Origin of the sequence: Cellulomonas gilvus ATCC 13127, from assembly GCF_000218545.1 — a bacterium.
In the GTDB taxonomy this organism is placed as follows: domain Bacteria; phylum Actinomycetota; class Actinomycetes; order Actinomycetales; family Cellulomonadaceae; genus Cellulomonas; species Cellulomonas gilvus.
Map to the genome: position 1 here is coordinate 623,562 of NC_015671.1, position 230,686 is coordinate 854,247.

Genomic DNA, 230,686 nt, shown 5'->3' on the forward strand with positions numbered 1-230,686 from the left:
GCCGCTCGACGTGGTGCTGTACGCGACGACCGCGCAGGACAACCGCGTGCTGCGCGGCACGCTCGACGGGACCACGCTGTCCGCGCTGCATCCCGTGCTCACCGGCATCCCCGCGGCCGACCACCACGACGGCGGGCGGCTGGCCGTGGGCCCCGACGGCTACCTGTACGTCACCACGGGCGACGCGGGCCGGACCTCGCGGTCGCAGGACGTCGACGACCTGGGCGGCAAGATCCTGCGGATCACCGCGGACGGTCGACCCGCCGACGGCAACCCGTTCCCCGGCTCGCCCGTGTGGAGCCTCGGGCACCGCAACGTGCAGGGCATCGGCTGGGCTCCCGACGGCCGGATGTTCGCCGCCGAGTTCGGTCAGAGCACGTGGGACGAGGTCAACGTGATCCGGCCGGGCGCGAACTACGGCTGGCCGCTGGTGGAGGGCATGGGCGGCGCGGACGGCGGGTTCGTCGACCCGGTGGCGGTGTGGGCGACGTCGGACGCGTCGCCGAGCGGGCTCGCGGTGACCGCCGAGGGTGTCTACGTGGCCGGGCTGCGCGGCGAGCGGCTCTGGCGGCTGCCGCTGCTGGCCGCGGGCGGGGCGGACGCCGACGGCGTGGGGGAGCCGCATGCGCTGCTGACCGGTGAGCTGGGCCGGCTGCGGGCTGTGGCGGTTCTGGGCGACGGCGACCTCCTGGTGCTGACCAACAACACCGACGGGCGCGGCAGGCCGCGCGCGGGCGACGACCGGCTGGTCCGGCTGACCGTGCGCTGACGCTTGCGCCGCACGGTCGTCCACAGGCCCCTCGACGCGCTTCGTCGCTCCCCGGCTACCGTCCCGCCAGCGGCGCCGACGACCCGGCGCGGCGCGGGAGGGGGAGCGTCATGGGGATCGAGATCGGCGTCGACGTCGGACGGCTGCAGGAGCACGCGAGGCACGTCGCGGGGCACGCCGACCGGATGGCCGGGCTGGCAGGTCGGTCCATGGTCGAGCGCGCGGGTCCGGACGCCTTCGGCGTGGTCATGACGCCGTTGGCGCTCGGGTTCGCGGTGAGCCAGGAGGCGTGCACGCGGGCGATCACGTCGCTGGCGATAGCGCTCGAGGCGACGGCCGCGGGGATCGCGGTGTCCACCGCGGCGTACCAGCACGTGGAGGACGCCGTCGTCACGACGCTGGAGCGTGGCCGGGCGCTGGTCGAGGGGCTGACCCGATGAGCCTGGGAGTGGACACCCCGTTCAGCGAGACCTGGACCGGCACCGGGCTGCCGGGCTACGCCGCGGCGTTCGCCGCCGACGTGCAGCAGGGTGACTGGATCGCGGCGTCCGTGGACGGGCTGGGCGCGGTCGCGACGGGCGTGTCCGCGATGATCGACCCGCTCGGCGAGCTGGTGAAGCACGGCGTGGGCTTCCTGCTGGAGAACCTGCACCCACTGTGCGACTGGTTCGACGACTTCACGGGCCACCCGGACCGGGTCAGGGCGCTCGCGGACGAGTGGGCCGCGCTCGGTGCGGGCGTGGACGCGACGATCGAGGACTACTGGCGTGACGTCGACCGGGACATGGCGGGCATGATCGGGCCGCACGCGCTGCGCTACCGGGTGCACGCGGCGGGCCTGTACGCGCACGGGAACGCGGTCGCGGTGCTGTGCACCGTGGTCGCCCAGGCGGTGGAGCAGTGCGCCACGATCGTCCAGGTGGTGCACGACCTGATCCGCGAGGCGATCAGCGAGGTCGTCGCGATGGTGATCTCGGCCGGCGGCTGGACGCTCGCGAGCGGCGGTGCGCTCCTGCCGAAGGTGGTGCTCGACGTGATCCGGCGGGTCGCGCGGCTCGCGGGCAGCCTCGGCCCCCGGGTCGCGGGTGCGCTCGACACGATCGCCGACCTCGCGAAGCTGCTGACGCGGCACGACCGGCTGATGCACGACGGCGTGGTCCAGCTGACGGAGATGGCCACGCGCGCGCGGCTCGCACACGCGGCCGCGCCCGTGGTGGACCGCGCGGGCCTGTTCGCCACCGTGACGTCGCCCGCTGCGCCGCGCACGGCGGACGGCTGACGGGCCGGCGCGCGGACCGGCCGCGGGCGAGATGCCCCGACCGGCCGCGCGCCTGCTCACCTAGGATCGGGCGCATGTCCCGCATCCTGTCGGCCGTCGCGTGGCCCTACGCGAACGGCCCCCGCCACATCGGTCACGTCGCCGGCTTCGGCGTCCCCTCGGACGTGTTCTCCCGCTACATGCGCATGGCGGGGCACGACGTGCTGATGGTCTCGGGCACCGACGAGCACGGGACGCCGATCCTGGTCGAGGCGGAGAAGCAGGGCACGACGCCGCAGGCGCTCGCGGACACCTACAACCGCGTCATCGCAGAGGACCTCACCGCGCTGGGCCTGACGTACGACCTGTTCACGCGCACCACCACGCGCAACCACTACGCGGTGGTGCAGGAGATGTTCCGCACGGTGCACGCCAACGGCTACATGGTCGAGAAGACGACCATGGGCGCCATCAGCCCGAGCACGGGCCGCACGCTGCCGGACCGCTACATCGAGGGCACGTGCCCGATCTGCGGGTACGACGGCGCACGTGGCGACCAGTGCGACAACTGCGGCAACCAGCTGGACCCGATCGACCTGGTCAACCCGCGCAGCCGGATCAACGGCGAGAAGCCGAAGTTCGTGGAGTCCACGCACTTCTTCCTGGACCTGCCCGCGTTCGCGCAGGCCCTCGACGCGTGGCTGCGCACGCGCAAGGACTGGCGTCCCAACGTCCTGAACTTCAGCCTCAACCTGATCGACGACATGCGTCCCCGGGCCATGACGCGGGACATCGACTGGGGGATCCCGGTCCCGCTCGAGGGCTGGGAGTCCAACCCGAACAAGCGCCTGTACGTGTGGTTCGACGCGGTGATCGGCTACCTCTCGGCGTCGATCGAGTGGGCGCGGCGCTCGGGCGACGACGACGCGTGGCGGCAGTGGTGGAACGACCCCGACGCGTTGTCCTACTACTTCATGGGCAAGGACAACATCACGTTCCACTCGCAGATCTGGCCCGCGGAGCTGCTCGCGTACGACGGCAAGGGCAGCCGTGGCGGCGCGCCGGGCCCGTACGGCAACCTGCAGCTGCCCACCGAGGTGGTCAGCAGCGAGTTCCTCACCATGGAGGGGCGCAAGTTCGCGTCGTCGCGCGGCATCGTGATCTACGTGCGGGACATGCTGGCCCGCTACCAGCCGGACGCGCTGCGCTACTTCATCGCGGTGGCGGGCCCGGAGAACCAGGACGCCGACTTCACGTGGGCGGACTTCCTGCGCCGCACCAACGACGAGCTCGTGGCGGGCTGGGGCAACCTGGTGAACCGGACCGCGAGCATGATCCACAAGAACTTCGGGGAGATCCCCGCGGCGGGTCCGCTGCTCGAGGTCGACCGCGCGATCCTCGACCAGTCCCGTGCGGCGTTCACCACCGTGGGCGACCTGGTCGGGACGCACCGGCACAAGGCGGCGATCGGCGAGGCGATGCGCGTGGTGCAGGAGGCCAACCGCTACGTCTCGGAGACCGAGCCGTGGAAGCTGGGCGCGGACCGCGAGCGTCTGGGCACGGTCCTCAACACCGCGGCTCAGGTGGTCAGCGACGCGAACACGCTGCTCGCGCCGTTCCTGCCGCACTCCGCGCAGAAGGTCCACGAGACGCTCGGCGGCGCGGGCGTGTTCGCGCCGCAGCCGCGGCTCGAGGAGGTCACGGACCTCGACGACGCCACGCGCACCTACCCCGTGATCACGGGCGACTATCGCGACGTCCCCGCATGGGCCACGAGCACCCTGGTGCCGGGCACGCCGGTGGCCAAGCCGACGCCGGTGTTCACCAAGCTCGACGACTCCATCGTGGAGGAGGAGCTCGAGCGCTACCGGACGCGCTGATGGCCCGCACGCGCGAGCGCGGCTGGCCCGCCCCGCCCGAGCCGCTCCCGGTGCCCGTGGTGGACAACCACACGCACCTGGACACCGTGGTGGGGTGGCGCGCGGACGGCTGGCGCGGTCCGGCGAGCGACGCGACCGCGCCCGGCGCCGACGAGCCGCCGGGGCTGGACGCGCACCTGGCCCGCGCGGCCGAGGTCGGGGTGCCGCGCATGGTGCAGGTCGGCTGCGACGTCGAGGCGGTGCGCTGGACGGACACCGCGGTGCGCGCGCACGGCGCGCTGCTGGGCGCCGTGGCGATCCACCCCAACGAGGCGGTGCTGCACGCGGGGGTCCTCGAGGTCGCGCCCGACGGCCTGGACCCCGACCCGCAGCCCTGGCACACGATGCCCCTCGACGACGCGCTCGCGCTGGTGGCGACCACGGCCCGCGGCAACCCGCGGATCCGGGCCATCGGCGAGACGGGGCTGGACCACTTCCGCGCGGGGCCACGGGGCAGGAAGGTGCAGCGCGAGGCGTTCCGGGCGCACGTCGCGCTCGCCAAGGAGCTGGGCCTGGCGCTGCAGATCCACGACCGCGACGCGCACGACGAGGTGGTGGACGTGCTGCTGCGCGACGGTGCACCCGAGCGCACGGTGTTCCACTGCTTCTCGGGCGACGAGGCGCTCGCGTCGGTCGCGGCCGAGCACGGCTGGTACTGCTCGTTCGCGGGCCCGGTGTCATTCCCGAGCAACACCCACCTGCGCGCCGCGGCGCGGCTCCTGCCGGCCGAGCTGCTCCTGGTGGAGACGGATGCGCCGTACCTGACCGTGCACCCGTTGCGGGGCCGGCCCAACGCGCCGTACCTCCTGCCGGGCACCGTGCGTGCGCTCGCGGCCGCACGCGGGGCCGACCTGGCGGAGCTGTGCACCGTGCTCGCGCGCACGGCCGAGGCGGTCTACGGCTCCTGGGAGTGAGGCGGGCCCGACACGCCGCGCGACACGCCGTTCGCGGGGTGAGCGCGTGCTCCCGGGCTCACGTCGCGGGCTACCACTGCCGATCACGGATCGGTTACGGTCGGACGGTTGTCCAGCGGCGGCCGCGACCGGCCGCGACGCAGGGCACGACGACCAGGAAGGACGGTCCCGGGTGAGCGCCGCCCGCAGGAGCACGACGCACCGTCGTCGTGCCGCCGCGCCCGCGCGACGCCGGGCCGGGCGCGTCCTCACGCAGGCGCTGGTCCTGGCCCTGGTGGCCGGTGCGACCAGCGCGTTCGCGGTGCTCCACAAGGACGTCGTGGTCGACGTGGACGGCACGCCCGTGCAGGTCGAGGGATTCGGCCGGACGGTCGGGCAGGTGCTGCGCGCGGGCGGCATCGAGACCGGTGAGCGCGACCTCGTCGTCCCGGCGCTCGACCAGGCCGTGGGTCAGGGCGAGCAGATCGTGGTGCGGCACGCGCGGCAGCTGCAGGTCGACGTCGACGGCACGCCGCGCACCGTGTGGACCACCGCGCTCACCGTCGGCGAGGCGGTCGAGGCGCTCGGGCTGCGCGAGGGCGAGGTCCGCCTCTCGGCGTCGCGCTCGTCGTCGCTGGGCCGGGGGACGCTGCACGTCTCGACGCTCAAGGAGATCCACCTGGTGGTCGACGGCCAGGTGATCGACGGCGTGAGCACGGCCGCCACGGTGCGGGACGCGCTGCGGGACATCGGCCTGGTGCTGAACGAGGGCGACCAGGTCTCGGTGCCGCTCGACGCCGCGTCGGTGGACGGCCTCGCGGTGCTGGTCACGCGCGGGGACAGCAGCGGCGAGGTGGTCACGGAGGCGGTCCCGTTCGAGACCGAGGAGGTCGAGGACGCCTCGCTGCCCAAGGGCACCCGGATCATCACGCAGACCGGCCGGGCCGGCGTGCGCACCACCACGTACGAGCTCGAGCGCGTGGGCGGCGTGGTCGTGGGGCGCACCGTGGTCACCTCGGTGATCACCACACCGCCGCGCGACCAGGTGGTCACGGTCGGCACCGCGGACATGCCGACGGACGTGAACGTCTCGCCGGGCACCGCGCAGGCCCTCGGCAAGCAGATGGCGGCGGCCCGCGGCTGGGGCGACGACCAGTTCGCGTGCCTGCTCACGCTGTGGCAGAAGGAGTCGGGCTGGCGGGTGAATGCGGAGAACAGGTCCTCGGGGGCGTACGGCATCCCGCAGGCGCTCCCCGGCTCGAAGATGGCGTCGGTCGCCCCGGACTGGCGCACCAACCCTGAGACGCAGATCACGTGGGGTCTGAACTACATCAAGAGTCGTTACAGCACGCCGTGCGGGGCGTGGTCCTCGTTCCTGTCCCAGGGCTGGTACTGACCCTGGCTTGACCCCGGTGGCCCCTGCCCGGACGTGCGCTTGACCCGCCGTTGACCGACCGCTCGGCAGCCCGGGGCAACCGGCGTTGGACGTCACATCACGATCGGGTTACGGTCGCCTGTCGCTGCACCGGTTCTCAGGCTCGTCTGCCTGCGCCTCGCAGCGCACCCGTCCGCTCGTCGGGCGGGACCAGACAGCCGGATCGGGGATCCGGGACCGACGGTGACGACTCCCTCCAGTCGTCACGGCACAGCCCGGCAGCGCCGGGCGAGCGACGTCGGGTGCCCGTACGGGCACGCCTCGTACCCCGTGCCCGGGCACCACGACGGCTGGAGCCCCGTGCAGTTCTTCACCCGCCTCGTCCGCCCCTTCTCGCGCCTGCGCCCCGAGCGCGGCGCACACCCGACGGTCCCCGAGGACCCCACCCAGCAGCAGACGGCCGATGCCCCGGCCCGTGCGAGCCGCGGTCGCCGGCTCGTCCTGCCCGCCGCCGTCGCGGCGGTCGCACTCGTCGTCGGTGGCGGCACCGCCGCCTACGCGGCCGCGCACAAGACGGTCACGCTCGACGTGGACGGTCAGCTGCGGCAGGTCAGCACGTTCGCCGGCTCGGTCGAGGGCCTCCTGCACGACGAGGGCGTCGTGCTCGGCGCCCGCGACGACGTCAAGCCCCACGGCCGGCTCACGGACGGCGCCACGATCACGGTGCGCAGCGCGCACCAGATCCGCATCTCGCAGGACGGCGAGCAGCGCACGGTGTGGACCACGGCGCTCACGGCGGACGAGGCCCTCGACCTGCTCGCGGCGCGCGACCCCGACGTGCAGCTCGTCGCGTCGCGCTCGGCGAGCGGCGGCCGGCCGCAGCTCACGCTCGACCTGTCGGTGGACGGCAAGGTGACGATCCTCGTGGACGACGAGCGCATCGTCGTCGAGGACGCGCGCACCACGGTGGCCGAGGCGCTCGACCAGGCGGGCGTGGAGCTCACCGACCTCGACCAGGTGTCGCTGCGGAACGACGTGCACGGCCACCCCGTGGTCGTTGTGACGCGCGTCGTCGTGAAGGACGAGACGTACTGGTCCAAGGTCAAGTTCTCGACCACCACGCGTGAGGACCCGGACCGCTACGAGGGTGACGAGGTCGTCCTGACCAAGGGCGTCATGGGCACGCGTGCGATCGTCGAGCGCGTCACGTACGTCGACGGCGTCGAGACCTCGCGCGTGCGGCTCTCCGACGAGCAGACCAAGAAGCCGGTGACCCAGGTCGTCGCGGTCGGCACCAAGGAGCGCCCGGTCGCCAAGAGCAACCCGGGCCCGATCGGTGACACGCGTGACGCCGACTCGCTGAACTGGGCCGCGCTGGCGCAGTGCGAGTCGGGTGGCAACCCGACCATCGTCTCGGCCAACGGGCTGTACCACGGGCTGTACCAGTTCTCGGTCGGCACGTGGGCCTCGGTCGGCGGCTCCGGCCTGCCGTCGCAGGCGCCGGCCGCCGAGCAGACGGCCCGCGCCAAGATGCTCTACCTGCGCTCGGGCGCCGGGCAGTGGCCGCACTGCGGCCCGCGCCTGTTCAGCTGAGCAGCACGGACCCACGGACGCCCCGTCCGGACCCGCCACGCGCGGGACCGGGCGGGGCGTCCCCGTCTCTCTCGTAGGCTCCTCGCCATGACCGTCACGCTGCTGGGCCCCGCGCAGATCCGCGACCTCGCCGCGCGTGCCGGGGTGCGCCCCACCAAGACGCTCGGGCAGAACTTCGTGCTCGACGGCGGCACGGTGCGCAAGATCGTCCGGCAGGCCGACGTCGAGCCGGGCATGCGTGTGGTCGAGGTGGGGCCGGGTCTCGGCTCGCTGACCCTGGGCCTGCTCGAGGCCGGCGCGGACGTCGTCGCGGTCGAGATCGACCCGGTCCTGGCCCGCCTCCTGCCGGGGACCGTGGGTGAGCACGCGGGGCTGCGGCCCCTCGACGAGCCCGGCCGCGTCGCGCTGGCCGACGACGAGGGCCGCATCCGCCTCGAGGTGGTCCTCCAGGACGCGCTCGACGTGACGGAGCTCCCCGGCGAGCCGCCGCGCGCGCTCGTCGCGAACCTGCCCTACAACGTGTCCGTCCCGGTGCTGCTGACGTTCCTCGAACGGTTCGCGTCGCTCGAGCACGGGCTCGTCATGGTCCAGGCGGAGGTCGCGGACCGCCTCGCAGCGCCCCCGGGCAGCCGTACGTACGGCGTGCCGTCCGCGAAGGCCGCGTGGTACGCCGACGTGCGCCGCACCGCGACCGTGGGCCGGTCGGTGTTCTGGCCCGCGCCCAACGTGGACTCGGCACTGGTCCGCCTGGACCGCCGCGAGCCGCCGGTCACCACGGCCACCCGGGAGGACGTGTTCGCGGTGGTCGACGGCGCGTTCGCGCAGCGCCGCAAGATGCTGCGCTCGGCGCTCGCGGGGCTGTTCGGCTCCGCCGACGCCGCGGTCGCGGCGCTCGCGGCCGCGGGTGTGGACCCGCAGGCGCGGGGTGAGACCGTCGACATCGCCGCCTTCGCGCGGATCGCCGAGCACCTTCCGCGCGATCGTGCGGTCCGTGGCACGGTGGAGCCGTGACGCTCAGCTCGCTCGACGTGACCACCACACGGCAGGTGCGCGTGCGCGCGCCCGGGAAGATCAACCTGTCGCTGCATGTGGGCCCGCGCCAGGACGACGGCTACCACGCGCTGACCACGGTGTTCCAGGCGGTCTCGGTGTTCGAGGAGGTCGTCGCGCGGGCGTGCGACGAGCGCGTCGTGACGGTCTCGGGGCCGCAGTCCGAGCTGGTGCCCACGGACTCCTCCAACCTGGCGATGGTCGCGGTCGAGCTCCTGGCCCGCGCGACGGGCATCGACGAGGGCGTGCGGCTGCACATCGACAAGGGCGTGCCGGTCGCGGGCGGCATGGCGGGTGGCTCGGCCGACGCGGCCGCCGCGCTGCTCGCGTGCGACGCGCTGTGGCAGACCGGCCTGAGCCGCGCCGAGCTGGTGGAGCTCGCGGCCGAGCTCGGCTCGGACGTGCCGTTCGTGCTCCAGGGCCACACCGCGGTGGGCCAGGGGCGTGGGCACCTGCTCACGCCCGTCCTGGGCCGTGGCGAGTTCCACTGGGCGTTCGCGGTGCAGGACCGCGGCCTGTCCGCGGGCGTCGTGTACCGCGCGCTCGACGAGCTGCGCGCGATGGGGGACGGCGCCGACGTGGCCGAGCCGCCCGACCTCGACGACGACGTCCCGCTGCTGCAGGCGCTGCGGGCGGGTGATGCGCATGCGCTCGGCGCGGCGCTGCACAACGACCTCGAGCCCGCCGCGCTCGAGCTCGACCCGGACCTGGCCCAGCCGCTCGCGGTCGCGCAGGACGCGGGCGCCCTGGGCGTCGTCGTGTCCGGCTCCGGTCCGACCGTGGCGGCCCTGGCCCGGAGCCGGCAGCACGCCCTGGTCCTCGCGGCGGCGTTCACCGCCGCGGGCGTCGCCGACCGCGTCCTGACGGCAACGGGCCCGGTGGCAGGCGCCCGCGTCATCTCCACCGACTGACCCCCTCCTTTCTTGCCGAGCTGGTACTTGTCCGCCAGGTGGGCACGCCCACCTGGCGGACAAGTACCAGCTCGGCGTGGGGGGTGGGGGTTGACGGGGGAGGGACGGTCCGCGGCGCCGGGCGGGTAGCCTCGTTGTCCTCATGGCTCACCTGCTCGGCGCGGACCGCGTCACCCTCGCGCTGGGCACGCGCGTCCTGCTCGACGCGCTCAGCCTGGGCCTCGACGACGGTCAGCGCATCGGCGTGGTCGGCCCCAACGGCGCGGGCAAGTCGACGTTGCTGCGCGTGCTCGCGGGCGTCCAGGAGCCCGACGACGGGCGGGTTACCCGCGCGGGAGGCACGCGCCTGGCGATGCTCGACCAGCGCGACGACCTGCCGCCCGGCACCGTCCTCGACGTCGTGCACGGCACGGCCGACGCGCACGAGTGGGCGTCGGACTCGCGGATCCGCGCGGTGCACGCCGGCCTCCTGCCGGACGTCGCGCTCGACGCCGACGTCAGCACGCTCTCGGGCGGGCAGCGCCGCCGCGTCGCGCTGGCCGCGCTGCTGGTCCGCGACGACGAGGTGCTGGTGCTCGACGAGCCCACCAACCACCTGGACGTCGAGGGTGTGGCGTGGCTCGCCGAGCACCTGAACCAGCGGTTCGGCCGCGGCTCGGGTGCGCTCGTCGTCGTGACCCACGACCGGTGGTTCCTGGACGCGGTCTGCACGCGCACGTGGGAGGTGCACGACGGCGTCGTCGACCAGTACGAGGGCGGGTACGCCGCGTACGTGCTGGCGCGCGCCGAACGTGCACGGTCGGCGGCGGTCACCGAGGAGAAGCGGCAGAACCTGCTGCGCAAGGAGCTCGCGTGGCTGCGGCGCGGCGCACCCGCGCGCACGTCCAAGCCCAAGTTCCGGCTGGACGCCGCGTCCGCGCTGATCGCCGACGAACCGCCGCCGCGTGACCAGGTCGAGCTGTCGAAGATGGCGACCGCGCGGCTGGGCAAGGACGTGCTGGACCTCGAGGACGTCACGGTCGCACTGGGCGGCCGCACGCTGCTGGACGACGTGACGTGGCGCATCGGCCCGGGGGACCGATACGGCCTCGTCGGCGTCAACGGCGCGGGCAAGACGACGCTGCTGCGGCTCCTGTCGGGTCGCCTGACGCCCGATGCGGGGCGGGTCAAGCGCGGCAAGACCATCCGGGTCGCCGAGCTCCGGCAGGACGTCGAGGACCTCGACGAGCTCGCGGACCTGCGCGTCGTCGAGGTCGTCGAGCGCGAGAAGCGGTCCGTCGTGGTCGGCGGCAAGGAGCTCACCGCGTCGCAGCTGGTCGAGCGGCTGGGCTTCACCAAGGACCGGGCGCGCACGCCCGTACGGGACCTGTCCGGCGGTGAGCGTCGTCGGCTCTCGCTGCTGCGCCTGCTCGTCGGGGAGCCCAACGTGCTGCTGCTCGACGAGCCGACCAACGACCTGGACACCGACACGCTCGCGGCGCTCGAGGACCTGCTGGACGGCTGGCCCGGCACGCTGATCGTCGTCTCGCACGACCGCTACCTGCTCGAGCGCGTGTGCGACCGCCAGGTGGCCCTGCTCGGCGACGGCGCGCTGCGGGACCTGCCGGGCGGCGTCGAGGAGTACCTGACGCTGCGCCGCGCGGGCCTGGCGGCGTCGTCGTCGGCCACGCCGGACCCCGCCGTGTCGTCGTCCGCCGCGCCCGAGACCCCCGCGCTCTCGGCGGCTGACGCGCGCGCGGCCCGCAAGGAGGTCGCACGCATCGAGCGCCGCCTGGCCAAGATCGCCGAGCTCGAGGCCGCGCTGCACGTCGCGCTCGCCGCGCAGGCCACGGACCACGAGGCGGTGCAGCGCCTGGACGCCGAGCTGCGCGCCCTGGCCGCCGAGCGCGACGAGCTCGAGTCCGCCTGGCTCGAGGCCGCGACCCTCACCGACTGACCCCACCCGCCCACCTGGCATCTATCCGCCAGTTCGGCCCGGGGTGGCGGGCGTCCCATCCGCCGACCTGGTACTTGTCCGCCAGGTCGGGGTCAGTGGGGGGTGTCGAAGGGGGTCAAGATGGTGCGCAGGAGCGAGGCGAGGGCCGCGCGGTCGGGGTCGGGGAGGTCCGCCAGGAGCGTGTGCTCGCTGGCCAGCAGGTCGGCGAACGCGGCGTCCACGCGCCGCAGGCCCGCGTCGGTGAGCTGCACCAGCACCCCGCGGCGGTCGTCGGGGGAGGGCTGCCGTCCGACCAGGCCCTTGCCCTCCAGCCGGTCGATCCGGTTGGTCATGGTGCCGGACGTGACGAGCGTCTGGGTCAGGAGCGCGCCGGGGGAGAGCCGGTAGGGCGCGCCCGCGCGCCGCAGCGCGGCCAGCACGTCGAACTCCCACGTCTCCAGGTCGTGCCGCGCGAACGCGCCACGCCGCGCCAGGTCGAGGTGCCGCGCCAGGCGGCTCACGCGGGACAGGACCTCGAGCGGGCCCACGTCCAGGTCGGGCCGCTCACGCTGCCAGGCCGCGACGATGCGGTCGACCTCGTCGTGCGAGCCGGTGTCCACCATGGCGCGAGGTTACTCGACGTCGACAATCTCGACGGAGGTCAGCCCGCGCGGTCGATCTCCGCCTTGGTCAGCGCGGGCCGGCGTTCCAGTCCGGACAGGCCGTTCCACGCGAGGTTCACCAGGTGCGCCGCGACCTCGGCCTTGCCCGGCCTGCGCGCGTCGAGCCACCACTGGCCCGTCAGCGCGACCATGCCGACGAGCATCTGCGCGTACATGGGCGCGGTCTTGGGATCCTGGCCCTGCTTGCGGAACTGGTCCGCGAGCAGGTGCTCCACCTGGCTCGCGACGTCGCCGATCAGGCTCGAGAACGTCCCGGTGGCCTGCGCGACGGGGGAGTCGCGCACCAGGATCCGGAAGCCGTCCTCGGACGTCTCGATGTAGGTGAGCAGCGCGAGCGCGGTCCGCTCGACCAGCACCTTGGGGTGCCCGCCCTCCTCGAGCGCGTCGGTCAGCGAACCGGTCAGCGCCTGGATCTCCCGGTCGACGACGACCGCGTACACGCCTTCCTTGCCCCCGAAGTGCTCGTAGACCACGGGCTTGGAGACGTCCGCGCGGGCCGCGATCTCCTCGACGCTGGTGCCCTCGAACCCCTTCTCGGCGAACAGCCGGCGCGAGACGTCCAGCAGCTGGGCGCGCCGCTGCACCCCGGTCATCCGGGACCGGGGTGCTCGCTTGCTCTCCGCCACGCGCCCATCATGCCGTGCCGGGCCCTACGCCCGGGCCGGTCAGCGCGCCCGCGGACACCCGGGCTCGTCGCGCGGGCTCAGGCCCCCGCGCGCACCTGGTCCACGCCGCGGTTGGCGAGCGCGTCGGCACGCTCGTTGCCCGGGTCGCCCGCGTGACCCTTGACCCACACCCAGTGCACGGTGTGCCGCGCGACCTCGGCGTCCAGCGCGATCCACAGGTCCTGGTTCTTGACGGGCTTCTTGTCCGCCGTGCGCCACCCGTTGCGCTTCCAGCCGTGCACCCACTTGGTCACGCCGTTCATGACGTACGTCGAGTCCACGTGCAGCGTGACCTCGCACGGCTTGGTCAGCGCACGCAGCCCCTCGATGACGGCCGTGAGCTCCATCTGGTTGTTGGTGGTGTGCGGCGCACCGCCGAAGATCTCGCGCTCGTGCTCGCCGAACTGCATCCACGCACCCCATCCACCGACTCCCGGGTTGCCCTTGCAGGCGCCGTCGGTCCACATGTGCACGGGGGGCAGCTCGCTGGTCACGGCGACCACCCTAGGGTCCGGCGCGGGGGGCCGACGTCGGCTGGCACACTGAGGCCGCCGCCTCGTCGTCCGACGAGCCGGTCCGCCCTGGTGTAACGGCAGCACACAGGCCTTTGGTGCCTCGAGGTCCGGGTTCGAATCCTGGGGGCGGAGCGCACGAGCCCGTTGTGGCCCGCAGGCGGGTGCCGGCCGTTAATGTCGCCTCACCGATGCCACCGCCGGCACCGTGACACCAGGGGGATCGATGAGCGGCACCCGACACGTACATCTGCGACCTGATGGCGGGCGCGCCCGTCGCCGGCTCGATGAGCGCCACGCCGAATGCCCGTCGCGCCGTCCATGACGGGTGCGACGAGCAGGGCGGGGTCGGCCTCGCGCACCGGGTACCGGATGGTGGGCGGGCGCCACCCGCTCACGGCTCGACTCGTCGTCGTCGTGACGCTGGCGCTGGTCGCCGCGTGCACGGGTCCGGACAACCCGGCGCCGCCGGAGCCGACCGGCGACGAGACCTCGCAGCCTGGCCCCGTGCCCACCGCCGCGAGCTCCGCGACGCCAGCACCCGGCGGCGTTGGTGAGCTCGCCGTGGTGGACGTCTCGAACGACAACGCGGGGTGGACGGCGGTCGATGTCCCGGACGGGTTCATGTCGACGATCGCCGCCACGGACGACGTCCTGGTCGGGACGATCCAGGACTCTGCCGGCAGCGAGTCGGCGTTCGCGATGCTCGCGTCCGGTGACGTGCGCACGCTTCCGGGCGATGCGGGCGAGATCCCGCAGCAGGGGTCGGTCCGAGACGACGGCTCCGCGGTGTTCGGGGTGGGCAACGACGACACCAGCGACTACCGCGTCGTCCACTGGGATCCGGTCTCCGGGAAGTCCCGGGTGCTGCTCGAGTCACCAGGGATCTGGAGCGAGACCGCCGTCGTGGACGACACGCTCTACCTGAACCGACCTCACGACGACGGGCTCGTCTGCCTCGATCAGACGTCCGTCGCACGGCCGGGCGAACCCACGACGGTCGAGTGCGCAGCCGAGGGAGGGCGAATCAACTACGTGAAGGTGGCGGACGACGACACGCTCACCTACATGGTCTACCCCGACGACGGTGAGTGCGGTGCCGTGCACGGCATCACGCCGCAGCAGTCCGCTGCGCTCCGAGGGGTGGACTGCATCTCGCGGGCAGTCGCGGACAGGAACCTGGTCGCATGGACGGGGGCACCTGAGACGAGCGCGGACGGCGTCAACTACTTCAAGTCTCCGCTGCGAGCCCTCGACGAGGGTCGCATCTACGACCTGGGCGAGACATCGGTCGGCGGGGCAGCGATCTGCCATGGCGCGGGCTACTGGACGACCGACGGCGCGGGAGGGCCCGAGGAGGTCCGACGGTGGAAGCCCGGGTCTGACATCGAGGTGATCTACCGCTCACCCGACAAGAACTCCCTGGACAGCTACACCACCTCAATGCCGTTCTGCGGCGGCAGCACGGTGCTGATCCAGAGGATCGGGTGGACCGGCAGGTCGAAGCAGGAGCTGCTCACCAGCTCGGCGACCTGAGCGACATCGCCGCCACTGGACGGCCAAGGGCTCGCCTCGGTCCGGGGAGTGGATGATGCTCCGTACGCGCGGATTAGGCGGTCCAGACCGTCGACGAGCGCCGCTCGGCTCGGCTAGGTTGCTGAGCGGCCGATCTGAGCCCGGGGTTCGACGGCCCCCTCGAGGCAGGCGCGGCGCAGGAGCGGTCACAGGGGGAGTTGGATGAAGCGCTACGGCGCCGAGGAGCACGCGAGGGTCCTCGCACTGGACGGTGCGGTGGTCTCGCGGGGCGCCTTCACCCTCGGCCCTGTCGATGTGGCGTTCGGGTCAGGCGTGACCGCCCTGCTCGGTGCGAACGGCGCGGGGAAGACCACCCTCATCCAGCTGGTCGTCGGGCTGCTCCCGGCGAGGCAGGGGAGCGTGCGCCAGCACGGTGGCGCGGCCGGCGCTCCGATGTCCGTCGGGTATCTTCCCCAGGACTTCACCGCGCCGCGGCATGTCCGTGTGTTCGACTACCTGCGGTTCATCGCGTGGGCGAAGTCCACCAGGGACCACGCGATCGAGGTGCGCGCGATCAGCGAGGCGCTCGAGGCCGTCGGCCTGGCCTCCGTGGGTCGCCAACGCGTGGGCACGCTCTCCGGTGGGATGCTCCGGCGTCTGGGCGTCGCCCAGGCATTGCTGGGATCGCCCCCCGCGATCGTGCTCGACGAGCCGACGGTCGGCCTGGACCCGGTGCAGCGCATCGACCTGCGCGATCTCCTGCGCGAGCTGGGGGAGCGCGTGACGGTGGTCTTGTCCACGCACCTCGCGGAGGATGTCGCGTCGGTGGCCGACGGCGTCGTCGTCCTGCGGGAAGGCCAGGCGGTGTTCGCGGGGACCGTCGACGAACTGGTGTTGCTCGACGGGACGAGTGAACGCACGGGTGCTGCCGTCGAGCGCGGATTCCTCGCGGCGGTGCGGGGCAGCGCATGAGCGGCGCGATCCGCGCGGTCGAGCCCGCGCCGATGGTCCTCGAGCCCGTCGAACCGGGGCGTGCACGGTCTCGTGGCGTCACCTCGTGGTCCGGTCCGCGGTACGTGCTCCGGTACGGCCTGGTGCTCTGGGCCGTGCTCGCCACCGTCGGTGCGGAGCTGGCGGTGGCCGCGCAGCGGGGGATGCAGTGGCGTGGTGATCTGGTGTGGACGATCGACTGGCTCCCCGTCGCGTTCATCATCGTCGGCCCGGTCGTGTCGGGGCTTGCCGCCGTCGACACGTGCCGGCTCGCCGAAGGTGCGGAGCACACGACGCGCTCGCGCCTCGCTCGTTCGCCCTCCACGGCGGTAGCGGCCACCTACGCCGGACTTGTCGGAGCGGCGCACCTCGGGGTGCTCGCGGCGATGCTGATCGTGTCCGCTCCTCCCGTGGGCGACCCGTTTGCGTTCCTCGCCGTGGGCGTGCAACTCGCCATCCTCGCCGTCTTCGCCATACTCGGGACCGCAATCGGCCGTTTCGCCGGACCGTTGGTCGGCGGCGCTACAGCCGCACTGACAGCGCTCGCTGCGGTGTTCGTGGCTTCGTCGCCTACGGGACACATCGTGTTGCTCGAGGTGGGCGGCGCGACTATCCCACGCGTCGGGTACCGCTACGACGGTTCCCATCTGGCGCTGCAACTGCTCGCGCTGGTGCTGTGCGCCGTCGCGCTCGTCGCACCGCGTCCGCGCGAGGGCCGGCGCATCCGCGCCGTGAGCCGACGAGATGCTGCGCTCGCCCTCGCAGCCGTGATCGCGCTCGGAGCCATCTGCGCGGTCCCCACGTCCAAGCGGCTGAGCGAGACGGATGCGATGCCCGACTCGTGCGCCCTGACGGAGGGTGTGGAGACCTGCTTCTACGCGCAGCACCAGCGCGTCGCCGCGGAGTTCCGGGAGAAGCTGGCCCCCATCATCACCGCGACGCGCGAGCAGGGATTCGGCGAGCTACTGCCGGCGCGCGCCGCCGAGGCGAGCCGGACGCTCCTGCCACAGGCAGCCGACCCGTCAGTGGCACCGCTCTACGTGATGCCTGAGCACCTCCAGGGCGTCCGTCCGACCACGTCCGAGATCATCAGCGGCATGGTGTCGCCAGTGCACTGCGCGCAGGTCCAGCAGGACGAACCGCCGTCGGAGCAGTACTGGCGCGATCTTGACGCCCTGACGGTGACCTGGGTCGAGCTGGTGGAGCCGGACTACGGCGCCTCGGTCGGTTACGTGGGTGCGAGGCTCGACGCAGACGACGCGTCCGAGATCCTGGAGGGCTTCCGGACGTGCACATATCCCCACTTCTAGAGGGGTCGAGGCGTCCGCGCCCCGTCCTCGTCGCAGTTCTCGCGGCGACGGGCTTTCGGCACGCCGCGTGGTTCGCCGGCGCTGCGGCCGCGACCGCGCTCGTGGCGCGCGATGCCTCCGTCGAGCGGGTGGGCCCGTTGCAGCTCCAACCACCCGTTCCGGTCCTCATGCTTGTTCCCGCGCTGCTCGCGATCGGCTGCGCGCTGGCTCACCAAGCGCTACCGTGCGGCGTCCTCACGCGTTCGCGGCGCACGACCGCCGCTGTCAGCGGCTCGTACGCGGTGTTCCTGGCGGCTGCGGTCGCGGTGGTCTGCCTGAGCGCGGCGTGGGCCCGGGTGGACGTCCGAGACGGCTCGCTCCGGAACCTCGGGTGGATGGTGGGCCTCGCACTCGGGACGTCGGCACTCGCGGGAGTCCGGCTCGCGTGGTTGCCGTTGGTGTGTGCGCTCGGCTTCGCGATGCTGTCCACGCCGGGCAGCACGCTCGCGACCTTCGTCTTCGCCCCGACGACGACGCCGTGGCAGGTCGGCATCGCGGGTGGGCTGCTCGCTGCTGGTCTCGCGCTGGCGTTGTGGGACCCGCGCCACCTGTCCTACCCACGGGCGTTCGCTGCCACGCGGAAGAGCGCCGTCTAGGCGCCCGGATCGCCGCGCAGGGAGCGGACCATCGCCTGCAGCAGCCGGAACGCGTGGGCCCGATCGGCCTCGCTCATGCCGGACAGCATCCGGTCCTCGACGGACCGGACCGCGCGGGTGGCCTGCTCGAGCTCGCGTCGTCCGCGTGGTGTGAGGCGCGTGGGCAGGACCTTGCCGGCGGTCGGCTCCGCCCGGGTGACGTACCCCTCGTTCTCGAGCGCCTGGAGCAGGACGTTCATCGACTGCCGCGTCACGAACACGCCCCGGGCGAGCTCCGCGCCCGACAGGCCCGGGCGTTGCGCCAGGAGCTCGAGGCAGGAGTAGCGCGTCACCGTCATGCCGAGCGGCCGCAGCACCTCCTCCATAGCGGCGCGGAGCGCGCTCGACGTCTCCTTGAGCAGGTACCCGAGCGACGTCTCGAGGTCGATGCCCGCGCGTTGACTCATGTCAGCATCCTGACATACGGTGATGCATGTCAGAAGACTGACACGCATCCGAGGAGATCCCCATGCCCGTCACCGGCCCCGACTTCATCTCCCTGCAGGCGCGCGACCTCGCGGCGTCGCAGGCGTTCTACGAGACCTACCTCGGCCTGACCCGGTCGCAGGCGGGGCCGCCGCACGCGGTCGTCTTCGAGACGACGCCCATCGCGTTCGCCCTCCGCGAGGTCGTCCCCGGCACCGACCTCGACGCGGTCCCGCACCCGGGCGTCGGCGCCGCGATCTGGCTGCATGCCACGGACGCCCAGGCCATCCACGACGCGCTCGCGGCCGACGGGCACACCATCGTCTCGGCACCGGTCGACGGCCCCTTCGGCCGGACCTTCACGTTCGCCGACCCGGACGGCTACCGGATCACGCTGCACGACCGCGCATGAGCGAACGGCATCGCTCCCCGGCTCCTGCCGCCGCCGTCCGGGTGGTGTGAGCCGCGACTCGGCCGGACCGGCAGGGGCCCCCCGATGGCGGCGGTAGAGTGACCGACGCGCACGGTTCCGCCGCCCGGACCCATTCGGGCACATCCGCGAGGAGCACCCACAGGTGACGACCCCCCGCCCAGCCGCCGTCATCGTCCTCGCCGCAGGTGAAGGAACGCGGATGCGCTCGGCGACACCCAAGGTCCTGCACACCCTGGCCGGCCGCAGCATGCTGGGCCACGCGCTGGCGTCGGCCCAGGCGCTCGAGCCGGGTCGCGTCGTCGTGGTGGTCCGCCACGAGCGCGAGAAGGTCGCGGAGCACGTCGCGCAGGTCGCGCCGGGTGCGCTGATCGCCGACCAGGACGCGATCCCGGGCACGGGCCGCGCGGTCCAGGTGGCGATGAGCGCGTTGGACGCCGCCGCGCAGGCGGGTGCGGTCGCCGCGCTCGACGGTCCGGGGGCGCCGGGCTCGGCGTCGGGCGTGCTGCTCGAGGGCGCGATCGTCGTGATCGCGGGGGACGTGCCGCTGCTCGACGCGGGAACGCTGGGCGAGCTGCTCGCGGCGCACCACGCGGACGGCAACGCGGTCACGGTGCTGACCACCGAGCTCGAGGACGCCACGGGCTACGGCCGCATCCTGCGCGAGCCGGGGACGGGTGACGTCCTGGGCATCGTCGAGCACAAGGACGCGACCGAGGAGCAGCGCGAGGTCCGGGAGATCAACTCCTCGATCTACGTGTTCGACGCGGCGGTACTGCGCGGCGCGCTCGGCCGGCTGGGCCGGGACAACGCGCAGGGCGAGGTGTACCTGACGGACGTGCTGGCGATCGCGCGCGGCGACGGCGGGCACGTGCGCGCGCTGCGCACCGACGACCCGTTCGTCGTCGAGGGTGTCAACGACCGCGTGCAGCTCGCGGTGCTGCGCGCCGAGCTCAACCGTCGCCTGCTCGAGGACTGGATGCGCGAGGGCGTGACGGTGGTCGACCCGGCCACCACGTGGGTGGACGTGGACGTCGAGCTCGAGCGCGACGTGACGATCCTGCCGGGCACGCAGCTGCTCGGGGCGACGGTGGTCCGCGAGGGTGCGACGGTGGGCCCGGACACCACGCTGACGGACGTCGAGGTGGGTGCGCGTGCGACGGTCACGCGCACGCACGGGAGCCTCGCGGTCATCGGGGAGAAGGCGAGCGTCGGCCCGTACGCCTACCTGCGGCCGGGCACGGTCCTGGGCCGCAAGGGCAAGATCGGCACGTTCGTCGAGACGAAGAACGCGCAGATCGGCGAGGGCTCGAAGGTCCCGCACCTGTCTTACATCGGGGACGCGACGATCGGCGAGCACTCCAACGTGGGTGCCGCGTCGGTCACGGTCAACTACGACGGCGTGCACAAGCACCGCACGACGATCGGCTCGCACGCCCGCACGGGCGCGGACAACATGTTCGTCGCGCCGGTCACGGTGGGCGACGGCGCGTACACGGGTGCCGGCTCGGTGATCCGCCGCGACGTCCCCGCGGGCGCCCTGGGCGTGAGCGCGGGCGCGCAGCGCAACATCGAGGGCTGGGTCGCACGGTCGCGTCCGGGCACGCCCGCGGCCGAGGCCGCGCGCGCGGTGACGGGTCCGACGAGCGCGTCGGGCACGACGAGCGGCGCGGGCCACCAGGGCGGGCACGAGCTGTCCCCGCAGGCGCGCGCCGAGCTCGAGCGCGCCGCGACCGCTGCCAAGGGTGTCCCCGTGACGCCGCCCCCCGCGCTGCCGGACCAGCCGGCACATCTTCCCGAGCCGGACGCCACGCCCGGTCGCAGCACCGACACGAAGGATGCGTGATGACCGGCATCGTCTCCCCCGACGGCGAGAAGCGACTGGTCGTCGTCTCCGGCCGGGCGCACGTCGACCTCGCCGAGTCCGTGGCGAGCGAGCTGGGCATCGAGCTGGTGCCGACGACCGCCTACGACTTCGCGAACGGCGAGATCTACACGCGGTTCGGTGAGTCGGTGCGGGGGAGCGACGCGTTCGTGCTGCAGTCGCACGCGTCCCCGGTGATCAACAAGTGGATCATGGAGCAGCTGCTCATGGTCGACGCGCTCAAGCGGGCGTCGGCCAAGACGATCACGGTGGTCGCCCCGTTCTACGGCTACGCGCGCCAGGACAAGAAGAGCCGCGGCCGCGAGCCCATCTCGGCCCGCCTGCTCGCGGACATGTTCAAGACGGCGGGCGCCGACCGCATCATGTCCGTGGACCTGCACACCGCGCAGATCCAGGGCTTCTTCGACGGACCCGTGGACCACCTGTGGGCCATGCCGATCCTGGTCGACTACGTCCGCACGCGCGTGGACTCCACCAACGTCACCGTCGTCTCGCCCGACGCGGGGCGCATCCGCGTCGCCGAGCAGTGGGCCGCGAAGCTGGGCGGCGGGCCGCTCGCGTTCGTGCACAAGACGCGTGACGTCCGCTCGGCGAACAAGTCGGTGGCCAACCGCGTCGTCGGCGACGTCGAGGGCCGCTCGTGCGTCCTGGTCGACGACCTGATCGACACCGCGGGCACGATCGCGGAGGCCGTGCGGGTGCTCAAGGAGGCGGGGGCGAAGGACGTCATCGTCGCCGCGACGCACGGCATCCTGTCCGACCCGGCCGTGGACCGTCTGCAGCACTGCGGCGTGCGTGAGGTGGTCATCACCGACACGCTGCCGATCGAGGACGACAAGCGGTTCGAGCAGCTCACGGTGCTCTCGATCGCGCCGCTGATCGCGCGCGCGATCCGCGAGGTCTTCGACGACGGCTCGGTGACGAGCCTGTTCGACGGCAACGCCTGACGAGGGCCTGCGCACGCGCTGACCGATTCGGGCTGCGGGGCCGCAGCCTGTAGGATCCTCAGGTTGCCTCGGCGAGGGACGTCGGACGGTCCAGCACTCTTGGAGCACCGCCCGTCAGGTCCGTGATCGACAGGGTGAGCGCCTCCGTGCGTGCGCCTGCCCGTCCTGCGCCCCACGTCGAGGCCGCACCCCCGTCGTCCCTCGCGGACCACCCCGGCCCTCGTGCCGCCTTCACGTTCGCCATCACCGATCGTCGCGCCCCCGGGCGCCCGCACCACTGGAGTCATCGTGTCCGAGGTCAAGCTCGCCGCCACCGCCCGCACCGAGTTCGGCAAGGGCGCCGCGCGCCGCCTGCGCCGCGCGGGTCAGATCCCCGCCGTCCTGTACGGGCACGGCACGGAGCCCGTGCACGTCGCCCTCCCGGGCCACGAGACGATGCTCGCGGTCAAGCACGCCAACGCGCTCTTCGAGATCCAGATCGACGGCAAGCCGGTGCTCGCACTCGCCAAGGACGTCCAGCGCGAGCCGGTCCGCAACGTCATCGAGCACATCGACCTGCTCATCGTGAAGAAGGGCGAGAAGGTCTCCGTCGAGATCCCCGTGACCGTCGAGGGCGAGTCGTTCTCCGGCACGATCCACGTGGTCGAGACGCAGACGCTCTCGCTCGAGGCCGAGGCCACGCACCTGCCCGAGCAGGTCGTCGTGCAGATCGACGGCCTGACCGACGGCTCCGTCATCAAGGCGGGCGACATCACGCTGCCCACGGGCTCGACGCTCGTCACGGACGCCGAGACGATCGTCGTGACGATCACGGCCCCGCAGGTCTCGGCCGAGGACCTGGGCGAGACCGACGAGGCCGCCGAGGCCTGAGCCGACCGCAGGCGCACGCCTGCGCAGCGCGCCGGTCGCCCGGTACCGTCTCGAGCGGTGCCGGGCGCCGTCGCGTGCGGGGCCCCGCGCCCCGCCCCCGCCCGCACCCCGACCAGTCCAGGAGGACGCCGTGACCGACGGACCGTGGCTGGTCGTCGGCCTGGGCAACCCGGGCGCCCAGTACGCCGGCAACCGGCACAACGTGGGCCAGATGGTGCTGGACGAGCTCGCGCGCCGCACGGGCGTCGCGTTCGGCTCGCGCGCGTCGGGCCTGCTGTCCCGCCGGCCGCAGGCGGCCGTGGCGGAGGCACGTCTGGGCGTGCTGCCGGGCGGCGCGCCGGGACCGCGCGTGGTGCTCGCCAAGCCGACCACCTACATGAACGTCTCGGGCGGCCCGGTGGCCGCGCTCGCGCGGTACTACGACGTGCCGGCGGAGCGTGTGGTGCTGGTGCACGACGAGCTCGACATCCCGTTCGCGGACGTGCGCCTCAAGCGCGGCGGTGGCGAGGGCGGCCACAACGGCCTGCGGGACACGACGAAGGCGCTCGGCACCAAGGACTACGTGCGGGTCCGGGTCGGCATCGGGCGTCCGCCGGGGCGTCAGGACCCCGCCGACTTCGTCCTCAAGGACTTCGCCAAGCAGGAGCTCGGGGACCTGCCCTGGCTGCTCGACCACGCCGCGGACGCGGTCGAGGCGGTCGTCGTGGACGGCCTCGAGACCGCGCAGCAGCGGTTCCACACCAAGCCCTGAGACGTACCTCACCCGCGGTTTCACCCGGGTGTTCGTGGCCCGTTCACTCGCGCGAGGGACCCCGTTGGTCGAAAGCGGGTGAAAACGGGCGAAAGGTACTGATAGGTATCAGTCGGGCGACTAGCCTCCCCTGTGTCCATAGGCATTCCGACCAGGAGGGGTAACCGATGACGCTGACTGCGGATCACGCCTCGGCGCCCTACTTCGAGCGCCGGGAGCGCCGGGGTCGGGCCATCGAGCCCCGCCGCTCGTGGGCATCCGCGCAGCCGTTCGTCGCACGCCGCACGCGCTTCAACTCGAGCGCCGAGCACGAGTCGCTCAGCTGGCGCGTCTCGGGCCACCGCTACGCGAGCGTGACCGCCGCCGCAGACCTGTCGATGACCGCCGTGGTCGCCGCCGGTGTCCTGCTGGCGTCCGGCGCCACACCGGTGGCGACCGCCGGCTGGTCCGCCGCCTCGGCCGCGGTGTTCGTGGGTCTCGTGGCCTCGTTCAAGGGCTACCGCGCGGCCTCGCTCGGTGACGGACCCGTCGAGTTCCAGTCGGTGGGCCGTGCGTCGATCGCCGCCGCCGTGCTGCTCATGGTCCTGGGCTTCGTCGCCGAGGTCGCGGTGCCGCGCACCGCGGTGCTCGTGGGCGTGCCGGTGCTGGCGCTCGGCGCCGCGGGCCTGCGCCACCACCGTCGGCGCGCGCTGCACCGCCGGCGCCGGCGCGGCGAGGCGATGATGAGCACGCTCGTCGTGGGCGACGAGGGGCCCGTCGGCCGCCTCATCGCGGACCTGGGCGGCGCGCCGCACCACGGCTACCGCATCGAGGGCGTGTGCTCGCCCGCGGTCGACAGCACCGACCACGTCGGTGGCGTCCCGGTGCTGGGCGGCGTCGCGGATGTCGTGCAGGTCGCGGCGGACCGCGCCGCGGAGGTCGTGATCGTTGCGGGCACCAGCGTGTCCGGGCCGGCGCTGCGTCGGCTGTCCTGGGCGCTGGGCCGCGTGGGCGCGCACATGGTCGTGGTGCCGGACCTCGTCGAGGTCGCGGCCCCGCGCCTGACGGTGCGGCCCACCGCGGGGCTCTCGCTGCTCGAGGTCGAGGTGGACAGCCCGCGGCCGCGGCTCGTGGCCAAGTCCGTCCTGGACGCGACGCTCACCGCGGTGCTGCTGGTGCTGGCCTCGCCCGTGATCGGGGCCGCCGCGCTGGCGGTGCGCCTGACGTCGCCCGGTGGTGCGTTCTACCAGCAGACGCGTGTGGGGGTCGACGGCCGACGCTTCACCATGTGGAAGCTGCGCACGATGTACGCCGACGCGGATGCCCGGCGCGCCGAGCTCGCGGCGCACAGCGACCGCGACGGCGTCATGTTCAAGATGCACGACGACCCGCGCGTCACCCCCGTGGGCAAGGTGCTGCGCCGGTTCTCGATCGACGAGCTGCCGCAGCTGTGGAACGTCGTGCGCGGCGACATGAGCCTGGTCGGCCCGCGCCCGCCGCTGGTCAGTGAGGTGGAGGCGTACGAGGACCAGGTGCACCGCCGCCTGCGCGTCAAGCCGGGCCTGACGGGCCTGTGGCAGGTCAGCGGGCGCGCGGACCTCAGCTGGGACGAGTCGGTCCGGCTGGACCTGCGCTACGTCGACAACTGGTCGGTGACCATGGACCTGCTGATCCTGTGGAAGACGGGCCGCGCGGTGCTCCGCGGCTCCGGCGCGTACTGACCCGGGTGCGCTCGACCGGCCCCGCGGCGGGGTCCAGGGTGCTCGCACCCTCTGGCGCCCGTTAGGCCGAACGGGCTAACGTCCTGCGTCAACCAGGCCGGGCCGCGACGGATGCCGCTCCCGGCTCGTCGAGACGGACGGGGCCAGACATGGGCCGGCACGTGCGGGACACCGATCCGACACGTCGCAGGCGCCTGGCACTGGTCTCGGTGGTCGGCTCGTTCGCCGTCGTGGTCTCGACGACGGTTCTCAGCGCGCAGGCCCAGGACGCCGCGCCTGCCGACCCGTGGGGCGCCGCCGAGCTCGTGGTCAACGGCGGTTTCGAGGACGGGACGCGCGGCTGGCGCACGAACGACGCGGAGCGTCAGCAGCTCGGGCTCGACGACGACGCGTTCGCGGCCGAGGCGGCGGCGCGGCTCACGCGCGGCACGGGCACGGGCACCGTGGTCCTGAACGACGCGCGCAACACCGTCGTCGGCACGGAGCGCGGCCAGCGGTTCCGCGCGGCGGTCGCGGTGCGCGCCGGCGGTCCGCGCATGTCCGGTCAGCTCCGCATCCGGGAGGTGACCGCGTCGGGCGTCCGCACGTCCGGCACCTCGTTCCACCTCACCGACGACGAGTGGCACGTGGTCCGGCTGGACATCGAGGTGCGTGGGGGAGCGTCGCTCGACCTCAACGTGCTCGCCTGGAAGGTCGCGCGCGGCAGCGGCCTGGACGTCGACTCGGTGTCGCTCGTCGAGGTCGACGACCAGGGACGTCCCGTCCCGGTGGAGCCGCCGCCGGGCGCGACGCCCGGCACGCCCGCCCCGACCGCCCCGACGACGACCGACGCGAGCGGGCCCGGACCGGTGCCGACCCAGGTCGTGCCCACGACCACCACCGCGCCACCACCCAGTGCGACCCCGACGCCGACCACGACGCCGCGCGCCACCCCGCGCCCGCGCCCGACGGTCGGCCCTCCGCCGGCACCGACGAGCCCGCCGCCCACGACCCCGCCCCCGACGAGCCCGCCCCCGACGTCGGGGCCGCAGCCCGACGGTCGGCTGACGAACGGCTGCGCCTACTCGACGCGGGGCATCCCCGAGTGCGGTGTGCTGTTCGGCGCGGCGGTGGGCAGCAACACCGACCCGAGCGCGCACGAGCGGGGCTGGGGTGCGCAGCTGGGGGTGCGGCGCACGTACTGGGGGCCGACGCAGATCGACTCGGCGGTGGCCACCGCGCGGACGGACCTCGCGGCGGGCCGGCTGCCGTGGATCAGCTTCAAGCTGCCGTACTCCTGGGCGGACATGGCGGCGGGCCGGGGTGACGCGTGGGCGCGTGAGCTCGTGGCGGAGCTCGATGCGCTCGACGGGCCCGTGTGGCTCGCGTTCCACCACGAGCCCGAGAACGACGGCGACATCACGCAGTGGGTCGCCATGCAGCGGCACCTGTCGCCGATCGTGCGGGGGATGGCCGACAACGTCGCGTTCTCCCTGGTCGTCACGGGGTGGCACCAGCTGTACGGCGACCCCGCCTACAGCCTGGAGAGCATCTGGCCGGGCGACGGTCTGGTGGACCTGATCGGGTTCGACATCTACAACGCCTACGGCCTGGTGCGGGACGGGGTCACGACGACGCGCGCCACCGACCTCGCGGAGTCGTACTACCCGCAGATCTCGGCGTTCGCGCGCAAGCACGACGTCGCGTGGGGCATCGCGGAGACCGGCTACACCGACGAGGCCGCCGCCGTGGACCTCGCCTGGCTCGCGCGCTCCTACGAGCAGACGAAGGCGTTCGGCGGCGTCGCGATGGCGTACTTCGACACGACGCTGAACTCGCAGGGCTCGTGGCGGCTGGAGGGCGCGAAGTCGGCGGCGTTCGGGGCGGTCCTGCGCAAGGCGCCGGCGCTGTCCTGAGGCCGTCTCGTCCGCATCGTGAGACCAGACCGCTCGGAGAGGGCTCTCTGATACGTCCCCGGCCGCATCGGCCCATGTGATTCCCGTCACATGGGCGGGTCGCCCGTGACCAGCGGAGACGGCGCCGGCGCCGGCGGCTATCTGCCCTGTTCGGGGGCCTATATCCCATGGATCGTTTTGGCCGCAATCACCCCATCGGGTTAACGTCCGGCGTCCCTTTGGTCACGATCTGATGACGATTGCGCCCGCCGGTTTGACGGATACGTCGGACCCGAGAGTGAACAGTCCCTTCAGTCGGGCCGTCCCCTGACCGATGGATCTGGCATGGCGAACGACACCTCCCGCACGGCGCGACGCTCCACCGTCCTGCTGGCCTCCGCGCTGAGTGCGGGCCTCCTCGTGGCGACGCTCACCGGTGGCTCCGCCGCCGCCGCGGGCGCCGCACCCGCGGCGTCGGGTGAGCTCGTCGCCAACGGCTCGTTCGAGAAGAGCCTGACGGGCTGGCGCACCAACTCGCGCACCACGCAGTCGCTGTGGCGCTCGCCCGCGGTGAGCGCGAAGGGCACCGCGTCCGCGAAGCTCTCCCGCACGGGGTCGAGCACGGGCAACGTGGTGCTCAACGACAAGCCGAACACCGTGATCTCGGTGCCGACGAGCGGGCGCTACCGCGCGACCGTCTCCGTGCGCAGCGCGGGCCAGTCCATGTCCGGCCAGCTCCGCGTGCGTGAGGTCGCCGGCGCGTCGGTCACCGCGCACAAGACCTCCGTCAGCCTCAAGGGCACGGCCTGGAAGACGGTGACGCTCGACTTCGCGGCTGCCAAGGGCGCCTCGCTCGACGTCAACGTCATCATGTGGAAGCTCAAGCCCGGCGCGACGTTCTACGTCGACGCGGTCTCGCTGGTCCGCACGGACGCGCCGACCTCGACGCCCACGCCCGGCCCGACGCCCGACCCCACGCCGGACCCGACCCCGGACCCCACGCCCACGGGCGGCCGCCTCACCAACGACTGCGCCTACTCGCTGCGCGGCCTGCCGGAGTGCGGCGTCCTGTTCGGCGCGGCCGTGGGCAGCAACACCGACCCCGCGTCGTTCGAGAGCCAACTGGGCGGCAACCTGGGCGTGCGACGCACGTACTGGGGCGCGTCGAACTCGAACAGCAGCGTGCGCGTCGCGGCCGACGACGTCGCCAACCGGCGCGTCCCGTGGCTGTCCTACAAGCTCCCGTACTCGTGGGCCGAGATGGCCGACGGCAAGGGTGACGCCTGGGCGGTCGACCTGATCCGGCAGCTCGACGAGGTGGACGGCCCGGTGTGGGTCGCGTTCCACCACGAGCCCGAGAACGACGGCGACATCCGGCAGTGGGTCTCGATGCAGCGCCACCTCGCGCCGCTCGTGCACCGCAACTCCGACAACGTCGCGATGACCATGGTCGTCACCGGCTGGCACCAGCTGTACGGCGAGTCGCAGTACAGCCTGGACAACATCTGGCCCGGCGACGGGCTCGTCGACCTCATCGGGTTCGACATCTACAACCAGTACGGCGTCGTCAAGGACGGCAAGACGAACACCAAGGGCACGGATCTCGCGGACAGCTACTACCCGCAGATCTCGGCCTTCGCCAAGAAGCACGGCGTCGAGTGGGGCCTGGGTGAGACCGGCTTCACCGACAAGGCCGCGCAGGACGACCCGCAGTGGCTCCAGCGCACCTACCAGCAGACCAAGGCGTGGGGCGGCTCCGCCATCGCGTACTTCAACACCCCCCTGAACTCGATCGGCTCCTGGGTGATCACCACCCCGAGCAAGACCGACCTGTTCGCCGACGTGCTGAAGGCGTCCCCCACCCTGCGCTGACGCGCACCCCCGCTGAACCGTCCGGAGCACCCCCGCGCCGGACGGACGGCACCGCACTGCCTGGCGCCGGTCCGGCGGGCCCCTCGGGGCCCGCGCGTCCCGCACGCCGATGACCCAAATCGATACGAGTTCAAGAGAACACCCGACGTCACCCCCGGCGTCGTCCCGCCCCCCGACCAGCAAACGGATGTCGCATGTCCCCCATCACGCGTTCCCCCCGCCTCCGGACCGTCGGAGCACCCCTGACCGCGGCGCTCGCCGCCGGCGCGCTCGTCGCCGGCCTCGGCGCCCTGGCCGCAGCCCCCGCCGGTGCCACGACGTTCGGGCCCGAGCTCGTCGTCAACGGCACGTTCGAGTCCGGTGTCACCGGCTGGCGCACCAACAACGCCACCGAGCAGAAGCTCGCCTGGACCACGGCCACCGCGTACGCGGGCAAGGGTGCCGCGGTGCTGACCCGGGCCGCCAAGACCACCGGCAGCATCGTGCTCAACGACCAGACGAACTCGGTCACCTCGGTTCCCGCCGACGGCCAGTACCACGCGACCGCCGCCGTGCGGACGTCGGGTGCGGCGCTCACGGGCCAGCTGCGGATCCGCGAGGTCCTGGGCGGTGCCGTCACCACGCACGCGACCAGCTTCTCCGCGACCTCGGCCTGGCAGGTCGTGGAGCTCGACTTCACGGCCAAGGCCGGTGCGTCGCTCGACCTCAACGTGTTCTCGCTGACGGCCCCGGCCAACGCGACGCTGACCGTCGACGCCGTCTCGCTGACGCACGTGGACCCGCGGCCCACGCTCACCAACGGCAGCCTGTACTCCGAGCGCGGCATCCCCGAGGACGGCGTGCTGTTCGGCGCGGCCGTCGGCGGCAACACCGACCCGGCCGCGTTCGAGCAGCAGGTGCACGGCACGCTGGGTGTCCGCCGCACCTACTGGAACGGCACCACCGTGGCCAAGGCCGTCGAGACCGCGCGGGGCGACCTCGCGGTCGGCCGCGTGCCGTGGCTCAGCTTCAAGCTGCCCTACAGCTGGTCGGAGATGGCCGCGGGCAAGGGCGACGCGTGGACGCGTGACCTGGTCGCGCAGCTCGACGCGCTCGAGGGCCCGGTGTGGCTCGCGTTCCACCACGAGCCCGAGGGTGACGGCGACATCACGCAGTGGGTCGCGATGCAGCGCCACCTCGCGCCGCTGGTGCGGGGCGGCTCGGACAACGTTGCGATGACCGTCGTCCTGACCGGGTGGCACCAGCTGTACGGCGCCGCGCAGTACAGCCTCGAGAACCTGTGGCCCGGCGACGGCCTGATCGACCTCATCGGCTACGACGTCTACAACCAGTACGGCGTGGTCAAGAACGGCGTCATGAGCACCAAGACGACCGACATGGCGAAGAGCTACTTCCAGCAGTTCCAGGCGTTCTCCCTCAAGCACGGCGTCGCGTGGGGCCTGGGCGAGACCGGCTTCACCGACCGCGCCGCGCAGGACGACCCGCAGTGGCTCGCCCGCACGTACCAGCAGATGGAGACGTACGGCGGCGTCGCGATGGCGTACTTCAACACGTCGCTCAACTCGGCCGGCTCGTGGGTCATCACCACGCAGCAGAAGGCGGACCTGTTCGCCGCCGTGCTGAACACGACGCCGAAGCTGCGCTGACGCGCGCGGCGGCCGCTGGGCCGACCGGGTGAGGATGTCCGATCTGCGACCTTTCACCCGATTCCCACCAGGTCCCGCCGCTATCCTGACCGCATGACACGACGCACCCGGGCCGAGCGCCCGGGTGCGTCGTCGTCCCCGGCCGGCGCGGTGCTGACGCCGTTGCAGCAGACCGTGGCCGCACTGTGGGCCGATCCGGCGCCGCGTGCCGTCCCGCCGCGGTCGGCGGCCACGCCCGGGACGACGAGGCTCGTCGCGGTGCCGCGTGCGGCGAGCGCCCGCCTGCTGGTCCCGGCGCATCCCGCGCGTGCGGCCGCCGGCGCGGTCAGCCGCTACAGCACGGCCCTGACGACGAAGGAGCGGGTCACGCGGGTCGCGCTCGCGACCGGTCTCCGGCTCGGGGGGGCGCGGCTGCTGCCCGACGGGCTCGAGGCGCGCGGCGGCGGCCTGGTCGGCCACCTGGCGGAGGTGCTGGGCGAGCCCGTGGTGGTGAGCGTCGGCATCGGCACCGCACGCGCCAACCGCAAGCCCGTGCTCGAGGTCTTCGACCGGGCGGGCCGTTCGCTCGCGTTCGTCAAGGTGGGGGACACCGCGGTCGCGCGTGACCACGTCGCGGGTGAGGAGCGTGCGCTGCGGCGCATCGCGGATGCGACCTGGGACGTGGTGCGCATCCCGCGCGTGCTGCACTGCGGCGAGTGGGACGGCGCGCTGATGCTCGTCGTCTCGACGCTCGCGACCACGCCGTGGCCACGCGTGCGGGACGGGCTCGTCGGGCGCGCGCAGGACGAGGTCTTCGCGTCGCTCGGCGTGCAGCGCGCACCGCTCGTGGATGCGCCGCTGTGGACGCAGGCCCGCACGGCGGCCGAGGGCCTGGGCGAACCCGGAGCGCGGCTGCGCGCCGCGCTCGACGCGCTCGAGGACCGGCTCCCGGACCGCGACGTGCCGATCGGCTCGTGGCACGGGGACTGGACGCCGTGGAACATGTGCCCGCACCGCGGTCGCCTGCACGTGTGGGACTGGGAGCGGTTCTCCTCCGGCGTCCCGGCGGGTCTCGACGCGGTGCACCACGCCGTCAACGTGGCGACCCGCGCGCGCGGTGCGAGCGTGGACGTGGTCGCGGGTGCGCTCGCACGCTCGTCGTCGGACGACCTGGCCCGCGCCGCCTACCTGGTCGCCGTCACCGCGCGGTACCTGGCGGCCGCCGCCGACGCGGGCGGTGAGGCCATCCGGCCCCGCGCCGACGTCTTCCTCGACTGCCTCGAACGCGAGGCGGGCCTGCACGCACACACCAGGGGGCACGCATGAGCTCGACCCGGACGTTGGTGGGCCGCGCCCGCCAGGCACTGCCCGAACCGGCCGTGGGCGCCACGCGCTCGGTGGTCCGCGCATGGGGCATGGCCACCGCGGACCTGCGCCTGCTGCCGTCGATCGTCATCGTCGGCGCGCAGCGCGCCGGCACCACGACGCTGTTCCGGCTGTTCTCCGACCACCCGTCGGTGCTGCGCGCGACGCTGTCCAAGGGGGTCGGCTACTTCGACCTGAGCTACCACCGCGGACCGCGCTGGTACCGCGCGCACTTCCCGCTGCGCCGCCCGTCACGCACGCCGTACGTGACGTTCGAGTCGAGCGGCTACTACTCGTTCCACCCGCTCGCGATCGACCGGCTCGCGGCCGACCTGCCGGACGCGCACGTGGTCTACATGGTCCGCAACCCGGTGGACCGTGCGTACTCCGCGCACCGGCACGAGCTGGCCCGCGGGTTCGAGACCGAGGAGTTCGCGCGCGCGATCGAGCTCGAGCCCGAGCGCCTCGCGGGTGAGGTGGACAAGATCCTCGCCGACCCGCGCTACGAGAGCCTGCACCACCGGCACCACGCGTACCTGGCCCGCAGCCGGTACAGCGAGCAGGTCGCGCGCATGCACGCCGCGCTCGGCCCGGACCGCGTGCACGTGGTCGACGCCGACGCGTTCTTCGCGGCGCCGCAGGAGGTGTTCGCCGACCTGCAGCGTGCGGTGGGGCTGCCGGTGTGGACGCCCGCGTCGGTCGAGCAGTGGAACGCGCGCGCCCGGGACCCGCTCGACCCCGTGCTGCGCGCCGAGCTCATGGACCACTTCGCGCCGTACGACGACGAGCTCAGCCGGCTGACCGGTCGCGCACCGAGCTGGCGCTGAGCAGCCCGCGCTCCGTGAGCGCGTCGAGCACGCGCTGCGTCGCCCGGCCGTCCTCGTGCGGGGCGAACCGCTCCACGAACGCCGCGTACCGGGGCAGCGCACGTGCGTGCACGTCGTCGATCACCGCGAGCACGTCCGCGAGCTCGTCGGTGGTCCGCGTAACGGGTCCGGGCGCCCACTCGTCGTAGTCGTAGTACATGCCGCGGACCGCGTCGCGGTAGGCGTCCAGGTCGTAGGCGAACAGCACCACGGGCTTGCCCGTGACCACGTAGTCGAAGATCGCCGACGAGTAGTCGGAGACCAGCACGTCGGACGCGAGGTACAGGTCGGCGATCTCCGGGTACCGGCTGACGTCGACCACGAACCCCGGCAGCACCCGGCGCTCGTCGGGCGCGACGTGCGTGTGCAGGCGCAGCAGGACCACGACGTCGTCGCCCAGGCGGGCGCGCAGCCGCGCCAGGTCCAGCGCACCCGGGTCGACGAACCGCCCGTCGGCATCCTTGGAGTCGTCGCGCCACGTCGGGGCGTAGAGCACCGCGCGCCGGCCGTCGGCGATCCCGAGCTCGGCGCGCACACGCGCGCGGACCTCCGGCGCGCGGTCGGACAGCAGCACGTCGTTGCGCGGGTAGCCGGTCTCGAGCACGGTCCCGTCGAAGCCGAACGCGCCCCGGAACACGCGCGTCGCCTCGGGTGCGGGCGACAGCAGGAGGTCCCACTTGGCCACGTCCCGGACCATGCGCGCGCGGTGCGCCGCGGCACCCGAGTACGTCGCGAACGCCTCGTCGTGACCGATGGTCTTGAGCGCCGTGCCGTGCCACGTCTGCAGGTAGGTGGCGCGCGGGCCCTTGATGCGGTGCTGGGAGATGATGTCGTTCGCCACCACCAGGTCCGCGGTGAGCAGCCGGGCGAAGTACTCGGGCGAGTGCCGACGCACGCCCACCACGCCCGCGGGCAGCGGCGTCCCGGGCGCGGCCACCCAGTACTGGCGCACGTCCGGGTGCCGCTCCGCGAGCAGCTCGGAGATCGCGCGCGGGCTGTCCGCGTACCGTCCGCGCCAGCTCTCGAAGAACGCCCGCCGGATCACGCGATCGCCGCGACGGGGGCCGGGGCCGCGCCGAGCGGGGGCTGTGCGAGCGCCTGCTCGAGCGTCGAGGCGATGAACGTGCTGTCCGCGGCGGACAGCTTGTAGCTCGACGTGCGGCCGTGCGTGATGAGGGACAGGAACTCCGCGAGCTCGTACCGCAGGCCCTCGCCGTCGAACCGCGACGTGTACCGACGGTTGCGCGACGGGTCCTCGAACCGCAGCTCGAACGCCTCGGCCTTCCACCACGGCGCCGGCACGTACAGGTAGCCCGCCGTGCCGGCCGCGACCAGGTCGCCCTCGGCCTTGACGCCGAGCCCGACCACTGCGGTGCCGATCGCGCCGTCGTAGCGCAGCGTGAGGCGCGCGTAGTCGTCGATCTCGCTGCCGGGCAGCGTGAGCGCGTCGCGCTGCACGTCCCGCACGTCGGTGCCGAGCAGCTTGGCGATGGCCAGCAACGGGTAGCTCGCGAGCTCGCGCGTGCTGCCCCCGTCGGCGTGGCGCTCGCGGGGGTTGCCCTCGACCAGCTTGGTGAACGTGGCCTGCACCGAGCGGATCTCCCCGATGCTCCCGCTGCGCGCCAGCGCCACCATCTGCACGAACCCCGGCGAGTACGCGGTCTTGATGGCCTCGAGCAGCACCACGCCGCGATCGGCCGCGAGCGCGTAGAGCTGCTCGGCGTCGGCACCGGTCAGCGCGATCGGCTTCTCGCACAGCACATGCTTGCCCGCGGCCAGCGCGGCCCGGGTCTGCGGCACGTGCGCGTCGTGCGGGCTCGCGATGTAGACCGCGTCGACCCGGTCCAGCAGGTCGTCGTAGCTGGTGGTCGCGAACGACAGCTCGTGCGCGGCCGCGAACGCCTCGGCCGACGAGCGGTGCGGCGTGCACACCCCGACCGCCTCGACGCCCGAGACGTACTTGGACTCGGGGACGAACCTGCGGGCGATGCGGCCCGCGCCGACGATCCCCAGGCGCAGGATGCCGCCGTCGGCGGCGCGCAGCTCGGTGGACGAGACGCCCGCCGTGCGGTCCAGGTAGACCACCCGGCAGTACGAGCCGAGGTAGTCGAACTTGCCCGTCCAGTCCGAGCCGATCACGAACACGTCGATCCCGTGCTTCTGGATGTCGGTGATCTTCTGCCCGTCGCGCTCCTCGATGATGATCTCGTCCGCCAGGCCGCTGGCCCGCACGTTCTCGATCCGCGTCATGAGCGACTGGCGCACGTTGAGCTTGCCGCGCTGCTCGTCGTACTGCTCGGTGGTGACGCCCACCGTGAGGTGGTCCCCGTGCTCGCGCGCGCGCTCGAGGATGCGGCGGTGGCCCTCGTGGAACAGGTCGAACGTGCCGTAGGTGATGACCCTGGTCACGGCTTCCTCCCGGATGATGCGGTGGCGACCTCGGGTGCGTCGGCCACGGTGTCCGCTGCGGTGACGGCGGGCCGCCGGCGCAGCGCGTGCAGGACCAGATCGAGCGAGAGCTCACGGCGCCAGCGGCGCAGCACGAGCAGGTAGGTGACGCCGCCGAGCGCGAGCACGCCCAGCAGCACGAGCGCGTGCGCGCCCACGAGCACCGCGACGAGGCCCGGCACCACGAAGCACGCGACGTTGGCAGCGGCGGCGCGCAGGAGCTGTGCGCTGCCCGGCGTCATTCCCAGGGCACGCCGCACCTGGACGAAGCCGAGCGCGTTGCGCAGCGCCACCGACGCGGCCCATGCGGCCGCGGCACCCGTGATGCCCCACACGGGCACCAGCACCAGGCACAGCACCACGTCCACGACGAGCGCCGAACCCGCGTTGACCAGGCTCGTGGTGCTCCGGCCCGCCATGAGCAGCATGGTGTCCAGCGCCCCCGCCGCCACCGCGCCCATCATCGCCACGGCCATCACCACCACCGTGGTGACGGCCTGCGTGGTCACGTACTCGTCGCCGAAGATCGACAGGTACACCGCGCTCGCGACCGCCACGCCGCAGTACACGGGCCACGTCGTCAGCACGCTCCACGCGGTCGCGGTGCGGAACACGCGTTCGGCGTCGTCATGCTGGTGCAGCGCGAGCATGTGGGCGATGCGGGGCTGCAACGCCTGCTGGATGGCGGCGCCGCCGATCTGCCCGACGGGCACGAACCGGGTGGCGACCGTGTACGCGGCGGCGTGCGTGGGCGACAGGAGCGCGGCGACCACCACGATGTCGACGCGCTGCAGCGCGATCTGGCACACGCGCGAGATGCTGCGCGGCCACGTGAACGCCCAGAACTCCCGGCGCACCTCGGTCAGCACCGCGGGGTCGACGTGACGCGGCACGTCGCGGTGCCGGAGCACACGCACCAGGGCGAGCGTGCCCAGCGCGCCGCTGACCGCGTACGGCAGCGCCCAGGACCACGCGAGCGCGACGAGGCCGCCCGCGAGCACGGCGACCGCGACCGCGCCGAGCGGCTGCAGGAGCGTGCGCGCGATCCGGTCCGCCACCACCGTGGGACGCATCTGGCCGAAGCCGCGCGTGGCCGCGAGCACGAAGTCGCTCAGCGTCGCGACCGGCGCGAGCAGCGCGACCAGCCGCAGCGCCGTGGCGCCCCGGGAACCGTCGAGCCCGAGCGCGGGCGCGAGCACGTCCGCGGTGGCGGTGACGACGACCGCGACCGCGAGGCTCGCCCACAGGACGGGGACCCGCGCGACGCGGATGGTCGCGGCGATCGCCTCGGGCCGGCCCTCGGCGCCGTACCGGGGGACGAATCGCGCCAACCCCGTGTCGGTGCCGAGCGCGCTGACCGCCAGCAGGATGAGGAACACCGACGTCAACGAGAAGTACTGCCCCGCGACGTGCGCGTCGAACTGGGCCGCGACGAGCGCGACCAGCGCGAAGCCGCCCAGCGACGCGACCGCGGCGCCCACCAGGTTGATCGCGCCGCCCCGTGCGACGTGCCGCAGCTGGTGCGTGTGCTGACCGACCGCCTCGGCGTCGGCCGGGGCGGCGCTCACCGGTGCGCCTCGACGACCCCGTCGCCGCTCGCGTGCTCGTCGTGGCGCTCGGTGGCGGGCTCGGTGCCGTCGCTCTCGTGCGCGTCGTCGCCCGCGCCGTCGGACGCCTCGGGGGCCGGGCCGCCGGCACCGGTCCGCAGCGGGAAGACCGGGGCGAACGGCACGGGCGGGTCGAGCGGCTGCGGCGCGTCGCCACCGGCCGCGGGTCCGCCCTGGTGGGGCACGAGCGAGACGGCCACCGACGTCCGGGGAGCCGAGGAGGCGGTGCGCGGTCCCCGCGCGGCGAGCTCGACGGCGGCCGCGACCGGGTCCGTGTCGTCGGCCGGGCGGCGCTTCTTCCACACCGCGTGCGCCGGGTGCCCGGGGCGCCGCGGCGCGGGCGTCACGACGAGCGCCGCGGACCGCTCGACGCCCGCGGACCGGACGGCCTCGAGCATCTGCTCGACGTCGCCCGTGCGGGTGGCGCCCAGCCGGACCTCGACGAGCGCCGCACTCACGTGCTGCAGCACGGCGGCATCCGCGACCCCGCCGTGCAGGCGGGCCGCGACGATCACCAGGTCGGCCTCGTGCAGCAGGTCGGCGAGCACCGAGCCGAAGCCCGCACCCGCGACCAGGTCCGCGACGCGTGCGAGCGCGACGCCCGGGGGCAGGACGCGCACGCGCGGCGCGGCCGTGACCAGGGCCGTGCGGGTCGGTGCGGTGGAGACCAGGAGCCCTGCGAGGCCCTCGCCGCGCGGACGGTCGCTCGGCGGCAGCTCGTCGGTGAGGTCCACCACCACGGTGCGCATGCCCGCAGCGCCCGTCGCGAGCGCGAGCGGGGCGACCTCGGCCGCGGCGTGCGGGCTCGACGTCAGCACCGCGAGCACCGGACGTGCGTCACCCAGCAGGCTGGGGAGCTGGGCGCGCAGCGTGCGGTAGTCGTCGCTGACGGGCTGCGCCCACGGGTCCACCGACCCGGTCGCTCCGACGGACGCGACCACCGGCAGCAGCTCGTCGGCCTCCGACCACCGCTTCACGGCCCGGTTGCGCCGCCCGTACAGCCATGCGCCCGCGACGGCCAGGGCCACCCCGCCCGCGGCGCCCACCAGGGGGAGCAGCCGGCTCATCGAGAGCGGCCCCTCGGGCTGCAGCGCCGCGATGGTCACCACCTGGCCGGGGTCGAGCGTCGAGGAGGTCGCGTCCACCAGACGCGCGTTGAGCTGCGCGAGCTGCGTCGTGGTCGTCTGGATCTGGGCGCTGATCAGCGCGGCCTTGGGCGGGTCGTCCACGGCGGCCGCGTACTGCGCGGACAGCTCCTCGAGCTGGGAGTTGCGCTCGGTGATCTCCGCCTGCAGCTGCGTGCGCTCGACGTCCGTCGACTTCGTCGCGCGCTGGATCCGGTAGTCGAGGTACGCGTCCGCGAACGCCTGCGCGCGGCGCACCGCGTTCTCGCCGTTGCGTGCCGTGACCGTGATGTCGAGGATCTGCGTGTTCGGCAGCACCTCGACCCCGAGGCCGGTCAGCAGCGCACCCGGGTCGGTGGAGCCCGCGTCCGTCGCGGCGAGCCGCGCGACCGCGTCGGAGCGGACGATCTCCGCCTCGGTCGTCAGGTTGATCAGGTCCTCGCCCGAACCACCCGGGTGGAACGGGTTGCCGTCGAGCGGGTTGAGCAGCACCGTGGCCTCGGCGGTGTACGACTGCGGCACCTGCGAGGCGGCGACCACGCCGGCACCCGCGCCCAGGCCCGCGAGCAGCAGCGCGGGGAGCGCGGCGCGACGGACCAGCGCAGCCCGCGTCGAGGCGGGCCGACGTCCGCCACGGGACGGGCTCGAGGTCACGCCGTTCCTTCCGGTATGTCCGCTTTGGTCCATTCATGATAGGTGGGCGACACCCGGACGAGGCCGTCCCGATGTCCAATTCACCCCGTATTCACACCAACGGCCGCACGCGCGTGCGTCAGCATGTGCGGATGACGTCGGTGCTGTTCGTGGGCTCGAGCGGGGGCCACCTCGCCCAGATGGTCGCCATGCGCGGCTGGTGGAGCGGGCACCGGCGCTCGTGGGTCACGTTCGACACGCTCGACGCGCGGACCGCGCTCGCGGACGAGCGCGTGCGCTGGGCGTACTGGCCCACCACGCGGCACCTGCCGAACGCGGTGCGGAACCTGGGCCTCGCGGTGCGCGCGCTGCTCGCGGACAAGCCCGACGTCGTGGTCTCCACGGGCGCCGGCGTCGCGCTGCCGTTCTTCGTCGTCGCGCGCGCGCTCGGGATCCCCACGGTGTACGTCGAGGTGTACGACCGGGTGGACTCGCGCACCCTGACCGGTCGTCTGTGCCGGCCCTGGGCGAGCCTGTTCTGCGTGCAGTGGCCCGAGCAGCAGGAGCAGTACCCGGGTGCGCTCGTCGTCGGGCCGCTGCTGTGACCGCGGCGCACGACGAGTCCGACGCGCGCCCGCTCGTGCTGGGTCTCGTCGGGACAGACCATCACCCCTTCGACCGCGTCGTCGCGTGGCTCGACGCGTTCGCGCGCACGCACCCCGACGTGCACGTCGTCGTGCAGCACGGCACGTCGCAGCCGCCCACCGCCGCCGACGGCGTCCCGCTGCTGCCCAAGGCCGAGCTCGCCGGCCTGCTCGATCGCGCCGCGGTGGTGGTGAGCCACGGCGGCCCCTCGACGATCGTCGAGTCCTACCGCACGGGCCGCATGCCCGTGGTGGTCCCGCGCGACCCGCAGCACGGCGAGCACGTGGACGGCCACCAGCAACGGTTCGCACGGTTCGCCGAGCAGCGGGGCCTCGCGCTCGTGGCGCACGACGCCGCGGCGCTCACCGCGCTGGTGGAGCGTGGGCTGGCCGGTGACCTGCCGCGGCCCGGTGCCGCGCTGCCCGATCCGGCGCACGCCGCGGCCGTGCTGGGGCAGGAGGTCGCGCGCCTGACCGCGGTCCCGTCGCGGCGCCTGCGCCTCCTGCGCCGCTCGGCCCGATCGGGCGCACGGGCCCCGCGGGGCTAGATGCCGTGGCCGCGACGGTGGGCGACGGCCATCGCGCGTTCGGCCGACAGCACGCGGGCCACCACGAGCAGCGCGAGGTACGTGCGCCGCTCGCGCCAGTCGTAGCGGAACGCGCGCCATGCGCTGCCCGCGCTCTCCCGCCGCCGCCCGAGCGCGGCGAGCGCGAACGCGCGTCGGCCCATCAGCCGGGCCATGCCCGACCTGCTCGAGCGCAGCACCTGGTGCTTGGCGACGCCGTAGTCGATCGCGGCGACGATGGTGTCCCACCGCTGCGAGAACAGCGACTGGCCCCAGCGCACGCGCACCAGCGGCTCGCTGACCACGCTGATGGGCCCCGCCTGAGCGGCGCGCAGCATCCAGTCGAAGTCCTCGCCGTAGCTGCCGGGGATCTCCTCGTCCACCAGGCCGATCGGGCCGAGCAGCGCGGACCGGCGCACCACGACGCTCGACGGGTGCGCGGCCATGACGCGGCGGGACGCGAGCGTCTCGACCGTCATCTCGTGCGCGAGCGGGATGCGGGGCGTCTCGTGGTCCTCGTAGACCACGACGATCCCGGTCACGCTCGTGTCGGCACCGTCGGCCAGCAGCTGCCGGACCTGGGCGTCGAGCTTGCCGGGGAGCCACTCGTCGTCGTCGTCGCAGAACGCCACCAGGTCGCCCGACGCGGCGAGGATGCCGGTGTTGCGCGCGCCCGCCAGGCCGCGCGTGCGCTCGGTGTTGGCCGCCACGCGCACGGGCCGGAGCGGGTCGTCGTCGGCGACCGTGGGGTCGGGCTCGGCGCCGTCGAACACGACGATCGTCTCGACCACGCCGTCGTACTCCTGCGCGCGCACGGCGGCGACCGCCACGCGCATCAGCTCCGGGCGGTTGTGCGTCGCGATGACCACCGTGGCGGTGGGTAGCGTCCCGGGTGCGGTCGTCGGCACGGTGATGCCCTCCTTCGAACGGGTGCCCGGTCGGTGCGGGTCGGTGGCGGGTCCGGCGTCGGCGCGCGCGGCGAGCCGCCACACGCGGGCGAGGTTGACGGCCGTGGCGAGCGCGTAGAACGCGAGCGCGCCCCACACGGCCCACGCGAGCGCGCCGGCCGGCGCGAGCAGCGGCAGCAGCCCGAGCGCGAGCACCTCGACCTCGACGGCCCAGGGCAGCGGGCTCATGTCACGACGCTGCGCGAACCGCACCCACCAGCCCAGCCCTGGCACCTCGCGCGGCAGACGGCCCCCCGCCCCGCCGTCGCCCTGACCCGTGGCCGCGGCGAGCTGCTTGCGGTACTGCAGCGCCCAGTTGTACGTCCCGACGAGCGTGACGAGCCCGACGGCAGCGGCGCTCGGCACCGTGCCGGCGCGCGTGAGCGCCCAGCCGAACGTCGCCGTGCACGCCAGGATCCCGACGACGTCCGCGGCCAGGTCGAGTGCCGCACCGCGGCGTGAGGACGTGCCCCGCGCGCGGGCGACCTTGCCGTCCAGGCAGTCGACGAAGAACCGCGCCAGGAACAGCGCACCGCCCGCGCGCCACCAGCCCGCGGCGAACGCGCCCGCGGCCGCGAGCCCGAGCGTGAGCGCCACGAGGGTCACCGCGTTCGGCGAGACGCGCGTGCGCCGCGCGAGCCACCGCGCCACGGGGACCGCGAGCGGGTCCACGACCAGGACCGTGAACATCTGGTCGCGCTCCTTGGTGAGCCGGGGCAGCGCCGGGTCGGCGCGTCCGGCGGGCGGGGCGAGAGTGGGCGCGGCGGTCATGGACGGCTCCGGGCGGGCGTGGGCGACGCGACGGGCGGCAGGCCCGACGGGCGACGGTGGACGACGGACAGGAGTGCGTCGAGCGCGAGCGCGGACAGCAGACCGAGAAGTGCACCCGAGACCACGGGGACCGCGGCCTCGTCGGGCAGGCGCACGCTGCGGGCCGAGCGCACCACCTCACCCGCCTCGGTGGTCGCGAGCAGCACGTTGTCGATGTACCGCTGCACGCGTTCCTCGGTGAGCAGCGGGCGGCTGCTGTCGCCCGCGGTGTCGAGCTCGATGGCATTGCGCAGCGCCGTGTCGAGCGACGCGAGCACCTGCTCGCGCCGCAGCGCCAGGTAGTCGGCGCGCGAGTCCAGGTACCCGGCCGCGAGCTCGTCGGCCACCGCGCTCGCGCGGTCCGCGTCGGTCGAGCGGTACTCGATCGTCAGCACGTCGGTGTTCGGGGCCGCGGTGATCGTGATCGCGTCGCGCAGCGCGGCCTGCCCGGAGATGGTCCGGTCGATGCGGTCGAGCGTGCCCGCGGACACGACGAGCGCGGCCTCGGTGTCCACCGTGATCTCCTGGTTCTTGCGCTCGGTCCCGCTGTCGGGGTCGAGCGCGACGGGCGGCCGCGCCAGCAGCAGCGACGTGCGCGCGGCGTACACCTCGGGCTGCTGCGCGGCGACCACCATGCCCACGCCCGCGCCCGCCACGGTCAGCGCGACGACGAGCGGTGCCGCGTGCCGCAGCCGGGCGCGCACGTGCGCCAGGTCGGTGCCGTCGTCGTCGCGTTCCCGCCACGCGAGCGCGAGTGCCGCCATGACCGTCATGAGCGGGAGGCCCAGCGTGTCGTAGACGAACAGCTCGATCGCGAAGAACAGCAGGATCACCGCCGCGAGCGTCTCCACGGGCGTGCGGCACCGCCAGTGCGCCCATGCCCGGCGGACGAAGAACAGCAGGAAGAACGCGGCCCCGACGACTCCGGTCGTGAAGATCACGCCCCACAGGTGGCCCTGCGTGCCGAGCGGCGGGACGCCGCACGCGGGGCAGTCCGGCGTGGAGCCGCCGGCGATGGACGCGAAGCTGCCCTGCACGTCCCGCGTGCTGCCGAAGCCCACCACGGGCGAGCCCTCGAGCGTGCTGGTGACGGTGCGCTCGAGCAGCTCGGAGCGGCGGTCGTTGCTGTGCGCGTTGGCCAGTCGCTCGGACACCACGTCCGCGAGCGGGCTCGCCCAGAGCACCAGGGCCGCGACGACGAGCGCGGTCGCGAGGGCGACCACGTGCGCCAGGTTCCCCCGCAGCGCCCACCGCACCACGACGAACGCGGCGCCCGCGCCGAGCGCGAGCCACAGCCCGCGGTTCATGGAGTACACGACCGGCAGCGCGGCCAGCACGAGCACCACGGGGGCGACCACGCGCCGCCACCCGGCGCCCCGGCGGCACCAGCCCAGCAGGAAGAACGGCAGGTAGAGCGAGAGGTTGGCGCCCCACGAGTTCGCGAATGAGAACGGTGCGTTGGGCCGGTACTCGACGTGCCCCAGGAACGTCGTCATGGTCGACGCCTGCGGGTGGACCAGCGACTGCACGAAACCGTTGCTGCGCAGCCCGCCCGGCAGCGCCAGCTCCACCGCGGACGTCACCTCGAAGCGCGGCAGGAACGTGCCCAGCAGCCCGCCGAGCACCGTCCAGACGAACATCCAGCCGAGCAGCCGGAGCACGACGTCGGTGCGCACCTGGCGCTCGTCGGCGTTGCCCAGCCACAGCAGTACCACCGTGCAGGCGAGGTACCAAGCGACGCGGTACCCGTAGACCATGAGGCGTCCGCCGCCGCCGCCCGGCACGGCTCCGGGCGCGTCGACCCACAGCATCAGCCCGCTCGCGAGCAGCCACACCACGAACAGCCCCCACCACAGCGCGCCGCGCGGGAGCCGGACCGAGCCGTGCCGCACCAGGTCGACCGCCATGGGCACCGTGGCCAGGATCGGCACGAACGCGCTGAGCCCGAGGATCCACCACACCGGGAACGCGAGCACCAGCACGGTGAGCGGCCATGTGCGCCAGGCGGTCGTGCCGCGGGCGTCGGGATCAGGCGCAGCGAGCGGACGTGGGGCGGTGGGGCGCTCGTCGAGCGTGAGTGCCACGAGCGCCTCCGCTCTCCTCGTGCGCGCGGCGGGCGTCCCCTCCGCGCTCGTCGCGGTCACCCCTGCGGGCACGCGCGCGACGCCCGCGCCGTGCGGGTGCCTCAGTCTGCCGCCCGGGGGAACCGTCACGGTCCGACCCGTCCGCTTTTCACCCGATTCGCCCGTGCCCGAACGCCCGTTCGGGTGACCGGTCCGTTTTCACCCCGACCGGGCGGAGATATGCCCGATTTGCGCCAGTACGCTCGCCCCGATAGCGCGCCCCGCCGGCCCGCTGGATCGCCACGTTGGAGGGCGCATGCGTAGATGGATCGCTGGTGCCGCCGCAGCGGCGCTGGGGGTGTCGCTCGCCGTCGTGAGCACCCCGGCCGCGCAGGCCTACCAGGTGCCGCAGGACAAGCTCGTCGGCGAGGTCGCTGCGAACTTCACGCCGCACGTGCTCGACGGGCAGGTCAACGCGATCGCCCAGGTCGGCAACATGATCGTGCTGGGTGGGGAGTTCACCCGCGTGCGCAGCGCGACCAGCACCACCGAGCTCGCCCGCACCAACCTGGTCGCGTTCAACGCGACGACGGGTGCGATCAGCTCGACGTTCCAGCCCAACGCGAGCGGTGAGGTCACCGCGGTGATCCCCGCCGGCGATGGGCAGAGCGTCTACGTGGGGGGCAGCTTCAACACGATCGCGGGGCAGAGCACGCCCAGCCTCGCGCGGATCCGCGTCTCGGACGGGGCGCCCGTCGGCGGTTTCGTCGTGCCGACGTTCTCCGGGCGGGTCAAGGACCTGCGGCTGGTGGGGAACCGGCTGTGGATCGCGGGCACGTTCACGCACGTCGCCGGCAAGCGCCAGCCTGCGCTCGCCACAGTCAACGCGACCACGGGCGCGTTCGACCCGTACATGAGCCTCGCGCTCGAGGGCGTGCACAACGGCGGCAACACCACGATCGTGAAGATCGACGTCAACCCGCAGGGCACACGCCTGGTCGGCATCGGCAACGTGGACACGCTGCAGGGTGTGCAGAACCACCAGCTGTTCATGCTGGACCTCACCGGTGCGAGCGCGCAGCCCGCCGACTGGCAGACGAACTTCTACACCTCGGCGTGCGCGTCGGCGTTCACCAGCTACATGCGCGACCTGGACTTCTCGCCCGACGGCACGTACTTCGTCGTCACGACGACGGGTGCGTACGGCGGCGCGAACAGCGCGTGCGACGTCACGGCGCGTTGGGAGACCGCGGCGAGCGGCACGGGCATCACGCCGACGTGGACGGACTACACCGGCGGCGACACCACGTACGCCGTGGCCGTGACGGGCACCGCGGTCTACACCGGCGGTCACGCGCGCTGGCAGAACAACCCGTACGCGGGTGACAGCGCGGGCCCCGGCGCGGTCTCGCGCCCCGGCATCGCGGCGCTCGACCCGAAGAACGGTCTGCCGTTCTCCTGGAACCCGACCCGCACGCGCGGCGTGGGCGTGTTCGACCTGCTCGCGACGCCCACGGGGCTGTGGGTGGGCTCGGACACCGACCGCATCGGGGCCTACCAGTACAAGGGCCGCATCGCGTTCCTGCCGCTCTCGGGCGGCTGGGACGTGCCGCAGACGCCGGCCGCCACGCTGGGCGGCAGCATCTACTCCGCGGGGTCGCTGAGCGCGCCCACGGACCCGTCCTACCTGTACCGGATCAACGCCGGTGGCGCCGCGGTGCCGTCGACCGACGCCGGACCGGCGTGGGCCGCGGACACCTCCGCGACCAGCCCGCTGCGCATCGGCGGTCCCAACTCCGCGAGCTACTCGCCGTCCGTGACGCGGTCCGCGACGCTGCCGAGCACCACGCCGCTGTCGATCTTCGACACCGAGCGCTGGGACGACACGGCGGCCCCCGAGATGCAGTGGAACCTGCCGGTGACCGCAGGGCTGCCGATCAAGGTCCGGCTGTTCTTCGCCAACCGGTACTCGGGCACGCAGAACCCGGGGCAGCGCGTCTTCGACGTGCAGCTCGACGGCGCGACCGTGATCGACGACTACGACATCGCTGCGGACGTGGGCCACAACGTGGGCACCGTGAAGGAGTTCACCACCACGAGCGACGGCACGGTCAACATCCGGCTCACGCACGGCGTCGAGAACCCGCTCATCAACGGGATCGAGATCGTCCGCACCGACCTGCCGCCGTTCGTCAGCGGCGCGGACCAGCTGTCGCGGACCCCGTACGACGGCACCACCGTCGGGGCGACCGCGGCCGTGCCCAACGGCGGCATCGCGTTCTCCGGGGTGCGCGGGATCTTCATGTCCCTCGGCCAGGCGTACATCGCGGGTGCCGACGGGTCGTTCACGCGACGCACGTTCGACGGGACCACGTGGGGTGCGCCGCACGCGGTCGACACGTCCGACCAGCTCACGCCGCTGGCCGCGTGGCACGACGAGATCACCCGGATGACCGGGCTGTTCTTCGACGGGCCGTCGGGGCGCATGTACTTCACGCTCGCGGGCCAGAACGCGCTGTACTACCGGTACCTCACGCCCGAGAGCGACGTGGTCGGGGCGGTGCGGTACACCGCGGCGAGCAACGTCACGGGCGTCGACCTGACGCAGGTGCGCGGCATGTTCCAGGCCAACGGCAAGCTCTACTTCGGGACGCCGTCGGGCAACCTCGTGCGCACCGACTGGACCGGCACGGCACCGGCCGCGGGCACCGCGACCACCGTGTCCGGCCCGGCGCTCGACGGGCACCGGTGGGACGCCCGCGCGCTGTTCGTCTTCCAGTCGGAGGACGGCACCGCGCCCAACATCCCGCCGACGGCGTCGTTCAGCGTCACGTGCGAGGACCAGGAGTGCGCGTTCGACGCGGGAGCCTCGGCGGACGTGGACGGCACGGTCGCGCACTACGCGTGGGACTTCGGTGACGGTGCGACGGGGTCAGGCAAGGCCGTCACGCACACCTACGCCGGCTCGGGCACGTACCCGGTGGTCCTCACGGTCACCGACGACCGCGACGGTGAGGCGCAGGCCACGCAGCAGCTGTCGGTCACCTACGCCTACGCCGATCCGGTCGCGGCCTTCGAGGCCACGTGCACGCCCGCACGCGTGTGCTCGTTCGACGCCTCGGGGTCCTCGGACGCCGACGGGCCGATCGCGAGCTTCGCGTGGGACTTCGGTGACGGCGAGGTGGGCGACGGCGAGACCGCGTCGCACACGTACGGCGCTGACGGTGACTTCACGGTCACCCTCACGGTCACGGACGCGCAGGGAGCGACCGCGACGGCCGACCGCGTGGTGAGCGTGGAGCTGCCCGTGGTGCAGGTCGAGTTCGTCGGTGCGCAGTCGGCGAACGCCAACACCGCGCGCTTCGCGACGACCGCGCCCGCGCAGGTGCAGGCCGGTGACCAGCTCGTGGCGATCCTCACGTGGAACTCGCCGACGGCGACCACCACCGCCCCGGCCGGCTGGACGCCGCTCGGGCCGGCCACCTCGTCCGCCCAGCTCGCGACGCGCGTGTGGACGCGCACCGCGACGGCGGCCGACGCGGGCGCCGAGGTGGCGTTCCCGATGTCCGCGATCACGAAGGGCTCGCTCGCGGTGCTCGCGTACCGGGGCGCCGAGCCGCTCACGGCCTCCGACCTCGCGGTCGACCTCGAGACCGTGGCGCAGACGGGCCACACCACGCCCACGGTGACGGTGCCGCAGAACGCGGTGGTGCTGAGCTACTGGGCGGACAAGTCCTCGGCGACCACCACGTGGACCCTGCCGGCCGGGGTGACGTCACGCGGGCTCAGCGTCGGCAGCGGCTCGGGCCGGGCCGTCGCGGCCTTCGGCGACAGCGGTCCGCTGGCCGCCGGGTCCGCGGGCGGCTGGACGGCGGTCGCGGACTCGGCCAACGCCAAGGCCGTCATGGCCTCGTTGGTGCTGACCCCCGCGGGCTGACCCGCACCGCACGAGAGGGCGGGGGCTGCGGCCCCCGCCCTCTCGTCATGCCCGGACGGGCCGCGCCCAGTCAGTGCTGCAGGACGAGCGTGAGCGTGCCGCCCTCGCGGTCCTCCTCGACCGAGAACGGCACCTGCTCCGCCAGGCCCAGGCCGAACACCACGGTCCCGCCGAGGTTCCGCGCGAGCACCACCTGCCGGACCACGGGCTGGTCGAACGTCTCGTTGGTGATGACGTCCTTGCCCGTGACGCCCCGCGCGCCCGGGCTGGCATCCGTGAACGTCACGGTCATCGCGGCGGTGCCGTCGAGCAGCAGCGGGTCGTCCTCGCCGCGCATCACGACGTCCTGGTAGCCGATCTCGTACGGGGGCAGCCCCGTGCCGTCGAACGTGAACGTGACCGTGTCGGCGGTGGAGTCGGTGGCCACGTCGACCGCGGTGAGGTCGCCCGGGGTCCCGTCCGGCTGGCGGCGGGGTGCGGTGCCGACCGTGTCGGGCGGGACGGGTGCCGTCGTGCTGGGCGCGGCCGAGGGGCTCGGCCCGTCGGTCTCCGCGCTCGCGTCGTCCGGACCGGGTGCGGCGCTCGTGCTCGTCGACGTCGGTCCGGCGGACGTCGGGCCGGGATCGTTGTCCTCGCCCGTGCAGGCCGTCAGCGCGAGCGCGAGCACGAGCCCGCAGCCGACCCGTCCGACGATCGTCGTCCTGCTCACCGGGTGCACCCCCTGTCCTCCCGGCCGCACGCGGCCGTGCCCGTCCGACGACGGGCCTGCACAGCATCGCTGGTCAGCCGCCGCCAGAACAGGACGAAAAGGACAGTTCACCCACGTGGCGGTGCCTCGTCGTGCGGTGATGCACCCGCACGGGCGAGCGGCGCGACGTCCTTCGCCGCCTTGGGCCGGCGCGGCGTCAGTGCGGGGAAGCCGTGCCGGCGGCGGATCAGCATCCAGATCGGGGGAGCGAGCAGCAGCGTGGCCACCAGGGCGGCCCCAGTCTGCACGTTGCCGAGCCCGAGCATCTTGAGCGCCGACGCGAGCAGCACGAACGCGAGCGCGCGTCGCACCAGGCCGCCGGTCAGGCGCGCGGACATCTGCGCGCCGATGAACACCCCGGGGATCGAGCCGATCAGCAGCGGCCACGTGATCGCCATGTCGAGGTCGCCGAACAGCGCGTGCGCCACCGCGGCGGACGCCACGAGCGGCACGGCCTGCACCAGGTCCGTGCCGACGAGCTGGCTGGCCTTGAGCCCGGGGTACAGCATCATCAGCCCGATGATGACCAGTGAGCCCGACCCGACGGACGTGAGCCCGACGATCAGCCCGCCCACGACGCCCAGCAGCACGGTCGGCAGCGGGCGGACCGTGACGCGCGGGGTGCCGGTGGGCAGCGGGTCGGCGTGGCCGTCGCGGCGCCGGGCGCGCTCGGCCAGGCGTAGGTAGGCACGGACCACCAGGCCGATCGCTGTCAGCAGGAGCGCCACGCCGAGCGCGATCTTGATGGTGTGCTGGACCTGCTCGTCGTCCGAGAACAGCTGCAGCAGGAGCACGCCGCAGAACGCGGACGGGACCGAGCCGATCACCAGCCACTTCACGAGCTGCAGGTTCACGGTGCCGTGGCGCAGGTGCACGGCCGAGCCGACGGGCTTCATCACGGCGCTGGCGACCAGGTCGGACGAGACCGCGGTCAGCGGCGGCACGTTGAAGAACAGCACCAGCACGGGGGTCATCAGGGCGCCGCCACCCATGCCGGTCAGCCCGACGACGATGCCGATGCCGAACGCCGCGGCGGCCATGGTCCAGTCCACCGGACAAGGGTGCCCGCTCGACCCGAGAAAACCAACCCGCGTACTCGACTTTCCCCCGCGGCGCCCAGGACCTCCCCGGCGCTCCGCGCGCGGTCAGCGGACCGGGCGTGTGTGGGTGCCCGCTCGTAGACTGTGCGCGCACCCCGCGCCCGTGCGCAGGGCCGCCCGGAGACCCCGTCGCCGTCGGCCCCGCGGCCCGTTCGTCGGGGCGCTCGTGCTGCCCGGGACCGCTCCGGCCCCACCCCGCTCGCCCCGTCACCCCCGGTGACGACCCCGTCGTGAGGACCCCATGGACCTGACCGGCCTCCTGCCCGCCCTGCTCGCCGACCCGGCCGCCGCCGCGGCCCTCGCCGCCCTGCCCGCGCGTGGCGAGGTGGACGTCGTCGGTCCCGCGGGCATCCGGCCGCCGCTGCTTGCCGCGCTGGCCGGCGCGGTCCCCGGCAGCCGCGGGCGCCCGCTGGTCGTGACCACCGCCACGGGACGCGACGCCGACGAGCTCGCGGACGCGCTGCGCTGCTACCTCCCGGACGACGACGTCGCGGTGCTCCCCGCGTGGGAGACGCTGCCGCACGAGCGCCTGTCGCCGCGCGCGGACACGGTCGCGCGGCGCCTCGCGGTGTTCCGCAGGCTTGCGCACCCCACACCCGAGCCGGGGCCCGCGGGGCCGATCCGCGTGCTGGTGGTCCCCGTGCGCGCGCTGCTGCAGCCGGTGGTCGAGGGACTCGGGGAGCTGCGACCCGTCGAGGTCGCGGTCGGCGACCGCGTCGACCTCGAGGAGCTCACGCACCGGCTGGTCGACGCGGCGTACTCACGCGTGGACATGGTCGAGAAGCGCGGCGAGTTCGCGGTGCGCGGCGGGATCCTGGACGTGTTCCCGCCCACCGAGTCCCACCCGCTGCGCGTCGAGCTGTGGGGCGAGGACGTCGAGGAGATCCGGTGGTTCTCGGTCGCGGACCAGCGTTCGCTCGAGGTCGCGGACCACGGGCTGTGGGCGCCGCCGTGCCGCGAGATCCTGCTGACCGACGCGGTGCGCGAGCGGGCCGCGGCGCTCGTGCCGCAGCTGCCCGGCGCGATCGACATGCTCGACAAGCTGGCCGCCGGGATCGCGGTCGAGGGCATGGAGTCGCTCGCGCCCGCGCTCGTGGAGCGCATGGTCCCCGTGCTGGACCTGGTCCCCGACGACGCGCTGCTGGTGCTCGCGGACCCGGAGCGCATCCGCCGCCGCGCGCACGACCTGGTGGCGACCACGCAGGAGTTCCTCGAGGCCGCGTGGACGTCGGCCGCCGCGGGTGCCGCGACGCCGCTCGACCTGTCCGCCGCGTCGTTCGCGACGTTCGCCGAGGTGCGTGCGCTCGCCGCGGTGCGCGGCCTGGGCTGGTGGACGCTGTCGGGCTTCACGCTCGACGCGGGCGCGGACGACGAGGGCGCGGACGCCCCGGTGCGCGAGACGGACGGGGTGGAGACGCTCGTCGTGGCCGCGCGGGACGTCGAGCGGTACCGCGGCGAGGTCGCGCGGGCCGTCGCCGACGTGCGCGCGCTCCAGCAGGCCGGGTGGCGCCTGCTCCTGGCGACCGAGGGCCACGGCCCGGCGCAGCGCATGGTCGAGCAGCTGCGTGCCGCGGACTGCCCCGCGCGGCTCGTCGCGACCATCGACCAGGAGCCCGAGGGCGGTGTCGTCCTCGTCACGCCCGCACCCGTGGGTCCGGGCTTCGTCGCCGAGGGCCTGCGGCTCGCGGTGCTGTCCGAGTCCGACCTCACGGGCCGCACGGGATCCTCGACGCGAGACATGCGACGCATGCCCTCGCGCCGGCGCAACGTCGTCGACCCCCTCGCGCTGCGCCCCGGGGACTTCGTGGTGCACGAGCAGCACGGCGTGGGCCGGTTCGTCGAGCTGGTGCAGCGCACGGTCGGCTCGGGCGCCTCGGCCGCCACGCGCGAGTACCTGGTCATCGAGTACGCGTCCAGCAAGCGCGGCCAGCCGGGGGACCGGCTGTACGTCCCGACGGACCAGCTCGACCAGGTGACCAAGTACGTGGGCGGTGAGGCGCCGAGCCTCAACAAGATGGGCGGCACCGACTGGGCCAAGACCAAGGGCCGCGCGCGCAAGGCGGTCAAGGAGATCGCCTCGGAGCTGATCCGCCTGTACTCGGCGCGCATGGCCACGCCCGGGCACGCGTTCGGCCCGGACACGCCGTGGCAGCGCGAGCTCGAGGACGCGTTCGCGTACGTCGAGACGCCGGACCAGGCCGCGACGATCGACGAGGTCAAGGCCGACATGGAGAAGTCGATCCCGATGGACCGGCTGGTCTGCGGGGACGTCGGGTACGGCAAGACCGAGATCGCGGTGCGCGCCGCGTTCAAGGCCGTGCAGGACGGCAAGCAGGTCGCGGTGCTGGTCCCGACGACCCTGCTGGTCCAGCAGCACCTCGACACGTTCACGGAGCGTTACTCGGCGTTCCCCGTGACGGTCAAGGCGCTGTCCCGGTTCCAGACCGCCAAGGAGAGCCAGGCGATCGTCGACGGGCTCGCGGACGGGTCCGTGGACATCGTGATCGGCACGCACCGCCTGATCACCGGCAACGTCCGGTTCAAGGACCTGGGCCTGGTGGTGATCGACGAGGAGCAGCGGTTCGGCGTCGAGCACAAGGAGACGCTCAAGGCGCTGCGCACCAACGTGGACGTCCTGGCCATGAGCGCCACGCCCATCCCGCGCACGCTCGAGATGGCCGTGACGGGCATCCGGGAGATGTCGACGCTCGCGACCCCGCCCGAGGAGCGGCACCCCGTCCTGACGTTCGTCGGGGCGTACGAGGAGAAGCAGATCTCCGCCGCGATCCGCCGGGAGCTGCTGCGCGAGGGACAGGTGTTCTACGTGCACAACCGCGTCGAGTCGATCGAGCGGACGGCGTCGCGGCTCAACGAGCTGGTGCCCGAGGCCCGCATCGCGGTCGCGCACGGGAAGATGGGCGAGCACCAGCTCGAGCAGGTCATCGTCGACTTCTGGGAGAAGCGGTTCGACGTGCTGGTCTGCACGACCATCGTCGAGACCGGCCTCGACATCTCCAACGCCAACACGCTGATCCTCGAGCGCGCGGACCTGCTGGGCCTGTCGCAGCTGCACCAGCTGCGGGGCCGCGTCGGCCGCGGGCGCGAGCGCGCCTACGCGTACTTCCTGTACCCGCCCGAGAAGCCCCTCACCGAGACCGCGCACGACCGTCTGCAGACCATCGCGGCCAACACCGACCTGGGTGCGGGCATGGCCGTGGCGATGAAGGACCTCGAGATCCGCGGCGCCGGCAACCTGCTGGGCGGCGAGCAGTCCGGGCATATCGAGGGCGTGGGCTTCGACCTGTACATCCGCATGGTCGGCGAGGCCGTCGCGTCCTTCCGCGACGACGTGCCCGAGGAGCTGCCCGACGTCACGATCGAGCTGCCCGTCGACGCGCACATCCCGCACGACTACATCGCGCACGAGCGGCTGCGCCTCGAGGCGTACCGCAAGGTCGCGGTGGGTGCGGACGACGCCGCGCTCGCCGAGGTCCGCGCCGAGCTCGTCGACCGCTACGGCCCCGTGCCCGCCGCGGTGGACAACCTGTTCGAGGTCGCGCAGTTCCGCAACCACGCGCGCTCGGCCGGGCTGACGGACATCACGGCGCAGGGCAAGTTCGTGCGCTTCGCCCCCGTCGAGCTGCCCGAGTCCGCGCAGCTGCGGCTCAAGCGCCTCTACCCGGGCTCGATCGTCAAGCCCGCGGTGCGCACCGCGCTCGTGCCGTTCCCGACGACCGCGCGCATCGGTGGCAAGCCCTTGCACGGGGCCGCTCTGCTCACCTGGTGCCGCCAGTTCATCGACGCGATCGTCCGGGGTGACGTCTCGACCGCCGCCCAGGTCGGCACCACCCGCTGACCCCCCACCCACCCCCGCCCCCCACACCCACCCGCCGAACTGGTAGTTATCCGCCAGGTCGACGGGAGGGGATGCGGCCGTGCACGGCTTCCCGACGGGCCCCACCCGCCGAACTGGTCGTCATCCGCCAGGTCGACCGAGGGGATGCGCCCGAGCAGGGCGGTGGGCGGGGACGCAGCGCGTCAGGGGGCGGGTGTGCTCTGGCGGGGGGCCAGGACGGTCAGGAGCGCGAGCTTGTCGGAGTCGGGCGTGCCGGGCGTCGCCGTGAAGACGAGCAGGCGCTGGCCCGTGTCGGTGTCGAGCAGGGTCTGGCAGTCGACGGTCAGCGTGCCGAGATCGGGGTGCTGCATCCGCTTGGTGCGCGCGTGCTTGTCGTCGACCCGGTGCTGGGCCCAGAGCGTGGCGAACTCGTCGCTGCGGGCCAGCAAAGCCTCTACCACCCGGTGCGCACGCGAGCCGGCACCGCCACGCGCGTACGCCGCCCGCAGCTCGGCGACGAACGTCGCGGCGCGCTCGTCGTGGTCCTCGGGCGGGTACACGTCGCGCGACGACGGGTCGGTGAACCAGCGGAACACGGTGGAGCGGTCGAGACCCGTGAAGCGGGTCTGGTCGCCGAGCAGCGCCATCGCGGCGGGCGTCTGCACCAGCGTCTCGCCGGTCTCGGTGACGACCATCGCGGGCGTGTCGTGCAGGCGGTCGACGATGCGCAGCACCGCGGGCGCGACGTGGTCGGCCCGGGCCGCGCGGTCGGGTGCGTGGTGACCCGCGAGCCGGAACAGGTGGTCGCGCTCGGCGAGCGTGAGGTGGAGCCCGCGGGCGATCGCGCCGAGCATCGGCTCCGACGGCTGCGGGCCGCGGCCCTGCTCGAGCCGGCCGTAGTAGTCGGCCGACATGCCGCACAGCGCGGCCACCTCCTCGCGGCGCAGCCCGGCCGTGCGCCGTCGCGATCCGCGCGGCAGGCCCACGTCCTCGGGCTGCAGCGCGGCGCGTCGGGCCCGCAGGAAGTCGGCGAGCTGGGGTCGGTCCATGCCTGCATCGTCGCCCGTGCGGCGGGCGGGAGCCAGGGATCGCGGATCCCTGGACAGGTGCGGCCTGGATGCGTCCGCGGGCCCGCCTCAGGGTGGATCCACGACGCCCGGTCCGCGGGCGGCAGGACGGAGGGACGCACATGACTCGCACCGCACTCGTCACGGGTGGTTCACGGGGGCTCGGCCGGGCGACCGCGCTCGCGCTCGCGGCCGACGGAGCGGACGTCGTGGTGACGTACGTGCGCGGGGCCGCCGCGGCCGACGAGGTCGTGACGATGCTCGAGCAGGGCGGCGGCCGGGCCGCGGCGCTCGAGCTCGACACATCCGCCCCGGAGACGTTCGCGGCGTTCGCGGCAGCGCTGGGCTCCGTGCTGGACGGGTGGGGCGCGCCCGGGCTCGACGTGCTCGTCAACAACGCGGGCGTCGCGGGTTCCACGCCGCTGGGTGGCACCACGGCCGCGGCCGTCGACGCGCTGTACGCGGTCCACGTGCGTGGGCCCGTGCTGCTCACGCAGGAGCTCGCCCCGCTGCTCGTCGACGGCGGGCACGTGCTCAACGTGTCCAGCGGGCTCACGCGGTTCGTCGGCGCTCCCGCGTACAGCGTGTACGCGGCCATGAAGGGTGCGGTCGAGGTGTGGACGCGCTACCTGGCCAAGGAGCTCGGGCCGCGGCGGATCGCGGTCAACACGATCGCGCCCGGGGCGACGTCCACCGACTTCGCGGGCGGCGTCATCCGGGACGACGAGCGCTACCGCGCGATGATCGAGGGTGCGAGCGCGATGGGCCGCGTGGGGGAGCCCGACGACGTCGGCCGGGCCGCCGCGGCGATCGTCTCGTCGTCGCTCTCCTGGGCCACGGGCCAGCGCATCGAGGCGTCCGGCGGCCAGTCGCTGTGACGGGCCACCGGGCGCGCGGTTGGGCAGGCGACGGCTGCGCGCTCCGGGCTCGAGGAGCCGTGATTGACCTGTCGAACCCCCCTCCCTAGGGTCCTGCTGCGGGAGCGATCCCACGGGCGCCACGACGACGTGGTCCGCTCACCCAGGGGGACAGGGGCAGGATCATGGCAAAGCCGTGCCAGGACGACGACGTCGTCACCCGGCGATCCGGGGCCAGGCGCGGTCGACGAGACCCGCGCCGACGCGCCACCGGTGACGTGACGCGCGTCGGCCGGGGCTGCGGTGACGTCCGCGCTCCTGCAGCCCGGCCGGCGTGCAGGGACCGGCGGATGGGCGACAAGGGGGTGCGCTGATGATGCTGTCGTTGCGCGAGGTGGAGGCCACTGCGGGCAGGTTCCAGCTCGGCCCGGTGTCCGCGGAGCTGGGGACCGGGGTCACAGCGCTGCTGGGCGCGAACGGTGCCGGAAAGTCCACGTTGATGAAGGTGATGGTGGGCGTGCTGCCGGCCAGGCGAGGGTCCGTCACCGTGCGGTCGGGTGCGTCGGGGGAGTACTCGCGGCCGGGGTACCTCCCGCAGGACTTCGATGCGCCCCGGAACACCCCGGTCGCCGACTACCTCGGGTTCGTCGGCTGGTGCCGTGCGTCACGCTCGAGGCCCGTGACCGACGAGGAGATCCACGGTGTCCTGGGCGCGGTCGGGCTGAGCGACCGCGCGCGGTCACCGTTCGGCAGGTTGTCCGGTGGCATGCGCCGCAGGGTTGGCGTCGCGCAGGCGATGCTCGGCGCGCCCGCGGTGATGGTGCTGGACGAACCGACGGTCGGACTGGACCCGGTGCAGCGGAGTGACCTGCGTGCGCTCGTGGTCGACCTCGCACGCGAGCGCGCCGTCATCGTCTCGACGCATCTCGCGGAGGACGTCGCGGCAGTCGCGGACCGCGTGCTCATCCTCGCGGACGGCCGTCAGGTCTTCGCCGGCACGACTGCCGAGCTGGCCGCGCGAGGCGGGGCGTCCACCGTCTCGTCGGAGACGGTGGAACGCGGCTTCCTGGCCGTGGTCCGCGCCGAGGGCACACCGTGATCGCCGAGGCGGCGCCGGCTCCGCCGTCGAGCCCGTACGCCGGGCTCGCACCCGCTCCGGGGACCGGGTCTGCCCGGTCGTGGTGGCACGTCGTGCGCTTCGTCGCGCGGCATGGGCTCCTGCGCTGGGTGGCGCTGGGGATCTGCCTGATCAACGCAGGTGTCCTCACGATGCGCGGCGCCCCATGGCGCGGAGACCTGACGTGGCTGATCGACTTCGTCCCGATCGGTCTTCTGGCGGTCGGACCGGTGGTCGCCGGTGCCGCGGCACTCGACATGGCCCGGTTCGGCGAGGGTGCGCGGCACGTCGAGGGGATGCGGTTCTGGCGTTCTCCGGCGGCAGCCGTCACCTACGCGTACACCATCGTCGCGGGCGGCGCCTACGTCCTGACGATCGTGGTCGGCGCGGCGGTGGTGCCACCGGTGCACGTCGACCGGTTCGCCTGGCTCGCCGTCCTGGCGCAGGTGCTCATGCTCGCGTTGTTCACGGCAGTCGGGACTCTCCTCGGGCGGGCGGTGAGCGCGGTGCTCGCGGGCATCCTCGCGGCGGTCGCGGTGCTCGCACTGGTCTTCCTCACCTCGAGCCGAGTCGAGAGCGGCGTCGCCCTGCTGTATGCGGGCGGGTCCCTCGTCCCCCGGGTGGGACGAGGGTTCGACGGCGGTTATCTCGCGGTGCAGGCGCTGCTGCTCGCGGCCATGGTGACGGCATGCCTGGTGATCCGCCCCGGGATCGCGCGCGCGGGGCGCATCCGCGCCGCGGAGTGGGCGGTGGTGCTCACCGCCGGCTCCCTCGTCGTGGTGGCCGGACAGGCGGGGCCCGACGACCGGTTGGCCCGGACGAACGCGCGGCCGACCGACTGTGCACCCGTCGCAGGCGTGACGGTCTGCATGTTCCCCGAGCACCGCAGGGTGGCGGGCGAGGTGCGACGTGAGCTCGGAGTGGTTCTCGAGGCTGCCCGCACCCACGGCTACGCGGCGCTCGTGCCCGCGCGCGTGGAGGAGGCGAGCGCCTCGTACAGCCCTGGAGGACCCGGGACGGCGGCCATTCGTGTCGAGGCGGAGCTGGAGGGCCAGGCGCCGTCGGACGAGGGGCTCGTGCTCGGACTCGTCGAGCCGACCCACTGCACACCGTGGGACCTCCCCGTGGCGGAGGCGGCGGTCAGCGGCGCTGAGCTCTCGGAGGAGTACTTCGCCGACCTCGACCGCCTCGTCGGGACCTGGCTCGCCCTGGTCGACCCGGACGCGGTCGTCGCGGGCGCGGGTGATCCCGGCCCGCCGCTCCTGGCTCCGCAGGAGGCGGCGCGCGTGATGGAGCAGTTCCGGACGTGCACCTACGACTTCCTGGCAGGGCCGGGGTGACGGGAGCCCCGACCAGGTTGCCGCTGACGGTATGGGTGCTGCTGCGGGCGACCGGATGGCTCTCGACGCTGCCGCTGCTCGCGCTCGCGGCCGCGATCACGCTGATCTTCCCCGACGGGGAGATCAGCCGGCTCGGCCCGTTCCCCCTGATGCCGACGCTCCGTGTCCTGGTGATCGTCCCGGTCCTGCTCGGCGTGGCCGTGGGCGTCGCGCATGCGACCGCCCGCACGCCCGTCGTCTTCCGGAACGGCCGGGTGCTGGGTGCGAGGGCGATCTCGTACGCCGTCACGTCCGCGCTCGCCGCCGCGATCGTCCTCCTGGGTACGAGTGTGGGGCCCGACGTCGCGGCCGGGGCGAGCATCAGGAACCTGCTGCTGATGAGCGGCTTGTGTGCGGGGACGGCCGCTCTGGCCGGCGTCGTCTACGCGTTCGTCCCCGGGGTGCTCGCTTTCGCCGCCGCGGTGCTCTCCGGACCCGGGGAGTCGGACTGGACACCGTGGGCGCTGCTGTTCCGGGAGTCGGCGTCTGGGGCACAGCTGGTGGTGGCCTCAGCGGTCGCCGTCGCCGGTGTCGGCCTCGCGGTGCTCGATCCGCGCAGCCCCGGGTACCTGCGTGACCGCGGCTTGCATGCGGTGGTCGGCCCGCCCGGCGTGAGTTCCGGGCGAGCCGACCACCGGCCAGGTGTCAGGGGCGGTCGACGAGGTGCTGGGCGTAGGCCGGGACGGTGAGGAAGGTCGGGAACTCCTCGGCCAGCGCGACCTGCTCGAACAGCGCGGCGGCGTCGTCGTACCGGTCGCCCGACGAGCGCGTCAGCGAGTCGAGCACGTCGGCCAGCACCGTGCGGACGTGCTCGGCGGTGATGAGGGTGCCGGAGTCCGTGACGACCTCCTGGTGCACCCACTGCCACACCTGCGACCGCGAGATCTCGGCGGTGGCGGCGTCCTCCATGAGGTCGTCGAGCGCCGCGGCGCCGACGCCGCGCAGCCAGGACTCGAGGTACCGGACCGCCACCGAGACGTTGCCGCGCAGGCCCGCGTCGGTCACCGCACCCGGCTCCGCCCCGCCGGCGGACGGGATGTCCAGGAGCTGGGCCTCGGTGACGTGGACGTCCTCACGCAGGCGGTGCCGCTGGTCGACGCGGTCGCCCAGGGCCTCGTCGAACACCTCACGCGCGACGGGCACCAGGTCCGGGTGCGCCACCCAGGTGCCGTCGAACCCCTGGCCGGCCTCGCGCTGCTTGTCCGCGCGCACCTGCTGGAGGGCACGCGACGTCACCTCGGGCGAGCGGCGGTTGGGGATGAAGGCGCTCATGCCGCCGATCGCCTGGGCGCCGCGCCGGTGGCACGTGGCCACCAGCAGCTCGGTGTACGCCTGCATGAACGGCACGGTCATGGTGACGCGCGAGCGGTCGGGCAGGACGAACCGGGGGCCGCGGTTCCGGAAGCTCTTGATGACGCTGAAGATGTAGTCCCAGCGGCCCGCGTTGAGCCCGGCGCAGTGGTCGCGCAGCTCGTAGAGGATCTCCTCCATCTCGAACGCGGCCGTGATCGTCTCGATGAGGACGGTCGCGCGGATGGTGCCGTGCGGCAGGTCCAGGTAGGTCTCGGTGAACCGGAAGACCTCGTCCCAGAGCCGGGCCTCGAGGTGACCCTCGAGCTTGGGCAGGTAGAGGTACGGTCCGCGGCCGGAGTCGATCAGCGCACGGGCGTTGTGGAACAGGTACAGCCCGGCGTCGACCAGCGAGGCCGACGACGAGCCGCGCTGGCCGGCACGGTCGACGAACGCGATGTGCTTCTCGGTGAGGTGCCACCCGCGGGGCCGGAACACGATCGTCGGGGTCTGGGGCCGGACGCGGTACTCCTTGCCCTCGGGCGTGGTGAAGTCCACCTGGCCGCGGATCGCGTCGAACAGGTTGAGCTGGCCGCCGACGACGTTGGTCCACGTGGGGCTCATGGCGTCCTCGTGGTCGGCGAGCCACACCTTGGCGCCCGAGTTCAGCGCGTTGACGGTCATCTTGCGGTCGGTGGGGCCGGTGATCTCCACCCGGCGGTCCTCGAGGCCCGGGCCGGGGCCGGCGACGCGCCACGCGGGGTCGGCGCGGATGCCCGCGGTCAGCGGCAGGAACCCGGGATCGGCGCCGTTGGACCACCGGTCGCGGCGGTGCTGGCGGGCCAGCAGCAGGTCGTGCCGGCGGCCCGCGAACCGCGCGTGCAGGTCGGTGAGGAAGTCGAGCGCCGCGGGCGTGAGGATCTCGGTGGTGCCGGGAACGTCCGCGCCGGGGGTGACCTCGAGGCGGGGCCGGGCGTACGGGTCGGTGAGCATGGTGCGGCTGGCCAGGGGCGTGATGACGGTCATGGCGGTTCTCCTTCAGGACTCCGGATGGGGACGACGAGGGTGCGCGCGGGGCCGTGGCGACGCTGCGCACGGCCCCGCGCGGTCGTCGGACGGCGGTCAGTGCGTGAACTGGGCCGTCTCGGTGGAGCCCGCGAGCGCGAGGGTGGCGCTGTCGGGCGAGATCGCGGTGGCGACGCGGTCGAAGTAGCCGGTGCCGACCTCGCGCTGGTGACGCGTGGCGGTGTAGCCGTCGGCCTCGGCGTCGATCTCGGCACCCTGCAGCTCGACGTAGGCGCTCATGCCGCGCTGCGCGTACCCGCGGGCGAGCGTGAACATCGAGTGGTTGAGCGCGTGGAAGCCCGCGAGGGTGATGAACTGGAACGCGTAGCCGTGGCCCGCGAGCTCGCGCTGGAACCGCGCGATCTGCTCGTCGGACAGGTGCTGGCGCCAGTTGAACGACGGCGAGCAGTTGTAGGCCAGGAGCTTGCCGGGGTGCTCGTCGTGGATGCGCTCGGCGAACTCGATCGCCAGCCCCACGTCGGGCGTCGACGTCTCGACCCACAGCAGGTCCGCGAACGGCGCGTACGCGCGCTGCCGGGCGACGACCGCGTCGAGCCCGGGCCGCACGCGGTAGTAGCCCTCGGCGGTGCGCTCGCCGGTGAGGAACTCGTGGTCGCGCTCGTCGGCGTCGGTGGTGAGCAGGTCCGCGCCGAGCGCGTCGGTGCGCGCGACGATCACGGTGGGCACCCCGGCGACGTCGGCCGCGAGCCGGGCGGCGGACAGCGTGCGCACGTGCTGGCTCGTCGGGACCAGCACCTTGCCGCCCAGGTGGCCGCACTTCTTCTCGGCCGCGAGCTGGTCCTCCCAGTGCACGCCCGCGGCGCCGGCCGCGATCATCGCGTGCATGAGCTCGTAGGCGTTGAGGGGGCCGCCGAACCCGGCCTCGGCGTCCGCGACGATCGGTGCGAGCCACTCGCGCGTGCGGCGGCCGTGCTCGGCGACGTCGATCTGGTCGGCACGCAGCAGCGCGTTGTTGATGCGCCGGACCACCGCGGGCACCGAGTTGGCGGGGTAGAGCGACTGGTCCGGGTAGGTCTGCCCGGACAGGTTCGCGTCGGCGGCGACCTGCCAGCCGGACAGGTAGATGGCCTCGAGGCCGGCCTTGACCTGCTGGACGGCCTGGTTGCCGGTGAGCGCGCCGAGCGCGGGCACGTGCGTGCGGCTGTGCAGCAGCTCCCACAGCCGCTCGGCGCCGCGCCGGGCCAGCGTGTGCTCCTCGCGGACGGAACCCCGCAGCGCCACGACGTCGGCCGCGGTGTGGGACCGGCGGACGCCGGCCCAGCGCGGGTCGATCTCCCACGACGCGGCGAGCTCGGCCGCCGTCGTGGTCTGGTCGCCGGTGCGGGGGTGGCCCGGCTGCTCGCGCCGAGCAGTGGTCGGGTCCGTCTGCGTGGTCATCGTGACCTCCGTGGGCTTCTGGGGTTCTTCTCGGCCGGGGTGGCCTGACCACCACGTTGCTGCACGCGCGCCGCTTCTTCCCCGGTCGGAGACGGAGAAGATCCGCGGAACTTCTCCTCGACAGAACTACCCGACGGTGTGACGCTGGACACATGACGACGACGTCGACGACGAGCCCGCGTCGAGCCCCGCAGCCCTCCGGCGCGCGGCGGGGCGAGCGCCAGGGGCCGGAGACGCCCGCCGCGCACGGCGGGCTCGACACGCTCGTGCTGGGGCGCCGGATCCGGCATCTGCGTACGCAGCGCGGGCTGACGCTGGAGGACCTCGGCACGGCGATCGGCCGCGCACCCTCGCAGGTGTCGATGCTCGAGAACGGCCACCGCGAGCCCAAGCTCAGCCTGCTCGCGCAGATCGCGGACGCGCTCGACGTGCCGCTGGCCGAGCTGCTGCGCACCGAGCCGCCGAGCCGGCGCGCGGCCCTCGAGGTCGAGCTCGAACGTGCGCAGCGCGGTCCGCTGTTCGGCCAGCTCGGCCTGCCGACGGTCAAGGTCGGCAAGTCGCTGCCGTCGGATGCGCTCGAGGCGCTCGTGGCGCTGCAGCACCAGGTCGAGCGGCTGCTCACCGAGCACGCCGCGACGCCCGAGGAGGCGCGCCGCGCGAACGCCGAGCTGCGCGCACGCATGCGCGAGCGGGACAACTACTTCCCTGAGCTCGAGGACCACGCGAGCACGCTGCTCGCCGCGATCGGGCACACGGGCGGCCCGCTGTCGCAGCGCGCGACCGCGGACATCGCGGCGCACCTGGGGTTCACGCTGCACCACGTGCCGGACCTCCCGCACTCCACCCGCACCGTGACCGACCTGGCGCACGGCCGCATCTACCTGCCGCAGGGCGAGCGGGGCGGCAGCGACTCGCGGTCGCCGCTGCTGCAGGCGCTGGCCAGCCACGTCCTGGGACACGCCGAGCCGCGCGACTACCGCGACTTCCTGCGGCAGCGCGTCGAGGCCAACTACCTGGCCGCGGCGCTCATGCTGCCGCGGGACAGCGCGGTGGCGTTCCTGACGGCGGCCAAGGACGAGCGCCGGCTGTCCGTCGAGGACCTGCGCGACGCGTTCGCGGTGCCGTACGAGACCGCGGCGCACCGGTTCACCAACCTCGCGACCCGGCACCTGGACCTGCCCGTGCACTTCATGAAGGTCCACGAGGGCGGCACGCTGCACAAGGCGTACGAGAACGACGGCGTCGCGTTCCCGTCCGACCCGCTGGGCGCGATCGAGGGCCAGCCCGTGTGCCGGCACTGGACGGCGCGCGTGGTGTTCACGCTCGAGGACCGGTTCTCGCCGTACTACCAGTACACGGACACGTCGTCGGGCACGTACTGGTGCACGTCGCGCGTGCAGCCGTCCTCGCAGGGCGCGTTCTCCGTCTCGGTGGGGGTGCCGTTCGCGCACGTGCGCTGGTTCCGCGGCCGGGAGACCGCCGAGCGCTCGAAGTCGCGCTGCCCGGACCCGTCGTGCTGCCGGCAGCCGCCCACCGAGCTCGCACAGCGGTGGGAGGGCTCGTCGTGGCCGTCGGCCCGCCCGCACGCGTCCCTGCTCGCGGCGCTGCCCGTGGGCGTGTTCCCGGGCGTCGACACCACCGAGGTCTACGAGTTCCTGGACCGGCACGCCCCCGCCTGACCCGGCGGCCCGGCTACCGCGCAACGGGTGGACCTCGTCCGGCCGGGCGTGACGAGGTCCACCCGATCCGGGGTCAGGGGCGCGGCAGGCGGTGGCGCAGGTCGGCGAGCTGGGTGCGCAGCTGCCGCGGGAGGCGGTCGCCGAACTGCGCGAAGAACTCCTCGGTGAGGTCGCACTCGTCGGCCCACGCGGCGGGGTCGACCGCGAACAGCGCCGCCAGGTCCTCCTCGGGCAGGTCGAGGCCCGTGAGGTCGAGCGCGCCGGGGGCGGGGTGCAGTCCGACGGGACCGGCCACGGCACCCTCGTCGGACCCGGACCGCGCGGCGTCCACCTGCCCGACGATCCACGCGAGCACGCGCGAGTTCTCCCCGAACCCCGGCCACAGGAACCGGCCCGAGGCCGACTTGCGGAACCAGTTGACGCCGAACACGAGCGGCCGCCCGGCGTCGCTCAGGCCCGCGCCCACGCGCAGCCAGTGCGCCCAGTGGTCGGCCATCGTGTAGCCGCAGAACGGGAGCATCGCGAACGGGTCGCGGCGCAGCTCGCCGACGGTGCCCTCCGCGGCCGCGGTCTGCTCGGACGCGACCGTCGCGCCCAGGAACACGCCGTGCTCCCAGTCGAACGCGCGCGTGACCAGCGGGACGTTGGACGCGCGACGACCTCCGAACACGATCGCGTCGACCGGCACGCCCGCGGGGTCCTGCCAGCTGTCCGCCATGGTGGGGCACCGCTCGGCGGCGACCGTGAAGCGCGAGTTCGGGTGGGCGGCGGGCCGGCCCGAGTCCGGCGTCCAGGACCGGCCGGTCCAGTCGGTCAGGTGCGCGGGCGGCTCGGGCGTCAGGCCCTCCCACCACACGTCGCCGTCGTCGGTGAGCGCCACGTTCGTGAAGATCGTGTCCCGCGCGAGCATCTCGACCGCGGTGGGGTTGGTCTGCACGCCCGTGCCGGGCGCCACGCCGAAGAACCCGGCCTCGGGGTTGATGGCCCACAGCCGCCCGTCCTCGCCGGGGCGCAGCCACGCGATGTCGTCGCCGATGGTCTCGACCGTCCAGCCCGGCAGCGTGGGGGCGAGCATCGCGAAGTTGGTCTTGCCGCAGGCGGAGGGGAACGCCGCCGCCACGTGGTAGCGGCGGCCGTCGGGGGACGTGACCCGGACCAGGAGCATGTGCTCGGCCAGCCAGCCCTCGTCGCGGCCCATGACCGACGCGATGCGCAGCGCGAAGCACTTCTTGCCGAGCAGCGCGTTGCCGCCGTACCCGGACCCGAACGACCAGATCTCCCGTGTCTCGGGGAAGTGCGCGATGTACTTGGTCGGATGGCACGGCCAGGGCACGTCGGGCGTGCGCGTGCCGTCGGGCGCGACGAGCGGGGCGCCGACGCTGTGCACCGCGGGCACGAACGGCGCGCCGGCGTGGATCAGGTCGAGCACCGCGGTGCCCACGCGCGTCATGGTGCCCATGCTCACCACCACGTACGGCGAGTCGGTGATCTCGACGCCCAGGCGGGCCAGCGGGCTGCCGATCGGCCCCATCGCGAACGGGACCACGTACATGGTGCGGCCGCGCATGGCCCCCGCGAACACGCCTGCGAGCTCGGCGCGCATCACGTGCGGCTCCCGCCAGTTGTTCGTGGGTCCGGCGTCCTGCTCCGCGGCCGAGCAGATGAACGTGCGGGACTCGACGCGCGCCACGTCGTCGGGATCCGAGCGCGCCAGGTAGGAGCCGGGGCGGAGCTGCGGGTCCAGCGGCAGGAGAGTCCCGGTCTCGACCATCTGCGCGACGAGCGCGCGACGCTCGGCCGCCGACCCGTCGCACCAGACGACCTCGTCGGGCTCGGTGAGCGCGGCGACCGCCTCGACCCAGCGGTGCAGGTCGAGCGGCTCGCCGGGGACGACGGTCGGCAGGTGCGGCACGCGCAACGAGGTGGCGGTCATGGTGGCTCCAGACGTCAGCGGGCGGGCTTTCCCTCTCGATCGTCTGTCAAGGCCCGCGGCTCCACGCGCTGGCTACGGTGTCAAGTTTCGCGGTTCTTGACATAGAGTGACGTTCCGTGACATCAGCCGACGAGACGCTCACGGTCGGTCGCCGCATCCGGCACCTGCGCACGGCCCGTGGGCTCACGCTCGACGCGCTCGGGCAGCGGGTCGGCGTGACGTCCTCCATGCTCTCGCTGGTCGAGAACGGCCGCCGTGAGCCGCGGCTGACGCTGCTGCGGGACCTGGCCGACGCGCTGGGCGTCACGCTCAACGAGCTCATCGACCCCGAGCCGCCCACGCGCCGCGCGGCGCTCGAGATCGAGCTGGACCGCGCGCAGCGCACCGCGCCGTTCCAGCGGCTCGGCCTGCCCGTGGTCCGGCCCGGCCGCACGCTGCCGACGCCCGTGCTCGAGCAGCTCGTCGGGCTGCACGCCGAGCTCGCGCGGCGCGAGCGCCAGGCCGTGGCCACACCCGAGGAGGCGCGCCGCGCGAACACCGCCCTGCGCCTGGCCCGCCAGGAGCGTGACAACCACTTCCCCGAGCTGGAGGACCTCGCCGAGCGCCTGGTGCGCGAGGTCGGGTACACCTCGGGACCGCTCACGCACCGCACGGTGTGGCGCATGGCCGAGCGCATGGGCTTCGAGATCCGGCACGTCGACGACCTGCCGCGCTCGACCCGGACGGTCACCGACCTCGAGCACGGCCGCATCTACCTGCCGCCCGCGTCCACGCCCGGCGGGCACGGCCTGCGCTCGCTCGCGCTGCAGGCCATGGCGCACCGGCTGCTCGACCACGACCGTCCGCGGTCCTACGAGGCGTTCCTGCGGCAGCGCATGGAGATCACCTACTTCGCGTCCTGCTGCCTGATGCCGCAGAGCGCCGCGGTCGACTTCCTGGCGCGGCGCAAGCGCGCCAAGGAGCTGGCGATCGAGGACTTCCGGGACGCGTTCGGCGTGACGCACGAGGCCGCCGCGCAGCGGTTCACGTCCCTGGCCACGCACCACCTGGACATCCGCGTGCACTTCCTGCGCATCAACGAGGACGGCTCGATCTACCGCGCGTACGCCAACGACGGGCTGCCGCTGCCCGTGGACGTCACGGGTGCGATCGAGGGGCAGGTGGTGTGCCGGCGGTGGGGCGTGCGCGAGGCGCTGTCCCGCCGCGACCACGCGACCGAGTCCTACCAGTACACGGACACGCCCGCGGGCACGTTCTGGTGCTCGACCCAGCCGGGGGTCGCGCCCACGGGCCGGTTCGCGCTCGCGGTGGGCGTGCCGTTCGCCGCAGCGAAGTGGTTCCGCGGGCGCGACACCCCGGTCCGGCGTCGCTCCACGTGCCCCGACGAGGGCTGCTGCCGCCGCCCCGACCTGCAGGCGGCAGCGCGCTGGGAGGAGCGCTCGTGGCCGAGCGCCCGGATCCACCAGCACGTCTTCGCGCCGCTGCCCACCGGCACGTTCCCGGGCGTGGACGCCGCGGAGATGTACGCGTTCCTGGACCGGCACGCCGCGGCGGCCGACGCGCGCACCCGCGTCGAGTCCGACGACCCGCGCTGATCCGCCACCGCCGCGGGGATGCGGCACGGACGGGCGGTGGGCCTACGATGTGGCCCGATCGACGAGCGAGGACGCGGGAGGTCAGGTGCACACCACAGCACGCCCGGCAGGCACGGGGACGACGACGAGCGGGGCAGCCCGTCGTCGCGCGTACGCGCTGGCGGGAGCGGGCCTGACGGCCGTCGCGCTCGCGGGCTGCGCGGGGACGCCCGGTGCGGCCGCGGTGGCCGACGGCCGCGTGATCCCGGCCTCCGACGTCCGCGTGGCGATGCAGGAGCTGGGCGCGCTCGGCGGCCAGATCAGCGTCGCGAGCGTGACCTCGGTGCTCGTCCAGGAGCCGATCGTCGCCGAGCTCGGTGAGCAGTACGGCGTCGGCGCGTCCGACGAGGAGGCCGCCGCGCTGCTCGACCAGAGCGCCACGCAGGCGGACCCCGACGCCGCGCCCGGGACGTACTCGGAGCCGACGCTCGCGATCGCGCGCTACACGCTCGTGACGGGCGAGCTGAGCGAGCTCGAGAACGCCGACGAGGTCATCGCCGCGTTCACCGAGCGGCTGGACGCGCTCGACCTCGAGGTCAACCCGCGCTACGGCACGGCCGACGGCGGCAACGTGGGCGCACCCGCGGCGTGGCCGTGGATCATCACGCCGGTCGAGGCCGCCCCCTGACGGCGTCCGCCGTGCCTCCGGAGGCGTCGCCGGACCCGGCCGCCCGCCTCGCCGAGCTCGTCGCGGTCATGGACCGTCTGCGCTCACCCGGGGGCTGCCCGTGGGACGCCGAGCAGACGCACGTCTCGCTCGCGCCCTACGCGCTCGAGGAGGCGTACGAGCTGGTCGAGGCGATCGAGGCCGGAGACCGCGCGGGGCTGCGTGAGGAGCTCGGCGACCTGCTGCTGCAGGTGGTGTTCCACGCACGCGTCGCGCAGGAGCACGACCAGGACCCGTTCGACGTCGGCGACGTCGCGCAGGACCTGGTCGCGAAGCTCGTCCGGCGGCATCCGCACGTGTTCGCGGACGCCGAGCACGCGGCCGACGACGAGGGCCGGCACGTCGCGTGGGACCGCATCAAGCGCGCCGAGAAGCCCGCGCGGGTCTCGGCGCTCGACGGCGTCCCGCTGGCGCTGGGTGCGCTCGCGCGCACGCAGAAGCTCGTCGGACGTGCGGAGCGCGCGGGGCTCGCGGTCGCGCCGGCGCCCGCACCGGCCTCGGACGCGGCCGGGCCCCTCGGCGACCGGCTGTTCGCGCTCGTGCTCGAGGCGCGTGCCGCGGGTCTCGACGCCGAGGGCGAGCTGCGCCGCACGACCGCGCGGTGGGAGCACGCGGTCCGCGAGGCGGAGGCCGATGCGGGGGAGCGGTGACCGGCGGCGCGCACGTGCGGCGGCCGGTCTGACGGGACGGTGGTCCCCGGTGCTCGTCGCCACCCCTGGGTAGGGTCGGCGCGACGGCTCGGGTGGTCGCCTGGCCGTCATGTGGACGTCCAGCGCTCACCATGCGGTCGGCGCGGTGTCATGTGGTCGACGATCTGGAGGTGCGCGTGGCGAGCATCGGCATCCCCCGCGAGGCAGCGGGACAGCGACTCGTGGCGGCGACGCCCAGCACGGTGAGCAAGCTGGTCGGCCTGGGGTACGACGTGCTGGTCGAGGCGGGCGCGGGCGCGGCGGCGACGTTCGCCGACGACGCGTACGCCGCGGCGGGTGCGCGCGTGGTCGACACGGCCGCGGCCTGGGGGGCCGACGTCGTCACGGCCGTGGACGCGCCGGCCGACGAGCAGGTCGGGCTGCTGCGCGAGGGCGCGACGCTGGTCGCGTCGCTGCAGCCCGCCGCACGCGGGCCGCTCGTCGCCGAGCTCGCCCGGCGCGGCGTGACGGCGCTCGCGCTCGACGCGGTCCCGCGGATCTCCCGCGCGCAGGCGCTCGACGTGCTGTCCTCGATGTCCAACGTCGCGGGCTACCGCGCGGTCGTCGAGGCCGCGCAGGCGTACGGCGGCATGTTCGCCGGCCAGGTGACCGCAGCGGGCAAGACGCCGCCCGCCAAGGTGTTCGTGATCGGCGCGGGCGTCGCGGGCCTCGCGGCGATCGGCGCGGCCGACTCGCTCGGCGCGCAGGTGCGCGCGTTCGACGTGCGACCCGAGGTGGGCGAGCAGATCGAGTCGATGGGCGCGCAGTTCGTGCGCGCACCGCAGGCGCAGCAGGAGATCAGCGCGGACGGGTACGCCAAGCCGCTCACGGCCGAGCAGGCGGCCGCGGCGCTCGACGTCTACGCGGCCGAGTGCGCGCAGGCGGACATCGTCATCACGACCGCGCTGGTGCGCGGCACGGCGCCGACGACGATCACGGCCGCCGCGGTCGCGGGCATGCGGCCGGGCTCGGTGATCGTGGACCTCGCGGCCTCCGGCGGCGGCAACTGCGAGCTCACGGTGCCCGGCGAACGCGTCGTCACGGACAACGGCGTCGTCGTGCTCGGCTGGACCGACCTCGCGGGCCGCATGCCGCAGCACTCGTCGCAGCTGCTCGGCACCAACGTGGTGCACCTGCTGCAGCTCCTCACGCCCGGCAAGGACGGCACGCCGGTGCTCGACCTCGAGGACCCGGTGCAGCGCGGCATGACCGTCGCGCACGCGGGCGAGGTGCTGTGGCCGCCACCGCCGGTCGCGGTCTCCGCGGCACCCCCGCCCGCCGCCGCTCCCGCGGGTCCGAGCGAGGCCGAGCTGGCCGCGCAGCGCAAGGACGCCGCGCAGGACGCGTCCCGCCGCGCGCAGCGCCGCACGGTCGGGTTCGCGCTCGCGGCGGTGCTCGTCACGCTCGGCATCTCGTTCGCGCCCGCCGCGTTCCTCGGCCACTTCACGGTGTTCGTGCTCGCGGTCTTCGTGGGCTACTACGTGATCTCCAACGTGAGCCACTCGCTGCACACGCCGCTCATGGCCCAGACCAACGCGATCTCCGGGATCATCCTGGTGGGCGCGCTGCTCCAGATCGGCTCCGACGACCTCGCCGTGACGATCCTGGCGTGCGTCGCCGCGGCCGTCGCGAGTATCAACATCTTCGGCGGGTTCCTGGTCGCGAACCGGATGATCCGCATGTTCCGCAGGGGTGCCTGATGACGCTCGTCTCCCTCGCCCAGGCGACCTACGTGCTCGCCGCCGTGCTGTTCGTGCTCTCGCTGGCCGGGCTGAGCAAGCAGCAGACCGCCGCGCGCGGCAACGTCCTCGGCATGGTCGGCATGGGCCTCGCGCTCGCCGCGACCATCGCGCTCGCGTTGCGCGACTCGCAGCGCCCGGAGCTCGTGACCGCGCTGCTCATCGCGCTCGTGCTCGCGGTCGGCGTCGTGGTGGGCACGTGGCAGGCGCGTCGCGTCGAGATGACGCAGATGCCCGAGCTCATCGCGATGCTGCACTCGTTCGTCGGGCTCGCCGCGGTGCTCGTGGGGTTCAACTCCTACCTGACCGAGCCGCCGCACGGCATCCACCTGGTCGAGGTGTTCCTGGGCGTGCTGATCGGCGCGATCACGTTCACCGGGTCGATCGTCGCGTTCCTCAAGCTCTCGGCGCGCATCAAGAGCGCGCCCCTGACGCTGCCCGGGCGCAACCTGCTCAACCTCGCCGCCCTGGTCGTCTCGGCTGGGCTGCTCGCGTGGTTCGTCGCGGCGCCCTCGCTGTGGCCGCTGGTGCTCATGACGGCCGTGGCGCTCGCGCTCGGCTGGCACCTGGTGGCCGCGATCGGTGGCGGGGACATGCCCGTCGTCGTCTCGATGCTGAACTCGTACTCGGGCTGGGCCGCCGCGGCCGCGGGCTTCATGCTCAGCAACGACCTGCTGATCGTCACCGGTGCGCTCGTCGGCGCGTCCGGCGCGATCCTGTCCTACATCATGTGCCGCGCCATGAACCGGTCGTTCGTCTCGGTCATCCTCGGCGGGTTCGGCGCGGCCGAGGGCGCGGCGGCTCCCACCGGCGGGCCCGTGGGCGAGCACCGCGAGGCGTCGGCGGACGACGTCGCCGCGATGCTGGGCGATGCTCGCTCGGTGGTGATCACGCCCGGCTACGGCATGGCGGTCGCCAAGGCGCAGTACCCGGTGGCCGAGCTGGTCGCCACGCTGCGCGGCCGCGGGATCGACGTGCGCTTCGGCGTGCACCCCGTGGCCGGCCGGCTCCCCGGGCACATGAACGTGCTGCTCGCCGAGGCCAAGGTGCCGTACGACATCGTGCTCGAGATGGACGAGATCAACGACGACCTGGCGCAGACCGACGTCGTGCTGGTGATCGGCGCCAACGACACGGTCAACCCCGCGGCGCTCGACGACCCGTCCTCGCCGATCGCGGGCATGCCCGTGCTCGAGGTGTGGAAGGCCAAGCAGGTGATCGTGTTCAAGCGGTCGATGGCCACGGGGTACGCGGGCGTGCAGAACCCGCTGTTCTTCCGGGACAACACCGCGATGCTGTTCGGCGACGCCAAGGAGCAGACCGACCGGATCGTGGCGGCGCTGCACTCCGCCTGACCTGCGACGTCGTCGCGGACGGGCCTGCCGTCGAACCGTTTCACCCCTGGTGGGGCGGACCGGGTGGTCCCTAGCGTCGCGGCCGAGCCCCGCACCCGTGCCGGGCCACGTCGCGAAGGAGCGAGCCATGCCCCGTCCCGCCCACGAGCCGGCCGGGGCGTCCGCCCCGCTCGTCGCCGCCGCGCTCGCCGCTCTGCTCGTCGCGCTCGCGGCGCTCGTCGTGCCGCTCGCCCCGGGGGCCCGCGCCGCGTCCGCCACGGTGGTGCAGGCGGACTTCGAGGACGGGCTCGACGGCTGGGCGGCGCGTGGACCGGCGCCCGCGGTCGCGCTCACCGCACAGGACGCGCGCGGCACGCAGAGCCTCTTGGTCACGGGCCGGACGTCGAGCTGGCACGGCGCGGGCGTCGACGTGAGCGACGCGTTCGAGCCCGGCGTCACGCACGCGGTCAGCCTGTGGCTGCGGCTGCCCGCGAGCGGCACGGGCTACGCGGACCTGCGGGTGTCGGTGCAGCGTGACGTCGCGGGCACCTCGTCGTACGACACCGTGGCGACCGTCACGGGCGTCACCTCGGGCGCGTGGAAGCAGGTCGTCGCGAGCTACACGCCGGGGCCGTTCGACTCGGCGCTGCTGTACGTCGAGTCCACGTCCTCCCTCACGGACCTCCTGGTCGACGACGTCGTCGTGACGTCGTCGCGCGCGACGCCGGACCTCACGCTCCCGCAGCTGGACTCGACCCTGGCGCCCTGGTTCCCGTTCGGCATCGCGGTCGAGCCCGCGGACGTGCTGGCCGGGCGGGGCGACCTCGTCGCGCACCACGCCGCGCAGATCACGCCCGGCAACCAGATGAAGCCCGACGCGGTGCAGCCCACCGAGGGCACGTTCCGGTTCGGCCCCGCGGACCAGCTGGTCGACTTCGCGGTGGCGCACGGGCAGCGCGTGTACGGCCACACGCTCCTGTGGCACCAGCAGACGCCGGCCTGGTTCTTCCAGCGGCCCGACGGCTCGGCGCTCACCACGAGTGCGGACGACCAGGCGCTGCTGCGCGCACGCCTGCGCACCCACATCGAGGCGATCGCCGACCACTACCGCACGAAGTACGGCGAGTTCGGCACCACGTCGAACCCGATCTTCGCGTTCGACGTGGTCAACGAGGTCATCGACGAGAGCCAGACCGACGGCCTGCGGCGCAGCGAGTGGTACCGGGTGCTCGGGCCGTCCTACGTCGCGGACGCCTTCCGCTACGCGCGTGCCGCGTTCGGACCGCAGGTGCTGCTCTTCATCAACGACTACAACAGCGAGTACCCGAACAAGCGCGCCCCGTACGTGGCGCTGGTCCGCGACCTGCTGGCCGCGGGCGTGCCCGTCGACGGTGTGGGCCACCAGCTGCACGTCGAGGTCGGCCGCTCGCTGGCCTACGTGGAGGCGACCGTCGCCGCGTTCGAGGCGCTGGGCGTGCGGCAGGCCGTGACCGAGCTCGACGTGTCCACGTACCTGCACGGCGGTGAGAGCTGGACCACGCCGCCCGCGGACCGCCTGCTGCAGCAGGCGTACTACTACCGCGACCTGTTCGCGGTGCTCAAGCGCCACGCGGCCTCGTTCGAGTCGGTGACCGTGTGGGGTGTCGACGACTCGCGCACCTGGCTCCGGTCCGGCGCCGCCCCGCTGCTGTTCGACGGCGACCTGCAGGCCAAGGCGGCGTTCTGGGGCGTGGTGGACCCGTCGCGCATCGGCACCACACCCACCCCGACCCCGACGGCCACCCCCACCCCTGCTCCGACCCCCACCCCCACGCCCAGCCCGACGGCCACGCCGACCCCGACGCCCACGCCGACCCCGACGCCCACGCCCAGCCCCACGGCCACGCCGACCCCCACGGCCGGTCCCGCGGGCTCGTGCGAGGTGCGCTGGACCGCGAGCGCATGGAACACGGGCCTGACCGCGAACCTGCGGGTGACGAACACGGGCGGCACGCCCGTCGACGGCTGGCGCATGACGTTCGACCAGCCCGCGGGCCAGCAGCTCACGCAGGGCTGGAGCGCGGTGTGGACGCAGCAGGGGACGGCCGTGACGGCGACGAACGCGCCGTGGAACGCGCGCCTGACCCCGGGCGCGAGCGTCGAGATCGGCTTCAACGCGACGCACGGCGGCACGCCGGGCCGGCCGACGACGATCGCGCTGAACGGCACGCCCTGCACGGTGGGCTGACGACGCGCCGCTCGGACACTCCGGCCCGTGGTACGGCACGGCGCCGGGGTGTCCAGCGGACGGAGGTCCCGGCGCGGCCGTCCCGGGACGCCACTAGGGTGAGGACGTCACCCCACCACTGCACGGAACCCCACCTGCACGTCGAAGGAGCTCCCATGGCCAGCATCGAGGCCGTCGGCGCCCGCGAGATCCTGGACTCGCGCGGCAACCCCACTGTCGAGGTCGAGGTCGCTCTCGACGACGGCACCATCGCCCGCGCGGGGGTCCCCTCGGGCGCCTCGACCGGCGCGTTCGAGGCCGTCGAGCGTCGTGACGGCGACAAGTCCCGCTACCTGGGCAAGGGCGTCGAGCAGGCCGTGAACGCGGTCATCGACGAGATCGCCCCCGAGATCATCGGCTTCGAGGCCTCGGAGCAGCGCCTCGTGGACCAGGCGCTGATCGACCTCGACGGCACGCCCAACAAGGGCAAGCTCGGCGCGAACGCGATCCTGGGCGTCTCGCTCGCGGTCGCCAAGGCCGCGGCCGACTCGGCCGACCTGCCGCTGTTCCGCTACGTCGGTGGCCCGAACGCGCACGTCCTGCCGGTCCCGATGATGAACATCCTCAACGGTGGCTCGCACGCCGACTCGAACGTGGACATCCAGGAGTTCATGGTCGCCCCGATCGGCGCCACGACCTTCCGCGAGGCCCTGCGCACGGGTGCCGAGGTCTACCACTCGCTCAAGTCCGTGCTGAAGAGCAAGGGCCTGGCCACCGGCCTGGGCGACGAGGGTGGCTTCGCGCCCAACCTCGAGTCCAACCGCGCCGCGCTGGACCTGATCCTCGTCGCGATCGAGAAGGCCGGCTTCACGCCCGGCACCGACGTCGCGCTCGCGCTCGACGTCGCGTCCACGGAGTTCTTCGCGGACGGCGGCTACAAGTTCGAGGGCGCCACCAAGACGCCCGACGAGATGATCGCGTACTACGCGCAGCTCGTGGCGGACTACCCGCTGGTCTCCATCGAGGACCCGCTGTCCGAGGACGAGTGGGAGTCCTGGACGCAGCTGGTCGCCGAGGTCGGCGGCAAGGTGCAGATCGTCGGCGACGACCTGTTCGTCACCAACCCGGAGCGTCTGGCCAAGGGCATCGCGCTCAAGTCGGCGAACTCGCTGCTGGTCAAGCTCAACCAGATCGGCACGCTCACCGAGACGCTCGACGCGGTGACGCTCGCGCAGCGCAACGGCTTCACGACGATGACCTCGCACCGCTCGGGCGAGACCGAGGACACCACGATCGCCGACCTGTCGGTCGCGACGAACGCGGGTCAGATCAAGACCGGTGCGCCCGCGCGTGGCGAGCGCATCAACAAGTACAACCAGCTGCTGCGCATCGAGGAGGAGCTGGACGAGGCGGGCCGCTACGCGGGCCGCACGGCGTTCCCGCGCTTCCAGGCCTGAGCACGTCAGCCTGACCGGTCGGCACCACCGACCGGACCCGAGGCCGGTCGCCCCGCACGGGGCGGCCGGCCTCGGTCGTGCCCGGCCGCGGTGCGCCGGATGTGCAGAGTTGGTGAACACGCCGATCCGGACACGGCCGAGCGGCAGCGCATCCGCAGGTCGGGGCGTCCGCGCAGGCACAATCGGACGCATGCCGTCGCCCCGTCGCCCCGTCGAGCCGCGCGCGGCCGACGCACGCGCGGCCGCGGCCCGTCCTCCAGTGCCACGTCCGGCTCCGGCCACACCCGCGCGCGGCACCTCGTCGGAGGTCGCCGGAGGCGCCCGGCGCGCGCCGTCCGGGGCCGCGAGCACCCCCGGACGCGGTGCACCCGCGGTCCGTCGGGGCGCCGCTCCGGCGCGCGCGACGGCACCCGGCGCGCCCGTCCCGCCGCGCACCGGTGCGGGGGCGACACCCCCGCGCGACCCGTCACGACGCACGCCGGCGACGCCCGCGCGCGGCACCGCGGCCGCGCCGCGCGTCTCGGCGTCCGCGCGCCCACCGGCCCCGTCACGGGGCGCCGGCCGCGGCTCGTCGCCGCGCCCGTCCGCGAGCCGCCCCGCGGGGCGGACGCCGTCGACGCCTCCGCGCGGCACCGCACGCGCGGAGGTGGTGCAGACCAAGGTGCCCCGCCTGTTCTCGGTCCGCGCGATCGTGCTGGGCGTCGTCCTGGTGCTCGCGTTCGTGCTGGTGTACCCGACGCTGCACACGTACCTGCGGCAGCAGGTCGAGCTGCGGGGCCTGCGGCAGGACGTCGCGGCGGCGCGTGAGCGCAACGACGACCTCGAGGCCGAGCTCGCGCGGTGGGACGACCCCGCGTACATCACGGCGCAGGCGCGTGAGCGGCTCGCGTACGTGTTCCCGGGCGAGACGGCGTTCCGTGTGGTGGACCCGGAGTCGGTCGAGGAGCCCGCGGCACCGGTCGACGAGCAGGACACCCCGGTGGCCACGACCACCGCCGAGGTGCCGTGGTACTCCGCGCTGTGGGACTCGATGGCGGTCGCGGGCGCCGAGCCGACGACCGACGACGCGACGACGCCGGAGAAGGACTCGCGGACCGGCACGGACGACGGCGCAGGCGCGAAGAAGGGCACCGACGCGCCCTGACGGCCGCGCACGCGTGCGCGCGGACGCACCCCGGGTGCGGGGGACAATGGTCGCCGCCGGGCTCCCACCCGGTCCCGACCCCCGGAGGAACCCGTGCCCACCAGCGCCCCCGACGTGACCGAGCGCGACCTCGAGGTGCTCACCGAGCAGCTCGGCCGGCCGCCGCGCGGCGTCGTCGGCGTCGCCGCGCGGTGCGTGTGCGGGCGCCCGCTCGTCGTCCGGACGGCCCCGCGGCTCGACGACGGCACGCCGTTCCCGACGACGTACTACCTGACGAGCCCGCAGGCGGTCGCGGCGGTGAGCACGCTCGAGGCGTCCGGGCTGATGAAGGAGTGGACCGCACGGATCGCGGACGACGAGGAGCTCGCGGCCGCCTACGGGCGTGCGCACGAGGCGTACCTGGCCGACCGCGCCGAGCTCGGCGACGTGCCCGAGATCGCGGGGATCTCGGCCGGCGGGATGCCGACGCGCGTCAAGTGCCTGCACGTCCTGGTCGGCCACGCGCTGGCCGCCGGACCCGGGGTGAACCCGTTCGGCGACGAGGCGCTCGAGCTGCTCGCGGACGTCTGGCGGCCGGACCGCTGCACCTGCTGACCCCGCGCGGGATGGGAGGATGTCCGCCGTGACGCGCGTGGCAGCCATCGACTGCGGGACCAACTCCATCCGACTCCTGGTGGCGGACGTGGACGTCGCGGCGGGCACGCTGCACGACCTGGACCGGCGCTCGGAGGTCGTGCGCCTGGGCCAGGGTGTGGACCGCACGGGCCGCCTGGCCCCCGAGGCGCTCGCGCGCACGCTCGAGGCGAGCGCGCGCTACGCGGAGATCTGCCGCGACCTCGGCGTCGAGGCGATCCGGTTCGTCGCCACGTCGGCCTCGCGCGACGCGGAGAACCGGGCGGACTTCGTCGACGGCGTGCGTGCGCTCCTGGGTGTCGAGCCCGAGGTCGTCTCGGGTCAGGAGGAGGCGGCGCTGTCGTTCCGCGGGGCCACGGGCGTGGTCGCGGCGCGGCACGCGGGTCCGTACCTGGTGGTCGACCTGGGCGGCGGCAGCACCGAGGTGGTGCTGGGGACGCGTGAGCCGGAGGCCGCGCTCTCGATGGACGTGGGCTGCGTGCGGCTCACCGAGCGCCACCTGCTGGGCGACCCGCCCACGGACGACGAGCGCGCGGCGGCGCTGCGCGACGTCGAGGCGGCGCTCGACGAGGCCGCGGCCGTGGTGCCGCTGGGGCGGACGGTCACGCTCGTCGGCCTGGCCGGGTCCGTGACGACCGTGACCGCGCACGCGCTCGGCCTGCCGTCCTACCAGCCCGAGCGCATCGACGGTGCGGTTCTCACGGTGCCGGACGTGCTCGCGGCGTGCGAGGACCTGCTCGGCCGCACGCGCGCCGAGCGAGCGGAGCTGGGCTTCATGCACCCGGGCCGGGTCGACGTGATCGGCGCGGGCGCGCTGGTGTGGCACGCCGTGGTGAGCCGGGTGCGGGACGAGGTCGCGGCCGCGGGAGGGCGGCTCGAGGGCGTCGTGACGTCCGAGCACGACATCCTCGACGGCATCGCGTGGAGCGCGGCGGAGCGCCTCGCGCGCTGAGCGCCGCCGCGGCGCGCCGCGCGGACGGAACCGCTCCCGGCGCGTCGTCCACATTCCCCCTCAGGGGGGTCGACTCTCGTCGGTCCGGCCTGGCACCATGGTCCGGTCGCGCCGTGGGAACGCTTCCATGGTGCAGCCCACGACAGCTCGACGAGGAGCCACCGCATGGACCAGCCCACCGTCCGCACCACGGACGGCCCACCGATCGCGCGACGCACCGTCCTGGAGATGGGGTGCGGGCTCGTCGGGCTCGGCCTGCTGGCGGCGTGCTCGGACGACGCGCCGCTGCCGGCGCCGACCCCGACGGCGACGCCGACCGGGTGGGTCGCGCCGGCGTCGATGAGCTTCCCGGACGGGTTCGTGTGGGGTGCCGCGACGTCCGCGTTCCAGGTCGAGGGCTCGACGACGGCGGACGGCCGCGGCCCGTCCATCTGGGACACGTTCTGCGCGCAGCCGGGCCGCATCGACGACGGCTCGACGGGTGACCCGGCCGCGGACCAGTACGTGCGCTGGGAGTCGGACCTGGACCTCATGGTGGGGCTCGGGCTGCAGGCCTACCGGTTCTCGGTCTCGTGGCCGCGCATCGTGCCCGAGGGCAGCGGGCCCGTGAACCAGAAGGGCGTGGACCACTACCGCCGGCTGGTGGACGGCATGCTCGATCGCGGGCTGCACCCCGCGATCACGCTGTACCACTGGGACCTGCCGCAGCCGCTGCAGGACGCGGGCGGCTGGGTGAACCGCGACACCGCGGACCGGTTCGCCGAGTACGCGGCGGTCATGTTCGAGGCGCTGCGTGACGTCGAGGCGACGTGGCTGACCATCAACGAGCCCAAGACCACGGCGATGGTCGGCTACGCGGGCACCGAGCACGCGCCCGGCCTGGGTGACCTGGACGCCGGCATGGCGTCCGTGCACCACCAGCTGCTCGCGCACGGCAAGGCCGTCCGCGCCTTCCGGTCCGTCGGGGGAGCGGGCGGCATCGGCATCGCGCTCAACCTCATGCCCGTCTACCCTGCCGAGGGCGCCGAGCAGGCCGCGCGGCACCTGGACGCCGCGGAGAACCGGCTGTACCTGGACCCGGTGCTGCTCGGCACGTACCCCGACGACGCGGTGGGCGACCTGCCGGGTCAGCTGGGCGCGGACCGCGACGCGTTCGAGGCGCTCGTGCTCGACGACGACCTGGAGGTCATCTCCTCGCCGTGCGACGTGCTCGCGGTGCAGTACTACGGCGTGGCGGGCATCGACAAGGGTGGCTCCTGGCTGCAGCTGTACCCGCGCTCGCCCGCGGGCTGGCAGCAGGTCCACGCCGAGGGCCTGTACGAGACGCTCGTCGGCCTGCGGGCGGACTACCCGGACCTGCCGCCGCTGGTCATCTCGGAGAACGGCACGCCGGACCCGGACCCGCAGGGGCAGATCGACGACCCCGTGCGGCTCGAGTTCCTGCGCACGCACCTCCAGCAGGCCGCGCGCGCGGTCGACGAGGGTGTGGACCTTCGGCAGTACTACGCGTGGTCGCTGCTCGACAACTTCGAGTGGGCGCGCGGCATGGCGCAGCGGTGGGGGATCGTGCACGTGGACTTCGACACCCAGGAGCGCACCCCGAAGGCGAGCGCACGCTGGTACGCCGGCGTGGTGGCGGCGAACGCGGTGGCCTGACCGCACGCGCCGTCCCGGCGTCGTGACGACTCTCACAGGTCACCCGGGACCATTGTGCGCAGCGTCACCGGGGCCCCGGGGTGTCCCCTGCGGGGCACGCGGATACCGTTGCAGGTATGCCTCAGTCTGCCTCGACCCCGGTTGGCGCTGCGCCGGACGTGCCCCGTCCGACCAAGCCGCGCAAGGTGCCCCGTGTGCTCGTCCTCGGGGGCGGGACCGTCGGCCTGTACACCGCGCGCCGCCTGCGCAAGCGGCTCGGCAAGCGCGAGGCCGCGATCGTCGTCGTGGACCCGCGTCCGTACATGACGTACGCGCCGTTCCTGCCCGAGGCCGCGGCCGGGTCCATCGACCCGCGCAACGTGGTCGCGCCGCACCGTCGCGCCCTCAAGGGCGTCGACGTGCTGCAGGGCAAGGTCTCGCAGATCCACCACGCGGAGCGCACGGTCGAGATCACGCCCGAGGAGGGCGAGCCGTACTGGGTCACGTACGACCACCTGGTGGTCGGCCTGGGCTCGGTGGCGCGCACGCTGCCGATCCCGGGGCTGGCCGAGCAGGCGATCGGGTTCAAGAACGTGGAGGAGGCCATCGCGGTCCGCAACCACGTGCTGAACCGCATCGAGGCCGCCGCGTCCACGTGGGACCCCGAGCTGCGCCGCCGCATGCTGACGTTCGTCTTCGTCGGCGGCGGGTTCGCGGGCATCGAGGCGCTCGCCGAGCTCGAGGACATCGCGCGGTACACGGTCGCGCACTACAAGCAGATCGAGCAGGACGAGCTGCGGTTCGTGCTGGTCGAGGGCAGCCCGCGCATCCTGCCCGAGGTGAGCGAGGAGCTGGGTGGCTACACGCTCGAGCAGCTGCGCAAGCGCCGCATCGAGATCCACCTGTCCACGTTCCTGAGCTCGTGCGTCGACGGGCACATCGTGCTGTCGAACAAGCTCGAGTTCGACGCCGACACGGTCGTGTGGACGGCGGGCGTCAAGGCCAACCCCGTGCTCCAGCAGTCGGACCTCCCGCTGGACCAGATGGGCCGCGTGACGTGCAACGCCGCGCTCCAGGTGGTCGACGCGGACGGCACCGTGGTCCCGGACGCGTACGCCGCCGGCGACTGCGCCGCGGTGCCGGACCTGTACGAGCCCGGCAAGTTCTGCCCGCCCAACGCGCAGCACGCGCTGCGCCAGGGCAACCACCTGGGCGACAACCTGGCGCGCGTGCTGCGCTCGGCCGAGGTCACGGACTACAAGCACAAGAACGTGGGCGCCGTCGCGTCGCTCGGCATGTACAAGGGCGTCGCGCAGATGTTCGGCAAGATCAAGGTCCGCGGGTTCCCCGCGTGGGTGCTGCACCGCACGTACCACGTGTTCGCGATGCCGACCGTCAACCGCAAGCTGCGGATCATGGCCGGCTGGACGGGTTCGCTGCTGCTTCGCCGTGAGGTGGTCCCGCTCGGCGCGCTGCACGACCCGCGTGCGGAGTTCCGTGCCGCGTCGGTGCCGCCCAAGCCGCGGATCGTCGAGCCGTCCGAGAAGGACCCGGAGATCGCGGGCGGGACCGCGGCGGCGAAGGCCAAGAGCGCGAGCTGATCGGGTTCAGGCCGAGCGTCCCGCGGCCGCGGCCGCCAGCAGCGCGTCGAGCACGCCCGCGTCGTCCTGGACGCGTGCGCCCATCGCCGTGGCGGTGCGTGCGCTGACCGCGCCCGCGAGCAGGCCCAGCACGAGCGCGGTCGGGGCCTGCACGCGCGCGTCGGGCCGGTCCTCGCGCGCGAGCTCGATGCGCACACCCGCCGCCTCGGCGTGGACCGTCAGCGCCAGCCCGTCCGCCTCGACCGCGATCCGTCCGGGGCGTGTGACGACCGCACCGTGCAACAGCGCGTGCGCCGCGAGCGCGAGCCACTGCGGCTGCACGGTGTCCCCGGGCCGGGGCCCCGACGCCATGAGCGGGGCGCCCCACCGCACGAGCCCGAGCACGGGTTCGCGCAGGTCCGCGCCGCGCGGTGTGAGCGCGTAGACGACCGCCTTGCGACCCTCCTCCTGGCGGCGTTCGACGATCCCGGCGGCCACCAGGTGCCGCAGCCGATCGGTCAGGAGGTTGCTGGCGACCCCGGGCAGCGCCGCCCGCAGCTCGGTGTGCCGGCGCTCGCGGATGAGCAGCTCGCGCACGATCAGCAGGTTCCAGCGGTCGCCGATCAGGTCGAGCGCGCGGGCCAGGCCGCAGAACTGCTGGTAACCCTGCACCCTTGTGCTCCTTCGTCGTCCGGCTCTACGGTTGAGAATATCAACCGATCGGCCCGAGGAGCCTCGATGACCCTCCCCGCACCGCAGTGGCTGGACCTCGACCTGTACCCCTTCGACCGTGCGGTGCACGAGGTGGGGGGCCATCGCGTCCACGTCGTCGACCACGGCACGGGGCCCACGCTCCTGCTGCTGCACGGCAACCCGACGTGGTCGTTCGTGTGGCGCGGCGTGATCACCGAGCTCGCCCCCGACCACCGGTGCGTCGCCCCCGACCTGCCCGGCTTCGGCCTGTCGCAGGCGCCCGCGGGGTTCGACGGCCGGGCCGAGTCGATCGCGGACGTGCTCGCCGAGCTGGTGGTCGCCATGGACCTGCGGGACGTGGTGCTGGTGGTGCAGGACTGGGGCGGACCGATCGGGCTCGACCTGGCCCAGCGCATGCCGGACCGGTTCCGGGGGCTGGTGATCGGCAACACCTGGGCATGGCCCGTCACGGGCGACCCGCACTTCGAGCGGTTCTCGGCGCTGCTGGGCGGGCGGGTGGGTGCGTGGCTCATCCGGCGGCTGAACCTGGTGGTGCGCGGCCTCATCCCCGCGGGTCATCGTCGGCGCCGCCCCACGCGCGCCGAGATGCGGCACTACCGGCACGCGCTCGGCACCCCGGCCCGGCGCCAGGCGTCCGCGGTGCTCCCGCGCGAGATCGTGGCCGCGGCGCCGTTCCTGGCGCGCGTCGAGGCCGGGCTCGTGGCGCTGCGGACGCTGCCCGCGCTGCTGGTCTGGGCGGACCGGGACATCGCGTTCCGCCGCACCGAGCTGGAGCGCTGGCGGCGGGAGCTGCCGGGCGCGCGCACGGTCGAACTTCCCGGAGCGGGGCACTACCTGCAGTCGGACGCGCCGCAGGAGTTCGCCGCCGCGGTCCGCGCGTTCGTCGCGCAGGACCTCGGCGCCGCGGTCGGCACGGCGCACGACGAGGAGGCGCGCGCGTGACCGAGCCGGACCCCGCCGAGCTGTTCGAGGACGTCGTCGAGGCGCTCACGGCCCAGGGTGCGCGCAGCGGCCGGATGATGGGCCGCCCCATGCTCTCGATCGGGGGTCGGATGCTCGCGTGCCTCGACGACGGTGTGCTGGGGGTACGGCTGGGCGCCGGCAGCGCCGAGCACACCGCGGCGCTCGCGCTGCCGGACTCCGCGCTGTTCAGCCCGGGCCGCAGCCGCCGGCAGTTCCGTGACTGGGTGGCGCTCGCACCCACCGCGGGCGAGCACTGGGTGCCGTACGCCGAGGCCGCGCTGCGCCGCCTCACGGCGTGAACGCTCGTGCCCCCGGCGGGGCTCGAACCCGCACTACGCCGGGTTTAAGCCGGCCGCCTCTGCCAGTTGGGCTACGGGGGCGCGGTCAGCATCCTGCCGCACGCGGTGGCGGCGCGGTCTCAGGCCAGGCCGGCCGCGCTCTCGGCGTCCTCGATCTGCGCCGTCCACTCGCGCTTGGTGCTGCGCCACCCCTCGTCGTCGACGCCGGTCCGCCAGTAGCCCGAGGCCGAGAGGTCCGCGCGCGCGACGCCTCGCTCGAGCCGCAGGTAGCGCCGGATCTCGCGGACCGCACCCGCCTCGCCGTGCACGAACGCCCCGACCCGGCCGCCGGGCCACGGGAGCGCGAGCGTCGCCTCGACCAGCCGGCGTCCGGGTGCGGTGTGGTCGGCGTGCAGCCACCGCACCTCGACGCCCGGGGGACAGGCGAGTGCGAGCTCGTCGGCCGGGCCGGCGACCTCGACCAGCGCCCACCCGCGCGCCGCGGCGGGGAGGCGCTCGAGCGCGACCGCGACGGCCGGGAGCGCGCTCGCGTCGCCGACGAGCAGGTGGTGGTCCACGTCGGGCGACGGCGACCACGCGCCGCCCGGGCCGAGCACGAGCACCTCGTCGCCGGATGCGGCCGCCGCGGCCCACGGACCCGCGAGGCCGACGGTGCCGTGCACGACGACGTCGAGCGTCAGCTCACGTGTCGTCGGGTCGTAGGCGCGGACGGTGTACGCGCGCAGCCGCGGGACCACGTCGGCCGGCAGCGTGGCCCGCACGGCGTCGAGGTCCAGCCGGCCGTCGGCGCCCCGCGGCCGCGGTCCCGCGGGCAGGAACATGAGCTTGACGTAGGCGTCGGCGTGCGGGTCCGGCACGAATACGGACATCCCCGGGCCGCCGACAACGAGCCGCACGAGCCCGGGTGTGAGGCGCTCGCTGCGCAGCACGTGGGCGAGCACGGGCGCCGGGCGGGCGCGCGGGCCGCGGGCCGCCTCGCCGCGCGGCGGGACGGAGGCGGGCGGGAGGGTCACGGTGCGCGAGCCTAACCGCGCTTCTTGTCGATGCTCGCGTCGAGCGACGCGTTGAGGTGCTGCAGCGAGCCCGCGAGCGAGGTCAGCTCGTCGGACGTCCAGCTCCCCAGGACGTCGGCGTAGACCTCCCACCGCGCGGCGCGGCTGTGCTCGAGCGCGTCGCGGCCCGCCGCCGAGATCGCGATGACCGAGCGGCGCGCGTCGGCCTCGTCCCGCCCGCGCTCGACGAACCCCGCCTCCTCGAGCTGCAGCACCTGGCGGGTCACGGTCGAGGCGTCCAGGCGAAGGTGGTCCGCGATCTCGTGCAGGCCCGCGGGTCCGTGCTCGTCCAGGCGGCTGAGCGTGAGGTACGCCGAGCGCTCGAGCGTGCCCTCGAGGCGGCGCGAGCGGCGGCGGTTGCGGTCCGCCAGGCGCAGCAGGAGCGCGACCTGGCGCTCGACGTCCGGGATGGCGGGGTCCATGCGTGCTCCTCGTCGGCGGTCCGGCGCCCAGCGTAGGGGCCCGCACGCACGGACGGCCCCGCGGACGCGAGGTCCGCGGGGCCGCCCGGTGCGGCTCAGCTGATCAGGCGTCGCGTCGCTTGAGCAGCACGGCGGCCACGGCCAGCAGCACGAGCACCCAGCCGACGAGCACGGCGTAGCCGCCCCACGCGCTCAGCTCGATGCCCCTGCCCATCTGGTCGTTCATCGCGTCGATCATCTCCTGCGGCTGGGCCACCCGATAGCCGGCCGAGGCCGGCATGAACGGCCGCACGTACTCCAGCGGGCGCCACGGGATCGCCAGCACCGCGTTCTCGACCACCAGGAGCAGACCGAGCACGGAGGCCATCGCCGCGGCCGAGTGGCGCAGGAGCGCGCCGAACGCGAACGCGAAGACCGTGATGGTGGCCAGGTACAGCGCGTTCCCGAACAGGACACGCACGGTCTCGGCGTCGCCGAGGTCGAGCGCGACGTTCTTGGGGCTGAGGATCGGGGTCTGCACGGCTGCCGCGAGCGCGACGACGACGGTCGCGATCACCATCATGGATCCGCCGAGCACCACGAGCTTGGCCCACAGGACGGGGGTGCGCCGTGGGGCTGCCGAGAGGCTCGCCCGGATCATGCCCGTCGTGTACTCGCCCGTGATCGTGAGCACGCCCAGCACCACCACCGCGAGCGACGCGAGGTTGACGGCGACCGAGTAGGGCACCAGCGCAGGAAGCCCGTCGCCGGCGTCCATCTCGCCGACGTTCTGCGCGATGATCAGGCTGATCAACGCGACCAGTGCGACGACCACGACCGCCATGACCGAGACCGTCCACACGGTCGAGCGCACGGTCCAGAACTTGATCCACTCGGACCTGACCAGCCGGGGGAACGTCACGCCGGGCTTGGCGGGGATGCCCTCGGGCACGGGGGTGGGCGTCAGCGTCGCGGCGCTCATCGGGTGGTCTCCTTGGCGAGTGCGGGCTTCGGGGCCTCGGCCTGTGCCGGCTCCGACGAGCCGGCCGCGGGCTCGGCGATCGCGGAGTGGTACTCGACCGAGTCCTGGGTCAGGGACATGAACGCCTCCTCGAGCGAGCCCGAGACGGGCGTGAGCTCGTGCAGCGTGATCCCCGCGGCGGCCGCCGCGTCGCCGATCTGCGGCGCCGACGAGCCGAGGACCTCGAGCAGCCCGGGCTCGAGCGGGTTGACGACGACGTCGGGCCCCGCGACCAGCTGCGCGAGCTGCGTGGCCTGCGGTGAGCGCACGCGGACCGATGCGCGCGTGCTGCGCGCGACGATCTCGTCGACCGGCCCGTCCGCGACGATCTTGCCGCGGCCGATGACGATCAGGTGGTCGGCGGTCAGCGCCATCTCGCTCATGAGGTGCGAGGACAGGAACACCGTGCGGCCCTGCGAGGCCAGGTGCTTGACCAGGTTGCGCACCCACAGCACACCCTCGGGGTCGAGCCCGTTGACGGGCTCGTCGAGGATCAGCGTGCGCGGGTCGCCGAGCAGCGCGGCCGCGATGCCGAGCCGCTGGCCCATGCCGAGCGAGAACCCGCCCACGCGGCGCTTGGCGACGCTCTGCAGGCCCGTCATCTCGATGACGGTGTTGACGCGCTTGTCGCCGATGCCGTGCGTCGCGGCGAGCGCCCGCAGGTGGTTGCGCGCGCTGCGGCCGGTGTGGACCGCCTTGGCCTCGAGGAGCGCTCCGACCTCCGTGAGCGGCGACGCGTGGTGCGCGTAGGGCTTGCCGTTGACGGTCACGGCGCCGTGCGTGGGCCGGTCGAGGCCCACGATCATGCGCATGGTCGTCGACTTCCCGGCGCCGTTCGGGCCGAGAAAGCCGGTGACCTTGCCGGGCTGGACGGAGAAGGAGATGCCGTCGACAGCGGTCTTGCTGCCGTAGCGCTTGGTGAGGTTCTGGGCCTCGATCATCGCGGGGTCCTCGGGTCGGTGACGCGGACGTGGACGACCCTACGGGGCGGACGGAGGTCACGGACATACGACCGTGGGAGGACTTCGGGGTCGCGCGAGTGGGGGAAGTCCCTGATCCTGACCCTGAGGCGCGCCGCCAGGGAACCGACCGGGCGGCCGGCACGTTCAGCACCTACAGACCAGCGCCGTCCGGCGCAGGCCGACCAGGAGGACACCGTGGCGAACCCCGTGTTCAGCAACAGCCCCGTGTTCGGCGAGCGGACACGAGGGGGCGGGACGCTCGTCGCCCCGTCGACGATCGATGCCGCCTCGCTCGACCGGATGTACGGCGCACCCGCCGCCACCACGCGCGAGACCGGCCGGATGACGTACGACGACGTCATCATGAAGACCGGCGGGCTGCTCGCGCTGCTCGTCGTCGTGGCCGCCGGCAGCTGGGCGCTCGTCGAGACGCTCCCGTGGCTGTGGATCGCGGGCGCGGTGGTCGGGCTGGTGCTCGGCCTCGTCAACGCGTTCAAGCGTGAGCCCAGCCCCGTCCTGATCACGCTCTACACCGTCGCGCAGGGCGTGTTCCTCGGCGGGATCAGCGCGTTCTACGAGGCCGCGTGGAACGGCGTCGTCGGTCAGGCCGTGCTGGCGACCGTCGCGGTGTTCGCGACGTCGCTGTTCCTGTTCCGGTCCGGCCGCGTCCGGGTCACGCCCAAGTTCACGCGCTGGCTCCTGGTCGCGATGGTCGGCTACCTGGTGTTCTCGCTGCTCAACTTCGGCCTCGCGGTGTTCGGCGTGGGCGACGGCGCGTTCGGGCCGCTGCGCAGCGGCTGGCTCGGCGTGGTCGTCGGCCTGGTCGCGGTCGGCCTGGCCGCCGCGAGCCTGATCGTGGACTTCGACGCGATCAAGCGCGGGGTCGAGGGCGGCGCGCCGCGCAAGATGGCCTGGGCCGCGGCGTTCGGTCTCATGGTCACGCTCATCTGGCTGTACCTGGAGCTGCTGCGCCTGCTGGCGATCATCCGCGGCGACTGACGCCGCACGCGCACGCGGACCACGGGTCCGCCCGAGCCACCCGTCGACCCCCGCTAGGGTCGGCGGGTGGCTCTCTTCGACCTCCCGCTGACCGAGCTCGAGCGTTACCTCCCGGAGCTCGACGAGCCCGCCGACCTGGACGAGTTCTGGGCCTCGACCCTGGCGCAGGCCCGCCGGCACGACGTGCTGGTCGACGCGCGCCCCGTGGACACGGGTCTGCGGCTGATCGACACCACCGACCTGACGTTCGCGGGCTTCGACGGGCAGCCGGTGCGCGCCTGGGTCACGCGGCCCGCGGGCTCGTCGGGTGACGTGCTGCCCGCGGTGGTCGAGTACATCGGCTACAACGGCGGCCGCGGGTTCGCGCACGAGCACCTGGCGTGGGCCGCGGCGGGCTACGTGCACCTGCTCATGGACACGCGCGGCCAGGGCTCGTTGTGGGGCACGGGGGCGCACACGCCCGACGAGGCGGGCTCAGGGCCGGCGGCGCCCGGGTTCATGACCCGCGGCATCGAGGACCCCCGGCGGTACTACTACCGCCGTGTGATGACCGACGCCGCGCGCGCCGTGGACGCGGTGCGCGCGCTGCCCGGTGTCGACGCCGCACGCGTCGCGGTCGCGGGCACCAGCCAGGGCGGCGGGCTCGCGCTCGCGGCCGCCGGGCTGTCCGACGGGCTCGTCGCCGTGATGCCCGACGTGCCGTTCCTGTGCCACTTCCGGCGCGCGGTGGATGTCACCGACGGCTTCCCGTACCAGGAGCTCGTGCAGTACCTGTCCGTGCACCGGGGCACCGCCGAGCGCGTCTTCCGCACGCTGTCCTACGTCGACGCCGTGCACCTGGGCCGGCGGGCCGACGCGCCCGCGCTGTTCAGCGTCGCGCTGCGGGACGACATCTGCCCGCCGTCCACCGTGTTCGCGGCGTACAACCACTACGCGGGGCTCGCGCCGCAGCGGCCCGAGACCGCGATCGAGGTGTACGAGTTCAACCGCCACGAGGGCGGGCAGGGCTACCAGCTGGACCGGCAGCTGCGCTGGTTGGCGGCCCTGGTCGGCTGATCCGCGTCAGCGCGGGGCCGTGACGAAGATGTCGAACAGGTGCGGGCTGTGCGCGTGCACCAGCACCATGAACACGACCGCGTCGAACAGCAGGTGCACGACGAGGACGTACGTGAGCGACTTGGTCCGCGAGAACGTCCAGCCCTGGATCAGCGCGAACGGGATGGTGAGCAGGGGACCCCACGAGCGGTAGCCGAGCTCCCACAGGAACGAGACGAACACCGCGGCCTGGAGCAGGTTGGCCTGCCACACCGGGAAGTGCCGTCGCAGCAGCGCGAACACCGTGCAGACGAAGAACAGCTCGTCCCACGTCCCGACGGCGTTGACGCCGACGAACAGGCGCGCGATCTCGTCGGGCTCCACCACGGTGGGCCAGTTGCGGTACGCGCCCGACGACAGGAAGTAGAACGGCAGCACCAGGTACCCCGCGGCCACGACCACCGCCAGGTAGGACCACTGCCAGCGCGTCCACCTCTGGCCCGTGCGCCACGGGAACCGGATGACCCGGTCGCCGAACACGTGGTGCGAGAGCACGTACGGGACGACGACCGCCGCACCGAGCGCGACCGCGAAGCGCACGATCGCCGCGTCCGACAGGTCGGCCGCGAGCGGGATGGTGCTCACGATGCTCATGCCGACGGCGACGACGAGCAGGTCCCGGCCGAGCACGCGGTCCACCGCGAAGGCCAGCAGCACGCCGACGACGAGCGGGACGTAGGCCAGGGGCCGCACGTGCACCGCGAACAGCAGGATCGCCGACCCGCACACCAGGACCGCAGCGGCCAGGCGAGCGGCGTGCGCGGGCGCCGTCGTGGTCGCGGCGTCGCGCACGGTCGAGGTCATCGGGCCACCCTGCCAGGCCGCGCCAGGAGCGGCGCGCCGGACGGATGGGGCACGGGCGTCGACCGGAGGGCGGCGGCCGGTGCGGCGGGTGTGGGCGACGTGCGGCACGATGGTCCGAGCGCGCCCCGGTCGGGCGCACCTGTCGACCTGAGGAGATATGTGATGACTGCAGCCCTGCCCGAGGTGTCCGGCTCGTTCGGCGAGAAGCCGACGCTGACGTTCCCGGACGCCGCGCCGTCGGGTGAGCTCGAGGTCCTGGTGCTGAGCCGTGGCGACGGCGAGCTGGTCGAGGCGGGCGACGAGATCGAGGTGCACTACCTCGGTCAGTCGTGGCAGGGCGGGGTGTTCGACAACTCCTACGACCGCCGCTCGTCGATCAGCTTCCCGATCGGCGTGGGCGCCGTGATCGCGGGCTGGGACGAGGGCCTGGTCGGCCAGCAGGTCGGATCGCGCGTGCTGCTCTCGATCCCGTCGCACCTGGGCTACGGCGACCGCGGCGTCCCGCAGGCCGGCATCAAGGGCGGCGACACGCTCGTCTTCGTGGTCGACCTGGTGGGCACCAAGCGCTGAGGTCCTGACCGTCGGACGCACGAGAGGCGCGACCCCCGCGGGGGCCGCGCCTCTCGTGCGCTGCGGAGCGGTCAGGTCACAGGACCTGGGCGACCGCCGACGCGAGATCCTTGATGGTGCGCCCGTTGGCCTTGACGCCCAGCGCGGTCATGGTCCATCCCGCACCGTTGCGGGAGACCTTGGCCATGATCTGCGCGGTGTGCGGGCCCGAGCCGGTCAGGTCGAACCGCGCGACCTCCTGCTCGTTGGTCGAGTCGACCAGACGGCAGAACGCGTTCTCCACCTGGCTGAACGACTCGCCCGAGTAGCTGTTCACGGTGAACACCAGCTGCGTGACCGACGGCGTCACCGCACCGAGGTCCACGACCACCGACTCGTCGTCACCGTCGCCCGCACCCGTGAGGTTGTCACCGAGGTGCTGGACCGAGCCGTCCTTGCTGCGGAGCTGACGGAACCAGACCTGGTCCACCAGCGTGCCGGCCGCGTCGTACATCAGGCACGAGGCGTCGAGGTCGATCGCCTTCTCCTTGACGCGACCGAACAGGCCCTTGACCTTGGCGGCGTCCCAACCCAGGCCCATCCGGACGCGGGTGAGGCCCGCGCCGTCGGACTTCGCGAGCGAGACGGACTGGCCCTTGTTCAGGCTGACTGACATGTGTTGCCCCTTCTGCTGGGTGGTCGGGTCGACTCGGCGTGCTCAGCCGGCGTGGACCAGCTCCTCGGTCTCGGCGTTGCGGCGGTTGCGCAGCACGGAGGTGAGGAACGCGGCGCCGATGAACGCGACGCCCACCAGGCCGGTGATGATCTCGTCGATGTGCACGCCGATGCTGACGAGCAGGATCGCGGCCAGGGCGCCGATCGCCCAGTGCGCGCCGTGCTCGAGGTACACGTACTCGGACAGCGTGCCCTTGCGGACCAGGTAGACGGTGATCGAGCGGACGAACATCGCGCCGATGAAGCCCAGGCCGAGCGCGATGATGATCGGGTCCGCGGTGATGGCGAACGCACCCACCACGCCGTCGAACGAGAACGACGCGTCGAGCACCTCGAGGTAGAGGAACAGGAAGAACGCGGCCTTGCCCGTGGCCTTCGCGACCGCCGTGGGCCCGCCCGACCGCGCGGGCGCGGCCTCGTCGGCCTCGTCCTCGCCGCCGCCGCCCGCCGACTCGAACAGCGAGCCGAGACCGTTGACCGTGATGTAGGTGACCATGCCGAGGATCCCGGAGACCAGGACCACCTCGGGCTCGTCGGCCGCGAGCTCGGCGGCGAACACCAGCGCGACCGCCGCGACGACGACCGAGAGCATGTCGAGCTTGCCGATCCGTGCGAGCGGTCGCTCGATCCAGGACAGCCAGGTGATCTCCCGCTCCTCGAACACGAAGTTCAGGAAGAGCATCAGCAGGAACATGCCACCGAACGCGGCGATCTGCGGGTGCGCCTCGTTGAGGATGAAGCCGTAGGTCCCCGGCTCGTGCGGGTCGCCCTTCTCCATCGCGAGCCGCAGCGCCTCGACCGGGCCCAGGTCGGCGGTGATGCCGACGATCAGCAGCGGGAACACCAGACGCATGCCGAACACGGCGATGAGCACGCCGACGGTCAGGAACAGGCGCTGCCAGAACTCGCTCATGCGGTTCAGCACGGTCGCGTTGACGACCGCGTTGTCGAACGACAGCGACACCTCGAGGACACCGAGGATCAGGCAGAGGGCGAAGGCCGACCAGCCGCCGTAGAAGTACGCGACGACCAGCGAGACGACCGTGATGGCGATCGACCAGCCGAAGATGCGGAGTGCGGAGTGCTCAGCAGGCATGGACTCGTTCCTGGGTGACCGGCGCGGTCCGAGGTGGCCGGGCGCGGGACGGGGAGGGTGACGGCCGGATGGCGTCAGGGAATTCTAGGGGTTCGCCCGCGGGACGGCCGGGGCCGTCCCGCGGGCGGGCTGCGGGGTCAGCCGACGTTGACGCCGAAGTCCCGGGCGATGCCCAGGAGCCCCGACTCGTACCCCTGGCCGACCGCGCGGAACTTCCACTCCGCACCGTGGCGGTACACCTCGCCGAAGACCATGGCGGTCTCCGAGGACGCGTCCTCCGTGAGGTCGTAGCGGGCCAGCTCCTGGCCGTCCGCACGGTTCACCACGCGGATGAACGCGTTGCGCACCTGCCCGAAGTTCTGCGAGCGCGCCGCGGCGTCGTGGATCGAGACCGGGAAGACGATCCGCTGCACCTCGGGCGCGAGCCGCGCGAGGTCGACGTTGACCGACTCGTCGTCGCCGTCGCCCTCACCCGTGCGGTTGTCGCCCGTGTGCTCGACGGTGCCGTCGGGCGAGGTCAGGTTGTTGTAGAAGATGAAGTGCTGGTCGGACAGGACCTTGCCCTCGGCACCCAGCAGCAGCGCCGAGGCGTCGAGGTCGAAGTCCGTCCCGCTCGTCGTGCGGACGTCCCAGCCCAGGCCGACCGTGACGGCCGTGAGGTTCGGGGCCTCCTTGCTGAGCGAGACGTTGCCGCCCTTGGCGAGGGAGATGCTCATGGCCGCCCTCAGACCGTGACGCCGAAGTCGCGGGCGATGCCCGCCAGGCCCGAGGCGTAGCCCTGGCCGACCGCGCGGAACTTCCACTCGGCACCGTTGCGGTAGACCTCGCCGAAGATCATGGCGGTCTCGGTCGAGGCGTCCTCCGAGAGGTCGTAGCGCGCGATCTCGGTGCCGCCGTCGCCGTTCACGATGCGGATGAACGCGTTGCGCACCTGGCCGAAGCTCTGGCCGCGGCCCTCGCCGTCGTAGATCGAGACGGGGAAGACGATCTTGTCGACGTCGGCCGGCACGTTGGCGAGGTCCACGCGGAGCTGCTCGTCGTCGCCGTCGCCCTCACCCGTCAGGTTGTCGCCCAGGTGCTCGACCGAGCCGTCCGGGCTCTTCAGGTTGTTGAAGAACACGAAGTGCTTGTCCGAGAGCACGCGCCCGGCCGGGTCGACCAGCAGCGCCGCGGCGTCCAGGTCGAAGTCCGTCCCGGTGGTGGTGCGGACGTCCCACCCGAGCCCGACGACGACGCTGCGCAGCCCCGGCGCCTCCTTCGTCAGGCTGACGTTCCCACCCTTGCTGAGGCTGACGCCCATGTGTCCTCCAGTGATGCGGCCGTGGCCGGTCGTGATGATGGGCAGGTGCCCGGTGCCTACCGTAAACATGTCGACGGCCGCGCGGGGCCGGTCCGGGCGTCCGGGGACGAAACCGGTTGCCTCGGGGCACGCGCGACGTCCGCCCGCGACCGGTCCCGCGGGTCTCACCGGGACCCCTGGCCGCACCGGTGGTGCGGTCGACGCGGATAGCATCGACGCTCGACGAGGTCGACGGGGTGGGGACATGCGCTGGTGGGCGAGGCTGCGGGGTGAGTCCGCGGAGGCGGACGACGCCGCCGTGACCGACGCCGGGGCCGACGACGAGAGCCCGCAGGCGCTGCGCGCCGGGATCGACGCCGTGGTCCGCACCATCAACGCGAGCGGTGACGACCTGCCGACCGCGGCGCTGGCCAACGCGCGGCACCTGACCGACACGCTCACGCTGCTGGTCGACTCCGCGCAGCTGCGGCCGCTGGACACCGGGACGGCGCTCACGGTGCGGGCCGCGACGCAGGACTACATCCCGACGACGCTGCGCACATACCTGGCGCTGCGCCCCGACCTGCGCGAGGCTCCCGGACCCGACGGCGCGACGCCCATGCGGTCGCTCGTGCAGCAGATCGCCACGCTGCAGGAGGGCTTCACCGCGATCCTGGAGGCCCGTGAGCGGCGGGACGCCGACGCGCTGGCGGTCCAGGGGCAGTTCCTGGAGGCCAAGTTCCACCGTTCGGATCTCGACCTGTGAGCGAGGACATGACGCGACCAGCCCCCCGACCGACGCGCGCGCGTGCGACCACGGGAGCCCGGTGATGGCCGGGCCCATGGCGCGCGGCGCCGTCGCCGAGCTCACGCGTGAGCTGCCGCACCTGCGGGGTGTGGTCGTCGGCGTGCAGCTCAGCTCACCCGAGCCGCTGCTCGCTGAGGACCTCGTGGTCGCGACGCTCCTGTGCGACACGCAGCACCGCGTGCTGTCCGACGAGCACATGGTGTTCTTCAACCAGCTGACCGAGCCCGCGGGGACGGTCGAGCAGCGCGCGCGGTCCCGGGGTGACGACCTCGAGCAGGTGGAGGTGGACCTGGACGGCGTGCCGGCGGACGTCGCGCGCATCGTCGTCGTCGCGTACCTGAACGGGGGGAACGCGCGACGACGGACGCTCGGGCAGCTGCGCGAGGCGCGCATCCGCCTGCTCGACCTGGCGGACGACTCCGAGGTGGTCCGTTCGGAGAACCTGGCGCCCGCGCTGTCCACCGAGACCGGCCTGGTGCTCGGTGAGCTGTACCGCCGCGGTGCGGAGTGGCGGTTCAAGGTGGTGGGGCAGGGGTACGCCGACGGCGTCGTCGGGATCGCGGCGGACCACGGCGTCGCGCTGTGACGCTCCCGGACCCCGCGCGCGCACCGCGTCGCGACGACCTGCCCTGGCTGCGTCGTCGGCCGCGCCCCGGCCCGCGCGCGACGAGCGCGTCCACCGGGGCCGTGCGCACGCCGGCGCAGGCGTCCGCGCCATCGGCCGCCGCGGCGCCGGCCGCGCCCGCCCGCCCGCTCGTCGCGCCGGATGCGCCGCCGGCCCGCCCGCTCACCGGGCCCGGGCCGGAACAGGCGTCCGCGTCGCTGCCCGCGCCCGGGCCGGGCGTCTCGTCGCTCGACCTGACGCCGCCCTCGGCGCCCGCCGCCGCACGTCCCGCCGCGGGCCGTCGGCCGGGTACCCGTCGGCGGCGCTCGGCCGCGGACGGCGACCCGGTGCTGGGATGGCAGCCCCGGCGCGCCCGCGCGGACCGGCCGGTGCTGCTCACCCGCGAGCGCCCGACCGTCGTGCTCACACCCGTGCAGTCGGGCGTCGGTGCGCTGCGGATCACCAGCATCGTCTCCGAGCAGGTCGGCGACCTCACGCTCGGCGCGCTGTGCACGCTCGCCGACGGCTCGGCGACGCTGCTGGACGCCAACCGGGACATGTCTGCTGCGCCGGCGGGTGCCCGCAGTCCGGTGGTGAGCGCCGCGGGCCGGGACCTGTCGGTCGACCTGCGCCAGGTGCGCGCGCTGCGCCGCCTGGTCGTGGTGGCGTTCTCGCCCACGTCCGCGGTCGTGACGTGGGGCGGCGTGGTGCGCGTCGAGCTGGTCGGGGGGACGCGCGTGGACGTGCCGCTCGAGCGCGAGCCGCAGGCCGGTGCGCTCGTCGCGCTGTCCGTGGTCAACGTCGACGGGTCGCTGGTGCTGCGCGCGGAGGACGAGCTGGTGCCGGGCGCGCTGCGCGAGGTGGGTCAGGCGTACGGCTCGGGACTGCGCTGGGTCGACGCCTGGACGCCGGTCGTCTGAGCGCGCGCACCGTCCACAGCCCGTGCGGGCCGGTCGGCATGTCCGGTTAGGCTCTCGGCGGCGCGGCCCACCACCTCCGCGTCGTGGTGTCGGACGGGCCGTGACCGCGGGCCGCCACGAGCCGCCGGACGCAGGGGAGGACGCGCATGCGGCACTACCAGGGCCTGTCCGCCGACGCCCGGCGACGGCTGTTCCAGCAGGAGCCCGAGGAGATCGACGTCGACGCGGACGCGGCGACGCTGTCGACCGCGCTCGGCGCGACGCTCTACATGCCGGCCACGCGCCCGCACCTGGCCGACGACCTCGTCCGCCGCGCGGTGCAGGACGACGTGGTGAGCGCGGTGGTGTGCCTCGAGGACGCGGTGCCCGACGAGCTGGTCGAGCAGGCCCAGGAGAACGCGATCGCGCAGCTGCGCGACCTCGGAGCGCGCGGCGGTGGCCCGCTCGTGTTCGTCCGCGTGCGCCGGCCCGAGCAGATCGGCGAGATCGTGCGCGGCCTGGGTGAGCACCGGGGCGTGCTGCGTGGCTTCGTGCTGCCCAAGTTCACCGCGCGCACGGGTGCGGCGTTCCTCGACGCGCTCGACGACACCGCGCAGACCGAGGGCACGCGGCTGTGGGGCATGCCGCTGATCGAGTCGCCCGAGATGATCCACCGCGAGACGCGCGACGAGGCGCTGCTGGGGGTGCAGCGGCTGCTGGACAAGCACCGGTCGTCGGTGCTCGCGGTGCGCACGGGTGCGACGGACCTGTGCGGCGCGTACGGCATCCGGCGTGGGCGGGACCTGACCATCTACGACGTGCGGCTGGTGGCGGACGTCCTCATGGCGGTGGTCAACGTGCTGGGCCGCACGGATGGCTCCGGGTTCACGGTCACCGGCCCGGTCTGGGAGTACTTCACCGGTGAGGAGCGGCTGTTCAAGCCGCGCCTGCGCGAGGCCCCGTTCCAGGAGCACGACGCGGTGGCGCTGCGCGCCGAGCTCATCACGCGCGCGCTCGACGGCCTCATCCGCGAGGTCGTGCTGGACAAGGCGAACGGCCTGACGGGCAAGACCGTGATCCATCCGAGCCACGTGCCCGTGGTGCACGCGCTCTCGGTGGTCACGCACGAGGAGCACGCGGACGCGCAGGACATCCTGCGGGGGACGTCCTCGGGCGTCGCGGCCTCGTCGTACGGGAACAAGATGAACGAGGCGCGTCCGCACCGCGCGTGGGCCGAGCGGATCATGGTCCGTGCCCGCGCGTTCGGTGTCGCGCGGGAGGAGATCGGGCTCGTGGACCTGTTGACGGAGGCGGTGAGCAGGTGACGGTCGGGACCGGTCGCTGGGTGCAGGAGCGGCTCGGCGTGACGCTGCGCACCGCGGACGCACCCGTCGGGGTGCAGCTCGAGGACCTCGTGGGTCTCGCGGTGCGGCGCAACCCGCGCCGCGCGCACCTGCTGGTCTCGACCGTGCTGGGCAAGCACGTGCCGACGGACCCGCGCATCGTGCGGGGTGCTGGTCTGCTGCTCGGCGACCTGGTGCACGCCGCGCTGATGGAGCCCGCCCCCGGCGACGGCCTGGACGACGAGGCCCGCGCGCGCGGCGCCGTGCTGCGGTCCGCCGTGCACGGGGAGGCGGACGACGCGGCGCTCGAGCGACTCACCGCCGCACGCGGCCGGCCCGCGGTCGACGTGACCGTGCTGGGCTACGCCGAGACGGCGACCGCGCTGGGCGCGCAGGTGGCCGAGGCGCTCGGGGCGACGTACCTGCACTCCACGCGCCGGCACGTGCCCGGTGTCGCGGTCGCGGGGCGCTTCGAGGAGGCCCATTCGCACGCCACGAGCCACCTGCTGCTGCCGGCCGATCCGGACCTCCTGACGGGCGACGAGCCGCTCGTCCTGGTCGACGACGAGCTGAGCACGGGCCGGACGGCGCTCGCGACGATCGAGGCGCTGCACGCCGTGCACCCCCGCGCGCGGTACGTCGTCGCGGCGTTGATCGACCTGCGCAGCCCCGACGACCGCGCGCGCACGCTGGCCGCGGCCGAGCGGTGGGGGACGCGGATCGACGTCGTCGCGCTCGCGGCCGGCGGCGTCGACCTGCCTCCGGGGCTGCCCGAGCGCGCGGCCGAGCTGGTCGCGAGCCTCGGTGCCCCCGATGCGCCGCCGCAGGGCGCCGGTGAGCCGGACGGGCCGCGGCGCGGGACCGACGCCCACGTGGTGCGGGTCCGCGTGCCGTGGCCTGCCGACCTCCCCGAGTCGGCACGGCACGGCTGGGACCCGGCCTGGGACGCGCGCCGGGACGCCGCGGTCGAGCACGTCGCCGCCGCGGTCGAGCGGGCGCTCGAGGAAGTGCCGGGCGACGTCGACCACGTCGTCGTGCTGGGCACCGAGGAGCTCCTCGACGTGCCGCAGCGCATCGGCGCGGTGCTGGCCCGCACGCGCACGGTCCGCTCGTCGTCGACCACGCGGTCACCCGTGCTCGCGGTCGACGACCCCGGGTACGCGGTGCGTTCGGCCGTGCGGTTCGTGGCGCACGACGACCCGGCGGACGCGGCCGAGGGCGACACGACGCGGTACGCCTACAACGTCGCGGGTGCGGGGGCGGGCGCCGTCGTGCTCGTGCTGGACGAGAAGGGCGACACCGAGGCCGCGACCGTGCTGGTGGATGCGCTCGCCGCGGTCACCCCGGTGGTCGTGGTCGCGACGCTGCCGGACACCGCCGCGCGCACGGCGCGCGGCCGGGCGCTCCCGGAGCCGCTGCACGGTCCCACGTTCGGCTCGTACCCCGCGCAGGAGGTGACCTGGCTCCTCACGGACCTGTCCCACGTCGCGCTCGAGGCACCCGTGGAGGAGCGCGAGGAGGCCGTGCAGTCGGGCGGCGCGCACTACGCGGAGTCGCTGCCGGTCGAGTACCTGCCGTCCGCCGCGTACACCGCGCTGTTCGACGAGGCGCTCGCGGACTCCGCGCGGCGCATGGCCCTCGCGGTCGGTGTGGTGACCGAGCGCGCGCTCGCGGCGCGGACCGAGCCGGTGCTGGTCTCGCTGGCGCGCGCGGGCACGCCCGTCGGTGCGCTCATGCGCCGCTGGGCGGCCCGCGTGCACGGCGTCGACGTCCCGCACTACACGGCGTCGATCGTGCGCGGACGCGGGATCGACCACCTGGCGCTGCAGCACGTCGCCGCGCACCACGACCCGCGCGGAGTGCTGTTCGTCGACGGCTGGACCGGCAAGGGTGCGATCGCGCGCGAGCTCGCCGCCGCGCTGGTCGAGCACGAGGCGATCACGGGCGTCGCGTTCCCGAGCGAGCTCGCGGTGCTCGCGGACCCGGGCTGGTGCGTGGACCTGTTCGGCACACGGGACGACTTCCTCATCCCGTCCGCGTGCCTGAACTCCACGGTCTCGGGTCTGGTCTCGCGCACCGTGCTGAACCCGCGGATCCTGCGCGAGGACCAGTTCCACGGCGCGAAGTTCTACGCCGAGCTGGCCCCGTCGGACGTCTCGCTCCAGTTCCTGGACGCCGTCTCGGCCTGGTTCGACGACGTCGCGCAGGAGGCGCAGGCGCTCGCGCGCGTGCCGGTGACCGACGCGCCGGACTGGCGCGGGTGGGCGGCGGTGGTCCGGGTCGCGCAGGAGCAGGGCATCGGTGACGTGAACCTGGTCAAGCCCGGCATCGGCGAGACCACGCGCGTGCTGCTGCGCCGCGTGCCGTGGAAGATCCTGGTGCGCGAGGACGCCGACCCGCGGGACCTGCGGCACATCCGGCAGCTCGCGCACGAGCGCGGCGTCCCCGTCGAGCCCGCGCCGGACCTGCCGTACGCGTGCATCGGCCTGATCCACCCCCAGTACACGCGGGGCGCCACAGGGGCCTCGGGCACCGGTGTGCAGGTGGCCCCGTGACGGCGGCGGTGACATCCACGCGGCAGCCGTCGTCCGACGGTGCGGTGCGCTGGTCCGCGCTGCCGCCGGCCTCGTCGCACGGCGTGACGGACGCGATGCGCGAACGCGTGGCCGGCCTGGCGCCCGAGGCGGCACCCGTGCTCGAGCGTGCCGCGGTCGCATGCGACCTGGACCGCACGCTCGTCTACTCGGCCGCTGCGCTGGGCCTGCCGGGCGCGGACCACGAGGCCCCGCCGCTCGTGGTCGCCGAGGTCTACCAGGGCGCGCCGCTGTCCTACTGGACGCGGGACGCGCAGCGCATGCTCGCGGCGCTCGCGCAGCGCGCCGTGCTGGTGCCGACGACGACGCGCACGCGTGCGCAGTACGCGCGCATCCGGCTGTTCGACGCGCCGCCGCGCTACGCGATCACGACCAACGGCGCCCACCTGCTGGTGGACGGCGAGCCGTGCCCGCGCTGGGCGGACCGCGTCGCGGGTGTGCTGACCGGTGCGCTGCCGCTCGCGGACGTCCTGGCGCACCTGGCGCAGTGGGAGGGCGAGCCGTGGCTGCGCAGCCTGCGCTCGGCCGACGACGCGTTCGCCTACCTGGTGGTGGAGCGTGCCGCGCTGCCGGACGGCTGGGTCGCGGAGCTCGACGCGTGGTGCGGCGCGCGCGGCTGGGTCGTCTCGGTGCAGGGCCGCAAGGTCTACGCGGTGCCCGCGGGCCTGACCAAGAGCGCCGCGGTGGCCGAGGTCGTGGCGCGTACCGGTGCGGACGGCGTGCTCGCGGCGGGCGACTCGCTCCTGGACGCGGGCCTGCTGGCCGACGCGACCCGCGCGGTGCGGCCCGCGCACGGCGAGCTGCATGACGTGGGCTGGACCGCCCCCCACCTGCGGGTCACGGACCGGGCGGGTGTGCTGGGCGGTCAGGAGATCGTCGAGCGCCTGCTGGCCGACGTCCTCCGGGCGGACGGGTGACCGACGCCATGACGCCGCGCGTCCGGATCACGTACTGCACGCAGTGTCGGTGGCTGCTGCGTGCGGCGTGGTACGCGCAGGAGCTGCTGACCACGTTCCACCGTGAGCTCGCGGAGGTCGCGCTGCGCCCCGGGACCGGCGGCGTGTTCGTCGTCGAGGCGTGGCCCGCCGGTGCGTCCGACGACGAGGCCGTGGTGCTGTGGGACCGCGCCGCGGACGGCGGCTTCCCGGACGTGGTGGACCTCAAGCGCCGCGTGCGCGACGCGGTCGCCCCGGACAAGCCGCTCGGCCACGCGGACCGCGTGGCCGAGCAGGGCCCCGAGGCCGGCACAGCGTCGCCGAGCTAGAGGTCAGACGTGCTGGACGCCACCTCGAGCGCGTGGAGAGACGTGTAGCGCTGGCGCTGCACGAACGCGGAGCCTCGCCCCACACCCGCATGTGGGAGTGGCGACGTCAGCGCTCGGTGCCTGGCGTCACCCGGACGCGTGAGCAAGAAGACCTGGTATCGGCCCTCGGTCCAGCCTGCCGATCGGAACGCAGATATCAAGGGCGCGATCTTGCGGTCGAAGCGGTCCGTAGAGGCGAGGAGTCGTGCCGCCTCGTCGTCGGTCCATTCCACGTTGTCGCGACGGTGCACGATCAGAGGGACGTCGGCCTTGATCGACTGCTCGGCGTAGAAGGCCATGCGCGTGATCGGACGGAAGGTGCGGCCCGCCTGGCAGACGTAGGCGTGGTGGAGTTCGTACATGCGCCATGCTTCCCGGGCCGGCACTACGACCGTGTCCTGGACGGTCACGGGGCGTTCGCGGTAGACGTCCATCGCCCGCGAGACGTCCGTGAGCCACGCGGCTGCATCTGTCGAGATGTAGCTCGCGACTTCGATGACCTGGCGGATCTCGAACGGAACGTCGACGTTGATCATCGAGTCGTGGTGAGCCAGGCGGTTGCGGAATTTCCTGACCCGCTCGACTGCCGCTGAGACCTGCTTCCGCTGGCCATTGCCGTTGGGGAATGCCTTGTGCAGCGACTCGCGCCACACGTCTTCATAGCGGGGTCCGAGGAGCCCACTCCAGAACCCAAAGCTCAGTCCCGCGACGATCTGATGTCGGCTCTCCTGGCCCCGAGCGCGGAGGCGGGCACGAACCGCATCGACCTGAGCAGCGACTTCCTGACCGCCTGGCGTCTCGAGCAGGAACCAGGCGATTCCGCGGCGGTGCTCGTCGAAGTGATGCGTCAACGCGCGATCAAGAGCATTGCGGAGGAGCACCTCCAGATGTCCGACGGTCTCAAAGGCGGCCGCCGCCGTCTTGGCGTTCCATTCGTAGAGCGCGACCGCGGTCGACCGGTCGTCGTCGGCGGCCCTGAGGTAGGGGGCGAGGCGAGGCTCTGACAGGAGCTCCCAGACCGCATCTCGAGAAGGATGAGGGCTCGTCGCTGACTCACTCATCGGGTCATGTTAGCCTTGTACATGAACGCCCCAGTGTCGCCTCTGATCCAAGCGCCTGGGGCTTTTTCCTGCCCGCCGCCGCTCGGCCACGCGGTCCGCGTGGCCGAGCAGGAGTGATGCGGCACCGCCGCGCGAGCGAGGGCTACGCGCCCGTGGGCAGCGGGCAGGAGACGCCCGTGCCGCCGAGCCCGCAGTAGCCGTCCGGGTTCTTGTCCAGGTACTGCTGGTGGTAGTCCTCGGCGTAGTAGAACGCGCCTGCCTCGTCGGCCGTCCGGATCTCGGTGGTGATCTGCCCGTAGCCCGCCGCGGCCAGTCGCGGTGCGTACGCGTCACGCGTGGTGAGTGCGGCCGCGGCCTGCTCGGGCGTGGTCGTGAAGATCGCCGACCGGTACTGCGTGCCGATGTCGTTGCCCTGCCGGTAGCCCTGCGTGGGGTCGTGCGACTCCCAGAACCGCTGCAGCACGTCGGTGTCGCTGACGACGGCGGGGTCGTAGGCGACCAGCACCATCTCGGTGTGGCCGGTCATGCCCGTGCAGACCTCCTGGTAGGAGGGGTACGGGGTGAACCCGCCCTGGTAGCCGACGGCGGTGGTGACCACGCCGGGCAGCTGCCAGAACGCGCGCTCGGCGCCCCAGAAGCAGCCCATGGCCACGTACAGGACGCGCGTGCCCTCGGGCCACGGGCCCTGCAGGGGCGTGCCGAGCACGGTGTGGGTCGGGGCGATCGGGTGCGCGTAGCCGTCGCGGCCGGCCAGCGCGCGCTCGCGCGTGACCATCGTCGAGCGCAGGCCGGAGCCGAGCAGTGAGTTGAGGTACGTCATGGTGGAGTCCTCTCCGGAGGGGGTGGACGCCGGCCGCGGGCTGGCGGCGGCGGCTCCCTCCGTGGCAGCACAACCGTCCCCCCGGAGCGGCTGTTCCCGCGGGGTGGACCTGGACCGTGGTCCGGTTCGTGGTGGACGGGTGCTTCCCACCGCGCCCCTGTGTGACCTAGCGTGGGTCCCTGCACGATGGGAGCGCTACTACGCGCTCACCGGTGACGGTTGCGTGCCATGTGACGGTCGTACGGATCGGGGGAGCCCGTACGACCAACGGGTGGGCGGCGGCGGGGGGAACGACGCCGTCCACCCGGTGGCACGTAGCCTGGGCGGATGACGCGCACGCCCGACCCGGCCGCGAAGGCCCCCGCCGTCCCGCACCAGGTCACCGCACCCGACGAGCGTGCGAGCGATCCCGCGGCCGCGGTGCCGCTGCCGGTCCGCCAGGCCGCCGCGTGGTCCTGGCGGCTGCTGCTGATCGCGGCTGCCGCGGCCGTGGTGATCGCCCTGGTCGGCTACCTCAAGCTCGTCGTGGTGCCGGTCGCGGTGGCACTCCTGCTCGCCGTGCTGCTGCACCCGCTCGTCGGCTGGCTCGAGCGGCGCGTGCGGCTGCGGCGCGGGGCCGCCGTCGCGATCGCGGTGATCGGCATGGTCGTGGTCGTCGTCGGGCTGCTGGTCCTGGCGGGGCGGTCCGTCGCGCTCGGCATCGCCGACCTGTGGGACCAGGCGCGCCAGGGCATCGACCAGGTGACGGCCTGGCTCGCGGACGGGCCGCTGCACCTGTCCACGGACCAGCTCGACACGTGGCTGGACCAGGCGCAGAAGGCGGCGTCCAGCAACAGCTCGAGCATCGCCGCCGGCGCGCTGCACGCGACGGTCACGGTCGGCCATGTGCTCGCGGGTGCGGTCATCGCGTTGTTCTGCACGTTCTTCTTCCTGCTGGACGGCCGGACCATCTGGTCGTGGGTGGTCGGGCTGCTGCCGCGCGGCTCGCGCGAGCACGTGCACCAGGCGGGCCGCCGCGGTCTGGTGACGCTCGGGGCGTACACGCGCACGCAGATCCTGGTCGCGGCGGTCGACGCGACGGGCATCGGGGTGGGCGCCGCGATCCTGCAGGTCCCGCTCGCCTTCCCGCTGGCCATCCTGGTGTTCCTGGGCTCGTTCATCCCGATCGTGGGCGCGGTGGTCACGGGTGCGATCGCGGTGCTCGTCGCGCTGGTGACGCACGGCCCCGTGGTCGCGCTGATCATGCTCGCGATCGTCCTGGCGGTGCAGCAGCTCGAGGGGCACGTGCTGCAGCCGTTCCTCATGGGTCACGCGGTCTCGCTGCACCCCGTCGCGGTGCTGCTGGGCGTGGCCGCGGGCTCGTTCATGGCCGGGATCCTGGGTGCGCTGTTCGCGGTGCCGATCATCGCGGTCCTCAACACCGTGATCCTCTACCTGCACGGGCACGACAAGTTCCCGCAGCTGGGGCAGGACGACCACGTGCTGCTGCGCCCGCACCGGCACCCGGTGCTCGAACGCGCGATCGCTCAGGTCAACGAGCTCGAGGTCGAGCGGGCCGCGGGTGCGGACGCACGTGCGCTGGGCGAGGACCCCGCGGTGGGCGCCGACGAGGGCGCGTCCACGGACCTCGACGACGCGGGCGACGGCTCCGACGGCACGAAGGGCCCGGAAGGCCCGGAGGCCGGGCGGACGGGCGACGCGCGGTGACGACGATCGAGGACGTGCGCCGCGCCGCGGCGCTGCTGGACGGCGTCGCCGAGCGCACCCCGGTCGAGTCGAGCCGCGCGCTGTCCGAGATCGCCGGCGCGCGCGTGCTGCTCAAGTGCGAGAACCTGCAGCGCGCGGGCTCGTTCAAGATCCGCGGCGCGTACGTGCGGATGTCCGGCCTGACGGACGACGAGCGTGCGCGGGGAGTCGTGGCGGCCAGCGCGGGCAACCACGCGCAGGGTGTCGCGCTCGCGGCGCGGCTGCTCGGCATCGACGCGATGGTCGTCATGCCCGTGGACGCCGCGCTGCCCAAGATCGCGGCGACGCGCGAGTACGGCGCGCGCGTCGAGCTCGCGGGCACGAGCGTCGACGAGGCCCTGCAGCACGCGCGTGCGTACGCCGAGCGCACGGGTGCCGTCCTCATCCACCCGTTCGACCACCCCGACGTCGTGGCGGGGCAGGGCACCATCGGTCTGGAGATCGTCGAGCAGGTGCCCGACGTCGCGACCGTGCTGGTCCCCGTGGGGGGCGGCGGGCTCGCGGCCGGCGTGGTCACCGCGCTCGCGGCGCTGCGCCCGCAGGTGCGTGTGGTCGGCGTCCAGGCCGCGCACGCCGCGTCCTACCCCGCCTCGCTCGCGGCGGGCCACCCGATCCCCGCGCCCGAGCTGCGCACCATGGCCGACGGCATCGCCGTGGGCCTGCCGGGCGACGTGCCGTTCGACGTGCTCGCGCACGCCGGCATCGAGATCCGCACGGTGTCCGAGGAGGACCTGTCCCGCGCGCTGCTGCTGGTCGCGGAGCGCGCCAAGCTGCTGGTCGAGCCGTCGGGCGCGGCCGCGGTCGCCGCGCTCATGGCCGCCCCGGGGCAGTTCGAGGGCCCCGTGGTGGCGATCCTGTCCGGCGGCAACATGGACCCGCAGGTGCTGCTGCGCGTGGTGCGACACGGTCTGGCGTCAGCGGGCCGCTTCCTGTGGCTGCACGTCCGCATCGCGGACCGGCCCGGGGCGCTCGCGGACCTGCTGCGGGACCTGGCGGCCACGGGTGCCAACGTCATGCACGTCTCGCACGTGCGCACGCAGGGCGAGCTCGCGGTCGACGAGGTCGCGATCGAGGTGCAGGTCGAGACGAAGGGGCCGGACCACTGCTCGGCCGTGATGCACGCGTTGCGCGCGGCCGGCTACCGGCTGACCGACTGACGTGCAGCAGGGCGCCGACCGCGGTGTGCGGTCGACGCCCTGCCGGCGGTGCGGGTCTCAGCCCGTGAAGGGCTTCGCGTCGAGGATCTTGACCTCGATCTCGCGGCCGTTCGGTGCCTCGTAGCTGGTCGTGTCGCCGACGGACTTGCCGTTGATCGACGCGCCCAGGGGCGACGTGGGGGAGAAGACCTGGATCTCGGTGGTGCCGGCCATCTCGCGCGAGCCGAGCAGGAACTGCTCCTCGTCGCCCGCGACCACGGCGGTCACGACCATGCCGGGCTCGACGACGCCGTCGTCAGGCGGCGTGCCGATCTGCACGTTGCGGAGCTTGGCCTCGAGCTCGCGGATGCGGGCCTCGTTCTTGCCCTGCTCCTCACGTGCGGCGTGGTAGCCGCCGTTCTCCTTCAGGTCGCCCTCGTCGCGCGCAGCCGAGATGCGCTGCGTGATCTCCTCGCGTCGCGGGCCCTTGAGGTCCTCGAGCTCGGCGCTGAGGCGGTCGTAGGCCTCCTGCGTCAGCCATGTGGCCGCAGTCGTGTCGGTCACGATCGCTCCTTCCTTGCCTTCGTGGTCGCCCTGCGTGGTGTCCGTCGCGCCGCGGCCGGGCCGCAGGCGTGACCGGACACCGGTGTCAGGTCATGGGGTGTCGCCGTCCAACGTGGTCGCGTGTCGACCTGCGGCGGGTGTCGCGTCGGGTGACGTGAGCACCGCCGTGGCGGCGTGCGAAACGACCACGATAGCAACCGGGCGCCATCCCGCCGTCCCGCGGGCCGGTGTGAGCAGGTTCCACGCGCCCACGGGCCGGGCGTGTCACGTCCCGGCAGGGCTCGCCGAGCGTGCAGGTCAGCGGGTCGTGGCCCGCACCGGCTCGCAGCCCGCGACCGTCGCGGACACCGCGAGCTCGGCCGTGGGCACGCTCGTCGTGACGCGTTGCGTGCGGGCACCCGGGCCGACCTCGACCGTCGCGACCCCGACCTCGCCGTACGACTGCGAGAGGGCCTGCACGCGGCACGTCGCGGTGCTGCCGGGGTCCTTGGTGACCTCGAACGTGACGTCGACGCGTCCTGCGTCCTGGACCGTGAAGCCGACGTCCTTCCACTGCACGGGGTCGCGCAGCGCGCCGACCGCGAGGAACGCGACCACGGCCACGCCGACCACCACCGCGAGCCCCACCGCGACCATCAGCGGGCGCCGTGACGCGGCGCGCTCGGGCCCGTACCGACCGGCCGGCGGGGTGGGTGCGGGGCTCGTGGCGGTCACGCGTGGTCCTTCCGTGCGGGCGTGCGGCGGCGCGTAGGCGATCATTGTCCCGTGCCTGACGAGCCCACCGTGCCGCCGACCCCCGTCCCCGCGACCTCGCACCCGCACGCGCATGCGCCGGGTGGCGAGCCGCTGCGCCTGATGGCGGTGCACGCGCACCCCGACGACGAGTCGAGCAAGGGTGCCGCCACGACCGCGCGCTACGCCGCCGAGGGCGTCGAGGTGCTCGTCGTGACGTGCACCGGGGGTGAGCGCGGTGACGTGCTGAACCCCCATTACGGCACGGTCGAGGGCGGGCTCGAGGGCATGCGGGCGGTGCGCCGCGTGGAGATGGCGGCCGCGGCCGCCGCGCTCGGCGTGCGGCAGCACTGGCTCGGCTTCGTGGACTCCGGGCTGCCCGAGGGGGACCCGTTGCCGCCGCTGCCCGAGGGCTGCTTCGCGCTGGTCCCGCTCGAGGAGGCGTCCGCGCCGCTCGTCGAGATCGTGCGCGAGTTCCGCCCGCACGTCATGACGACGTACGACCCGACGGGCGGCTACCCGCACCCCGACCACGTGATGTGCCACCGCGTCGCGGTCGAGGCGTTCGCCGCGGCCGGCGACCCGGAGCGGTACCGCGGGCACGGCGAGCCGTGGACGCCGCTCAAGCTCTACTACAACCACGGCTTCTCGCTCGCGCGGCTGCGCGCGGTGCACGAGGCCATCCTCGAGGCCGGCGGCGAGTCGCCGTTCGGGGACTGGATCGAGTCCCGGCAGGCCCGGGAGATCCCCGAGCGCGAGGTCACGACGCACATCGCGTGCTCCGACTGGTTCGACCGGCGGGACGCCGCGCTGCGCGCGCACGCGACGCAGATCGACCCCGAGGGCTTCTTCTTCGCGGTGCCGCGCGCGGTCGAGGTCGAGCGGTGGCCTACCGAGGAGTACGAGCTCGCACAGTCCCGCGTCCCCACGCAGCTGCCCGAGACCGATCTGTTCGCCGGGGTGCGGGAGGCGCTGCGATGACCGTCCTGACCATGCTGGCCGCCGTGCCCTCGCCCAGCCCGACGACGACGGTCTCGGCCGCCGGGGCCGGTTCGCCGGGGTTCCTGGGGTTCGTGTTCACGTTCGCGCTCGCGGCCGCGATGGTGGTGCTGTTCCTGTCGCTGACGCGTCACCTGCGCATCGTCGACCGCCGCTCACGCGAGCGTGAGGCGGGCGCGGCCGACGGGTCGGCCACCGGGACGTCCGACGACGGCACCGCGGGCCCGGAGGGCGGGCCGGCGCGGTGAGCAGCCTCGCGCGCCCGCCGGTGCGCCCGTCGGTGCGCGTCACGCTCGCGCAGATCGCGGCGAGCGCGGACCACGCGGCGAACCTCGTCGTCGCACGGGACGCGTTCGTCGCGGCGCAGCGGGTCCGCTCCGACCTCCTGGTGCTGCCCGAGTACGCCTCGGCGTTCGACCCGCGCGGCGTCGGCCCCGAGCACGCGCAGCCGCTCACGGGCTCGTACGTCACGGGGCTGCGGGAGGCTGCCGCGGCGACGGGCGTCGCGGTCCTGGCAGGCACCACCGTGCCCGGCGACGGCGACGACTGGCGCGCGACCAACGCGATCATCGCGATCGACCGCACCGGCGAGCTGGCCGGCGTGTACCGCAAGGTGCACCTGTACGACGCGTTCGAGTCGACCGAGTCGGACCGGTTCCGCCCCGGACCCGCGGATGCGCCGCCGCTGGTGCTGGATCTCGAGGGCACGCGGTTCGGGGTCATGACCTGCTACGACCTGCGGTTCCCGGAGTCGGCGCGCCGGCTGGTCGACGCGGGTGCCGAGGTGCTGGTGGTCCCCGCGGCGTGGGTGGACGGCGACCTCAAGGCGATGCACTGGCGCGCCCTGGCGGTCGCGCGCGCGATCGAGAACACCGCGGCCGTCGTGGCCGTCGGCATGGCGGGCAAGGGTCTGGTGGGCCGCTCGCTCGTGGTCGGGCCCGACGGTGCGGTCGGGCTCGCGATGGACGAGCAGCCCGCGATCCGCACGGTGGACCTGGACCCCGAGCGCCTGCGCTCGGTCCGCGTGCACAACCCGTCGCTCGCCAACCGCCGCTACCGCGTGGTGCCGCGCGACTGACCTCAGCCCAGGCGGTAGCTGGCGATCGACACCGCGATGTAGTGGCACGTGAACGCGAGCACGGTGAGCACGTGGAAGATCTCGTGGAAGCCGAACCAGCGCGGGCTCGGGTTGGGGCGCTTGGTGCCGTAGACCACGGCGCCCACGGTGTAGGCCAGGCCGCCCGCGGCGATGAGCCACACCACGGCCGCGCCGCCCGTGCGGCCGAACTGCGGCAGGAACGCGACGGCCACCCACCCGAGCGCGAGGTACACGGGCACGTAGACCCAGCGGGGCGCGTTGAGCCAGAAGACGCGTGCGAGCAGACCCACCAGGGCGCCGGACCACACGACGATCAGCAGGTTGCGCGCGGTGGTCGGCTCGAGCATGAGCACCGCGAACGGCGTGTAGGTGCCCGCGATGATGAGGAAGATGTTGGTGTGGTCCAGCCGGCGCAGCACGCCCGCGACGCGCGGCGACCACGTGCCGCGGTGGTAGACGGCGCTGGTGCCGAACAGCAGGATCGCGGACAGCCCGAACACGGCGGTCGACCACTTCGCGGCGGGCGTGGGGGAGAGCGCCACGAGCACGATCGCGGCGGCGATCACGAACGGGGTGGACCCGGCGTGCACCCAGCCGCGCAGGTGCGGCTTGACGGTCGCGGCGGCGTGCTCCACGGCGCGCGAGACGCTCATCCCGATGTCCTCCCGTCGCGACGGCCGGTCCTGCTCGGACGGTAGCGCGCCTGGCTGGGTGGCGGGGTTCGGGGTCATGGGGCCTCGTGTCGTGGTGGCGTAACTTACGTACCCGTAGGTTACGCCACCGTAGGTAGGACTGTCGACGCACGCGCACGATCTCCACGTCCCGACCGCGCGACGCGGCGTGAGTCGGGCGGTCCGACGAGTACGGTGGTCCGGGCCGACCGCCGGTCGACCAGAACTGGTTCCAGGAGAGTGCGTGCGTCTGCCCCACCCGCTCTACGGGCTCTACGAGCGGCGCCTCGCCGCGACGCTGCCCCGCGACCGCGTCCCGCGCCACGTCGGCGTGATCCTCGACGGCAACCGCCGCTGGGCACGCTCGATCGGCCGGTCCGCCGCCTCCGGGCACCAGGCGGGTGCGGACCGCATCGCCGACCTGCTCGAGTGGAGCGAGGAGGTCGGGGTCGAGGTCGTCACGTTGTGGATGCTGTCCACCGACAACCTGCAGCGCCCGGCCGACGAGCTGGCCGACCTGCTCGCGATCATCGAGGACGCGGTGCGCGTGCTGGGGGCCACGCGGCGCTGGCGCGTCCAGGCGATGGGCTCGCTCGAGCTGCTGCCCGAGCACACCGCGGCCGCGCTACGCGAGGTCGAGGCGGCGACGCGCGACGTCGACGGGCTGCACGTCAACGTGGCGGTCGGGTACGGGGGCCGGCGCGAGATCGCCGACGCGGTGCGGGCCTACCTGCGCCACGCGTCCGAGCAGGGCGTGAGCATCGACGAGATGGCCGAGTCGTTCGACGTCGAGCACATCGCGGCGCACCTGTACACCAAGGGCCAGCCGGACCCGGACCTGGTCATCCGCACGTCGGGTGAGCAGCGGCTCGGCGGCTTCCTGCTCTGGCAGTCGGCGCACTCGGAGTTCTACTTCTGCGAGGCCTACTGGCCGGACTTCCGCAAGGTCGACTTCCTGCGCGCGGTGCGCGCGTACGTGGCGCGCGAGCGTCGCCTCGGTCGCTGACGCGTCGCGGCGCCGAACGCCGCGTGAACATCGTGTTGCCGCGCGCGCGTGTCGGCCGCGGCGCGTCCCGCGCCGGGATTAGCGTCCGCAGCAGAGGACGGCACCCCGTCGTCCCCGGGAGGTCCCGCCCATGGAGCATCCGCTCCGGGAGGAGGGCCGGCCCCGGTCCTGCTCCGCAGGGCGTGGCCGCCCCCGTCCCGCCGCCGAACGCCGGCACCACGTCCCGCCACGGGACGCCGGCCGCAGGCGCCTTCTGCGGCGCACGTAGCGCCGGAGGGAGCAGGCCGTGGTCAGCAGCGCAGCTCAGCAGGACACCCCCGTCGGTCCGGACGCCGTCCCCGCGGCACCGGGCGGCGAGCCCCGTCGGACGCACGTGCTGGACACCTCGGTCCTGCTGTCGGACCCCCGTGCGATCTTCCGCTTCGCCGAGCACGACGTGGTCCTGCCCGTCGTGGTCGTCACCGAGCTCGAGGCCAAGCGGCACCACGCCGAGCTCGGGTACTTCGCGCGCAGCGCGCTGCGCCTCCTCGACGACCTGCGCATCCAGCACGGCCGCCTGGACCAGCCCCTGCCGCTCGGGGAGCAGGGCGGCACGCTGCGCGTCGAGCTCAATCACACCGACCCCCAGGTGCTGCCCGCCGGGTTCCGTCTGGGCGACAACGACACGCGCATCCTCGCGGTCGCGGCCAACCTCGCGGCCGAGGGGTGCGACGTCACGGTGGTGTCCAAGGACCTGCCGATGCGGGTCAAGGCCTCCGCCGTGGGCCTGCGGGCCGAGGAGTACCGCCACGAGCTCGCGGTCGAGTCCGGCTGGACCGGCATGGACGCGCTCGACCTGACCGAGCAGCAGATGGCGCAGATGTGGGAGCACGAGTCGTTGCCGCTCGCCGACCTCGCGGCCGTCCCGGCCGCGCACGCGGCACCCGGCACCACCAGCAACCCCGCCGACCTGCCGTGCCACACGGGCCTCGTGCTGCACAGCCCGCGCGGCTCGGCGCTCGGGCGCGTGACGCCCGACAAGCACATCCGCCTGGTGCGCGGTGACCAGGACGTGTTCGGCGTGCACGGCCGCAGCGCCGAGCAGCGCATCGCGATCGACCTCCTGCTCGACGAGGAGATCGGCATCCTCTCGCTGGGCGGGCGCGCGGGCACCGGCAAGTCCGCGCTCGCGCTGTGCGCGGGCCTCGAGGCCGTGCTCGAGCGCCGGCAGCACCGCAAGGTCATGGTGTTCCGGCCGCTGTACGCGGTCGGCGGACAGGAGCTCGGCTACCTGCCCGGGTCCGAGGCCGAGAAGATGAACCCGTGGGCGCAGGCGGTGTTCGACACGCTCGGCGCGCTGGTGAGCCGCGAGGTGGTCGAGGAGGTGCTCGACCGCGACATCCTCGAGGTCCTGCCGCTCACGCACATCCGCGGCCGCTCGCTGCACGACGCGTTCGTGATCGTCGACGAGGCGCAGTCGCTCGAGCGCAACGTGCTGCTCACGGTGCTGTCCCGGATCGGGCAGTCGTCGCGCGTGGTGCTCACGCACGACGTGGCCCAGCGTGACAACCTGCGCGTCGGCCGGCACGACGGCGTCGCGGCGGTGATCGAGGCGCTCAAGGGGCACCCGTTGTTCGCGCACGTGACGCTCACGCGCTCCGAGCGCTCACCGGTCGCGGCGCTGGTCACCGAGCTGCTGGAGGGCATCGAGGTCTGACGTCACCCGGACGGGCGATTCACCCGGTAACCGGACCTACCGGGTCACCGGCGACCGCTACGGTCGAGCCGGCCGCCGGCAGATCGCCGGACCGACCGCACTCTCGAGGAGATCTCTCATGTCGCAGTACCCCGCTGCCCCGGGCACCAGCCCGAAGAACCTGCTCGTCGCGACGCTGCTGGCCTTCTTCCTGGGCACGCTCGGCATCCACCGGTTCTACGTGGGCAAGGTCGGCACCGGCATCGCCATGATCTTCACGCTCGGCGGGCTGGGCATCTGGACGCTGATCGACTTCATCATGCTGCTCGTCCAGTCGTTCAAGGACTCGGACGGGCTGACGCTGCGCTGGGACTCGGTCAACGCCTGACCAGGACGCGACGAAGGCCGGGACGCACGCGCGTCCCGGCCTTCGTCGTCCCGGGCCGTGCACGGTCGACGCGCGCGCTCAGTCCTCGACGAGGACGCCGTCCTGCAGGCGGACCACGCGGTCGGCGAGCGCCATCATCACCGGGTCGTGCGTCGCGACCAGCGCGGTGGTGCGCTCCGCCTCGACCACCGCACGCAGCAGGCCCATGATCGCCACGCCGGTCTGCGAGTCGAGCTGGCCGGTGGGCTCGTCCGCGACGAGCAGGCGCGGCGAGTTGGCGAGCGCGCGCGCGATCGCGACGCGCTGCTGCTGACCGCCCGACAGCTCGCCCGGCCGCTGGTTGGCGTGCCCGCCCAGGCCGACGAGCTCGAGCAGGAGCGCCACCCGCTCCTCACGCGCGCGCGGTGCGATCCGGCGCAGCCGCAGCGGCACGCCCACGTTCTCGGCCGCGGACAGCACGGGCACCAGGCCGAACGTCTGGAACACGAAGGACACGACGTCCCGCCGCAGCTCGACCAGGCCGCGCTCGCCCAGCCGCGACACCTCGCGGCCGTCGACGACCACGCGGCCCTCGTCGGGCCGGTCGAGACCGCCGACCATGTTGAGCAGCGTCGTCTTGCCCGAGCCGGACCGTCCGACGAGCACGACGAGCTCACCGGGCGCGATGCTGAACGAGACGTCGCGCACCGCGTGCACCGCGGCGTCGCCCGTGCCGTAGGTCCGTCGCACGTGGTCGACGACGACCATCGGCTCGTCGGCCGGCCGGACGCTGGCTGCGGTCATCGGGACCCCTCCTCGTCGGTGCGTGCCTGCTCGGGTGCGGGCGTGACACGCGGGCGGTCGGGCCACACCGAGACGTGCGACGCCTCGAGCGCGAGCCGCACGCGGCCCACCAGGTCGAGCGCCTCGCGGTACTCCTGCGGCAGCTGCACGCGGCCCGCGCGGTCCATGACCGCGAGCTCCTCGGCGACCACGTGCTCGGTGCCGTCGTCCGCGGTGTGGGTGCGCCGGACCACCTCGGAGGAGGTCCGGCCGTCGCGGATCGCCACCGTGCGCTGCACGTGCTCGCTCACGCTCGGGTCGTGCGTGACCACGACGACCGTGGTGCCGAGCTCGCGGTTGACCATCCGCAGGCCCTCGAGCACCTCGTCGGACGTCGCGGTGTCGAGCTCACCCGTGGGCTCGTCGGCGAACAGGACGCGCGGCGAGGTGGCGAGCGCGACCGCGATCGCGGCCCGCTGCTGCTCACCGCCCGACATCTGGCCGGGCCGGCGGTCGGCGCAGTAGCCGATCCCCAGCAGGTCGAGCAGCTCGGCGGCGCGCAGCCCGCGCTCGCGGCGGCCGACTCCGGCGAGCGCCTGCGGGAGCGCGACGTTCTCGGCGGCGGACAGGTAGGGGACCAGGTTGCGCGCGGTCTGCTGCCACACGAAGCCGACCATCTGCCGGCGGTACGCGACGCGCTGCGCGCCCGTCATGGCCATGAGGTCCCACGGCCCGACGCGCACGCGGCCCGCGGTGGGCACGTCCAGGCCGGACAGCACGGACAGCAGCGTGGACTTGCCCGATCCGGACGCGCCGACGATCGCGACGAGCTCGCCCTCGTCGACCAGCAGGTCGAGACCCTGCAGCGCCTGCACCTCGATGCCCTCGGACTGGTAGATGCGCACGAGCGAGTCGCACACGATCAGCGCGTCCTGGCCGAACGCCGGCGCGCCCGCACGCTCCGTGAGGCGGTCGTACGTCGTGGTCGTCATGCGGGCTCCCTCGTCGTGGCGGACAGCTGGGCGGGCGGTGGGGCCGCGGGTCTGCTCATCGTTCGGCCTCCCGGATACCCTGCGCGAGGTCGTCGTCGCGGCGCGCGCGGGCCTCGGCCTCGACCGCGACCAGCAGCCCCAGCAGCACGGTGCCGACGACGAGCACGAACGGCTCCCAGGCCAGCGCGACGCGCGTCCCGTCCGGCTCGCCGGTGAGCTCCGAGAGCCCCAGCGAGCCCGTGAGGAGCCACGGCACCGCGAGCCCGATGAGGACGCCACCCACGAGCGCGGCGACCACGAGTGGCAGCACCTCGCCCGCGGCGAGGCGGCGCGAGTCACGCGCGGGCAGGCCCTGCGTGCGCAGCACGTGCAGCGTGCGCCGGCGGTCGCGCGACGTCGCGACCACGGTGAGCGTGAGCGCGACCGCCGCGAGCAGCGCGAGCGTGACCTGGGCGACCACCAGGAGCGAGCGGAGCCCGGTGACCAGCGGCGAGCTCTGCCAGTCCTCGAGCCACTGCGCACGGGTCAGGACGGTCACGCCCGGCAGCGTCGTCACGCTGCGCGCGGCCGCGTCGGCGCCCGGGCCGTCCAGGCTCGTCCGCTCGGCGGGCACCGGGACGGCGAGCGCGTCGGCCAGGCGCTCGCGGTCGACCACGACGGTCGGACCGGAGCCGAGCGTCGTGGCCCCCTGCACGTCGAGTCCGACGAACGCGTCGGTGACCCACACCTGCGGCCCGAACGTGTCGGCGGTCGTCGCGAGCCCGGGGGAGATGAGCGCGGGCACAGCACCGTCGGCGCCGGCCTCGGCGAGCGCGACCAGGCCGGGGTCGGGGGTGCGGCCCTCGGTGGTCTCGCGCTGCGCGAAGGCCCGCACGTCGAGCGCGAGCAGCGTCACGTCGACGCCCGAGCTGCGCCCGAACGTGCGCGCGAGCCACTCCCGGGACCCGACAACCGAGTCGACGCCCGGGGCGGCGGCCAGCGCCGTGAGCGTCGCGTCGTCGACGGGGCCGTCGAGCCGTGCGTCTGCGCCGACGACGGCCTGCGCGGCCCGTTCCTGACCGACGTCGACCGTGGCGATCGTCGTGCCGCAGAAGACGACCAGCGCGACCGCGATCGTCATGGTGAGCAGCGGCACCGCGGTGCGGCTCGCATGCTCGGCGCGAGCCGCTGCGACGAGACCGGCGACCGACCGGCCGCGTGCGGCGACCGCGCGCAGGCGGCGCACCACGGGCGGCAGCGCGTAGGACACCAGGACCGTCGCTGCGGCCGCGAGCAGCACGGGCGTCGCGGCGAGCAGCCAGTCCACGCTGCCCGCGTCGCCCGGCAGGAGGCCGCGGGTGCGGACCGAGACGAGCGCGGCCACCGCGAGCGCGACGAGCGTCAGCTCGGTGACCAGGCGTCGCGTCCTGCGCCGGGCCGCGATGCGGTCCCGGTCGGCACGGTTCGCCGGGACCCGCCGCCCGGTCCACGAGCTCCGCGCGACGCCCGCGGCGAGCGCACCGGGTGCCGCGGCGCCGACGGCTGCCAGCGCACCCGCGGGCCACCACGTGCCGTGGCTCCCCGGCAGGACGAGCAGCAGCACGCCCGCGGCGACGAGCGTCGCAACGGCGACCAGCGGCACCGACTCGAGCACCGAGCGCCACACCACGCCCGCGACCGACGAGCCGCGCGCGCGCTCGAGCACGAGCCCGCCGGTGCGGCGCAGCACGAGCAGGCGCGCGGCGAGCACGAGCGTCAGCGCGCCGACCGTCGCCAGGCCCAGCAGCAGCACCGAGGCCTGTGCGGCCGCGCCCGCGATCCGCGCCTCGTACGCCAGCAGCACCTGGTCGAGCGTGGTGACGGGCATGGGCACGCGCCCGTCGGTGAGCCGCAGCGGCGCCGGGTCGGCGCGCAGCGCGCGGATCTCGCGCGCGAGCGGCGCGTTGTCGGTCGCGCTGAGGTGGTCCGGCTGGGCCGCGAAGCGGAAGTGCGTGGTCGCACCCGTGGCCTGCATCGCGACGAGCACGTCCGCGAGCGAGGCGTCCGAGGCCAGGAAGCCCACCGCGGCGTCCGCGCTGCTGCCGGGGGCGGCGGGCTCGGGGCCCACGAACTCGGCCATCCCGGTCCACACGTCGTCGTCGGGGTCGGTCACGTCGTACAGCCCCACGACGCGTGCGGTCAGGCGCGAGACCATCGGGCCCTGCACCGCGACCTCGCTGCCGAGCCGCAGGCCCACCTGCTCGGCCGCGGCACGACTGATCCCGACCTCGACGTCGCGCTCGAGGCTCGCGAGCGGCTGGTCCTCGGCGGGCTCGACGTCCGGCAGCCGCCGGGGCTCGCGGCCCTCGACCCACTGCACGGGCGCCGGGCCGCCGGGCGTGGCCAGCACGTGGCCGATCCGCGCGGCGAGCGGTCCGGCGTCCGTCCGGGCCAGCCAGGCGTTCGTCGTGGTGGTGACGCGCGGCTCGCCGAGGACGTCGGCGACCAGCGGCGGGAGCGACTGCGCGACCACCGCGGCGTCCGCGCGCAGGTCCTCGACGACGCCCGGCAGCCGCACGCCGGGCACGGGGCTCGTCGCGACCAGGACCTGGGCGTCGAGGTCGCTCGCGGGCCGGCCCTGCGTCACGGCGTGGCGTGCGCCGCGGTCCGCGACCTCGGCCACCAGGCGCGGTGCGAGGAGCGCGGCGAGCACCAGGACGGCGACCAGCGCGCCGCTGAGCATGAGCAGGCCGACGTCGGTGCGGGCGCGCCGACGCGCGACCAGCGGGCCGTCGGCGACGACCGCGCGCAGCCGCGTGGTCAGCGTGGTGCGGCTCATCCCTCGTCCCCCAGCCGGAGCAGCTCGCCCGAGGCCCTGCGCAGCAGCGCGTTCGCGGTGACCAGGACCGCGAGCGTCGCGGCCACCGCGATGCCGCCGACGACCACCCCGAACGTCGCCCAGGGCCACTGCACCACGACGTCGGGCACGGCCGGCGTGCCGTCGGCGGCGACCGTGACCACGGGTGCCACCACGCGCGCGAGCAGCGCGCCCACGCCCAGTCCCGCGGCCGTGCCGAGGACGCCGAGCACCGCGTGCTCCGCGGCCACCGCGCGCACGAGCGAGCGGCGGCGCGCGCCGAGCGCCTGCAGCCGCGCCATCTCGAGGCGGCGGGTCCGCACCGCGACCGTCGCGCTCATCGCGATGCCCGCGACGGCGAGCGCGGTGGCCGCGAGCGTGACGATCCACAGCGCTGCGGGGATGCCCACACGCAGCGGTCCGTCGGTCGCGTCCGCGGTGGCGGCGACGCGCGTGGTGACCGCGCCGACGCCTGCGGCCCGGACCGCCGCGGCCGTGGTGCGCGCGCGCTCGTCGGGCACGCGCGCCCACCACTCGTCGACCAGGTCGCCGCGGTAGCCCAGCACGAGCATCGAGCGGGTGAGCGCGTCGCGGTCCACGAGCACGCCGTCGGTGCGGGGCAGTCCGGGCAGGTAGGGCACGACGGCGTCGACGCGCACCTGCACGGTCACGCCCTCGACCTCGAGCACCAGCGTGTCGTCCGGCTCCGCCACGAGGCGGTCCAGCACGCCCGGGGTCACGACCACGTGGACGACGTCCTCCCGGTCGAAGCTCGTGGTGACCGTGCCGGCCGTGCCCGTCGCGATCGTCGGGCCGTCGACCGAGCCTGCGACGTGCAGCCCGTCCTCGTCGGCCCAGGTGGAACCGATGCGCACCCCGCCCCACTCTCCGCTCGGCCCTGACGTGCCCGTGCGCCACGTCGCACGCCCCGGGTCGAGCGGCGTCGTCGCGTCGTCCTCGCCCACCGCGCGCAGGCCGGACCAGGTGATCTCGAAGCCGTGCGTGCCCAGGCCCGCGTCGACGAGCGCGAGCAGCTTGTCGGCGTCGCCCGACAGGCGCGTGCTCACGCCGATCACCGTGGTGCTGCCCAGCCCGGGTGGCAGGTCGAGCGTGAGCGACGTGACCTCGCCGGCACCGTTCTTCGCCGGCGCGGCCGGGAAGTCGTGCGTGGTGCGCGTCCCGCGCGCGTCCTGCAGCACGAGCGAGGGGATCGCGACGACCGGGGCCTTCTCCTGCAGGCGGACGCGCAGGTCCACCTGCAGCTGACGCGTGCCCGCGGGGACGGGGATGCCCGTGACCGGCTGCGCGGGGGCCAGGCCGGCCGTGGGCGTGGCCCAGCCGCCCGCGACGCGGCCGCGCAGCAGGTCACCGGTGTGCCGGGTGTCCACCGCGAGCACGTTCGTGGTCTCGGGCGTCGAGGGGGGCCCGGGCGTCGCGCTCGCGATCCCGACGCCCGCCTGGCGCAGCGTGACGGGCGAGACCACCTGCAGGCCGTCGACGCCCGCGAGCGCCGCCGACTGGGCCAGCGTGGTGCCGTCCGGGTCCGTCACGCGCAGGTCCGTGCCGACGGTCAGGGTCGCCTGCTCGCGCTGCGACGTGCGCCACGTCTCGAGCCAGCCCTGCGCGAACGTGCCCACCGCGACCGCGAGGGTCACGAGCAGGACGGCGCCGGCCGCGCGCCGCGGGCGCCGGCTGACCTCCCACGCCGCGAGCGGCGCGACCAGCGAACGGCTCCGGCGCGCCACGATCTCGCCCGCCCCGGAGACCAGCGGCAGCACCCGGCCGGCGAGCACGCCCCCGGCCAGGAGGACCAGCGCGGGCGCCGCGACGAGCAGGGGATCGACCCCGTCCGACCCGTCGCGCAGCACGGGTGACCGGTGCCCGACCAGCTGCCAGAGCGCGACACCGGCGACCGTGACGAGCGCGAGGTCCGCACCCGAGCGCGCGAGCCCCTGCCGGCGGTCCTGCCGGACGTCCTGCTGCGCGGTGTCCACGGCCGAGACGCGGCGGCGTGCGAGCGGCGCGAGCAGGACGGCGGCGAGCGCCCCGGCGGCGACCGCGCACGTCACCCACAGCGTGGGCGGCAGGCCCGGGTCCACGTGCAGCCCCGCGTCGCGGAGCACCGGCACGGTGGTCACCCCGGCGTACGCCACACGCGCGAGCCACGGCGCGACGGCGGCGGTGACCAGCGCGACGCCCGCGGCCTCGAGCGCCGCGAGCCCGACGAGCTGGCCGTGCGACGCGCCGCGTGAGGTCAGCAGGGTCTGCTCGGCGGTCCGGCGGTCGGCGAGGAGCCGGGCGGCCAGCAGGAGCACAGTCACGGCGACCACGAGCAGGAGCAGCCACACCACCAGCACGCCGACGCGCGTGATGGCCAGGTCGCCTCGCAGTGCGGCCAGCGTGCGGTCCAGGCCGGTGACGAGAGTCGTCTCCGCACCCGTGTCCGCGAGCGCCGCGTCCAGGTCCTGCTCGGCCGACGGCAGGCGGGTCTGCAGCGCCGCGACGTCCGCCGAACCGACCGAGGACAGGTCCGGGCTCGCGACGCTGCGCGCGACCGCGACGGGCAGCGTCGCACCCTCGTCGTCCGTGAAACCCGCGACCACCAGGGGACCCCAGCCGTCGGCCGTCACGCTGCCGAACGTGCCGGGGTACGGCACGTCGGGGGCGTGGCCCCGGCCGGCGAGCAGGTCGCGCGCCCACTCCGATCGCGGTGGCTCGGCGCGGTAGACGCCGACCACGCGCAGGTCCAGCCGCTCGGGCGTGGTGAGGCCCGTCGCGGGCAGGCGCGTGCCGACGTCCCAGCCGTACCGCTCGGCCGAGGCCTGCGGAACGGCGACCAGCACGTCGTCGCCCTCGCGGACCGCCCGCGGCCACGCCCCCGCGAGCAGCGTCGTGCGGTCCGGGACCACCGGGTAGTCCGCCAGGTAGACGAGCGGGGCGACCGGGTCGTCCGTCCCGTCGACCGCGAGCCACGGCGACGTCGTCCAGTGCGCGATCGTCGTGGGCGCCGGTGCGAGCAGGTCGGTCAGCCATGCGTCGGCCGCCGCGGTGGCCTCGGTCGGTTCGCCGACCGCGGTCTCGATGCGGACCTCGACCTGCGTCGCGGCGGCGGCGGAGCGGTCCAGCGCGACCTGGAGCGCACGCTCCTGGCTGGTGACCAGCAGGAGCGTGAACACTCCGAGCAGCGTCGTCGCGACGAGCGTGACCGCGAACACCGCGAGCAGCAGCGTGGACTGCGCGCGGGCGCGGTGCAGGACCACGCGTGCCACCCAGCTCATGACCCGTGGACCCCGCCTTCCTCGGCCGCGCGGCGGACGTCCTCGTGCCCGCGCTCGCGGCACCCTAACCGACGCGCGGGAGCGTTCCCACCCATGTCCCACGGATGGGTGGCGGCCGGCAGGACGGCGCGTGCGCCCGGGCGCCGTGCCCGGGTCGAGCCCCTTGCCGGACGGCGAGCCCGGCGCATATATTCCGATCGGAACATTTCGTCGGGAGCAGATCGGAGGTCGCACGTGGCGTTGTCGGCGGTCGCGGTCATGCTCCTGTCGCTGCTCCACGAGCAGCCGATGCACCCGTACCAGCTGCACCAGACGCTCGTGCAGCGCGGCAGCACGCGGCTGGTCCGCGTCAACGCCGGCGCGGTCTACCACGGGGTCGAACGCCTCGAGCGCGACGGCCTGGTGGAGGCCGCGGGCACGGAGCGTGCGGGGCGCCGCCCCGAGCGCACGACGTACCGGCTGACCGACGAGGGACGTGCCGCGTTCGCCGAGCAGCTCGCGCACCTGCTGGGTGACGAGCACGCGGAGCACCCCCTGCTGCCGGTGGGCCTGTCCGAGGCGCACCACCTGCCCGCGGACCTCGTGCAGCGCGAGCTGCGCCGTCGTCTGGACCGGGAGTCCGCGCACCGCGACGCGCTGCGCGCCCGGTACGACGAGCTGCGCGGGCTCGGTCTGCCGCGTCGCTACCTGCTGGACGTCGAGTACGAGCTCGCGCTGCTCGACGCGCGCGTGCCGTGGCTCGCGGCGGCGCTCGACGACCTCGCCGCCGGTCGCCTCGGGTGGGGGGAGCCCAAGCCCGACGAGTTCGTCCGAGCGCGCCTGCGTGCCCGGAGCACGCCCGACGCAGTCCCGCCGAGCGGCGCCTGACGCCGCACCGCGGCGCCCGGCACGGCGGTGTCGGTACCCGCACCTACGCTCCGTCGAGCCCCCGATCGGCACCGCGCTCCAGCCCGGTGCCTCGTCCCGAGAGGCCCCCCATGTCTGAACGCACGCCCACCGGACCCGCCGCACCGCCCCACCACGGCGGCCTCGCCGACCTCCAGGGGCGCAGCCCGTGGAGCATCCTGCCCCCGCTGTGCCTCGGGTTCTTCATGATCATGCTCGACACCACGATCGTGAACATCGCGGTCCCTCGGCTGGTCACGGACCTCGACACGTCGATCACGGCCGTCGGCTGGGTCAACAGCGCCTATCTGCTCACGTTCGCGGTGCTGCTGCTCGTGACGGGTCGCCTGGGCGACCGGTTCGGCCCGCGGCCCGTGTTCGTCGTCGGCCTCGTCGTGTTCACGCTGACGTCGCTGCTGTGCGGGCTCGCGGACTCGATCGGCCTGCTGATCGCCGCCCGCGCGTTGCAGGGGATCGGGGCGGCGCTCATGACGCCGCAGACCATGTCGATGATCACGCGCGTCTTCCCGCCCGCACGTCGCGGCGCCGCGATGGGCATCTGGGGTGCGGTCGCGGGCGTCGCGACGATCACCGGCCCGGTGCTGGGCGGCCTGCTCGTGGAGACGGTCGGCTGGGAGTACATCTTCTTCATCAACGTGCCGGTGGGCGTGGTCGCGCTCTGGCTGTCGCTGCGCCACCTGCCCACGCTGCCCACGCACGCCCGCACGTTCGACGTCGTGGGCGTGGTGCTGTCCGTCGTCGGGATGTTCCTGCTGGTGTTCGGCCTGCAGGAGGGGGAGACGTTCGACTGGGGCCTGGTCGTCTGGCTCATGATCGCCGCGGGTGCGCTGGTCCTGGGTGCGTTCGTGTGGTGGCAGCGCCGCCTGGGCGACGACGCGCTGCTGCCGCTGCGGCTGTTCACGGTCCGCAACTTCTCGCTCGCGAACGCGGCGGGCTTCGCGGTGACGTTCGCGATGACGGGGATCTTCTTCCCGTTCACGATCTACCTGCAGCTGGTCCTCGGGCTCTCGCCGCTGCGTGCTGCGCTGGTCGGGGCGGGTGGGTCGCTGCTGTCCGGCGTCGTGGCGCCGTTCGCGGGCAGGCTCTCGGACCGGATCCCGGCCAAGTGGGTCGTCGCGGCCGGGTTCGCGATCCTGGTGGTGGTCGTGGCCTGGTTGACGCTGGTCATCGAGCCCGACGCGGCGGTGTGGCACCTGGTCCTGCCGATGACCCTGTTCGGCATCGGCACCGGGCTGCTCTTCTCGCCGCTCGCCTCCGCGGCGACGTCGGGCCTCGACCAGCGGACCGCGGGTGCGGGCGCCGGGGCCTTCAACACCACGCGGCAGATCGGCGGCGTCGTCGGCTCGGCCGCGGTGGTCGCGATGCTCACGTCGCGTCTGGCGTCCGCGATCCCGGCCGCCGCCCAGGACGCGGCGGCGGGGCTCCCGCAGGAGGCGCGCGCGCCGTTCTTCGAGGCGCTCGCCGGGGTGGACGCGTCGCAGGTCTCGGGCGGTTCGCCGGCCGACCTCCCGCTGCCCGCCGGGGTCCCGGACGGGCTGGCCGAGCAGATCCGCGCGGCCGCGCTCGACGCGATCCACGCGGGGTTCTCGACCGCGGTGAGCCAGACGCTGCTGCTGACGGCGGCGCTCCTGGTCCTGGGCCTGGGCGCCGCGCTGGCGATGCACGCGGTCCGCCCGCACGCGCCGGGCCAGGTGCAGCCGGCCAAGGACCGCCGGGAGGCAGTCGCGGACGCCTGAGCCGCGCGTCACCGCCGGTCCCGGCCGGTCACCGCGGTTGCGGTGACCGGCCTCGCGTGCTGCCGTCGGGCGGTCAGGCCTGCGGCGGACGCGTCATGCTCAGGACATCCAGCGCCTGGTCGAGCTGCTCAGGCGTGACCTCGCCGCGCTCGACGTAGCCCAGGTCCACCACGGCCTGCCGGATCGTGATCCCGTGCTTGACCGCGTGCTTGGCGATCTTCGCCGCGGCCTCGTACCCGATCACGCGGTTGAGCGGCGTGACGATCGACGGCGAGGACTCGGCGAACGCACGCGCGCGCTCCTCGTGGGCCACCAGGCCGACGATCGTCTTGTCCGCGAGCACGCGGCTCGCGTTGGCGAGCAGGCGCACCGACTCGAGCACGGCCGACGCGATGACCGGGATCTGCACGTTGAGCTCGAACGAGCCCGACGCGCCGGCCCACGCCACCGTCGCGTCGTTGCCGATCACGCGGGCTCCCACCATGAGGACCGCCTCGGGGATGACCGGGTTGACCTTGCCGGGCATGATCGAGGACCCGGGCTGCAGGTCGGGGATCGCGATCTCGCCCAGGCCCGTGTTGGGGCCCGAGCCCATCCAGCGCAGGTCGTTGCAGATCTTCGTCAGGCTCACGGCGATGGTGCGCAGCGCACCGGACAGCTCGACCAGCCCGTCGCGTGCGGACTGCGCCTCGAAGTGGTCGCGCGCCTCGGTCAGCGGGAGGCCTGTGTCCTCGCGCAGCAGCTCGATGACGCGCTGCGGGAAGCCCGCGGGCGTGTTGATCCCGGTGCCGACGGCCGTGCCGCCGAGCGGGACCTCGGCCGCACGCGGCAGGGCCGCCTGCACGCGCTCGATGCCGTAGCGGATCGCGGCGGCGTACCCGCCGAACTCCTGACCGAGCGTCACGGGCGTGGCGTCCATGAGGTGCGTGCGGCCGGACTTCACGACGCCCGACCAGGCCTGCGCCTTGTCCTGCAGCGCGCCGGCGAGGTGCTCGAGCGCCGGGACCAGGTCGCGCACCACGCCCGCGGTCGCGGCGACGTGCACGCTCGTCGGGAACACGTCGTTGGAGGACTGCGACGCGTTCACGTGGTCGTTGGGGTGTACGTCGGCGCCCAGCGCGCGCGTGGCGAGCGTCGCGATGACCTCGTTGGTGTTCATGTTCGAGCTGGTGCCCGAGCCCGTCTGGTAGACGTCCACGGGGAAGTGCGCGTCGTGCAGCCCGGCCGCCACCTCGTCGGCCGCGCCGACGATGGCCGCCGCGACGTCCTGCGGCAGCACGCCGAGCTCGGCGTTGGCGCGCGCGGCGGCCTTCTTGACGCGCGCGAGGGCCTCGATGTGCCCGCGCTCCAGCACGCTGCCGGAGATCGGGAAGTTCTCGACCGCGCGTTGCGTCTGCGCGCGGTAGAGGGCGGCCGCGGGCACGCGGACCTCACCCATCGTGTCGTGCTCGATCCGGTACTCGACGCCGTCGTCGGGGAGCGCAGAAGTCATGCGGCCCATCCTGCCGCACGCGGCGGGGCTGCCGGAGGCCGGTCAGGCCGCGCCGATGTCCCCGACCACCTCGGCGACGCGCACCCGGCCGTCGGCGAGCGCGTACTCGAGCCCGACGATCGCGCACCGCCCCTCGGCGACGGCCTCGGCGAGCGAGACCGAGTAGCCCTGCAGCATGCGGACGGTGTGCTTGACGTGCTCGTGCCCGAGGGCCGCGGCGTCGACGTTCGACAGCGGCTCACCCGCGGAGATCATGCCGACGATGCTCGGGATGACCCGGTCCACGACCGCGCGCACGAACCCGGGCGGGAGGCTGCCCTGGGCCAGCGCATCGGCCGCGGCCGCGACGGCGCCGCACGAGTCGTGGCCGAGCACGACCACGAGCGGTGCGCCCAGCACCTCGACGCCGTACTCGATCGAGCCGATCACGGTGGTGTCCAGGACGTGCCCGGCCGTGCGGACGACGAACAGGTCGCCCAGGCCTCGGTCGAAGATGATCTCGGCCGCGACGCGCGAGTCCGAGCAGCCGAACAGCACCGCGAACGGGTGCTGGGAGTGCTCGACCTCGGCCCGCCGGCCGACGTCCTGCGACGGGTGCTGCATCGCGCCGCTCACGAAGCGCGCGTTGCCGGACTGGAGCTCGGACCAGGCCTCGGCCGGTGTCAGGGGCGTCGTCACGCGCCCCATGGTGACAGCGCGTCGTCTCATGCGCGCGCCGCTCCCGATCCGTGGACCGGGCGCGTGCGCGGCCCGTTCGAGAGGCGAGGTGCGGCCGGACGGGTTACACAGGTTCCCAGGACGCAACGACGCCATCCGACGGGGGGACACCGTGCGACGACGCACTCGCGGGCTCGCGGTCACCGCGACGATCGCGCTGGCGATGCCGCTGGCGGCCTGTGCGAGCGAGCAGGGACCGCCGGTCCTGTCCTGGTACATCAACCCGGACAACGGCGGGCAGGTCGAGATCGCGCAGCGCTGCACCGAGGCGGCGGGCGGTGCGTACCGCATCGAGACGTCGGTCCTGCCGCGCGACGCCGCGTCGCAGCGCGAGCAGCTCGCGCGCCGGCTCGCGGCGCGGGACGCGTCGATCGACCTCATGAGCCTGGACCCGCCGTTCATCCCCGAGCTCGCGGAGCCCGGCTTCCTGGCACCCATCCCGCCCGAGGTCGCCGACGCGGTGAGCAAGGACGTGGTCCAGGGTGCGCTCGACGGCGCGACGTGGAAGGACGAGCTCGTCGCGATCCCGTTCTGGGCGAACACGCAGCTGCTCTGGTACCGCAAGTCCGTGGCGCAGGAGGCGGGGCTGGACCCGGCCAAGACGCCGGTCACGTGGCAGCAGGTCATGGACGCCGCGCGCGACCAGGACAAGCTGCTCGGGGTGCAGGGCGCCAAGGCCGAGTCGCTCACGGTGTGGATCAACGCGCTCGTGGAGTCCGCGGGCGGGCACGTCCTGGAGAACCCCGAGGCCCCGGCGGACGAGCTGACGCTCGGCCTCGAGTCGGACGCCGGGAAGGCGGCCGCGGAGGTCATCGGCACCATCGGCCGGGACGGGCTCGCGGGGCCGGGCCTGCCGACCGCCGACGAGAACGCGTCGATGGCCCTGTTCCAGTCCGACCGGGGGTCGTTCATGGTCAACTGGCCGTTCGTGTGGTCCGCGACCAACGCCGCGGTCGAGGAGGGCACGCTCGACCCCGGGCTCGTCGACGACATCGGCTGGGCGCTGTACCCGCAGGTGACCGAGGGCCAGGACGCCCGGCCGCCGTACGGCGGGATCAGCCTGGGCGTCGGTGCGTTCAGCGCGCACACCGACCTCGCGTTCGAGGCGGCGCAGTGCATCGTCACGCCCGAGAACCAGTCGTACTACTTCGCGACGAACGGCAACCCGCCCGCATCGGTGAAGGCGTACGACGACGCCGAGGTGCGCAAGGCGTTCCCGATGGCGGACGTGATCCGGGAGTCGCTCGAGCAGGCCGCGCCACGCCCCCAGACGCCGTACTACAACGAGGTGTCGGTGGGGCTGCAGGAGACCTGGCACGCCCCCGCGGACGTCGACCCGGCGACCACGCCGCAGCGGTCGTCCGACTTCATCACCGCGGTGCTCCGAGGGGAGGCGTTGCTGTGACCACCACGAGCCGGGCCCCGGCGTCGACGGGCCGCAGCCCCAAGACCGCCCGCAGCGCCCGCTCACGCGACGAGGCACGTCTGGGGTGGCTGCTGGCCGGCCCCGCGTTCGTCGTGATGATCGCCGTCACCATCTACCCGATCCTGCAGGCGTTCTACGACTCGCTGTTCTCCTACCGGCTGACCGCGCCCGACGACCAGGCCTTCAACGGCGGCCAGAACTACGCGGTGGTGCTGAGCGACCCGGTGTTCTGGCAGGCGCTGTTGGTGACCACCGTCATCACGATCGTCACGGTGCTCGTCGAGCTGGTGCTGGGCTTCGCGCTGGCGCTCGTCATGCACCGCGCGGTCAAGGCGCTGCGGGGTGTGCTGCGCACGGCGATCCTGGTGCCCTACGGCATCATCACGGTCGTCTCGGCGTTCGCGTGGTTCTACGCGTTCGACATCAGCTCGGGCTTCGTCAACCACTGGTTCGCGTGGCTGCCGGGCATCGACGAGGACCTCAACTGGTTCGCGCACCAGGGCACGAGCCTGTTCGTGATCATGGCCTCCGAGATCTGGAAGACCACCCCGTTCATCTCGCTCCTGCTGCTCGCGGGCCTCGCCCAGGTCCCCACCGAGCTCGAGGAGGCCGCGCAGGTGGACGGCGCCACGTGGTGGCAGCGCCTGCAGCGTGTGCTCATCCCGAACATGCGCGCCGCGATCATGGTCGCGGTCCTGTTCCGCGCGCTGGACGCGTTCCGCATCTTCGACAACGTCTTCATCATGACCAACGGCGCGAACGGCACCACGGTGCTCTCGCTGCTCGCGTACCGCACGTCGATCGGGCGGCTCGAGATCGGCCTCGGCTCGGCCATCTCGGTGCTGCTGTTCCTGTGCGTGATCGGCATCTGCTACGTCGCGATCAAGCTGTTCAAGGTCGATCTGGCCGGCGCGAGGGGGGAGAGCTGATGTCCGGACGGCTCAAGGTCGCCTGGGCGGCCATCACGGTCTTCGTGCTGGTGTGGGCGCTGCTGCCCGTGCTCTCGATCGTCGCGACGTCGTTCAAGCTGCCGAGCCAGCTGAACCTCGGCACGTTCTGGCCGACGACGTGGACCACGACGAACTACGAGCAGATCCTCACCGGCTCGGCCAAGGACCTGTTCCTGCCCGCGCTGCGCAACTCGATCGGCATCTCGTTGATCGCGACGTTCGTCGCCGTGGTCCTCGCGACGCTCGCGGCGTACGCGATCGCGAGGCTCGACTTCCCGGGCAAGCGGCTGGTGCTCGCGACCGCGCTCGGCGTCTCGATCTTCCCGGTCATCTCGATCGTCACACCGCTGTTCAACCTGTGGCGCAACATCGGCCTGTACGACACGTGGCTCGGCCTGATCATCCCGTACCTGTCGCTCACGCTGCCGATCTCCATCTGGACGCTCGCCGCGTTCTTCCGGCAGATCCCGTGGGAGCTCGAGCAGGCCGCCCAGGTCGACGGTGCCACCAGCTGGCAGGCGTTCCGCAAGGCGATCGTGCCGCTCGCGGCGCCGGGCGTGTTCACCACCGCGCTGATCGCGTTCTTCATCGCGTGGAACGACTTCGTGTACGGCATCTCGCTCACGTCGACCAGCGCGGCGCGGCCCGTCCCCGCGGCGCTCGCGTTCTTCACGGGCGCGTCGCAGTTCGAGGAGCCGACCGGCGCGATCTCCGCCGCGGCCGTCGTCGTGACCGTCCCCGTCGTCATCCTGGTGCTGCTGTTCCAGCGCCAGATCGTGTCCGGCCTGACCCAGGGCGCCGTCAAGGGCTGATCAAGGAGAACTGTCGATGGCTGCCATCACCCTCAAGGACATCGTCAAGCAGTACGGCGACGGCTTCCCGGCCGTGAAGGGCGTGAGCCTGGACATCGCGGACGGCGAGTTCGTGATCCTGGTCGGCCCGTCCGGCTGCGGGAAGTCGACGCTGCTGCGGATGATCGTGGGCCTCGAGGACATCACCTCGGGCGACCTGATGATCGGCGGCGAGCGCGTCAACGACAAGGCGCCGCGGGACCGGCACCTGGCGATGGTGTTCCAGAACTACGCGCTCTACCCGCACCTGACCGTGTTCGAGAACATCGCGTTCCCGCTGCGGCTGACCAAGGGACAGTTCACCGAGGAACAGATCCGCGAGAAGGTCGAGCACGCCGCGAGCACGCTCGAGCTGCAGGACCACCTGCAGCGCAAGCCGGCCAACCTGTCCGGTGGTCAACGGCAGCGCGTCGCGATGGGCCGCGCGATCGTGCGCGAGGCGAACGCGTTCCTGTTCGACGAGCCGCTGTCCAACCTGGACGCCAAGCTGCGCGGGCAGATGCGCACCGAGATCGCCCGCATGCAGCGCCGCCTCGGCACCACCACGGTCTACGTCACGCACGACCAGACCGAGGCCATGACGCTCGGCGACCGCGTCGCCGTGCTGCGCAAGGGCGAGCTCCAGCAGGTCGCCTCCCCGCGTGGGCTGTACGACCAGCCCGTCAACCTGTTCGTCGCCGGGTTCATCGGCTCGCCGCCCATGAACTTCCTGCCCGGCGAGGTCGACGGGGACACGCTGCGGCTGCCGTTCGCCCAGGTGTCCCTGTCCGACGACCTGCGCGCGCGCATCGGGGACCGGCGGATCGTCATCGTGGGCATCCGGCCCGAGCACTTCGCGGACGCGAGCCTGCTCGAGGACGCCAAGCGGGACGCCGGGACCACGTTCGACACCGAGGTGGACGTCACCGAGTGGCTGGGCTCGGACCTGTACGCCTACATCCCGTTCGAGACGAGCCCCGAGGTCGCGGGCAAGCTCGAGGAGCTGGACCGGGACCTGGACGGCGAGGGCATGCGCACGCAGCTCGTCGTCGCGATCGACTCCGAGTCCCGGATCCGGGACGGGTCGGACGCGACGCTGTGGTTCGACCCCGCCAAGCTCATGGTCTTCGACCCCGAGACGGGCGAGAACCTCACGTTCGACCCTGACCTGGCCCGGGCGCTCGACGAGCAGAACGAGGCCGACCGTCGGGCGTCGCTCGAGCGGGCCCAGGCGCGTGAGGGCGCCGCGGCCCGGAGCTGAGCGGCGGCCGCTCCCGACCGGTGCGGTCGGGTGTCAGCCGAGCTCGGCGCTCGTCGGCGGGTTGGCACCCGCGCGCGAGACGGTGATCGCCGCGATCCGTGCGCACCGCGCCAGGACGTCCTCGACGGTCGTCGCGTCGACGTCGTGCAGCGCGTCGCGGCGGTCGGCGCCGAGCAGGCCGGCCGACCACAGGCCGTCCACCAGCCCGCCCATGAACGAGTCGCCCGCGCCCACCGTGTCCGCGACCGTGACACGCGGTGCGGCGACCTGCAGACGCGCGCCCGCCGCGGTGGCGGCGAACGCGCCCTCGCCACCGTGCGTCACGACCACGACCGCGGGCCCGCGCCGGGTCCACTCCTCGGCGATCTCGGCGGGCGCCACACCGGGGTGCAGCCACGCGAGGTCCTCGTCGCTGACCTTGACCACGTCGGCGAGCGCGACCATCGCGTCCACGTACGGCAGCGCGTGCGCGGGGCTGCCCATGAGGGCCGGCCGCAGGTTCGGGTCGTAGGTGACGGTCGACGTGGGCCGCAGACGTGCCATGACCTCGGCGACGCGGCCGGCACCCGGCTCGAGCACCGCCGCGATCGATCCGGTGTGCGCGACGAGCGGGGCGACGTCGTCGCCGTCCCACGTGGACGGCAGGTCCCACTCGAGGTCGAACTCGTACGTCGCGACGCCCGCGGCGTCCAGGTGGGCCGTCGCGCGCGGCGTCCGGGCCGCGACCCGGTCGCCCGTGAGGACGTGCACGTGCGAGGCCGCCAGGTGACGGCGCACCTGCTCGCCCGCGGCGTCGTCGCCCAGCCAGGTCAGCAGGTCCACCGCGCGGCCCAGGCGGCCGAGCCCGAGCGCGACGTTCGCCGGGCTGCCCCCGGGGTGGTCCTCGCGGGACCCGTCCGCGCGGGCCACCACGTCGATCAACGCCTCGCCGATCACGAGCGCGCGCTGCGCGCGTGCGTCGTCCGGGTGCTCGCCTGCGTGCTGCGTCATGCGTCCCTGCCCGTCCCGTCGTCGGTGGTCACCGTCTGCCCGCCCGCGGCACCCTCGCCACGTGCGGCCGCCAGCCGCTCACGTGCCCCGTCCAGCCACTGCTGGCAGCGCGTGGCGAGCGCCTCGCCGCGCTCCCACAGCGCCAGCGACTCCTCGAGCGACTCGGCGCCGCTCTCGAGCCGCGCCACGACGGTCACGAGCTCGTCGCGCGCCTGCTCGTAGCTGAGCTCGGCGACCCCCGCGGCCGGGTCCGCTGCGGGGCTCGCGGCCGACTCGTTCGTCGCGCGCGTGGTCTGCTTCGGCACGGCGGTCAGTCAACCAGACGGCGCCCACGCCCCGCGTCACGTCGCGGCCGGAGCGCGCCTGGGCCCCCTCAGCGCGGACGTCAGGTGCGCGTCACCTCGGCGGCGAGCTCACCCCGTGCGACGCGGACGCGCAGCGCGTCGCCCACGGTCACGTCGTCGGGACCGCGCACCACTGCGCCGTCGGTGCGCTGCACCACCGCGTAGCCGCGGTCGAGCGTCGCGGCGGGGGACAGCGCCCTCACGTGGCCAGCGAGGCCGCGCGTCTCGGCCGCGGCCCGGTCCAGCAGGTGCGCGAGCGTGCGCCGGGCCGAGTCCCGCAGCGCGTGCACCCGCGCCTCGTGCGCATCCACCAGGCTCGTCGGTCGCGCGAGCGCGGGACGGCTGCGCAGGTGGTCGAGCGTGCTCTGGTCGCGCGCGATGCGCTGCGTGAGCGCCGCGCGCGTGCGCAGGCGCGCCTGGGCGACGCGCGCCCGTTCCTCGGCGACGTCCGGCACGATGCGCTTGGCCGCGTCGGTGGGAGTCGAGGCACGCAGGTCCGCCACCAGGTCCAGCAGCGGCGCGTCCATGTGGTGCCCGATCGCGCTCACCAGGGGCGTGCGACATGCCGCGGCGGCGCGGACCAGCGCCTCGTTGCTGAACGGGAGCAGGTCCTCGAACGCGCCACCACCACGTGCGACGACGATCACCTCGACCTCGGGGCGGGCATCCAGCTCGGCGATGGCCGCACTCACCTCGGGCACCGCGCGCGGGCCCTGGACCGTGACGCGCCGGATCTCGAACCGCACCGCGGGCCAGCGGGCCCGCGCGTTCGAGACCACGTCGTGCTCGGCGTCGCCCTGCTGCGCGCACACCAGCCCCACGACCGCCGGCAGGAACGGCAGGCGACGCTTGCGGTCCTCGTCGAACAGTCCCTCGGACGCCAGGACGCGCTTGAGGTGCTCGATGCGGGCGAGCAGCTCGCCCAGGCCCACCAGGCGCACGTCGTCGGCCGCGAAGGACAGGCTGCCGCGCTTGAGGTGGTAGCTCGGGCGCGCGTGCACCACCAGGTGCGCGCCGTCGCCCACTCCCTTGCCCAGCCGCGCGACCGCCGCCGCGCTCGTCGTCACCGCGATCGACATGTCGACGTCCGTGTCCCGCAGCGTCAGGAAGCACGTCGAGTTCCAGCGCTTGAGGTCGAGCACCTGCCCCTCGATCCACACGGGCGGCATCCGCGCGATGTAGTCGGCGATCTTGGGGGCGAGGTGGCGCACGGGCCACGGACGGTCCGCCGTCGTGTCGCCGGCACGCAGCGGCAGCGCTCCCCGCGGCGCGCGCGTCTCGCCGCCCGCGTCCCCGGTCCCGGCGCCCTCGTCGGGCCGACTGCTCGGTGCGTTCACCCGATCAGGGTGCACCATCGCGCCGACACCCCGCGTGTCGGCCGGACTCGCGGGGCTCGATGGTCGCGTGCACGGCGGCAGGCACTACCGTGCGGGCTCGTGCGAGTGACGCGGCCCCGACGATCACCGATCGCCGCAGCCGTCTCCACGCTGGTCGGCACGGTGGTCTCCATGCTGCTGCCCGGCCCGCTGACCGGGGTCCCGGCCGCGATCGTCACGCCCGAGACGCTCGCACCGTCGCCCGCCGTCTCGCACGAGTTCGGCACCGCGGCCCGCACGCCGGAGCTCACCGTGGGCCGCGCGCCCACCACGCGGTACGGCGCGCTCGAGGGCAGCGGCGTCCAGGTCCGGGTGGGTGCCGCCGGTGAGAAGCGCCGCGTGGTGCTGCGCGTGCCCACCCGGCTCGCGGGGGTTCCGGCGGGGCGCGCCGGACGCACCGACGGGCCGGCACCGCTCGCGATGGCCACGTGGAAGGTCCGGTGCGTGCAGGCCGAGACCTACAACCGGCGGACCGGGCACGCACGCAGCACCGTGCCGCCCACGCGCTGGGCCTACACGTCGCGCTCGGAGGCCGCCGGCTCGCTGGACTGGATGGCGTCGCTGCGCAACGTGCTGCCGGGCGAGGACCACGACGCCGTGGTGCGTGCCACGTTCGAGTTCACGCAGCCCGGACGGTACTGGTGCTTCGGCACGTGGGGGGCCCAGTCGTGGAGCGCCGCTCCGCTGCGCCTGGTGCTGGCCCGGCCGGGCACGTTGTCCGTGTCCGCACCCCTGGCGCACCCGGGCTCGGCCGTCCAGTGCGTCTGGCGTGAGCAGCGCGGCGCGGGCCTGCGCCCCGACGGGTGCGTGGGCGGGCGGCTCGACGCCGCGCTCGAGCGCCTCGAGCCGTCCTCCGCAGCGGGGCCGACGGTCAACCGCGTCGAGGTGGCGCTACCGCCACCCGTCGCGGCGCAGGACGGGCCCGGGCGGTGGCTCCGCGCGCAGGCCACCTTCCGGGTCACGACCTGCTCGGGCCAGCAGCTGGGCGTCAGCCCGTGCCGCGCGCGCGACGTCGCGACCGGCGGCGACCGGTCGGTGTTCGTCGGGTCCCTCGCCGTCCGGGGCGTCGACGGTGCCGCGCTCCCGTCCGGGTGCGTCCAGCTCGCGCCCGGCGACCGCACCTGGGCACGCCACGTCGTCAGCCGCGCGGTGCATCACGACGAGGTCGTGGTCGACATCCGGTTCCGCGTCCGTGGGTCGTGCGCGCAGGCCGTGCGCGTCGTGTCCCTGGTGCGGGTCGCCGCCGGCGCACCGGGCTGGGTCGAGCAGGACAAGTCCCACCTCACGGTGTCCGTCGCCGCCACGTAGACTCGGACGTCGTGACTGCTCCCGAGACGACCAAGAGGGTGCTGCTCGCCGCGCCCCGCGGCTACTGCGCCGGTGTGGACCGCGCCGTCGTCGCGGTGGAGAAGGCCCTCGAGCACTACGGCGCCCCGGTGTACGTGCGCAAGGAGATCGTGCACAACAAGTACGTCGTCGAGACGCTCGCCGCGCGCGGTGCGATCTTCGTGCACGAGACCGACGAGGTGCCCGAAGGTGCACGCGTCGTGTTCTCGGCGCACGGCGTCTCGCCCGCGGTGCACGCCGCGGCCGCAGCGCGCTCGCTGCAGACCATCGACGCCACGTGCCCCCTGGTGACCAAGGTGCACAAGGAGGCCGTGCGCTTCGCGGGCGAGGACTTCGACATCCTGCTCATCGGCCACGACGGTCACGAAGAGGTCGAGGGCACGCAGGGTGAGGCGCCGGACCGCATCCAGGTGGTGAACTCGCCCGCCGCGGTCGACTCCGTCGAGGTGCGGGACCCCGAGCGCGTCGTGTGGATCTCCCAGACCACGCTGTCCGTGGACGAGACCATGGAGACCGTCCGCCGCCTGCGTGAGAAGTTCCCCGCGCTGCAGGACCCGCCCAGCGACGACATCTGCTACGCCACGCAGAACCGGCAGGTCGCGGTGAAGAAGATCGCGCCGCACTGCGACGTCGTCATCACCGTCGGCTCGGCGAACTCGTCGAACTCCGTACGCCTCGTGGAGGTCGCGCTCGAGTCGGGCGCCCGCGCGTCCTACCGGATCGACGTCGCCGCCGAGCTCGACCCGGCGTGGTTCGACGGCGCGACGACGGTCGGGGTCACGTCCGGCGCGTCGGTGCCGGAGATCCTGGTCCGGGACGTGCTCGACGCGCTGGCCGGCCTGGGCTTCGGCGAGGTCGAGGAGGTGCGCACGGCCACCGAGGACCTCATGTTCTCGCTGCCGCGTGAGCTGCGCGCCGACCTCAAGGCCGCCGGCGCCGCACCCGCGCGTCCGCGCCGCGAGAGCCGTCGCACGCTGGACGTCACCCCGGTCTGAGGTCCCGACCCTCGCGGCGGCCGAGCGGGTGTCATGCGCCGGGCGCGCTCCGGGGCTCGCCCGCGAGGTCGTCCTGCGGCGCGGCCTGGTCCGCGAGCGCGGCGGCGTCGCGTGCCGCGGCGGTGTCGAACCCGTCGAGCGCGACCAGCACGTCCTGCGCCGAGGCGAGCAGCTCGGGTGCGCTGACCGACGACAGCCGGGGGTTCACGGGGACCGGCATGTCCAGGTCGGAGTCCACCACGCCCAGGTCCGCGAAGCGTCGCGCGCTGACGAGCACGCGCGTCTCGAGCGACCCGACGGTCTGGTTGTAGGCGGTGGCTGCCGCGTCGAGCGAGCGGCCGAGCCGTGACAGGTGCCCGCCCAGCGTCGCGAGCCGGCCGTGCAGCTGCTTGCCCAGGTCGAGAACCGCCTGCGCGTTCGCGGCGAGCGTCTCCTGGCGCCACGCGTACGCGACGGTGCGCAGCAGCGCGAGCAGCGTCGTCGGGGTCGCGAGCACCACGTTGCGCTCGGCGGCGTACTCCCAGATCGTCGGGTCCAGGTCGAGCGCCGCGTGCAGGAACGCCTCCGCGGGGACGAACATGACGACGAACTCGGGCGCCGGGGTGAACTGCTCCCAGTACCGCTTGGCCGCCAACGCGTCGACGTGGGCGCGCACGTGCCGGACGTGCGCGGCCATGCGCTCGGCCCGCACACGCTCGTCGGTGGCCTCGCTGGCCTCCAGGTAGCCGAGGAACGCGACCTTCGCGTCCACCACCACCTGCTTGCCGCCCGCGAGGCGCACCACCATGTCCGGACGCTGCAACCCGTCGTCCGTGCGGACCTGCTCCTGCTCGACGAAGTCGACGTGCGCGAGCATCCCCGCCGCCTCGACCACGCGGCGCAGCTGCATCTCGCCCCAGCGGCCCCGCACCTGCGAGGCGCGCAGCGCGGTCACGAGCTGCGCGGTCTGGGTGCGCACACCCTCGGACGTGGTGCGCATCGCGTCGACCTGCTCGCACAGCGCTGCGTGCGACTGCGCACGTTCGCGGTCCGCGGCCGCGAGCTGGCCACGCACGTCGTCCAGCGTGCGGGCGATCGGCTCGACGAGCGCACGCACCGCCTGCTCGCGCTGCGCCAGCTCGCCGACCTGCGTCTGCCGGTCCGCCGCGAACCGCTGAGACGCGAGCGCCAGGAACTGCTCCGAGCTCTGGGCGAGCGCGTCCGCCGCGAGCGCGCGGAACTGCTCGGCGGCGCGGCCCGCATCCGCCTGTGCGGCCTCGAGCCGCTCGGCCGCGACCGTGCGCTCCGCCTCGAGCCGGGCCGCGGCGGTGGCGGCCGCGAGCTGTGCCGTGCGCACCGCCTGCTCGCTGCGGTGCGCCGCGACCGCCCACGCGACCGCGGCGCCCGCCGCGAGCCCGACCAGCAGCGCCACCAGCACCAGAGCCCACCCCTGTCCATCCATGGCGCGCACGCTGCCACAGGGCACCCACAGACATCCGCGGGGCCCCAACACGTCGGCCCGGGGCGAGCACGCACCCCCGGCACTGTGCTCGCACGTCGCCGCGGCTCCCTATGCTGGCCCGCGTGCCCGACGACGTGACCGACCCGCCCGTGCCGACCGGGGGCCTGCCCCCCGGGACGCTGCCCACCGCCCGCCCCGAGCACGTGGACGCAGCGCACCGCGCGACGCCCGCGCTCGAGCTGCGCGGCCTGTGGCGCAGGTTCGGCGACAAGATCGCGGTCGCCGGGATCGACCTCACGGTGCCTGCGGGGTCGTTCTACGGCCTCGTCGGGCCCAACGGCGCGGGCAAGACGACGACGCTGTCCATGGCCACGGGCCTGCTCGTGCCCGACGCGGGGACGGTGCTGGTCGACGGTCACGACCTGTGGCAGGACCCGGTCGCGGGCAAGGCGCGCCTGGGCGTGCTGCCGGACGGCGTCAAGCTGTTCGACCGGCTGACCGGCGAGCAGCTCATCACGTACGCGGGGCTCCTGCGCGGCCTCGACCGCGAGACCACCGCGCAGCGCACGCACGACCTGCTCGTCGCGATGGACCTGGTCCGTGACGCCCGCACGCTCGTCGTCGACTACTCGGCGGGCATGACCAAGAAGGTCGCGCTCGCGTGCGCGCTGGTGCACGCGCCGCGACTGCTGGTGCTCGACGAGCCGTTCGAGGCGGTCGACCCGGTCTCGGCGGCCAACATCCGCGACATCCTCGCCGGCTACGTCGCCTCGGGCGGGACGGTCATCGTCTCGTCGCACGTCATGGACCTGGTGCAGCGCATGTGCGACCACGTCGCAGTCGTGTCCGGTGGGCACGTGCTCGCCGCCGGCACGGTCGACGAGGTGCGTGCGGGCCAGAGCCTGGAGGACCGGTTCGTCGAGCTCGTGGGCGGCCGCGTCAGCGGGGAGGGGCTCGCGTGGTTGCGCACCTCGTCCGACTGAAGCTCGCGCTGCTGCGCAACGGGCTGCGCAGGAGTCCGTGGCAGGTCGTCGGCATGGTGTTCGGCCTGCTGTACGGCCTGGGCATCGCGGCGCTCGTGGTGTCCGCGATGGTGGCCGTGAGTTTGCAGGACGTCGCGCTGCAACGGACGGTCACCGTCATGCTCGGGTCGCTGCTCGTGGCCGGCTGGTGGTTCGTCCCGCTGCTTGCGTTCGGCGTCGACGCGACGCTCGACCCCGAGCGGTTCGCGACGTTCGCGATCCCGCGCCGCAGCCTCGTCGTGGGGCTGTCGATCGCGGCGCTGCTGGGCGTGATGGGCGTGCTGACGACGATCGTCGCGCTGTCCACCGGGCTCGCGTGGTGGAAGCACCCGCTCGCGATGCTCGTCGGGCTGGTCGGCGCGGTGCTGGGCCTCGGGGTCGCGGTCGTCGGCGGCCGGGCCGTGGTCGCGGCGGCCGCGCCGCTGGTCGCGCGGCGCCGCGCTCGCGAGCTGACGGCCGCGCTCGCGGTCCTGGCGGTCGCGAGCATCGGTCCCGTGCTGTCCGGCATCACGAGCGTCCGCCTGGACCGGGACACGTTCGCGGGGGTCGTCGACGTGCTCGTCTGGACGCCGTTCGGTGCGCCGTGGGGGGCGCCGGCCGACGTCGCGCAGGGTCGCCCGCTGCTCGCGCTCGCGCGGCTCGCGATCGCGGCGGCCACGCTCGCGCTCGCGCTGGTGGTGTGGGACCGCGCGATCTCGCGCTCGCTCGTCTCACCGCCCCGTCGGGAAGCCGCCGGCGCACGTGCCGGGCTCGGACCGTTCAGCCGGCTCCCCGCCACACCGCTGGGTGCGGTGACCGCGCGGTGCCTCGTCTACTGGGTCCGCGACCCCCGCTACGCGATGGCAGTCGCGATCGTGCCGATCATCCCCGTGCTGCTGTGGGTCGTCGGCCGCGGTGAGGGGATCCTGCTGTTCGCGGGGCCGTTCGCGGCGTTCGTGTGCGGCTGGGGCGTCTCGTCGGACGTCTCCTACGACGGCTCGGCGTTCTGGACGCACGTCAGCGCGGGGGTGCGGGGGCGCGTGGACCGGCTGGGCCGCGTGCTCGCCTCCGCGACGCTCTCGGCGCCGATCGTGCTGCTGATCACCGTGGTGACGGCGGCACTCACGGGCCACGCGCGGGACCTGCCGGCGCTGCTCGGCGCGACGCTCGGCGTGCTCGGGGCCGCGTACGGCGGCGCGAGCATCTTGTCCGCGCTGGTGGTCCAGCCCGTGCAGCAGCCGGGGGAGAACCCGTTCGCGACCCGCCAGGGCGCCTCGATGTCCGCGATGCTGTCGCAGATGGTCGGCTCGTTCGCGGTCATGGCGGCGACGCTGCCCGTGGTCGTGCCCGCGTGGGTGGCCGTCGCGACGTCGTCGGCCCTGCTCGGGTGGATCGCGCTCGCCGTGGGCGCCGTGGTGTGCGGGGCGTGCGTCGTCGTCGGCGTGCGCGTCGGTGGACGGCTGCTCGACCAGCGGGCGCCCGTGCTCCTTCAGCGCGTCATCGCGTTCGCGTAGGCGGGCCGGGCGTCCGCGCGCCCGTAGACTTGCCCGCCGTGGCACTCACCATCGGCATCGTCGGCCTGCCCAACGTCGGCAAGTCCACCCTCTTCAACGCCCTGACCCGCGCGCAGGTGCTCGCCGCGAACTACCCGTTCGCGACGATCGAGCCCAACGTCGGCGTCGTGCCGTTGCCCGACCCGCGGCTCCACCAGCTCGCCGAGGTGTTCGGCTCCGAGCGGATCGTGCCGGCCACGGTGTCCTTCGTCGACATCGCGGGCATCGTCAAGGGCGCGTCCGAGGGCGAGGGGCTCGGCAACAAGTTCCTCGCCAACATCCGCGAGGCGGACGCGATCTGCCAGGTCACGCGCGCGTTCGCCGACCCGGACGTGGTGCACGTCGCGGGTGAGGTGAACCCCCGCGAGGACATCGAGATCATCTCCACCGAGCTGATCCTCGCGGACCTCCAGACGCTCGAGAACGCCATCCCGCGTCTGGCGAAGGAGGTGCGCGGCAAGAAGACGGACCCCGAGGTCCTCGCCGCCGCGCAGCGTGCGCTCGAGGTGCTGCAGACCGGCAAGACGCTGTTCGCCGCGGGCCTCGGCGACGACGAGCAGGTCCGGGCGCTGCAGCTGATGACCTCCAAGCCGTTCATCTACGTCTTCAACACCGACGACGCCGGCCTGGCCGACACCGCGATGCAGGACGAGCTGCGCGCGCTGGTCGCACCCGCCGACGCGATCTTCCTGGACGCCAAGTTCGAGTCCGAGCTCGCCGAGCTGGAGGAGGACGAGGCCCGCGAGATGCTCGAGGCCAACGGCCAGGACGAGGCCGGCCTGGACCAGCTCGCACGCGTCGGGTTCCACACCCTGGGCCTGCAGACCTACCTCACGGCCGGACCCAAGGAGGCCCGCGCCTGGACCATCCGCCAGGGTTGGACCGCCCCGCAGGCCGCCGGTGTCATCCACACCGACTTCCAGAAGGGCTTCATCAAGGCCGAGGTCATCTCGTTCGCCGACCTGGTCGAGTCCGGCTCGGTGGCCGCCGCGCGTTCGGCGGGCAAGGCCCGCATCGAGGGCAAGGACTACGTCATGCACGACGGCGACGTGGTGGAGTTCCGTTTCAATAAGTCGTGACGGCCTCGCGCGCAGCTCGACTGAGCACGTTTCCGGCATCCTGACTCCTATGAACAACGCGGAGTTCGAGAGCGAGCGCCACTTCCAGATGTGGAAGTACTCGGTGGGCCATGCACAGTTGCTTCTGCGCAGCGTCAGGAGCGACGGTCACCCGACCCGCATCGACGTGTTGTTTGTCGGAGTCCGCCGTCTCGATCTTCCGACGTCGTTCGACGGCCTGCGGGTAGAGCGTGTGGGTGGCCGGTTTCGACTCGATGGCCGCGACTGGGCCGGGAGTGTGGAGGCGCTCAACATGGCGTACGCGGAGGACGAGGGTGAGTACTTCGACCCCAGCCCGTTCGCCGAGGGATCGGGCATCTGAATCACTGCACCAGGAGGGTCTCATCGGGCACGATTGCCTGGTGCCGGAACTTCTCGAGACCTTCGCGTTTGGTGTTGCGCTGCACCTCACGACGGCAGCGGAAGGTGGGAGGCAGTCGCCCCTCGCAGGAGGCTCCGGCCCAGAGGCCCGGTTCGCCTATCGCCCCAACTGGGGTCTGCCAGGTATGACACCACCAGATCAGTCAGGCGCTCCTGTGCTCGCCTTCTCACGTGAGCATGTCGCACCCGGTGACGAGGTCCGTGTGGTCGTCGTGCCCCCATTCCCAGGAATGATCCCGGAGTGGGAACGCGTGCAGGTTGGTGATGTCCTCCCGATGTACGAAGGGCCGCATGTATGCGGGCACGGACGGATCATCTGGCGACGGGCCACCGTCCTGCCCCTTCCGCCGGGAGACGAGAACTCGTTCCGAAACTGGGTTGTTGGCCCAGAAGGAGCATCGGAGCCGGATACTCATGCATAGGGATGAGGATGGTCAGTTCGTCGTTGCGCCGGAGGAGATGTTCATGCTCCGGCAGGGCTTGTTCATCACGAAGTATCACCTGGACCCGACCTTTGAGGACGACCTGCACGCCCTCACTGGCGTGACGCCGGAGGAGTTCGCGGCCCTGCTCGCGCACGTCGACGAACTCGGTCGACCTTGGATCTGACCGAAGGCCAGAATGTCCCGGTGACGGCTGCTGAGATCTTCGACGGACGGACGCGGCTTGCGTTCGCCGAACCTGCTGGTCCCGGCAAGCTCGTGGATTACCTGACAGTTCGCGTCAAGGGACCGGATGTGTCCGCGAGCCGACAGGTCTACACGGGGTGGGCCGAAGGCTTCGCGGGGCTGGCCGACTACTTCCAGGGATTGACGGACTCGTGGCGAGGTTGGGACGGCGAGCGCGTGTTCGAGTCCATTGAGGCCGACCTGCGCATCGCGGCGAGACACGACGGCCATGTCCGCCTCTCGGTCGTGCTTTGGGAGTCCGCCGAGCCACGCGGTTGGCGGGTCGAGGCGGAGCTACGGCTTGACGCAGGCGAGCAGCTCGCCGACGCCGCCCGCGACCTTTCGGCGCTCCTGCGCCCGTAGTCGCTGGTCTCTCGGCGGTGCCGGGTCCGCGCCTTGCTGGCGTACGACTCCGGCTTCAGGAGCCACTGCCGGTCCCACCCGTCATCTCGGGCGTGGAACGGGCAGTCGTGCGGGTCGTGCCCGCGCCAAGCGCAACCCTTGACGACGCAAGGGCGAAGCTCCGGCGCGGGCGCGGTCACTGGTCACGCGACGCAGCAGGACGCTGACGTCATCGACACCGCAGAACCGCAGCATCCGGCGCGGGTCGTTCTCCACCGGGCCAGATTCGGGGAGTGCGAGCACGTGCAGCAGCACGTCGACCGCTTCGCCCTCGATTGCGGAAAGGCGGACCCCGACGACATCTGACTCGGTCAGAGCAACCTCGAGCCGCTCGCGGTTGTCGTCGCTCCAGTCCACGCGCTCATCCTGGCGTACCGCAGTCTCGACCACGGTTCCCACGAACGGTGAGCCTCCTCGGCTGCCGAAGGCTTGCGTCATGTGGTCGTCCTGCGACTCGTCGTGCCCCCCGCTGTCGTTGGGCAGTCCCGGTCGTCCTGCTCGACGGTGGTGGAGGTCCGCTTCAAGGTGTGGGCGGATCGTCCGGAGCCGCCGCCTCGGTGAGCGCTGCGGCATAGGCGCGCATCGAACGCTGGTAGCGGGGCAATGAGTCGAGCTGGGCCTCGAGGGCGACACGCAGGGCCTCATCCTGGTGACCCGCGCTGTGGAGAGCCAGGGCCAGCATCAGACGCGGAGCGGACCCGGTCGACTCGTGCGTGGGGGCTGCACGCAGGATGGCGATCGCCTCGTCGAGGCGCCCGAGGTTCCGCAGCGTCGATCCGTACTGCACCGCGAGCTGAGCATGCCGAGCCGCGTCGAGACCCAGCTCGAGCGCTCGCTCGTACTCGGCGCCGGCCTCCGCCTCGAACCCCATTGAGTCGTACATGCCCGCGAGCTCGAACGCCGCGCGACCATCGGCCACCGGGCAGGCGTCGGCGAGCTCGCGCATGGCCGCGACACCAGCGTCGCGACTGAGGGCGTCGAACCGGCCCCAGAGCTCAGAGACGGACGACTCCCAGCGGTCGATCGATGCGCTCATGCGCGCCAGTGTCGCAGCGACGGGCCGCGACCTGCGCGCCTAGCTGTCCTCGTCCGCGAGCGGGCCGGGTCCCACGATGGCCTGCGAGGGCGTGCCCGCCGCGTCACCCTTCAGCTCGACGAAGATCGCGTGGGTGGGGGTCGTGCCGGTGTTGTGACCCGAATGGCGCTGCGCGGGCAACCACACCGCCTGCCCTGCGGGAAGCGAGACGTCGCGGGTGCGTTCGCCGGAGGACAGCCGTCGGTCGAACGCTGACAGCGTGATCATCACGCTGTTCGGGTGCTCGTGGGCGACGGTCTGCACCCCGGGGGAATCGGTGTACTCCAGGACGCGGACGAACTCGTTCTCCCACAGCACCCGGTCGTACTCGGGGTTGGACGCGATCGGGTCGTCGGTGGCCATGAGGGGACGGCTACGCCGCGCGTGGGCCGCGGGCGAGGGGGCGACGTCCGGGCGTGGTCGCCCGGGACCCGGACGTGTGGCCCGACGCGTGCCCCGACCACCAGACAGCGGTGGGGGCGGGTCGTCGCTCCCCGTCAGCCGGCGGCGCGGGTGATGAGGTCGGTGATGCGGCGGGTCTCGTCGTCACCGATGGTGGTCAGCGCGAACGCGGTGGGCCACATGGCGCCGTCGTCGAGCGCGGCGGTGTCGTTGAAGCCGAGCGTGGCGTAGCGGGCCTTGAACTTGCTCGCGGGCTGGAAGAACACGACCACCTTCCCGTCACGCGCGTAGGCGGGCATGCCGTACCAGGTCTTGGGGGTCAGTCCCGGGGCGCGCTCGGTCACGATCGCGTGGATGGCCTCGGCCAGCGCGCGGTCCTCGTCGGGCAGCTCGGCGATCTTGGCCAGGAGGTCCGCGAGCGGGTCGGTGGCCGCGGTGCGGCTGCGGGCCTTGCGCACCTCCCGGGCGCGATCCTTCATCGCGGCGCGCTCCTCGGTGGTGAAACCCTCGTCCTGCCTGCTCGTCGCCACGGTGCTGCCTCTCCCTCGGTGATGGTCAGCCCAGGCTAGGGAGCGGTGCGGCGGCGCTGCTTCTCGGATCCTGACCGGTCGTGGCCCGCGCCGGGGTGCGGGTGTCGGTGGGTGCCGCGACGATGGGCGCCATGGCGACACTGACGGGGCAGCAGATCGCGGATGCCGGTCTGGTGGGGTGGGTCAACCTGGGCGGGTGCCTGCACACGCGGGTCCGGACGGGGGACTTCGCGGCGGGCCTGGCGCTCGTCGTGCAGATCGGCGCGGAGGCCGAGCAGCGCGACCACCACCCCGACGTGGACCTGCGGTACGGGCACGTGGACGTCACGGTCGTCAGCCACGACGCGGGGGGCGTCACGCAGCGGGACGTGGACCTGGCGCGGCGGATCGGCGAGCTTGCCGCGCAGGGCGGGCACACGCTGCACGGAACCGAGGTGACCCGGCTGGACATCGCGCTGGACACCCCGGACCGCACCGAGGTGGCGCCGTTCTGGCGCGCGGTGCTGGCCTACGAGGACCGTCCGGGCTTCGACGACGAGGTGCGGGACCCGGCGGGCGCGCTGCCCCCGGTGTGGTTCCAGGAGTCGGGGGACGCCGAGCCGCGGCAGCGGTGGCACCTCGACGTGTGGCTGGACCCGGAGCAGGTCCAGCCGCGGATCGACGCGGCGCTCGCGGCGGGCGGGCAGGTGGTCGACGACGACGCGGCGCCGCGGTTCTGGGTGCTGGCGGACCCGGAGGGCAACCGGGTGTGCCTGTGCACGTGGCAGGACCGCGGCTGACGGGCCGGGACGTGTGTCAGCCGAGGCGCGCGGCGAGCTCGGCGTCGTCGGCCACGAACCACACGTGCCGCCCGCGGTTGGACTCGCGCACGTAGGCGTCCAGCGCGTCGGAGCCCGCCACGTGCGCGCTGACGTCACCGACCACGGCGAGCTGCAGGTGGTAGTTGACGAGCTTCTGGGCGAGCTCGCCGGCGACGCCGCTGGACAGCCGGAAGAACTCGGGGTCGAGGCGCTGCGCGGGGATCGCGACGACAGTCACGTCGTGCCCCCATGCCTCGCCGATGAGGTCGGTGGCGTTCCCGGCACCGACGGGTGCCCCGTCGGGGGCGAGGACGAGGACCCGCTGATCACCCATGACCTCCACGCGCATGCGGCTCACCGTAGCCCGCCCGCGGCGGGAAGGTACCGGTTCCGGGCGGCGGGAACGTCACGGACGTCCAACGATTCGATCACCGCGCCCGCCCGCGCGAGCGGCGGGCACGGTGACGGGGCGGCCGGTCAGCCGGTGATCGTGAACGTGCCGGTCAGCTGGCGCTCGCGCACCGACGAGGGCCCGACGCGCAGCTCGAAGTCGCCGGGCTCGACCACGCGGCGCGCGTCGGCGTCGACGATCGAGCAGTCCGCCGCGGCGACCGTGAGGTCCACGACGACGCGCTCCCCGGGTGCGAGCTCGACCTGGCGGTAGGCCTTGAGCTCGGTGTCCGCCCACATGGTGCTGGTCACCTGGTCGGAGACGTAGACCTGGACGGTCTCGAGCGCGGGGCGCGTGCCGGTGTTGTGCAGCGTCACGCGTGCCGCGACGGAGCCGTCCGCGCTCACCCGCGGGGTCAGCACCTCGAGGTCGGTGTACTCCACGGTGGTGTAGGACAGCCCCTCGCCGAACGCGAACGCGGGCCGCTGCGTGAGGTCGGCGTAACGCGTGCCGTGCTGACCCCGCAGCTGGTTGTAGAACGTGGGCTGCTGGCCGACGTGCCGTGCGAACGAGATCGGCAGGCGTCCCGACGGCTCGACGAGGCCGAGCAGGATCTCGGCGATCGCCTGCCCGCCCCGCATGCCGGGGTTCGCCGCCCAGACGATCGCTGCTGCGTCCAGCGCGGAGTCGGGCAGCACCAGCGGCTTGGACGCGACGACGACGACGACGAGCGGAGTGCCGGTCGCGGCGAGCGCGTCGAGCAGCGCGACCTGACCGCCGATGAGCTCGAGCGTGGCCGTCGAGCGCCCCTCGCCCACGAGCTCGATGCGGTCACCCACCACGGCGACCACGTAGTCCGCGTCGCGGGCCGCGGCGACGGCCTCGGCGATCAGCGTCTCGTCGGGCGCGCACGGGACGACGACCTGGGGACGCGGCTGGCCGTCGGGGAAGAACTCGCCCTCGGGGTCGGGCGCGAGCTCGAGGATGTCGGCACCGCGTGCGTGCGTGACCTGCCACCCCGCGGGGGAGCGGTCGCGCAGGCCGTCGAGGACGGTCTCGATGAGGTGGCGCGGGTGGCCGTCGGGCAGCCAGCCGGCCTGCCCGGAGCGGCCCGCCCAGTCGCCCAGCTGCGCGTCGGTGTCGTCGGCGTTGGGGCCGACGACGAGGATGCGGCGCGTGGTGGCGTCGTCGGGCGCGACCGCACGCTCGTCGGGACCGGGGGTGCAGCCGCCGCCCAGGGGGAGCACGCCGTCGTTGCGCAGCAGGACGACGGACCGGCGGGTCAGCTCGAGGTTCGCGGCGACGTGCGCGGGGCTGGAGACGACCTCCGCGATGCGCGCCGGGTCGGGGCGGCGCGGGTCCTCGAACAGCCCGAGCTCGAACTTGAGCGTGAGGATCCGGGAGACGGCCGCGTCGATCGCCGACTCGTCCAGCAGCCCCTGCGCGATCGCCTGCTGCGCGCCCTCGAAGAACTGCGGCGTGGTCATCACCACGTCGTTGCCGGCCCGGACGGCTGCCGCGGCCGCGTGCGCGTGGTCCGGCTGGACGTGCTGCTCCCAGACCATGCGGCCCACGTTGTCCCAGTCGGTGACGAGCGTGCCCGTGTAGCCCCACTCTCCGCGCAGCACGTCGCTCAGCAGCCAGTCGTTGATGGTGATGGGGGTGCCGTCCATCGACTGGTAGCCCAGCATGAACGTCGCGCAGCCCTCGCGCGCCACGCGCTCGAACGGCGGGAGGAACCACGCGCGCAGCTTGCGGCGGGAGATGTCGGCCTCCGTCGCGTCGCGCCCTCCCTGCGTCTCGGAGTAGCCCGCGAAGTGCTTGGCGGTCGCGAGGATCGCGGTCGGGTCCGTCAGACCGTCGCCCTGGTAGCCGCGGACCATGGCCGACGCGAGCTCGCCGATCAGGAACGGGTCCTCGCCGAACGTCTCCGAGACCCGGCCCCACCGCAGGTCACGCGCGATGCAGAGCACGGGGGAGAACGTCCAGTGGATGCCGGTCGCGGCGACCTCGACGGCCGTGACGCGCGCGGCGCGCTCGACCAGCGCGGGGTCCCACGACGCGGCCATCCCGAGCTGCGTGGGGAAGATCGTCGCGCCCTCCCAGAACGAGTGGCCGTGGATGCAGTCCTCGGCGATCAGGAGCGGGATCCGCAGGCGCGTCTGCGCCGTGGTCTCGTGCGCCTGGACCACGGCCGCGGGCGACGTGTGCAGCACCGAGCCGACGTGCATGTCCTCGATGAGGTGGCGCGCGTCGTCGCGTGCCTCGAGCTGCAGCATCTGGCCGACCTTCTCCGCCGTCGTCATGCGGGCGACGAGGTCCGCGACCCGCTCGGGCACCGGCCGGGAGGCGTCGAGGTACGGCAGCGTCTCGGTGGGGTTCTCGGTGGTCACGGGTGTTCCCTTTCACGACGACGGTGGCGGTACGGGCAGGTGGGCGGAGGGTCGTGCGTCACGGTCGTCCGCGCGCTTCCGGAACCGGTTCCGGAGCGATGCGTGAGCGGACCCGATCCGATGCGCGAGCCTAGCAGGACAATGCTTACCAGCCGGTAAGTTTCGGCTCAGGAGGCGGCGGACCCGAGCTCGGGCTCGAGCACGAACAGCAGCAGCGGGCGTCCCGCGCGCGCGGCGTACGCCTCGTACCCCGGCCACACGTCGCGGAACTGCGCGACCAGGCGCGCAGCCTCGACCTCGGACGCCTGGCGGGCGCGCACGGCCGTGGTCCGTCCCGCGACCGTGACCTGCGCGCGCGGGTCTGCCAGCAGGTTGAGCGCCCAGGCCGGGTGGTGCGCCTGGCCCCAGTTCGAGCCCAGCACCGCCCAGCCCTCCCCGGCCGGCACCTGCAGCAGCACCGCCTCGCGCGGCTCGCCGCTGCGGCGCCCCGTGGTGGTCAGCACCAGCTGCGGGAGGCGAGGGCGGCCGAGCACGGTCCAGCGACCGTCGGTCGCCCGCTGGAGGCGCCGGTCCAGCCGCGAGGTGGCACGGCCCACGCGGGCGAACCACCGGGTCCGCCCGAGCCGCCGGGCCACGTCGGTGAGGTGCACGCCGGTCATTGTGCCGGTGCGGGGCCCCGCGGCGCCGCTGTGGCCCGGCGGCGTGGAACTTTCATGTATCGATCATGTTTCCGGCGTATAACACGGCGGCTCGGCGTGCTGTGCGGATTTGACAGCCGGACGAGCGTCCGACGACGCGGAGAGCAGGAGAAACCGCCCGGAACCGGCGGCCCCGTCTCACTATGTGGAAGGTACCGGTCAGTATCAATCACGTAACGATCACCCGTTGCGGCTCCGGGGGCGCCGACGGCCCCTTGAGGCGTGACTAACGTTCATCCAAACCCCGGTGGGCCGCTGCCGGTCGGTGCGTGCGCGCACCGACCACGACGGGCGCCCGCCACCTTCACAGGAGGAACCTTGAAGATCAGGCGAATCAGCGCCGGCATCGCGGTCGTTGCCGCGGGTGCCCTGGTGCTCGGAGCGTGCTCCAACGACCCGTCCGACCCGTCCACGTCCGAGCCGTCCGCGAGCTCGACCGGCGAGGCGACGACCGGTGGCTCCGTGACGGTCTCCGAGACGAACGAGTTCTTCTCGTTCAACTCGTCGACGGCCAACGGCAACACGGACATCAACTCCAAGGTCGCCCTCGTCACGAACTCGCACTTCTACTACATCGACGACCAGCTGAAGGTTCAGCGCGACGAGTCGTTCGGCACGATCGAGAAGCTGAGCGACGACCCGTTGACCGTCAAGTACACGGTCAACGAGGGCAAGAAGTGGTCGGACGGCGAGCCGATCGACGCCGACGACCTGGTCCTGGCCTGGGCCGTCTTCTCGGGCTACTACGACGACGCCGTCTACGACGACGCGGGCGAGATCACCGAGGGCACGAGCTACTTCTCGTACGCCGGTTCGACGCTGGGCCTCGGCCTGACGGACTTCCCGGAGATCGGCGAGGACGGCCGCAGCATCACGCTGACCTACTCCAAGCCGTTCTCCGACTGGGAGGTCGCCTTCGACCTCGACCGGCCGGCGCACGTCGTGGCCAAGGGTGCCGGTCTGGCCGACGGTGCCGCCCTGCTCGAGGTCTTCAAGTCCGTCGAGCGCGGCGACAGCGAGAAGCCGAAGGAGACGAACGCGGAGCTCAAGGCCGCTGCCGACTTCTACAACACGGGCTTCGACTCCAAGACGCTCCCGAGCGACCCGGGCCTGTACCTCTCGTCCGGCCCGTACATCGTCTCCGACGTCGCCGAGGGCCAGTCGGTCACGCTGGTCCCGAACGAGACCTACGACGGCGACCTGACGCCCAAGCTGGACCAGATCACCATCCGCACCATCGCGGACCCGTCCGCGGCGATCTCGGCACTCAAGAACGGTGAGGTCGACATCGTCTCGCCGCAGGCCAACGCGGACACGCTCGCCGCGCTCGAGGCCGTCGACGGCATCCAGATCCACCAGGGTCTGCAGCTCGCGTTCGACCACATCGACCTGAACAGCACGGGTGTCTTCAAGGACGCCAAGGTGCGCGAGGCCTTCCTCAAGACGATCCCGCGCCAGGCGATCCTCGACGCGATCATCACGCCGCTGCAGCCCGACGCCACGGTGCTGGACTCCTTCCTGTTCGTCCCGGCGCAGGACGGCTACGCCGACACCATCAAGACCAACGGCGTCGCGCAGTTCACCGAGCCCGACATCGAGGGCGCCAAGGAGCTGCTCGCGGGCGCCAAGCCCGAGGTCCGCATCCTCTACAACAGCAACAACCCGAACCGCGTCGACGCGTTCACGCTGATCGCCGAGTCCGCCAAGCAGGCCGGCTTCACGATCGTCGACGAGGGCGACCCCGAGTGGGGCTCGCGCCTGGGTGACGGCTCGTACGACGCCTCGATCTTCGGCTGGATCAACTCGGGTGTCGGCGTCTCCGGCGTCCCGCAGATCTACGGCACGCAGCAGGCGTCGAACTTCAACGGCGTGTCGAGCCCCGAGGCCGACGAGCTCATGGACCAGCTGATCTCGACGATCGACCCGGCCGAGCAGGTCGCCCTGCAGGTCCAGATCGAGGAGCTGCTCGGCAAGACCTACACGACGCTGCCGTTCTTCCAGAGCGTCGGCGTGGAGGGTGTCGCGGACCGCGTCCAGGGCATCGACACCTACAACCCCAACCAGAACGGTGTCTGGTGGAACGTGTGGGAGTGGACGGTCGACGACGCGGCCTGAGCCGCGGACGTCACCCCTTCCGTAGCCGCGTGAGCGGCTGAGACGGAACATGACGGTGCCGGGTCCCCGCTCGCGGGGGCCCGGCACCGTCAGGTCCGGCAGGCCCACGACCAGCATCGAGGCCTGCCGTACTATGACCGAACCGTCGACGGGCCGCCGCCTGTTGTCGCCCGTCCTCACAGCGAGAACCCATGCTCACCTACATCACACGACGAGTCCTGGCGTCGCTCATGATCCTTCTGGGCGCGTCGTTCATCGTCTACATGCTCGTCGCGTACAGCGGCGACCCGCTGGCCGAGATCCGGTCCACGAACTCGCCGAGCAAGGAGGCTCAGCTCCAGGCGCGCACGGAGATGCTCAATCTCAACGTGCCCCCGGCGCTGCGCTACTTCCTGTGGCTCGGTGGCGCCGCCAAGTGCCTGGTGCCGTTCGCGGGCGAGTGCGACCTCGGCGTCACGCTGCAGAACCAGCCCGTCACCGCGGCGCTCAGCCAGGCGATCCCCACCACGCTCCAGCTCGTGACCACGGCTGCGGTGCTGGCGATCGTGCTCGGCATCTCGATCGGCATCGTCACCGCCCTGCGGCAGTACTCGACGCTCGACTACGGCGTGACGTTCGTGTCCTTCCTCTTCTTCTCGCTGCCGGTGTTCTGGGTCGCGGTGCTCCTCAAGGAGTTCGGCGCGATCGGGTTCAACGACTTCCTGCGTGATCCGTTCATCGCGACCACCACGATCGTCGTGGTCTCGTTGATCGCCGCACTGCTGTGGACCGTGCTGCTCGCGGGGTCGTGGCGGCGCCGCCTCATCACGTTCGCCGCGGCCTTCGCCGCGACGTTCGCGGTCATGTACTTCCTGTCGGTGACGCGGTGGTTCAGCGACCCGTCGCTGGGTGTCGTGGTCATCGGCCTCACCGGTGTCGCCATCGCCTTCGGCGCGACGACGCTGTTCGCCGGGCTGCGCAACCGCAAGGCGCTGTACGCGTCGCTGACCACGGTCGGCCTGGGCGTCGTCGCGTACTTCGTGCTGCAGCCGATCTTCGAGTCGAACGCGAGCCTGTGGCTGATCCTCGGTCTCCTGGTGCTCTCGCTCGGCGCCGCATGGGGCATCGGTCACGCGTTCGGCGGGTACGACCGCGGGCAGTCGCGCAAGGCCGCGATGCTCACGTCGTTCGGCATGGGCGCCCTGGTGCTGCTGGACCAGTTCATGCAGCACTGGGCGGAGTACACCACCAACTCGAAGGTCCGCGGCCGGCCGATCGCCACGATCGGCGCCGAGACGCCCAACCTCAACGGCGACTTCTGGCTCACCGGGATCGACAAGTACACGCACCTGATCCTGCCCACGGTGGCCCTGATCCTCATCTCCCTCGCGTCGTACACGCGCTACTCGCGCGCCTCGATGCTCGAGGTCATGGGTCAGGACTACGTGCGCACCGCGCGGGCCAAGGGCCTCTCGGAGCGTGTGGTCGTCACGCGGCACGCGTTCCGCAACGCGCTCATCCCGCTCGCCACGATCGTCGCGATCGACATCGGCGCGCTGATCGGTGGTGCCGTCATCACCGAGTCCGTGTTCTCGTTCAAGGGCATGGGCGTGCTGTTCCTCAACGGCGTGCGCGGCATCGACCCGAACCCCGTCATGGGTGTCTTCCTGGTCACCGCCATCACCGCCGTGGTGTTCAACCTGCTCGCCGACCTCACGTACTCGGCGCTCGACCCCCGAGTGAGGGTGAAGGCATGACGACGCTGCTCGAGAACACCGCCGGCGTGCCCGGCGGAACCCCGGAAGCGCCCGAGCAGGTCAAGGGCCTGAGCCAGGGCCAGATCGTGCGGCGCCGGTTCTTCGGCCACCGCGCGGCGGTCATCAGCATCGTGGTGCTCGCCCTGGTCGTCGTCCTGTCGATCTCCGCGATCGGCCTCGGGCCGATCCCGGGCTGGTGGAAGTACAGCTACACGCAGACGCCCACCCTGATGGACGGCGGCCGGCCCACGCTGCAGCTGTGGCCGTTCTCGTTGGGGGAGCACCCGTTCGGGCAGGACCGCGTGGGCCGCGACATGTTCGCGATGACCATGCGCGGCGCGCAGATCTCGCTGTTCATCATGCTGCTCGTGGGTTCGCTCGCCGCGCTGGTGGGCGTCCTGATCGGCGCGACGTCGGGGTTCTTCCGCGGCAAGGTCGAGGCCGTGCTCATGCGGTTCACCGACATGATCATCATCATCCCGGCGCTGATCGCGGCGTCCGTGGTCGCCCGGTCCGCCTCGAGCGTCGTGCTGCTGGCCGTGTTCCTGGGGCTGGTGTCCTGGACCGGCATGGCGCGCCTGGTGCGCGGTGACTTCCTGACGCTGCGTGAGCGCGAGTTCGTCGACGCGGCTCGTCTGGCCGGTGCGTCGAACAGCCGCATCATCTTCCGGCACATCCTGCCGAACGCGGTCGGCGTCATCACGGTCAACACCACGCTGCTGATGTCCGCGGCGATCCTCACCGAGACGGCTCTTAGCTACGTGGGACTCGGAGTGCAGAACCCGGACACGTCGCTCGGCAAGCTCATCAGCGACAACCAGGCCGCGTTCTCGACGCGTCCGTGGCTGTTCTGGTGGCCCGGCCTGTTCATCGTGGTCATCTGCCTCACCATCAACTTCATCGGCGACGGTCTGCGCGACGCGTTCGACCCCCGTCAGAAGAAGATCGTGCTGCGTCGCGTCAAGGAGTCGCCCGCGTCGGCCGAGCTCCGGCAGTCCGTGGACGCGCGCGTCCCGGCCACCGGTGCCGTCTCCCCGGCCGTGAGCGGCGGGGTCGTCGAGCCGCTCGACGACCCGAAGGACGCCGGCGAGGGCAACGACGACGTGGACGGTCGTCGGTGACGTCGTCAGCCGACGAGCGCCACGATCAGCGTGGTGATCGCGGCGACCGCGAGCACCGCGATCGCCGGGACGTTCCACCGGTTGGTCACGGGTGTGCGGTCGGCGACACCGGCCTCGACGCGGCCCTCCTCGACCAGCCGCTGCCAGCGGCGGCGGACCAGGAGCGCGGCGCTGCCGGACGGCGCGGTCGGCAGGTCGCCCATCGGGACGGCGCCACGCGCGTCGGCCGAGCCGGCGGACACCGCGCGCACGTCGGACACCGACACGCGGGCCACGTGCCCGGCGCCCGGGCCGGGTGCCGCCCAGGCGCGGTACTGGCCGTGCGGCGTGACGAGCGTCATCGCGTACTGGGTGGAGACGTGTGCGAGTGCCGCCCAGGGCACGCTGACGGTGCGCAGCGGGTTCACCAGCCTCACCGCCTCGTCGTCGACCTCGACCCGCGGGTACCAGAACGCGAGCCAGCCGCCGAAGGCGAGGCCCGCGCACGCGGGCAGCGCGCTCACGGCGCCGGCGACGCCCGCATCGACCCACGCGGCGGCGCACCAGCCGCCGGCGAACAGCCAGGTCCCTCCCGTGGTGAAGAACCTGCTGGTTGGGCGGTACACCGTGCCGTCGCTCGCCATGCTCACCCCCGCATGATCTCAGGAGCCTCCGCATGACCCCGACCGTCCCCGAGAACACCCCGGTCCTCGAGGTCACCGACCTGTCGGTGGACTTCGCCGTCGACCGCGTGTGGGTGCCCGCCGCGATCGACCTGAACTACACGGTCGCCGCCGGTGAGGTGCTCGCGATCGTCGGAGAGTCGGGTTCGGGCAAGTCCGTCAGCTCGATGGCGATCCTCGACCTGCTGCCCAAGAACGCGCGCATCCGCGGGAGCATCAAGCTCGCGGGCCGCGAGCTGCGCGGGCTGCACGGCTCGAAGATGCGGGAGATCCGTGGCAACGACATCGCGATGATCTTCCAGGAGCCGATGACGGCCCTGAACCCGGTCTACACGATCGGCAACCAGATCATCGAGACGCTGCGTCTGCACAGCGAGATGTCGCCCACGCAGGCGCGCGAGCGTGCGATCCAGCTGCTCGAGATGGTGGAGCTGCCGGACCCGGAGAAGGCGTTCCGCTCCTACCCGCACCAGCTCTCGGGCGGGCAGCGCCAGCGCGCGATGATCGCGCAGTCGCTCGCGCTCGACCCGCTGCTGCTGATCGCCGACGAGCCGACCACCGCGCTCGACGTCACGGTGCAGGCCGAGATCCTCGACCTCATGCGCAACCTGCGTGACCACCTGAACTCGGCGGTCATCCTCATCACGCACGACATGGGCGTGGTGGCGGACCTCGCGGACCGCATCGCGGTCATGCGGCGCGGGCTCATCGTCGAGACGGGCACCGCGGAGCAGATCTTCGGGGACCCGCAGCACCCGTACACGCAGGAGCTGCTCGCGGCCGTGCCGCACCTGGGCGGCGCCGAGATCGACCTCACGGCGTCGCTCGCTGCCGCCGCTCACGCCGAGTCGGTCATCACCGAGGTGGACCCGGCCGAGCTCGCGCGCCGTGAGAAGGCCAACGCCGAGGCGCTCGAGGCCGCACGCCGTGCCGAGCGCGCCAAGGAGCACGAGGCGGCCGAGCCGATCCTGCTGCTCGAGGGCGTCGCCATCGAGTACCCGAAGCAGGGCCGCATGCCCGCGTTCCGCGCGGTCGAGGGCGCCGACCTGGTGGTCCGGCCGGGCGAGGTCGTCGGACTCGTGGGCGAGTCGGGCTCGGGCAAGACGACGATCGGCCGCGCCGCGGTCGGTCTGCTGCCCGTGGTCGAGGGCCGGCTCGTCGTCGGCGGCGTGGACGTCACGCAGCGGGACCGCAAGCTGCTCAAGCAGCTGCGCCGCCGGGTCGGCATGGTGTTCCAGGACCCGTCGTCGTCGCTCAACCCCCGACTGCCGATCGGGGAGAGCATCGGCGAGCCGATGCTGCTGGCGGGCATCGCCAAGGGTGCGGCGCTGCAGAAGCGGATCGAGGAGCTGCTCGACCAGGTCGAGCTGCCGCAGGCGTACCGCAACCGCTACCCGCACGAGCTCTCGGGCGGTCAGAAGCAGCGCGTCGGCATCGCGCGCGCGCTCGCGCTCTCGCCGGAGCTGCTGGTGGCCGACGAGCCGACGTCCGCGCTCGACGTGTCCGTCCAGGCGCACGTGCTCGACCTGATCCAGGAGCTGCAGGCGCGCCTGCAGTTCGCGTGCCTGTTCGTCACGCACGACCTCGCGGTCGTCGACCTGCTGGCCGACCGGATCGTCGTGATGCAGCGCGGGCGGATCGTCGAGCAGGGCACGCGTGACGCGATCCTGCGCAACCCGCAGGACCCGTACACGCAGCGCCTGATCGCCGCGGTCCCGCTGCCCAACCCGGAGAAGCAGCGCGAGCGGCGCGAGCTGCGGGCGCTGCTGGTCGACCGAGGCTGATGACGCGGCGGCGAGGAGCGCGCGGTGCCCGGCGGGCACCGGTGGTCGCGCTCCTGGCCGCCGTCGTCGTCTCCGGGTGCACGGCCGCGCCCGAGCCCGGGCCCACACCCGCCGACGAGGTCGTCGTGGCGGTGTCGGTGCCGTTCGGCTCGCTCAACGGCGCGACGCCCGACGGCCGCACGCCGGGCAGCACGCTGGTGCGCGGGCTGGTGCAGGACGGGTTCGTCTCGCTCGACGCGCGCGGCGTGCCCGTGCCGGACCTGACGTTCGGCACGGTCGAGCTGCTCGACGAGGACCCGCTCACCGTGCGGTACACGATCGGCGACGACGCGCGGTGGTCCGACGGCGTCCCGGTGACCGCCGACGACCTGCTGCTCGAGTGGGCCGCACGCTCGGGTGCGCTCGACGACGTCGAGCCGCGGCTGGGGGCGGACGGCGAGATCACCAACGCCGCCGAGCTCGATGCCGGGGTCGCGTTCGCCGCGACGTCACCCGCGCTGGTCCACGTCCACGACCAGCCGACGGTGGACGACGAGGGCCGTGTCACCCTCACGTACGCGCATCCCGTCGCGGACTGGCTCGCTGCGCTGGACGTCAACGTCCCCGCGCACGTGCTGGGGGAGTCCGTGCTGGGGGTCGCGGACCGTGCGACCGCCGCGGACGCGGTGACGCGGGCGATCGCCGCACGCGACGCGGGCGCGCTGAGCCGGCTCGCGCACGCGTGGCGCACGGCGTTCGACGCCGACGAGCTGGCCGGGGCCCCTGCGTCCGCCGTGACCACCGGACCGTACGTGGTGAACGCGGTGCTGCCCGACGAGCGTGTGGAGCTGCGCCGGAACGCCGCGTACCGCGGCGCGCGGCCCGCGCGCTACCAGAGGCTCGTCGTCGCGTCCGACCTGCACCCGCTCGACCAGGTGGCCGGGCTCGCGGACGGCACGGTCGACGTCGCGGCGCCCGTCGCGTCACCCGACGTGCTGGAGGCGTTCGCGGAGGTGGGTGCGGAGCACGTGGCCGCGGGGGACGCGGCGTGGCAGCTCGTCGCGGACACGGGGCACGGCGGGGTGCTCGCACCCGGCGACGACGGCGGCGCGGACCGTGCGGCGCAGGTGCGCGAGGCGCTGTGGCTCACCGTGCCGCGCGAGCAGATCGTGCAAGAGGTGATGGCGCCGCTGTGGGCGCAGGCCTCCGCGGACGACACCGTGCTGCCGACCGCGGGTGAGGGCGCCGGCGCAGCGGGGGTTCCTCCGCAGGACGTGTCCCGCGCCCGCGCGCTCCTGACGCGGGCACAGACCGCGACGCCGGTCCGGGTCCGGCTGGCGGCCGACACAGCCGACCCGCTGCGCGCCCGGCTGGTGGATCTCGTCGTGGCCTCGGCCGCCCAGGCGGGCATCGAGGTCGTGCCGACCGCCCCCGACGCGGCCCCCGGTGCGTGGGACGTGGCCCTGGTCACGCACGGGCAGGACGACCTGCCCGCGGCCTCGGTCGCGGGGCTGTGGGGAAGCGACGGCGCGACGAACGCCACCGGCTGGTCGTCGGACGCGACGGACGACGCGCTGACCGCGCTCACGGAGGATCCCGAGCCCGACGACGCGGCGTACGACGAGGTCGCGCGCACCCTCCTCGAGGGCGGAGCGGTCCTCCCGCTCGTGCGGGCGCCGTGCCTGACCGCGGTGCCGGGCACGCCCGCGGCCGACCGCCCGGACGTGGACCGGGTCGGTCCGCTGCAGCTGTCCCGGGCAGATGTGACCGACTGGTGGTCGTGGGCGACGACGTCCGACCGGTAAGATCGATCGGCGCCGCCGTCGGCGCGACCCCACCCCCTTCTCGAGAAGAGCCCCCGTATGCCTTCGTCCGCCACCTCGGGCAGCGCAGTCCGTTCCGACCTGCGCAACGTCGCGATCGTCGCGCACGTCGACCACGGCAAGACCACCCTCGTCGACGCGATGCTCTGGCAGTCCGGTGCGTTCGGCGCGCACGACCACGTCGACGAGCGTGCGATGGACTCGGGCGACCTCGAGCGCGAGAAGGGCATCACGATCCTCGCGAAGAACACCGCGGTCCGGTACTCCGGTCCGGCCGCGGCGGCCGCGGGGCACCCCGAGGGCGTGACCATCAACGTCATCGACACCCCGGGTCACGCGGACTTCGGCGGCGAGGTCGAGCGCGGCCTGTCGATGGTCGACGGCGTCGTCCTGCTGGTCGACTCGTCCGAGGGTCCGCTGCCGCAGACGCGGTTCGTGCTGCGCAAGGCGCTCGTCGCGCAGCTGCCGGTCATCCTGGTCGTGAACAAGGTGGACCGCCCCGACGCGCGCATCGACGAGGTCGTCCACGAGGCGACCGACCTGCTGCTGGGCCTGGCCTCGGACCTGCACGAGGACGTGCCGGACCTGGACCTCGACGCGATCCTGGACGTCCCGGTCGTGTACGCGTCGGCCAAGGCCGGCCGCGCGTCGCTCACGCAGCCCGCGGACGGCGGTCTGCCGGACAGCGAGAACCTCGAGCCGTTGTTCCAGACGATCCTCGAGAAGATCCCGGCGCCCACCTATGAGGAGGGCGCGCCGCTGCAGGCGCACGTGACCAACCTGGACGCGTCGCCGTTCCTGGGCCGCCTCGCCCTGCTGCGCGTGTTCAACGGCACGCTGCGCAAGGGCCAGACGGTCGCCTGGGCACGCCAGGACGGCTCGCTGCAGAACGTCCGCATCACCGAGCTGCTCGAGACCAAGGCGCTCGACCGCGTGCCCACCGACTCGGCGGGCCCCGGCGACATCGTCGCGGTCGCGGGCATCGAGGACATCACGATCGGCGAGACGCTGACCGACCCGGACGACCCGCGCCCGCTGCCCCTCATCACGGTCGACGACCCCGCGATCTCGATGACCATCGGCATCAACACCAGCCCGCTCGCGGGCAAGGGCGGCAAGGGCCACAAGGTCACGGCCCGCCAGGTCAAGGACCGGCTCGACAAGGAGCTCGTCGGCAACGTCTCGCTGCGCGTGGTCCCCACCGACCGCCCCGACGCGTGGGAGGTGCAGGGTCGTGGCGAGCTGGCCCTGGCGATCCTGGTCGAGCAGATGCGCCGCGAGGGCTTCGAGCTGACGGTCGGCAAGCCGCAGGTCGTCACGCGCAAGGTCGACGGCCACGTGCACGAGCCCATGGAGCGCATGACGATCGACGTGCCCGAGGAGTACCTCGGCGCCGTCACGCAGCTCCTGGCCCAGCGCAAGGGCCGCATGGAGACCATGTCGAACCACGGCACCGGCTGGGTCCGCATGGAGTTCGTCGTCCCGGCGCGCGGCCTGATCGGCTTCCGCACGCGGTTCCTCACGGACACGCGCGGCACGGGCATCGCGTCCTCGATCTCCGAGGGCTACGAGCCGTGGGCCGGCCCGATCGAGACGCGCCTCAACGGCTCGCTCGTCGCCGACCGCGCGGGTGTGGTGACGCCGTTCGCGATGATCAACCTCCAGGAGCGCGGGACGTTCTTCGTCGACCCGACGCAGGAGGTCTACGAGGGCATGATCGTGGGTGAGAACGCGCGCCAGGACGACATGGACGTGAACATCACCAAGGAGAAGAAGCTCACCAACATGCGGTCGTCGACCGCTGACAACTTCGAGAACCTGGTCCCGCCGCGCAAGCTCACGCTCGAGGAGTCGCTTGAGTTCGCGCGCGAGGACGAGTGCGTCGAGGTCACGCCGGAGATCGTGCGCATCCGCAAGGTGGTCCTGGACCAGACGGAGCGCGCACGCATCACGGCCCGCAACAAGAAGTCCTGATGCGCGCGTCGTCGGGGGCGGGTGGGCTGCTCGCGGTCCACGCGCACCCCGACGACGAGACGCTCGCCACCGGAGCGCTGCTCGCGGCGTTCGCGGCCGCGGGACGGCCCGTGACGGTGGTGACGGCCACCCGCGGTGAGCGGGGCGAGGTCATCGGCGATGCGCTGGCGCACCTGCAGGGCGACCCCCGCGGTCTCGCGGCGCACCGCGAGACCGAGCTCGCGGCCGCGCTCGCGGCCCTGGGCGTGGCCGACCACGCGTTCCTCGACGCGCTGCCCGGCTGGAGGGGCGGCCGGCTCGAGGACTCGGGCATGGTGTGGGCCGACGAGGGCCGACGCGCGGTCGCCGCCCCCGACGCGCACGCGGCGTTCTCGACGCACGACCTCGATGCGCTCGCCGCGCCGCTCGCGGCGCTGATCGCGGACCGGCGCCCGGACGTCGTGGTGACGTACGAGCCCGCGGGCGGCTACGGCCATCCCGACCACGTGCGCGCGCACGAGGTCACGCACCGCGCTCTCGCCCTCACCCCGCACACCGTCCCCGTGGTGCTGTGGGCCGCGCAGGGCCGCGCGCGCGCCGCCGCCGCACGCCGTGCGCTGCGCACCCTCGTCGCCGCGGGTGCGGTACCGGGGGACTCGCCCGACGACGACGCGTTCGCCTCGCTCGTCGTCGACGACGAGCAGATCGCGCTCGAGGTCGACGTGCGGCCCGTGCGCACCGCGGTGCTCGCCGCGCTGCGTGCGCACGCGACCCAGGTCCAGCACGTCACGGCGCTCGACGACGAGCCCGACCTCGCCGGCGCCTACGCGCTGAGCCTCGGCCTGGCCGAGCCGCTCCTGCCCGTCGAGCAGTACCGCGTGGCCGGCGGCGACCTGACGGCCGTGGCCTGGCCCGCCCAGGTCGCGCCGGTAGCCTGACCGCGTGCAGCCGCTCACGCCCCAGTCGTTCGTGCGGGCCCTCGTCTCCTTCGTCCTCGGCATCGTGGCCGGCGTGCTCGGCACCGTGATCCACCGCTCGACCGTGCCGTGGGGTCTGCTCGCCGCACTCGGCCTGGTGCTCGCGTTCACCGTGACGGTCCGCGCGTGGGCCGGCTGGCCGGGGTACGTGGGCATCGCCGGCGGCGTCTTCCTGGCGCTCATGGTGCTGACGCAGACCGGACCCGGAGGTGACGTGCTGGTGCCCGGCGGCGAGAACGTGGACCACGCGTGGCTGGGCGTCGCCTGGCTGGGTGGCGCGATGGTGGCGCTGATCGTCGCCGCCGGTGTGCCCCGACGCTGGTTCGACCCCACGCCGCGGCCGCCCCGGGTGCCCACCCGGCCCGACGGGACCGGTGGGTCCGAGCAGCCCACCGCTCGCGACGAGCCCGCGACGCCCGCTCGGCCGTGAGCGCGACGCCGGACGTCTACCGCGGCGCGGTCGCCGCGCTCGCGGGCGGTGTCGCGGTGGTGACCACGACGTGGCGCCGCACCACCTGGGCGATGACCGTCAGCTCGCTCACGTCGGTCTCGCTGGACCCGCCGCTGCTCCTGTTCTGCGTGCACGGTGACGCGCGCCTGCGCGACGCGCTCGACGAGGCCGAGACCTGGACCGTGAGCGTGCTGTCCGCGGACCAGGCCTCCGTCGCGGACTGGCTCGCCTCGGCGGGGCGGCCGGCCGTCGACCAGCTCACGCGCGTGCCCCACCGGTCCGCGACGGTGGCCGCGGGCGTGCGGGTCGACGGGGCCGCGGCCTGGTTCGAGTGCCGCACGCAGGCGCTGCACCCCGCGGGTGACCACGACGTGGTCGTCGGGGAGGTGCTCGTGGCCGAGCGCGCTCCGGGCGAGCCGGGCTCGCTGGTGCACCTGGACGGGCGGCTGCGCGCGCTGCGCTGAGCCGGGATCGTGACGATGCCGTGAGGGTGGCGTCGACGAACCGTCGGTGGACCTGCGCCGCGCCGGGACCTGCGGTGGTCCCACGGACGGGCGACGTAGAATCGCCCGGGCGTACCAGACCGAGCAGGGGATGCGATGACCGACCGTACCGAGTCCGACGGCCGACCGGACCCCGGGCAGGAGCCCCCCGCCGCACCCGATTCATCCCGTTCTGACCGTGCCGCATCAGCCCCGTCCTCCGAGGCCCCGGCACCCGTTGCCGCCGACGAGCCCGTCGTCTGGCCGGTGTGGGGCGCGACGAGCGGCACGGGCACGGTGCACGACGCCGCGCCGGTGACGCCACCGTCCGCCGAGATCGACACGTCGCCGGTGACGCCGCCGTCCGACGAGAGCGACGCCGCCGAGCCCGTGGCCGAGCACGTGGCCGACGAGATCACTCCGTCCGACGACGCCACGGCGCGCCCCGTCGACGGGGCGCCCACCTCTCCCGAGGTCGTCGAGCCCGACCCCGCTGAGCGCGCGGCCGCCGAGCCGGAGACTGCCGAGCCGGAGACTGCCGAGCCGGAGGCCGTGCAGCCCGAGGCCGTCGAGCCGGAGGCGGCGCAGCCCGAGGCCGTCGAGCCGGAGGCCGTGCAGCCCGAGGCCGTCGAGCCGGAGGCGTCGACGCCCGAGCCCGTCGAGACGGAGCCCGCCGAGTCGGTCGTCGCCGAGCCGCAGCTCGCCGCTCAGGCCCCTGCCGAGCAGCGGCCCGCCGATCAGGCCCCTGCCGAGCAGCGGCCCGCCGATCAGGCCCCTGCGGATCCCGAGCGCGCCGAGGACGTGGCGGAGTCCCCGTCCGCCGACGCGGAGCCGGCCGACGCGCCGCGCGTCACCGCGGTCACGCCCGACGCGCATGGCGTCACCGCCGGACCCGAGTCCGAGCAGCCCGTCGCACCCGAGCAGTCCGTCGCACCCGATCAGCCCGTCACGCCCGAGCAGGCCGTTGCGCCCGAGCAGGCCGTTGCGCCCGAGCAGGCCGTTGCGCCCGGGCGGACCGTGACGCGCGAGCCGGCCGCTGCGCCGGTGCCGGGCGCGGCCCCCACGCGCACGTCGGTGCTCGGGACTGCGGCTGCGCGCCCGGCTGCGGACGACGCGACGCGCGTGATCCCGCCCGTCGCCCCGCAGGACCCCGCACCGTCCGCCGACGTGACGCATGTGATCCCCCCGGTCACCCCGGAGGAGCCCGCGTCGTCGGCCGACACGACGCGCGTCATCCCGCCCGTCCCGGGCGTCGACGAGCGAGCGGCGCGCTCGGACGACGCGGCGCCGACACCGGCGGCCGCGGCACGCGCGCGCGCGGTCACCGCACGCGGTGAGGCGGCCGGTGCTCCGACCGCCGCTCCGACCACCGCGCCGTCGACCTCCCAGCCCGTGGGCACGACCGGTGCCGCGGCGAGCCCGGCGCCCCGGGCGGCCTCGTCGACCGCGGCACCCGTGCCGCCCGCGCTGGCCGGCACGGCCAAGGTCTCGGGCGGCCCGGTCCCGCAGAACCCGCGAGGCGACTCGCCGTTCGACGGCTTCGAGGAGGAGCGGCGCACGCGTCGCTGGCCGCGGCGCGTGCTGATCGGCACGGGCGTCGCGCTCCTGCTCGTCGGTGCGTACGTCGGTGCGAGCTACGCCACGGGCGACCGGGTGCCGCGTGGCACGACCGTCGCGGGTGTCGACATCGGCGGTCTCGGCAGGGCCGAGGCGGTCGCGCTGCTCGAGTCCGAGCTGACCCCGTCGGCGGACTCGTCGCTGGACGTCGTCGCGCGTGAGGTGCAGGCGCAGATCGACCCGGTGGACGCCGGCCTGACGTTCGACGCCGAGGCCACCGTCGACGGCCTGACGGGCGTCGACCTGGCAGAACCGGCCCGGCTGTGGCACCAGGTCGTGGGCCTGGGCGCGCACGAGCCCGTGACGCAGGTCGACCGTGCGGCGCTCGACCGCTCGATCGAGGCGCTCGGCACGTCGCTGTCGCAGGCGCCGGTCGACGGTGCTGTGGTGTTCGTGGACGGCGCGGCGCAGGCCACGCCCGCGGAGGACGGCTGGGCGGTGGACGCCCCGGCGGCCGCGGAGGCCATCACGTCGGGCTGGCTCGAGGCGGCCCAGCCGCTCGAGCTGCCGACGACCGTCGTCGAACCGACGATCACCCAGGCGGAGGCGGACGCGGCGCTGCAGGACGTCGCGGAGCCCCTGGTCTCGGCGCCGGTGTCGGTCGAGGTCGAGGGCAAGCTCGCGGTGCTGCAGCCCGCGACGGTCGCGGCCGCGGCGTCGATGCAGCCGGTCGACGGCGACCTCTCGCTTGTCCTGGACGGCGAGGCGCTCGCCGAGGAGGTCGTCGACCAGCTCCCCGACGGCGTGCTGACCGAGGCGGCCGACGCGCAGTTCGAGTTCAAGGGTGGCAAGCCCGTCGTCGTGCCCGGCGTCCCCGGCACGACGGTCGACCCGGAGGGTCTGGCGGCTGCGGTTGCGACCGCGAGCACGGCGCAGGACCGCACGGCGACGGTCGAGCTCACGCAGACGGACCCCGAGGAGTCGACCGAGGCGCTCGAGAAGCTGGGCGTCAAGGAGATCGTCTCGGAGTTCTCCACGCCGCTGACGAGCGAGACGCAGCGCACGATCAACATCGCGCAGGGGCTCGAGAACATCACCGGGGTTCTGGTGCGGCCCGGCGAGACGTTCTCGCTCACGGAGGCGCTGGGGCCGATCGACGCCGCGCACGGGTTCGTCCAGGCGGGTGCCATCGTCAACGGCGAGCACTCCGACGCGTGGGGCGGCGGCCTGTCGCAGGTCTCGACGACGACGTTCAACGCCGCGTACTTCGCAGGTATGGAGGACGTCGAGCACACGCCCCACTCGGAGTGGTTCTCGCGCTACCCCGAGGGCCGTGAGGCGACCATCTTCACGGGCGTGATCGACATGAAGTGGAAGAACACGACGCCGTACGGCGCGCTGCTGCAGGGGTGGGTCAAGGACGGCCGCGCGTACGTGCGCATCTGGGGCACCGAGTACTGGGAGGTGGAGACGTCGACGAGCGGTCGCTCGGGCGTCGTCATGCCGTCGACCGTGTACTCGGACTCCGCGACGTGCTCGCCGCAGTCCGCGGGCAACCCCGGCTTCTCGGTCACGGTGACGCGTCAGCTCTCGCTCGACGGCAAGGTCGAGGAGACCACGTCGACGTCGTGGCGGTACAAGCCGCAGAACCGCGTCGTGTGCGGCGAGCCGCCCTCGTCGGACGACGAGAAGGACTCCGACGAGGGCTGACGCGCGCGTCAGCGGCGGTGCAGGCGGCGGTCGGGCGACCGCGGGGGGATGACCTTCCACAGCACGACGTCCTCGCCGGGCACCCGCACATGACCCCGCGTCGTCTCGAGCACCACGTCGACGGGCTCGACGCGCAGCACGACACCGAGCACGTCGGTGAGCCGGGGGCCGCCCGGTTCCGGGTCGGGAAGGCGCCGGCGGACGACGACGCGCTCGCCGGGCGGCATGCTCCGCCAGGCCGGTGCCGTGGGGGAGGTCACGCCCGTCTCCGTGGACAGCGCGTCGCACGCGTTCGCATGTGCGGAATACTAGGGACGACCCCCGGCCTGTGGAGGACCGTCTCGTGACCTATGTGATCGCCGAGCCCTGCGTGGACGTCAAGGACAAGGCGTGCATCGAGGAATGTCCCGTGGACTGCATCTACGAGGGCAAGCGGTCGCTGTACATCCACCCCGACGAGTGCGTGGACTGCGGCGCGTGCGAGCCGGTGTGCCCGGTCGAGGCGATCTACTACGAGGACGACGTCCCGGAGCAGTGGACCGAGTACTACAAGGCGAACGTCGAGTTCTTCGACGACCTCGGCTCGCCGGGTGGCGCCGCGAAGATGGGTCAGATCGACAAGGACCACCCGATCATCGCGACGCTGCCGCTCCGCGTGCACGGCGAGTGACACGCGGCGTCCGGGCCGAGCGCACATGGGCCTGCTGACCGGCGCGCTGCCGGACTTCCCCTGGGACACGCTCACGCCGTACGCACGGCGCGCGCGTGAGCACCCGGGCGGGATCGTCGACCTGTCGGTCGGCACACCCGTGGACCCGACACCGGCGGTCGTGCGGGACGCGCTCGTGGCAGCGGCGAACTCGCCGGGCTACCCGACGACGCACGGGACGGCCGAGCTGCGCGAGGCGGTCGTGCGCTGGTTCGCGCGGCGCCGCGGCGTGCCGGGCCTGGACCCGGCCGCGGTGCTGCCGACGGTCGGTTCGAAGGAGCTGGTCGCGCTGCTGCCCGCGCTGCTGGGACTGGGCGCCGGCGACGTGGTGCTGCACCCCGCGGTGGCGTACCCGACGTACGACGTGGGCGCGCGGCTGGCCGGTGCCGCACCCGAGCCGTGCGCGGACCCCGCCGGGCGTCTGGAGCACGGCCCGGGGGACGTGCGGCTGGTCTGGCTCAACTCGCCGGGCAACCCGGACGGCTCGGTGCTCGGCGTGGCCGAGCTGCGCGCGGTGGTCGACGCGGCGCGTGCCGCGGCCGCACGTGACGGTCGGCCCGTGCTGGTGGTGTCGGACGAGTGCTACGCCGAGCTCGCGTGGGATGCGCCGTGGTCCGAGCAGGGGGTCCCGAGCCTGCTCGACCCGCGCGTGAGCGGCGGCGACACCACGGGCCTGCTCGCGGCGTACTCGCTGTCCAAGCAGTCCAACCTGGCGGGGTACCGCGCGGCGTTCGTCGCGGGCGACCCGGCTGTGGTCGCGCGGCTGCTGGAGGTGCGCAAGCACGCGGGCATGATCGTGCCCGGACCGGTGCAGGCCGCGATGACCGTGGCGCTGGACGACGACGCGCACGTCGCCGAGCAGCGCGAGCGGTACCGCCGCCGGCGCACGCTCCTGCGTGCCGCGCTCGAGGGCGCCGGCTATGCGGTCGACTCCTCGCACGCCGGGCTCTACCTGTGGGTGCGTCCCGAGGGTGCGCCGCAGGACTGCTGGCAGACCGTCGCGGACCTGGCCGGGCTGGGCATCCTCGTCGCGCCCGGGGCGTTCTACGGTCCGCAGGCCGCGGGGCACGTGCGCGTGGCGCTGACCGCGCCCGACGAGGCGATCGCCGAGGCCGCGGCCCGGCTGACCGGCGCGTAGCACCCCGCGTCCGCCGCGGCCTGTGACCCGAATCACACCGTTCGACCGGTCGTCTCCAGGATTCGTCAGGGCACGCTAGCCGCGGGTACCGTCGGCGGAGGCCGAGGGTGGCCGCACACGGGCCCCTGGGCCGAGGTCGGCAACGGCGCCGCGCAGCTGCGTGGCGGTCCGTCGCAGGAAGGAACCCCATGTCTGAGACCATCACCGCTCCGGTCCAGCTGGTCGTCGACGGCCAGGCGAAGGATCTGCCGGTCGTCACCGCCACCGAGGGCAACGACGGCGTGGTGGTCTCCACCCTCCTGCGGGACACGGGCCTGGTCACCGTCGACCCGGGCTTCATGAACACCGCGTCGTGCGAGTCGAAGATCACGTACATCGACGGTGACGCGGGCATCCTGCGCTACCGCGGCTACCCGATCGACCAGCTCGCGGCGCGATCGTCGTTCCTCGAGGTCGCGTACCTGCTGATCAAGGGCGAGCTGCCCACGCCCGCGGAGCTCGACGCGTTCGAGGAGCGGGTCAACCGCCACACGCTGGTGCACGAGGACTTCCGCACGTTCATGGGGACGTTCCCGCGCGGCGCCCACCCGATGGCGGTCATGTCGTCGGCCATCAACGCGCTGTCCACGTTCTACCCCGAGTCGCTCGACCCGTTCGACGAGGAGACGGTCGAGCTCGCGACCGTGCTCATCCTCGCCAAGACGCGCACCATCACGTCCTACGTGCACCGCACCGCCAAGGGCGAGCCGCTGCTGTACCCGGACTACAGCCGCGGGTACGTCGAGGACTTCCTGCGCATGACGTTCGCCGTGCCGTACCAGCAGTACGAGCCCGACCCGGTCATCGTCGAGGCGCTCGACAAGCTGCTGATCCTGCACGCGGACCACGAGCAGAACTGCTCGACGTCGACCGTGCGCATCGTCGGCTCGTCGCACGCGAACCTGTACGCGAGCGTCGCCGCGGGCATCAACGCGCTGTCCGGCCCGCTGCACGGCGGTGCCAACGAGGCCGTGCTCTCGATGCTCGCGGAGATCCAGGCCAACGGCGGCGACGCGACCGACTTCATGACGCGCGTGAAGAACAAGGAGGCGGGTGTCCGTCTCATGGGCTTCGGGCACCGCGTCTACAAGAACTACGACCCGCGCGCGGCGATCGTCAAGGAGAGCGCGCACGCGGTGCTGACCGCGCTCGGCGCGACGGACGAGCTGCTCGAGATCGCGATGAAGCTCGAGGAGATCGCGCTCGAGGACGACTACTTCATCTCCCGCAAGCTGTACCCGAACGTCGACTTCTACACGGGCCTGATCTACAAGGCCATGGGCTTCGACCAGTCGATGTTCACGCCGCTGTTCGCGCTGGGCCGCATGCCCGGCTGGATCGCGCAGTGGCGCGAGATGATGAAGGACCCGGCGACGAAGATCGGCCGCCCGCGCCAGGTGTACACGGGCGCCGTCGAGCGCGACTACCTGCCCCGCGAGCAGCGCTGAGGCCATGACCGACGGTCGCGGGCCGGACGCGGTGCGGATGCGCGCGCCCGGCCCGTTCGCCGTGCTCGCGTTCGCGTGCGAGCTCGCGCTCCTCGTCCTGTCCGCCGTGACCGGCTGGCGGCTGGGCCAGGCGGCCGACGTCCCGAGCAGGGGTGCCCTCGCGGCGGTGATCGCCGTGGTGCTCGTGGTGGCCGTCGTGCTCGTGTGGGCGCGGTGGAACGCGCCGCGGTCGCGCTCGCGTCTGCCGTGGCCGGGGCGCTACCTCACGCAGCTCGCGCCGTTCGTCGTCGTGGGGCTGCTCGCGGCGGTCGTCGGGCTGGGGTGGTGGGCCGCGGTGCTCGCGTTCCTCGCGGCGGTCGCATTCGGCGTCTCGCGCGGGGGAGACGACGAGCCCGTCAACCCGCGAGCGTGACCCGCACCTGACCGGTGCCGAGCGGCCGCTCGACCGCCGACCACTCGCCGGACTCCCGGTCCCACGTGCGGTCCCCGACGCTGACCCGCTGCGCGCCGAGGACGTCGGCGGTCGCGACGGCCCACGCCGCGAGCGACTGCGCGCCGAGCGCGGCGTCCGCGGCCACGGCCGTGAGGTCCAGGCGCGCGGGTGCGTCGTCGGACGCCTCGCGGACGCGTGCGCGGACCGTGTCGCCCCAGTCGCGCTGCGCGCGGTCGCGGGCCGCCGCAGGGTCCGCGGGGCCGGCGGCGTCGTCGAGCGTGCACGTCAGCGCGCCCGGGGAGTGCCCGGTGAGCGCGGACGCCCACGCGCGGGCACGCCCTTCGTGCTGCGCGTAGGCGTCCGGGAAGCCCGAGCGCTGCACGGCCTGGGCCGCGACCGTGATCTCCATGTCCTCGTACCCGTCGACCTTCTCGAGGCCCTCGAAGAACTTCCGGGTCGCGTACGTGGGGTTCATGATCTGCTCGACGGTCCCCCAGCCCTGCGAGGGACGCTGCTGGAACAGCCCGATCGAGTCGCGGTCGCCGTAGTCGATGTTCTCCATGCGCGACTCCTGCAGCGCGGTCGCGATGGCGATGGTCACCGCCCGGGCGGGCAGCCCGCGCCGCGCGGCCATGCCCGCGAACAGCGCCGCGTTCTGCGCCTGGTCGGGGGACAGGTGCCACGACGTGCCGTCGACCGTCGCGGCGCACGACGCGGCGACGACGGGTGCGGGCGTCATGCGGTCGAGCGCGGCGACCACGGCCCCGACGCCTGCCGCGAGCAGCGCAGCCAGGAGCGTCAGGACCAGGAGCGTCCGCGTGGTGCGACGACGACGGCGCGGGCGGCGGCCCGGGGGTTCGGCCACGCGGGTCAGTTGGCGTGCAGCGCCGCGTTGAGCTCGATGCCTGTGCCGGCACGTGCCACGGCCTCGACGCCGCCCGTCAGGGAGTTGCGCCGGAACAGCACGCCGTCGGCGCCGGACAGCTCACGCGCCTTGACCACGCGCGGCTCGTCGGCCGGGCCTCCCAGGCCCACGAGCGTCACCTTGGTGCCCGCGGTCACGTACAGACCGGCCTCGACCACGCAGTCGTCGCCGAGTGCGATGCCCAGGCCCGCGTTCGCGCCGAGCAGCGTCCGCCGACCGATCGAGACGACCTCGCGGCCGCCCCCGGACAGCGTGCCCATGATCGAGGCGCCACCGCCGATGTCCGAGCCGTCGCCGACCACGACGCCCGCCGAGATCCGGCCCTCGACCATGGACGTGCCGAGCGTGCCCGCGTTGAAGTTCACGAAGCCCTCGTGCATGACGGTGGTGCCGGGTGCCAGGTGCGCCCCGAGGCGCACGCGGTCGGCGTCGGCGATGCGGACGCCGGAGGGCAGCACGTAGTCGACCATGCGCGGGAACTTGTCGACGCCGTACACCGTGGGCGCCACCTGGTGGGCGGCGCGCAGCCGGGCGCGCGTGTCCTCGAACCCGTCGACCGCGCACGGGCCGAGGTTCGTCCACACGACGTTGGGCAGCACCGCGAAGATGCCCTCGAGCGCCAGCCCGTGCGGCGCGACGAGCCGGTGCGACAGCAGGTGCAGCCGCAGGTACGCGTCCGCGGTGTCGGCGGGCGGGGCGTCGAGGTCGATGACCGTGCGCACCACGTGCACGCGCACCCGGCGCGCGTCGTCGACGTGCTCGTGCAGGTCCGTGGGCGGCTGCGCGGACTCGTCGGGCTCGCCCAGGGCGGGGGACGGGTACCAGGTGTCGAGCGTGGTGCCGTCGAGGGTCGCGGTCGCCAGACCGAACCCCCAGGCGGTGCGAGAGGTCATGCGGACCAGCCTACGGCCGCGATCCGGGCTACCGGTCGGTAGCCCGTCGTGGGCGCGCGGCGGGCGGCGTCAGGCCGGGCCGGGCGCGTCGTGCGGTGGCTCGTCCGCGTCCTGCGAGCGCGCGCGGCGCTTGCGCTCCTGCTCGAGCCGCCAGAGGAACTCCTCGTCGTCGTCCGGCGCGGCCGGCGCGCCCGAGGGCCCCGCCGGGTCGCCCCACCCGGGCCGACGCGTGCGCGCGGCGCTGCGACGCGACCGGCTGACCGCGAGCCAGATGATCGACCCGAGCACCGGCACCAGCAGCACGGCCAGCACCCACAGCGCCGGGTGGACGCCGAGCCGCTCGTCGTCCTCGCTGTTGACGATCTCGATGACGCAGAACACGACGAGGCCGATGAGCAGGAGGAAGCCGACGTACCGCATGGCGACCAGGCTACCGACGCCCGACGGTACGCGGGGCGCCTACGCTGGTGGCGTGCCCGTCGTGACCTACACCCTGCTCCGTCTCGCGCTGTTCGCGGCCGTCACCGCGGGACTGTGGGCGGTGGGCATGCGGTCGTGGCTCGCGCCGCTCGCCGGGCTGTTCCTGGCCTGGGCGCTGTCCTACGTGCTGCTGGGCCGGCAGCGCGCGGCCGCCGCGCGGTTCGTGCAGGAGCGGTCGTCGGCGCGCGCGCCCCGCACCACGCGCGCCGACGAGGACGCGTCCTACGAGGACGCGATCGACGACGCGCAGCGCCGCACCCGTCCCGCGGACTGAGCGCGAGCTTCGGGCCGCGGTGCTCAGAGCGCCAGGCCGAGGCCCAGCAGCACGCCGTACGCGAGCTCGAGCATGCCGGTCCCGGCGAGCACGGGGACGAGCGCGCGACCGCGCGCGCCGAGCTGCACCACGACGGCCAGCACGAGCGCGGGCGCGAGCAGGACCAGGACGAGCAGCGCCCACGGGGAGCCCGCCGCGCACACCGCGCCGAGCAGGACCGGCACGATCACGAGCGCGGCGTAGACCCGGCGTGCGCGCGTCTCGCCCAGCCGGACCGCGAGCGTGCGCTTGCCGACCAGGACGTCGGTCGGCACGTCACGCAGGTTGTTGGCCATGAGCAGCGCGCACGCGAGCAGCCCGACGCCGACCGCGCCCAGCCATGCCTGCCAGGAGACCCGGCCGGCCTGCGTGTACGTGGTGCCGAGCACCGCGACCAGGCCGAAGAACACGAACACGCCCACCTCGCCGAGGCCGAGGTACCCGTAGGGCCGCTTCCCACCGGTGTAGAACCAGCCTGCCGCGATGGCCAGCGCGCCGACGCCGATCAACCACCACGCGCCCGCGGCGAGCGCGAGCCACAGCCCGAGCACCGCGGACAGGCCGAACGCGGCGAACGCGGCGTTGCGCACCTCGCTGGGCCGTGCGGCGCCCGATGCGGTCAGGCGCATCGGCCCCACGCGGTCGACGTCGGTGCCGCGCACGCCGTCCGAGTAGTCATTGGCGTAGTTGACGCCCACCTGCAGCGCGAGGGCCACGCCGAGCGCGAGCAGTGCGCGGCCGATCCGGGCCTCGCCGAGCTGGGCGGCGGCGCCGGTCCCCACGAGCACGGGTGCCGCGGCGGCGGGCAAGGTGCGTGGCCGGGCCCCGGCGAGCCATTCCTGCGGTGTGGTCACGGACGGCTCCCGGGGCTGGTGGGTGGGGTGTGCGCTGCGGTGGTGGGTGGGGTGTGCGCTGCGGTGGTGGGTGGGACGGGCACGGGGTGGCGGGCCAGGACGAGGGCCCGGGCCGCGGCGCGGTCGGGCTTGCCCGGGCCGCGCAGCGGCAGCGCGTCGACGACGAGGAGGTGGCGCGGCGCGTGCGGTGCGCCCAGCAGCGCGGTGACGTGCGCACGGACCTGCGCCAGGTCGGGCGGGGGCGCATGCGCGGGGACGACGACCGCGGCGACCGCCTGGCCCCACTCCTCGTCGGGCACCCCGACCACGCACGCCTGCCCGATGCCCGGCAGCGTCACCAGCGCGGCCTCGACCGCGGCAGGCGCGACGTTGACGCCGCCCGTCACCAGGACGTCGTCGGCCCGGCCCAGCACCGTGAGCACGCCGTCGGTCACGCGCCCCAGATCGCCCGTGCGCAGGTGCCGCACGCCGTCGACGTCGACGAACGGGTCCTCGACCGAGCCGTCCTCGCCCAGGTAGCCCGCGCACAGCACGGGTCCCGCGAGCAGCACGCGACCGTCCGGCGCGATGCGCACGTCCACGCCGTCCAGGGGGACGCCGTCGTACACGCAGCCGCCGCATGTCTCCGTCATGCCGTACGTCGTCACCACGTGCAGACCCGCCGCACGCGCGCGGGAAAGCAGGGGAGCGGGTGCCGCGGCGCCGCCCAGGAGGATCGCGTCGAACGAGCGCGCGGCCGCGGTCGCCGCCGCGTCGTCGAGCACGCGCGCGAGCTGCGTGGGCACCAGCGACGTGTAGCGCGGCCCCGCCGCGCCGAGCGCCGCCGCACCCGCCGTGAACGCGGGTGCGGTGAACGGACCCGGGGGCACAGCCACGGGCTGCGTGCCCGCGAGCAGCGAGCGGACCAGCACCTGCAGACCCGCGACGTGGTCGAGCGGCAGCGCCAGCAGCCACCGGCCCGGACCGGCGAGCCTGCGTTCGGTCGCGCGGGCCGACGCGGCGAGCGCGGGCGCGGTGAGCACGGCCGCACGCGGACGCCCGGTCGAACCCGACGTGCCGACGACGAGCGCGGCGTCACCGGGGAGCGCGTCGACCACCTCGTCGGGCGCCTCGTCAGCGGCCGCGCGTGACGCGGTGCCCAGGACACGCAGCGCGGGTCCGGAGCCGTCCAGCGCACCCGGCAGGAGCTCGAGGAGCGGACCCGCCAGCGGCAGGACGTCACGCAGGCTCCGACTCACCGGCTCAGCCTACGGGTGCCGGTCGGGTGCCCGTCGGGTGCGGGCCTGCGGCCACGCGCGGGTCGGATGCGGGGGGCGTCCGTGGGCCGTGGCACGCTGGGGCCGCACCGATCTTCCAGGGGAGACGCCATGACGCCCAGGTCCATCCGCCGCGCTCCGTCCGCGCCCGCGCTGCGAGTCGTCGGTCTCGTCGGTGTGCTCGCGCTCACGCTCGTGGGCTGCAGCGGCGACCCCGAGCCCCAGGAGACCCCGTCGCCCGTGGTGCAGGGGCCGACGATCGACCCGGACAAGCAGCCCGTCCCCACGCCGTCGGTCGCGCCCGTGTGGCCGCTGACCGGTGTCGCGGCCAAGGGCACCGTCAAGGAACGGCCCGCGCTCGCGGTCAAGATCGAGAACACGTCCGCGGCCCGCCCGCAGACGGGTCTCGAGGACGCCGACGTGGTGTGGGAGACGATCGTCGAGTTCCAGGTCTCGCGGTTCGTGGCGGTCTACCACTCGCACACGCCCGCCGAGATCGGCCCGATCCGCTCGGTGCGCCCCATGGACCCGCTGATCCTCGCGCCGACCAACGGGCTGCTCGCGTTCTCGGGCGGACAGCGGGGGATCCTCGAGCTCGCGCAGGCGTCGGGCCTGCAGCTGCTGAGCAACGACGCGGGCGTCGCGGGCATGTACCGCTCGGCCGACCGTCCGGCCCCGCACAACGTGTACGGCGACCCGAAGACGTTCTGGGGCCTCGCCAACAGCTCGCACTCCGCGGCGCCCGGCGCCCAGTTCCTGTTCGCGCGCACCGCGGACGAGGCGGCCGCGGTCGCCGGCGGCAAGCCCGCGAAGACGCTCGCGTTCCGGCTCTCGGCGGCGGCGAGCCCGACGTGGACCTGGCAGTCGAGCTCGCGCACCTGGTTGCGCTCGGAGGGGTCGAGCCCGGCCGTCGCCCGCAGCGGCGAGCGGCTCGCGGCGACCAACGTCGTCTCGATCGTCGCGAACCACCCCGACACCAGGTACCCGGCGCAGGGCGGCGCGCGCGTCCCGACGTACGACCTGGTGGGCTCGGGCACCGGCACGATCGCCACGGGCGGCCGGACCATCGAGGTGACGTGGAAGAAGGCCGCGCAGGACAAGCCGCTGCGGCTGTTCCTGCCCGGCGGTGAGCCCGCGCTCCTGGCGCCCGGCAACACGTGGGTCGAGCTGGTCCCGAAGGGCAGCGGGTCGCTCACCGTGAGCTGAACGTGCACCCCGGCTAAGGCCCGTCTCCGCCCTGGGGTGGAGGTCCCGCACGGCCGGGCCCGCCCCGCGGCTGACCCGCGGCCGGCCAGGACGGCACCCACGTCCGACGCGGCCCGCACGGGGTGCGCGTGAGGCTGGAGCCATGACCACCACCTCGCTCCACGAGCCCGTCGAGCACGACACCGCCGGCATCGGCGCGGTCGTCGCCGCGGGCGTCATCCTCATCGGCTTCGCGATCGGTGCGGCGTTCGCGCTCGCGCAGCTCGTCGACCTCGCGTCCTGGGTCACCCAGGGCTGACAGGCGGACCGCTGACGCGGCGACCGGCGCCCGCCGGGCCGCGCGTCAGTACGCGTACGGGAAGCCCGACCAGTCCGGCTCGCGGCGCTCCAGGAACGCGTCGCGCCCCTCGACGGCCTCGTCCGTCATGTAGGCCAGACGCGTCGCCTCGCCCGCGAAGACCTGCTGACCCGCCAGGCCGTCGTCGGCCAGGTTGAACGCGAACTTGAGCATGCGGATCGCCTGCGGCGACTTGGTCGCGACGATCCGGGCGTACTCCAGGCCCGCGTCCTCGAGCTCGTCGTGCGGCACCACGTCGTTGACCGCACCCCACGCCAGCGCCTGGTCCGCGGAGTACTCGCGGGCCAGGAAGAAGATCTCCCGCGCACGCTTCTGACCCACCTGCCGGGCGAGCAGCGCCGAGCCGTAGCCGCCGTCGAACGAGCCGACGTTCGCGTCGGTCTGCATGAACCGCGCGTGCTCGCGGCTCGCGATCGTCAGGTCCGCGACCACGTGCAGCGAGTGCCCGCCGCCCGCCGCCCAGCCGTTGACGAGCGCGACGACCACCTTGGGCATGGTCCGGATGAGGCGCTGCACCTCCAGGACGTGCAGGCGCCCCGCGCGCGCCGGGTCGATCGCCTCGGCCGTCTGCCCCTGCGCGTAGCGGTAGCCGTCGCGGCCCCGGATGCGCTGGTCGCCGCCCGAGCAGAACGCCCAGCCGCCGTCCTTGGGGCTCGGGCCGTTGCCGGTGAGCAGGACGGTGCCGACGTCGGAGGACATCCGTGCGTGGTCGAGCACGCGGTACAGCTCGTCGACGGTGTGCGGCCGGAACGCGTTGCGCACCTCGGGCCGGTCGAACGCGACGCGCACCACCGGCAGGTCCCGCTCGTCGGCGCCCGTGCGGTCCACGCCGCGGTGGTACGTGAGGTCCGTCAGGTCCTCGAGCCCGCGGACCGTCCGCCAGCGGCTCGGGTCGAACGTCGTGGACACCTGGGTCGGCAGCTCGCTCACGGCGCCACCCTAGTCAGCGGTCCCGCGGCCCGGCGCCGTAGCCTGGGCGCGTGCTCGCCGGGGACGTGGTCGTGTGGTCCGTGCCGTTGCGCACCCGGTTCCGTGGGCTGGACGTGCGCGACGGCGTGCTGGTCCGGGGCGACGCGGGCTGGGCCGAGTTCTCCCCGTTCTGGGACTACGACGACGCCGAGTCCGCGGGCTGGTGGCGCGCGACGCGTGAGGCCGCGGACCAGGGCTGGCCGGCGCCCGTGCGGGACCGCGTGCCGGTCAACGTCACGGTGCCCGCGGTGGACGCGGCCACCGCGCACGGCATCGTGACGGGCTCCGGCGGCTGCCGCACGGCCAAGGTCAAGGTCGCCGAGCGCGGGCAGAGCCTGGCCGACGAGGTCGCGCGCCTCGAGGCGGTGCGCGACGCGCTGGGCCCGGGCGGCGCGATCCGGGTCGACGCGAACGCGGCATGGGACGTCGAGGAGGCGGTGCGCCGGCTCGCGGTGCTCGACCGTGCCGCGGGCGGCCTGGAGTACGCCGAGCAGCCGGTCCCCGGTGTCGCGGACCTCGCCGCGCTGCGGCGTCGCACGCACGTCCCGCTGGCCGCGGACGAGTCGATCCGGCGTGCGGCCGACCCGCTCGCGGTCGCGCGTGCGCACGCCGCGGACGTCGTGGTGCTCAAGGTCCAGCCGCTCGGCGGTGTGCGCGCGTGCCTCGAGCTCGCCGAGCGGATCGGGCTGCCGGTGGTCGTGTCCTCGGCGCTCGAGTCCTCGGTGGGGCTCGCCGCGGGCGTCGCGCTCGCGGCCGCGCTGCCCGAGCTGCCGTACGCGTGCGGTCTGGCGACCGCCCAGCTGCTGGGTGCCGACCTGGTCACGGCGCCGCTGCTGCCGGTCGACGGCGCGCTGCCCGTGCGCCGCACCGAGCCGGACCCGGCGCTCGTGGCCGCGGCCGCCGCGGACGACACCACGAGCCGTCGCTGGCGCCGCCGCGTGGCCGCGGTGCGCGCGCTCGCCGACGCGCGCGACCAGGCATGATGGCGGGCGTGACGCCGCCCGACGAGCCCGCAGCCGAGGTCGCCCCCGGCCCGCCCGCGGTGGCCGCGGCGCGCGTGCTGGTGCAGGCGCTGGCCGCGCTCGGCGTCGAGGACGTGGTGCTGGCGCCCGGGTCCCGCAGCGCGCCGCTGGCCTACGCGCTCGCGGAGGCCGCGCAGCCCGACGACGCACGTCCGCCGGGTGCCCCCGCGCTGCGCCTGCACGTGCGCGTCGACGAGCGTGCGGCCGCGTTCCTGGCGCTCGGCCTGTCGCGGGCCTCGGCGTTCGCGTCGGACGCGGGCCCGCGTCCCGTGGCGGTGGTGACCACGTCGGGCACCGCGGCGGCCAACCTGCACCCGGCGGCGCTCGAGGCGCACCACGCGGGCATCCCGTTGCTGCTCCTGACCGCGGACCGTCCCCACGAGCTGCGCGGCACGGGCGCCAACCAGACCACGGACCAGGTCGGGCTGTTCGGCTCGGCGACGCGGCTGACGGTCGACGTGCCCGCTCCGGTCGGCCTGCCCGACGAGCCGCGCGACGTGCGACGGCTCGCGGTGCGGGCCGTCACCGCGGCGACCGGCGCCCGCACGGGCGACCCCGGGCCCGTGCACCTCAACCTCGCCTACCGCGACCCGCTGGTGCCGGGCGACGATCCGTGGCCCGCGCCGTCGACGGTGGGCCTCGCGCACGTGCACGCGGCGCGTGCGACGGGCCCGGCCCCGGCCGCCACGGGTGCGCTCCCGGCGCTGGCCATGCGGGCCGAGCGGGTCGAGGCGGACGTGCGGCCGGCCCCGCGCCGCGGCGGCAGGTCGCGCGGGATCGCCACGGTCGTCGTCGCGGGTGACGGCGCCGGGCCTCTCGCGGCGCGTGTCGCGGAGGCCAACGGCTGGCCGCTGCTCGCCGAGCCGTCCTCGGGGGCGCGCGGCGGACCGTGCGCGATCGGTGCGTACCGGCTGCTGCTCGCCGACGACGCGCTGGGTGGACGCGTCCGCCGGGCCGTGGTGCTCGGCCGGCCGACGCTGTCCCGGCCCGTGCAGCGGCTCCTGGCCCGGGACGACGTCGAGGTGCTCGTCGTCGCGCCGCGCGGCGCCGACTGGCCGGACGCGGCGCGCAACGCCGACGAGATCCTGGTCGAGGTGCCCGCGCGCATGCGCCAGGGCCGCATGCCGGGACCCGTCGGCTGGCTCGAGGCGTGGCTCGAGGCGGACGCACGCGCGGCCCGGGCGATCGACGACGTGCTCGACCACGGCCCCGAGGCCGAGCGGGGGCGACGGTCGCGCACCGGCGCACGCGTCACGGGGCCGGTGCTGGCGCGTGCCGTCGCCGCGGTCAGCGACCCGCAGGACGTGCTCGTCGTGGGCTCGTCCAACCCGGTGCGGGACCTGGACCTGGTCGCGCGCTGGTCCAGCCCGCCGCTGGTCGTCGCGAACCGGGGGCTCGCGGGCATCGACGGCACGATCGCGACCGCGACGGGCATCGCGCTCGGGCTGCCGCGGCGGCGCGTGCGTGCGTTCGTCGGCGACCTGACGTTCCTGCACGACGTCGGTGGGCTCCTGCGCGGACCCGCCGAGCCCGCGGTCGACCTGCAGGTGGTCGTCGCGAACGACGACGGCGGGTCCATCTTCATGACGCTCGAGCACGGCGAGCCCGCGCACGCGGACGTGTTCGAACGCGTCTTCGGCACGCCGCACGGCGCCGACCTCGCCGCGCTGTGCGCGGGCTACGGCGTGCGGCACACGCGCGTCGTCGACGTCGACGGACTGCTCCCCGCGCTCGCGGCACCGGGGCGGGGCGTGTCCGTGGTCGAGGTCCGCGTGGACCGCTCGGGCCGCCGTGACCAGGCCGCGCGGCTCGCTGCCGCGGTCGCGCGCGCCGCGCGCGGCGCCTGACGCGCGATTCCCAGGGAACTCACAGGTCCGACGAAGGGTCCGTCCAGCGGCGCGTCGTCTCATGGGTGGTGAACCGAGGAGGGACACCCGACATGAGCACTCCCGCAGGCGAGAACCACCCGCAGGCGCAGCCCACGCAGCCGCTGCCCGCACCGCCCGCCCCGCCGCAGGCCCCGACGCCGCCGAACGCGACGCAGCGGCTCCCGCTGGCGCCCGCACCCGCTGCCTCGTTCCCGCCGCCGCACGCCGCGCACACCGCGTGGCAGGGCGGCCCCACGCCTCCGCACGACGGTACGCACGCAGGTCCGCACCCAGCTGACCCCCTGCTCGACGAGCGTCGGGCCGAGCGCAAGCGCCGGATCTGGATCCCCGTGACGTCGGCAGCGGCCGCCGCCGCGCTCGTCGCCGCGGCGGCGACGTTCGGGCTGACGTACGACGACGACCCGGCACCCGCGGCGAGCTCGAGCTCGTTCGGCGACCTCGGCCGGTCCACCACCGACGTGGTGCCCGTGGCCGGCTCCACGAGCGACGACCCGGACTGGCAGGCCGTCGCCGCGGCCGTGCAGCAGTCCGTGGTCGCGATCGACACGAAGACCGCCTCGGGTGAGGCGCTGGGCTCGGGCGTGCTGATCGACGACCAGGGGCACATCGTCACCAACAACCACGTGGTCGCGGGTGCGCAGGACGACACGGTGGCGGTCACGCTCACCGACGGCCGGATCTTCTCCGCCGACGTGGTCGGCACCGACCCGACCACGGACCTCGCGGTCATCCGCCTCGTCGACCCGCCCTCCGACCTGTCGCCCGCCGCGCTCGGCGTCTCGGCCGACGTCGAGGTGGGGGAGTCCGTCATGGCGGTGGGCAACCCGCTCGGCCTGCAGAACACCGTGACCACGGGCATCGTCTCGGCGGTCGACCGGCCCGTGACCACGCAGGGCGAGTCGGACGGGTCGACGTCGGTCACCAACGCGATCCAGGTGGACGCGTCGGTCAACCCCGGCAACTCGGGCGGACCGCTGTTCGACGCGGCGGGCCACGTCATCGGCATCAACTCCTCGATCGCGACGCTCTCGAGCCAGTCGGGGTCGATCGGCCTGGGCTTCGCGATCCCCGTGGACCTGGTGAAGAACATCGCGAGCCAGCTCATCGAGAACGGCACCGCGGAGCATGCGTTCCTCGGCGTGGGTCTCGACGACGGCACCGCGACGGTGGACGGCGTGACGCGCGCGGGTGCGGTCGTCAAGCAGGTCAACGAGGGCTCGCCCGCAGCCGAGGCGGGGCTCGCGACCGACGACGTGGTCGTCGGCATCGACGGGCACGCCGTGGGCGGCGCGGAGTCGCTGACCGCGTACGTCCGGTCCTACGCGAGCGGTGACCGGGTGACGCTGACGGTGGTGCGCGACGGCGCGTCGCGCGACGTCGAGGTCACGCTCGCGACGCGTGAGGACACCGGCACCGGGCAGGCGCCGGACCAGGACGGCCAGGGTGACGGCCAGGACGACCAGGGCACCGCTCCCGACCAGGAGGGCCAGGCGCCGGACGACGACCGGCTGCCGGACGGCCTGAGCCAGATGACGCCCGAGGAGCTGTGGCAGTGGCTCCAGGAGCACCAGGGCAGCCTGGGCGACCAGGGCTGAGCCCGTAGACGCCCGGCCGGCGAACCCCCTGTCGTCGGCCGGGTCACCCCGGTGGTCCGTCACCCCCTGGACGGATCCCGCGGGGGAGGACCCCGGAGCGCTCGGTGCACACCCCCGAGCGCTCCGGGGTCCTCGACGTGCGCGTGCGTCGGGTGGTCAGTCGCCTGCGAGCGCGGTGCGCATCGGGACGAGCTTGGCCTCGGACTCGGCGAGCTCGGCCGCGGGGTCGGACGCGGCCACGATCCCGCAGCCCGCGAACAGCCGGACCCGGTGCGGGTCCTGCGGGGACGTCTGGGCCGACCGCAGCGCGATGCCCCACTCGCCGTCGCCGTCGGCGCCGAACCAGCCGACGGGCCCGGCGTAGCGCGCGCGGTCCATGCCCTCGATGCGGCGGATGAGCGCACGCGCGGCCGCGGTCGGCGTGCCGCAGACGGCGGCCGTCGGGTGCAGCGCGGCCGCGAGCGCGAGCGAGGACGGGTGGCCGTGCGCCTCGCCGCCCAGCACGCCCGTGACGTCGGACGCCAGGTGGAGCACGTTGGGCAGGTGCAGCACGAACGGCACGTCGGGCACGTTGGTCGACGAGCAGAACGGCTCGAGCGCCTGCGCCACCGACTGCACCGCGTACTCGTGCTCCTCGAGGTCCTTGGAGGAGTGCGCCAGGATCGCGGCGCGCGCCACGTCCGCGTCGTCGTCGCCCGTGCGCCGGATGGTGCCCGCGAGCACGCGCGAGGTCACCAGGCCCTTCTCGGAGCGGACCAGCAGCTCGGGGGTCGCACCCAGCAGCCCGTCGACGCTGAACGTCCAGCACGAGGGGTACCCGTCGGCCAGGCGGTGCAGCGCCCACCGGACGTCGAGCGGGTGCTGCGTGCGCGCGACGACGTCGCGTGCGAGCACGACCTTCTCGACGCTGCCGTCGCGCACGGCCGCGATCGCGGTCGCCACGACCTGCCGCCACGCGTCGGCGCCGACCGCACCGTCCTCGTAGCGGACCTCGCCGGGCGACGTCGGCGCCACGCGCGGGCCGAGCACGTCGGCGAGCGTGGGTGCGGGGCCGAGCGCGGCGCCCGCGCTGATCGTCGTGAGCCACGCGCGGCCTCCGCGGCGGCCCACGACCACGCGCGGCACGATCACCACGCCGCCGGCGGCGGACTCGTCGTCGAACGCGAAGGACCCGAACGCGACCGGCCCCGAGCCGGGCACCTGCACCTCGTCGCGCACCACCGCGCGGGCCAGGACGTCCCGCCACGCCGCCTCGGCGTCGGCGAAGCGGTCCGCACCCGAGACCTCGATGCGCAGCAGCTCGCCCCACGCCACCAGGCCGTCGCCACGGCGCACCCACGCGAGCGGGGGCACGTCGGCGGCGGGCAGGAGGTCCAGCAGGTCCGCGGGGGCGGCACCGGCCCCGGGTGCGTTGGCGCGGTCGCCCGGCAGGTCCAGGGCGACGGTGCGGACGACCAGCGGGTGGGGGAGGTGGTCCGCGGGCGTGGCCAGGGTGCTCATCTCCTCCAGGGTAGGCCCGCGTCGGGCGCGTGCGGGCCGCCGGGTGCGCCGGTCGGGCGTGACGGCTGGCACGATGGGTGCATGGCGCGCGCGAGCTTGGACAAGCAGCCCGAGGAGGTCGCGGCGATGTTCGACTCCGTCGCGCACCGCTACGACCTCACGAACGACGTCCTGTCGCTCGGGCAGGACCGGCGCTGGCGGCGCGCCACGATCGCGGCGGTGGACGCGCAGCCGGGTCAGACCGTGCTGGACCTCGCCGCGGGCACGGGCACGTCGTCGGAACCCCTCGCTGACGCGGGCGTGCGCGTGGTGCCGTGCGACCTCTCGGAGGGCATGGTCGGGGTCGGCAAGGCGCGCCGTCCGGACCTGCCGTTCGTCGCGGGCGACGCGCTGCACCTGCCGTTCGCCGACGAGTCGTTCGACGCCGTGACGATGTCCTTCGGGCTGCGCAACGTGCCCGACGTGCCCGCGGCGCTCGCGGAGCTGCTGCGCGTCACCCGGCCCGGCGGCCGCCTGGTGGTGTGCGAGTTCTCGACGCCGACGCTCGCGCCGTTCCGGGGCGTCTACACGGGCTACCTCACGCAGGCGCTGCCGCGCGTGGCGCGCGTGGTGGCCAAGGAGCCCGACGCCTACGTGTACCTCGCCGAGTCCATCCGGGACTGGCCCGACCAGCAGGGCCTGGGCCGGCTCATCAAGCAGGCGGGCTGGTCGCAGGTCGCGTTCCGCAACCTGTCCGGCGGCATCGTGGCCCTGCACCGGGCGACCCGTCCGGCCTGATCCGGGGCCCGGCGCGAGCGCGTCCCGCGGCCCGAACCCGCAGTTCACGCGCCGTTCGCCGGGTGCTCGCGGCAGGTGAGGTAAGCCTTCGCAGACACCCCCCGGACGCCTGGTTACACTCGCCGGGAGCTTGCACGTGAACATCGTCACAAGTGGAGCGACTCCGTGGTGGTAGCAACCGATGACGCCGACGTCATCGTCGTGGGCGCGGGTCCCGCCGGGGCAGCGACCGCCTACCACTGCGCGCGCGCAGGGCTCGACGTCCTGCTGCTGGAGAAGGCCTCGTTCCCGCGTGACAAGGTGTGCGGCGACGGCCTGACGCCCCGCGCCGTGGCCGAGCTGGTGCGCATGGCCGTGCCCATCCGCGAGCAGGACGGCTGGATCAGGAACAAGGGTCTGCGCGTGATCGGGGGCGGTCACCGCCTCGAGCTGCCGTGGCCCGAGATCTCCTCCTACCCGTCCTACGGCCTCGCGCGGTCGCGCATGAGCCTGGACCAGCTGCTGGCCGAGCACGCGCGCGCGGCGGGCGCCAAGCTGCACGAGCTCACGAACGTCACGGGGCCGCTGCGCGACGAGCGCACAGGACGCGTCGTCGGCGTGACCGCGCGGCCGGTCGACGTCGACGGACGCCGCGCGGGCGACGAGGTCGAGTACCGGGCGCGCGTCGTGGTCGCCGCGGACGGCGTGAGCGCGCGCCTCGCGACCGGCTTGGGCCGCGTCAAGCGCGACGACCGCCCCATGGGCGTCGCGGTGCGCACCTACTTCCGCACGCCGCGGCACGACGACGCCTGGATGGAGTCCCACCTCGAGCTGTGGGCGGGGGAGCCGGGGCGCTCGGACCTCATGCCGGGCTACGGCTGGATCTTCGCGCTGGGCGACGGCACCGCGAACGTCGGGCTGGGCTCCGTGAGCTCGACCGCGGCGGCCACCAAGGTCGACTACAAGGCGCTGTTCGCCGCGTGGATGGCCAACGCGCCCGCCGAGTGGGAGTTCACGCCGAACAACCAGGTGGGCCCGGTGCGGGGCGCCGCGCTGCCGATGGGCTTCAACCGCGGTCCGCTGTACGGCAACGGGCTGCTGCTCGCGGGTGACGCCGCGGGCATGGTGAGCCCGTTCAACGGCGAGGGCATCGCCTACGGCCTGCAGGCGGGGCGCGTCGCCGCGGACGCGATCGCGCAGGGCCTCGCGCGCGGCACGGCCGCGGGCCGCGAGCGTGCGCTCGCGACGTACCAGGGCCGCATGAAGGACGACCTGGGCGGGTACTACACGCTCGGCCGGGTGTTCGTGAAGCTCATCGAGCACCCCGAGGTCATGCGCCTGTGCACGCGCTACGGCCTGCCCCGGCCGCTGCTCATGAAGTTCGTGCTCAAGCTCCTGTCCGACTGCTACGAGCCGCACGGCGGCGACGTGGTGGACCGCACGATCGCGGGCCTGGCCCGCCTGGCCCCGGCGGCGTGACGACGCCGTGACCACTCGAACCTCAGTGCCGAGGAAGGACGCCTGATGAACAACCCGTACGTGCCGCTGCTGTGGCTCATGGGCATCGCCGCGGTCCTCGCGCTCGGCGGCGTCGGTGCGAGCGCGATCCTGGGCCCCAAGCGGTACAACCGCGCCAAGCTCGAGGCGTACGAGTGCGGCATCCAGCCCACGCCGCACGCGATCGGCGGCGGACGGTTCCCGATCAAGTACTACCTGGTGGCGATGACGTTCATCGTGTTCGACATCGAGGTGGTGTTCCTCTACCCGTGGGCCGTGAGCTTCACCGAGCTCGCGCTGTTCGGGTTCGTCGCGATGATGGCGTTCCTGGTGCTCATCACGGTGCCGTTCGTCTACGAGTGGCGGCGCGGGGGCTTCGAGTGGGACTGACGGCGCGGCCGACCGGCACGAGCACGCACGGCACCAGCGGTACGACGACGAGGAGGGCCTGAGATGGGGATCGAGGAAGCACCCTCGGGTTTCCTGCTGACGACGATCGAGGACCTCGTCGGCTACTTCCGCAAGGGTTCGCTGTGGCCGGTCACGTTCGGCCTGGCGTGCTGCGCGATCGAGATGATGTCCGCCGGCGCCCCGCGGTACGACCTGTCGCGCTTCGGCATGGAGGTCTTCCGCGCCTCGCCGCGCCAGGCTGACCTGATGATCGTCGCGGGTCGCGTGAGCCAGAAGATGGCGCCCGTGGTGCGGCAGGTCTACGACCAGATGTCCGAGCCCAAGTGGGTGCTCTCGATGGGCGTGTGCGCGTCGTCGGGCGGCATGTTCAACAACTACGCGATCGTGCAGGGCGTGGACCACATCGTGCCCGTGGACATCTACCTGCCGGGCTGTCCGCCGCGGCCCGAGATGCTCATCAACGCGATCCTCACGCTGCACGACCAGATCCAGAACGAGCCGCTCGGCGTCAACCGCAAGGAGGCCGCCGCGGCGGCCGAGGCCGCGGCTCTCGCGGCGACGCCCACCTCGCACATGACGGGGCTGCTGCGATGACCGACGAGAAGAAGGACGCCGCGCAGGCGGTCAAGCCCGGCGAGGGCACCACCGCAGCGCAGCCCACCACCCAGGCCGCCGCGGAGGCGGGCTCGCAGAACGTCCCCGCGACGCAGGCCGACGCCCCGCGCACCCCGCTCGACCTGGTGGACGTGCGCACGGGTCTGTTCGGCGTGCACGGCTCGGGGGACACGAGCGGGTTCGGCGGGCTGGTCACCACGGTCCTCCTGCCCGGTCCGAGCGAGCGGCCCTACGGCGGCTGGTTCGACGAGGTCGTGGACGTGCTGGCCGAGCTGCTCGACGCGTCGGGCACCGGGTTCTCGGCCGCGGTCGAGGCCGTGGTGGTCGACCGTGGCGAGCTCACGCTGAACGTCGCGCGGGAGCACGTGGTCGAGGTCGCGCAGCACCTGCGCGACGACCAGGACCTGCGCTTCGAGCTCAGCCTGGGCGTGTCGGGCGTGCACTACCCGCATGACGTCGGCCGCGAGCTGCACGCGGTCTACCACCTCACGTCGGTGACGCACTCGCGCAGCCTGCGGCTCGAGGTCGCGGTGGGCGAGGCCGACCCGCACATCCCGTCGACGACGGGCGTGTACCCCGCCAACGACTGGCACGAGCGCGAGACGTTCGACTTCTTCGGCATCATCTTCGACGGCCACCCCGGCCTCGCGCGCATCCAGATGCCCGACGACTGGCCGGGTCACCCGCAACGCAAGGACTACCCGTTGGGCGGCATCCCGGTCGAGTACAAGGGCGCGACCGTCCCGCCCGCGGACCAGCGGAGGTCCTACAGCTGATGAGCACCGCACGCCCCGCCCCCCAGGCCGCCCCCCGGGCACAGACGCCGCACTCGACGGGCCACATCGTCGACGACGAGACGACGGGCATCCCGTCGTTCGAGGCGTCCGGCGGCGACTGGTCCGAGATCGCCGAGGAGGCCGCACGCCTCGGTGAGGAGCGGATCGTCGTCAACATGGGTCCGCAGCACCCGTCCACGCACGGCGTGCTGCGCCTCATGCTCGAGATCGACGGCGAGACCGTGACCGAGGCACGTGCCGGCATCGGATACCTGCACACGGGTATCGAGAAGAACATGGAGTTCCGCACCTGGACCCAGGGCGTGACGTTCTGCACGCGCATGGACTACGTGGCGCCGCTGTTCCAGGAGGCCGCGTACTGCCTCGCGGTCGAGAAGCTGCTGGGCATCACGGACGACGTGCCGGAGCGCGCGAACGTCATCCGCGTCCTGATGATGGAGCTCAACCGCATCACGTCGCACCTGGTGTGCATCGCCACCGGCGGCAACGAGCTGGGCGCCACGACGATCATGACGGTGGGCTTCACGGCCCGCGAGGAGCTGCTGCGGATCTTCGAGCTGATCTCCGGGCTGCGCATGAACCACGCCTACATCCGCCCCGGCGGCGTCGCGCAGGACGTACCCGCGGGTGCGGTCGAGGCCACGCGTGAGGCGCTGACCAACGTCGAGCACTACCTGCGTCAGCTCGAGGACCTCATGCTGGCCAACCCGATCCTGCACCTGCGGCTCAAGGACGTCGGCTACCTGGGCCTGTCGGGCTGCATGGCGCTCGGCATCACGGGACCCATGCTGCGCTCGGCCGGCCTGCCGTACGACGTGCGCAAGACCGCGCCGTACTGCGGCTACGAGACGTACGACTTCGACGTCCCGACCGCGCAGAGCGGCGACTCGTGGGGTCGCGTCGAGGTCCGCCTCGAGGAGATCTACCAGTCGATCAAGATCGCCCGGCAGGCGCTGGACCGCCTCGAGCGGAACCCGGGCCCGGTCATGGTCGAGGACAAGAAGATCGCCTGGCCGGCCCAGCTCGCGATCGGCTCCGACGGCATGGGCAACTCGCTCGCGCACATCAAGGAGATCATGGGCACCTCGATGGAAGCCCTGATCCACCACTTCAAGCTGGTCACCGAGGGCTTCCGCGTCCCCGCGGGCCAGGTGTGGCAGACCGTGGAGCACCCGCGTGGCGAGCTCGGCGTGCACCTCGTCTCGGACGGCGGGACGCGCCCGTACCGCGCGCACTTCCGCGACCCGAGCTTCAACAACCTGCAGGCCACGTCGATCGTGTGCGAGGGCGGCCAGGTGGCCGACGTCGTCGTCGCGGTGGCCTCGATCGACCCGGTGCTCGGAGGGGTGGACCGCTGATGTCCGTCGAAGAGCTCGTCCCGCGCGGCGAGGGCCAGGCGCACCGCACGGCGTACGACGACGAGACGCGTGCGCGGCTCGCGGCCGACGCCGCGCAGATCGTGGCGCGCTACCCGCAGGAGCGCTCGGCGCTGCTGCCGATGCTGCACCTGGTGCAGGCCGAGGACGGCTACGTGAGCCCGCGGGGCATCGCGTTCTGCGCGGCCACGCTCGGGCTGACCACGGCCGAGGTGTCCGCGGTCGCGACGTTCTACACGCAGTACAAGCGCCACCCCAACGGCGACTACACGGTCGGGGTGTGCACCAACACGCTGTGCGCCGTGATGGGCGGCGACGCCATCTGGGAGCACCTGTGCGAGCACACGGGTGTGGGCCACGACGAGACGACGCCCGACGGCAAGGTCACGCTCGAGCGCGTCGAGTGCAACGCGGCGTGCGACTACGCCCCCGTGGTGATGGTCAACTGGGAGTTCCTGGACAACCAGACGCCGCAGTCGGCCGCAGCGGTCGTCGACGCGCTGCGCGCGGGCGAGAAGGTGGTCCCGACGCGAGGCGCCGACGAGGTGGTGACGTTCAAGGAGATGTCCCGCGTGCTCGCGGGCTTCCTGGACGGCCGCGCCGACGAGGGCGTGGGCGCGGGGGAGGCCACGGTGCGCGGGACGGTGCTGGCACGCGAGAAGGGCTGGTCCGCGCCGGCCTTCCCGGGCGACGAGCCCGCCACGGGCACGGGGGCCCAGGCCGCGGCGGGCGCGGCGGTCCCGCGGCCGGGTGACGAGCAGTCGAGCGCCGAGCGCCCCGCGACCACGGCCCGCGACGTCTCCCCGGAGCAGCAGGAACGCAAGCAGGCCGCCTCCGACGCGAAGGAGCAGTGATGGCGACGACCCTGGCTCCCGTGCTGAGCGCCCACTGGGACGCCGAGCGCTCCTGGACCATGGAGACGTACGAGGCGCACGGCGGCTACCGCGGCCTGCGCCGCGCGCTGGACATGCAGCCCGCCGACCTGGTGACCATGGTCAAGGACTCGGGCCTGCGCGGCCGCGGCGGCGCGGGCTTCCCCACCGGCATGAAGTGGGGCTTCCTGCCCGCACCCGACGGCGGCCCGCGCTACCTGGTGGTCAACGCGGACGAGTCCGAGCCGGGCACGTGCAAGGACATCCCGCTGATGATGGCGAGCCCGCAGCACCTCATCGAGGGCGTGATCATCACGTCCTTCGCGATCGGCTGCCACCACGCGTTCATTTACGTGCGGGGCGAGGTGGTGCACGTCTACCGCCGACTGCTGCGCGCGGTCGAGGAGGCCTACGCCAAGGGCTACCTGGGCAAGGACATCCTGGGCTCGGGCTACGACCTGGAGCTCACGGTGCACGCGGGTGCGGGCGCCTACATCTGCGGCGAGGAGACCGCGCTGCTCGACTCGCTCGAGGGCCTGCGCGGCCAGCCGCGGCTCAAGCCGCCGTTCCCGGCCGTCGCGGGGCTCTACGCGCGCCCGACCGTCGTCAACAACGTCGAGTCGGTCGCGTCGGTCCCCGGCATCGTCGTGGGCGGCGCGGACTGGTTCAAGCAGATGGGCACCGAGCGCTCGACCGGGCACGGCCTGTTCTCGCTGTCCGGTCACGTGACCCGGCCCGGCCAGTACGAGGCCCCGCTCGGCATCACGCTGCGCGAGCTGCTCGACATGGCGGGCGGCATGCGCGGCGGACGCGCGCTCAAGTTCTGGACCCCGGGCGGCTCGTCGACGCCGATCTTCACCGCGGAGCACCTCGACGTGCCGCTCGACTACGAGTCGGTGGGCGCCGCGGGCTCGATGCTCGGCACACGCGCGCTGCAGATCTTCGACGAGACCACGTCGGTGGTGCGCGCGGTGACGCGCTGGATCGAGTTCTACAAGCACGAGTCCTGCGGGAAGTGCACACCGTGCCGCGAGGGCACGTTCTGGCTCGCGCAGATCATGCAGCGCCTCGAGCGGGGCCAGGGCACGGCGGCGGACATCGACCTGCTGCTGGACCTGTGCGACAACATCCTGGGCCGGGCGTTCTGCGCGCTGGGTGACGGTGCGACCAGCCCCGTGACGAGTGCGATCCAGTACTTCCGGGAGGAGTTCGAGGCCGGCTGCCACACGCCGGCCGACGTGCTGTTCCCGCCCGAGCGCAGCGCGCTGTTCGACTACACGCCACGCCGCACCGGTGCGGCTCTCGCGGGGGTGCACGCATGACCGTCACGTCCCAGGACGCCGCCCGCACGGGTGGCGCGCCGCTGGTCCCCGCGGCGGCGCCGCCCGCTCCCGCGGCACCCGAGCAGACCGTCACGTTCACGATCGACGGCATCGAGACCACCGTGCCCAAGGGGACGCTCGTGATCCGGGCCGCCGAGCAGCTGGGCATCCAGATCCCGCGGTTCTGCGACCACCCGCTGCTCGCACCCGCGGGCGCGTGCCGGCAGTGCCTGGTCGAGGTGTGGGCACCGGGCCGCGACGGCGCCGTGGCGAAGATGCCCAAGCCGCAGGCCTCGTGCACGCTCGAGGCGGGCCCCGGCATGCAGGTCAAGACGCAGCACACGTCGCCCGAGGCGGACAAGGCGCAGCACGGCGTGATGGAGCTGCTGCTCATCAACCACCCGCTCGACTGCCCGGTGTGCGACAAGGGCGGCGAGTGCCCGCTGCAGAACCAGGCGATGAGCAACGGCCGGCCCACCAGCCGGTTCGTCGACGTCAAGCGCACGTTCCCCAAGCCGATCTCGATCTCGACGCAGATCCTGCTGGACCGTGAGCGCTGCGTGCTGTGCCAGCGGTGCACGCGGTTCTCCGAGGAGATCGCCGGCGACGTGTTCATCGACCTGCAGAAGCGCGGCGCGCAGCAGCAGATCGGCACGTTCGACACCGACGTGCTCGGCTTCGCGGGCGAGACACCCGTGGGCGCGTCCGCGACCGACACGAGCGGGCGTCCGTTCGCCTCCTACTTCTCCGGCAACACCGTGCAGATCTGCCCCGTGGGCGCGCTGACCTCGGCCGCCTACCGGTTCCGCGCGCGGCCGTTCGACCTGGTCTCGACGCCGGGCGTCTCGGAGCACGATGCGCAGGGCTCGGCGATCCGCGTGGACCACCGCCGCGGCGTGGTCATGCGTCGGCTCGCGGGCGACGACCCCGCGGTCAACCAGGAGTGGATCACCGACAAGGACCGCTTCGCGTTCCGCTGGCAGTCCGCGGCGGACCGGATCACGACGCCGCTGGTGCGCGAGCGTCCGTCCGACGGCTCGCGCGGCGAGCTGCGACCCGCGAGCTGGGTCGAGGCGTTCGGCGCGGCCGCGGCGGGCCTGCGGGCCGCGATCGAGGCCGGCGGCGTGGGCGTGCTGCCGGGTGGCCGCGTGACGCTCGAGGACGCGTACGCGTACGCCAAGCTCGCGCGCGTCGCGCTGGGCACCAACGACGTCGACCACCGCGCGCGTCCGCACTCCGACGAGGAGGCGCAGTTCCTGGCGCACCACGTCGCGGGTCGCACGCTCGACGTGACGTTCGCGGACCTGGACCGCGCGCCCGCGGTGCTCCTCGTCGGCCTCGAGGCCGAGGAGGAGGCGGGGATCCTGTTCCTGCGGCTCCGCCAGGCCGTGGTCCGCCACCGCACGCGCGTGCTGTCCGTCGCGGCGCTCGCGAGCCGCGGGCTCGAGCGGCTGTCCGGCACGCTGCTGACCGCGGCTCCCGGCACCGAGGCCGAGGTGCTCGACGGCATCACCGCGGACGCCGAGCTCGACGAGCTCGTGCAGGCCGCGGAGCTGCTGGCGACGCCCGGTGCGGTGGTGCTGGTCGGCGAGCGCGCAGCGGTCTCGGCCGGTGCGCTCAGCGCCGCGGTGCGCCTCGCGCAGCGCTCGGGTGCGCGCCTGGCGTGGGTGCCGCGGCGTGCGGGCGAGCGCGGCGGCGTGGAGGCCGGCACGCTCCCGACGCTGCTCCCCGGTGGTCGGCCGGTCGCGGACGCCGGAGCACGCGTGGACCTCGCCGCGGTGTGGGGCGTCGAGTCGCTGCCGGCGGCCCCGGGCCGCTCGACCGCGCAGATCATCGCCGCCGCACGCGACGGGAGCCTGGGCGGGCTCGTCGTCGGCGGCGTCGACCCGGCCGACCTGCCGGACCCCGCGCTCGCCCGTGACGCGCTCGAGAAGGTCGGGTTCCTGGTCTCGCTCGAGGTGCGTGCGTCGGAGGTGACCGAGCGCGCCGACGTGGTGCTGCCCGTCGCGCCCCCGGTCGAGAAGGCGGGCACGTTCGTCACGTGGGAGGGCCGTCCGCGGCCGTTCCCGCAGGCACTCGTCTCGCACGCGCTCGCGGACCACCGCGTGCTGCACGGCCTGGCCGACGCGCTCGGCGTGGACCTGGGCCTCGGCTCGCTCGCCGACGTGCACGCCGAGCTCGACCAGCTCGGCGGCTGGGACGGTGCGCGTGCGCAGGCACCCGAAACCGACGCGGCCGAGCCGCCCGCGGTCCCCGCGGGTCACGCGGTCCTCGCGACGTGGCACCACCTGCTGGACGCGGGCCGGCTGCAGGACGGCGAGCCGCACCTGGCCGGCACGGCCAAGCGCCCGGTCGCGCGGGTCTCGGCAGGCACCGCGGCGGCGGTCGGCGTGGCCGACGGCGCGCCCCTGGCCGTGAGCGCCGACTCGGGCACGATCACGCTGCCCGTGCTGGTCACCGACATGCCGGACTTCGTGGTCTGGCTGCCGACGAGCTCGCCCGGCTCGGCCGTGCGGGACACGCTGCACGCCGTGAGCGGCGACCTGGTGCGCCTGGCACCCGGCGCCGCCGACGGCGCGACCGACGGGGAGGCCTGAGATGCCCGTGCTGCCCGTGCAGCTGCTCACCGCGCCGCAGCCGGGGGTCGCCGCGGACTTCAGCGAGGACACCTGGTGGATCTGGCTGATCAAGGCCGTCGCCATCATCGTGTTCCTGCTGACCAGCGTGCTGTTCGCGATCTGGTTCGAGCGCAAGGTCGTCGCGCGCATGCAGGTGCGGCCCGGCCCCAACGTGCACGGACCGTTCGGTCTGCTGCAGTCGCTCGCGGACGCCATGAAGCTCCTGTTCAAGGAGGACATGACGGTCAAGGCCGCGGACAAGGTGGTCTACATCGTCGCGCCGATGATCGCGGTGTTCTGCTCGCTGCTGACGTTCGCGGTCATCCCGCTCGGCCCGTCGGTCAACATCTTCGGCATCGAGACGCCGCTGCAGCTCACGGACTTCCCGGTGGCGGTGCTGTACATCCTGGCGTGCGCGTCCGTGGGCGTGTACGGGATCGTGCTCGGCGGCTGGTCGTCGAACTCGACCTACCCGCTGCTCGGCGGCGTGCGCTCGACGGCCCAGGTCATCAGCTACGAGCTCGCGATGGGGCTGTCGCTGGTCAGCGTGTTCGTCATGGCGGGCTCGATGTCGACGTCCGAGATCGTCTCCTCGCAGACGCGGCTGTGGTGGTTCCTGCCGCTGCTGCCCGCGTTCGTCATCTACGTCGTGTCGATGGTGGGCGAGACCAACCGCCTGCCGTTCGACCTGCCCGAGGCCGAGGGTGAGCTGGTCTCCGGCTACATGACGGAGTACTCGTCGATGAAGTTCGCCTGGTTCTTCCTGGCGGAGTACATCAACATGCTCAACGTCTCGGCGGTGGCCACGACGCTGTTCCTCGGGGGCTGGCGCGCGCCGTTCATCCCGGCGGACCACTTCCTGCAGCAGGGCTGGTGGCCCGTGCTGTGGTTCCTGGCCAAGCTGTGGGCCGTGATGTTCTTCTTCGTCTGGGTCCGCGGCTCGGTGCTGCGCTTCCGGTACGACCAGTTCATGAAGCTCGGCTGGAAGGTGCTGGTCCCCGCCGCGCTCGTGTGGCTGGTGTGCGTCTCGGCCGTGCAGGGTCTGCGCACGTTCCCCGAGTTCGCCGACGTCGAGCTCACCACGGTGCTTCTCGTGCTCGCGGGCGTCGTCGTGCTGGGCGTGGTCGTCTCGATGTTCGTCCCCGAGAAGACGACGCAGGAGCCGGCCGGGCCGCCGCAGGTGCTCGACGCCTTCGCGGACGGCTACCCGGTGCCGCCGCTGCCGGGCCAGGTGCTCCCGCCGTCGCCGCGTCGTGCGCGCGTCCCGGCCGGTGCGCCCGCGCCCGACGAGGCGGCGGACGTCCCCGCAGTGACCGCCGTCTCCGCCCCGACCGACCCGAAGGAGGTGCCCGGTGGCTGAGTCCGGCACCACGCCCCCGGCCCCGCAGCAGCCCGTAGCGCCGGGCGGCGCCGTGGCCCCGCAGCAGCGCGGCGGCGAGGTCGGCGCGCCCGCGCCCGCGCCGTACGAGTCGCTGATCCCGCAGTCGACCGGCCTGCGCGCGCTCCTCGCCCCCGTGGGCGGGTTCGGCGTCACGCTGTCCAACATGTTCCGCAAGACCGTCACCGAGCAGTACCCGCGCGAGACGGTCCCGACCAAGCCGCGCTACCACGGCCGCCACCAGCTCAACCGCTACGCGGACGGGCTCGAGAAGTGCATCGGCTGCGAGCTGTGCGCCTGGGCGTGCCCCGCCGACGCGATCTACGTCGAGGGCGCCGACAACACGCCCGAGGCGCAGTTCTCCCCGGGCGAGCGGTACGGCCGCGTCTACCAGATCAACTACCTGCGCTGCATCTTCTGCGGGCTCTGCATCGAAGCGTGCCCGACGCGCGCGCTCACGATGACCAACGAGTACGAGCTCGCCGGTCCCACGCGCGCCGGGATGATCTACGAGAAGCAGGACCTGCTGGGCCCGCTGCGCGACGGCATGGTCGCGGGCCCGCACCCGATGGCCGAGGGCACCACGGCGACGCAGTACTACCGCGGCGAGGTGGGCGCGGCCACGGCCGAGCAGGTCGAGTGGGTGCGTGAGCACCGGCCCGACGACTCGACGCTGCCCGAGGGCGCAGGGCTCGCCGCGGCCAACGTGCCCGGCCCCACGGCCGCGCGCATGGCCGAGCACGTCGCGGGCGCGCACCGCCAGGGCGGTGCGCGGTGACGGGGCTGACGCAGCTGCTGCCGCAGGCGGTCGACGCCGCGGGTGATGCGAGCACGGGCGAGGCCGTGCTGTTCTGGGTGCTCGCGCCCGTGATGGTGCTGGCCTCGCTGGGGCTGCTGTTCGCGCGCAAAGCGGTGCACGCCGCGCTCTCGGTCATCCTGGTGATGGTGTGCCTGGCGTTCCTGTACGTCGCGCAGGGCGCGGTCTTCCTGGGCGTGGTCCAGGTGGTCGTCTACACCGGCGCGATCATGATGCTGTTCCTGTTCGTGCTGATGCTCGTGGGCGTCGGCGCGGCCGACTCGCTCGTCGAGACCATCCGCGGTCAGCGTTGGATCGGCTGGCTCGCCGGGCTGGGGCTCGTGGTCGTGGTCGCGGGCGTCATCGGCACCGCCACCTACCCCGACCCCGCGGGCCTGGGCAGCGCCAACTCGGACACCAACACGCGCGGCATCGCGCACCTCATCTTCGGCGAGTACGTGTTCGCCATGGAGGTGGTGGGAGCGCTGCTGGTGACCGCCGCACTGGGTGCGCTGGTGCTCACGCACCGCCGCCGCCTCACGCCGCGCCTCGGTCAGCGCGAGCGCGCCGACGCGCGCGTCAAGGCCGGTGGCCATCTGGCGCCGCTGCCCGCACCGGGTGTCTACGCCAAGCACAACGCGATGGACGTGCCGGCGCTCGACCCGTACGGGCAGCCCATCGAGTCCTCCGTGCCGCGCGTGCTGCGCGTGCGCGGACAGGAGGCCGACGCGGCGGAGTACGCCGCGCGCATCGACCGCGTGCTCGCCGGCGGCTCCGCCGGGGACCGCGCGCCGGTCGAGCCGCCGCCCGCAGCGGCTGCCGACGAGACGGAGGAGCCCCGGTGACGCTCACCCACTACCTGGTGCTCTCGGGGATCCTGTTCTCCGTCGGCGCCGCCACGGTGCTGCTGCGCCGGCAGGCGATCATCGCGTTCATGGGCATCGAGCTCATGCTCAACGCGACGAACCTCGCGCTCGTGACGTTCTCGCGCCTCCACGGCTCGCTCGAGGGCCAGGTCCTCGCGTTCTTCGTGATGGTCGTGGCCGCCGCCGAGGTCGTCGTGGGACTCGCGATCATCGTGGCGATCTTCCGTACCCGCCGGTCGGCCTCGGTCGACGACGTGAACCTGCTGAAGAGCTGAGGGAGCGCGCGTGCACACCCTGATCTCGCTCGGAGGGCTCCCCGCCGAGTCCCTCGAGCCCGCCGCCCAGGCGGTGTCCGGCGGCATCTTCGCCGCCGCGCCGCTCCTGGTCGGGCTGCCACTCGCATCCGCCGCGGTCCTGCTGCTGCTCGGCCGCCGCGCCGACCGCTGGGGTCACTGGCTGGGCGTCCTGGCCTCCGCCGGTGCGTTCGTCGTCGGGCTGCTGACGTTCCTGCGCGTCGTGAGCCGCCCCGCCGAGGACCGCGTGCTCGACGTGCACCTGGGCACCTGGCTCGACACGGGCTCGCTGCACGTCGACGCGGGGCTCCGGCTGGACCCTCTGTCGCTGACGTTCGTGCTGCTCGTGACGTTCGTCGGCACGCTCATCCACGTGTACTCCGTGGCCTACATGGACCACGACCGGGACCGGCGGCGGTTCTTCGCCTACCTCAACCTGTTCGTCGCGGCGATGCTCGTGCTCGTCCTGGCCGACTCGTTCCTGCTGCTGTTCGTCGGCTGGGAGGGCGTGGGCCTCGCGTCCTACCTGCTGATCGGGTTCTGGAACCACCACACGCCGTACGCGGTCGCGGCCAAGAAGGCGTTCGTCGCGAACCGCGTGGGCGACGTGGGCCTGCTGGTCGCGATGGGGCTGATGTTCGCGCAGTTCGGCGCGCTCGACTTCGCGACCGTGCTCGCGGACCCGGGTGCGCACGCGAGCGAGGGCACGCTCACCGCGATCGGGCTCATGCTGCTCCTGGCGGCGTGCGGCAAGTCGGCGCAGTTCCCGCTGCAGTCCTGGCTCGGTGACGCGATGGCCGGCCCGACGCCGGTCTCGGCGCTCATCCACGCCGCGACCATGGTCACCGCGGGCGTGTACCTGATCGTGCGCTCGGGCGGCGTGTTCGAGGCCGCACCCACCGCGCAGCTCGTCGTGGTGGTCGTCGGCGCGATCACGCTGCTGTTCGGGGCGATCGTGGGCTGCGCGAAGGACGACATCAAGAAGGCGCTCGCCGCGTCGACCATGTCGCAGATCGGCTACATGGTGCTCGCCGCCGGGCTCGGCCCGATCGGCTACGCGTTCGCGATCTTCCACCTGGTCACGCACGGCTTCTTCAAGGCCGGCATGTTCCTGGGCGCCGGCTCGGTGATGCACGGCATGGACGACCAGGTGGACATGCGCCGGTTCGGCGGGCTCGCGCGCTACATGAAGATCACCTGGCTGACGTTCATGATGGGCTGGCTCGCGATCCTGGGCGTGCCGCCGTTCGCCGGGTTCTTCTCCAAGGACAAGATCATCGAGGCCGCGTTCGTGCCGCTCGACGGGCAGGAGTGGCGCGCGTGGCTGTTCGGCACGGTCGCGCTGCTTGGTGCCGGCATCACGTCGTTCTACATGTCGCGGCTCTTCTTCATGACGTTCGAGGGCGAACGTCGCTGGTCGACGCGCAAGGACGGCTCCGAGCAGCACCCGCACGAGTCCCCGGCGCTCATGACCTGGCCGATGATCATCCTCGCGGTCGGCTCGGTCGGCCTCGGCCTGGTGCTCGCGATCGGCGACCGGTTCGTCGGCTGGCTCGAGCCCGTCACGGGGCACGCCGAGCACCACGAGCCCGTGCTCCCCGCGGGCGTCCTCATCGGTCTCACGCTCGCGGTCGTCGCGGCGGGCCTGGTGATCGCGTGGCGCCGCTACGCGGTCTCGACCGTGCCCGTGGTCCCGCCGCTCGGCACCGCGCTGACGCGTGCGGCACGCGTGGACCTGTACCAGGACGCCGTGAACGACGCCGCGCTCGTGGAGCCCGGCCGGCACCTGACGCGGTCGCTGGTCTACGCCGACCACGCGGTCGTCGACGGCGGCGCCAAGGGCCTCGCCCACACCACCGTCGGGCTCGGCAGCCTGCTGCGCCGCACGCAGACCGGCTACGTCCGCACCTACGCCGCGACGATGCTCGGGGGACTCGTGGTCCTCCTCGTCGTCGTGCTGGCCCTGCAGAGCTGAGGAGAGCGATGTCGCCCGACTTCCCCTGGCTGACCACGCTCATCGCGTGGCCGGTGCTCGGCGCGCTGCTGCTGTGGTGCGCGCCGCGCGCGCTGCGCCCGCACGCACGCGTGATCGCGCTCGGTGTCGCGCTCGTCGAGCTCGTGCTCGGCGTGCTCGCGCTGACGGCGTTCGACACCGCCGACGCCGGCACGGTGCAGCTGGTCGAGACGCACCGGTGGATCCCCGCGATCGGCGCCTCCTACGCGGTCGGCGTCGACGGCGTCGGTCTCGCGCTGATCCTCATGTCGGTGCTGCTGGTCCCGCTCGTGGTGCTCGCCGCGTGGCGTGAGCAGGGCTCGGCCACCGGGTCCTCCGACGCGCTGCGTCGGTACCTGGCGCTCGCGATCGTGCTCGAGGCGTTCATCGTCGCGGTGTTCGCCGCGCGGGACGTGTTCCTGTTCTACGTGCTGTTCGAGGCCATGCTCATCCCCGTCTACTTCATGATCGGCGGGTTCGGGGGAGCGGGCCGGCGCTACGCCGCGGTGAAGTTCCTGCTGTTCTCGCTCGCGGGCGGCCTGATCATGCTCGTCGGCGTGATCGCGCTGTACCTGCAGGGCCCCGGCGGCCCGGACGGCTTCCTCACGGCGAACCTCGTGGGCGCGGACCTGGCGCCCACCACCGAGAAGTGGCTGTTCCTGGCGTTCTTCGTCGCGTTCGCGATCAAGGCGCCCATGTTCCCGGTGCACACGTGGCTCCCCGACGCCGCGGAGCAGGCTCCCGCGGGCACCTCCACGCTGCTGGTCGGCATCCTCGACAAGGTCGGCACGTTCGGCATGCTCACGCTGTGCCTGCCGCTGTTCCCGAACGCGTCGCGGTGGGCGGCTCCCGTGGTCATCGTGCTCGCGGTGGTCTCGATCCTGTACGGCGCCCTCCTGGCCATCGGCCAGAAGGACCTGATGCGGCTCATCGCCTACACGTCGGTGTCGCACTTCGGCTTCATCGTGCTGGGCATCTTCGCGTTCACGTCCACGTCGGTCGCGGGCTCGTCGTTCTACATGGTCAACCACGGCCTCTCCACCGGGGCGCTGTTCCTGGTGGCCGGGTTCCTGGTGGCGCGGCGCGGATCGCAGCAGATCGCCGACTTCGGCGGGCTGCAGCGCGTGGTGCCGGTGATCGCGGGGCTGTTCCTGGTCGCGGGTCTGTCGGCGCTGTCGCTGCCCGGCCTGTCGACGTTCGTCTCCGAGTTCATGGTCATCGTCGGGACGTTCGAGCGGCACACGGCCGCGGCCGTCGTCGCGACGCTCGGCGTGGTGCTCGCGGCGATCTACGTGCTGTGGACCTACCAGCGGATCTTCACGGGTCCGCCGCGCGACGAGCCGGCCGACCTGCCCGACGCGCGACCCACCGAGCGCTGGGCGGTCGCGCCGCTGATCGCCGCGATGCTCGTCCTCGGGTTCGTCCCCGGGCCCGCGCTCGACCTCGTCCGACCGCCCGCGGGCGTCACGCTCGAGCAGGTGGGCGTCGACGACGTGCCCGCGCTCGTCACCGAAGGGAGCGACCAGTGAGCTTCACGGCACCCGAGATCGCCTGGGGCGCGCTGACCCCCGTCGTCGTCATGCTCGGCGCCGCGGTGCTCGGCGTCCTGGTCGAGGCGTTCGTGCCCGAGCGGGCGCGGCGCGGCACGCAGCTGGTGCTCGCGTTCGCTGCGCCCGTCGGTGCGATCATCGCGGTCGCGGCACTGTGGTCCGGCGTCGCCGAGGACGGTGGCACCGACGTGCTGGGCGGCTCGCTCGTCGTCGACGGCCCGACGCTCGTGCTGCAGGGCGTGATCGCGGTGCTGACGCTCCTGTCCGTGCTGGTCATCGCCGACCGCACCGCGACGGGGGAGGACGCGTTCGCGCCCACGGCCGCCTCGGTCCCCGGCTCGGACTACGAGGAGGTCGCGCGCCGCCGCGGGCTCACGCAGACGGAGGTCTACCCGCTGGTGCTGTTCGCCGCGGGCGGCATGCTCATCTTCCCGGCGACCGCGGACCTGCTCACGCTGTTCGTCGCGCTCGAGGTGCTCTCGCTGCCGCTGTACCTGCTCACGGGCATGGCGCGGCGCAGGCGGCTCCTGTCGCAGGAGGCCTCGCTCAAGTACTTCCTGCTCGGGGCGTTCGCCTCGGCGCTCATGATCTTCGGGGTCGCGCTCGTCTACGGGTACAGCGGGTCGCTGCGCTTCTCGGAGATCGCGCAGGCCACGGCCACGCCGTCGGGCCTGGACTCGCTGCTGCTGGTCGGCACGGTCCTGGTGCTCGCGGGTCTGCTGTTCAAGGTCGGCGCGGTCCCGTTCCACATGTGGACGCCCGACGTCTACCAGGGCGCGCCGACCCCCATCACGGGGTTCATGGCCGCGTGCACCAAGGTCGCGGCGTTCGGCGCGCTGCTGCGCTTCTACTACACCGTCGTCCCGGGCCTGCAGTGGGACCTCGACGCGGTCATGTGGACCGTCGCGATCGCGACCATGGTGGTCGGCACGGTCGTCGCGCTCGTCCAGACGGACATCAAGCGCGTGCTCGCGTACTCCTCGATCGCGCACGCGGGGTTCGTGCTCACGGGCATCGTCGCGCTCGAGGGCTCGGGCATCAGCGCCGTGCTGTTCTACCTGCTGGTCTACGGCGTGGCGACGGTCGGCGCGTTCGGCGTCGTGTGGCTCGTCCGCGAGCGTTCGGGCGCCGACGACGACGACCCGCGCACGTCGGTGCTGGGGGAGGCGACGCACCTGTCGCAGTGGGCCGGGCTGGGCCGTACCCACCCCGGGCTCGCCGCGGTCTTCGCGCTGTTCCTGCTGTCCTTCGCGGGCATCCCGCTCACCGCGGGGTTCATCGGCAAGTTCGCGGTGTTCTCCGCAGCCGTCGACGGCGGCGCGTGGCCGCTCGCGCTCGTCGGCGTGCTGAGCTCGGCCGCGGCCGCGTTCTTCTACGTGCGCATCATCGTCCTGATGTACTTCACGGACCCGGCCGAGGCGCCCGCGGTGACGGCGGCCGACGACGAGGCGGCCGGCGCGTCGCCGGCCGAGCCGGTCTCGCCGGTCGAGGAGATCGACGTGGCGGTCGCACCCGACGGCTCGGCGGTCGCGACGCTCGTCGCGGTGCCCGCGCCGACCACCACGACGACGGTCGTCCCGTCCGAGGGGCTCGCGGTCGTCGCGATCGGCGTGTGCGCGATCCTCACGGTCGTCCTCGGCGTGTTCCCCACGCCGGTGCTCGACCTCATCGGCGACGTCGCGCAGTTCCTGCCGTGACCGGTGCGCGCCGGCCGGCTCGGCGCGCACCGGCGCCGCGGTCCGCGTCACACCGGCACGTGCGGTGGCAGCGTGCGCGTCGGGATAGGTTCGTCCCGTGACTTCGACCGCGGCCATCCCCCTGGCCGACCACGCCCTCTCCGAGCGGCTGACCGCGCGCCTGTCCCTCGTGGAGGAGGCGCTGCGCGACGCCGTGGCCCACGCGGACGCGCTCGCCGACGACGCGTCGCGGCACCTCGTGAACGCGGGCGGCAAGCGACTGCGCCCGATGCTCGCGCTGCTCGTCGCCGAGCTGGGCGACGGAGCCCGGCGTGAGGTGATCGACGCCGCGGTGGTGGTCGAGCTGACCCACCTGGCGACGCTCTACCACGACGACGTGATGGACTCGGCGCCGCTGCGCCGCGGTGCGCCCTCGGCGCACGAGGTGTGGGGCAACTCGGTCGCGATCCTCACGGGCGACCTGCTGTTCGCGCGGGCGTCCACCACCGTGGCCGGTCTCGGCCCCGAGGCGGTGCGGATCCAGGCCCGGACGTTCGAGCGCCTGTGCCTGGGCCAGCTGCACGAGACGGTGGGCCCGCAGCCCGGCGACGACGCCGTGGAGCACTACCTCCAGGTGCTCGCGGACAAGACCGCGTCCCTGATCGCGACGTCCGCGCGCCTCGGTGCGATGTTCGCCGGCTGCCCGCCCCGCACGGTCGACGTCGTGACGGCGTTCGGCGAGCGCATCGGCGTGGCGTTCCAGCTCGCCGACGACGTCATCGACCTGACCTCGGACGGTTCGCTCACCGGCAAGACCACGGGCACGGACCTGCGCGAGCACGTGCCGACGATGCCCACGCTGCTGCTGCGCGCGCGCTGCGCCGGCCCGGACGCGACCCCCGCGGACCACGCGCTGCTCGCGCGGCTCGACGGGGACCTGTCCTCGGACGCGGACCTGGCGGACGTGGTCGCCGAGCTGCGCGCGCACGTCGTCGTCGAGCAGACCCGCGCGCGCGCCGTGGACCTGGCGCGCACCGCGGTCGCCGAGCTCGCGCCGCTGCCGGACGGCCCGGTCAAGGATGCGCTCGTGTCGTTCGCCGACGCGCTGGTCGACCGCGCGACCTGAGCCCGCGCGGTCGCCGCCCGCGTGTCGTCGGCGTGTCATGCAGGTCACGGACGATCCGCTGGCCCTGACGGGTGAACGCGCGACGGCGACCGGGTGCACGTCTGGCACGATTCAGGCCAGTGACCGCGGCCGTCGGCGCGAGGGAGGGGTACCGGTGGGCGCAAGGACGTGCAGCACGTGCGGGGCGGAGCTCGAGGTCGGTGCGATGTTCTGCGCCGAGTGCGGCGCGCGTGCCTCGCAGACCGGACCCGTGCCGCCGCCCGGTGCAATCTCCTCGTCGCCCCCGCTGCCGGGCACCACATCGGCGCCGCTCCCCGCGGGCGTCGCGCCCCAGCCGCCCGCGCCGTTCGTCCCCGCGGTGCCCGCGCACCTCGCGTCCGCTCCGCCGTCCGCACCGTCCGTGCCGTCCGTGCCGGGCGCCGACGACCAGGCCGCCCCGGCGGTCGCGCACGAGCCCGACGGCCCGGGGCTGGCACCGCCGCCCCCGCCCTCGCCGCCCGCCGTGCACGCCGACGTCCCGCCCGTGTTCGCGGCACCCGTGCGGCCGGCCGACACGTTCCCGGTGGTGCCGGGCCGCGTCGCCCCGGTCGGGACGCGCGTCGGTGCGTTCGCGATCGACGTGGTCGCCCTCGCGCTCGTCGCGGGCCTGGGCGTGCTGATCGCCTCCCTCACCGTGGGCACGCCCGCGCCCGGTGACGTGTCGGCGACCGCGGGGATCGTCTCGTTCCTGCCTGCCGCGCTCGGCGGGCTCGGTGGGCTCGCGCTGTGGATCAGCGAGGCGCGTACGGGCGCGACGCTCGGCGGGTGGCTGCTGGGCATCCGCACGGTGTCCGTGCGCACGGGCCGCCCCGCGGGCTTCCTGGCGATCTTCCTGCGGCAGCTGATCGTGGGGCTCGGCGCCGTCGCGTGCTACGTCGGCCAGTGGGTCGTCGTCGCCTCGGGCGCGTTCGACAAGACGCCCGCGCAGCGCGGCTGGCACGACCGCGTCGCGGGCACGCTCGTGCTGCGGGCGGGGGCCACGGGCGTCGCACGCAGCGCGGACCCGGACGCCGCGTGGGACCACGCCGTCGCGCGCGCCGTGGGCGGCGCCGTGCCGCCCGCCCCGCTGCCGCCCGCTCCCGTCCCGCCCGCTCCCGTCCCGCCCGCTCCCGTTTCGCCCGCCCCGGTGCCGCCCGCCCCGGTGCCGCCCGCCCCGGTCCCGCCCGCGCCCGTGCCGCCCGCCCCGGCGCCGGTACCGCCCGCGCCGGCGCCCGCCGTCCCGGTCCCGCCCGCGCCCGGGACGCCCCTGGGTGCCGCACCCGGGAGCGCCGTCCCGCCGCCGCCCGCGCCGCCGGTGCCCGCCCTCGCGCCCGCGCCGCCCGTGCCCCCGGCACCCGCCGCCGAGCCCCGGGCCCGCACCGGCGCTGTCGCCGACGCGCCGCCCTCGGAGCCGGTCGTGACCGCGCCCCTGCCTGCCGCACCCGTCATCAGCCTGGTGCCCCTGCCGCCCGGCGTCGGCACGGGCCGGCCCACGGGCCCCGCCGCACCCGACGCGCGACTCATCACCGGCTTCCCCGGCTCGGGTGGGGCGCCGACGGGTGGTGCCCTCGCGGGTGCGGGTGACGTGCCCGCGCCGTCCGACGTCGTCGGGGAGCCGCGCCTCACCTCCGGACCCGTGACGCCGCCGGCGCCGCCCGTGCGCCGGGACCTCGTCGAGGACCTCGACGAGCTCGAGCTGACGCGCATGCGCGAGCCCGAGACGCTCGACGCCCAGCCGGGCGTGCGCGGGCTGCGGCTCGTGTTCGACACGGGCGAGCGCGTCGACGTCGTCGGTGAGGGTGTCGTCGGCCGGGCGCCGCAGGCGGCCCCCGGCATCGACCACGTCGTCGCGATCGACGACCCCGCGCGGTCGGTGTCCAAGGTGCACCTGGCGTTCGGTCCGACGGATCACCCCGACGAGCTGTGGGTCATCGACCGTGGCTCGACCAACGGCTCGGTGGTGGTGCGGCCCGACGGCAGCGCCGCGACGCTCCCTGCGGGTGCGCGCGCCACGGTCGGCCCGGGCTGGTCGGTGCGCTTCGGCGACCGCACGGTCGTCGTCGAACGCCGCTGACGCGCACGGTCGCGCCGGCAGACCGCCGCTCCGACGCGCGGGCAGGCCGCACGCTGCCCGCGACGTCGTCGTCCGTGCGCCCGTGCTGCGCGACGGGACCGGCGGCCCGGTGACGGGTCAGGTCGTGGGCGGGGTCCAGGCCATCTGCACCACCTGCACGCCGGCGTCGCGCGTGACGAGGCGAGCACGGCCCGGTACGGCGGGAGCGGGCCGGACGCCACCGACCAGCGCACCCTCGTCGGGGCTGCCGGACATGACCAGACCGGGTGCGGCGAGGTCCCGCAGGCCCTGCAGCACCGGGTCGAACATCGCGCGTGAGGCGCCACCCGTGCGTCGCGTCAGGACCAGGTGCAGGCCGACGTCGCCGGCCTGGGCGAGCAGCGGGACGAGTGCGGTCATGGGGTTGCCCGAGGACGTCGCGACCAGGTCGTAGTCGTCGACCAGGACGTAGACGTCGGCTCCCGACCACCACGAGCGGGCGCGCAGCTGGTCCGGTGTGACGTCCGGGCCGGGCATGCGTCCCCGCAGGTAGGTCGCCAGGTCGGCGAGCTCGGCCGTCGCCTGCTCCTGCGTCGTGAGGTAGCTGGTGAGGTACTCCTCGGGGATCTCGCCCAGCAGCGCGCGACGGAAGTCCACGGCGATGATCTGCGCCTGCTGCGGCGTGTGACGCCGCTGCACCTCGGCGGCCACCAGGCGCAGCAGCGCGGACTTGCCCGCGCCCGAGTCGCCGTAGGCGTACAGGTGGTTCTCCTCGGTGAGGTCGAGCACCACGGGTGCGAGCGCGGACTCGTCGATGCCCAGGAGCACGCCCGGGGCGTCGGGCACCCGCTCGCGCAGCGACGCGAGCGTGACCTCCTCGGGCAGCAGCCGCAGCTTGGGCGGCGGCGCACCGCGCCACGCCTGCGTCACGGCCTGCACCAGGTGCGCGACGCCGGCGCCGAGCGTGTCCGCCGAGCCGTCGCCGTCCACGCGGGGCAGCGCGGTCAGGACGTGGTGCTTGGTGACGGCCAGACCGCGGCCCGGGCGCTCGCGCGGGACGGCCGCGGCGACCTTGCGGTCGAACTCGGAGTCGGTCGGGTCGCCGAGCCGCATCTCCAGGCGCGTGCCGAACAGGTCCTTGATCTGCGTGCGGAAGTCCATCCACCGGCTCGCGGCGGCCATGAGGTGGATGCCGAACGTCAGACCGCGGCCCGCGAGGGCCTGCAGGCGGGGCTCGAGCTCGTCGAACTCCGCGCGCACCGTCGACCAGCCGTCGACGACGAGGAACACGTCCCCGTAGCCGTCGTCGACCCGGCCCTCGGCGCGCCGCGTGCGGTACGTCTCGATCGAGTCGATGCCGTGCGCGCGGAAGTACCGCTCACGCGCGTCGACGATGCCTTCGACCTCGGCCACGACGCGGCGCACCACGTCGGGCTCGGCACGCGTCGCGACGCCCGCGACGTGCGGCAGGTCGACGAGCGGCGTGAACGTGCCACCGCCGAAGTCGAGCACGTAGAACTGGGTCTCGAGCGGCGTCCGCGTCAGCGCGAGGCCCGTGACCACCGACCGCAGCACGGTGGACTTGCCCGAGCGCGGCCCGCCCACCACGGCCAGGTGGCCGCCCGCACCCGCGAGCGACATGGTGAGGTGCTCGCGGCGCTGCTCGAGCGGCCGGTCGACGATGCCGAGCGGGAACGTGAGCGGGCCGGCGGCGCGCCAGCCGGGGGAGACCAGGCCGAGCGCGGGGTCCACCGCGAGGTCGGGCATGAGGGTGTCGAACGTCTCGGGCACCACGAGCGGCGGCAGCCACACCTGGTGCGCGGCGGGGCCCTGACCCTTCATGCGCTCGACCGCGAGGTCGAACGTCGCGCGCTTCTCGCCGTCGTCGACGGTCTCGGGCTCGTCGGGCTCGTCGCGCCCCGGGGTCAGCCCCAGGACCGGTGCCGCGGTGAACGACTCGAGGCGCGCCCGGCCGGTCGCCACGGCGGCAGGACCCGCCGTGGAACGGCGGCGCGCACGCGGCGGGCCGGAGACGTAGGACGCGCGGAACTGCACCATCGTCGTCGGGTCGGGCTTGAGGTACCCCACGCCGGGGATCGGCGGCAGCTCATAGGCGTCCGGCACGCCCAGCACGGTGCGGGACTCGGCGGCCGAGAACGTCCGCAGACCGATCCGGTAGGACAGGTGCGACTCGAGGCCGCGCAGGCGGCCCTCCTCGAGGCGCTGGCTGGACAGCAGCAGGTGCATCTGCAGCGAGCGGCCCAGCCGTCCGATCGCGACGAACAGGTCGACGAACTCGGGCTTGGCGGCCAGCAGCTCGGAGAACTCGTCGGCGACGATGAGCAGCGCCGGCAGCGGGGCGAGGTCGGGGCGGTCGGTGCGCCGCGCCTTCTCGTAGTCCGCCACGTTGGCGAAGTTGCCCGCCGCGCGCAGCAGCTCCTGGCGGCGCACCATCTCGCCCTGCAGCGCGTCCTGCATGCGGTCGACGAGCGTGAGCTCCTCGCCGAGGTTGGTGATGATCGCGGACACGTGGGGCATGTCGGCCATCCCCGCGAACGTCGCCCCGCCCTTGAAGTCGACGAGGACGAAGTTGAGGTCCTCGGACGAGTGCGTCAGCGCGAGCGCGAGCACGAGCGTGCGCAGCACCTCGGACTTGCCCGAGCCGGTCGCGCCGATGATGAGCCCGTGCGGGCCCATGCCCTGCTGCGCGGACTCCTTGATGTCCAGCGAGACCGGCTGACCCTGCGGGGTCAGGCCGATCGGGACGCGGAGGCGGTCGCGCGGCAGCCGCGGCTTCCAGGCCTGGGCCAGGTCGAGGTCCCGCACGTCGCCCAGCCCCAGCAGGTCGACGAGCTCGGAGGAGACCTGCCCCTCCTCGCGCTGCGGACCCGCGTCCACGAACAGCGGCAGCAGGCGCCGCGCGGCAGCCTCGGCCTCGGGGATCGAGAGCTGGTCGCCACGCAGGCGGGTGGGCTCGAGGCCGACGCGCAGCACCTCGACGGGGACGCCGCCGTCGGGCAGCGCCGCACCCAGCAGGAAGCGCAGCACGTGCGGGTCCTCGAGGTCCTCCCAGTGCTCCGGAAGCTCGAGAACGGTGATGCCCAGCACCCCGTCGGGCGTGACGATCCCGTTGCCGACCGGGACGTGCCCGCCGTCGACGACGACGAGCACGTGCGGGGTGGGTGCGTTGAGCGCGGCGCGGCCGAAGCGCGGCCGGTCGGCCAGGCCCTCGGGCAGCAGCCCCTCGACGTCCGCGAGCGCGGTGCCGATCATGCGCGCCGGGCCGACCGCGTCGCGCTCGCGCGTCGAGTGCGCGTGCGGCAGCCACTTGACCCAGTCCCACGCGGGCAGCGCACGGTCGCTCGCGAGGACCGCGATCTGCAGCTGGTCGGGCGAGTGGAACGCCGCGAGCTGCGCGACCATCGCACGGGCCAGGCCGCGCGCCTCCTGCTCGGTGCCCGCGACCTCGATGCGCGACGCGCTGCGCACGTCGACGGACAGCGGGATGCCCTGCTGCACGCGGTGCGTGACCAGGAACCGGTGCGCGGCCGACGCGGCCACCGGGTCCAGCTGCGCGAGCGGCGGCGTCTGCGGCGCCTCGAGCTGCAGCGCGAGCATCTGCGGACCCGTGCCGATGCGGGCACGGAGGAACTCGGGGTGGTCGGGCGTGCGCTCCCAGGCGCGTGACCGCTCCTCGACGAGCGCGGCGAGCGCACCCGGCTCGGGTGCGTACCAGTGCGCGGCACGGCGCTGCGCGCGCCCCGCCTGGCGCACCGTCCGCCGCAGGTCCGCCAGGTAGGCGAGGTACTCCCGGCGGGCGCCGATCACCGAGGCCTGGTGCTGTGCGCGCTGCCGCCAGCCGTTCACGACGACGAACCCGAGCGAGGCGACCAGGAACATGCCGCCCGCGACCATGCCCTTGCCGCCCGGCTGCGCGAGCGCGATGAACACGATCGACCCGACCGAGCCGAGCATCGGGACCATGTTCGACAGCACGCCGCTCATGCCGTCCGACGGCTGGAGCTCGGGCGGCGGCTGCATGACGACCTGACCGGTCGGGACCGGGGGCGGGCCGGCGGGCTCGCGGCGGTCGGCGGCGATCGACATGGGCCTCCTCGGTGGCTCGTCGCGACGGGCGGCGGCGGCCCGACGACGCCGCAACGGTACCCGGACCGGCCGCGACCTGGACGATCCGGACCCGTAGCATGTGGCCGTTCCTGGACGCCGTCGACGCAGGGGAGGGCGAGACGTGACCACCACGGCCGCACCCCGCGTCCGGCACGCGCAGGTGCGCCTGGTCGTCGGCGTCGGTCCGGACCAGCGCCACGTGGCGCTGCGCGGTGACGTCGCGCTCGCCGACGCGCTGCGTGCGGCGCTCGTCCCGCTCGACGCACCGGGCACCGCTGTCCTCGACTCCGCGGGCCGACGCCTCGACCTCGCGCTGCCGGTGGGCGCCCAGCTCGACGACGGCGCCGCGGTGCACGTGGTGCGGCCCGCGCCCGCGCCGCGCGGTCGGCGGGACCCGGCGGCCGACGCCGAGGCGCTCGCCCGCCGTCCGCGGCCGCGTGCGGCGCTGCTCGCGCTCGCGGGCGCGCTGGGCCTCGTGCTGCTGACGCTCGCGCTGACGGGGGCGCCCGCGGTCGCGCTGGCCGGCTGGGACGCGGACCTCGCGCCCGTGCTGCCCGCCGCGCTCGTCGTGGCGCTCGTGGCCGCGTCGCTCGTCGTGGCCGGGACGGGGCGTCGGCGGGGCGGTGCCACGCCGACGGCCGTCGCCGCGGCCGCGACGTTCGCCGCGCCCGCACTGGCCGCCGCAGCGGGTGCGTGGGCCGTGCTGCCCGACGACGCGGCGACCGTGCGCCTGGCCGGGACGGTCGCGCTCGTGGCCGCGACGACGGCCTCGGCCGTGCGCGCGGTGATCGCCCGTGCCGCACGCATCGGTGACGACGAGGCGCTCGTGGTCCTCGCCGCGCTCGTCGTGGTCGGGTCGACCACGACCGCGGCGCTCCTGCTGGAGCTGCCCGGGACCGCAGCCGCAGCGTTCCTGCTCGGCCTGACGCCCGTGGTGCTGCGCGTCGCGCCGCGGCTCGCGCTCGCGGTCCCCGACGAGCAGCTGGTCGACGTCTCGCGCGTGTCCCGGACCGCCGACTCGGTGCGGCACCCGCGCCCGCGCGCGCTGGGTCGCGTGAGCGAGCGCCTGGTCGCCCGCACGGTCGCGGGCGCCGAGCGGCGCGTCACCACCGCGGTCGTGGTCGCCACGGGTCTCGCCGTGGCGCTCGTGCCCCTGGTCGTCGGCGCCCGCGAGCCGGGGACCATGGCCGGCATCGCCGCGATCGTGCTGGTCGCGGCGGTCGTCGTCGCGTTCGTGCTGGTCCCGCGCGTGGCGCGCGACCCGGCGACGCGGTGGCTCCCCAGGCTCGCGGCCGGGCTCGTGCTCGTGGCGGCGTCGGTCGCGGTGCCCGCGGGTGCGCGGGTCGCTGTCGCGGCCGGTGCGATCCTGCTGGCGCTGGTCGTCACCGCGGTCGGTGCGGCGCTCGGGCGCGGCTGGCACTCCGTGGTCGCGTCGCGCGCGGCGGATGCGTGCGAGGGGCTCGCGGTCGTGCTCGCGCTGCCCGCGGCGGTCGTCGCCGCCGACCTGGTCGAGTCGATCCGGCAGGCCGTCTCGTGACGGTCCACGGCCCCGTGCCGTGCTCCGCACGGTCCCAGCGAGAGGAGGCGCGCCCGTGAGCTCGCCGACGCCCTGCACCACCTGTGGGCAGCCCCTGCGCGAGGGTGCGCGGTTCTGCACCGCGTGCGGCGCGCCCGTGACACCCGTGCTCGTCGTGGAGGCGCAGCCCTCCCGCCGTTCGCGCGCGGCCACCGGACGGGCCAGCGGCCGACCCCGCCCCGCGCCCCCGGTCCCCGCCCCCGCGCCCGCGCTGGGCGCCGCGTTCGACGGCGCCCCGACCGTCGGCGTCGGACGGCGCCTGCTCGCCTACCTGATCGACGCGGCCGTGGTCGCGGCCGTGGCCGGCGGTGTGCTCGTGGCCACCGGTCACGTCTTCTACGGCGCGCTCGCCGCTGCCGAGCTGGCCCTCGGCATCGTGGTGTGGGAGGCCCGCACAGGACGCACGTTCGGCAACCTCGCGCTCGGGCTGCGTGCCGCGCGTGCCGAGTCGCCGTACGCACCCGGGCTGGGCCGCGGCGCGGCCCGTTCGCTCGTGATGCTCGCCGGTCACGCCGTGGGCGGCGTCGGTCAGCTGGTCGTGGTGGGTTCGGTCGGGTTCGACCGCGGACCGTTGCGCCAGGGCTGGCACGACCGCGCGGGGCGGGCCGTCGTCGTCGACGTGCGCGCGCCGCGTGGGGGAGCGGGCGCTGCGGTCGCACCGCACGTCCAGGGTGTACCCGCACCGTTCATCCCGACCGGCCCGCAGCCGTCCGCCGTGGCGGCACCGGCCGTGGCACCGGCCGTGGCGCCGCCCCCGCCGCCCGCCGGCGCCCCCGTCCCGGCGACCACCCAGGCGCCCGCCCCGGCCGTCGCGCGGACCTACGTGCTGACGCTCGACACGGGCGAGGCCATGACCGTCAGCGGTCCTGGCGTGATCGGGCGCGCGCCCCGGCCGCGGCCGGGGGAGCGGTGCGACCACGTCGTCGTGGTCGACGACCCCGAGCGCTCCCTGTCCCGCACGCACGCGAGGTTCGGTGTGGACGGACGCGGGTTCTGGGTCGCGGACGCGGGCTCGGGCAACGGGACGCTCGTGGTCCTGCCGACCGGTCAGACCCTCGTGGTCGCCGAGGACCGGCCGACGCCCGTCCCCGCGGGGGCGACCGTGCGCATCGGCGACCGTTCGGTCCTCGTCGACCCGCTGCCCGGCTCCTGACGCCTGGAGGACGCACACCGCGGCGTGCACCGCGCGGTGCGGTCTCGCCCGCTCACGGCCCCGCCTCGCGCGACCTGCGGGCATGCCACCGGGCCGCGGCGGTCCGCCGCGGCCCGGTGGGTGGTCACCAGCGTGCGGCGTTGGCGCGCTCGGTGGCCTGGTAGTCCTCGTTGGACGTGGTGACCGCCTGGCCGATCTGGGCCAGCAGGGCCTTCATGTCGGTGATGGCGGTGGTCCACTTGGCGCGGGCTGCCTCGTAGGAGGTCGAGGCCTCACCGGACCAGTTCGCGCGCAGGGGCGCCAGCGACTGGTCCATGTCGTTGAGGCGGCTCTCGATGTTGCCGGCGCCGGGCTGGATGTCAGCGGCGGCCGTGGCCAGTCCGCCGAAGTTGACCTTCAGGTCGCTCATCGGGTTCCCCTTCTCAGCCCAGACGCCCGGACAGTCGCGTGAACGCGGACTGCTGGGTGTCGTCGGACGCGGTGTAGGTCGACTGCGACTGCAGCAGGTTGGACTCGAACTCGTTGAGCGCCGAGACGATCTTGTTCGCGTCCTCACGCCAGCGGACCATCAGCTGGTTGAACGCGACCGCGCCCTGGCCCTGCCAGTGCGACCCGATCCCGGCCAGCTTGCCCTCGAGTGCGGACAGCTCGCGCTGCAGCTCGCCGCGCGTGCGTGCGACGACGTCGGCTCCCTGCTTGATCGCACCATCTGCTGCGGAGACCTCTGTTGCCATGACACCTCCCCCGTGCCCGACCCGTGCGGGCCGATGCCTCACCCGCCCCGGACGGGACGCGCCAGTCCCGGCGAAACGCCGCGAAACCGACGGAACCATAACGCGACGCCGGGGGACCGCGTGGGGTGGTGCCGTCGGCTGTGGATGCGCGTGCCGGGCGTCGGGCCCGGATGGCACGGGCCCCGCCGCGCGGGTGCGCAGCGGGGCCCGTGGACGTGGTTCAGCCGACGGTCACCAGGTCTCGTCGTCCTCCGTGCTCACCGCGGTGACGGCCGGGCCGTCCTCCCGGGAGCCGCGGCGGAGCCCGGCGGCGCGGTCGGCCGCGGTCGCCTCCTCCTCGAGCTCCGGGGCGAGGTAGCCGAGCGCACCCGTGCGGCGCTTCTTCTTCGACGCGCCCCCGGCGGCACCACCGCCGGGAGCCATAGCGCCACCCGCGGCACCGCGGGCCCCGGCACCGCCGGCGGCACCTGCGGCTCCGGGTCCGCCGAGCGCACCCGCGACCATGGGTGTGCCACCCAGCTGCCCGGACACGGCGCCGAGACCGGCCATGCCCAGCCGGGCGTTGCCCACGGCCCCGAGAGCCGCGCCGCCCACGGCGACACCGCCGGCGAGCGCCCCGCCGAACACGCCACCGGGGGGCGTCGGCGCGCCCAGACCGGGGGTGGTGCCGGTGGGCGGCTGCCCGGTCTGGGGGCCGCCGACGGGTCCGCCGATCGGCCCGGGGTCCCCGGGCCGGGGCGTGCCGAAGTCGATGCGGTCGTCGCCCGTCGTGTCCTCCGGGGGCGTCGGGTCCGTCGGGTCCTCGGGCCACGGCGGCTGCGGCGGCACGGGCGGCTCCGGCGGCTCCGGGGGCTCCGGCGGCGGCCACTCCGGCGGCAGCGGCGGGGGCGGGGGCGTGGGGGGCTGCGGCGTCGGGGTGGGCTCGTCCACGGGCCCGCCGACGGGCGGCTGGTAGAGCACCGCCGTCCCACCGGGACCACCGGGGCCGCTCCCGAACGTGGGCGCGTTGCGCGGCGGCCGGCCGCCGCCGGGGTCGGAGCCGCCCGGACCCGGGACGTCGTCGCGGTCCTGGTCGTCGCGTGCGGCCGTCAGCTCGTCGGCGAGCGCCATGAGCTGGGTGTCCATCGCGGTGACGGCCTCCTGCGCGACGCGCTCACGCTCGAGCGCACGCGCCTGCTCGATGTACGGCAGGCCCGCCGACGCGCCGTTGTCGATGTACTTCTGCCGCTCGGCGCTGCTCAGGGTGCCCGAGGGCAGGTCCCAGTACTGCGTGCGGGCGGTGCGGACGACGTCCGCCGCGCGCACCGCGATGCCCGCCATCGCGTTGAGCGCGTCGACCTCGTGCAGCATCGCGCGGGCGACCTGCGCGATGCTCTCCTGGGCGGCCGTGGCGGCCAGGCCCTCCATGCCGAGGTCGCTCGACATGCGGCGCAGCGTCGCGCTGATCTCCGTCAGCGGCGTGCACAGCTCCTCGAGGACGCCGGCGTCGCTCTCGACACCGGGCAGGTCGGCGCTGAGCGTCTTGGCGAGCTCGAGTGCAGCCTTGTTCTCCATGGTCACTCTTCCCCTGGGTGCGGTCGCGGGTCAGGCGGTGCTGCGGATGACGGGTGGGTCGACGCGGTCGCGGGCGTCGCGCTGCGACGTCGGACCAGGACGACGGCGGTGGCGGCGAGGGCTGCCGTGAGCAGGCCGCCCGCGCCCAGCGCGGCGACCGGGACGCCTGCCCCGTCATCGGCCGAGGGTGCGGGTGCCGCGGTCGCGGATGCGCTCGGCACCGCCGGGGCGGGCTCCGTCGCCGGGGCCGCCGGGGTCGGGGTGGGCTCGGGCGAGGCGCTCGCACCCGGCGCGGGCGGCGGGTCCTGCACCTCGTCGTACGTGGGCACGCTCAGCTCGCGACGGTCCAGCAGCGGGTTCTCGTCGGGGTAGCGCGTCGGGTCCTTCTCGAGCATGTGCCGCACGTTGACCCGGCCGTGCCCGTACTCCGGGTCGCGGAACAGCTCGTGGTCCTCGCTCTCGGTGTTGCGGACCAGCGTCTGCAGGATCTGGTCGGCCGTCGCGTCGGGGTAGGCCGACCACACGAGCGCGAGGGCCGCCGCCGTGTAGGCCGTGGCGCTCGACGAGCCGTTCTTCTCCTCGGCGCCCCGCAGGTCCTCGGTGATGTGCCGGATGCCCTCGCCGGGCGCGACGACGTCGGCGCCGGGAGGCGCACCGTCCCACAGCTTCCCGTCGGGTCCCACGGAGTTCACGGCGACCACGCCGTTGTGCGCCGCGGGGTAGCCTCGACCGCCGTCGGGCTCGACCGCGGCGACGACGATCACGCCGGCGTGCAGCGCACGTGCGATCGCGTCGCCGTCGCCGGGGGACTCGGTGCTGAGCGAGATCGAGATGATGTCCGCCCCGTCGGCCACGGCCTGGTCGATCGCGGCCGCGTACACGGTCCCCCCGTACGCCGTCGTCTCGGGGTAGCACTTCCCCTCGGGCGCGCCCGCGGGCGCGGTGAGCGCCGAGTAGAAGGAGACGGACGCATCGGGCGCCACGCCACGGATGCCGACTCCCTCGCCGGTGCCGATCACGAGCGAGGTCATCGTCGTGCCGTGCGCGGCGTCCGAGGAGTCCGTCACGGCGGGCATCGCCGTGCCCAGCGGCTCGTCGGCGCAGAACGACGGCTCGTGCACGGTGAGGTCGGTCCCGACGAGGTCGCCGACGTCCGTCTGGATCGCGGTGTCGATCACCGCGACCCGGACACCCTCGCCCGTGGCCTCGCGGTGCAGACGCTCCATACCGGTCTTCGTGAAGTACCACAGGCCGTCGTCGGTGTCCGTGGCGGCCTGCGCCGGCGCCGCGAGCGACGCACCCAGCACCGACGCGAGCGCGCCGACGAGAAGGGTGCGAGGTCGCGTCATGCCATGCCCATGCCGCCCGGCACCCGGTGGCCGGGGGCGTACGGCCCGTACATCGGCAGGGGGTCGAGGCGCGCGGCGAGCCGGGCGAACAGCGCCTGGATGTCCTCGTCGGTCGCCTTGGTGTTCGCGACCATCTTGTCCAGCTCGTCGCGCATGGTCTCCACGCGCGTCCGCAGCTCGGCGAGCTTCTCGGAGAACACCGCGAGCTGGCTCGCGTAGGTCTGCGCGAAGTACGTGGGGGAGGACGCCCTCGACCAGGTGTCGGCCGTCTGGTTGCTCTCGACCCGCGCGGCGCGCGTGCGCACGCTCTCGAGCTGGTCGAACAGCTCGAGCAGCGCGTTCAGCTGCTGCTTGACGAGGTCGGCATCGATGCTGACGCCGCTGCTCATGGGGCTCCCCCTGGAGTCGTGGTGATGCGTCGTTCGCCACCCGTTCCGGGTGACCTGAGCCGGAGGTGCGGTACCGGGCCGCGGCGGTTCGCCGCGGCCCGGTGGGTGGTCACCAGCGTGCGGCGTTGGCGCGCTCGGTGGCCTGGTAGTCCTCGTTGGACGTGGTGACCGCCTGGCCGATCTGGGCCAGCAGGGCCTTCATGTCGGTGATGGCGGTGGTCCACTTGGCGCGGGCTGCCTCGTAGGAGGTCGAGGCCTCACCGGACCAGTTCGCGCGCAGGGGCGCCAGGGACTGGTCCATGTCGTTGAGGCGGCTCTCGATGTTGCCGGCGCCGGACTGGATGTCAGCGGCGGCCGTGGCCAGTCCGCCGAAGTTGACCTTCAGGTCGCTCATCGGGTTCCCCTTCTCAGCCCAGACGCCCGGACAGTCGCGTGAACGCGGACTGCTGGGTGTCGTCGGACGCGGTGTAGGTCGACTGCGACTGCAGCAGGTTGGACTCGAACTCGTTGAGCGCCGAGACGATCTTGTTCGCGTCCTCACGCCAGCGGACCATCAGCTGGTTGAACGCGACCGCGCCCTGGCCCTGCCAGTGCGACCCGATCCCGGCCAGCTTGCCCTCGAGTGCGGACAGCTCGCGCTGCAGCTCGCCGCGCGTGCGTGCGACGACGTCGGCTCCCTGCTTGATCGCACCATCTGCTGCGGAGACCTCTGTTGCCATGACACCTCCCCCGTGCCCGACCCGTGCGGGCCGATGCCTCACCCGCCCCGGACGGGACGCGCCAGTCCCGGCGAAACGCCGCGAAACCGACGGAACCATAACCGACGGGGTGGGGCTTCGTCCTGCCGGGCAACCGTCCTGGGCCCCATCCGGGGCCACTCTCCCCCGATCGGCGGACGCCGCAGGTCGGGACGCACCGCCCGATCGGGCGTGACTATGCTGACCGACGTCCTGCGCACCCCGACCACGGGCGATCGTGCGGGCACGACGTGACCGACGACCAGCCGACGAGCCAGCCGAGGACGCCGATGACCGATCCGAGCACGCCGACCCCGGTCGGCACCCTGCTGCGGATCTCCGTGTCGAGCGCCGACCGGCGGATCGACCTGGGCGCACCGGGCAACGTCGCGGTCGTCGAGATCGTCCCGGGCCTCGCCCGCGCGCTGGGGGTGCTCGACGCGGGGTCGGTCTACGGCGGGTACCACCTGGTCACCGCGGCGGGCGTGCCGCTCGACCCGGCGCGCAGCCTCCTGGCCTCGGGTGTCGAGGACGGCGAGGTGCTGACGCTCGAGGTCGGTGCCGCGCGCCCGGAGCCGCGTGTGTACGACGACGTCGTCGAGGCCGTCGCGGACGCGGTCGAGACCCGGTTCCGCCCCTGGACGCCGCACGACAGCGCGCTGGGTGCGGCGTGGGGAGCGGCCGCGCTGCTCGCCGCGACGGGTCTGCTGCTGCTCGGCGCGGCGTCCGACGAGCCGCTGCCGCCCGTGGTCGCGGCCGTCGGTGCGTTGCTCGCGGTGGTGGCCGGTGCGGTCGTCGCCCGGGTCGGGCGCGATGCGGCCGCGGCACGCGTGCTGGTCCTGTCCGGCGGTCTGCTGGGCGCGGTCGCGGGGCTCACCCTCGGTGAGACCGCACCGTCCTGGGGGTGGCCCGCGGCTGCGGCCGGCGCGGGGCTCGCGGTGGCCGCGGTGCTCGCCGCCGCGGCGCTGCCGGACGCGCGCGAGGTCGCGGTGGGCCCGGGGGCGCTGGGTCTCGCGCTCGGCGTCGTGGGGGCGACGGTCGAGCTCGCGCCGGCCGAACCCGCGCACGTGCTCGCGGTGCTCGTCGCCGTGGTGCTGACCGCGAGCATCGGGGTTCCGTGGCTCGCGCTGGCGACCACGCCGCTGCGTGTGGTCTCGCCGCGCAGCGACGCGGAGATCCTGCTCGACCCCGTCGCGGTCGACGCCGACCGCGTGCAGCGCCAGCTGGACACGGGCTACCGCGTCCAGCTCTCGCTGCGGGTGTGCGTCGGGCTGCTGACGATCGTCGCGACACCGACGCTCGTCGCGTCCGGCGTCCCCGCGACGCTCCTGGTCGTCGTGGGCTGGGTGGGCGTGCTGCTCGCGACCCGGCAGTCGTACGCGCGTGCCGACGTCTTCGTCGTGGTCGCGCTCGGGGTCGCGGGGCTGGCGCTGACGCTCGTCGTCGCCGCGCTGGTCCACCCCACCTGGCGGACCGGGCTCGTCGTCGCGGCAGGCGTCGCGGTGGCGGCGCTCGTCGCGCTGGGGCTCGTCGCGCCGCGTCGCCGCGTGGGCCTGGCGCGCGCGGGTGACGTGCTCGAGATGACCGGCCTCGCCGTCCTGCTGCCGCTCGGCGTGGCCGCAGCCGGGCTGGTCTGACGCGGCCCGCGCTCGATGGCGACCAAGCGTGACCTCGTCGAGGCGCAGGCGTTCTCCCGCCGCCGCCTGCTGACCGCGTTCGTCAGCGGGGCCCCGGGCGGCCAGGAGCTCGAGCCCACCAAGCCGATGCGCGGCGTGGTCGCGGGCGTGGTGCTGAGCGTGCTCGTCGTGATCGGCTCGGTGGGCTGGGGGCTGCTGCAGCCCAAGCCGAACGACTGGCAGGACGACCGGCTGGTCGTCGTCAAGGACTCCGGAGCGCGGTACGTGTCACAGGGCGGCACGCTGTACCCGGTGCTCAACACGACGAGCGCGCGCCTGGCGATCGAGGCGGGCTCGTTCGACGTCATCGTCGTCTCGCCCGACGTCATCGCGGACGCGCCGCGCGGGCGCACGGTCGGCATCGAGGGTGCGCCCGACTCGCCGCCCGCGCAGAGCGCGCTCGTGGGCACGGGCTGGACGGCGTGCGTCGCCGAGGACGGGATCGCCACGCACGTCGGCGTCCCTCTGGAGACCGAGGCGGCCCAGGCCGTGGTCGTCCAGGTCGCGGGCGAGACGTACGTGGTCGCGGACGGCGTGCGGCACCACGTGCCCGCCACGGACGCGCCCGCGGTGCTGCGGTCGCTGCAGCTCGACACCGCGACCCCGGTGGAGGCGAGGGCGGCCTGGCTCAACCTGTTCCCCGCGGGCAGCGACCTGGCCCCGCTGGAGGTCGAGGGCGCGGGCAGCCCAGCTCCGCCGGGTGCGGGGCTGGACGGGCTCGAGGTCGGGACGGTCGTGCGCGTCGGCGCCGTCGGCGTGACCAGTCGGACGTTCGTGGTGCTGGAGGACGGCGCGCTCGCGAGCCTGAGCGAGTTCGCCGGGGCCCTGTACGCGCTCGGCTCCGGCGCGCTGGGAGCCCAGGTCGAGGTCGCGCCAGCGGACATCCGCGGGGCCGCGTCCGCGGACCCGCTCGGCGCCGACGACTGGCCGCAGGAGCTGGTCGAGCCGATGCCGGCCGAGCGTGCGCCGTGCGCGGTGCTGAGCACGGGGACGGCGCCCGGCGTGTCGCTGGTCTCGGCCGAGCCGCCCGCGGCCGCGGGCGTGGACGTGGTGCCAGGAGGCGGGGCGGTCTTCGTCGCACGCACGCAGGAGGGTGCGGCGGGTGCCTACGGGCTGCTCGACGAGACCGGCCGACGGTTCGGGCTGCCGGGCGCGACGTCCGACACGCTGCTGCGGCTCGGCTACACCGAGGACGACGTGGTCAGCGTCCCGCCCGCGTGGGCCGAGCTGTTCGCGCCGGGGCCGGAGCTGACACCCGAGGCAGCCTTCCCGGCCGAGGTGGCGGCGTCGGCGACCCCGACCGCCGGGACCCCGTGAGCGCCCGCGGGCGCCGCCGGGCCCCGCTGGCGCTGCTCGTGGCGGGTGGGCTGCTGGGCGGTGCCGTGCTGACGGGCGTGCCGGCCGGGCCGGCGGTCGCGGCGAGCCCGTGCCTGGAGCAGCCCGCGACGCCCATCCGGGACCGCGCGCCCGCGGAGAGGAGCCTGTCCGCGCAACGTGCCTGGCAGACCGCGACGGGGGTGGGCGTCCTGGTCGCGGTCGTCGACTCGGGCGTCGACACGCGCAACCCGCACCTGACGCGCGCGGTGCGCCCGGGCACGGACCTGGTGGGCGGCGCGGGTGGTGCACCCGGGACCACCGACGTGTGGGGGCACGGGACCGCGCTGGCGGGCATCATCGCGGCCCGCAAGATCGAGGGCTCGGGCCTCGTGGGGCTCGCGAAGCAGGCCGACATCCTGCCCGTGCGCGTGTTCGTCGCCGACGACGCGCAGGCGGCGGATGCGGGCACGGGACCGTCCGCGCAGCGCATCGCCGAGGGGATCCGCTGGGCGGCCGGGCACGGAGCGCAGATCATCAACGTCTCGCAGTCCACCAACGTGGACACGCCCGCGCTGCGCGACGCCGTGCGCGCCGCGACGGCAGCCGGAGCGCTGGTCGTGGCGAGCGCGGGCAACCGCGACACGGCCGAGAACAAGGAGGACCACGTCCGCTACCCGGCCGCGTACCCCGAGGTGCTCGGCGTCGCGGCCGTCGACGCGGACCTGCAGCCCACCACCGCCTCGATCCACGGCCCGCAGGTCGACGTGGCCGCGCCGGGCGCGTCGGTGCTCGCACCGAGGCCCGGCGGCGGCGACTGCGTGCTCGGGGACACGGCGCCCTCGTCGAGCTATGCGACCGCGTACGCGAGCGCGGCGGCGGCGCTGCTCGCGGAGCGCTTCCCGGACGAGACGCCGGCGCAGTGGAAGCACCGCCTCGAGGTCACCGCGGCCCGCGCGGGCGCGGACGTCCGGACCGACGAGACCGGCTGGGGCGTGATCCGGCCCGACGAGGCGCTCGCGTTCGTCGACGACGGCTCCGCGGTGGGGCCGACCAGCCCGGCGTTCCCCGAGGCCCCGCGCGCGACACCGACCCCGGCGCCGATCGTCGTCGCGCACGAGGCCGACCCGCTCGCACCGGTGCGCGCCCAGGCGGTCTGGTGGGCGCTCGCGGGAGCGGCCGTGATCGCGTTCGGCGCGTTGGCGTGGCGGCTGGTCACGGCGGGGGCCGGGAGGTCCGCCCGGCGGGGACCGGGATGAGCGCGCGCGTGCCACGGCTGCGCTGGGGCGCCGCGACCTCGCCCGGCGGACGCGCGGAGAACGAGGACGCGCTGCTGGCCGACCGCGACGTGTTCGTGGTCGCGGACGGCATGGGCGGGCACGACGCGGGTGAGGTCGCGAGCGCGGCCGCGGTCGCGACGCTGCGACCGCTGGCGGGGACCGCTCCCGGGCCGGACCGCGTCCGTGCGGCTGTCGTCGCGGCGCACGAGGCGGTGCGGGCCGTCCCGTCCGAGTCGTCGCGACGCCCGGGGACGACGTTGACCGGAGTGGTCGCGTGCGTGCACGAGGGTGTGCCGTGCTGGGTGGTGCTCAACGTCGGGGACTCGCGGACGTACCGCATGGCGGGAGCCGTGCTCGAGCAGGTCACGGTGGACCACTCGGAGGTCGCCGAGCTCGTCGCCGGCGGCCTGCTGCCACCCGACGACGCGGCGCACCACCCGTGGCGGCACGTGGTCACGCGCGCGCTCGGGGGCGGGGCCACCACGGTCGAGCCGGACCTGTTCGTGATGGCGATCAGCCCGGGCGACCGCATGCTCGCCTGCACCGACGGCCTGACCGACACGTTGCCCGACGCGCGCATCGAGGCCGAGCTCAAGGCGGCGCACGACCCGCAGGCCGCGGCCGACCGCCTGGTCGCCGCGGCGGTGGCCGCGGGTGCGGGGGACAACGTGACGGCGGTCGTGGTCGACGCGCTGCCACGGGCACGCGTGCGCTGAGCCGCCGCGGACGAGGTGTTGACGCCGCGCGGCGTCGCCCCTACTGTCCGTTTGCAGCAAGTTGCTGTCGATGTTGCGGCACTCTTGCAGCACCGGGGGACGCGCACCCGGGCGACGGCTCCGCAGGCCGTCGCCCGGCCCACCTCCTCCTCGCCCTCCCGGGCGTGGCGCCCCCCGTGTGAGCCGGTCCGCCGGCGCACGGTCGTCGCGACGAGGCGACGGCCGGGACCGGTCCGACGACGACGTCGGGCCCGACCAGAGGAGAGCACGTGCGCACCACCTCGCACCCGAACCCCACGGCGGGAGCGCCCGACCGCGCGCGTCGCCGGCTGCGCGCACTGGCCGCGCTGGTCGTCGGCGGGCTCGCGCTCGCCGGCGTCCTGAGCGCGGTCGCGCCGTCGGCGAGCGCGGCACCCGCGGGCAGTCGCACCGTCGGCGTCAACCTCTTCCAGTGGACGTGGAACTCGATCGCGGCCGAGTGCACCGACCACCTGGGGCCCGACGGGTACGCGTGGGTCCAGACCTCCCCGCCGCAGGAGCGCCCGGTGCTCGGCGGGCAGTGGTGGACCTCCTACCAGCCCGTCAGCTACCGCATCGAGTCCAAGCTCGGCACGCGCGCGGAGTACCGCGCGATGGTCGACACGTGCCGCGCGGCAGGTGTGCAGGTCATCGCGGACGTGGTGATCAACCACATGTCGGGCCAGACCTCGGGAACGGGCTGGGCGGGCACGCCGTTCAGCGAGGAGCGCTACCCCGGCCCGGCGGGCGGGTACGGCCCGCAGGACTTCCATGCGTGCCGGACGAACATCGCGAGCTATGCCGACCGGTACCAGGTGCAGAGCTGCCGACTGGTGGGGCTGCAGGACCTCGACACGGGCAGCGACTACGTGCGCCAGGAGATCGCCGACTACCTCAACGACCTGATCTCGCTCGGGGTGCGCGGGTTCCGGGTGGACGCGGCCAAGCACATCGCCGCGGCCGACCTGGCGGCGATCCGGGCGCGGCTCACGGACCAGAGCGTGTACGTCGTGCAGGAGGTCATCGGCGCCCCGGGTGAGCCGATCCAGCCGGGGGAGTACCTGGGCGTGGGCGACTCGCACGAGTTCTCCTACGCGCGTCATCTCAAGAGCGCGTTCAGCGGCGGCGGCCTGGCGTCGCTCGGCGGCCTCGACTCCGCGTCGTGGCTGCTCCCGTCGGACAAGGCGGGCGTGTTCGTGGACAACCACGACACCGAGCGCAACGGCGAGACGCTGTCCTACAAGAACGGCAGCGCGTACCGGCTCGCGAACGTCTTCATGCTGGCACACCCGTACGGCTGGCCGACGGTGTACTCGGGCTACGCGTTCTCGAACAACGACGCGGGCGCGCCGCAGAGTGCGAACGGCGAGGTCGACGACGCGCGGTGCGGCCAGGGCACGTTCACGTGCGCGCACCGGTGGAACGAGACCGCGCACATGGTCGGTTTCCGCAACGCGGTCGCGGGCACCGGACTCGTGGGCTGGTGGGCCGACGGAGACCGCCTCGCGTTCGGTCGGGGCGACAAGGGCTACGTCGCGCTCAACCGGACGGGCAGCCCGCTGACCCGGACGTTCACGACGAGCCTGCCGGCCGGGCAGTACTGCGACGTGATCAGCGGTGGTGCGGGCGCCACGTGCTCGGGCACCACCGTGACGGTGGGTGCGGGCGGCGCGGCGACGTTCACGGTCCCGGCCGACGGCGCTGTCGCGCTCCACGTGGGGGCGCGGCCCGGCACGACGACGTCGCCCAGCCCGACGACGAGCCCCACGCCGAGTCCGACGAGCTCGGCGGCCGCGGTCGCGTTCGGGGTCAGCGCGACGACCGTCTGGGGTCAGAACATCTTCGTCGTCGGTGACGTGCCCGCGCTCGGCGGGTGGGACCCGGCCCGGGCCGTGCCGCTGTCGGCGGCGACCTACCCGGTCTGGCGCGCGACCGTCTCGCTCCCCGCGGGATCGGCCGTCCAGTACAAGTACGTGCGCAAGGACGCCTCGGGATCGGTCACCTGGGAGAGCGGGGTCAACCGGACGCTCACCGTCCCGTCCGGCGGGACCCTGAGCGTGGCCGACACCTGGCGGAGCTGAAGCCGGCCGGGCCCGCACGCCTGCGCTGCGGGCCCGGTCCCGGGCGGGTGGTGCGCGCGCGTGGAGGTGCGCGTGCCACCCGTCCACCCCGCGCGGTCAGCCGTGGCCCCCGCACGATCGGTGCGTGGCGCGCAGCCCGCCGGGAGATCGCGACCCCTCCCGCGCGCGGATGCGGCACCACGGCGCGCTCGTCGTGCGTACGCTCGGGCGGATGGACGGGACGGACGCTCGCATCATCGACCTGCTGCGCGCGGACGGCCGCGCGCCCTACGGCCGGATCGGCGAGGAGGTCGGGCTCTCGGCGTCCGCGGTGAAGCGGCGCGTCGACCGTCTGCTCGCGCAGGGCGCCCTGCAGGGCTTCACGATCCGCGGCGGCCGGCCGGCCGCCGACACCGAGATCCAGGCGTACGTCGAGATCTTCTGCACCGGGAACGTCGCGACCGCGTCGCTGCGGCGGATCCTGGAGGACATCCCCGAGGTGCGTCGCGCGGGGACGGTCTCGGGTGACGCGGACGCGATCGTGCACATGGTCGCGCCGACGATCGCGCGGCTCGAGGCCGCGATCGAGCGCATCCGCGAGGCCCCCCACATCGACCACACCGTGAGCGCGATCGTCCTGACGGACATGTTCGACCGCTCGTGAGCCGTCACGCGGCGGAAACCCGGGTGTGACGCCCGGGTCATGCCGCGCGCCTAGCCTGCCGCCGCGCACGATTCGTGTGCACGGGTCGGCCATGCTGCACATTCCGTGCAGATGGGGGAGGTCGGCGCAACAGTTCACGACCGACTGAACGGGCGCACGTGTCAGCTCGAGCGCGTCACGCCGCCACCACGGGTGCGGCCCTGGTCCTGACGATGCTGGTGGTCCCACCGTCGCAGGCAGCACCACCGCAGGCCGTGCCCCTGAGCACCTCGGTGGCGGGATCGGCGATCGACTTCCCGGCCAGCTATCCCTTCCAGCCCGTCCTGGAGACGGTGCCCGACAACCCCGCCGACGCGTCGATCGCGCGCGGCGCCCTCCCGTACGACGAGATCGCCCCCACGCTCAACGGCTTCATGGCCGAGACGGACGTCGTCTCGGCGCAGGTCGTGGGCGAGTCCGCGAACGGGTGGGACATCCACCTCGTCACCGTCACGGCCCCCGAGACCGCGCAGGAGACCGCGCAGCAGGCGCGGTGGCGCGACGAGGTCAAGCACGACGCCGCGGCGGCCGCCGACGACGAGGAGCTGCAGGCCGGCTACAAGCGCCCCATCTGGTTCAACGGCAACATCCACGGCAACGAGTGGGAGGGCACGGACGCGAGCCTGAACTACATCGAGTGGCTCGTGGAGAACGAGAACACCCCGTACGTGCAGGACCTGCTGGAGCACTACCGCCTCTACTTCACGGTGTCGAACAACCCGGACGGGCGCATCGTCGGCACGCGCGCGAACGGCCAGAACCTCGACCTCAACCGCGACTTCGTCACCAACCAGGCGGCCGAGACGCGGATCGTGCGCGACCTGACGGCGTTCATCCAGCCGATCTTCTTCATCGACCTGCACGGGTACACCGGCGTGCTGCAGATCGAGCCGTGCGGCCCGCCGCACGGTGAGAACTACGACTACGACCTGTTCATCGGGCACGCCTACGCGGCGGCGCTGCAGATCGAGCAGGACGTCGTGGCCGCCGAGATCCCGGGCAACACCTACCGGGACTCGGTGACGGGCGCGACGAGCACGACGAAGACGGACACGAGCGGCATCATCATCCCGTTCCGGGACACCCCGGACGGCTGGGACGACTGGCCGCCCGTGTTCACCGCGCAGTACGTGGCCTACCAGGGGGCGATCTCCTACACGGCCGAGCTGCCGCTGGGCCGCGTGTCGAACCCCGAGACCAACAAGGCCAACTCGGCGGTCGACACCGCGGTGGGCTTCCAGGTGATCGACTCGACGATGGACTACGTGGTCGAGAACGGTGACGCGATCCTCGCCAACCAGATCGAGATCTTCCGCCGCGGGGCCGCGGGTGAGCCGCTGCGCACGCTCGAGGTGGGCCTCGACGCGGCCACGATCGACGGACCGACGCAGTGGGTCGAGCTCTGGGACCAGGGCGACGCCAACGGTCACGACCTCCTCACGGGTGCGCGGTTCCCGCGCGGCTACGTGATCCCGGTCGGCGACGGCCAGCGGTCGGACTCCGACGCGGCGCACCTGGTCGACTTCCTGGTGACGCACGGCATCGAGGTCTCGCGGGCGACCGCCGCGTTCACGTCCGACGGGGTCACCCACCCCGCGGGCTCGTACGTCGTGGACATGCACCAGCCGCTGCGCGGGCTCGCGAACGCCCTGCTCGCCGCCGGCTCCGACATCTCGTCCTGGGTGCCGTCGATGTACGACATCTCGGCGTGGAGCCACGGCTACCTGTGGGGCGCCACGGTGACGCCGGTCGGCTCGACCACCGACGCCGAGCTCCCGGTCCCGACCGTCGCGGTGAGCGGTGCGACGCCCACGGGCGGGCTGCCCGGCGCGGGCGGCTACCTCACGTTCGAGCTGGACGGCGTGGACGACTTCGCGGGCCTGAACGCGCTGCTCGTCGACGACGTGCCGGCGAGCCTCGTCGGCACCGGCACCGTGGTGCTCGGCAACGACACGGCCACGTACGCGGCCGCGCAGGAGGTGGCCGACGAGTACGGCGTCGCGTTCCGCACGACGAGCGGGACCGAGCTCACGGGGGCTGACGTCAAGCCGCTCGACGAGCTGCAGGTCGCGTACACCGGCACGCAGGACGACCGGCTCACGCTGTCGGCGCTGGGCTTCGCGCCCGAGCAGCTGACGCTGGTCAGCGGGGCCACGCTGCAGTCCGCCGCGGTCACGCTGGACGACGCGGACGTGCTGTGGATCGGCTCCGCGCTCACGGTCAGCCCGACGACCCAGCCGGTCGCGTACGCCGAGGTCAGCGACTTCGTCGCGGCGGGCAAGGGCGTCGCGGGCCGGGGTGCGGCGGCCAGCACGTTCGCGACGACGTGGTACGACGCGCAGGCCACGGCCGTGACGGGCAACGGCTCGGGCAACGGCGTCGTGCGGCTCGACACGGTCGCGGACGGCGTGCTCGGCGCTCTCGGCACCGAGTACGGCTTCGTGTACCCGGCGGTCTCGTTCGCGCTCGCGGAGTCCGGGCACGGCCGCGTCGAGCAGACCTACGGGACGGACCCGCTCGTGTCCGGCCACTGGCGCGAGACCACGGCGACCAACGGGCCGTCGTACGCCGCGGGCCGGGCCTCGGTGTACTCCGCCGAGCTCGACTCCGGCGCGCGCGCGGTGGTGTTCGGCACCGCCGTCGCGTTCCGCGGGCACCCGCGCGGTCACTTCTCCGAGGTGGCCACCGCGCTGTACTGGACGGCCCCGGCGGCGACGCAGGACGTCCTGACGGCACCCGTCGCGACGACGACGACGCTCGCGCTCACCGCGGGCTCGGCGGTCCACGGCGGGACGCCCGCGGGTGCGGTGGTCAAGGTGACCGCGGCGTCCGGCACCGCGTCGCGGCGCGGGACGGTCGAGATCCGGGAGGACGGCCGGCTCGTCGCGACCGGCGCGGTCAACGCGTACGGCAACGCGAAGGTCGCGCTGCCCGCCGACCTCGCGGTCGGTGAGCACGCGCTCGTGGCCACGTACCTGCCGGCTCCTGGTGCGGCGCTCGTGCCGTCGAGCTCGGGTGCCGTGACGTACACCGTGACCGCGGCGCCGGCCACGGTCACCGCGACGGTGACGGGGAGCACGTACGGCACGCCCGCGAAGGTCGCCGTGCGCGTGACCAGCCCGGCCGGCACGCCCACCGGCACCGTGCGCGTCACGGTCGGCTCGTCCGCACCGATCACCGCGACGCTCGTCGGTGGTGCGGTCACGGTCGCGCTGCCCGCGACGCTCGCCGTCCGGACGCACGCGGTCACGGTCGCCTACGCGGGTGACGCGGTCACGGCGCCCGCACAGGCCTCGACGTCCGTGACGGTCGTGCGTGCCGCGACGACGACGGGCCTGGCGCTCTCGCGGGCCAAGGTCGCCCGGGGAGGTGCCGTCACCGCGACCGCGGTGGTCCGGGTGCCGTCGGCGAGCGGCGTCGCACCGGTCGGCGTGGTCAAGCTCCGCGTCGACGGCACGGTCGTCGCCACGCGCACGCTCACCGCGGCGGACCGGGGCAGGGTGACCTTCACGCTGCCGAAGGGCGCCACGAGCAAGCGGGGTGCGCGCGCGGTGACCGTGTCGTTCGCGGGCAGCTCCACGCTGCTGTCGTCGGTCTCGGCGGCGCGCACGCTCACGGTCGTGTGACATGACGGTCGCTGGCCCCGTCCGCTCCTGCGGGCGGGGCCGGCGCCGTGCGTGGGCGGACCCGGCTCGCACGCGGTCCGCGGGTGTCCGCATGCTGGCCTCGGGGCGTCTCACGGACGTGAGGTGGTCCTAAACTGACCGCCAGCACGCCCCACCCGTCGCGCCCGCTCCAGCGAGCACGCCCCGAGGCGGGCGCCCCCGGGCGCCACCGAGGAACGGCGGGGCCTGGTCCCGAACCGGAAGGTCCGCCCGTGAGCACCCCGACCCTGCGCGTCGCCGTCGTCGGCGCCGGTCCCGCCGGCATCTACGCCTCGGACATCCTGTCCAAGACCGACCTCGACGTCAGCATCGACCTGTACGAGCGCCTGCCCGCACCGTTCGGCCTGGTGCGGTACGGTGTCGCGCCCGACCACCCGCGCATCAAGCAGATCATCGTCGCGCTGCACAAGGTGCTCGAGCGCGGGGACATCCGCCTGCTCGCGAACGTGGACTACGGCACCGACCTCAAGCTCGACGACCTGCGCCAGTTCTACGACGCCGTGATCTTCTCCACGGGGTCCATCCGCGACGCCGCGCTGCCGATCCCGGGCATCGACCTGGAGGGCTCCTACGGCGCCGCCGACTTCGTGTCCTGGTACGACGGGCACCCGGACGTGCCGCGCACGTGGCCCCTGCAGCACCAGCAGGTCGCGGTCATCGGCGCGGGCAACGTCGCGCTCGACGTCGCGCGCATCCTGGCCAAGCACGCCGACGACCTCCTGCCCACCGAGGTCCCGGGCAACGTGTACGACATCCTCAAGGCGAACCCGATCACGGACGTGCACGTGTTCGCGCGCCGCGGCCCCGCCCAGGTGAAGTTCTCGCCGCTCGAGCTGCGCGAGCTCGGCCACGTGCCGGACGTCGACGTGATCGTCTACCCCGAGGACTTCGAGTTCGACGAGGGCTCGATGGCCGCTATCCACTCGTCGAACCAGACCAAGCAGGTCGTCAAGACGCTCACGGACTGGACGCTGCGCGAGCCCGAGGAGCTCACCGCGTCGCGGCGCATCCACCTGCACTTCCTGCACAAGCCGGCCGAGGTGCTGGGCGAGGACGGCAAGGTCGTCGGGCTGCGCACCGAGCGCACCGCGCTCAACGGCGACGGCAACGCCACGGGCACCGGTCAGCTGCACGACTGGCCCGTGCAGGCGGTCTACCGTGCCGTCGGGTACTTCGGCTCGCCGCTGGTGGACATCCCGTTCGACGACGTCGCGGGCGTGATCCCCAACCGCGAGGGCCGCGTGGTCGACGTCGACGGCGACCAGCTCGCGGGCGTGTACTGCACCGGCTGGATCAAGCGCGGGCCGGTGGGTCTGATCGGCCACACCAAGTCCGACGCGTCGGAGACCATCCGCCACCTGGCCGAGGACGTCGCCGCGGGCGGTGAGGCGTTCTACACCGCGACCGACCGCGACCCCGCGGCGGTCACGGACTTCCTGTCCGCGCGCGGCGTGGACGTGATCGAGTGGAGCGGCTGGGAGCTGCTCGACGCGTACGAGCGCTCGCTGGGCGAGCCGCACGGCCGCGAGCGCATCAAGGTGGTCCCGCGCGAGCAGATGACCGACATCGCACTGGGGCGGACGCCCGCCGTCTGAGCCGCCGCGCACCGCGCGCCACGGGAACGTCCCCCTGCCGACACGCGTTGGCAGGGGGACGTACCGTTTCTCGAGGGCGGCCGCGCCGGCCCGAGTACAGGCAGGACGAGGATGACGAGCAGGCAGCACTTCAACGGGGTCAAGACGGCCGCGCTCTTCGGGGTGATGTGGGCCGTCCTGCTGGGCATCGGCTGGGCCATCGGCGGCGGCCGCTACCTGTGGCTGTTCGCGGGGCTCGGCCTGATCGGCACCGCGGTGAGCTACTGGAACTCGGACAAGATCGCCATCCGCACCATGCAGGCGGTCCCGGTCACCGAGGCCGAGCAGCCCGCGATGTACCGGATCGTGCGCGAGCTCTCGACGCGCGCGCGCCAGCCCATGCCGCGCCTGTACGTCTCACCCACCATGGCGCCCAACGCGTTCGCCACGGGCCGCAACCCGCGCAACGCGGCCGTGTGCTGCACGTCGGGCATCCTGGCGCTGCTCGACGAGCGCGAGCTGCGCGGCGTGCTCGGGCACGAGCTGCAGCACGTCTACAACCGGGACATCCTCACGTCGTCGGTCGCGGCCGCGATCGCGGGCGTCATCACGTCGGTCGCGCAGATGGCGTTCTTCTTCGGCGGCGGGGACCGCCGCGACGGCGGCAACCCGATCGCGGGGCTGCTGCTCCTGCTGCTGGCCCCGCTCGCGGCGACCATGATCCAGCTCGCGATCAGCCGCACGCGCGAGTTCGACGCGGACGAGGACGGCGCGAGCCTCACGGGCGACCCGCTCGCGCTCGCCTCGGCGCTGCGCAAGCTCGAGCAGGGCACCGCGGCGCGTCCGCTGCCCCAGGACCAGCGGCTCGAGAACGTCTCGCACCTCATGATCGCCAACCCGTTCCGGGGCGCCGGCATGGCCCGGCTGTTCGCGACGCACCCGCCGATGGCCGAGCGCATCGCGCGGCTCGAGTCGCAGGCGGGCTCGCTCGGCGGCATCACGCGCTACTGACGCGACGCGCGCGGGGGCGCCGCCGGTCCTCGGCGACGCCCCCCACGTGCGTGCCGGGTCAGCGGTAGTTGACGAACTGGAGCGCGGCGTCGACGTCCGCGCCCTTGAGCAGCGCGATCGCGGTCTGCAGGTCGTCACGGCTCTTGCTCGTCACGCGCAGCTCGTCGCCCTGGATCTGCGTCTTGACGCCCTTGGGGCCCTCGTCGCGCAGGATCTTGGCGAGCTGCTTGGCGATCTCCGTGGACAGCCCCTCCTTGATGCTGGCCGCGAGCCGGTACTCCTTGCCCGAGGGCTTGGGCTCGCCGTCGCCCGTGTCGAGCGACTTGAGCGAGATGCCGCGCTTGATCAGCTTCGACTGGAACACGTCGAGGACCGCGAGCACGCGGTCGGACGAGTTCGCGACCATGAGGATCGACTCACCGCTCCACGCGATGGATGCGCCCACGCCCTTGAAGTCGTAGCGCTGCGCGATCTCCTTGACCGCCTGGTTCAGCGCGTTGTCGACCTCCTGCCGGTCGACCTTGCTGACGACGTCGAACGACGAGTCGCTCGCCATGTGCCACCCCTTCGGATCCGTTGCCCACCGGTGCGCCGGCGCCGCCCGGGTCTCCCGGTGCGCGCGCGGTGCGTGCGGGCTGGTCGCCCGCCCGGCCGTCCACCCCGTGCCCGCCGTTTTCTCGACTGGCCACGAGTGTTGCTATCCTTCCACGGCACGCTGCGCGAGCGGCGGTCGGGGTCCTGGTGACCCGGGCCGCGGGTCGGCGGCGGCACCACCCTGGCGGGTTACCCGAGCGGCCAAAGGGGGCTGACTGTAAATCAGCTGGCACAGCCTACGGGGGTTCGAATCCCTCACCCGCCACGCATGTCGACGGGGCGTTCCTCACGGGGAGCGCCCCTTCGTCGTCCCACGTGGACCCCCTCACCGCGACGCGCACCGGGACCGAGGTCCGTCGTCGCGGGGCTCCGCCGGGCGTAGGCCGGGAGGTGAGACGCGTCACGACCGGCGCACGTCCGGGCGCCGGAGCATCGGGCGCCGACGGCCCGGCACGCGTGCCGGGGGAGGGGAGTCGTCATGACCACCACCAGCACGAGCGGGCGCGCGGGTCGGCTCGAGGGCAAGGTCGCGATCGTCACCGGCGCGGCGCGCGGCATGGGGGAGGCGGATGCGCGACGCCTCGTCGCGGAGGGTGCGCACGTCGTCGTGGCGGACGTGCTGGACGACGAAGGACGGCAGGTCGCGGACGCGCTGGGCGACGCGGCCGTCTACGTGCACCTGGACGTGGCCGACGAGACGTCGTGGGAGCACGCGATGTCCGTCGCGCACGAGCGGTTCGGACCCGTGGACGTGCTCGTCAACAACGCGGGCATCCTGGCGCAGGGGCCGGTCGACCAGACCGACCCGGCGACGTTCCGGCACGTCCTCGACGTCAACCTGACCGGCGTGTTCCTGGGCATCCGGGCGGTCGTGCCGGACATGCGGGAGCGCGGCGGCTCGATCGTCAACATCTCGTCCGCCGCGGGGCTGGTGGGGATGCAGGGGCTGGGTGCGTACGCGTCGTCGAAGTGGGGCGTCCGCGGTCTGACCAAGTGCGCGGCGCTCGACCTGGGCCGCCACGGCATCCGGGTCAACTCGATCCACCCGGGTGCCATCCGCACGCCGATGGCCGCGGGGGTCACCGACGCGGACCTCGCGCACCAGGCGCTGCCGCGGGTGGGCGAGCCCGACGAGATCGCGGCCGTGGTCGCGTTCCTCGCGAGCGACGACGCGTCCGACATGACGGGCGCCGAGCTCGCCGTCGACGGGGGGATGGTGCTGGGCGCCACGGCCTGACCGGGGCGGCGCACCGCGGCCGGAGCCTCCGGGGCGGGTGCGGCGCGCGGTCGCGCGGGGCGTCGGCGGACCCGATTTCGCAGGCGCCCCGGTGGCCGTGTAGCCTGTTCCGCGCTGCCCCGATAGCTCAGTCGGCAGAGCGTCTCCATGGTAAGGAGAAGGTCAAGGGTTCGATTCCCTTTCGGGGCTCTGTGGTGTGTCTCGGGGTGCGGCTGCGGTCGCACCCCGAGATCGCCCGAGGCGGGGTAGCTCAGTTGGTGAGAGCGCACGACTCATAATCGTGAGGTCGCGGGTTCGAACCCCGCTCCCGCTACAGCCTGTATTTCCTGGCGTGCGTCGGCCGGCGCACCGCTGATCACATTCGCTAGCGCCGTGGTGGCGCGAGAGGTGGCAAGACCATGGCCAGCAAGAGCTCGGACGTTCGCCCCAAGATCACGCTCGCCTGCACGGAGTGCAAGGAGCGGAACTACATCACCAAGAAGAACCGTCGGAACGACCCCGACCGTCTCGAGATGAAGAAGTTCTGCCCGCGCGAGAACCGCCACACGCTGCACCGCGAGACCCGCTGACCCTGGCGATGCCGGTCGACACCGGGTACGCGGGGCGGCAGTACCCGCCCACGGCGGCGTTCGAGGTCGGACGCGAGCACCTGCGGTCGTTCGCGGCCGCGGTCGGCGCCCAGCACCCCGCGCACACCGACCTCGAGGCAGCCCGGGCGCTGGGTCACGCGGACGTCGTCGCGCCCCCCACGTTCGCCGTGGTCGTGGCGCAGCGCGCCGAG

At 73.9% G+C, this 230,686-nt stretch carries 199 protein-coding genes and 5 tRNA genes (2 of these 204 only partly in view); 137 read left to right on the forward strand and 67 right to left on the reverse strand.

All coding sequences use genetic code 11. The features are described 5' to 3' along the window. From CELGI_RS02925 to CELGI_RS02970, 10 genes are all read left to right on the forward strand, one after another. Positions 1–769, forward strand: partial view of a PQQ-dependent sugar dehydrogenase gene (locus CELGI_RS02925; RefSeq protein WP_013882620.1) — the 3' portion only. It extends 428 nt beyond the left edge of the window; the window shows 769 of its 1,197 coding nt (coding positions 429–1,197); the start codon falls outside the window, past its left edge; it ends in the stop codon at positions 767–769. A gap of 110 nt (positions 770–879) precedes the next feature. Then, entirely contained in the window at positions 880–1,209 is a 330-nt protein-coding gene (locus CELGI_RS02930; protein WP_013882621.1) for a hypothetical protein, read from the forward strand. Next, on the forward strand, positions 1,206–2,048 hold the full coding sequence (locus CELGI_RS02935) for a hypothetical protein (protein WP_013882622.1): 843 nt from the start codon (positions 1,206–1,208) through the stop codon (positions 2,046–2,048). Before CELGI_RS02930 ends, CELGI_RS02935 begins: the two co-directional genes overlap by 4 nt. Positions 2,049–2,122: 74 nt before the next feature. Continuing rightward, positions 2,123–3,907, forward strand: coding sequence for a methionine--tRNA ligase (gene metG, locus CELGI_RS02940; RefSeq protein WP_013882623.1), 1,785 nt, complete (start codon positions 2,123–2,125; stop codon positions 3,905–3,907). Further along, the gene (locus tag CELGI_RS02945) at positions 3,907–4,860 is read left to right on the forward strand and encodes a TatD family hydrolase (protein WP_013882624.1); all 954 of its coding nucleotides are present in this window, start codon (positions 3,907–3,909) and stop codon (positions 4,858–4,860) included. The genes metG and CELGI_RS02945 overlap by 1 nt, the downstream gene beginning before the upstream one ends. Before the next feature lie 172 nt (positions 4,861–5,032). After that, the gene (locus tag CELGI_RS02950; protein WP_013882625.1) at positions 5,033–6,235 is read left to right on the forward strand and encodes an aggregation-promoting factor C-terminal-like domain-containing protein; all 1,203 of its coding nucleotides are present in this window, start codon (positions 5,033–5,035) and stop codon (positions 6,233–6,235) included. 222 nt (positions 6,236–6,457) lie between these two features. After that, positions 6,458–7,807: a ubiquitin-like domain-containing protein gene (locus CELGI_RS17750; RefSeq protein WP_150104646.1), complete on the forward strand. Its 1,350-nt coding sequence runs from the start codon at positions 6,458–6,460 to the stop codon at positions 7,805–7,807. An 87-nt stretch (positions 7,808–7,894) separates the two neighbouring features. Beyond that, positions 7,895–8,818, forward strand: coding sequence for a 16S rRNA (adenine(1518)-N(6)/adenine(1519)-N(6))-dimethyltransferase RsmA (gene rsmA, locus CELGI_RS02960; RefSeq protein WP_013882627.1), 924 nt, complete (start codon positions 7,895–7,897; stop codon positions 8,816–8,818). After that, positions 8,815–9,768 carry a 4-(cytidine 5'-diphospho)-2-C-methyl-D-erythritol kinase gene (locus CELGI_RS02965; protein ID WP_013882628.1) on the forward strand — a complete coding sequence of 318 codons (954 nt, stop codon included), beginning with the start codon at positions 8,815–8,817 and terminating at the stop codon, positions 9,766–9,768. Before rsmA ends, CELGI_RS02965 begins: the two co-directional genes overlap by 4 nt. 142 nt (positions 9,769–9,910) lie before the next feature. Beyond that, positions 9,911–11,704, forward strand: a complete 1,794-nt coding sequence (locus tag CELGI_RS02970; protein ID WP_013882629.1) for an ABC-F family ATP-binding cassette domain-containing protein — start codon at positions 9,911–9,913, stop codon at positions 11,702–11,704. Between the two features lie 92 nt (positions 11,705–11,796). On the opposite strand, the gene CELGI_RS02975 is transcribed toward CELGI_RS02970, so the two are convergent. The 3 genes from CELGI_RS02975 to rnhA all read right to left on the reverse strand — a co-directional run bounded on the left by CELGI_RS02975 (position 11,797) and on the right by rnhA (position 13,525). Next, on the reverse strand, positions 11,797–12,306 hold the full coding sequence (locus tag CELGI_RS02975) for a MarR family winged helix-turn-helix transcriptional regulator (RefSeq protein ID WP_013882630.1): 510 nt from the start codon (positions 12,304–12,306) through the stop codon (positions 11,797–11,799). Positions 12,307–12,344: 38 nt separating this feature from the next. Next, positions 12,345–12,959, reverse strand: coding sequence for a TetR/AcrR family transcriptional regulator (locus CELGI_RS02980; RefSeq protein WP_013882631.1), 615 nt, complete (start codon positions 12,957–12,959; stop codon positions 12,345–12,347). Positions 12,960–13,069: 110 nt separating this feature from the next. Beyond that, the gene (gene rnhA / locus CELGI_RS02985) at positions 13,070–13,525 is read right to left on the reverse strand and encodes a ribonuclease HI (protein ID WP_013882632.1); all 456 of its coding nucleotides are present in this window, start codon (positions 13,523–13,525) and stop codon (positions 13,070–13,072) included. 81 nt (positions 13,526–13,606) lie between these two features. Between rnhA and CELGI_RS02990 the strand changes: the two genes are divergently transcribed. The 5 genes from CELGI_RS02990 to CELGI_RS03010 all read left to right on the forward strand — a co-directional run bounded on the left by CELGI_RS02990 (position 13,607) and on the right by CELGI_RS03010 (position 17,993). After that, positions 13,607–13,678: transfer RNA gene (locus CELGI_RS02990), tRNA-Gln, on the forward strand. Positions 13,679–13,846: 168 nt separating this feature from the next. Then, on the forward strand, positions 13,847–15,079 hold the full coding sequence (locus CELGI_RS02995) for a hypothetical protein (RefSeq protein WP_041574079.1): 1,233 nt from the start codon (positions 13,847–13,849) through the stop codon (positions 15,077–15,079). 201 nt (positions 15,080–15,280) lie between these two features. Further along, complete coding sequence (locus CELGI_RS03000) at positions 15,281–16,030, forward strand: ATP-binding cassette domain-containing protein (RefSeq protein ID WP_013882634.1); 750 nt, start codon at positions 15,281–15,283, stop codon at positions 16,028–16,030. Next, positions 16,027–17,358, forward strand: a complete 1,332-nt coding sequence (locus CELGI_RS03005) for a hypothetical protein (RefSeq protein WP_013882635.1) — start codon at positions 16,027–16,029, stop codon at positions 17,356–17,358. Before CELGI_RS03000 ends, CELGI_RS03005 begins: the two co-directional genes overlap by 4 nt. A gap of 167 nt (positions 17,359–17,525) precedes the next feature. Beyond that, positions 17,526–17,993, forward strand: coding sequence for a hypothetical protein (locus CELGI_RS03010; RefSeq protein WP_150104647.1), 468 nt, complete (start codon positions 17,526–17,528; stop codon positions 17,991–17,993). Here CELGI_RS03010 and CELGI_RS03015 read toward each other — a convergent pair. Then, positions 17,990–18,439 carry a MarR family winged helix-turn-helix transcriptional regulator gene (locus CELGI_RS03015; protein ID WP_013882637.1) on the reverse strand — a complete coding sequence of 150 codons (450 nt, stop codon included), beginning with the start codon at positions 18,437–18,439 and terminating at the stop codon, positions 17,990–17,992. The genes CELGI_RS03010 and CELGI_RS03015 overlap by 4 nt on opposite strands. Before the next feature lie 62 nt (positions 18,440–18,501). Between CELGI_RS03015 and CELGI_RS03020 the strand changes: the two genes are divergently transcribed. The 11 genes from CELGI_RS03020 (at position 18,502) to CELGI_RS03070 (ending at position 32,604) form a co-directional block, all read left to right on the forward strand. Further along, a complete protein-coding gene (locus CELGI_RS03020) occupies positions 18,502–18,870 on the forward strand; it encodes a VOC family protein (RefSeq protein WP_013882638.1) in 369 nt (122 codons plus the stop codon). 163 nt (positions 18,871–19,033) lie between these two features. After that, positions 19,034–20,734, forward strand: coding sequence for a bifunctional UDP-N-acetylglucosamine diphosphorylase/glucosamine-1-phosphate N-acetyltransferase GlmU (gene glmU / locus CELGI_RS03025; RefSeq protein WP_013882639.1), 1,701 nt, complete (start codon positions 19,034–19,036; stop codon positions 20,732–20,734). Beyond that, entirely contained in the window at positions 20,734–21,720 is a 987-nt protein-coding gene (locus CELGI_RS03030) for a ribose-phosphate diphosphokinase (RefSeq protein WP_013882640.1), read from the forward strand. Before glmU ends, CELGI_RS03030 begins: the two co-directional genes overlap by 1 nt. 288 nt (positions 21,721–22,008) lie before the next feature. Next, on the forward strand, positions 22,009–22,590 hold the full coding sequence (locus CELGI_RS03035) for a 50S ribosomal protein L25/general stress protein Ctc (protein WP_013882641.1): 582 nt from the start codon (positions 22,009–22,011) through the stop codon (positions 22,588–22,590). A gap of 130 nt (positions 22,591–22,720) precedes the next feature. After that, positions 22,721–23,341: an aminoacyl-tRNA hydrolase gene (gene pth / locus CELGI_RS03040; protein ID WP_013882642.1), complete on the forward strand. Its 621-nt coding sequence runs from the start codon at positions 22,721–22,723 to the stop codon at positions 23,339–23,341. Between the two features lie 167 nt (positions 23,342–23,508). Further along, the gene (locus CELGI_RS03045) at positions 23,509–25,041 is read left to right on the forward strand and encodes a sugar transferase (RefSeq protein ID WP_013882643.1); all 1,533 of its coding nucleotides are present in this window, start codon (positions 23,509–23,511) and stop codon (positions 25,039–25,041) included. A 149-nt stretch (positions 25,042–25,190) separates the two neighbouring features. Then, positions 25,191–26,936: a glycoside hydrolase family 26 protein gene (locus tag CELGI_RS03050; RefSeq protein WP_013882644.1), complete on the forward strand. Its 1,746-nt coding sequence runs from the start codon at positions 25,191–25,193 to the stop codon at positions 26,934–26,936. 324 nt (positions 26,937–27,260) lie between these two features. Next, the gene (locus tag CELGI_RS03055) at positions 27,261–28,787 is read left to right on the forward strand and encodes a glycoside hydrolase family 26 protein (RefSeq protein WP_013882645.1); all 1,527 of its coding nucleotides are present in this window, start codon (positions 27,261–27,263) and stop codon (positions 28,785–28,787) included. Positions 28,788–28,981: 194 nt separating this feature from the next. Next, positions 28,982–30,433: a glycoside hydrolase family 26 protein gene (locus CELGI_RS03060; RefSeq protein WP_013882646.1), complete on the forward strand. Its 1,452-nt coding sequence runs from the start codon at positions 28,982–28,984 to the stop codon at positions 30,431–30,433. A gap of 93 nt (positions 30,434–30,526) precedes the next feature. Then, positions 30,527–31,738, forward strand: a complete 1,212-nt coding sequence (locus tag CELGI_RS03065) for a hypothetical protein (RefSeq protein WP_013882647.1) — start codon at positions 30,527–30,529, stop codon at positions 31,736–31,738. Next, positions 31,735–32,604 carry a sulfotransferase family protein gene (locus CELGI_RS03070; RefSeq protein WP_013882648.1) on the forward strand — a complete coding sequence of 290 codons (870 nt, stop codon included), beginning with the start codon at positions 31,735–31,737 and terminating at the stop codon, positions 32,602–32,604. The genes CELGI_RS03065 and CELGI_RS03070 overlap by 4 nt, the downstream gene beginning before the upstream one ends. On the opposite strand, the gene CELGI_RS03075 is transcribed toward CELGI_RS03070, so the two are convergent. The 4 genes from CELGI_RS03075 to CELGI_RS17260 are packed head-to-tail and all read right to left on the reverse strand — an operon-like array spanning position 32,567 to position 38,476. Next, on the reverse strand, positions 32,567–33,688 hold the full coding sequence (locus CELGI_RS03075; protein WP_013882649.1) for a CDP-glycerol glycerophosphotransferase family protein: 1,122 nt from the start codon (positions 33,686–33,688) through the stop codon (positions 32,567–32,569). The two genes, CELGI_RS03070 and CELGI_RS03075, sit on opposite strands and share 38 nt — an antisense overlap. After that, positions 33,685–35,052, reverse strand: coding sequence for a Gfo/Idh/MocA family oxidoreductase (locus CELGI_RS03080; RefSeq protein WP_013882650.1), 1,368 nt, complete (start codon positions 35,050–35,052; stop codon positions 33,685–33,687). The genes CELGI_RS03075 and CELGI_RS03080 overlap by 4 nt, the downstream gene beginning before the upstream one ends. Next, on the reverse strand, positions 35,049–36,659 hold the full coding sequence (locus CELGI_RS03085) for an MATE family efflux transporter (protein ID WP_013882651.1): 1,611 nt from the start codon (positions 36,657–36,659) through the stop codon (positions 35,049–35,051). The genes CELGI_RS03080 and CELGI_RS03085 overlap by 4 nt, the downstream gene beginning before the upstream one ends. Continuing rightward, entirely contained in the window at positions 36,656–38,476 is a 1,821-nt protein-coding gene (locus tag CELGI_RS17260; RefSeq protein ID WP_013882652.1) for an LPS biosynthesis protein, read from the reverse strand. Before CELGI_RS17260 ends, CELGI_RS03085 begins: the two co-directional genes overlap by 4 nt. Positions 38,477–38,607: 131 nt before the next feature. Between CELGI_RS17260 and CELGI_RS03095 the strand changes: the two genes are divergently transcribed. After that, positions 38,608–39,060 (forward strand): glycosyltransferase family protein, encoded by a 453-nt coding sequence (locus CELGI_RS03095; RefSeq protein WP_041574081.1) that lies wholly within the window; start codon positions 38,608–38,610, stop codon positions 39,058–39,060. Further along, on the forward strand, positions 39,057–39,647 hold the full coding sequence (locus tag CELGI_RS03100; protein WP_013882654.1) for a glycosyltransferase: 591 nt from the start codon (positions 39,057–39,059) through the stop codon (positions 39,645–39,647). Before CELGI_RS03095 ends, CELGI_RS03100 begins: the two co-directional genes overlap by 4 nt. Here the strand turns inward: CELGI_RS03100 and CELGI_RS16250 are convergent. Together CELGI_RS16250 and CELGI_RS16255 are read right to left on the reverse strand one after the other, a co-directional pair. After that, positions 39,644–41,383: a glycosyltransferase gene (locus CELGI_RS16250; RefSeq protein WP_013882655.1), complete on the reverse strand. Its 1,740-nt coding sequence runs from the start codon at positions 41,381–41,383 to the stop codon at positions 39,644–39,646. The two genes, CELGI_RS03100 and CELGI_RS16250, sit on opposite strands and share 4 nt — an antisense overlap. Then, on the reverse strand, positions 41,380–43,506 hold the full coding sequence (locus CELGI_RS16255; RefSeq protein ID WP_013882656.1) for a GumC domain-containing protein: 2,127 nt from the start codon (positions 43,504–43,506) through the stop codon (positions 41,380–41,382). Before CELGI_RS16255 ends, CELGI_RS16250 begins: the two co-directional genes overlap by 4 nt. A 295-nt stretch (positions 43,507–43,801) precedes the next feature. On the opposite strand from CELGI_RS16255, the gene CELGI_RS03115 reads away from it, so the two are divergent. Beyond that, on the forward strand, positions 43,802–47,422 hold the full coding sequence (locus tag CELGI_RS03115; RefSeq protein ID WP_013882657.1) for a PKD domain-containing protein: 3,621 nt from the start codon (positions 43,802–43,804) through the stop codon (positions 47,420–47,422). 70 nt (positions 47,423–47,492) lie between these two features. Here the strand turns inward: CELGI_RS03115 and CELGI_RS03120 are convergent, their stop codons facing one another. Together CELGI_RS03120 and CELGI_RS03125 are read right to left on the reverse strand one after the other, a co-directional pair. Continuing rightward, positions 47,493–48,131, reverse strand: a complete 639-nt coding sequence (locus CELGI_RS03120) for an AMIN-like domain-containing (lipo)protein (RefSeq protein WP_150104648.1) — start codon at positions 48,129–48,131, stop codon at positions 47,493–47,495. Between the two features lie 107 nt (positions 48,132–48,238). After that, positions 48,239–49,222 carry a sulfite exporter TauE/SafE family protein gene (locus CELGI_RS03125; RefSeq protein ID WP_211206546.1) on the reverse strand — a complete coding sequence of 328 codons (984 nt, stop codon included), beginning with the start codon at positions 49,220–49,222 and terminating at the stop codon, positions 48,239–48,241. Between the two features lie 289 nt (positions 49,223–49,511). Here CELGI_RS03125 and mfd point away from each other — a divergent pair, with 289 nt between their 5' ends. Further along, a complete protein-coding gene (gene mfd / locus CELGI_RS03130) occupies positions 49,512–53,126 on the forward strand; it encodes a transcription-repair coupling factor (RefSeq protein ID WP_013882660.1) in 3,615 nt (1,204 codons plus the stop codon). Positions 53,127–53,308: 182 nt separating this feature from the next. Here mfd and CELGI_RS03135 read toward each other — a convergent pair whose 3' ends face one another. Continuing rightward, complete coding sequence (locus CELGI_RS03135) at positions 53,309–54,154, reverse strand: helix-turn-helix transcriptional regulator (RefSeq protein WP_013882661.1); 846 nt, start codon at positions 54,152–54,154, stop codon at positions 53,309–53,311. Positions 54,155–54,294: 140 nt separating this feature from the next. Here CELGI_RS03135 and CELGI_RS03140 point away from each other — a divergent pair, with 140 nt between their 5' ends. From CELGI_RS03140 to CELGI_RS03155, 4 genes are all read left to right on the forward strand, one after another. Next, positions 54,295–55,050: an SDR family NAD(P)-dependent oxidoreductase gene (locus CELGI_RS03140; RefSeq protein ID WP_013882662.1), complete on the forward strand. Its 756-nt coding sequence runs from the start codon at positions 54,295–54,297 to the stop codon at positions 55,048–55,050. Positions 55,051–55,402: 352 nt separating this feature from the next. Then, complete coding sequence (locus CELGI_RS03145; protein WP_013882663.1) at positions 55,403–56,128, forward strand: ATP-binding cassette domain-containing protein; 726 nt, start codon at positions 55,403–55,405, stop codon at positions 56,126–56,128. After that, complete coding sequence (locus tag CELGI_RS03150; RefSeq protein WP_013882664.1) at positions 56,125–57,486, forward strand: hypothetical protein; 1,362 nt, start codon at positions 56,125–56,127, stop codon at positions 57,484–57,486. The genes CELGI_RS03145 and CELGI_RS03150 overlap by 4 nt, the downstream gene beginning before the upstream one ends. Next, a complete protein-coding gene (locus CELGI_RS03155) occupies positions 57,483–58,214 on the forward strand; it encodes a hypothetical protein (RefSeq protein WP_013882665.1) in 732 nt (243 codons plus the stop codon). Before CELGI_RS03150 ends, CELGI_RS03155 begins: the two co-directional genes overlap by 4 nt. Here the strand turns inward: CELGI_RS03155 and aceB are convergent. Then, on the reverse strand, positions 58,171–59,841 hold the full coding sequence (gene aceB / locus CELGI_RS03160) for a malate synthase A (protein WP_013882666.1): 1,671 nt from the start codon (positions 59,839–59,841) through the stop codon (positions 58,171–58,173). The two genes, CELGI_RS03155 and aceB, sit on opposite strands and share 44 nt — an antisense overlap. Positions 59,842–59,937: 96 nt before the next feature. Further along, on the reverse strand, positions 59,938–61,278 hold the full coding sequence (gene aceA / locus CELGI_RS03165; protein ID WP_013882667.1) for an isocitrate lyase: 1,341 nt from the start codon (positions 61,276–61,278) through the stop codon (positions 59,938–59,940). A 152-nt stretch (positions 61,279–61,430) separates the two neighbouring features. On the opposite strand from aceA, the gene CELGI_RS03170 reads away from it, so the two are divergent. Next, positions 61,431–62,957, forward strand: a complete 1,527-nt coding sequence (locus tag CELGI_RS03170) for an XRE family transcriptional regulator (RefSeq protein ID WP_013882668.1) — start codon at positions 61,431–61,433, stop codon at positions 62,955–62,957. 73 nt (positions 62,958–63,030) lie between these two features. Here CELGI_RS03170 and CELGI_RS03175 read toward each other — a convergent pair whose 3' ends face one another. Further along, the gene (locus CELGI_RS03175) at positions 63,031–64,890 is read right to left on the reverse strand and encodes a phosphoenolpyruvate carboxykinase (GTP) (protein ID WP_013882669.1); all 1,860 of its coding nucleotides are present in this window, start codon (positions 64,888–64,890) and stop codon (positions 63,031–63,033) included. A 116-nt stretch (positions 64,891–65,006) separates the two neighbouring features. Here CELGI_RS03175 and CELGI_RS03180 point away from each other — a divergent pair, with 116 nt between their 5' ends. The 12 genes from CELGI_RS03180 (at position 65,007) to CELGI_RS03235 (ending at position 80,581) form a co-directional block, all read left to right on the forward strand. After that, positions 65,007–66,485 carry a helix-turn-helix domain-containing protein gene (locus CELGI_RS03180; RefSeq protein WP_013882670.1) on the forward strand — a complete coding sequence of 493 codons (1,479 nt, stop codon included), beginning with the start codon at positions 65,007–65,009 and terminating at the stop codon, positions 66,483–66,485. Positions 66,486–66,570: 85 nt separating this feature from the next. Then, positions 66,571–67,152 carry a SurA N-terminal domain-containing protein gene (locus CELGI_RS17265; RefSeq protein ID WP_013882671.1) on the forward strand — a complete coding sequence of 194 codons (582 nt, stop codon included), beginning with the start codon at positions 66,571–66,573 and terminating at the stop codon, positions 67,150–67,152. A gap of 11 nt (positions 67,153–67,163) precedes the next feature. Continuing rightward, complete coding sequence (locus tag CELGI_RS03190; RefSeq protein ID WP_041574082.1) at positions 67,164–67,841, forward strand: MazG family protein; 678 nt, start codon at positions 67,164–67,166, stop codon at positions 67,839–67,841. Positions 67,842–68,017: 176 nt separating this feature from the next. Next, entirely contained in the window at positions 68,018–69,580 is a 1,563-nt protein-coding gene (locus tag CELGI_RS03195) for a Re/Si-specific NAD(P)(+) transhydrogenase subunit alpha (RefSeq protein WP_013882672.1), read from the forward strand. Beyond that, complete coding sequence (gene pntB / locus CELGI_RS03200) at positions 69,580–70,974, forward strand: Re/Si-specific NAD(P)(+) transhydrogenase subunit beta (RefSeq protein ID WP_013882673.1); 1,395 nt, start codon at positions 69,580–69,582, stop codon at positions 70,972–70,974. Before CELGI_RS03195 ends, pntB begins: the two co-directional genes overlap by 1 nt. A gap of 127 nt (positions 70,975–71,101) precedes the next feature. Beyond that, the gene (locus tag CELGI_RS03205) at positions 71,102–73,180 is read left to right on the forward strand and encodes an endo-1,4-beta-xylanase (protein WP_013882674.1); all 2,079 of its coding nucleotides are present in this window, start codon (positions 71,102–71,104) and stop codon (positions 73,178–73,180) included. 155 nt (positions 73,181–73,335) lie between these two features. Then, complete coding sequence (gene eno / locus CELGI_RS03210) at positions 73,336–74,616, forward strand: phosphopyruvate hydratase (protein ID WP_013882675.1); 1,281 nt, start codon at positions 73,336–73,338, stop codon at positions 74,614–74,616. Between the two features lie 649 nt (positions 74,617–75,265). Next, a complete protein-coding gene (locus CELGI_RS17270; protein ID WP_169315131.1) occupies positions 75,266–75,760 on the forward strand; it encodes an FtsB family cell division protein in 495 nt (164 codons plus the stop codon). Between the two features lie 93 nt (positions 75,761–75,853). Beyond that, on the forward strand, positions 75,854–76,354 hold the full coding sequence (locus tag CELGI_RS03220) for a DUF501 domain-containing protein (protein ID WP_013882677.1): 501 nt from the start codon (positions 75,854–75,856) through the stop codon (positions 76,352–76,354). Between the two features lie 28 nt (positions 76,355–76,382). Next, a complete protein-coding gene (locus CELGI_RS03225) occupies positions 76,383–77,345 on the forward strand; it encodes a Ppx/GppA phosphatase family protein (RefSeq protein WP_013882678.1) in 963 nt (320 codons plus the stop codon). A gap of 165 nt (positions 77,346–77,510) precedes the next feature. Continuing rightward, on the forward strand, positions 77,511–79,001 hold the full coding sequence (locus CELGI_RS03230) for a GH1 family beta-glucosidase (protein WP_013882679.1): 1,491 nt from the start codon (positions 77,511–77,513) through the stop codon (positions 78,999–79,001). A 116-nt stretch (positions 79,002–79,117) separates the two neighbouring features. After that, positions 79,118–80,581: an NAD(P)/FAD-dependent oxidoreductase gene (locus CELGI_RS03235; RefSeq protein ID WP_041574083.1), complete on the forward strand. Its 1,464-nt coding sequence runs from the start codon at positions 79,118–79,120 to the stop codon at positions 80,579–80,581. A 6-nt stretch (positions 80,582–80,587) separates the two neighbouring features. Here the strand turns inward: CELGI_RS03235 and CELGI_RS03240 are convergent, their stop codons facing one another. Then, complete coding sequence (locus CELGI_RS03240) at positions 80,588–81,232, reverse strand: winged helix-turn-helix transcriptional regulator (RefSeq protein WP_013882681.1); 645 nt, start codon at positions 81,230–81,232, stop codon at positions 80,588–80,590. Between the two features lie 66 nt (positions 81,233–81,298). Here CELGI_RS03240 and CELGI_RS03245 point away from each other — a divergent pair, with 66 nt between their 5' ends. Together CELGI_RS03245 and CELGI_RS03250 are read left to right on the forward strand one after the other, a co-directional pair. Continuing rightward, positions 81,299–82,216 (forward strand): alpha/beta fold hydrolase, encoded by a 918-nt coding sequence (locus CELGI_RS03245; protein WP_013882682.1) that lies wholly within the window; start codon positions 81,299–81,301, stop codon positions 82,214–82,216. Next, complete coding sequence (locus CELGI_RS03250) at positions 82,213–82,536, forward strand: hypothetical protein (RefSeq protein ID WP_013882683.1); 324 nt, start codon at positions 82,213–82,215, stop codon at positions 82,534–82,536. The genes CELGI_RS03245 and CELGI_RS03250 overlap by 4 nt, the downstream gene beginning before the upstream one ends. A 7-nt stretch (positions 82,537–82,543) precedes the next feature. Here CELGI_RS03250 and CELGI_RS03255 read toward each other — a convergent pair. From CELGI_RS03255 to CELGI_RS03275, 5 genes are all read right to left on the reverse strand, one after another. Then, a tRNA-Leu gene (locus CELGI_RS03255) sits at positions 82,544–82,617 on the reverse strand. A gap of 38 nt (positions 82,618–82,655) precedes the next feature. Next, positions 82,656–83,549: a siderophore-interacting protein gene (locus tag CELGI_RS03260; protein ID WP_013882684.1), complete on the reverse strand. Its 894-nt coding sequence runs from the start codon at positions 83,547–83,549 to the stop codon at positions 82,656–82,658. An 11-nt stretch (positions 83,550–83,560) separates the two neighbouring features. Continuing rightward, positions 83,561–84,010, reverse strand: a complete 450-nt coding sequence (locus tag CELGI_RS03265; protein ID WP_013882685.1) for a MarR family winged helix-turn-helix transcriptional regulator — start codon at positions 84,008–84,010, stop codon at positions 83,561–83,563. 103 nt (positions 84,011–84,113) lie between these two features. Then, a complete protein-coding gene (locus tag CELGI_RS03270; protein ID WP_013882686.1) occupies positions 84,114–84,971 on the reverse strand; it encodes an ABC transporter permease subunit in 858 nt (285 codons plus the stop codon). Next, entirely contained in the window at positions 84,968–85,951 is a 984-nt protein-coding gene (locus CELGI_RS03275; protein WP_013882687.1) for an ABC transporter ATP-binding protein, read from the reverse strand. Before CELGI_RS03275 ends, CELGI_RS03270 begins: the two co-directional genes overlap by 4 nt. A 216-nt stretch (positions 85,952–86,167) precedes the next feature. Here CELGI_RS03275 and CELGI_RS03280 point away from each other — a divergent pair, with 216 nt between their 5' ends. Together CELGI_RS03280 and CELGI_RS03285 are read left to right on the forward strand one after the other, a co-directional pair. Continuing rightward, entirely contained in the window at positions 86,168–86,971 is an 804-nt protein-coding gene (locus tag CELGI_RS03280; protein WP_013882688.1) for a Bax inhibitor-1/YccA family protein, read from the forward strand. Between the two features lie 66 nt (positions 86,972–87,037). Further along, complete coding sequence (locus tag CELGI_RS03285; protein WP_013882689.1) at positions 87,038–88,027, forward strand: acetylxylan esterase; 990 nt, start codon at positions 87,038–87,040, stop codon at positions 88,025–88,027. A 6-nt stretch (positions 88,028–88,033) separates the two neighbouring features. Here the strand turns inward: CELGI_RS03285 and CELGI_RS03290 are convergent, their stop codons facing one another. Continuing rightward, a complete protein-coding gene (locus CELGI_RS03290) occupies positions 88,034–88,870 on the reverse strand; it encodes a CPBP family intramembrane glutamic endopeptidase (RefSeq protein ID WP_013882690.1) in 837 nt (278 codons plus the stop codon). Between the two features lie 162 nt (positions 88,871–89,032). Here CELGI_RS03290 and CELGI_RS03295 point away from each other — a divergent pair, with 162 nt between their 5' ends. Continuing rightward, complete coding sequence (locus CELGI_RS03295) at positions 89,033–89,440, forward strand: FKBP-type peptidyl-prolyl cis-trans isomerase (protein ID WP_013882691.1); 408 nt, start codon at positions 89,033–89,035, stop codon at positions 89,438–89,440. Positions 89,441–89,516: 76 nt separating this feature from the next. On the opposite strand, the gene CELGI_RS03300 is transcribed toward CELGI_RS03295, so the two are convergent. From CELGI_RS03300 to CELGI_RS03315, 4 genes are all read right to left on the reverse strand, one after another. Then, positions 89,517–90,095: a TerD family protein gene (locus CELGI_RS03300; protein ID WP_013882692.1), complete on the reverse strand. Its 579-nt coding sequence runs from the start codon at positions 90,093–90,095 to the stop codon at positions 89,517–89,519. Between the two features lie 42 nt (positions 90,096–90,137). Continuing rightward, complete coding sequence (locus CELGI_RS03305; RefSeq protein WP_013882693.1) at positions 90,138–91,250, reverse strand: DUF475 domain-containing protein; 1,113 nt, start codon at positions 91,248–91,250, stop codon at positions 90,138–90,140. A gap of 137 nt (positions 91,251–91,387) precedes the next feature. Continuing rightward, positions 91,388–91,966 (reverse strand): TerD family protein, encoded by a 579-nt coding sequence (locus CELGI_RS03310; protein ID WP_013882694.1) that lies wholly within the window; start codon positions 91,964–91,966, stop codon positions 91,388–91,390. Positions 91,967–91,974: 8 nt separating this feature from the next. Next, entirely contained in the window at positions 91,975–92,550 is a 576-nt protein-coding gene (locus CELGI_RS03315; protein WP_013882695.1) for a TerD family protein, read from the reverse strand. Positions 92,551–92,794: 244 nt separating this feature from the next. Here CELGI_RS03315 and CELGI_RS16260 point away from each other — a divergent pair, with 244 nt between their 5' ends. From CELGI_RS16260 to CELGI_RS03350, 7 genes are all read left to right on the forward strand, one after another. Next, positions 92,795–93,295: a hypothetical protein gene (locus CELGI_RS16260; RefSeq protein WP_013882696.1), complete on the forward strand. Its 501-nt coding sequence runs from the start codon at positions 92,795–92,797 to the stop codon at positions 93,293–93,295. A gap of 64 nt (positions 93,296–93,359) precedes the next feature. Further along, positions 93,360–93,923 (forward strand): TerD family protein, encoded by a 564-nt coding sequence (locus CELGI_RS03325; protein WP_013882697.1) that lies wholly within the window; start codon positions 93,360–93,362, stop codon positions 93,921–93,923. After that, the gene (locus CELGI_RS03330) at positions 93,920–94,861 is read left to right on the forward strand and encodes a hypothetical protein (RefSeq protein ID WP_013882698.1); all 942 of its coding nucleotides are present in this window, start codon (positions 93,920–93,922) and stop codon (positions 94,859–94,861) included. Before CELGI_RS03325 ends, CELGI_RS03330 begins: the two co-directional genes overlap by 4 nt. Before the next feature lie 146 nt (positions 94,862–95,007). Next, positions 95,008–96,165 carry an HpcH/HpaI aldolase/citrate lyase family protein gene (locus CELGI_RS03335; RefSeq protein ID WP_013882699.1) on the forward strand — a complete coding sequence of 386 codons (1,158 nt, stop codon included), beginning with the start codon at positions 95,008–95,010 and terminating at the stop codon, positions 96,163–96,165. Continuing rightward, positions 96,162–98,738 (forward strand): phosphoribosyltransferase, encoded by a 2,577-nt coding sequence (locus CELGI_RS03340; protein WP_013882700.1) that lies wholly within the window; start codon positions 96,162–96,164, stop codon positions 98,736–98,738. Before CELGI_RS03335 ends, CELGI_RS03340 begins: the two co-directional genes overlap by 4 nt. Beyond that, positions 98,735–99,694: an HAD family hydrolase gene (locus tag CELGI_RS03345; RefSeq protein WP_013882701.1), complete on the forward strand. Its 960-nt coding sequence runs from the start codon at positions 98,735–98,737 to the stop codon at positions 99,692–99,694. Before CELGI_RS03340 ends, CELGI_RS03345 begins: the two co-directional genes overlap by 4 nt. A gap of 8 nt (positions 99,695–99,702) precedes the next feature. After that, positions 99,703–100,041, forward strand: a complete 339-nt coding sequence (locus tag CELGI_RS03350; protein ID WP_041574372.1) for a SelT/SelW/SelH family protein — start codon at positions 99,703–99,705, stop codon at positions 100,039–100,041. On the opposite strand, the gene CELGI_RS03355 is transcribed toward CELGI_RS03350, so the two are convergent. Continuing rightward, positions 100,038–101,141 carry a hypothetical protein gene (locus tag CELGI_RS03355; protein ID WP_013882703.1) on the reverse strand — a complete coding sequence of 368 codons (1,104 nt, stop codon included), beginning with the start codon at positions 101,139–101,141 and terminating at the stop codon, positions 100,038–100,040. The genes CELGI_RS03350 and CELGI_RS03355 overlap by 4 nt on opposite strands. Before the next feature lie 142 nt (positions 101,142–101,283). After that, on the reverse strand, positions 101,284–101,961 hold the full coding sequence (msrA, locus tag CELGI_RS03360; RefSeq protein WP_013882704.1) for a peptide-methionine (S)-S-oxide reductase MsrA: 678 nt from the start codon (positions 101,959–101,961) through the stop codon (positions 101,284–101,286). 327 nt (positions 101,962–102,288) lie between these two features. Between msrA and CELGI_RS03365 the strand changes: the two genes are divergently transcribed. Continuing rightward, positions 102,289–103,668: an AI-2E family transporter gene (locus CELGI_RS03365; protein WP_013882705.1), complete on the forward strand. Its 1,380-nt coding sequence runs from the start codon at positions 102,289–102,291 to the stop codon at positions 103,666–103,668. Further along, on the forward strand, positions 103,665–104,864 hold the full coding sequence (ilvA, locus tag CELGI_RS03370; RefSeq protein ID WP_013882706.1) for a threonine ammonia-lyase: 1,200 nt from the start codon (positions 103,665–103,667) through the stop codon (positions 104,862–104,864). The genes CELGI_RS03365 and ilvA overlap by 4 nt, the downstream gene beginning before the upstream one ends. Positions 104,865–104,921: 57 nt before the next feature. Here the strand turns inward: ilvA and greA are convergent, their stop codons facing one another. Further along, the gene (gene greA, locus CELGI_RS03375) at positions 104,922–105,407 is read right to left on the reverse strand and encodes a transcription elongation factor GreA (protein WP_013882707.1); all 486 of its coding nucleotides are present in this window, start codon (positions 105,405–105,407) and stop codon (positions 104,922–104,924) included. A 297-nt stretch (positions 105,408–105,704) separates the two neighbouring features. Continuing rightward, positions 105,705–106,121: a DUF4307 domain-containing protein gene (locus tag CELGI_RS03380; RefSeq protein WP_013882708.1), complete on the reverse strand. Its 417-nt coding sequence runs from the start codon at positions 106,119–106,121 to the stop codon at positions 105,705–105,707. A gap of 141 nt (positions 106,122–106,262) precedes the next feature. On the opposite strand from CELGI_RS03380, the gene mca reads away from it, so the two are divergent. Genes mca through CELGI_RS03395 form a run of 3 tightly spaced genes read left to right on the forward strand, consistent with a single transcriptional unit; the run spans position 106,263 to position 108,216 of the window. Further along, the gene (gene mca, locus CELGI_RS03385) at positions 106,263–107,120 is read left to right on the forward strand and encodes a mycothiol conjugate amidase Mca (RefSeq protein ID WP_041574376.1); all 858 of its coding nucleotides are present in this window, start codon (positions 106,263–106,265) and stop codon (positions 107,118–107,120) included. Next, positions 107,117–107,386 carry a hypothetical protein gene (locus tag CELGI_RS03390; protein WP_013882710.1) on the forward strand — a complete coding sequence of 90 codons (270 nt, stop codon included), beginning with the start codon at positions 107,117–107,119 and terminating at the stop codon, positions 107,384–107,386. Before mca ends, CELGI_RS03390 begins: the two co-directional genes overlap by 4 nt. Beyond that, a complete protein-coding gene (locus tag CELGI_RS03395) occupies positions 107,383–108,216 on the forward strand; it encodes a carbon-nitrogen hydrolase family protein (protein WP_013882711.1) in 834 nt (277 codons plus the stop codon). Before CELGI_RS03390 ends, CELGI_RS03395 begins: the two co-directional genes overlap by 4 nt. Before the next feature lie 2 nt (positions 108,217–108,218). On the opposite strand, the gene trhA is transcribed toward CELGI_RS03395, so the two are convergent. Next, entirely contained in the window at positions 108,219–108,968 is a 750-nt protein-coding gene (gene trhA / locus CELGI_RS03400; protein ID WP_013882712.1) for a PAQR family membrane homeostasis protein TrhA, read from the reverse strand. Positions 108,969–109,152: 184 nt separating this feature from the next. Here trhA and CELGI_RS03405 point away from each other — a divergent pair, with 184 nt between their 5' ends. The 3 genes from CELGI_RS03405 (at position 109,153) to CELGI_RS03415 (ending at position 111,977) form a co-directional block, all read left to right on the forward strand. Further along, positions 109,153–109,914 (forward strand): isoprenyl transferase, encoded by a 762-nt coding sequence (locus CELGI_RS03405; RefSeq protein WP_013882713.1) that lies wholly within the window; start codon positions 109,153–109,155, stop codon positions 109,912–109,914. A 286-nt stretch (positions 109,915–110,200) separates the two neighbouring features. Continuing rightward, on the forward strand, positions 110,201–111,610 hold the full coding sequence (locus CELGI_RS03410; protein ID WP_013882714.1) for a PhoH family protein: 1,410 nt from the start codon (positions 110,201–110,203) through the stop codon (positions 111,608–111,610). A gap of 118 nt (positions 111,611–111,728) precedes the next feature. Further along, the gene (locus CELGI_RS03415) at positions 111,729–111,977 is read left to right on the forward strand and encodes a TM2 domain-containing protein (RefSeq protein WP_013882715.1); all 249 of its coding nucleotides are present in this window, start codon (positions 111,729–111,731) and stop codon (positions 111,975–111,977) included. A gap of 78 nt (positions 111,978–112,055) precedes the next feature. Here the strand turns inward: CELGI_RS03415 and CELGI_RS03420 are convergent, their stop codons facing one another. Genes CELGI_RS03420 through CELGI_RS03435 form a run of 4 tightly spaced genes read right to left on the reverse strand, consistent with a single transcriptional unit; the run spans position 112,056 to position 119,824 of the window. Further along, on the reverse strand, positions 112,056–112,760 hold the full coding sequence (locus CELGI_RS03420; protein WP_013882716.1) for an ABC transporter ATP-binding protein: 705 nt from the start codon (positions 112,758–112,760) through the stop codon (positions 112,056–112,058). Further along, positions 112,757–113,731, reverse strand: coding sequence for an ABC transporter ATP-binding protein (locus tag CELGI_RS03425; protein ID WP_013882717.1), 975 nt, complete (start codon positions 113,729–113,731; stop codon positions 112,757–112,759). The genes CELGI_RS03420 and CELGI_RS03425 overlap by 4 nt, the downstream gene beginning before the upstream one ends. Before the next feature lie 55 nt (positions 113,732–113,786). Beyond that, entirely contained in the window at positions 113,787–116,528 is a 2,742-nt protein-coding gene (locus tag CELGI_RS03430) for an FtsX-like permease family protein (protein ID WP_013882718.1), read from the reverse strand. Continuing rightward, positions 116,525–119,824, reverse strand: a complete 3,300-nt coding sequence (locus tag CELGI_RS03435; RefSeq protein ID WP_013882719.1) for an FtsX-like permease family protein — start codon at positions 119,822–119,824, stop codon at positions 116,525–116,527. Before CELGI_RS03435 ends, CELGI_RS03430 begins: the two co-directional genes overlap by 4 nt. Positions 119,825–120,058: 234 nt before the next feature. Between CELGI_RS03435 and CELGI_RS03440 the strand changes: the two genes are divergently transcribed. After that, entirely contained in the window at positions 120,059–120,691 is a 633-nt protein-coding gene (locus CELGI_RS03440; RefSeq protein ID WP_013882720.1) for a PadR family transcriptional regulator, read from the forward strand. Between the two features lie 110 nt (positions 120,692–120,801). Next, entirely contained in the window at positions 120,802–122,466 is a 1,665-nt protein-coding gene (locus CELGI_RS03445) for an MFS transporter (RefSeq protein ID WP_013882721.1), read from the forward strand. A 73-nt stretch (positions 122,467–122,539) separates the two neighbouring features. Here CELGI_RS03445 and CELGI_RS03450 read toward each other — a convergent pair whose 3' ends face one another. Continuing rightward, positions 122,540–123,958, reverse strand: coding sequence for a class II fumarate hydratase (locus CELGI_RS03450; protein ID WP_013882722.1), 1,419 nt, complete (start codon positions 123,956–123,958; stop codon positions 122,540–122,542). A 42-nt stretch (positions 123,959–124,000) separates the two neighbouring features. Next, complete coding sequence (locus CELGI_RS03455) at positions 124,001–124,645, reverse strand: carbonic anhydrase (RefSeq protein WP_041574086.1); 645 nt, start codon at positions 124,643–124,645, stop codon at positions 124,001–124,003. 142 nt (positions 124,646–124,787) lie between these two features. Here CELGI_RS03455 and CELGI_RS03460 point away from each other — a divergent pair, with 142 nt between their 5' ends. Genes CELGI_RS03460 through CELGI_RS03475 form a run of 4 tightly spaced genes read left to right on the forward strand, consistent with a single transcriptional unit; the run spans position 124,788 to position 129,142 of the window. Continuing rightward, on the forward strand, positions 124,788–126,080 hold the full coding sequence (locus CELGI_RS03460; RefSeq protein ID WP_013882724.1) for a sugar ABC transporter substrate-binding protein: 1,293 nt from the start codon (positions 124,788–124,790) through the stop codon (positions 126,078–126,080). Further along, complete coding sequence (locus CELGI_RS03465) at positions 126,077–127,030, forward strand: carbohydrate ABC transporter permease (RefSeq protein ID WP_013882725.1); 954 nt, start codon at positions 126,077–126,079, stop codon at positions 127,028–127,030. Before CELGI_RS03460 ends, CELGI_RS03465 begins: the two co-directional genes overlap by 4 nt. Next, positions 127,030–127,863 carry a carbohydrate ABC transporter permease gene (locus tag CELGI_RS03470; RefSeq protein ID WP_013882726.1) on the forward strand — a complete coding sequence of 278 codons (834 nt, stop codon included), beginning with the start codon at positions 127,030–127,032 and terminating at the stop codon, positions 127,861–127,863. Before CELGI_RS03465 ends, CELGI_RS03470 begins: the two co-directional genes overlap by 1 nt. A gap of 16 nt (positions 127,864–127,879) precedes the next feature. After that, positions 127,880–129,142, forward strand: a complete 1,263-nt coding sequence (locus CELGI_RS03475; protein ID WP_013882727.1) for an ABC transporter ATP-binding protein — start codon at positions 127,880–127,882, stop codon at positions 129,140–129,142. A 33-nt stretch (positions 129,143–129,175) separates the two neighbouring features. Here CELGI_RS03475 and CELGI_RS03480 read toward each other — a convergent pair whose 3' ends face one another. The 3 genes from CELGI_RS03480 to xseA form a co-directional block, all read right to left on the reverse strand. Continuing rightward, positions 129,176–130,132 (reverse strand): carbohydrate kinase family protein, encoded by a 957-nt coding sequence (locus tag CELGI_RS03480; protein WP_013882728.1) that lies wholly within the window; start codon positions 130,130–130,132, stop codon positions 129,176–129,178. Next, positions 130,129–130,437, reverse strand: coding sequence for an exodeoxyribonuclease VII small subunit (locus CELGI_RS03485; protein ID WP_013882729.1), 309 nt, complete (start codon positions 130,435–130,437; stop codon positions 130,129–130,131). The genes CELGI_RS03480 and CELGI_RS03485 overlap by 4 nt, the downstream gene beginning before the upstream one ends. An 80-nt stretch (positions 130,438–130,517) precedes the next feature. Next, complete coding sequence (gene xseA / locus CELGI_RS03490; RefSeq protein WP_013882730.1) at positions 130,518–131,831, reverse strand: exodeoxyribonuclease VII large subunit; 1,314 nt, start codon at positions 131,829–131,831, stop codon at positions 130,518–130,520. A gap of 81 nt (positions 131,832–131,912) precedes the next feature. Between xseA and CELGI_RS03495 the strand changes: the two genes are divergently transcribed. Further along, positions 131,913–133,160 carry a hypothetical protein gene (locus CELGI_RS03495; RefSeq protein ID WP_150104652.1) on the forward strand — a complete coding sequence of 416 codons (1,248 nt, stop codon included), beginning with the start codon at positions 131,913–131,915 and terminating at the stop codon, positions 133,158–133,160. An 11-nt stretch (positions 133,161–133,171) separates the two neighbouring features. Continuing rightward, the gene (locus CELGI_RS03500) at positions 133,172–134,194 is read left to right on the forward strand and encodes a 4-hydroxy-3-methylbut-2-enyl diphosphate reductase (protein ID WP_013882732.1); all 1,023 of its coding nucleotides are present in this window, start codon (positions 133,172–133,174) and stop codon (positions 134,192–134,194) included. 31 nt (positions 134,195–134,225) lie between these two features. Here the strand turns inward: CELGI_RS03500 and CELGI_RS03505 are convergent, their stop codons facing one another. Then, positions 134,226–135,635: a DNA recombination protein RmuC gene (locus tag CELGI_RS03505; RefSeq protein WP_013882733.1), complete on the reverse strand. Its 1,410-nt coding sequence runs from the start codon at positions 135,633–135,635 to the stop codon at positions 134,226–134,228. Positions 135,636–135,745: 110 nt separating this feature from the next. Between CELGI_RS03505 and CELGI_RS03510 the strand changes: the two genes are divergently transcribed. The 6 genes from CELGI_RS03510 to CELGI_RS16265 all read left to right on the forward strand — a co-directional run bounded on the left by CELGI_RS03510 (position 135,746) and on the right by CELGI_RS16265 (position 140,719). Then, positions 135,746–136,618, forward strand: a complete 873-nt coding sequence (locus CELGI_RS03510) for an ABC transporter ATP-binding protein (RefSeq protein ID WP_013882734.1) — start codon at positions 135,746–135,748, stop codon at positions 136,616–136,618. Beyond that, positions 136,594–138,150 carry a hypothetical protein gene (locus CELGI_RS03515; protein WP_013882735.1) on the forward strand — a complete coding sequence of 519 codons (1,557 nt, stop codon included), beginning with the start codon at positions 136,594–136,596 and terminating at the stop codon, positions 138,148–138,150. Before CELGI_RS03510 ends, CELGI_RS03515 begins: the two co-directional genes overlap by 25 nt. 38 nt (positions 138,151–138,188) lie before the next feature. Next, positions 138,189–139,268, forward strand: a complete 1,080-nt coding sequence (gene ychF, locus CELGI_RS03520; RefSeq protein ID WP_013882736.1) for a redox-regulated ATPase YchF — start codon at positions 138,189–138,191, stop codon at positions 139,266–139,268. 49 nt (positions 139,269–139,317) lie between these two features. Further along, positions 139,318–139,629: a hypothetical protein gene (locus CELGI_RS03525; RefSeq protein ID WP_013882737.1), complete on the forward strand. Its 312-nt coding sequence runs from the start codon at positions 139,318–139,320 to the stop codon at positions 139,627–139,629. Between the two features lie 440 nt (positions 139,630–140,069). Then, complete coding sequence (locus tag CELGI_RS03530) at positions 140,070–140,297, forward strand: hypothetical protein (RefSeq protein ID WP_150104653.1); 228 nt, start codon at positions 140,070–140,072, stop codon at positions 140,295–140,297. 20 nt (positions 140,298–140,317) lie between these two features. After that, on the forward strand, positions 140,318–140,719 hold the full coding sequence (locus tag CELGI_RS16265; RefSeq protein ID WP_049785511.1) for a DUF6228 family protein: 402 nt from the start codon (positions 140,318–140,320) through the stop codon (positions 140,717–140,719). Between the two features lie 81 nt (positions 140,720–140,800). Here CELGI_RS16265 and CELGI_RS17035 read toward each other — a convergent pair whose 3' ends face one another. From CELGI_RS17035 to CELGI_RS03555, 4 genes are all read right to left on the reverse strand, one after another. Further along, the gene (locus CELGI_RS17035; RefSeq protein ID WP_169315132.1) at positions 140,801–141,196 is read right to left on the reverse strand and encodes a hypothetical protein; all 396 of its coding nucleotides are present in this window, start codon (positions 141,194–141,196) and stop codon (positions 140,801–140,803) included. Positions 141,197–141,278: 82 nt separating this feature from the next. Continuing rightward, complete coding sequence (locus CELGI_RS03545; RefSeq protein ID WP_013882740.1) at positions 141,279–141,794, reverse strand: tetratricopeptide repeat protein; 516 nt, start codon at positions 141,792–141,794, stop codon at positions 141,279–141,281. Positions 141,795–141,833: 39 nt separating this feature from the next. Further along, on the reverse strand, positions 141,834–142,196 hold the full coding sequence (locus CELGI_RS03550; RefSeq protein ID WP_013882741.1) for a hypothetical protein: 363 nt from the start codon (positions 142,194–142,196) through the stop codon (positions 141,834–141,836). A 134-nt stretch (positions 142,197–142,330) separates the two neighbouring features. Beyond that, positions 142,331–142,765: an iron chaperone gene (locus tag CELGI_RS03555; RefSeq protein WP_013882742.1), complete on the reverse strand. Its 435-nt coding sequence runs from the start codon at positions 142,763–142,765 to the stop codon at positions 142,331–142,333. A 131-nt stretch (positions 142,766–142,896) separates the two neighbouring features. On the opposite strand from CELGI_RS03555, the gene CELGI_RS03560 reads away from it, so the two are divergent. Continuing rightward, complete coding sequence (locus tag CELGI_RS03560; RefSeq protein ID WP_041574382.1) at positions 142,897–143,544, forward strand: 4a-hydroxytetrahydrobiopterin dehydratase; 648 nt, start codon at positions 142,897–142,899, stop codon at positions 143,542–143,544. 16 nt (positions 143,545–143,560) lie between these two features. Here CELGI_RS03560 and CELGI_RS03565 read toward each other — a convergent pair whose 3' ends face one another. The 3 genes from CELGI_RS03565 to CELGI_RS03575 all read right to left on the reverse strand — a co-directional run bounded on the left by CELGI_RS03565 (position 143,561) and on the right by CELGI_RS03575 (position 147,008). Continuing rightward, complete coding sequence (locus CELGI_RS03565) at positions 143,561–143,914, reverse strand: DUF4180 domain-containing protein (protein ID WP_013882744.1); 354 nt, start codon at positions 143,912–143,914, stop codon at positions 143,561–143,563. 128 nt (positions 143,915–144,042) lie between these two features. Beyond that, positions 144,043–146,349, reverse strand: coding sequence for an exo-beta-d-1,3/1,6-glucosidase (locus tag CELGI_RS03570; RefSeq protein ID WP_013882745.1), 2,307 nt, complete (start codon positions 146,347–146,349; stop codon positions 144,043–144,045). Positions 146,350–146,516: 167 nt separating this feature from the next. Further along, a complete protein-coding gene (locus tag CELGI_RS03575) occupies positions 146,517–147,008 on the reverse strand; it encodes a nitroreductase/quinone reductase family protein (RefSeq protein WP_013882746.1) in 492 nt (163 codons plus the stop codon). Between the two features lie 357 nt (positions 147,009–147,365). Between CELGI_RS03575 and CELGI_RS03580 the strand changes: the two genes are divergently transcribed. From CELGI_RS03580 to CELGI_RS03590, 3 genes are all read left to right on the forward strand, one after another. Beyond that, positions 147,366–149,162 carry an ABC transporter family substrate-binding protein gene (locus tag CELGI_RS03580; RefSeq protein ID WP_013882747.1) on the forward strand — a complete coding sequence of 599 codons (1,797 nt, stop codon included), beginning with the start codon at positions 147,366–147,368 and terminating at the stop codon, positions 149,160–149,162. Positions 149,163–149,353: 191 nt separating this feature from the next. After that, positions 149,354–150,898, forward strand: coding sequence for an ABC transporter permease (locus tag CELGI_RS03585; protein ID WP_013882748.1), 1,545 nt, complete (start codon positions 149,354–149,356; stop codon positions 150,896–150,898). Continuing rightward, on the forward strand, positions 150,895–152,019 hold the full coding sequence (locus CELGI_RS03590; RefSeq protein WP_013882749.1) for an ABC transporter permease: 1,125 nt from the start codon (positions 150,895–150,897) through the stop codon (positions 152,017–152,019). Before CELGI_RS03585 ends, CELGI_RS03590 begins: the two co-directional genes overlap by 4 nt. A 5-nt stretch (positions 152,020–152,024) precedes the next feature. Here the strand turns inward: CELGI_RS03590 and CELGI_RS03595 are convergent, their stop codons facing one another. After that, on the reverse strand, positions 152,025–152,642 hold the full coding sequence (locus CELGI_RS03595; protein ID WP_013882750.1) for a PH domain-containing protein: 618 nt from the start codon (positions 152,640–152,642) through the stop codon (positions 152,025–152,027). A 32-nt stretch (positions 152,643–152,674) separates the two neighbouring features. Here CELGI_RS03595 and CELGI_RS03600 point away from each other — a divergent pair, with 32 nt between their 5' ends. From CELGI_RS03600 to CELGI_RS16275, 7 genes are all read left to right on the forward strand, one after another. After that, entirely contained in the window at positions 152,675–154,465 is a 1,791-nt protein-coding gene (locus CELGI_RS03600) for an ABC transporter ATP-binding protein (protein WP_013882751.1), read from the forward strand. Continuing rightward, positions 154,465–156,249 carry an ABC transporter substrate-binding protein gene (locus CELGI_RS03605; RefSeq protein ID WP_081465322.1) on the forward strand — a complete coding sequence of 595 codons (1,785 nt, stop codon included), beginning with the start codon at positions 154,465–154,467 and terminating at the stop codon, positions 156,247–156,249. Before CELGI_RS03600 ends, CELGI_RS03605 begins: the two co-directional genes overlap by 1 nt. Positions 156,250–156,306: 57 nt before the next feature. Continuing rightward, entirely contained in the window at positions 156,307–158,241 is a 1,935-nt protein-coding gene (gene typA / locus CELGI_RS03610; protein ID WP_013882753.1) for a translational GTPase TypA, read from the forward strand. Further along, positions 158,241–159,158 (forward strand): PIG-L family deacetylase, encoded by a 918-nt coding sequence (locus CELGI_RS03615; RefSeq protein WP_013882754.1) that lies wholly within the window; start codon positions 158,241–158,243, stop codon positions 159,156–159,158. Before typA ends, CELGI_RS03615 begins: the two co-directional genes overlap by 1 nt. Before the next feature lie 4 nt (positions 159,159–159,162). Next, positions 159,163–159,627, forward strand: coding sequence for a DUF6113 family protein (locus CELGI_RS16270; RefSeq protein WP_013882755.1), 465 nt, complete (start codon positions 159,163–159,165; stop codon positions 159,625–159,627). Next, positions 159,624–160,112 (forward strand): flavin reductase family protein, encoded by a 489-nt coding sequence (locus CELGI_RS03625; RefSeq protein ID WP_013882756.1) that lies wholly within the window; start codon positions 159,624–159,626, stop codon positions 160,110–160,112. The genes CELGI_RS16270 and CELGI_RS03625 overlap by 4 nt, the downstream gene beginning before the upstream one ends. A 333-nt stretch (positions 160,113–160,445) precedes the next feature. After that, complete coding sequence (locus tag CELGI_RS16275; protein WP_169315133.1) at positions 160,446–163,397, forward strand: VanW family protein; 2,952 nt, start codon at positions 160,446–160,448, stop codon at positions 163,395–163,397. A gap of 8 nt (positions 163,398–163,405) precedes the next feature. Here the strand turns inward: CELGI_RS16275 and CELGI_RS03635 are convergent, their stop codons facing one another. Beyond that, on the reverse strand, positions 163,406–163,657 hold the full coding sequence (locus CELGI_RS03635; protein WP_013882758.1) for a putative acetyltransferase: 252 nt from the start codon (positions 163,655–163,657) through the stop codon (positions 163,406–163,408). Between the two features lie 83 nt (positions 163,658–163,740). On the opposite strand from CELGI_RS03635, the gene fdxA reads away from it, so the two are divergent. The 4 genes from fdxA (at position 163,741) to CELGI_RS03655 (ending at position 167,143) form a co-directional block, all read left to right on the forward strand. After that, entirely contained in the window at positions 163,741–164,067 is a 327-nt protein-coding gene (gene fdxA / locus CELGI_RS03640) for a ferredoxin (RefSeq protein ID WP_013882759.1), read from the forward strand. A 25-nt stretch (positions 164,068–164,092) separates the two neighbouring features. Further along, positions 164,093–165,244, forward strand: coding sequence for a succinyldiaminopimelate transaminase (gene dapC / locus CELGI_RS03645; protein ID WP_013882760.1), 1,152 nt, complete (start codon positions 164,093–164,095; stop codon positions 165,242–165,244). 188 nt (positions 165,245–165,432) lie between these two features. Next, the gene (locus CELGI_RS03650; protein ID WP_013882761.1) at positions 165,433–166,731 is read left to right on the forward strand and encodes a citrate synthase; all 1,299 of its coding nucleotides are present in this window, start codon (positions 165,433–165,435) and stop codon (positions 166,729–166,731) included. Between the two features lie 4 nt (positions 166,732–166,735). Next, complete coding sequence (locus tag CELGI_RS03655; protein WP_013882762.1) at positions 166,736–167,143, forward strand: YrdB family protein; 408 nt, start codon at positions 166,736–166,738, stop codon at positions 167,141–167,143. Here the strand turns inward: CELGI_RS03655 and CELGI_RS03660 are convergent. From CELGI_RS03660 to CELGI_RS03670, 3 genes are all read right to left on the reverse strand, one after another. Then, positions 167,127–168,029 carry a hypothetical protein gene (locus CELGI_RS03660; protein ID WP_013882763.1) on the reverse strand — a complete coding sequence of 301 codons (903 nt, stop codon included), beginning with the start codon at positions 168,027–168,029 and terminating at the stop codon, positions 167,127–167,129. The genes CELGI_RS03655 and CELGI_RS03660 overlap by 17 nt on opposite strands. A gap of 5 nt (positions 168,030–168,034) precedes the next feature. Then, positions 168,035–168,982, reverse strand: a complete 948-nt coding sequence (dapD, locus tag CELGI_RS03665; protein WP_013882764.1) for a 2,3,4,5-tetrahydropyridine-2,6-dicarboxylate N-succinyltransferase — start codon at positions 168,980–168,982, stop codon at positions 168,035–168,037. Between the two features lie 69 nt (positions 168,983–169,051). After that, positions 169,052–169,402 (reverse strand): PLDc N-terminal domain-containing protein, encoded by a 351-nt coding sequence (locus CELGI_RS03670; RefSeq protein WP_013882765.1) that lies wholly within the window; start codon positions 169,400–169,402, stop codon positions 169,052–169,054. A 52-nt stretch (positions 169,403–169,454) separates the two neighbouring features. Here CELGI_RS03670 and CELGI_RS03675 point away from each other — a divergent pair, with 52 nt between their 5' ends. Next, the gene (locus CELGI_RS03675) at positions 169,455–169,736 is read left to right on the forward strand and encodes a DUF4229 domain-containing protein (protein WP_041574091.1); all 282 of its coding nucleotides are present in this window, start codon (positions 169,455–169,457) and stop codon (positions 169,734–169,736) included. Positions 169,737–169,759: 23 nt separating this feature from the next. Here CELGI_RS03675 and CELGI_RS03680 read toward each other — a convergent pair whose 3' ends face one another. Both CELGI_RS03680 and menE read right to left on the reverse strand, forming a co-directional pair. Then, the gene (locus CELGI_RS03680) at positions 169,760–170,629 is read right to left on the reverse strand and encodes a 1,4-dihydroxy-2-naphthoate polyprenyltransferase (RefSeq protein ID WP_013882767.1); all 870 of its coding nucleotides are present in this window, start codon (positions 170,627–170,629) and stop codon (positions 169,760–169,762) included. Next, the gene (menE, locus tag CELGI_RS03685; RefSeq protein ID WP_013882768.1) at positions 170,626–171,867 is read right to left on the reverse strand and encodes an o-succinylbenzoate--CoA ligase; all 1,242 of its coding nucleotides are present in this window, start codon (positions 171,865–171,867) and stop codon (positions 170,626–170,628) included. Before menE ends, CELGI_RS03680 begins: the two co-directional genes overlap by 4 nt. Before the next feature lie 129 nt (positions 171,868–171,996). Here menE and CELGI_RS03690 point away from each other — a divergent pair, with 129 nt between their 5' ends. Both CELGI_RS03690 and CELGI_RS17275 read left to right on the forward strand, forming a co-directional pair. Further along, the gene (locus CELGI_RS03690; protein ID WP_013882769.1) at positions 171,997–173,091 is read left to right on the forward strand and encodes a DUF3048 domain-containing protein; all 1,095 of its coding nucleotides are present in this window, start codon (positions 171,997–171,999) and stop codon (positions 173,089–173,091) included. Between the two features lie 142 nt (positions 173,092–173,233). Next, a complete protein-coding gene (locus CELGI_RS17275; protein WP_013882770.1) occupies positions 173,234–173,389 on the forward strand; it encodes a hypothetical protein in 156 nt (51 codons plus the stop codon). Positions 173,390–173,434: 45 nt separating this feature from the next. Here CELGI_RS17275 and CELGI_RS03695 read toward each other — a convergent pair whose 3' ends face one another. Next, on the reverse strand, positions 173,435–174,379 hold the full coding sequence (locus tag CELGI_RS03695; RefSeq protein ID WP_013882771.1) for a 1,4-dihydroxy-2-naphthoyl-CoA synthase: 945 nt from the start codon (positions 174,377–174,379) through the stop codon (positions 173,435–173,437). A 50-nt stretch (positions 174,380–174,429) separates the two neighbouring features. Here CELGI_RS03695 and CELGI_RS03700 point away from each other — a divergent pair, with 50 nt between their 5' ends. From CELGI_RS03700 to CELGI_RS03710, 3 genes are all read left to right on the forward strand, one after another. Further along, positions 174,430–175,401 (forward strand): o-succinylbenzoate synthase, encoded by a 972-nt coding sequence (locus CELGI_RS03700; RefSeq protein WP_013882772.1) that lies wholly within the window; start codon positions 174,430–174,432, stop codon positions 175,399–175,401. Continuing rightward, positions 175,398–177,287, forward strand: a complete 1,890-nt coding sequence (gene menD, locus CELGI_RS03705) for a 2-succinyl-5-enolpyruvyl-6-hydroxy-3-cyclohexene-1-carboxylic-acid synthase (RefSeq protein ID WP_013882773.1) — start codon at positions 175,398–175,400, stop codon at positions 177,285–177,287. The genes CELGI_RS03700 and menD overlap by 4 nt, the downstream gene beginning before the upstream one ends. 92 nt (positions 177,288–177,379) lie before the next feature. Beyond that, entirely contained in the window at positions 177,380–178,924 is a 1,545-nt protein-coding gene (locus CELGI_RS03710; protein ID WP_013882774.1) for a S1C family serine protease, read from the forward strand. 156 nt (positions 178,925–179,080) lie between these two features. Here CELGI_RS03710 and CELGI_RS03715 read toward each other — a convergent pair whose 3' ends face one another. Beyond that, a complete protein-coding gene (locus CELGI_RS03715) occupies positions 179,081–180,424 on the reverse strand; it encodes an isochorismate synthase (RefSeq protein ID WP_013882775.1) in 1,344 nt (447 codons plus the stop codon). Between the two features lie 81 nt (positions 180,425–180,505). Between CELGI_RS03715 and CELGI_RS03720 the strand changes: the two genes are divergently transcribed. The 18 genes from CELGI_RS03720 (at position 180,506) to CELGI_RS16280 (ending at position 202,458) form a co-directional block, all read left to right on the forward strand. Continuing rightward, positions 180,506–181,201: a demethylmenaquinone methyltransferase gene (locus CELGI_RS03720; RefSeq protein WP_013882776.1), complete on the forward strand. Its 696-nt coding sequence runs from the start codon at positions 180,506–180,508 to the stop codon at positions 181,199–181,201. Positions 181,202–181,366: 165 nt separating this feature from the next. Beyond that, entirely contained in the window at positions 181,367–182,659 is a 1,293-nt protein-coding gene (locus CELGI_RS03725) for a geranylgeranyl reductase family protein (protein ID WP_013882777.1), read from the forward strand. Between the two features lie 45 nt (positions 182,660–182,704). Beyond that, on the forward strand, positions 182,705–183,067 hold the full coding sequence (locus CELGI_RS03730; protein ID WP_013882778.1) for an NADH-quinone oxidoreductase subunit A: 363 nt from the start codon (positions 182,705–182,707) through the stop codon (positions 183,065–183,067). 63 nt (positions 183,068–183,130) lie between these two features. Further along, positions 183,131–183,682, forward strand: a complete 552-nt coding sequence (locus CELGI_RS03735) for a NuoB/complex I 20 kDa subunit family protein (protein WP_013882779.1) — start codon at positions 183,131–183,133, stop codon at positions 183,680–183,682. Then, entirely contained in the window at positions 183,679–184,479 is an 801-nt protein-coding gene (locus CELGI_RS03740; protein WP_013882780.1) for an NADH-quinone oxidoreductase subunit C, read from the forward strand. Before CELGI_RS03735 ends, CELGI_RS03740 begins: the two co-directional genes overlap by 4 nt. Continuing rightward, on the forward strand, positions 184,479–185,858 hold the full coding sequence (locus CELGI_RS03745; RefSeq protein WP_013882781.1) for an NADH-quinone oxidoreductase subunit D: 1,380 nt from the start codon (positions 184,479–184,481) through the stop codon (positions 185,856–185,858). The genes CELGI_RS03740 and CELGI_RS03745 overlap by 1 nt, the downstream gene beginning before the upstream one ends. Continuing rightward, positions 185,858–186,730: an NADH-quinone oxidoreductase subunit NuoE gene (gene nuoE, locus CELGI_RS03750; RefSeq protein WP_013882782.1), complete on the forward strand. Its 873-nt coding sequence runs from the start codon at positions 185,858–185,860 to the stop codon at positions 186,728–186,730. Before CELGI_RS03745 ends, nuoE begins: the two co-directional genes overlap by 1 nt. Beyond that, a complete protein-coding gene (nuoF, locus tag CELGI_RS03755) occupies positions 186,730–188,070 on the forward strand; it encodes an NADH-quinone oxidoreductase subunit NuoF (protein WP_013882783.1) in 1,341 nt (446 codons plus the stop codon). Before nuoE ends, nuoF begins: the two co-directional genes overlap by 1 nt. After that, a complete protein-coding gene (locus CELGI_RS03760; RefSeq protein WP_013882784.1) occupies positions 188,067–190,667 on the forward strand; it encodes an NADH-quinone oxidoreductase subunit G in 2,601 nt (866 codons plus the stop codon). The genes nuoF and CELGI_RS03760 overlap by 4 nt, the downstream gene beginning before the upstream one ends. Position 190,668: 1 nt before the next feature. Beyond that, complete coding sequence (nuoH, locus tag CELGI_RS03765) at positions 190,669–192,048, forward strand: NADH-quinone oxidoreductase subunit NuoH (RefSeq protein WP_013882785.1); 1,380 nt, start codon at positions 190,669–190,671, stop codon at positions 192,046–192,048. Continuing rightward, positions 192,041–192,844 carry an NADH-quinone oxidoreductase subunit NuoI gene (gene nuoI, locus CELGI_RS03770; RefSeq protein ID WP_013882786.1) on the forward strand — a complete coding sequence of 268 codons (804 nt, stop codon included), beginning with the start codon at positions 192,041–192,043 and terminating at the stop codon, positions 192,842–192,844. The genes nuoH and nuoI overlap by 8 nt, the downstream gene beginning before the upstream one ends. Beyond that, positions 192,841–193,707: an NADH-quinone oxidoreductase subunit J gene (locus tag CELGI_RS03775; RefSeq protein ID WP_013882787.1), complete on the forward strand. Its 867-nt coding sequence runs from the start codon at positions 192,841–192,843 to the stop codon at positions 193,705–193,707. The genes nuoI and CELGI_RS03775 overlap by 4 nt, the downstream gene beginning before the upstream one ends. Then, a complete protein-coding gene (gene nuoK / locus CELGI_RS03780) occupies positions 193,704–194,003 on the forward strand; it encodes an NADH-quinone oxidoreductase subunit NuoK (RefSeq protein WP_013882788.1) in 300 nt (99 codons plus the stop codon). Before CELGI_RS03775 ends, nuoK begins: the two co-directional genes overlap by 4 nt. 10 nt (positions 194,004–194,013) lie before the next feature. Further along, positions 194,014–195,996, forward strand: a complete 1,983-nt coding sequence (gene nuoL / locus CELGI_RS03785) for an NADH-quinone oxidoreductase subunit L (RefSeq protein WP_013882789.1) — start codon at positions 194,014–194,016, stop codon at positions 195,994–195,996. 8 nt (positions 195,997–196,004) lie between these two features. Next, the gene (locus CELGI_RS03790; protein WP_013882790.1) at positions 196,005–197,543 is read left to right on the forward strand and encodes an NADH-quinone oxidoreductase subunit M; all 1,539 of its coding nucleotides are present in this window, start codon (positions 196,005–196,007) and stop codon (positions 197,541–197,543) included. After that, positions 197,540–199,261: an NADH-quinone oxidoreductase subunit NuoN gene (gene nuoN / locus CELGI_RS03795; RefSeq protein ID WP_013882791.1), complete on the forward strand. Its 1,722-nt coding sequence runs from the start codon at positions 197,540–197,542 to the stop codon at positions 199,259–199,261. The genes CELGI_RS03790 and nuoN overlap by 4 nt, the downstream gene beginning before the upstream one ends. A gap of 97 nt (positions 199,262–199,358) precedes the next feature. Beyond that, positions 199,359–200,366, forward strand: a complete 1,008-nt coding sequence (locus CELGI_RS03800) for a polyprenyl synthetase family protein (RefSeq protein WP_013882792.1) — start codon at positions 199,359–199,361, stop codon at positions 200,364–200,366. A gap of 154 nt (positions 200,367–200,520) precedes the next feature. Further along, on the forward strand, positions 200,521–202,458 hold the full coding sequence (locus CELGI_RS16280; RefSeq protein ID WP_013882793.1) for an RDD family protein: 1,938 nt from the start codon (positions 200,521–200,523) through the stop codon (positions 202,456–202,458). 117 nt (positions 202,459–202,575) lie between these two features. On the opposite strand, the gene CELGI_RS03815 is transcribed toward CELGI_RS16280, so the two are convergent. Next, positions 202,576–206,544 (reverse strand): type VII secretion protein EccC, encoded by a 3,969-nt coding sequence (locus CELGI_RS03815; RefSeq protein ID WP_013882794.1) that lies wholly within the window; start codon positions 206,542–206,544, stop codon positions 202,576–202,578. Positions 206,545–206,686: 142 nt separating this feature from the next. Between CELGI_RS03815 and CELGI_RS16285 the strand changes: the two genes are divergently transcribed. Continuing rightward, complete coding sequence (locus CELGI_RS16285; protein ID WP_013882795.1) at positions 206,687–208,102, forward strand: hypothetical protein; 1,416 nt, start codon at positions 206,687–206,689, stop codon at positions 208,100–208,102. Between the two features lie 55 nt (positions 208,103–208,157). Next, positions 208,158–209,294 (forward strand): RDD family protein, encoded by a 1,137-nt coding sequence (locus tag CELGI_RS16290; RefSeq protein ID WP_013882796.1) that lies wholly within the window; start codon positions 208,158–208,160, stop codon positions 209,292–209,294. A 124-nt stretch (positions 209,295–209,418) separates the two neighbouring features. Here CELGI_RS16290 and CELGI_RS03830 read toward each other — a convergent pair whose 3' ends face one another. From CELGI_RS03830 to CELGI_RS03860, 7 genes are all read right to left on the reverse strand, one after another. Next, positions 209,419–209,703, reverse strand: coding sequence for a WXG100 family type VII secretion target (locus CELGI_RS03830; RefSeq protein WP_013882797.1), 285 nt, complete (start codon positions 209,701–209,703; stop codon positions 209,419–209,421). Positions 209,704–209,716: 13 nt separating this feature from the next. Beyond that, positions 209,717–210,028 (reverse strand): WXG100 family type VII secretion target, encoded by a 312-nt coding sequence (locus tag CELGI_RS03835; RefSeq protein WP_013882798.1) that lies wholly within the window; start codon positions 210,026–210,028, stop codon positions 209,717–209,719. Positions 210,029–210,259: 231 nt separating this feature from the next. Beyond that, positions 210,260–211,582 carry a hypothetical protein gene (locus CELGI_RS17460; RefSeq protein ID WP_013882799.1) on the reverse strand — a complete coding sequence of 441 codons (1,323 nt, stop codon included), beginning with the start codon at positions 211,580–211,582 and terminating at the stop codon, positions 210,260–210,262. A gap of 2 nt (positions 211,583–211,584) precedes the next feature. Next, positions 211,585–212,931 (reverse strand): S8 family serine peptidase, encoded by a 1,347-nt coding sequence (locus CELGI_RS03845; protein ID WP_013882800.1) that lies wholly within the window; start codon positions 212,929–212,931, stop codon positions 211,585–211,587. After that, a complete protein-coding gene (locus CELGI_RS03850; RefSeq protein WP_013882801.1) occupies positions 212,928–213,320 on the reverse strand; it encodes a hypothetical protein in 393 nt (130 codons plus the stop codon). The genes CELGI_RS03845 and CELGI_RS03850 overlap by 4 nt, the downstream gene beginning before the upstream one ends. Positions 213,321–213,429: 109 nt before the next feature. After that, entirely contained in the window at positions 213,430–213,714 is a 285-nt protein-coding gene (locus tag CELGI_RS03855) for a WXG100 family type VII secretion target (RefSeq protein ID WP_013882802.1), read from the reverse strand. A gap of 13 nt (positions 213,715–213,727) precedes the next feature. Further along, complete coding sequence (locus CELGI_RS03860; RefSeq protein ID WP_013882798.1) at positions 213,728–214,039, reverse strand: WXG100 family type VII secretion target; 312 nt, start codon at positions 214,037–214,039, stop codon at positions 213,728–213,730. Between the two features lie 308 nt (positions 214,040–214,347). On the opposite strand from CELGI_RS03860, the gene CELGI_RS03865 reads away from it, so the two are divergent. The 9 genes from CELGI_RS03865 (at position 214,348) to htpX (ending at position 228,074) form a co-directional block, all read left to right on the forward strand. After that, complete coding sequence (locus tag CELGI_RS03865; RefSeq protein WP_013882803.1) at positions 214,348–215,694, forward strand: EsaB/YukD family protein; 1,347 nt, start codon at positions 214,348–214,350, stop codon at positions 215,692–215,694. A 15-nt stretch (positions 215,695–215,709) separates the two neighbouring features. After that, entirely contained in the window at positions 215,710–217,050 is a 1,341-nt protein-coding gene (gene eccB / locus CELGI_RS03870; RefSeq protein WP_013882804.1) for a type VII secretion protein EccB, read from the forward strand. Further along, positions 217,047–218,306 carry a S8 family serine peptidase gene (locus tag CELGI_RS03875; RefSeq protein ID WP_013882805.1) on the forward strand — a complete coding sequence of 420 codons (1,260 nt, stop codon included), beginning with the start codon at positions 217,047–217,049 and terminating at the stop codon, positions 218,304–218,306. The genes eccB and CELGI_RS03875 overlap by 4 nt, the downstream gene beginning before the upstream one ends. Continuing rightward, positions 218,303–219,043: a PP2C family protein-serine/threonine phosphatase gene (locus CELGI_RS03880; RefSeq protein WP_013882806.1), complete on the forward strand. Its 741-nt coding sequence runs from the start codon at positions 218,303–218,305 to the stop codon at positions 219,041–219,043. Before CELGI_RS03875 ends, CELGI_RS03880 begins: the two co-directional genes overlap by 4 nt. A gap of 269 nt (positions 219,044–219,312) precedes the next feature. Next, positions 219,313–221,142 carry a carbohydrate-binding module family 20 domain-containing protein gene (locus CELGI_RS03885; RefSeq protein WP_013882807.1) on the forward strand — a complete coding sequence of 610 codons (1,830 nt, stop codon included), beginning with the start codon at positions 219,313–219,315 and terminating at the stop codon, positions 221,140–221,142. Between the two features lie 211 nt (positions 221,143–221,353). Continuing rightward, positions 221,354–221,785, forward strand: coding sequence for an Lrp/AsnC family transcriptional regulator (locus tag CELGI_RS03890; RefSeq protein WP_041574397.1), 432 nt, complete (start codon positions 221,354–221,356; stop codon positions 221,783–221,785). A 158-nt stretch (positions 221,786–221,943) separates the two neighbouring features. Then, positions 221,944–225,450: a M14 family metallopeptidase gene (locus CELGI_RS03895; protein WP_049785514.1), complete on the forward strand. Its 3,507-nt coding sequence runs from the start codon at positions 221,944–221,946 to the stop codon at positions 225,448–225,450. Between the two features lie 251 nt (positions 225,451–225,701). Further along, positions 225,702–227,084: an FAD-dependent oxidoreductase gene (locus tag CELGI_RS03900; protein ID WP_013882810.1), complete on the forward strand. Its 1,383-nt coding sequence runs from the start codon at positions 225,702–225,704 to the stop codon at positions 227,082–227,084. Positions 227,085–227,195: 111 nt separating this feature from the next. After that, positions 227,196–228,074, forward strand: a complete 879-nt coding sequence (gene htpX / locus CELGI_RS03905; protein ID WP_013882811.1) for a zinc metalloprotease HtpX — start codon at positions 227,196–227,198, stop codon at positions 228,072–228,074. A 58-nt stretch (positions 228,075–228,132) separates the two neighbouring features. On the opposite strand, the gene CELGI_RS03910 is transcribed toward htpX, so the two are convergent. Next, entirely contained in the window at positions 228,133–228,630 is a 498-nt protein-coding gene (locus CELGI_RS03910; protein ID WP_013882812.1) for a YajQ family cyclic di-GMP-binding protein, read from the reverse strand. A gap of 221 nt (positions 228,631–228,851) precedes the next feature. Here CELGI_RS03910 and CELGI_RS03915 point away from each other — a divergent pair. From CELGI_RS03915 to CELGI_RS03940, 6 genes are all read left to right on the forward strand, one after another. Beyond that, positions 228,852–228,933, forward strand: a tRNA-Tyr gene (locus CELGI_RS03915). Between the two features lie 213 nt (positions 228,934–229,146). Continuing rightward, complete coding sequence (locus CELGI_RS03920) at positions 229,147–229,905, forward strand: glucose 1-dehydrogenase (protein ID WP_013882813.1); 759 nt, start codon at positions 229,147–229,149, stop codon at positions 229,903–229,905. A gap of 116 nt (positions 229,906–230,021) precedes the next feature. After that, positions 230,022–230,094 (forward strand) — tRNA-Thr (locus tag CELGI_RS03925). A gap of 50 nt (positions 230,095–230,144) precedes the next feature. Next, positions 230,145–230,218: transfer RNA gene (locus tag CELGI_RS03930), tRNA-Met, on the forward strand. A gap of 85 nt (positions 230,219–230,303) precedes the next feature. After that, a complete protein-coding gene (gene rpmG / locus CELGI_RS03935) occupies positions 230,304–230,474 on the forward strand; it encodes a 50S ribosomal protein L33 (RefSeq protein ID WP_013882814.1) in 171 nt (56 codons plus the stop codon). 8 nt (positions 230,475–230,482) lie between these two features. Beyond that, on the forward strand, positions 230,483–230,686 hold the 5' end (the start) of the coding sequence (locus CELGI_RS03940) for an FAS1-like dehydratase domain-containing protein (RefSeq protein ID WP_013882815.1). It continues 246 nt past the right edge of the window; 204 of the gene's 450 nt are visible here — the first part of the coding sequence; its start codon is at positions 230,483–230,485; its stop codon lies beyond the right edge, outside the window.

Excerpts from the sequence above, each read along its gene's own strand:
- CELGI_RS02930 (WP_013882621.1), top strand. The coding sequence starts at position 880 with ATGGGGATCGAGATCGGCGTCGACGTCGGACGGCTGCAGGAGCACGCG.
- CELGI_RS02935 (WP_013882622.1), top strand. The coding sequence starts at position 1,206 with ATGAGCCTGGGAGTGGACACCCCGTTCAGCGAGACCTGGACCGGCACC.
- metG (WP_013882623.1), top strand. The coding sequence starts at position 2,123 with ATGTCCCGCATCCTGTCGGCCGTCGCGTGGCCCTACGCGAACGGCCCC.
- CELGI_RS02945 (WP_013882624.1), top strand. The coding sequence starts at position 3,907 with ATGGCCCGCACGCGCGAGCGCGGCTGGCCCGCCCCGCCCGAGCCGCTC.
- rsmA (WP_013882627.1), top strand. The coding sequence starts at position 7,895 with ATGACCGTCACGCTGCTGGGCCCCGCGCAGATCCGCGACCTCGCCGCG.
- CELGI_RS02970 (WP_013882629.1), top strand. The coding sequence starts at position 9,911 with ATGGCTCACCTGCTCGGCGCGGACCGCGTCACCCTCGCGCTGGGCACG.
- CELGI_RS02975 (WP_013882630.1), bottom strand. The coding sequence starts at position 12,306 with ATGGTGGACACCGGCTCGCACGACGAGGTCGACCGCATCGTCGCGGCC.
- CELGI_RS02980 (WP_013882631.1), bottom strand. The coding sequence starts at position 12,959 with ATGACCGGGGTGCAGCGGCGCGCCCAGCTGCTGGACGTCTCGCGCCGG.
- CELGI_RS02995 (WP_041574079.1), top strand. The coding sequence starts at position 13,847 with ATGCCCGTCGCGCCGTCCATGACGGGTGCGACGAGCAGGGCGGGGTCG.
- CELGI_RS03000 (WP_013882634.1), top strand. The coding sequence starts at position 15,281 with ATGAAGCGCTACGGCGCCGAGGAGCACGCGAGGGTCCTCGCACTGGAC.
- CELGI_RS03005 (WP_013882635.1), top strand. The coding sequence starts at position 16,027 with ATGAGCGGCGCGATCCGCGCGGTCGAGCCCGCGCCGATGGTCCTCGAG.
- CELGI_RS03010 (WP_150104647.1), top strand. The coding sequence starts at position 17,526 with ATGCTTGTTCCCGCGCTGCTCGCGATCGGCTGCGCGCTGGCTCACCAA.
- CELGI_RS03015 (WP_013882637.1), bottom strand. The coding sequence starts at position 18,439 with ATGAGTCAACGCGCGGGCATCGACCTCGAGACGTCGCTCGGGTACCTG.
- CELGI_RS03020 (WP_013882638.1), top strand. The coding sequence starts at position 18,502 with ATGCCCGTCACCGGCCCCGACTTCATCTCCCTGCAGGCGCGCGACCTC.
- CELGI_RS03030 (WP_013882640.1), top strand. The coding sequence starts at position 20,734 with ATGACCGGCATCGTCTCCCCCGACGGCGAGAAGCGACTGGTCGTCGTC.
- CELGI_RS03045 (WP_013882643.1), top strand. The coding sequence starts at position 23,509 with ATGACGCTGACTGCGGATCACGCCTCGGCGCCCTACTTCGAGCGCCGG.
- CELGI_RS03050 (WP_013882644.1), top strand. The coding sequence starts at position 25,191 with ATGGGCCGGCACGTGCGGGACACCGATCCGACACGTCGCAGGCGCCTG.
- CELGI_RS03055 (WP_013882645.1), top strand. The coding sequence starts at position 27,261 with ATGGCGAACGACACCTCCCGCACGGCGCGACGCTCCACCGTCCTGCTG.
- CELGI_RS03060 (WP_013882646.1), top strand. The coding sequence starts at position 28,982 with ATGTCCCCCATCACGCGTTCCCCCCGCCTCCGGACCGTCGGAGCACCC.
- CELGI_RS03065 (WP_013882647.1), top strand. The coding sequence starts at position 30,527 with ATGACACGACGCACCCGGGCCGAGCGCCCGGGTGCGTCGTCGTCCCCG.
- CELGI_RS03070 (WP_013882648.1), top strand. The coding sequence starts at position 31,735 with ATGAGCTCGACCCGGACGTTGGTGGGCCGCGCCCGCCAGGCACTGCCC.
- CELGI_RS03095 (WP_041574081.1), top strand. The coding sequence starts at position 38,608 with ATGACGTCGGTGCTGTTCGTGGGCTCGAGCGGGGGCCACCTCGCCCAG.
- CELGI_RS16250 (WP_013882655.1), bottom strand. The coding sequence starts at position 41,383 with ATGACCGCCGCGCCCACTCTCGCCCCGCCCGCCGGACGCGCCGACCCG.
- CELGI_RS03115 (WP_013882657.1), top strand. The coding sequence starts at position 43,802 with ATGCGTAGATGGATCGCTGGTGCCGCCGCAGCGGCGCTGGGGGTGTCG.
- mfd (WP_013882660.1), top strand. The coding sequence starts at position 49,512 with ATGGACCTGACCGGCCTCCTGCCCGCCCTGCTCGCCGACCCGGCCGCC.
- CELGI_RS03135 (WP_013882661.1), bottom strand. The coding sequence starts at position 54,154 with ATGGACCGACCCCAGCTCGCCGACTTCCTGCGGGCCCGACGCGCCGCG.
- CELGI_RS03140 (WP_013882662.1), top strand. The coding sequence starts at position 54,295 with ATGACTCGCACCGCACTCGTCACGGGTGGTTCACGGGGGCTCGGCCGG.
- CELGI_RS03145 (WP_013882663.1), top strand. The coding sequence starts at position 55,403 with ATGATGCTGTCGTTGCGCGAGGTGGAGGCCACTGCGGGCAGGTTCCAG.
- aceB (WP_013882666.1), bottom strand. The coding sequence starts at position 59,841 with ATGACCGTCATCACGCCCCTGGCCAGCCGCACCATGCTCACCGACCCG.
- aceA (WP_013882667.1), bottom strand. The coding sequence starts at position 61,278 with ATGACCACGCAGACGGACCCGACCACTGCTCGGCGCGAGCAGCCGGGC.
- CELGI_RS03170 (WP_013882668.1), top strand. The coding sequence starts at position 61,431 with ATGACGACGACGTCGACGACGAGCCCGCGTCGAGCCCCGCAGCCCTCC.
- CELGI_RS03175 (WP_013882669.1), bottom strand. The coding sequence starts at position 64,890 with ATGACCGCCACCTCGTTGCGCGTGCCGCACCTGCCGACCGTCGTCCCC.
- pntB (WP_013882673.1), top strand. The coding sequence starts at position 69,580 with ATGACGCTCGTCTCCCTCGCCCAGGCGACCTACGTGCTCGCCGCCGTG.
- CELGI_RS03205 (WP_013882674.1), top strand. The coding sequence starts at position 71,102 with ATGCCCCGTCCCGCCCACGAGCCGGCCGGGGCGTCCGCCCCGCTCGTC.
- eno (WP_013882675.1), top strand. The coding sequence starts at position 73,336 with ATGGCCAGCATCGAGGCCGTCGGCGCCCGCGAGATCCTGGACTCGCGC.
- CELGI_RS03230 (WP_013882679.1), top strand. The coding sequence starts at position 77,511 with ATGGACCAGCCCACCGTCCGCACCACGGACGGCCCACCGATCGCGCGA.
- CELGI_RS03235 (WP_041574083.1), top strand. The coding sequence starts at position 79,118 with ATGCCTCAGTCTGCCTCGACCCCGGTTGGCGCTGCGCCGGACGTGCCC.
- CELGI_RS03245 (WP_013882682.1), top strand. The coding sequence starts at position 81,299 with ATGACCCTCCCCGCACCGCAGTGGCTGGACCTCGACCTGTACCCCTTC.
- CELGI_RS03265 (WP_013882685.1), bottom strand. The coding sequence starts at position 84,010 with ATGGACCCCGCCATCCCGGACGTCGAGCGCCAGGTCGCGCTCCTGCTG.
- CELGI_RS03270 (WP_013882686.1), bottom strand. The coding sequence starts at position 84,971 with ATGAGCGCCGCGACGCTGACGCCCACCCCCGTGCCCGAGGGCATCCCC.
- CELGI_RS03275 (WP_013882687.1), bottom strand. The coding sequence starts at position 85,951 with ATGATCGAGGCCCAGAACCTCACCAAGCGCTACGGCAGCAAGACCGCT.
- CELGI_RS03290 (WP_013882690.1), bottom strand. The coding sequence starts at position 88,870 with ATGACCTCGACCGTGCGCGACGCCGCGACCACGACGGCGCCCGCGCAC.
- CELGI_RS03295 (WP_013882691.1), top strand. The coding sequence starts at position 89,033 with ATGACTGCAGCCCTGCCCGAGGTGTCCGGCTCGTTCGGCGAGAAGCCG.
- CELGI_RS03300 (WP_013882692.1), bottom strand. The coding sequence starts at position 90,095 with ATGTCAGTCAGCCTGAACAAGGGCCAGTCCGTCTCGCTCGCGAAGTCC.
- CELGI_RS03305 (WP_013882693.1), bottom strand. The coding sequence starts at position 91,250 with ATGCCTGCTGAGCACTCCGCACTCCGCATCTTCGGCTGGTCGATCGCC.
- CELGI_RS03310 (WP_013882694.1), bottom strand. The coding sequence starts at position 91,966 with ATGAGCATCTCCCTCGCCAAGGGCGGCAACGTCTCGCTCAGCAAGGAG.
- CELGI_RS03315 (WP_013882695.1), bottom strand. The coding sequence starts at position 92,550 with ATGGGCGTCAGCCTCAGCAAGGGTGGGAACGTCAGCCTGACGAAGGAG.
- CELGI_RS16260 (WP_013882696.1), top strand. The coding sequence starts at position 92,795 with ATGCGCTGGTGGGCGAGGCTGCGGGGTGAGTCCGCGGAGGCGGACGAC.
- CELGI_RS03325 (WP_013882697.1), top strand. The coding sequence starts at position 93,360 with ATGGCCGGGCCCATGGCGCGCGGCGCCGTCGCCGAGCTCACGCGTGAG.
- CELGI_RS03335 (WP_013882699.1), top strand. The coding sequence starts at position 95,008 with ATGCGGCACTACCAGGGCCTGTCCGCCGACGCCCGGCGACGGCTGTTC.
- CELGI_RS03350 (WP_041574372.1), top strand. The coding sequence starts at position 99,703 with ATGACGCCGCGCGTCCGGATCACGTACTGCACGCAGTGTCGGTGGCTG.
- CELGI_RS03355 (WP_013882703.1), bottom strand. The coding sequence starts at position 101,141 with ATGAGTGAGTCAGCGACGAGCCCTCATCCTTCTCGAGATGCGGTCTGG.
- msrA (WP_013882704.1), bottom strand. The coding sequence starts at position 101,961 with ATGACGTACCTCAACTCACTGCTCGGCTCCGGCCTGCGCTCGACGATG.
- CELGI_RS03365 (WP_013882705.1), top strand. The coding sequence starts at position 102,289 with ATGACGCGCACGCCCGACCCGGCCGCGAAGGCCCCCGCCGTCCCGCAC.
- mca (WP_041574376.1), top strand. The coding sequence starts at position 106,263 with ATGGCGGTGCACGCGCACCCCGACGACGAGTCGAGCAAGGGTGCCGCC.
- CELGI_RS03390 (WP_013882710.1), top strand. The coding sequence starts at position 107,117 with ATGACCGTCCTGACCATGCTGGCCGCCGTGCCCTCGCCCAGCCCGACG.
- trhA (WP_013882712.1), bottom strand. The coding sequence starts at position 108,968 with ATGACCCCGAACCCCGCCACCCAGCCAGGCGCGCTACCGTCCGAGCAG.
- CELGI_RS03415 (WP_013882715.1), top strand. The coding sequence starts at position 111,729 with ATGTCGCAGTACCCCGCTGCCCCGGGCACCAGCCCGAAGAACCTGCTC.
- CELGI_RS03420 (WP_013882716.1), bottom strand. The coding sequence starts at position 112,760 with ATGACCGCAGCCAGCGTCCGGCCGGCCGACGAGCCGATGGTCGTCGTC.
- CELGI_RS03425 (WP_013882717.1), bottom strand. The coding sequence starts at position 113,731 with ATGACGACCACGACGTACGACCGCCTCACGGAGCGTGCGGGCGCGCCG.
- CELGI_RS03430 (WP_013882718.1), bottom strand. The coding sequence starts at position 116,528 with ATGAGCCGCACCACGCTGACCACGCGGCTGCGCGCGGTCGTCGCCGAC.
- CELGI_RS03435 (WP_013882719.1), bottom strand. The coding sequence starts at position 119,824 with ATGAGCTGGGTGGCACGCGTGGTCCTGCACCGCGCCCGCGCGCAGTCC.
- CELGI_RS03445 (WP_013882721.1), top strand. The coding sequence starts at position 120,802 with ATGTCTGAACGCACGCCCACCGGACCCGCCGCACCGCCCCACCACGGC.
- CELGI_RS03450 (WP_013882722.1), bottom strand. The coding sequence starts at position 123,958 with ATGACTTCTGCGCTCCCCGACGACGGCGTCGAGTACCGGATCGAGCAC.
- CELGI_RS03455 (WP_041574086.1), bottom strand. The coding sequence starts at position 124,645 with ATGGGGCGCGTGACGACGCCCCTGACACCGGCCGAGGCCTGGTCCGAG.
- CELGI_RS03470 (WP_013882726.1), top strand. The coding sequence starts at position 127,030 with ATGTCCGGACGGCTCAAGGTCGCCTGGGCGGCCATCACGGTCTTCGTG.
- CELGI_RS03475 (WP_013882727.1), top strand. The coding sequence starts at position 127,880 with ATGGCTGCCATCACCCTCAAGGACATCGTCAAGCAGTACGGCGACGGC.
- CELGI_RS03480 (WP_013882728.1), bottom strand. The coding sequence starts at position 130,132 with ATGACGCAGCACGCAGGCGAGCACCCGGACGACGCACGCGCGCAGCGC.
- xseA (WP_013882730.1), bottom strand. The coding sequence starts at position 131,831 with ATGGTGCACCCTGATCGGGTGAACGCACCGAGCAGTCGGCCCGACGAG.
- CELGI_RS03505 (WP_013882733.1), bottom strand. The coding sequence starts at position 135,635 with ATGGATGGACAGGGGTGGGCTCTGGTGCTGGTGGCGCTGCTGGTCGGG.
- CELGI_RS03510 (WP_013882734.1), top strand. The coding sequence starts at position 135,746 with ATGCTGGCCCGCGTGCCCGACGACGTGACCGACCCGCCCGTGCCGACC.
- CELGI_RS03525 (WP_013882737.1), top strand. The coding sequence starts at position 139,318 with ATGAACAACGCGGAGTTCGAGAGCGAGCGCCACTTCCAGATGTGGAAG.
- CELGI_RS17035 (WP_169315132.1), bottom strand. The coding sequence starts at position 141,196 with ATGACGCAAGCCTTCGGCAGCCGAGGAGGCTCACCGTTCGTGGGAACC.
- CELGI_RS03545 (WP_013882740.1), bottom strand. The coding sequence starts at position 141,794 with ATGAGCGCATCGATCGACCGCTGGGAGTCGTCCGTCTCTGAGCTCTGG.
- CELGI_RS03550 (WP_013882741.1), bottom strand. The coding sequence starts at position 142,196 with ATGGCCACCGACGACCCGATCGCGTCCAACCCCGAGTACGACCGGGTG.
- CELGI_RS03560 (WP_041574382.1), top strand. The coding sequence starts at position 142,897 with ATGGCGACACTGACGGGGCAGCAGATCGCGGATGCCGGTCTGGTGGGG.
- CELGI_RS03565 (WP_013882744.1), bottom strand. The coding sequence starts at position 143,914 with ATGCGCGTGGAGGTCATGGGTGATCAGCGGGTCCTCGTCCTCGCCCCC.
- CELGI_RS03575 (WP_013882746.1), bottom strand. The coding sequence starts at position 147,008 with ATGACCGGCGTGCACCTCACCGACGTGGCCCGGCGGCTCGGGCGGACC.
- CELGI_RS03585 (WP_013882748.1), top strand. The coding sequence starts at position 149,354 with ATGCTCACCTACATCACACGACGAGTCCTGGCGTCGCTCATGATCCTT.
- CELGI_RS03590 (WP_013882749.1), top strand. The coding sequence starts at position 150,895 with ATGACGACGCTGCTCGAGAACACCGCCGGCGTGCCCGGCGGAACCCCG.
- CELGI_RS03595 (WP_013882750.1), bottom strand. The coding sequence starts at position 152,642 with ATGGCGAGCGACGGCACGGTGTACCGCCCAACCAGCAGGTTCTTCACC.
- CELGI_RS03600 (WP_013882751.1), top strand. The coding sequence starts at position 152,675 with ATGACCCCGACCGTCCCCGAGAACACCCCGGTCCTCGAGGTCACCGAC.
- CELGI_RS03605 (WP_081465322.1), top strand. The coding sequence starts at position 154,465 with ATGACGCGGCGGCGAGGAGCGCGCGGTGCCCGGCGGGCACCGGTGGTC.
- typA (WP_013882753.1), top strand. The coding sequence starts at position 156,307 with ATGCCTTCGTCCGCCACCTCGGGCAGCGCAGTCCGTTCCGACCTGCGC.
- CELGI_RS03615 (WP_013882754.1), top strand. The coding sequence starts at position 158,241 with ATGCGCGCGTCGTCGGGGGCGGGTGGGCTGCTCGCGGTCCACGCGCAC.
- dapC (WP_013882760.1), top strand. The coding sequence starts at position 164,093 with ATGGGCCTGCTGACCGGCGCGCTGCCGGACTTCCCCTGGGACACGCTC.
- CELGI_RS03650 (WP_013882761.1), top strand. The coding sequence starts at position 165,433 with ATGTCTGAGACCATCACCGCTCCGGTCCAGCTGGTCGTCGACGGCCAG.
- CELGI_RS03655 (WP_013882762.1), top strand. The coding sequence starts at position 166,736 with ATGACCGACGGTCGCGGGCCGGACGCGGTGCGGATGCGCGCGCCCGGC.
- dapD (WP_013882764.1), bottom strand. The coding sequence starts at position 168,982 with ATGACCTCTCGCACCGCCTGGGGGTTCGGTCTGGCGACCGCGACCCTC.
- CELGI_RS03670 (WP_013882765.1), bottom strand. The coding sequence starts at position 169,402 with ATGCGGTACGTCGGCTTCCTCCTGCTCATCGGCCTCGTCGTGTTCTGC.
- CELGI_RS03690 (WP_013882769.1), top strand. The coding sequence starts at position 171,997 with ATGACGCCCAGGTCCATCCGCCGCGCTCCGTCCGCGCCCGCGCTGCGA.
- CELGI_RS17275 (WP_013882770.1), top strand. The coding sequence starts at position 173,234 with ATGACCACCACCTCGCTCCACGAGCCCGTCGAGCACGACACCGCCGGC.
- menD (WP_013882773.1), top strand. The coding sequence starts at position 175,398 with ATGATGGCGGGCGTGACGCCGCCCGACGAGCCCGCAGCCGAGGTCGCC.
- CELGI_RS03710 (WP_013882774.1), top strand. The coding sequence starts at position 177,380 with ATGAGCACTCCCGCAGGCGAGAACCACCCGCAGGCGCAGCCCACGCAG.
- CELGI_RS03715 (WP_013882775.1), bottom strand. The coding sequence starts at position 180,424 with ATGAGCACCCTGGCCACGCCCGCGGACCACCTCCCCCACCCGCTGGTC.
- CELGI_RS03720 (WP_013882776.1), top strand. The coding sequence starts at position 180,506 with ATGGCGCGCGCGAGCTTGGACAAGCAGCCCGAGGAGGTCGCGGCGATG.
- CELGI_RS03730 (WP_013882778.1), top strand. The coding sequence starts at position 182,705 with ATGAACAACCCGTACGTGCCGCTGCTGTGGCTCATGGGCATCGCCGCG.
- CELGI_RS03735 (WP_013882779.1), top strand. The coding sequence starts at position 183,131 with ATGGGGATCGAGGAAGCACCCTCGGGTTTCCTGCTGACGACGATCGAG.
- CELGI_RS03740 (WP_013882780.1), top strand. The coding sequence starts at position 183,679 with ATGACCGACGAGAAGAAGGACGCCGCGCAGGCGGTCAAGCCCGGCGAG.
- CELGI_RS03745 (WP_013882781.1), top strand. The coding sequence starts at position 184,479 with ATGAGCACCGCACGCCCCGCCCCCCAGGCCGCCCCCCGGGCACAGACG.
- nuoE (WP_013882782.1), top strand. The coding sequence starts at position 185,858 with ATGTCCGTCGAAGAGCTCGTCCCGCGCGGCGAGGGCCAGGCGCACCGC.
- nuoF (WP_013882783.1), top strand. The coding sequence starts at position 186,730 with ATGGCGACGACCCTGGCTCCCGTGCTGAGCGCCCACTGGGACGCCGAG.
- CELGI_RS03760 (WP_013882784.1), top strand. The coding sequence starts at position 188,067 with ATGACCGTCACGTCCCAGGACGCCGCCCGCACGGGTGGCGCGCCGCTG.
- nuoH (WP_013882785.1), top strand. The coding sequence starts at position 190,669 with ATGCCCGTGCTGCCCGTGCAGCTGCTCACCGCGCCGCAGCCGGGGGTC.
- CELGI_RS03790 (WP_013882790.1), top strand. The coding sequence starts at position 196,005 with ATGTCGCCCGACTTCCCCTGGCTGACCACGCTCATCGCGTGGCCGGTG.
- CELGI_RS03815 (WP_013882794.1), bottom strand. The coding sequence starts at position 206,544 with ATGTCGATCGCCGCCGACCGCCGCGAGCCCGCCGGCCCGCCCCCGGTC.
- CELGI_RS03830 (WP_013882797.1), bottom strand. The coding sequence starts at position 209,703 with ATGAGCGACCTGAAGGTCAACTTCGGCGGACTGGCCACGGCCGCCGCT.
- CELGI_RS03835 (WP_013882798.1), bottom strand. The coding sequence starts at position 210,028 with ATGGCAACAGAGGTCTCCGCAGCAGATGGTGCGATCAAGCAGGGAGCC.
- CELGI_RS17460 (WP_013882799.1), bottom strand. The coding sequence starts at position 211,582 with ATGGAGAACAAGGCTGCACTCGAGCTCGCCAAGACGCTCAGCGCCGAC.
- CELGI_RS03845 (WP_013882800.1), bottom strand. The coding sequence starts at position 212,931 with ATGACGCGACCTCGCACCCTTCTCGTCGGCGCGCTCGCGTCGGTGCTG.
- CELGI_RS03850 (WP_013882801.1), bottom strand. The coding sequence starts at position 213,320 with ATGAGCAGCGGCGTCAGCATCGATGCCGACCTCGTCAAGCAGCAGCTG.
- CELGI_RS03855 (WP_013882802.1), bottom strand. The coding sequence starts at position 213,714 with ATGAGCGACCTGAAGGTCAACTTCGGCGGACTGGCCACGGCCGCCGCT.
- CELGI_RS03860 (WP_013882798.1), bottom strand. The coding sequence starts at position 214,039 with ATGGCAACAGAGGTCTCCGCAGCAGATGGTGCGATCAAGCAGGGAGCC.
- CELGI_RS03865 (WP_013882803.1), top strand. The coding sequence starts at position 214,348 with ATGACCGATCCGAGCACGCCGACCCCGGTCGGCACCCTGCTGCGGATC.
- eccB (WP_013882804.1), top strand. The coding sequence starts at position 215,710 with ATGGCGACCAAGCGTGACCTCGTCGAGGCGCAGGCGTTCTCCCGCCGC.
- CELGI_RS03880 (WP_013882806.1), top strand. The coding sequence starts at position 218,303 with ATGAGCGCGCGCGTGCCACGGCTGCGCTGGGGCGCCGCGACCTCGCCC.
- CELGI_RS03890 (WP_041574397.1), top strand. The coding sequence starts at position 221,354 with ATGGACGGGACGGACGCTCGCATCATCGACCTGCTGCGCGCGGACGGC.
- htpX (WP_013882811.1), top strand. The coding sequence starts at position 227,196 with ATGACGAGCAGGCAGCACTTCAACGGGGTCAAGACGGCCGCGCTCTTC.
- CELGI_RS03910 (WP_013882812.1), bottom strand. The coding sequence starts at position 228,630 with ATGGCGAGCGACTCGTCGTTCGACGTCGTCAGCAAGGTCGACCGGCAG.
- CELGI_RS03920 (WP_013882813.1), top strand. The coding sequence starts at position 229,147 with ATGACCACCACCAGCACGAGCGGGCGCGCGGGTCGGCTCGAGGGCAAG.
- rpmG (WP_013882814.1), top strand. The coding sequence starts at position 230,304 with ATGGCCAGCAAGAGCTCGGACGTTCGCCCCAAGATCACGCTCGCCTGC.